The sequence below is a fragment of the Mesorhizobium sp. 2RAF45 genome (assembly GCF_052115225.1).
GTDB classification, from domain to species: Bacteria; Pseudomonadota; Alphaproteobacteria; order Rhizobiales; family Rhizobiaceae; genus Mesorhizobium; species Mesorhizobium jarvisii.
Window position 1 is genome coordinate 1 of record NZ_JBFRGG010000001.1, and the last position, 230,068, is coordinate 230,068.

212 protein-coding genes, 4 tRNA genes, 3 pseudogenes and 1 riboswitch (1 of these 220 cut by a window edge) are annotated in these 230,068 nt (G+C 62.2%); of the genes and pseudogenes, 82 read left to right on the forward strand and 137 right to left on the reverse strand.

Annotation, left to right across the window (positions count from 1 at the left end):
* The 3 genes and pseudogenes from AB4Z43_RS00005 to AB4Z43_RS00015 form a co-directional block, all read right to left on the reverse strand.
* Positions 1-271 (reverse strand): annotated as a pseudogene (locus AB4Z43_RS00005) (glutamine--fructose-6-phosphate transaminase (isomerizing)); the annotation flags it as partial.
* A gap of 204 nt (positions 272-475) precedes the next feature.
* Entirely contained in the window at positions 476-1,852 is a 1,377-nt protein-coding gene (gene glmU / locus AB4Z43_RS00010) for a bifunctional UDP-N-acetylglucosamine diphosphorylase/glucosamine-1-phosphate N-acetyltransferase GlmU (protein WP_069092252.1), read from the reverse strand.
* Between the two features lie 158 nt (positions 1,853-2,010).
* Complete coding sequence (locus tag AB4Z43_RS00015) at positions 2,011-2,757, reverse strand: cytochrome c biogenesis CcdA family protein (protein ID WP_441935292.1); 747 nt, start codon at positions 2,755-2,757, stop codon at positions 2,011-2,013.
* 177 nt (positions 2,758-2,934) lie between these two features.
* On the opposite strand from AB4Z43_RS00015, the gene AB4Z43_RS00020 reads away from it, so the two are divergent.
* From AB4Z43_RS00020 to rpmG, 8 genes are all read left to right on the forward strand, one after another.
* Positions 2,935-3,312 carry a COG4315 family predicted lipoprotein gene (locus AB4Z43_RS00020; RefSeq protein ID WP_441935293.1) on the forward strand — a complete coding sequence of 126 codons (378 nt, stop codon included), beginning with the start codon at positions 2,935-2,937 and terminating at the stop codon, positions 3,310-3,312.
* A gap of 367 nt (positions 3,313-3,679) precedes the next feature.
* Positions 3,680-6,301 carry a type I DNA topoisomerase gene (gene topA, locus AB4Z43_RS00025; protein ID WP_441935294.1) on the forward strand — a complete coding sequence of 874 codons (2,622 nt, stop codon included), beginning with the start codon at positions 3,680-3,682 and terminating at the stop codon, positions 6,299-6,301.
* A gap of 6 nt (positions 6,302-6,307) precedes the next feature.
* Positions 6,308-8,614, forward strand: a complete 2,307-nt coding sequence (gene rnr / locus AB4Z43_RS00030; protein ID WP_069092253.1) for a ribonuclease R — start codon at positions 6,308-6,310, stop codon at positions 8,612-8,614.
* Complete coding sequence (locus AB4Z43_RS00035) at positions 8,614-9,066, forward strand: DUF983 domain-containing protein (RefSeq protein ID WP_069092254.1); 453 nt, start codon at positions 8,614-8,616, stop codon at positions 9,064-9,066. Before rnr ends, AB4Z43_RS00035 begins: the two co-directional genes overlap by 1 nt.
* A gap of 73 nt (positions 9,067-9,139) precedes the next feature.
* Positions 9,140-9,880, forward strand: coding sequence for an NUDIX hydrolase (locus AB4Z43_RS00040; RefSeq protein WP_069092255.1), 741 nt, complete (start codon positions 9,140-9,142; stop codon positions 9,878-9,880).
* A gap of 78 nt (positions 9,881-9,958) precedes the next feature.
* The gene (locus AB4Z43_RS00045) at positions 9,959-11,137 is read left to right on the forward strand and encodes an MFS transporter (RefSeq protein WP_010909702.1); all 1,179 of its coding nucleotides are present in this window, start codon (positions 9,959-9,961) and stop codon (positions 11,135-11,137) included.
* A gap of 111 nt (positions 11,138-11,248) precedes the next feature.
* Positions 11,249-11,707: a hypothetical protein gene (locus AB4Z43_RS00050; RefSeq protein WP_019858388.1), complete on the forward strand. Its 459-nt coding sequence runs from the start codon at positions 11,249-11,251 to the stop codon at positions 11,705-11,707.
* 153 nt (positions 11,708-11,860) lie between these two features.
* Positions 11,861-12,028 carry a 50S ribosomal protein L33 gene (rpmG, locus tag AB4Z43_RS00055; protein WP_006201775.1) on the forward strand — a complete coding sequence of 56 codons (168 nt, stop codon included), beginning with the start codon at positions 11,861-11,863 and terminating at the stop codon, positions 12,026-12,028.
* Between the two features lie 588 nt (positions 12,029-12,616).
* Here the strand turns inward: rpmG and AB4Z43_RS00060 are convergent.
* From AB4Z43_RS00060 to AB4Z43_RS00100, 9 genes are all read right to left on the reverse strand, one after another.
* A complete protein-coding gene (locus tag AB4Z43_RS00060; protein ID WP_019858390.1) occupies positions 12,617-13,684 on the reverse strand; it encodes an ABC transporter ATP-binding protein in 1,068 nt (355 codons plus the stop codon).
* A gap of 4 nt (positions 13,685-13,688) precedes the next feature.
* On the reverse strand, positions 13,689-14,537 hold the full coding sequence (locus tag AB4Z43_RS00065) for a carbohydrate ABC transporter permease (protein ID WP_441935295.1): 849 nt from the start codon (positions 14,535-14,537) through the stop codon (positions 13,689-13,691).
* Positions 14,537-15,460, reverse strand: coding sequence for a carbohydrate ABC transporter permease (locus tag AB4Z43_RS00070; RefSeq protein WP_019858392.1), 924 nt, complete (start codon positions 15,458-15,460; stop codon positions 14,537-14,539). Before AB4Z43_RS00070 ends, AB4Z43_RS00065 begins: the two co-directional genes overlap by 1 nt.
* Positions 15,461-15,643: 183 nt before the next feature.
* Positions 15,644-16,921, reverse strand: a complete 1,278-nt coding sequence (locus AB4Z43_RS00075) for an ABC transporter substrate-binding protein (RefSeq protein WP_064984266.1) — start codon at positions 16,919-16,921, stop codon at positions 15,644-15,646.
* Between the two features lie 29 nt (positions 16,922-16,950).
* Positions 16,951-18,138, reverse strand: a complete 1,188-nt coding sequence (locus AB4Z43_RS00080) for a PLP-dependent transferase (RefSeq protein ID WP_069092257.1) — start codon at positions 18,136-18,138, stop codon at positions 16,951-16,953.
* Complete coding sequence (locus AB4Z43_RS00085; RefSeq protein WP_027046881.1) at positions 18,135-18,869, reverse strand: FadR/GntR family transcriptional regulator; 735 nt, start codon at positions 18,867-18,869, stop codon at positions 18,135-18,137. The genes AB4Z43_RS00080 and AB4Z43_RS00085 overlap by 4 nt, the downstream gene beginning before the upstream one ends.
* A 161-nt stretch (positions 18,870-19,030) precedes the next feature.
* Positions 19,031-20,497: an FAD-dependent monooxygenase gene (locus tag AB4Z43_RS00090; RefSeq protein WP_441935296.1), complete on the reverse strand. Its 1,467-nt coding sequence runs from the start codon at positions 20,495-20,497 to the stop codon at positions 19,031-19,033.
* A gap of 513 nt (positions 20,498-21,010) precedes the next feature.
* Positions 21,011-22,384 (reverse strand): PleD family two-component system response regulator, encoded by a 1,374-nt coding sequence (locus tag AB4Z43_RS00095; protein WP_441935297.1) that lies wholly within the window; start codon positions 22,382-22,384, stop codon positions 21,011-21,013.
* A 33-nt stretch (positions 22,385-22,417) separates the two neighbouring features.
* Complete coding sequence (locus AB4Z43_RS00100) at positions 22,418-22,789, reverse strand: response regulator (protein ID WP_006334976.1); 372 nt, start codon at positions 22,787-22,789, stop codon at positions 22,418-22,420.
* Positions 22,790-23,036: 247 nt separating this feature from the next.
* Here AB4Z43_RS00100 and AB4Z43_RS00105 point away from each other — a divergent pair, with 247 nt between their 5' ends.
* On the forward strand, positions 23,037-23,336 hold the full coding sequence (locus tag AB4Z43_RS00105) for a DUF3572 domain-containing protein (protein WP_027046883.1): 300 nt from the start codon (positions 23,037-23,039) through the stop codon (positions 23,334-23,336).
* The gene (locus tag AB4Z43_RS00110; RefSeq protein ID WP_019858401.1) at positions 23,333-23,986 is read left to right on the forward strand and encodes a hypothetical protein; all 654 of its coding nucleotides are present in this window, start codon (positions 23,333-23,335) and stop codon (positions 23,984-23,986) included. The genes AB4Z43_RS00105 and AB4Z43_RS00110 overlap by 4 nt, the downstream gene beginning before the upstream one ends.
* Positions 23,987-24,051: 65 nt before the next feature.
* Here AB4Z43_RS00110 and AB4Z43_RS00115 read toward each other — a convergent pair whose 3' ends face one another.
* Positions 24,052-25,614, reverse strand: coding sequence for a hypothetical protein (locus AB4Z43_RS00115; protein WP_441936126.1), 1,563 nt, complete (start codon positions 25,612-25,614; stop codon positions 24,052-24,054).
* Between the two features lie 93 nt (positions 25,615-25,707).
* On the reverse strand, positions 25,708-26,295 hold the full coding sequence (locus AB4Z43_RS00120; RefSeq protein ID WP_441935298.1) for a GNAT family N-acetyltransferase: 588 nt from the start codon (positions 26,293-26,295) through the stop codon (positions 25,708-25,710).
* A 66-nt stretch (positions 26,296-26,361) separates the two neighbouring features.
* On the opposite strand from AB4Z43_RS00120, the gene AB4Z43_RS00125 reads away from it, so the two are divergent.
* Positions 26,362-27,690, forward strand: coding sequence for a DNA polymerase IV (locus tag AB4Z43_RS00125; protein ID WP_441935299.1), 1,329 nt, complete (start codon positions 26,362-26,364; stop codon positions 27,688-27,690).
* A 38-nt stretch (positions 27,691-27,728) separates the two neighbouring features.
* On the opposite strand, the gene AB4Z43_RS00130 is transcribed toward AB4Z43_RS00125, so the two are convergent.
* Positions 27,729-28,235, reverse strand: coding sequence for a hypothetical protein (locus tag AB4Z43_RS00130; protein WP_019858407.1), 507 nt, complete (start codon positions 28,233-28,235; stop codon positions 27,729-27,731).
* A gap of 194 nt (positions 28,236-28,429) precedes the next feature.
* Here AB4Z43_RS00130 and AB4Z43_RS00135 point away from each other — a divergent pair, with 194 nt between their 5' ends.
* On the forward strand, positions 28,430-29,311 hold the full coding sequence (locus tag AB4Z43_RS00135) for a DMT family transporter (protein ID WP_064984357.1): 882 nt from the start codon (positions 28,430-28,432) through the stop codon (positions 29,309-29,311).
* Positions 29,312-29,315: 4 nt separating this feature from the next.
* On the opposite strand, the gene AB4Z43_RS00140 is transcribed toward AB4Z43_RS00135, so the two are convergent.
* The 3 genes from AB4Z43_RS00140 to AB4Z43_RS00150 form a co-directional block, all read right to left on the reverse strand.
* Entirely contained in the window at positions 29,316-30,119 is an 804-nt protein-coding gene (locus AB4Z43_RS00140; RefSeq protein WP_441935300.1) for a potassium channel family protein, read from the reverse strand.
* A 52-nt stretch (positions 30,120-30,171) separates the two neighbouring features.
* Positions 30,172-33,699 carry a DNA polymerase III subunit alpha gene (gene dnaE / locus AB4Z43_RS00145; RefSeq protein ID WP_038647053.1) on the reverse strand — a complete coding sequence of 1,176 codons (3,528 nt, stop codon included), beginning with the start codon at positions 33,697-33,699 and terminating at the stop codon, positions 30,172-30,174.
* Between the two features lie 248 nt (positions 33,700-33,947).
* The gene (locus AB4Z43_RS00150; RefSeq protein WP_441935301.1) at positions 33,948-35,960 is read right to left on the reverse strand and encodes an acetyl-CoA carboxylase biotin carboxylase subunit; all 2,013 of its coding nucleotides are present in this window, start codon (positions 35,958-35,960) and stop codon (positions 33,948-33,950) included.
* A 200-nt stretch (positions 35,961-36,160) separates the two neighbouring features.
* Here AB4Z43_RS00150 and AB4Z43_RS00155 point away from each other — a divergent pair, with 200 nt between their 5' ends.
* From AB4Z43_RS00155 to AB4Z43_RS00185, 7 genes are all read left to right on the forward strand, one after another.
* Positions 36,161-37,288, forward strand: coding sequence for an S-(hydroxymethyl)glutathione dehydrogenase/class III alcohol dehydrogenase (locus tag AB4Z43_RS00155; RefSeq protein WP_019858413.1), 1,128 nt, complete (start codon positions 36,161-36,163; stop codon positions 37,286-37,288).
* 67 nt (positions 37,289-37,355) lie between these two features.
* Positions 37,356-37,925: an S-(hydroxymethyl)glutathione synthase gene (gene gfa / locus AB4Z43_RS00160; protein ID WP_027046885.1), complete on the forward strand. Its 570-nt coding sequence runs from the start codon at positions 37,356-37,358 to the stop codon at positions 37,923-37,925.
* A 63-nt stretch (positions 37,926-37,988) separates the two neighbouring features.
* Entirely contained in the window at positions 37,989-38,456 is a 468-nt protein-coding gene (locus AB4Z43_RS00165) for a YaiI/YqxD family protein (protein ID WP_441935302.1), read from the forward strand.
* A 30-nt stretch (positions 38,457-38,486) separates the two neighbouring features.
* A complete protein-coding gene (locus AB4Z43_RS00170; protein WP_019858416.1) occupies positions 38,487-39,164 on the forward strand; it encodes a DUF1345 domain-containing protein in 678 nt (225 codons plus the stop codon).
* A gap of 97 nt (positions 39,165-39,261) precedes the next feature.
* On the forward strand, positions 39,262-40,143 hold the full coding sequence (locus AB4Z43_RS00175) for a cytochrome b/b6 domain-containing protein (protein ID WP_038647057.1): 882 nt from the start codon (positions 39,262-39,264) through the stop codon (positions 40,141-40,143).
* Position 40,144: 1 nt separating this feature from the next.
* Positions 40,145-40,954 carry a molybdopterin-binding protein gene (locus AB4Z43_RS00180; protein ID WP_441935303.1) on the forward strand — a complete coding sequence of 270 codons (810 nt, stop codon included), beginning with the start codon at positions 40,145-40,147 and terminating at the stop codon, positions 40,952-40,954.
* A complete protein-coding gene (locus AB4Z43_RS00185) occupies positions 40,954-41,391 on the forward strand; it encodes a GNAT family N-acetyltransferase (protein ID WP_051726801.1) in 438 nt (145 codons plus the stop codon). The genes AB4Z43_RS00180 and AB4Z43_RS00185 overlap by 1 nt, the downstream gene beginning before the upstream one ends.
* Here the strand turns inward: AB4Z43_RS00185 and AB4Z43_RS00190 are convergent.
* The gene (locus AB4Z43_RS00190; RefSeq protein WP_441935304.1) at positions 41,388-42,389 is read right to left on the reverse strand and encodes a hypothetical protein; all 1,002 of its coding nucleotides are present in this window, start codon (positions 42,387-42,389) and stop codon (positions 41,388-41,390) included. The genes AB4Z43_RS00185 and AB4Z43_RS00190 overlap by 4 nt on opposite strands.
* 276 nt (positions 42,390-42,665) lie before the next feature.
* A riboswitch (glycine riboswitch) is annotated at positions 42,666-42,752 on the forward strand.
* Positions 42,753-42,901: 149 nt separating this feature from the next.
* On the opposite strand from AB4Z43_RS00190, the gene gcvT reads away from it, so the two are divergent.
* Genes gcvT through gcvP form a run of 3 tightly spaced genes read left to right on the forward strand, consistent with a single transcriptional unit; the run spans position 42,902 to position 47,205 of the window.
* Positions 42,902-44,002: a glycine cleavage system aminomethyltransferase GcvT gene (gene gcvT, locus AB4Z43_RS00195; protein ID WP_038647063.1), complete on the forward strand. Its 1,101-nt coding sequence runs from the start codon at positions 42,902-42,904 to the stop codon at positions 44,000-44,002.
* 5 nt (positions 44,003-44,007) lie between these two features.
* On the forward strand, positions 44,008-44,376 hold the full coding sequence (gene gcvH / locus AB4Z43_RS00200) for a glycine cleavage system protein GcvH (protein WP_027046888.1): 369 nt from the start codon (positions 44,008-44,010) through the stop codon (positions 44,374-44,376).
* A 15-nt stretch (positions 44,377-44,391) separates the two neighbouring features.
* Entirely contained in the window at positions 44,392-47,205 is a 2,814-nt protein-coding gene (gcvP, locus tag AB4Z43_RS00205) for an aminomethyl-transferring glycine dehydrogenase (protein ID WP_441936128.1), read from the forward strand.
* Here gcvP and AB4Z43_RS00210 read toward each other — a convergent pair whose 3' ends face one another.
* The 10 genes from AB4Z43_RS00210 to cpaB all read right to left on the reverse strand — a co-directional run bounded on the left by AB4Z43_RS00210 (position 47,206) and on the right by cpaB (position 57,388).
* The gene (locus AB4Z43_RS00210) at positions 47,206-48,381 is read right to left on the reverse strand and encodes a GGDEF domain-containing protein (RefSeq protein ID WP_441935305.1); all 1,176 of its coding nucleotides are present in this window, start codon (positions 48,379-48,381) and stop codon (positions 47,206-47,208) included.
* A gap of 173 nt (positions 48,382-48,554) precedes the next feature.
* Positions 48,555-49,028, reverse strand: coding sequence for a tetratricopeptide repeat protein (locus tag AB4Z43_RS00215; protein WP_019858425.1), 474 nt, complete (start codon positions 49,026-49,028; stop codon positions 48,555-48,557).
* Between the two features lie 161 nt (positions 49,029-49,189).
* Positions 49,190-50,017: a hypothetical protein gene (locus tag AB4Z43_RS00220; protein WP_441935306.1), complete on the reverse strand. Its 828-nt coding sequence runs from the start codon at positions 50,015-50,017 to the stop codon at positions 49,190-49,192.
* Between the two features lie 110 nt (positions 50,018-50,127).
* Entirely contained in the window at positions 50,128-51,093 is a 966-nt protein-coding gene (locus AB4Z43_RS00225) for a type II secretion system F family protein (RefSeq protein WP_202359856.1), read from the reverse strand.
* 1 nt (position 51,094) lies between these two features.
* Positions 51,095-52,060, reverse strand: a complete 966-nt coding sequence (locus AB4Z43_RS00230) for a type II secretion system F family protein (RefSeq protein WP_441935307.1) — start codon at positions 52,058-52,060, stop codon at positions 51,095-51,097.
* A gap of 4 nt (positions 52,061-52,064) precedes the next feature.
* Entirely contained in the window at positions 52,065-53,486 is a 1,422-nt protein-coding gene (locus AB4Z43_RS00235; protein ID WP_019858429.1) for a CpaF family protein, read from the reverse strand.
* Positions 53,483-54,697 carry an AAA family ATPase gene (locus AB4Z43_RS00240; RefSeq protein WP_019858430.1) on the reverse strand — a complete coding sequence of 405 codons (1,215 nt, stop codon included), beginning with the start codon at positions 54,695-54,697 and terminating at the stop codon, positions 53,483-53,485. The genes AB4Z43_RS00235 and AB4Z43_RS00240 overlap by 4 nt, the downstream gene beginning before the upstream one ends.
* 35 nt (positions 54,698-54,732) lie before the next feature.
* Positions 54,733-55,002 carry a hypothetical protein gene (locus tag AB4Z43_RS00245; RefSeq protein ID WP_019858432.1) on the reverse strand — a complete coding sequence of 90 codons (270 nt, stop codon included), beginning with the start codon at positions 55,000-55,002 and terminating at the stop codon, positions 54,733-54,735.
* Between the two features lie 4 nt (positions 55,003-55,006).
* A complete protein-coding gene (locus AB4Z43_RS00250) occupies positions 55,007-56,425 on the reverse strand; it encodes a type II and III secretion system protein family protein (RefSeq protein WP_394811855.1) in 1,419 nt (472 codons plus the stop codon).
* A 57-nt stretch (positions 56,426-56,482) separates the two neighbouring features.
* Positions 56,483-57,388, reverse strand: a complete 906-nt coding sequence (gene cpaB, locus AB4Z43_RS00255; RefSeq protein WP_038647074.1) for a Flp pilus assembly protein CpaB — start codon at positions 57,386-57,388, stop codon at positions 56,483-56,485.
* Between the two features lie 258 nt (positions 57,389-57,646).
* On the opposite strand from cpaB, the gene parE reads away from it, so the two are divergent.
* Together parE and AB4Z43_RS00265 are read left to right on the forward strand one after the other, a co-directional pair.
* Complete coding sequence (gene parE, locus AB4Z43_RS00260) at positions 57,647-59,704, forward strand: DNA topoisomerase IV subunit B (protein WP_064984353.1); 2,058 nt, start codon at positions 57,647-57,649, stop codon at positions 59,702-59,704.
* Positions 59,705-59,748: 44 nt separating this feature from the next.
* A complete protein-coding gene (locus AB4Z43_RS00265) occupies positions 59,749-61,815 on the forward strand; it encodes an FUSC family protein (RefSeq protein ID WP_441935308.1) in 2,067 nt (688 codons plus the stop codon).
* Here AB4Z43_RS00265 and AB4Z43_RS00270 read toward each other — a convergent pair.
* Complete coding sequence (locus AB4Z43_RS00270; protein ID WP_441935309.1) at positions 61,812-62,936, reverse strand: DUF2336 domain-containing protein; 1,125 nt, start codon at positions 62,934-62,936, stop codon at positions 61,812-61,814. The genes AB4Z43_RS00265 and AB4Z43_RS00270 overlap by 4 nt on opposite strands.
* Positions 62,937-63,089: 153 nt before the next feature.
* Between AB4Z43_RS00270 and AB4Z43_RS00275 the strand changes: the two genes are divergently transcribed.
* Together AB4Z43_RS00275 and AB4Z43_RS00280 are read left to right on the forward strand one after the other, a co-directional pair.
* A complete protein-coding gene (locus tag AB4Z43_RS00275; protein ID WP_441935310.1) occupies positions 63,090-63,542 on the forward strand; it encodes a MaoC family dehydratase in 453 nt (150 codons plus the stop codon).
* Positions 63,542-64,423: an HpcH/HpaI aldolase/citrate lyase family protein gene (locus AB4Z43_RS00280; protein ID WP_441935311.1), complete on the forward strand. Its 882-nt coding sequence runs from the start codon at positions 63,542-63,544 to the stop codon at positions 64,421-64,423. The genes AB4Z43_RS00275 and AB4Z43_RS00280 overlap by 1 nt, the downstream gene beginning before the upstream one ends.
* Positions 64,424-64,442: 19 nt before the next feature.
* On the opposite strand, the gene AB4Z43_RS00285 is transcribed toward AB4Z43_RS00280, so the two are convergent.
* Positions 64,443-66,344, reverse strand: a complete 1,902-nt coding sequence (locus AB4Z43_RS00285; protein ID WP_441935312.1) for a CASTOR/POLLUX-related putative ion channel — start codon at positions 66,342-66,344, stop codon at positions 64,443-64,445.
* Between the two features lie 168 nt (positions 66,345-66,512).
* Entirely contained in the window at positions 66,513-67,187 is a 675-nt protein-coding gene (locus AB4Z43_RS00290) for a methyltransferase family protein (RefSeq protein ID WP_441935313.1), read from the reverse strand.
* 145 nt (positions 67,188-67,332) lie between these two features.
* On the opposite strand from AB4Z43_RS00290, the gene AB4Z43_RS00295 reads away from it, so the two are divergent.
* Positions 67,333-68,043, forward strand: coding sequence for a TetR/AcrR family transcriptional regulator (locus AB4Z43_RS00295; protein WP_441935314.1), 711 nt, complete (start codon positions 67,333-67,335; stop codon positions 68,041-68,043).
* A gap of 17 nt (positions 68,044-68,060) precedes the next feature.
* Here the strand turns inward: AB4Z43_RS00295 and AB4Z43_RS00300 are convergent, their stop codons facing one another.
* Together AB4Z43_RS00300 and AB4Z43_RS00305 are read right to left on the reverse strand one after the other, a co-directional pair.
* On the reverse strand, positions 68,061-68,669 hold the full coding sequence (locus AB4Z43_RS00300) for a flavin reductase family protein (protein ID WP_441935315.1): 609 nt from the start codon (positions 68,667-68,669) through the stop codon (positions 68,061-68,063).
* Positions 68,670-69,254 (reverse strand): nitroreductase family protein, encoded by a 585-nt coding sequence (locus tag AB4Z43_RS00305; RefSeq protein WP_019858447.1) that lies wholly within the window; start codon positions 69,252-69,254, stop codon positions 68,670-68,672. It lies immediately after the preceding gene.
* A 155-nt stretch (positions 69,255-69,409) separates the two neighbouring features.
* Between AB4Z43_RS00305 and AB4Z43_RS00310 the strand changes: the two genes are divergently transcribed.
* Positions 69,410-70,372: a hypothetical protein gene (locus AB4Z43_RS00310; protein ID WP_019858448.1), complete on the forward strand. Its 963-nt coding sequence runs from the start codon at positions 69,410-69,412 to the stop codon at positions 70,370-70,372.
* Between the two features lie 2 nt (positions 70,373-70,374).
* On the opposite strand, the gene AB4Z43_RS00315 is transcribed toward AB4Z43_RS00310, so the two are convergent.
* Together AB4Z43_RS00315 and thrS are read right to left on the reverse strand one after the other, a co-directional pair.
* On the reverse strand, positions 70,375-71,313 hold the full coding sequence (locus AB4Z43_RS00315; RefSeq protein WP_202359853.1) for a lysophospholipid acyltransferase family protein: 939 nt from the start codon (positions 71,311-71,313) through the stop codon (positions 70,375-70,377).
* Positions 71,314-71,395: 82 nt separating this feature from the next.
* Positions 71,396-73,372, reverse strand: coding sequence for a threonine--tRNA ligase (gene thrS, locus AB4Z43_RS00320; RefSeq protein ID WP_202359852.1), 1,977 nt, complete (start codon positions 73,370-73,372; stop codon positions 71,396-71,398).
* 268 nt (positions 73,373-73,640) lie between these two features.
* On the opposite strand from thrS, the gene AB4Z43_RS00325 reads away from it, so the two are divergent.
* Positions 73,641-74,477 carry an SAM-dependent methyltransferase gene (locus AB4Z43_RS00325; RefSeq protein WP_441935316.1) on the forward strand — a complete coding sequence of 279 codons (837 nt, stop codon included), beginning with the start codon at positions 73,641-73,643 and terminating at the stop codon, positions 74,475-74,477.
* A gap of 4 nt (positions 74,478-74,481) precedes the next feature.
* Here the strand turns inward: AB4Z43_RS00325 and blaOXA are convergent, their stop codons facing one another.
* Complete coding sequence (blaOXA, locus tag AB4Z43_RS00330) at positions 74,482-75,309, reverse strand: class D beta-lactamase (RefSeq protein ID WP_038647092.1); 828 nt, start codon at positions 75,307-75,309, stop codon at positions 74,482-74,484.
* Between the two features lie 710 nt (positions 75,310-76,019).
* Positions 76,020-76,394, reverse strand: coding sequence for a membrane protein insertion efficiency factor YidD (yidD, locus tag AB4Z43_RS00335; RefSeq protein WP_027046894.1), 375 nt, complete (start codon positions 76,392-76,394; stop codon positions 76,020-76,022).
* A gap of 333 nt (positions 76,395-76,727) precedes the next feature.
* Between yidD and AB4Z43_RS00340 the strand changes: the two genes are divergently transcribed.
* The gene (locus AB4Z43_RS00340) at positions 76,728-77,645 is read left to right on the forward strand and encodes a LysR substrate-binding domain-containing protein (RefSeq protein WP_441935317.1); all 918 of its coding nucleotides are present in this window, start codon (positions 76,728-76,730) and stop codon (positions 77,643-77,645) included.
* Between the two features lie 305 nt (positions 77,646-77,950).
* On the opposite strand, the gene AB4Z43_RS00345 is transcribed toward AB4Z43_RS00340, so the two are convergent.
* Positions 77,951-78,397 carry an iron-sulfur cluster assembly scaffold protein gene (locus AB4Z43_RS00345; RefSeq protein WP_441935318.1) on the reverse strand — a complete coding sequence of 149 codons (447 nt, stop codon included), beginning with the start codon at positions 78,395-78,397 and terminating at the stop codon, positions 77,951-77,953.
* A 240-nt stretch (positions 78,398-78,637) separates the two neighbouring features.
* Between AB4Z43_RS00345 and folE the strand changes: the two genes are divergently transcribed.
* From folE to AB4Z43_RS00365, 4 genes are all read left to right on the forward strand, one after another.
* Positions 78,638-79,273, forward strand: a complete 636-nt coding sequence (folE, locus tag AB4Z43_RS00350) for a GTP cyclohydrolase I FolE (RefSeq protein WP_019858459.1) — start codon at positions 78,638-78,640, stop codon at positions 79,271-79,273.
* A gap of 111 nt (positions 79,274-79,384) precedes the next feature.
* A complete protein-coding gene (gene hisI, locus AB4Z43_RS00355) occupies positions 79,385-79,843 on the forward strand; it encodes a phosphoribosyl-AMP cyclohydrolase (RefSeq protein ID WP_441936130.1) in 459 nt (152 codons plus the stop codon).
* Positions 79,844-79,927: 84 nt separating this feature from the next.
* Positions 79,928-80,899, forward strand: coding sequence for a patatin family protein (locus AB4Z43_RS00360; protein ID WP_027046896.1), 972 nt, complete (start codon positions 79,928-79,930; stop codon positions 80,897-80,899).
* A gap of 156 nt (positions 80,900-81,055) precedes the next feature.
* Complete coding sequence (locus AB4Z43_RS00365) at positions 81,056-81,613, forward strand: dihydrofolate reductase family protein (RefSeq protein ID WP_441935319.1); 558 nt, start codon at positions 81,056-81,058, stop codon at positions 81,611-81,613.
* A gap of 23 nt (positions 81,614-81,636) precedes the next feature.
* Here AB4Z43_RS00365 and recJ read toward each other — a convergent pair whose 3' ends face one another.
* The 8 genes from recJ to AB4Z43_RS00405 all read right to left on the reverse strand — a co-directional run bounded on the left by recJ (position 81,637) and on the right by AB4Z43_RS00405 (position 88,938).
* Positions 81,637-83,415, reverse strand: coding sequence for a single-stranded-DNA-specific exonuclease RecJ (gene recJ, locus AB4Z43_RS00370; protein WP_394811812.1), 1,779 nt, complete (start codon positions 83,413-83,415; stop codon positions 81,637-81,639).
* A 194-nt stretch (positions 83,416-83,609) separates the two neighbouring features.
* Positions 83,610-83,834 (reverse strand): DUF6434 domain-containing protein, encoded by a 225-nt coding sequence (locus tag AB4Z43_RS00375; protein ID WP_019858465.1) that lies wholly within the window; start codon positions 83,832-83,834, stop codon positions 83,610-83,612.
* Positions 83,835-83,907: 73 nt separating this feature from the next.
* Positions 83,908-84,891 (reverse strand): class II fructose-bisphosphatase, encoded by a 984-nt coding sequence (gene glpX, locus AB4Z43_RS00380; RefSeq protein WP_441935320.1) that lies wholly within the window; start codon positions 84,889-84,891, stop codon positions 83,908-83,910.
* A gap of 203 nt (positions 84,892-85,094) precedes the next feature.
* Entirely contained in the window at positions 85,095-85,262 is a 168-nt protein-coding gene (locus AB4Z43_RS00385) for a Thivi_2564 family membrane protein (RefSeq protein WP_441935321.1), read from the reverse strand.
* Between the two features lie 70 nt (positions 85,263-85,332).
* Positions 85,333-85,692 carry a hypothetical protein gene (locus AB4Z43_RS00390; protein ID WP_027046898.1) on the reverse strand — a complete coding sequence of 120 codons (360 nt, stop codon included), beginning with the start codon at positions 85,690-85,692 and terminating at the stop codon, positions 85,333-85,335.
* Positions 85,693-85,815: 123 nt separating this feature from the next.
* Positions 85,816-87,129: a homoserine dehydrogenase gene (locus tag AB4Z43_RS00395; protein ID WP_019858470.1), complete on the reverse strand. Its 1,314-nt coding sequence runs from the start codon at positions 87,127-87,129 to the stop codon at positions 85,816-85,818.
* A gap of 38 nt (positions 87,130-87,167) precedes the next feature.
* Positions 87,168-88,385, reverse strand: coding sequence for an LL-diaminopimelate aminotransferase (locus AB4Z43_RS00400; RefSeq protein WP_019858471.1), 1,218 nt, complete (start codon positions 88,383-88,385; stop codon positions 87,168-87,170).
* 46 nt (positions 88,386-88,431) lie between these two features.
* A complete protein-coding gene (locus AB4Z43_RS00405) occupies positions 88,432-88,938 on the reverse strand; it encodes a hypothetical protein (RefSeq protein ID WP_441935322.1) in 507 nt (168 codons plus the stop codon).
* Between AB4Z43_RS00405 and AB4Z43_RS00410 the strand changes: the two genes are divergently transcribed.
* From AB4Z43_RS00410 to AB4Z43_RS00420, 3 genes are all read left to right on the forward strand, one after another.
* Positions 88,926-90,761, forward strand: a complete 1,836-nt coding sequence (locus AB4Z43_RS00410) for a PHA/PHB synthase family protein (RefSeq protein ID WP_064984205.1) — start codon at positions 88,926-88,928, stop codon at positions 90,759-90,761. The genes AB4Z43_RS00405 and AB4Z43_RS00410 overlap by 13 nt on opposite strands.
* A 216-nt stretch (positions 90,762-90,977) precedes the next feature.
* Positions 90,978-92,234: a YcbK family protein gene (locus AB4Z43_RS00415; RefSeq protein WP_064984204.1), complete on the forward strand. Its 1,257-nt coding sequence runs from the start codon at positions 90,978-90,980 to the stop codon at positions 92,232-92,234.
* A 323-nt stretch (positions 92,235-92,557) separates the two neighbouring features.
* Positions 92,558-92,632, forward strand: a tRNA-Glu gene (locus AB4Z43_RS00420).
* A 372-nt stretch (positions 92,633-93,004) separates the two neighbouring features.
* Here the strand turns inward: AB4Z43_RS00420 and AB4Z43_RS00425 are convergent.
* Positions 93,005-93,376, reverse strand: a complete 372-nt coding sequence (locus tag AB4Z43_RS00425; RefSeq protein WP_155249096.1) for a nuclear transport factor 2 family protein — start codon at positions 93,374-93,376, stop codon at positions 93,005-93,007.
* 1,111 nt (positions 93,377-94,487) lie between these two features.
* Between AB4Z43_RS00425 and AB4Z43_RS00430 the strand changes: the two genes are divergently transcribed.
* Positions 94,488-94,661: a hypothetical protein gene (locus AB4Z43_RS00430; protein ID WP_019858475.1), complete on the forward strand. Its 174-nt coding sequence runs from the start codon at positions 94,488-94,490 to the stop codon at positions 94,659-94,661.
* 74 nt (positions 94,662-94,735) lie between these two features.
* Entirely contained in the window at positions 94,736-95,272 is a 537-nt protein-coding gene (locus AB4Z43_RS00435; protein WP_019858477.1) for a DnaJ domain-containing protein, read from the forward strand.
* Positions 95,273-95,303: 31 nt separating this feature from the next.
* On the opposite strand, the gene AB4Z43_RS00440 is transcribed toward AB4Z43_RS00435, so the two are convergent.
* The 7 genes from AB4Z43_RS00440 to AB4Z43_RS00470 all read right to left on the reverse strand — a co-directional run bounded on the left by AB4Z43_RS00440 (position 95,304) and on the right by AB4Z43_RS00470 (position 99,733).
* On the reverse strand, positions 95,304-95,657 hold the full coding sequence (locus tag AB4Z43_RS00440; protein WP_223217723.1) for a TadE family protein: 354 nt from the start codon (positions 95,655-95,657) through the stop codon (positions 95,304-95,306).
* A 166-nt stretch (positions 95,658-95,823) separates the two neighbouring features.
* Positions 95,824-96,264 (reverse strand): TadE/TadG family type IV pilus assembly protein, encoded by a 441-nt coding sequence (locus AB4Z43_RS00445; protein WP_038647190.1) that lies wholly within the window; start codon positions 96,262-96,264, stop codon positions 95,824-95,826.
* A 6-nt stretch (positions 96,265-96,270) separates the two neighbouring features.
* A complete protein-coding gene (locus AB4Z43_RS00450) occupies positions 96,271-97,497 on the reverse strand; it encodes a pilus assembly protein TadG-related protein (RefSeq protein WP_441935323.1) in 1,227 nt (408 codons plus the stop codon).
* Between the two features lie 592 nt (positions 97,498-98,089).
* Complete coding sequence (locus AB4Z43_RS00455; RefSeq protein WP_038647194.1) at positions 98,090-98,353, reverse strand: DUF6074 family protein; 264 nt, start codon at positions 98,351-98,353, stop codon at positions 98,090-98,092.
* 210 nt (positions 98,354-98,563) lie between these two features.
* Positions 98,564-98,860 (reverse strand): DUF982 domain-containing protein, encoded by a 297-nt coding sequence (locus AB4Z43_RS00460; protein WP_441935324.1) that lies wholly within the window; start codon positions 98,858-98,860, stop codon positions 98,564-98,566.
* Positions 98,861-99,044: 184 nt separating this feature from the next.
* Entirely contained in the window at positions 99,045-99,320 is a 276-nt protein-coding gene (locus tag AB4Z43_RS00465; protein WP_441935325.1) for a hypothetical protein, read from the reverse strand.
* Positions 99,321-99,394: 74 nt separating this feature from the next.
* Positions 99,395-99,733 (reverse strand): hypothetical protein, encoded by a 339-nt coding sequence (locus tag AB4Z43_RS00470; RefSeq protein ID WP_038647197.1) that lies wholly within the window; start codon positions 99,731-99,733, stop codon positions 99,395-99,397.
* A 276-nt stretch (positions 99,734-100,009) separates the two neighbouring features.
* Here AB4Z43_RS00470 and map point away from each other — a divergent pair, with 276 nt between their 5' ends.
* The 3 genes from map (at position 100,010) to AB4Z43_RS00485 (ending at position 102,795) form a co-directional block, all read left to right on the forward strand.
* Positions 100,010-100,837, forward strand: coding sequence for a type I methionyl aminopeptidase (map, locus tag AB4Z43_RS00475; protein WP_019858485.1), 828 nt, complete (start codon positions 100,010-100,012; stop codon positions 100,835-100,837).
* A 57-nt stretch (positions 100,838-100,894) separates the two neighbouring features.
* A complete protein-coding gene (gene radC / locus AB4Z43_RS00480; protein ID WP_441935326.1) occupies positions 100,895-101,656 on the forward strand; it encodes a RadC family protein in 762 nt (253 codons plus the stop codon).
* Between the two features lie 362 nt (positions 101,657-102,018).
* Entirely contained in the window at positions 102,019-102,795 is a 777-nt protein-coding gene (locus AB4Z43_RS00485; RefSeq protein WP_019858517.1) for a hypothetical protein, read from the forward strand.
* Positions 102,796-102,996: 201 nt separating this feature from the next.
* Here AB4Z43_RS00485 and AB4Z43_RS00490 read toward each other — a convergent pair whose 3' ends face one another.
* The 7 genes from AB4Z43_RS00490 to AB4Z43_RS00520 form a co-directional block, all read right to left on the reverse strand.
* Entirely contained in the window at positions 102,997-103,875 is an 879-nt protein-coding gene (locus tag AB4Z43_RS00490) for an SMP-30/gluconolactonase/LRE family protein (protein WP_019858518.1), read from the reverse strand.
* 39 nt (positions 103,876-103,914) lie between these two features.
* Complete coding sequence (locus AB4Z43_RS00495; protein WP_019858519.1) at positions 103,915-104,877, reverse strand: 3-keto-5-aminohexanoate cleavage protein; 963 nt, start codon at positions 104,875-104,877, stop codon at positions 103,915-103,917.
* Positions 104,874-105,821: a 3-hydroxyacyl-CoA dehydrogenase gene (locus tag AB4Z43_RS00500; RefSeq protein ID WP_441935327.1), complete on the reverse strand. Its 948-nt coding sequence runs from the start codon at positions 105,819-105,821 to the stop codon at positions 104,874-104,876. Before AB4Z43_RS00500 ends, AB4Z43_RS00495 begins: the two co-directional genes overlap by 4 nt.
* Before the next feature lie 10 nt (positions 105,822-105,831).
* Positions 105,832-106,638 (reverse strand): SDR family oxidoreductase, encoded by an 807-nt coding sequence (locus AB4Z43_RS00505; protein ID WP_019858521.1) that lies wholly within the window; start codon positions 106,636-106,638, stop codon positions 105,832-105,834.
* 13 nt (positions 106,639-106,651) lie between these two features.
* On the reverse strand, positions 106,652-108,733 hold the full coding sequence (locus AB4Z43_RS00510) for an ABC transporter permease (RefSeq protein WP_441935328.1): 2,082 nt from the start codon (positions 108,731-108,733) through the stop codon (positions 106,652-106,654).
* Complete coding sequence (locus AB4Z43_RS00515) at positions 108,730-110,262, reverse strand: sugar ABC transporter ATP-binding protein (protein ID WP_441935329.1); 1,533 nt, start codon at positions 110,260-110,262, stop codon at positions 108,730-108,732. The genes AB4Z43_RS00510 and AB4Z43_RS00515 overlap by 4 nt, the downstream gene beginning before the upstream one ends.
* 101 nt (positions 110,263-110,363) lie before the next feature.
* Positions 110,364-111,491, reverse strand: coding sequence for a sugar ABC transporter substrate-binding protein (locus AB4Z43_RS00520; protein ID WP_038647209.1), 1,128 nt, complete (start codon positions 111,489-111,491; stop codon positions 110,364-110,366).
* Between the two features lie 218 nt (positions 111,492-111,709).
* Here AB4Z43_RS00520 and AB4Z43_RS00525 point away from each other — a divergent pair, with 218 nt between their 5' ends.
* From AB4Z43_RS00525 to AB4Z43_RS00555, 7 genes are all read left to right on the forward strand, one after another.
* Positions 111,710-112,390 carry a GntR family transcriptional regulator gene (locus tag AB4Z43_RS00525; protein WP_019858525.1) on the forward strand — a complete coding sequence of 227 codons (681 nt, stop codon included), beginning with the start codon at positions 111,710-111,712 and terminating at the stop codon, positions 112,388-112,390.
* Positions 112,391-112,524: 134 nt separating this feature from the next.
* On the forward strand, positions 112,525-113,409 hold the full coding sequence (locus AB4Z43_RS00530) for a cytochrome c oxidase subunit II (protein ID WP_032921106.1): 885 nt from the start codon (positions 112,525-112,527) through the stop codon (positions 113,407-113,409).
* A gap of 21 nt (positions 113,410-113,430) precedes the next feature.
* Entirely contained in the window at positions 113,431-115,200 is a 1,770-nt protein-coding gene (gene ctaD, locus AB4Z43_RS00535; RefSeq protein ID WP_019858528.1) for a cytochrome c oxidase subunit I, read from the forward strand.
* On the forward strand, positions 115,197-115,901 hold the full coding sequence (locus tag AB4Z43_RS00540) for a cytochrome c oxidase subunit 3 (RefSeq protein ID WP_441935330.1): 705 nt from the start codon (positions 115,197-115,199) through the stop codon (positions 115,899-115,901). The genes ctaD and AB4Z43_RS00540 overlap by 4 nt, the downstream gene beginning before the upstream one ends.
* Positions 115,902-115,914: 13 nt before the next feature.
* A complete protein-coding gene (locus AB4Z43_RS00545; RefSeq protein WP_441935331.1) occupies positions 115,915-116,634 on the forward strand; it encodes a heme-copper oxidase subunit III family protein in 720 nt (239 codons plus the stop codon).
* 9 nt (positions 116,635-116,643) lie between these two features.
* Positions 116,644-117,045, forward strand: a complete 402-nt coding sequence (locus tag AB4Z43_RS00550; RefSeq protein WP_019858531.1) for a cytochrome C oxidase subunit IV family protein — start codon at positions 116,644-116,646, stop codon at positions 117,043-117,045.
* 139 nt (positions 117,046-117,184) lie between these two features.
* A complete protein-coding gene (locus AB4Z43_RS00555; protein ID WP_038647215.1) occupies positions 117,185-117,658 on the forward strand; it encodes an aminoacyl-tRNA deacylase in 474 nt (157 codons plus the stop codon).
* 180 nt (positions 117,659-117,838) lie between these two features.
* Here AB4Z43_RS00555 and AB4Z43_RS00560 read toward each other — a convergent pair whose 3' ends face one another.
* The 5 genes from AB4Z43_RS00560 to tig all read right to left on the reverse strand — a co-directional run bounded on the left by AB4Z43_RS00560 (position 117,839) and on the right by tig (position 122,788).
* Positions 117,839-118,651, reverse strand: a complete 813-nt coding sequence (locus tag AB4Z43_RS00560; protein ID WP_038647217.1) for a DUF2189 domain-containing protein — start codon at positions 118,649-118,651, stop codon at positions 117,839-117,841.
* Positions 118,652-119,118: 467 nt separating this feature from the next.
* The gene (locus AB4Z43_RS00565; protein WP_441935332.1) at positions 119,119-120,054 is read right to left on the reverse strand and encodes a heme o synthase; all 936 of its coding nucleotides are present in this window, start codon (positions 120,052-120,054) and stop codon (positions 119,119-119,121) included.
* Between the two features lie 36 nt (positions 120,055-120,090).
* Positions 120,091-120,471 (reverse strand): c-type cytochrome, encoded by a 381-nt coding sequence (locus AB4Z43_RS00570; protein ID WP_038647221.1) that lies wholly within the window; start codon positions 120,469-120,471, stop codon positions 120,091-120,093.
* A 152-nt stretch (positions 120,472-120,623) separates the two neighbouring features.
* On the reverse strand, positions 120,624-121,148 hold the full coding sequence (locus AB4Z43_RS00575; RefSeq protein WP_441935333.1) for a hypothetical protein: 525 nt from the start codon (positions 121,146-121,148) through the stop codon (positions 120,624-120,626).
* Positions 121,149-121,312: 164 nt separating this feature from the next.
* On the reverse strand, positions 121,313-122,788 hold the full coding sequence (gene tig, locus AB4Z43_RS00580) for a trigger factor (RefSeq protein WP_441935334.1): 1,476 nt from the start codon (positions 122,786-122,788) through the stop codon (positions 121,313-121,315).
* Between the two features lie 357 nt (positions 122,789-123,145).
* Between tig and AB4Z43_RS00585 the strand changes: the two genes are divergently transcribed.
* A tRNA-Leu gene (locus AB4Z43_RS00585) sits at positions 123,146-123,230 on the forward strand.
* 230 nt (positions 123,231-123,460) lie between these two features.
* A complete protein-coding gene (locus AB4Z43_RS00590; protein WP_064984159.1) occupies positions 123,461-124,384 on the forward strand; it encodes a hypothetical protein in 924 nt (307 codons plus the stop codon).
* A gap of 198 nt (positions 124,385-124,582) precedes the next feature.
* Here the strand turns inward: AB4Z43_RS00590 and AB4Z43_RS00595 are convergent, their stop codons facing one another.
* Positions 124,583-125,167, reverse strand: coding sequence for a GDYXXLXY domain-containing protein (locus tag AB4Z43_RS00595; RefSeq protein WP_441935335.1), 585 nt, complete (start codon positions 125,165-125,167; stop codon positions 124,583-124,585).
* The gene (locus AB4Z43_RS00600; RefSeq protein ID WP_441935336.1) at positions 125,164-126,282 is read right to left on the reverse strand and encodes a DUF2157 domain-containing protein; all 1,119 of its coding nucleotides are present in this window, start codon (positions 126,280-126,282) and stop codon (positions 125,164-125,166) included. The genes AB4Z43_RS00595 and AB4Z43_RS00600 overlap by 4 nt, the downstream gene beginning before the upstream one ends.
* 235 nt (positions 126,283-126,517) lie before the next feature.
* On the opposite strand from AB4Z43_RS00600, the gene AB4Z43_RS00605 reads away from it, so the two are divergent.
* The 6 genes and pseudogenes from AB4Z43_RS00605 (at position 126,518) to AB4Z43_RS00630 (ending at position 129,496) form a co-directional block, all read left to right on the forward strand.
* A complete protein-coding gene (locus tag AB4Z43_RS00605) occupies positions 126,518-126,658 on the forward strand; it encodes a DUF1127 domain-containing protein (protein ID WP_013531315.1) in 141 nt (46 codons plus the stop codon).
* Between the two features lie 49 nt (positions 126,659-126,707).
* Positions 126,708-126,848, forward strand: coding sequence for a DUF1127 domain-containing protein (locus AB4Z43_RS00610; protein WP_019858543.1), 141 nt, complete (start codon positions 126,708-126,710; stop codon positions 126,846-126,848).
* A 564-nt stretch (positions 126,849-127,412) separates the two neighbouring features.
* Complete coding sequence (trmFO, locus tag AB4Z43_RS00615; RefSeq protein ID WP_069092303.1) at positions 127,413-128,825, forward strand: methylenetetrahydrofolate--tRNA-(uracil(54)-C(5))-methyltransferase (FADH(2)-oxidizing) TrmFO; 1,413 nt, start codon at positions 127,413-127,415, stop codon at positions 128,823-128,825.
* 71 nt (positions 128,826-128,896) lie between these two features.
* Positions 128,897-129,136: a type II toxin-antitoxin system ParD family antitoxin gene (locus tag AB4Z43_RS00620; RefSeq protein WP_019858545.1), complete on the forward strand. Its 240-nt coding sequence runs from the start codon at positions 128,897-128,899 to the stop codon at positions 129,134-129,136.
* 32 nt (positions 129,137-129,168) lie between these two features.
* Positions 129,169-129,348, forward strand: a pseudogene (locus tag AB4Z43_RS00625) (hypothetical protein); the annotation flags it as partial.
* Positions 129,290-129,496: a type II toxin-antitoxin system RelE/ParE family toxin gene (locus AB4Z43_RS00630; RefSeq protein ID WP_019858546.1), complete on the forward strand. Its 207-nt coding sequence runs from the start codon at positions 129,290-129,292 to the stop codon at positions 129,494-129,496. The pseudogene AB4Z43_RS00625 and the gene AB4Z43_RS00630, both read left to right, overlap by 59 nt.
* A 12-nt stretch (positions 129,497-129,508) precedes the next feature.
* On the opposite strand, the gene AB4Z43_RS00635 is transcribed toward AB4Z43_RS00630, so the two are convergent.
* From AB4Z43_RS00635 to yajC, 6 genes are all read right to left on the reverse strand, one after another.
* On the reverse strand, positions 129,509-130,459 hold the full coding sequence (locus AB4Z43_RS00635; protein ID WP_027046911.1) for a sterol desaturase family protein: 951 nt from the start codon (positions 130,457-130,459) through the stop codon (positions 129,509-129,511).
* Positions 130,459-130,887, reverse strand: a complete 429-nt coding sequence (locus AB4Z43_RS00640) for a hypothetical protein (protein WP_441935337.1) — start codon at positions 130,885-130,887, stop codon at positions 130,459-130,461. Before AB4Z43_RS00640 ends, AB4Z43_RS00635 begins: the two co-directional genes overlap by 1 nt.
* 79 nt (positions 130,888-130,966) lie before the next feature.
* Positions 130,967-131,818: a phytoene/squalene synthase family protein gene (locus AB4Z43_RS00645; protein WP_441935338.1), complete on the reverse strand. Its 852-nt coding sequence runs from the start codon at positions 131,816-131,818 to the stop codon at positions 130,967-130,969.
* Between the two features lies 1 nt (position 131,819).
* Positions 131,820-132,215 carry an Mth938-like domain-containing protein gene (locus AB4Z43_RS00650; protein WP_032930531.1) on the reverse strand — a complete coding sequence of 132 codons (396 nt, stop codon included), beginning with the start codon at positions 132,213-132,215 and terminating at the stop codon, positions 131,820-131,822.
* A gap of 26 nt (positions 132,216-132,241) precedes the next feature.
* Positions 132,242-134,791, reverse strand: a complete 2,550-nt coding sequence (gene secDF / locus AB4Z43_RS00655; RefSeq protein ID WP_010909881.1) for a protein translocase subunit SecDF — start codon at positions 134,789-134,791, stop codon at positions 132,242-132,244.
* A 51-nt stretch (positions 134,792-134,842) separates the two neighbouring features.
* Positions 134,843-135,184 carry a preprotein translocase subunit YajC gene (gene yajC, locus AB4Z43_RS00660; RefSeq protein ID WP_010909882.1) on the reverse strand — a complete coding sequence of 114 codons (342 nt, stop codon included), beginning with the start codon at positions 135,182-135,184 and terminating at the stop codon, positions 134,843-134,845.
* Between the two features lie 288 nt (positions 135,185-135,472).
* Between yajC and AB4Z43_RS00665 the strand changes: the two genes are divergently transcribed.
* On the forward strand, positions 135,473-136,348 hold the full coding sequence (locus tag AB4Z43_RS00665; RefSeq protein WP_027046915.1) for an ATP-binding protein: 876 nt from the start codon (positions 135,473-135,475) through the stop codon (positions 136,346-136,348).
* Here the strand turns inward: AB4Z43_RS00665 and AB4Z43_RS00670 are convergent.
* Positions 136,338-137,162, reverse strand: coding sequence for a helix-turn-helix domain-containing protein (locus AB4Z43_RS00670; RefSeq protein WP_441935340.1), 825 nt, complete (start codon positions 137,160-137,162; stop codon positions 136,338-136,340). The two genes, AB4Z43_RS00665 and AB4Z43_RS00670, sit on opposite strands and share 11 nt — an antisense overlap.
* 111 nt (positions 137,163-137,273) lie before the next feature.
* Here AB4Z43_RS00670 and AB4Z43_RS00675 point away from each other — a divergent pair, with 111 nt between their 5' ends.
* Positions 137,274-138,125, forward strand: coding sequence for an NAD-dependent epimerase/dehydratase family protein (locus AB4Z43_RS00675; protein ID WP_441936132.1), 852 nt, complete (start codon positions 137,274-137,276; stop codon positions 138,123-138,125).
* A 128-nt stretch (positions 138,126-138,253) separates the two neighbouring features.
* Here AB4Z43_RS00675 and AB4Z43_RS00680 read toward each other — a convergent pair whose 3' ends face one another.
* From AB4Z43_RS00680 to AB4Z43_RS00740, 13 genes are all read right to left on the reverse strand, one after another.
* Positions 138,254-139,801: a peptidoglycan DD-metalloendopeptidase family protein gene (locus AB4Z43_RS00680; RefSeq protein WP_019858555.1), complete on the reverse strand. Its 1,548-nt coding sequence runs from the start codon at positions 139,799-139,801 to the stop codon at positions 138,254-138,256.
* A 258-nt stretch (positions 139,802-140,059) separates the two neighbouring features.
* Positions 140,060-140,713 (reverse strand): protein-L-isoaspartate(D-aspartate) O-methyltransferase, encoded by a 654-nt coding sequence (locus AB4Z43_RS00685; protein WP_019858556.1) that lies wholly within the window; start codon positions 140,711-140,713, stop codon positions 140,060-140,062.
* Positions 140,710-141,468, reverse strand: coding sequence for a 5'/3'-nucleotidase SurE (gene surE, locus AB4Z43_RS00690; protein WP_441935341.1), 759 nt, complete (start codon positions 141,466-141,468; stop codon positions 140,710-140,712). Before surE ends, AB4Z43_RS00685 begins: the two co-directional genes overlap by 4 nt.
* Positions 141,468-142,772: a serine--tRNA ligase gene (serS, locus tag AB4Z43_RS00695; protein ID WP_441935342.1), complete on the reverse strand. Its 1,305-nt coding sequence runs from the start codon at positions 142,770-142,772 to the stop codon at positions 141,468-141,470. Before serS ends, surE begins: the two co-directional genes overlap by 1 nt.
* A 104-nt stretch (positions 142,773-142,876) precedes the next feature.
* A complete protein-coding gene (tatC, locus tag AB4Z43_RS00700) occupies positions 142,877-143,752 on the reverse strand; it encodes a twin-arginine translocase subunit TatC (RefSeq protein ID WP_019858559.1) in 876 nt (291 codons plus the stop codon).
* Entirely contained in the window at positions 143,749-144,510 is a 762-nt protein-coding gene (tatB, locus tag AB4Z43_RS00705) for a Sec-independent protein translocase protein TatB (RefSeq protein ID WP_441935343.1), read from the reverse strand. The genes tatC and tatB overlap by 4 nt, the downstream gene beginning before the upstream one ends.
* Before the next feature lie 30 nt (positions 144,511-144,540).
* A complete protein-coding gene (locus AB4Z43_RS00710) occupies positions 144,541-144,762 on the reverse strand; it encodes a twin-arginine translocase TatA/TatE family subunit (RefSeq protein ID WP_015317533.1) in 222 nt (73 codons plus the stop codon).
* 180 nt (positions 144,763-144,942) lie between these two features.
* The gene (gene scpB / locus AB4Z43_RS00715) at positions 144,943-145,707 is read right to left on the reverse strand and encodes an SMC-Scp complex subunit ScpB (protein ID WP_019858563.1); all 765 of its coding nucleotides are present in this window, start codon (positions 145,705-145,707) and stop codon (positions 144,943-144,945) included.
* Positions 145,704-146,507 (reverse strand): segregation and condensation protein A, encoded by an 804-nt coding sequence (locus tag AB4Z43_RS00720; RefSeq protein WP_064984339.1) that lies wholly within the window; start codon positions 146,505-146,507, stop codon positions 145,704-145,706. The genes scpB and AB4Z43_RS00720 overlap by 4 nt, the downstream gene beginning before the upstream one ends.
* Before the next feature lie 63 nt (positions 146,508-146,570).
* Positions 146,571-147,590 carry a beta-N-acetylhexosaminidase gene (gene nagZ, locus AB4Z43_RS00725; RefSeq protein WP_019858565.1) on the reverse strand — a complete coding sequence of 340 codons (1,020 nt, stop codon included), beginning with the start codon at positions 147,588-147,590 and terminating at the stop codon, positions 146,571-146,573.
* A 151-nt stretch (positions 147,591-147,741) separates the two neighbouring features.
* Positions 147,742-151,179, reverse strand: coding sequence for an SPOR domain-containing protein (locus AB4Z43_RS00730; protein ID WP_441935344.1), 3,438 nt, complete (start codon positions 151,177-151,179; stop codon positions 147,742-147,744).
* A 103-nt stretch (positions 151,180-151,282) separates the two neighbouring features.
* Positions 151,283-153,040, reverse strand: coding sequence for an arginine--tRNA ligase (gene argS / locus AB4Z43_RS00735; RefSeq protein WP_441935345.1), 1,758 nt, complete (start codon positions 153,038-153,040; stop codon positions 151,283-151,285).
* A gap of 61 nt (positions 153,041-153,101) precedes the next feature.
* Positions 153,102-154,316, reverse strand: coding sequence for a deoxyguanosinetriphosphate triphosphohydrolase (locus AB4Z43_RS00740; protein ID WP_441935346.1), 1,215 nt, complete (start codon positions 154,314-154,316; stop codon positions 153,102-153,104).
* 76 nt (positions 154,317-154,392) lie between these two features.
* Here AB4Z43_RS00740 and erpA point away from each other — a divergent pair, with 76 nt between their 5' ends.
* From erpA to AB4Z43_RS00760, 4 genes are all read left to right on the forward strand, one after another.
* A complete protein-coding gene (erpA, locus tag AB4Z43_RS00745) occupies positions 154,393-154,740 on the forward strand; it encodes an iron-sulfur cluster insertion protein ErpA (RefSeq protein ID WP_019858570.1) in 348 nt (115 codons plus the stop codon).
* Positions 154,741-154,744: 4 nt separating this feature from the next.
* On the forward strand, positions 154,745-155,137 hold the full coding sequence (locus AB4Z43_RS00750) for a VOC family protein (protein WP_441935347.1): 393 nt from the start codon (positions 154,745-154,747) through the stop codon (positions 155,135-155,137).
* A gap of 7 nt (positions 155,138-155,144) precedes the next feature.
* Positions 155,145-155,939 carry an exodeoxyribonuclease III gene (xth, locus tag AB4Z43_RS00755; RefSeq protein WP_441935348.1) on the forward strand — a complete coding sequence of 265 codons (795 nt, stop codon included), beginning with the start codon at positions 155,145-155,147 and terminating at the stop codon, positions 155,937-155,939.
* Positions 155,940-156,011: 72 nt separating this feature from the next.
* Positions 156,012-156,329, forward strand: a complete 318-nt coding sequence (locus tag AB4Z43_RS00760; protein WP_038647255.1) for a hypothetical protein — start codon at positions 156,012-156,014, stop codon at positions 156,327-156,329.
* Between the two features lie 49 nt (positions 156,330-156,378).
* On the opposite strand, the gene AB4Z43_RS00765 is transcribed toward AB4Z43_RS00760, so the two are convergent.
* The 5 genes from AB4Z43_RS00765 to AB4Z43_RS00785 all read right to left on the reverse strand — a co-directional run bounded on the left by AB4Z43_RS00765 (position 156,379) and on the right by AB4Z43_RS00785 (position 165,205).
* Positions 156,379-157,209, reverse strand: a complete 831-nt coding sequence (locus AB4Z43_RS00765) for a tetratricopeptide repeat protein (protein WP_441935349.1) — start codon at positions 157,207-157,209, stop codon at positions 156,379-156,381.
* On the reverse strand, positions 157,196-158,920 hold the full coding sequence (gene ilvD, locus AB4Z43_RS00770; protein ID WP_038647257.1) for a dihydroxy-acid dehydratase: 1,725 nt from the start codon (positions 158,918-158,920) through the stop codon (positions 157,196-157,198). Before ilvD ends, AB4Z43_RS00765 begins: the two co-directional genes overlap by 14 nt.
* 290 nt (positions 158,921-159,210) lie before the next feature.
* Positions 159,211-160,503, reverse strand: coding sequence for an outer membrane protein transport protein (locus tag AB4Z43_RS00775; RefSeq protein WP_441935350.1), 1,293 nt, complete (start codon positions 160,501-160,503; stop codon positions 159,211-159,213).
* Positions 160,504-160,895: 392 nt separating this feature from the next.
* Entirely contained in the window at positions 160,896-162,062 is a 1,167-nt protein-coding gene (locus tag AB4Z43_RS00780; protein ID WP_019858578.1) for an outer membrane protein transport protein, read from the reverse strand.
* Between the two features lie 359 nt (positions 162,063-162,421).
* Entirely contained in the window at positions 162,422-165,205 is a 2,784-nt protein-coding gene (locus AB4Z43_RS00785) for a valine--tRNA ligase (protein WP_019858580.1), read from the reverse strand.
* Positions 165,206-165,470: 265 nt separating this feature from the next.
* Here AB4Z43_RS00785 and AB4Z43_RS00790 point away from each other — a divergent pair, with 265 nt between their 5' ends.
* Positions 165,471-166,103 (forward strand): bleomycin resistance protein, encoded by a 633-nt coding sequence (locus tag AB4Z43_RS00790; RefSeq protein ID WP_019858581.1) that lies wholly within the window; start codon positions 165,471-165,473, stop codon positions 166,101-166,103.
* Between the two features lie 59 nt (positions 166,104-166,162).
* Here AB4Z43_RS00790 and AB4Z43_RS00795 read toward each other — a convergent pair whose 3' ends face one another.
* The 5 genes from AB4Z43_RS00795 to AB4Z43_RS00815 form a co-directional block, all read right to left on the reverse strand.
* Positions 166,163-166,996 (reverse strand): PopZ family protein, encoded by an 834-nt coding sequence (locus AB4Z43_RS00795; protein WP_064984130.1) that lies wholly within the window; start codon positions 166,994-166,996, stop codon positions 166,163-166,165.
* Positions 166,997-167,299: 303 nt separating this feature from the next.
* Positions 167,300-168,685 carry a TolC family outer membrane protein gene (locus AB4Z43_RS00800; protein ID WP_027046920.1) on the reverse strand — a complete coding sequence of 462 codons (1,386 nt, stop codon included), beginning with the start codon at positions 168,683-168,685 and terminating at the stop codon, positions 167,300-167,302.
* 179 nt (positions 168,686-168,864) lie between these two features.
* Complete coding sequence (locus tag AB4Z43_RS00805) at positions 168,865-169,533, reverse strand: protein-L-isoaspartate O-methyltransferase family protein (protein WP_019858585.1); 669 nt, start codon at positions 169,531-169,533, stop codon at positions 168,865-168,867.
* 91 nt (positions 169,534-169,624) lie between these two features.
* Positions 169,625-169,698, reverse strand: a tRNA-Cys gene (locus AB4Z43_RS00810).
* Positions 169,699-170,191: 493 nt separating this feature from the next.
* Entirely contained in the window at positions 170,192-170,479 is a 288-nt protein-coding gene (locus tag AB4Z43_RS00815) for a hypothetical protein (protein ID WP_019858587.1), read from the reverse strand.
* A 222-nt stretch (positions 170,480-170,701) separates the two neighbouring features.
* On the opposite strand from AB4Z43_RS00815, the gene AB4Z43_RS00820 reads away from it, so the two are divergent.
* Positions 170,702-170,776, forward strand: a tRNA-Asn gene (locus AB4Z43_RS00820).
* A gap of 210 nt (positions 170,777-170,986) precedes the next feature.
* Positions 170,987-171,259 carry a hypothetical protein gene (locus AB4Z43_RS00825; RefSeq protein ID WP_441935351.1) on the forward strand — a complete coding sequence of 91 codons (273 nt, stop codon included), beginning with the start codon at positions 170,987-170,989 and terminating at the stop codon, positions 171,257-171,259.
* 48 nt (positions 171,260-171,307) lie between these two features.
* On the opposite strand, the pseudogene AB4Z43_RS00830 reads toward AB4Z43_RS00825, so the two are convergent.
* The 3 genes and pseudogenes from AB4Z43_RS00830 to AB4Z43_RS00840 form a co-directional block, all read right to left on the reverse strand.
* Positions 171,308-172,408: pseudogene (locus tag AB4Z43_RS00830) on the reverse strand (recombinase family protein); the annotation flags it as partial.
* A gap of 24 nt (positions 172,409-172,432) precedes the next feature.
* A complete protein-coding gene (locus AB4Z43_RS00835; protein WP_441935352.1) occupies positions 172,433-172,678 on the reverse strand; it encodes a hypothetical protein in 246 nt (81 codons plus the stop codon).
* Between the two features lie 275 nt (positions 172,679-172,953).
* Complete coding sequence (locus tag AB4Z43_RS00840; RefSeq protein WP_441935353.1) at positions 172,954-173,871, reverse strand: LysR family transcriptional regulator; 918 nt, start codon at positions 173,869-173,871, stop codon at positions 172,954-172,956.
* Positions 173,872-174,147: 276 nt separating this feature from the next.
* Between AB4Z43_RS00840 and AB4Z43_RS00845 the strand changes: the two genes are divergently transcribed.
* The 4 genes from AB4Z43_RS00845 (at position 174,148) to AB4Z43_RS00860 (ending at position 177,802) form a co-directional block, all read left to right on the forward strand.
* Positions 174,148-174,807 carry an ABC transporter permease subunit gene (locus AB4Z43_RS00845; RefSeq protein WP_441935354.1) on the forward strand — a complete coding sequence of 220 codons (660 nt, stop codon included), beginning with the start codon at positions 174,148-174,150 and terminating at the stop codon, positions 174,805-174,807.
* Between the two features lie 12 nt (positions 174,808-174,819).
* A complete protein-coding gene (locus tag AB4Z43_RS00850; RefSeq protein ID WP_441935355.1) occupies positions 174,820-175,572 on the forward strand; it encodes an ABC transporter permease in 753 nt (250 codons plus the stop codon).
* Positions 175,573-175,625: 53 nt separating this feature from the next.
* Positions 175,626-176,474 (forward strand): transporter substrate-binding domain-containing protein, encoded by an 849-nt coding sequence (locus AB4Z43_RS00855; protein ID WP_441935356.1) that lies wholly within the window; start codon positions 175,626-175,628, stop codon positions 176,472-176,474.
* Positions 176,475-176,548: 74 nt separating this feature from the next.
* A complete protein-coding gene (locus AB4Z43_RS00860) occupies positions 176,549-177,802 on the forward strand; it encodes a CapA family protein (RefSeq protein ID WP_441935357.1) in 1,254 nt (417 codons plus the stop codon).
* Positions 177,803-177,818: 16 nt separating this feature from the next.
* Here the strand turns inward: AB4Z43_RS00860 and AB4Z43_RS00865 are convergent, their stop codons facing one another.
* A complete protein-coding gene (locus tag AB4Z43_RS00865; protein WP_441935358.1) occupies positions 177,819-178,328 on the reverse strand; it encodes a helix-turn-helix domain-containing protein in 510 nt (169 codons plus the stop codon).
* 41 nt (positions 178,329-178,369) lie between these two features.
* On the opposite strand from AB4Z43_RS00865, the gene AB4Z43_RS00870 reads away from it, so the two are divergent.
* The 10 genes from AB4Z43_RS00870 (at position 178,370) to AB4Z43_RS00915 (ending at position 196,552) form a co-directional block, all read left to right on the forward strand.
* Entirely contained in the window at positions 178,370-178,732 is a 363-nt protein-coding gene (locus tag AB4Z43_RS00870; RefSeq protein ID WP_441935359.1) for a helix-turn-helix domain-containing protein, read from the forward strand.
* 1,039 nt (positions 178,733-179,771) lie between these two features.
* Positions 179,772-179,918: a hypothetical protein gene (locus AB4Z43_RS00875; protein ID WP_179298263.1), complete on the forward strand. Its 147-nt coding sequence runs from the start codon at positions 179,772-179,774 to the stop codon at positions 179,916-179,918.
* A 45-nt stretch (positions 179,919-179,963) separates the two neighbouring features.
* Positions 179,964-180,407 carry a hypothetical protein gene (locus AB4Z43_RS00880; RefSeq protein ID WP_441935360.1) on the forward strand — a complete coding sequence of 148 codons (444 nt, stop codon included), beginning with the start codon at positions 179,964-179,966 and terminating at the stop codon, positions 180,405-180,407.
* 86 nt (positions 180,408-180,493) lie between these two features.
* On the forward strand, positions 180,494-181,153 hold the full coding sequence (locus AB4Z43_RS00885) for a DUF4145 domain-containing protein (RefSeq protein WP_441935361.1): 660 nt from the start codon (positions 180,494-180,496) through the stop codon (positions 181,151-181,153).
* 734 nt (positions 181,154-181,887) lie between these two features.
* A complete protein-coding gene (locus AB4Z43_RS00890) occupies positions 181,888-183,762 on the forward strand; it encodes a DUF7380 domain-containing protein (protein ID WP_441935362.1) in 1,875 nt (624 codons plus the stop codon).
* A gap of 926 nt (positions 183,763-184,688) precedes the next feature.
* Positions 184,689-186,332, forward strand: a complete 1,644-nt coding sequence (locus AB4Z43_RS00895) for an Eco57I restriction-modification methylase domain-containing protein (RefSeq protein WP_441935363.1) — start codon at positions 184,689-184,691, stop codon at positions 186,330-186,332.
* 9 nt (positions 186,333-186,341) lie between these two features.
* The gene (locus AB4Z43_RS00900) at positions 186,342-189,026 is read left to right on the forward strand and encodes a hypothetical protein (protein WP_441935364.1); all 2,685 of its coding nucleotides are present in this window, start codon (positions 186,342-186,344) and stop codon (positions 189,024-189,026) included.
* Positions 189,023-193,465 (forward strand): DEAD/DEAH box helicase family protein, encoded by a 4,443-nt coding sequence (locus AB4Z43_RS00905; protein ID WP_441935365.1) that lies wholly within the window; start codon positions 189,023-189,025, stop codon positions 193,463-193,465. The genes AB4Z43_RS00900 and AB4Z43_RS00905 overlap by 4 nt, the downstream gene beginning before the upstream one ends.
* 5 nt (positions 193,466-193,470) lie before the next feature.
* Entirely contained in the window at positions 193,471-195,708 is a 2,238-nt protein-coding gene (locus AB4Z43_RS00910; RefSeq protein WP_441935366.1) for a hypothetical protein, read from the forward strand.
* A complete protein-coding gene (locus AB4Z43_RS00915) occupies positions 195,689-196,552 on the forward strand; it encodes a phospholipase D-like domain-containing protein (RefSeq protein WP_441935367.1) in 864 nt (287 codons plus the stop codon). Before AB4Z43_RS00910 ends, AB4Z43_RS00915 begins: the two co-directional genes overlap by 20 nt.
* A 139-nt stretch (positions 196,553-196,691) precedes the next feature.
* Here AB4Z43_RS00915 and AB4Z43_RS00920 read toward each other — a convergent pair whose 3' ends face one another.
* The 3 genes from AB4Z43_RS00920 to AB4Z43_RS00930 form a co-directional block, all read right to left on the reverse strand.
* Positions 196,692-198,104: a hypothetical protein gene (locus AB4Z43_RS00920; RefSeq protein ID WP_441935368.1), complete on the reverse strand. Its 1,413-nt coding sequence runs from the start codon at positions 198,102-198,104 to the stop codon at positions 196,692-196,694.
* The gene (locus AB4Z43_RS00925) at positions 198,094-199,299 is read right to left on the reverse strand and encodes an MFS transporter (RefSeq protein WP_441935369.1); all 1,206 of its coding nucleotides are present in this window, start codon (positions 199,297-199,299) and stop codon (positions 198,094-198,096) included. The genes AB4Z43_RS00920 and AB4Z43_RS00925 overlap by 11 nt, the downstream gene beginning before the upstream one ends.
* 107 nt (positions 199,300-199,406) lie before the next feature.
* Positions 199,407-200,294, reverse strand: a complete 888-nt coding sequence (locus AB4Z43_RS00930) for a helix-turn-helix transcriptional regulator (RefSeq protein ID WP_441935370.1) — start codon at positions 200,292-200,294, stop codon at positions 199,407-199,409.
* 278 nt (positions 200,295-200,572) lie between these two features.
* Here AB4Z43_RS00930 and AB4Z43_RS00935 point away from each other — a divergent pair, with 278 nt between their 5' ends.
* Complete coding sequence (locus AB4Z43_RS00935; RefSeq protein WP_441935371.1) at positions 200,573-201,565, forward strand: class I SAM-dependent methyltransferase; 993 nt, start codon at positions 200,573-200,575, stop codon at positions 201,563-201,565.
* Between the two features lie 11 nt (positions 201,566-201,576).
* On the forward strand, positions 201,577-202,503 hold the full coding sequence (locus tag AB4Z43_RS00940) for a LysR substrate-binding domain-containing protein (protein ID WP_441935372.1): 927 nt from the start codon (positions 201,577-201,579) through the stop codon (positions 202,501-202,503).
* A gap of 43 nt (positions 202,504-202,546) precedes the next feature.
* Here AB4Z43_RS00940 and AB4Z43_RS00945 read toward each other — a convergent pair whose 3' ends face one another.
* From AB4Z43_RS00945 to AB4Z43_RS01095, 31 genes are all read right to left on the reverse strand, one after another.
* Complete coding sequence (locus AB4Z43_RS00945; RefSeq protein ID WP_441935373.1) at positions 202,547-202,771, reverse strand: DUF2274 domain-containing protein; 225 nt, start codon at positions 202,769-202,771, stop codon at positions 202,547-202,549.
* A gap of 2 nt (positions 202,772-202,773) precedes the next feature.
* Positions 202,774-204,018, reverse strand: coding sequence for a TrbI/VirB10 family protein (locus AB4Z43_RS00950; RefSeq protein WP_441935374.1), 1,245 nt, complete (start codon positions 204,016-204,018; stop codon positions 202,774-202,776).
* Positions 204,015-205,154 (reverse strand): P-type conjugative transfer protein TrbG, encoded by a 1,140-nt coding sequence (gene trbG / locus AB4Z43_RS00955; RefSeq protein ID WP_441935375.1) that lies wholly within the window; start codon positions 205,152-205,154, stop codon positions 204,015-204,017. Before trbG ends, AB4Z43_RS00950 begins: the two co-directional genes overlap by 4 nt.
* Positions 205,151-205,834 carry a conjugal transfer protein TrbF gene (trbF, locus tag AB4Z43_RS00960; protein ID WP_441935376.1) on the reverse strand — a complete coding sequence of 228 codons (684 nt, stop codon included), beginning with the start codon at positions 205,832-205,834 and terminating at the stop codon, positions 205,151-205,153. The genes trbG and trbF overlap by 4 nt, the downstream gene beginning before the upstream one ends.
* A 2-nt stretch (positions 205,835-205,836) precedes the next feature.
* On the reverse strand, positions 205,837-207,198 hold the full coding sequence (gene trbL / locus AB4Z43_RS00965; RefSeq protein ID WP_441935377.1) for a P-type conjugative transfer protein TrbL: 1,362 nt from the start codon (positions 207,196-207,198) through the stop codon (positions 205,837-205,839).
* 1 nt (position 207,199) lies between these two features.
* Positions 207,200-207,592, reverse strand: coding sequence for a putative entry exclusion protein TrbK-alt (gene trbK-alt / locus AB4Z43_RS00970; protein WP_441935378.1), 393 nt, complete (start codon positions 207,590-207,592; stop codon positions 207,200-207,202).
* An 8-nt stretch (positions 207,593-207,600) separates the two neighbouring features.
* Positions 207,601-208,359 (reverse strand): P-type conjugative transfer protein TrbJ, encoded by a 759-nt coding sequence (trbJ, locus tag AB4Z43_RS00975; protein WP_441935379.1) that lies wholly within the window; start codon positions 208,357-208,359, stop codon positions 207,601-207,603.
* Positions 208,356-210,809: a conjugal transfer protein TrbE gene (gene trbE / locus AB4Z43_RS00980; protein WP_441935380.1), complete on the reverse strand. Its 2,454-nt coding sequence runs from the start codon at positions 210,807-210,809 to the stop codon at positions 208,356-208,358. Before trbE ends, trbJ begins: the two co-directional genes overlap by 4 nt.
* Before the next feature lie 13 nt (positions 210,810-210,822).
* Entirely contained in the window at positions 210,823-211,119 is a 297-nt protein-coding gene (locus AB4Z43_RS00985) for a VirB3 family type IV secretion system protein (protein WP_057143547.1), read from the reverse strand.
* Positions 211,119-211,451, reverse strand: a complete 333-nt coding sequence (locus tag AB4Z43_RS00990; protein WP_057143548.1) for a TrbC/VirB2 family protein — start codon at positions 211,449-211,451, stop codon at positions 211,119-211,121. The genes AB4Z43_RS00985 and AB4Z43_RS00990 overlap by 1 nt, the downstream gene beginning before the upstream one ends.
* Positions 211,448-212,464: a P-type conjugative transfer ATPase TrbB gene (trbB, locus tag AB4Z43_RS00995; RefSeq protein WP_441935381.1), complete on the reverse strand. Its 1,017-nt coding sequence runs from the start codon at positions 212,462-212,464 to the stop codon at positions 211,448-211,450. Before trbB ends, AB4Z43_RS00990 begins: the two co-directional genes overlap by 4 nt.
* A 216-nt stretch (positions 212,465-212,680) precedes the next feature.
* Entirely contained in the window at positions 212,681-212,998 is a 318-nt protein-coding gene (locus AB4Z43_RS01000; protein ID WP_006338687.1) for a helix-turn-helix domain-containing protein, read from the reverse strand.
* Positions 212,995-213,369: a type II toxin-antitoxin system RelE/ParE family toxin gene (locus tag AB4Z43_RS01005; RefSeq protein ID WP_441935382.1), complete on the reverse strand. Its 375-nt coding sequence runs from the start codon at positions 213,367-213,369 to the stop codon at positions 212,995-212,997. Before AB4Z43_RS01005 ends, AB4Z43_RS01000 begins: the two co-directional genes overlap by 4 nt.
* Positions 213,370-213,436: 67 nt before the next feature.
* A complete protein-coding gene (locus tag AB4Z43_RS01010; protein ID WP_441935383.1) occupies positions 213,437-213,892 on the reverse strand; it encodes a CopG family transcriptional regulator in 456 nt (151 codons plus the stop codon).
* Positions 213,893-213,899: 7 nt separating this feature from the next.
* Entirely contained in the window at positions 213,900-215,888 is a 1,989-nt protein-coding gene (locus AB4Z43_RS01015; RefSeq protein ID WP_441935384.1) for a conjugal transfer protein TraG, read from the reverse strand.
* 27 nt (positions 215,889-215,915) lie between these two features.
* The gene (locus tag AB4Z43_RS01020; RefSeq protein ID WP_441935385.1) at positions 215,916-217,655 is read right to left on the reverse strand and encodes a relaxase/mobilization nuclease domain-containing protein; all 1,740 of its coding nucleotides are present in this window, start codon (positions 217,653-217,655) and stop codon (positions 215,916-215,918) included.
* Positions 217,656-217,898: 243 nt separating this feature from the next.
* Complete coding sequence (locus AB4Z43_RS01025) at positions 217,899-218,672, reverse strand: lytic transglycosylase domain-containing protein (protein WP_441935386.1); 774 nt, start codon at positions 218,670-218,672, stop codon at positions 217,899-217,901.
* Positions 218,673-218,675: 3 nt separating this feature from the next.
* A complete protein-coding gene (locus tag AB4Z43_RS01030) occupies positions 218,676-219,011 on the reverse strand; it encodes a DUF736 domain-containing protein (RefSeq protein ID WP_441935387.1) in 336 nt (111 codons plus the stop codon).
* Between the two features lie 69 nt (positions 219,012-219,080).
* Positions 219,081-219,626 (reverse strand): S26 family signal peptidase, encoded by a 546-nt coding sequence (locus tag AB4Z43_RS01035; protein ID WP_441935389.1) that lies wholly within the window; start codon positions 219,624-219,626, stop codon positions 219,081-219,083.
* Complete coding sequence (locus tag AB4Z43_RS01040) at positions 219,623-220,111, reverse strand: DUF2840 domain-containing protein (protein WP_441935390.1); 489 nt, start codon at positions 220,109-220,111, stop codon at positions 219,623-219,625. Before AB4Z43_RS01040 ends, AB4Z43_RS01035 begins: the two co-directional genes overlap by 4 nt.
* Complete coding sequence (locus AB4Z43_RS01045) at positions 220,108-221,268, reverse strand: replication initiator protein A (RefSeq protein WP_441935391.1); 1,161 nt, start codon at positions 221,266-221,268, stop codon at positions 220,108-220,110. Before AB4Z43_RS01045 ends, AB4Z43_RS01040 begins: the two co-directional genes overlap by 4 nt.
* Positions 221,269-221,285: 17 nt before the next feature.
* Positions 221,286-221,567: a helix-turn-helix transcriptional regulator gene (locus AB4Z43_RS01050; RefSeq protein ID WP_441935392.1), complete on the reverse strand. Its 282-nt coding sequence runs from the start codon at positions 221,565-221,567 to the stop codon at positions 221,286-221,288.
* Positions 221,568-221,708: 141 nt separating this feature from the next.
* Positions 221,709-222,263 carry a DUF2285 domain-containing protein gene (locus AB4Z43_RS01055; RefSeq protein ID WP_441935393.1) on the reverse strand — a complete coding sequence of 185 codons (555 nt, stop codon included), beginning with the start codon at positions 222,261-222,263 and terminating at the stop codon, positions 221,709-221,711.
* Positions 222,226-222,474 carry a transcriptional regulator domain-containing protein gene (locus tag AB4Z43_RS01060; protein WP_441935394.1) on the reverse strand — a complete coding sequence of 83 codons (249 nt, stop codon included), beginning with the start codon at positions 222,472-222,474 and terminating at the stop codon, positions 222,226-222,228. Before AB4Z43_RS01060 ends, AB4Z43_RS01055 begins: the two co-directional genes overlap by 38 nt.
* A gap of 134 nt (positions 222,475-222,608) precedes the next feature.
* Entirely contained in the window at positions 222,609-222,869 is a 261-nt protein-coding gene (locus AB4Z43_RS01065) for a DNA -binding domain-containing protein (RefSeq protein WP_112099290.1), read from the reverse strand.
* Between the two features lie 176 nt (positions 222,870-223,045).
* Positions 223,046-223,372, reverse strand: a complete 327-nt coding sequence (locus AB4Z43_RS01070; RefSeq protein ID WP_441935395.1) for a DUF736 domain-containing protein — start codon at positions 223,370-223,372, stop codon at positions 223,046-223,048.
* Between the two features lie 615 nt (positions 223,373-223,987).
* On the reverse strand, positions 223,988-224,428 hold the full coding sequence (locus AB4Z43_RS01075; protein WP_441935396.1) for a hypothetical protein: 441 nt from the start codon (positions 224,426-224,428) through the stop codon (positions 223,988-223,990).
* Positions 224,429-224,564: 136 nt separating this feature from the next.
* The gene (locus AB4Z43_RS01080) at positions 224,565-224,732 is read right to left on the reverse strand and encodes a hypothetical protein (RefSeq protein ID WP_164482285.1); all 168 of its coding nucleotides are present in this window, start codon (positions 224,730-224,732) and stop codon (positions 224,565-224,567) included.
* A gap of 331 nt (positions 224,733-225,063) precedes the next feature.
* Positions 225,064-225,993, reverse strand: a complete 930-nt coding sequence (locus AB4Z43_RS01085; RefSeq protein WP_441935397.1) for a DUF2493 domain-containing protein — start codon at positions 225,991-225,993, stop codon at positions 225,064-225,066.
* 356 nt (positions 225,994-226,349) lie between these two features.
* On the reverse strand, positions 226,350-227,411 hold the full coding sequence (locus tag AB4Z43_RS01090; protein WP_441935398.1) for a DUF7146 domain-containing protein: 1,062 nt from the start codon (positions 227,409-227,411) through the stop codon (positions 226,350-226,352).
* Positions 227,411-230,068: the 3' portion of a strawberry notch-like NTP hydrolase domain-containing protein gene (locus AB4Z43_RS01095; RefSeq protein ID WP_441935400.1), read on the reverse strand. The gene runs 1,635 nt beyond the window's last position; only the last 2,658 of its 4,293 coding nucleotides appear in the window; its start codon lies off the right edge, out of view; its stop codon occupies positions 227,411-227,413. Before AB4Z43_RS01095 ends, AB4Z43_RS01090 begins: the two co-directional genes overlap by 1 nt.

Consider the following 230,068-nt stretch of genomic DNA (forward strand, 5'->3'; position numbering starts at 1 on the left):
CGGAAAAATGCGGATGCGCATTGGTCTCGTTGGGCACGCCATGGGTGGCCCAGCGTGTGTGGCCGATGCCGATCGTGCCGTCGAGCGGCTCCTCCTTGAGCCGGCGTTCGAGGTTGATCAGCTTGCCTTCGGCGCGGCGGCGGGCGAGCTTGCCATGTTCGATGGTGGCCACACCGGCCGAGTCATAGCCGCGATATTCCAGCCGCTTCAGCGCATCGACGATGAGCGGCGCAACCTGCGAATGGCCGACGATTCCAACGATACCGCACATGCAGACAGCCCCCGATTCCCCGTGGAAAACCAGCGCTATTTAGGGATGGCCGGCCTACCGCGAAAGTCACATTGCATTTCGTCCGGTGTAACGGACGTTTCTCCACGCATGCACCATGCCAGACCGCTCTTGCAATCCGGTTACTGCAATTGGTCGGTTTTTCGATTGCTTCGGCGGAAGTAAAGCCGCCGGCTGACCGCCAGACTAGTGATCGGCGCCAGCCGCCTTCTTCTTCGCCGCCGCGGCCGAGGCAAAGCGCTCGCGCAATTCCTTGCCCTTTCCGGGGATCGTCTTCTGGCGGGCGCGGCCGAAGGCCAGCGCGTCGTCGGGCACGCTTTCGGTGATGACGCTGCCCGAGGCAATGTAGCCGCCCTTGCCGATCGAAACAGGCGCCACCAGCGAGGAGTTCGAGCCGACGAAGGCGCCCTCGCCGATATCGGTGAAGAATTTCGAATAGCCGTCATAATTGCAGGTAATGGTGCCGGCGCCGATATTGGCGCCCGCGCCGACGCGGGCATCGCCGATATAGGTCAGATGGTTGACCTTGGCGCCCTCCTCGATGACAGCCTGCTTGACCTCGCAGAAATTGCCGACCTTGGCTTTGTTCCGAAGATCGGCTCCCGGCCGCAACCGCGCGAACGGACCGACATCGCAGTTCGCGGCAATGGTTGCGCCTTCGATATGGCTGAAGGCATGGATCTTGGCGCCGCCGGCGATCTTCACGCCCGGGCCGAACCAGACATTCGGCTCGACGATGGTGTCGGCGCCGATCTCGGTGTCGTGCGAGAAATACACGGTCTCCGGCGCGATCAGCGTCACGCCCGACAGCATCGCCTCCTGACGGCGGCGCGCCTGCCAGATGCCTTCGGCCTGGGCCAGTTCGGCGCGGTTGTTGATGCCGAGCGCATTCTCGAAACTGGCCTCGGTGGCGACGACATCAAGGCCCTGCGCACCGGCGATCTCGACGATGTCGGTGAGATAATATTCGCCCTTGGCGTTCTTGTTGCCTACCGCGTCGAGCAGTTTCAGCGCATGGGCGCCGGCCACCGCCATCATGCCGGCATTGCAAAAACCGATCTTCTTTTCCGCCTCGGAACAGTCCTTTTCCTCGCGGATGGCAATCAGTTTGCCACCTTTTTCGACCAGCCGGCCGTAGCCGTTTGGAAGAGGCGGACGGAAGCCGATCACCGCGACGGCCGCGCCTTCGGCGAGTTTCAGCCGCGCCAAGTTCAGCGCTTCCGCATCGATCAGCGGCGTGTCGCCGAACATCACCAGGATGTCGTCATAACCCCTTGATATCGCTTCACGTGCGGCAAGAACAGCATGCGCCGTACCCAAGCGCTCTTCCTGCACGAAGGTTTCGGCCTTGGGCGAGAACTTCGCCACCGCCTTGCGCATCTCTTCCGCACCATGGCCGATGACGATCGCATCGCTACTGGCACCTGCGGCGTCGGCCGCCTTGACCACATGGGCGACCATCGGCAGGCCTGCGATCTGGTGCAGCACCTTCGGCAGCGCGCTCTTCATGCGCGTGCCTTCGCCGGCGGCGAGAATGACGGACAGGCAGGATCTCTGGCTCATAGGCGAACAACCATAGGAAAAGGGTTGGGAATCAACACAGGATAGCAGTGGCGCCATGCTGCACCAATGCGGTTAAATTCCGGTGAGATGACGGAGTCGCCGACTCTTAATCAGCTAGTCCACAGCTCGATCCTAACAGCAATAGCGGCATTGGCGATCTACCCCAGCCGGCCCAGCACCGGGAAATTCTCCAGCAGCCAGTAGGACACGGTCTGCACGCCGCCGGTGAGGAAAAACACGCCGGCGACCACCAGCAGCGCGCCGATCGCCTTTTCGACGCGGCCGAGATGGACGCGGAATTTGCCGAGGAAGCGCATGAAGGCGCCGGAAAATAGCGCCGCGATCAGGAAGGGGATGCCCAGCCCGAGCGAATATGCGGCGAGCAGCAGCGCGCCCTCGCCCACCGTTTCGCGTCCGCCGGCCAGCGTTAGGATCGGCCCCAGCACCGGACCGATACAGGGCGTCCAGCCGAAGGCGAAGGCCAGCCCCATGACATAGGCGGCGACGGCACTGGCCGGCTTGCCTTGCGACTGGAAGCGCGCCTCGCGCAACAGCAGCGGAATGCGCAATATGCCGAGGAAATTCAGGCCCATAAGGATGATCAGCACGCCAGCGCCCATCGCCAGCGGCTCCTGCCAGACGCGCAACAGCCGGCCGATGGTCGAGGCGCCGGCGCCGAGTGCCACGAACACCGTCGAGAAGCCGAGCACGAAGGCGATCGAGGAATAGAGCAGCGCGCCGCGTGTGCCTTCGCGGGCCGTGACACCGGCATTGCCGCGAAAATCGTCGACCGACACGCCTGCCATGTAGCAGAGATAGGGCGGCACCAGCGGCAGCACGCAAGGCGACAGGAACGAGATGGCTCCCGCCCCGACGGCGCTGACATAGCCGATGTCCAATGCCATTCCAAAACTCCAAACGCTCCCCGGCGGATATAGCGACGGCCGGGCATGTCTGCCAATCACCATTGTGTGGAAATTCAGCGGCATACGGACATGGGGACGAAAGCGCCGGCATGCGACGTTGATATCAAAGAGGCCGCGATTTCCCGCGCGTCTCCAATATCAGCCAGGGAGATTTCCATGAAAACCATAACCATAGGGCTGGCCGCGCTGCTTCTCAGCACCGCCGCATCCTTTGCCGCCGACGCCTGGAAGGAGGCCGATGTAGGCGGCACCAAGATCTTCACCGATGCCAAGGGTATGACGCTCTATACCTATGACAAGGATGAGAAAGGCAAGTCGAACTGCTACGACAAATGTGCCGCCAACTGGCCACCGCTGAAGGCGGAGGCCGACGCGAAGACTTCGGAAGGATGGACAATCGTCGACCGTACCGACGGCACCAAGATGTGGGCCTATGACGGGAAGCCGCTTTACACATTCATCAAGGACAAGAAAGCCGGAGATGTGAGCGGCGATGGCGTCGCTGGCGTCTGGCATACCGCCAAAGCCGATTGATCCTCGATACCATTGCCCGCCTGCCGGCGGGACAAGGCTGGTCGCCGGGCATTCCTCCATGCAGCCGGCGGCCAGCGTCAGGCCGCCTTCCCCTCGTCGTCCCGGCATCGTACGCAAGCCACCTTCTCCGCGACTCGGCGAAAAATGAATCGGGCCGTTTGCACCGAGCGGGGGACGTCATCCCTCCAAGCCAAAATCTGTGATTTTCTCCATACACTCTAAGAGTGTATTGCTGCGGACAGCTCCGCAATTTGGGCGCTTCCCCTTGACCGGATGCAAAAGCGCGGCCATGTGAGCGGCAAATAGAACGAGATTTCGTCGCGCGCAGCGGAATTCTTCTGCCGCATCACAGCTGATATGAGACCTCATGGACGTCGTCGTCGTCGAATCGCCGGCCAAGGCGAAGACAATCAACAAATACCTCGGCAAGAACTATAAGGTTCTGGCCTCGTTCGGCCATGTCCGCGATTTGCCGGCCAAGGACGGCTCGGTGCGCCCGGATGAAGACTTCGCCATGTCCTGGGCGGTCGACACCGCCTCGGGCAAGCGGCTCGCCGACATCGCCAAGGCGGTCAAGGATGCCGACGGCCTGATCCTCGCCACCGACCCGGATCGCGAAGGCGAGGCCATTTCCTGGCATGTGCTGGAAGTGTTGAAGCAGAAGCGTGCGCTGAAGGACAAGCCGGTCAGCCGCGTCGTCTTCAACGCCATCACCAAATCGTCGGTGCTGGAGGCCATGGCCAATCCGCGCCAGATCGACGCGCCGCTGGTCGATGCCTATCTTGCCCGCCGGGCGCTGGACTATCTCGTCGGCTTCACCCTGTCGCCGGTGCTGTGGCGCAAACTGCCCGGCGCCCGCTCGGCCGGCCGCGTCCAGTCCGTGGCCTTGCGCCTAGTCTGCGACCGTGAATCCGAGATCGAACGCTTCATCCGCGAGGAATATTGGCAGATCGCCGCCATCCTCGGCACGCCGCGAAACGAGACTTTCGAAGCGCGGCTGACCGCCTTCGAGCGCAAGAAGCTGCAAAAGCTCGACATTGCCAACAAAGCGCAGGCCGACGACATCAAGGCGATGCTCGAGGGCGCGACCTTCAAGGCGTTGTCGGTGGAAGCCAAGCCGACCAAGCGCAACCCTGGCCCGCCCTTCACCACATCGACGCTGCAGCAGGCCGCTTCATCGGGCCTCGGTTTCTCCGCCACCCGCACCATGCAGGTGGCGCAACGGCTCTATGAAGGCATGGAGATCGGCGGCGAAACGACCGGCCTGATCACCTATATGCGAACCGACGGCGTCCAGATGGCGCCCGAGGCGATCGACGCTGCCCGCGACGCCATTGCCAAGGAATTCGGCCCGAAATATCTGCCGGAAAAGCCGCGTTTCTACACGACCAAGGCCAAGAATGCCCAGGAAGCGCACGAGGCAATCCGTCCGACGGATTTCATGCGCACCCCGGCATCGGTTCGGCAATATCTCGATTCCGACCAGATGCGGCTCTATGAGCTGATCTGGAAGCGCGCCATCGCCAGCCAGATGCAGCCGGCCGAGATCGAGCGCACGACAGTCGAGATCGAGGCGGTCAACGGTGCACGCACCGCCGAGCTTCGCGCTGTCGGTTCGGTCGTTCGCTTCGACGGCTTCATCGCCGCCTACACCGATCAGAAGGACGACGACGCGGAGGACGAGGAAAACCGCCGTCTGCCGGAAATCCGCGCCGGCGAGCAGCTTGCCCGCCAGGCGATCAACGCCACCCAGCACACGACCGAGCCGCCGCCGCGCTATTCCGAGGCCACGCTGATCAAGAAGCTGGAAGAACTCGGCATCGGCCGGCCTTCGACCTATACGGCAATCCTGAAGACGCTCGAGGACCGCGACTATGTCACGATCGACAAGCGCCGGCTGGTGCCGCAGGCCAAGGGCCGCCTGTTGTCCGCTTTCCTCGAAAGCTTCTTCGAGCGCTACGTTGAATATGACTTCACCGCATCGCTGGAGGAAAAGCTCGACGAGATTTCCGACGGCAAGCTCGCCTGGAAGGACGTGCTGCGCGATTTCTGGAAGGATTTTTCCGGCGCCGTCGCCGACATCAAGGAACTGCGCGTCACCGACGTGCTCGATGCACTGAACGAGGAACTGGCGCCGCTGGTGTTCCCCGCGCGCGAAGACGGCTCGAACCCGCGCATCTGCCCGAAATGCGGCACCGGCAACCTCTCGCTGAAGCTCGGCAAGTTCGGCGCCTTCGTCGGCTGCTCGAACTATCCCGAATGCTCCTTCACCCGCCAGCTCGGCGACGCCGCCAATCCGAATGGCGAGAATGGCGGCGGGGATGACGGCACCAAGGTGCTCGGCAAGGATCCCTACACGGCCGAGGAAATCACCCTGCGCTCGGGTCGCTTCGGCCCCTACCTCCAGCGCGGCGACGGTAAGGACGCCAAGCGCTCGAGCCTGCCCAAGGGTTGGACGCCCGAGACCATCGACCATGAGAAAGCATTGGCGTTGCTGGCGCTGCCGCGCGATATCGGCAAGCATCCTGAAACGTCCAAGATGATCTCGGCCGGGCTCGGCCGCTACGGCCCGTTCGTGCTGCATGATGGCACCTATGCCAATCTCGACAGCATCGAGGATGTGTTCTCGATCGGCCTCAACCGCGCCGTCACGGTGATTGCCGAGAAGCAGTCGAAGGGCAAGGGCGGCCGTAATGGCGGCACGCCGGCGGCCCTGAAGGAGCTTGGCGACCATCCGGACGGTGGCGGCAAGATCGTCGTGCGCGACGGCAAATACGGGCCTTACGTCAATTTCGGCAAGGTCAACGCCACGCTGCCCAAGGGCAAGGATCCGCAATCGGTGACCATCGAGGATGCGTTGGCGCTGATTGCCGAGAAGGAAGCAAAGGGCGGCGGCGGCAAGAAGCCGTTCCGCAAGGCGGCAGCCGCCAAGGCGCCCACAGCCAAGAAAACAGCCGCCAAGAAGCCGGCGGCGAAGAAAAAAGGGTAGGACGGCGTGGCGCGCAGGATCACCGGACGGAGCCACGGCGATCCGCGCACCGCCGATACGAGGGCCAAGGTCAAGGACGACTACCGGCCTTCGCGCGACGAAATCCTGCGCTATATCGCCGAAAATCCCGATCGTGCCGGAAAACGCGACATCGCCAAGGCTTTCGCGCTGCGTGGCGACGACCGCATCTGGCTGAAAGATATTTTGCGCGACTTGCAGGATGAAGGCGTGCTCACCAAGGAGCGCAAGCGGCTGGCCCGCGTCGGCGCCCTGCCCCATGTCGCCGTGCTCGACATCTTTGGCCGTGACGGCGACGGCATTTTGCTGGCCCACCCGGCGGAGTCCGTAACCACCGGCGAGCCACCTGTCGTCTCGATCCGCGTTTCGCGCAGTGGCAACGGTCCGGCGCCAGGCATTGGCGACCGGGTGCTGGCCAAGACCTTCCCGACCGATGATCCGTCCGGCCCCGCCTACACCGGCCGGGTCATGAAGATCTTCGAGAAGCGCACCGATGCCGTCCTCGGCGTCTTCCGCGTGCTTAAGGACGGCACCTTCCGCATCGAACCGGTGGAACGGCGCCAGCCCGAACTGATCGTCGACAAGGAATTCCAGAACGGCGCTGAGAATGGCGACCTGGTCGAGGTCGAGCCGGCGCGGGCTTCCCGCTACGGGCTGCCGAGAGCCAAGGTGCTCAATGTGCTCGGCTCGCTGACCAGCGAAAAAGCGGTCTCAATGATCGCCATCCACGCCCACGACATCCCGCACATCTTCCCGGCCGATGTCATCGCCGAATCCGAAGCCGTCAAGCCGGCGACGCTGGATCACCGTGAGGACTGGCGCGACCTGCCACTGATCACCATCGATCCGGCCGACGCGAAGGACCATGACGACGCGGTCTTCGCGACGCCCGATCCCGACGAAAAAAACCCGGGCGGCGTGATCGCCACCGTGGCGATCGCCGACGTCGCAGCCTATGTCCGCTATGGCACGGCGCTGGACCGCGAGGCCTTGAAGCGCGGCAATTCGGTCTATTTCCCGGATCGCGTCGTGCCGATGCTGCCCGAGCGCATCTCGAACGACCTCTGTTCGCTGCGCGAGGGCCAGGATCGCCCGGCGCTGGCCGTGCGCATGACCTTCTCCGCCGACGGCCACAAGATCCGGCACTCCTTCCACCGCGTGATGATGAAATCGGCGGCGAAGCTCGCCTATCCGCAGGCGCAGGCGGCTATCGACGGCGTGCCCGACGACAAGACCGGTCCGATCCTCGACACGGTGCTGAAGCCGCTCTGGGATGCCTATGCGATCCTCAAGCGCGGTCGCGCCGGCCGTCAGCCGCTCGAACTCGACCTGCCGGAGCGTAAGATCATGCTCAAGCCGGATGGCACGGTCGACCGTGTCATCGTGCCGGAACGCCTCGATGCCCATAAGCTCATCGAAGAATTCATGATCCAGGCCAATGTCGCCGCCGCAGAGACGCTGGAGGCGAAGAAGCAGGCGCTGGTCTACCGCGTGCACGACGCGCCGTCGCTCGCCAAGCAGGAATCGCTGCGCGAATTCCTGCAGACGCTCGGCCTGTCGCTGGCGCGCGGCGCGCAGATGCGGCCCAGCCAGTTCAACGGCATTCTCGAGCGCGTGCGCGGCGCCGACAATGAGGCACTGGTCAACGAAGTGGTGCTGCGCTCACAGAGCCAGGCCGAATATTCGCCCGGGAATATCGGCCATTTCGGCCTCAACCTGAGGCGCTACGCCCATTTTACCTCGCCGATCCGCCGCTATGCCGATCTGATCGTGCATCGCGGGCTTATTGCCGCACTCGGCCTCGGTCCGGGAGGACTGACACAGGACGAAGCAGCTCGTCTCGAAGACGTTGCGATCCTGATCTCCGGCACGGAACGGCGTGCCATGGCGGCCGAGCGCGACACGGTCGACCGGCTGATTGCAGCCTATCTCGCCGAACGCATCGACGACCGGTTCGACGCCCGCATCTCCGGCGTCACCAAATCAGGACTATTTGTCCAATTGCCGCAATATGGCGCCGATGGCTTCATCCCCGTGTCAACTCTGGGCGGCGATTACTATATATACGACGAAACCGCTCGCTCGCTCTTCGGAGAACGCACGGGCAAAGGCTACCAACTCGCGGACCATGTCGAGGTCCGGCTCGTCGAGGTGGCACCGATGGCCGGCGCCATGCGCTTCGAGATGCTGACCGACCCGAAGCCCCTGCCAGGCTCCACCAGGTCGTTCCACAAGGCCAAGGGCCGCGCCCGTGCGTCGCAATCGCGACCAGGTTCGCGCGGCAGGAGACGATAATGCCAAAGGAATTAGGGATACAAGAACAGGTTTTCGGCGGTGAACATCACACGGGCCGGGTTGCCCGCCCCTTGTGGACGGCGATGAAGCGCGGCCTTTTGGGCCGCTGCCCGAACTGCGGCGAAGGCAAGTTGTTTCGCGGCTTCACCAAGACTGTCGAGACCTGCAGCGGCTGTGGCGAGGAAATCCACCACCATCGCGCCGACGACCTACCGGCCTACCTGGTCATCGTCATCGTCGGCCACATCGTTCTCGGCGCCTTCATGGGCGTCGAAGCGACATCGACGCTGTCCACCTGGCAGCACATCCTCATCTGGGTGCCCTTGACCATCATCTTGTCGGTTGCCCTGCTGCAGCCTGTCAAAGGCGCCGTCATCGGACTGCAATGGGCGTTCTATATGCACGGATTCGGTGGCGAAAAGGATGGGGCGAGCTCCCACCACGGCGCCTGATGCGCCGCTGGCGCAACACGCCAATCGCTAAGGCCACTTTCGCATGCAAGAAGTTTCCGCTAGGTCCCTGCGCATGGAAGCAATGACCAAGGCGGATGTCGACAAGCTCGACAAGGGTCTTGCCGCACATGGCGGCCGGCCCCTGCGTCCGCGCGATGCCGCGACCCTGATTCTGCTCGACCGCAAGGGCGATGAGGTGCTGGTGCTGATGGGGCGCCGTCACGCCGGCCACGCCTTCATGCCCGGAAAATTCGTGTTTCCCGGCGGCCGCACCGATCCGGCCGACAGCCGCATCGCGACGGCCACCGCATTGCATCGCGACGAGGAAGCGAAGCTGCTCGCGGGCCCCGGCCGCACCAGTGCCGCCCGAGCCCGCGCTGTCGCCTTGTCGGCAATTCGCGAGACCTATGAGGAAGCCGGTTTGCTCATCGGCGAGAGGGCCGCCTTTGCCTCCGACAAGCGCGACTGGCAAGGTTTTGTCGAGCACGGCGTCAGGCCTTCGCTCGAAACGCTGCGCTTCATCGCGCGCGCTATCACTCCGCCAAACCGGGTGCGCCGCTTCGACACGCGTTTCTTCAGCGCCTGGCGCAGCGACGTCGCCATTGAACTGCCAGGGGGCGGCCCGACCAATGAACTCGAGGAACTGGTCTGGCTGCCGCTTGCCAAGGCTAGGGAAGCCGACATACCCGACATCACCCGAATGATCCTGGACGAGCTGGAAAAGCGCCTCGCCCATGATCCGCTGCTGCGTCCGGGCGGCCCCGTGCCGTTCTACCGGCTTGTCCGCAACCGCTTCACCCGCGAACTTCTGTAGGGCAATTCCAGGAAGAGTGTGACGCGGTTTTCCGTCCGGAATTGCGTAAGATCAACGAGACAGAGTATTCAGCATCCCATGACGGTCGATACCCAACCACAGGGCGACGAACGCGTACACTGGCTGCCAATGGTGGCGGCGATCTCGTCGATCAGCGTCGTCGGCATCGCCATTGGCCTCGGCATGCCACTGCTCAGCGTCATCCTGGAAACGCGCGGCCACTCGGCTTCGATGATCGGCCTCAACACCGCCGTCGCCGGCCTGGCCTCGATCGCCGGCGCGCCGCTGGCGACGCCGCTCGCCATGCGCTTTGGCGTCGCCTGGACGATGATCGCCATGATCGCCACCGGCGCGCTGGCCTTCGTCGGCTTCCATTTCGCGCCCAATTTCTGGATGTGGTTCCCGCTGCGCATCGTGCTGCATATCGCGTTGACGGTGCTGTTCATCCTGTCGGAATTCTGGATCAGCACATCGGCACCGCCGCACCGGCGCGGCCTTGTTCTTGGCATCTACGCCACCGTCCTGTCGCTCGGTTTTGCCGCCGGGCCGTGGCTGTTCGCGCATCTCGGCAGCTCCGGCTTCAGGCCGTTCGGCGTCATCATCGCTCTGGTGACACTGGCCGCGATACCGGTGCTGGCCGCGCGCAACGAAAGCCCCTCCATCGTCGCCGATGGCGAAACCAGCAATTTCCTGCGCTACATCTGGCTGGTGCCGACCGCGACTTTTGCCGTACTGGTGTTCGGCGCGGTCGAAACCGGCGGCTTCGCGCTGTTCCCGGTCTATGGCAACCGCATCGGCTATTCCGAAGCCGACGCCGCATTGCTGCTGACCATGATCGGGTTGGGCAATGTGCTCCTGCAGATCCCGATCGGCATGATCAGCGACCGCGTTTCGGACCGGCGCTATCTGCTGCTCGCCTGCGCCACGGTTGGCCTTGCCGGCACGCTGTTCATGCCCTTCTTTGCGGCGAACTGGCACTTGATGGCAGCGCTTTTGTTCGTCTGGGGCGGTGTCGTCGCGGCCATGTACACGATCGGCCTCGCCCATCTCGGTTCGCAGCTCTCCGGCCACGAACTGGCGTCGGCCAACGCGGCCTTCGTGCTGTGCTACGGTGTCGGCATGGTGCTTGGCCCACAGGCGATCGGCATCGGCATGGACAGTTTCGGGCCTTCCGGCTTCGGCTGGTCGCTTGGCCTCTTCTTCGGCGCCTACATCGCCCTGGTCTGCTTCAGGCTGGTACGCAAGATCCTTTTGTAGCGTCGGGGATAGCGATTCTGTTCCCGCACGCGGCAGGCTGCTGACAGAACCATGTCAGCAGCCGCGCGGTAAAAGAGTGTCCCTAAAACATCGGTAGTTGAGGACACTCCCATGATCGACAGCGGCTTTGAAACCACATCCCTGCGAATGACGCTTCTGCTGCTTGTGACCTTCCAGGCACCGGCGGCGGATATCGACCGCATCATGGACGCGGTGGTTGCGATCGCCCCGCTGGCGATGGGCAAATATGACCGCAACGCCTATCAGTCGGCGCATGGCATCGAGCGTTACAGGCCGCTCGAAGGGGCCGCGGCCGGCGCCGAGACCGAATTGCGCCGCCGCCCGGGCACGGTCGAGGTGTCATTCGAATTGCCCGACGACCAGGCATTGGCCAGCCGTGTCGTCGAGGCGATTTTCCAGGCCCATTCCTACCAGGAGCCGGTGATCCGCATCCAGCCGATCCTCGCCAGCCGTTCCAAGGGGCTGGACGACCGTGCCAATCCGAATCGCTGGTGGAACACCACCGGGGACTGGAAAAAGATTGCGGCGCCGGAGACAGAAACCGCGTGATTTGAGGTCATGGGACAGTTCCGGTGGGGCGGAAAAGCTCCGCCGGGCTTGACTTTCCAGCCACGTTCTTTATGTGTCGCGCCAAGTTTCCCGCGTCCGGGTGTTTTCCCGTGCTCCAGCGGCCAAAACCCCACGAACAAACGGACTGATACCATGGCCAAAGCCGCAAACATCAAGATCAAGCTTCTGTCGACCGCCGACACCGGTTTCTTCTACGTGACCAGCAAGAACAGCCGTACCAAGACCGACAAGCTGTCGTTCCGCAAGTACGACCCGGTCGCCAAGAAGCACGTCGAATTCAAGGAAACCAAGATCAAGTAATCTGGGTTTTCCCTTTGCGAACAAAAAACGCCGCCCATCGGGCGGCGTTTTCGTATCTAAGTCAGTGTTTTTGTTAAGATAAGTGACGGCCAGCATAACGCGTCGGGTAGCCAATATGGCTGAACCACGAGACGCTATTCCTTAAATTGCCGATTCATCTATTAGTAATCCCTAAACTAAGTGGGAGGACGATGCGGCGTTGGGTTGGCTAGTGGGTGTTGCGATGCAAAGCGATTTTGCAGCGGCGCGCGAGCTGTTGGAATGCGCACAAAACCGCCTGTGCGGCGAGGACGAAACAAGTCAGAGGATCCGCGCCAGGCTAGATGTGATGATCGAAGAAATAGCGGCTGCGGAATTTCAGAAGTCGCCTCTGACGATCGTGCCTTTCCCGAGAAGTCGGCCGCCGAAGTAGCGCAACAAATAGCCCGCACGATACGCGGGTTTGGCGGCACGAAAAACCCCGCTTCTCCTTTCGAAGCGACGGAGCCTCGTAAATCTGGTGAAGCAGCGTACCTGCCCCCGGCAATTGCAGCGCACCGACTGCCGAAGCTGCGGGCTGGGTTCCCTCAACCCCGCCCAAAAGCTCCTTCAGCCGATGCGGTCGCCGCTTTTCGGATCGAAGAGATGCAGCGCCGCCGGATCGGCCGCCAGCCGCACGGTGTCGCCGGGCTTCACGCCGGCCCTCCCCATGGCAAAGACGCAGAGCTGCTGGTTGGCCAGTTTGACGTAGAACTGCGTCGAAAGCCCGAGCGGCTCCACCACCACCACCTCGCCCCGCAGCGCGCCGTCATCGGCCAGCCTTATATGTTCGGGCCGCAGGCCGATGGTGATCGCGTCGCCGTCCTTGAGCGGCAGGCCATCCGGCAGCCGCAGCTTCTGGCCATCGGAAAGCACCGCGTCCACCTTTCCGGCCTTCTCCACGGTTGCCGGCAGGAAATTCATGCCCGGGGAACCGATGAAACCGGCAACGAACATGTTGGCCGGCCGATCATAGAGATCGAGCGGCGCGCCGACCTGCTGGATCAGCCCATCATGCATGACGACGATCCGGTCGGCCATGGTCATCGCTTCGATCTGGTCGTGGGTGACGTAGACCGAGGTGGTCTTCAACTGCTGGTGCAGCGCCTTGATTTCGGCACGCATATGCACGCGCAGCTTGGCGTCCAGGTTGGACAGCGGCTCGTCGAAGAGAAAAACCTTGGGATCGCGCACGATGGCGCGGCCCATGGCAACGCGCTGGCGCTGGCCGCCGGACAATTGCCGCGGCAAGCGTTGCAGGAACGTGTCGAGCCCGAGCCGCTTGGCTGCGCCATCCACCCGTGCATCGATCGTGGACTTCTGCGCCTTCTTCAGAAGCAGGCTGAAGCCCATGTTCTTCGACACATCCATATGCGGGTAGAGCGCGTAGGACTGGAACACCATGGCGATATCGCGGTCCTTGGGTGCCACATCATTGACCAGCCGCTCGCCGATACGGATCTCGCCGCCTGAAGCCTCCTCCAGCCCGGCGATCATGCGCAAAAGCGTGGACTTGCCGCAGCCGGACGGCCCGACCAGGACGACGAACTCGCCGTCGGCGATTTCAAGATCGACCGCGTGCAGGACACGGACGGCGCCATAATCCTTGCGGACTTTTTCGAGCGTAACAGAGGCCATCGATCTATCCTTTGACGGCGCCGGCGGTCAGGCCGGTGACGAGATAGCGTTGCAGGAAGGCGAAGAAGATACAGACCGGGATCAGCGCCAGGATGGACGCCGCCATCATCTGCCCCCAGTCGACGGCGAACTTGCCGATGAAGGTGAGCAGGCCGACGGCGAAGGTCTTCTGGTCGTCGCTGGAGATCAGCATCAGTGCGAACAAAAGCTCGCTCCAGGCGGCGGTGAAGACGAAGCCGAGCGTCGCGCCCATGCCGGGCAGCGTCAGCGGCACGATCACCTTGCGCATCGCCTGCGCACGCGTGCAGCCGTCGATCATGGCGGCCTCTTCCAGATCCTTCGGGATGCCGTCGAAGAAGGACTGCATCAGGAAGGTGGCGAAGGCGGTGTTGAAGGCGGTGTAGATGATGATCAGCCCCGTCAGGCTGTTGATCAGGCCGATCTGCCCCATCACGCGGTAGATCGGCGGAATGACCATCACCAGGGGGAAGGTCTGGGTCAAAAGCAGCATCAACGCCAGCGCCGCCTTGCCGCGAAAGGTGAAGCGCGACATGGCGTAGCCGGCGAGCGTGGCGATGATTGTCACCAAGGCCGCCGTCGACACCGAGACGATGACGCTGTTGAGGAAATAGCGCGGGAAATCGGTGGCCTCGAGCACGGTGACGAAGTTCTGCAGCGTCATGTGCGACGGCCAGAAGGTGATGCCTTCGGAATAGAGTAGCCGTTCCGGCGTGACCGATATCTTCAGCGTCCAGTAGATCGGGAACAGGGCGAAGACCACATAGGCTGCGATTGCCGCGTAAAGACCGACGCCGCCGAATATCCGTTGTGAAGCTGAGCGTCCCGCGATCATCAGACGTGCCTCACCAGGGAGCGGCGGATGCCGATCAGCGCGATCGCATAGGCAATCAGCAGGACGAGCAGCAGCACGGCCACCGCCGAGGCATAGCCCTTGTCCAGCGATTTGAAGGCGCTGACATAGATGTAGACCGGTACCGTGTTGGTCGAGCCGGCCGGTCCGCCTTCGGTCATGACGAAGATGAGGTCGGCGAAGGTGGCGATCCAGATGGTGCGCAGCATCACAGTGATGGCAATCGTCGGCGCCAGGAACGGCAGCGTCACCTTGGTGAAGCGCTGCCAGGGCGAAGCGCCGTCGATCGCCGCCGCCTCGTGCAGTTCCGACGGGATGGACTTCAGCGCCGCCAGCAGCGTGATGGCGAAGAACGGGATGCCGAACCAGACATTGGCGACGATCGGCCCCCACATCGCCGTGGCAGGATCGGAGAGCACATTGGTCGGTTCCGCCTTCAGCCCCAGCGCGAACAACCAGTGCGGCAGTGGCCCGATGATCGGATTGAACAGCCAGGCCCAGGTCAGGCCCGATAGGAAGGATGGCACCGCCCAGGGCAGGAACACCAGCGCCTGCACCGCCTTGCGGCCGCGGAACGGCTTGTCGAGCAGCAGCGCCAGGCCAAGGCCGAGGAAGAACTGGAAGAACAGGCTGGCAGCCGTCCACCACAGTGTGTTGACCAGCGCCTGGCCCAGCACCTGGTCCGACAGCATCGCCTGATACTGGCCAAGCCCGACATATTCCGACTTGAAGGCCGAGAATTTGCGGAAGGAATAGCTGATGCCGATGACCAGCGGCACCAAAAGCACCACGACCAGCAGGATGATCGCCGGACTGAGATAGAGCCAGGGCTCGATGGCGGCGTGCGACAGCCGCTTTCGTCGCGGCTTGCCGGCGGATCGGATTTCGGACACGGCGTAGGTCATCGATTTGGCTCTACGGTGGAGGATGGGTGCCAGGAGGCAAAACAGCGTCCTTCTTCCCGTTCGGCGGGGAGAAGATGCAGGCAGGCAGATGAGGGCGGCGCGAACCTGTCGACGTATGGCGCCGCCCCTCATCCGTCACTTCGTGACACCTTCTCCCCGTAAAACGGGGAGAAGGAGGAGGCATCATTTCTTGTTCTTCGCCAGCCAGTCCTGCTGTTCCTTGGTCAGGAAGGCGGCCCACTGGTCGGCGACGTCCTTGGCGGTCTTTTGGCCAAGCAGCACTTCCTGGAAATTCTTGATCGCCACCTGGTCGACGAAATTGCCGAGGTTTTCCAGATGCGTCGGCGGCGTCACCATTTCATATTTGGAGGTGTCGCTGAGCTCGGTGAACCAGCCCTTGAACTGTTCGGTCTTGAAATGCGGATCCTGGTCGGCGCCGTTGTGGATCGGCACCACGCCGACTTCCTTGGCCCATTCGAGATTGTCCTTGGGCGACAGAAGCGTCGACATCAGCTTCCAGGCATCGTCCTTGTGCTGCGAATTGGCGAACATCGCCCAGCCGGCATAGCCGAGCGTCGGATAGGACTTGCCGCTCGGACCGACCGGCAGTGGTGCCACGGCGAAGTCGTCGGCGCTCATCTTGTCGGCGATGCCGAGCAGCGCGTCCGGATCCTGGTTGAGCATGGCGCACGTGCCGGAATAGAAACCGGTGACGGTTTCGTTGAAGCCCCAGCTCACCGCATCCTTCGGCGCCAGGCCTTCCTTGTACATGTCGGCAAGCATCTGTAGGCCCTTGACCGAGCCCTCCTCATTGATGGTCGAGGTGCCGTCCTCGTTGAAGTATCCGCCCTTGCCCTGGGCGATATTCATGAACATGTGCATGCCGTTGAAGGCGCCGGGTCCGCCGCGCAGGCAGTAGCCGTATTTGCCCGGAATGGCGGAGATCTTCTTGGAGTCGGCGACGAACTCGTCGAGCGTCGCCGGCGGGCCGTCGAGGCCGGCTTGCTTGAACAGCTTCTTGTTCCAGAACAGCGCATTCACATAGTAGCCGTAGGGGATCATGAACTGGGTGTTGTTGACGGTCGAGCCGAACTGCTTGGCGCGCTCGCCCAGCGTCTTGGCGTCGTCCCATTTGGCCATGTAGGGACCGAGATCCTCGAGCTGGGCATTGTTGGCATAGAGGCCCATCCAGCGTTCCGGCATCTCGACCACATCGGGCGTGTCGCCGGCCTGCACCATGGTCAGGAACTTTTCGAAGGCCTGGCCCCAGGGCAGCGAGATCAGCTCGACCTTGACGCCGGGATTTGCGGCCTCGAACTCGGCGATCTGCTTTTTCAGGAATTCGGTGCGCGGCGGGCTGGTGATGACTTCGACCATCTTCAGGGTCGAATCGGCCAGCGCGCTCCCGGCGGAAATCGCCAGCCCCGCAACGGTGGCAAGCATGACGGTCAGTTTTCTCATGTTCAAGACTCCCATTTTGAACCCGTTTGTTATTTTCTGGCTTTTTCGAAGGCCTGAGCGACGTCGGCCCAGAGGTCTTCGACACTTTCCAATCCGACATTGAAGCGGATGGTTCGGGGGCTGACGCCGAAGCGCGCCATCGAATTCAGTCCCGGCGTCTGCTCCAGCGACGCTTTGGCCGGCACGACCAGGCTTTCGTGCCCGCCCCAGCTGACGCCGATGCGGAAATATTTCAGCGCGTCGACAAAGACCGGGATGTCGATATCGTCCGTCACCTCGAAGGAGAACAGTCCGGCATAGCCGGCCAGCGTCGCCTTGCCGGGATGGTTCGAATAGGCGGGATGGTTGACGCGCTCGACATGGGCATGCGCCTTCAGCCGTTCGGCGATGGTGAGGCCGCTCTTCATGTGGTGCGGCAGGCGCAGCGGCAGCGTGCGCAGGCCGCGCAGCAGCAACCAGGCCTCGAATGGCGACAGCTTGCCGCCGAGATAGGAATAGGTCTGCTCGTTGATATGCTTGATATGAGCGGCCGAGCCCGCCACCACGCCGGCGACCGTGTCGCTGTGGCCGCCGAGATATTTCGAGGCCGAATGCAGCACCAGGTCGACGCCGTGCGAGATCGGCTTCTGGAACACCGGCGTCGCCCAGGAATTGTCGATCGTGGTGACAATGCCCTGCTCTTTCGCCAGCCGGGTCAGATGCGCGATGTCCTGGAGTTCGAAGATCATCGAGGTCGGGCTCTCCAGGTACAGCAGCTTGGCGCCCGGAAGTGCCGCCGCCACCGCATCCGGGTCGGAGCCGTCGACATAATCGACCTTGATGTTGAGCCGCGGCAAAAGCCGCTCGAACAGCCGGTAGGCATCGCCGTAGCAATTGCGCACCGCCACGATGCGCTCGCCCGCCCCGACAAAGGCAAGCACGGTGGCGCTGATGGCCGCCATGCCGCTGGAAAAGCCGCGCGCGGCCTCGGCGCCCTCGAGTGCGGCCACGCGCGCCTCGAACTCCATCACCGTCGGATTGTCACCGCGCGAATAGATCGGCTGCTTTCGTTTGCCGGCAAAGGTATCGGCCATTTCGGCATAGCTGGCGAAGGTGAACAGCGAGGTCTGGTAGATCGGCGGCACCACCGCGCCACCCGGAAACGGCTCGTCATGCGCCAAAAGCGTCGCGGCCTCGGCGAGATAGTCGTGATCGAAACCGGTCGGATGCTCGTTCATGTCTGGCTCGAAAGTTTGAGTTTGGCCGCACCGCGCTTGAGATCGTCCTCGACGGTGGCGATCAGCTTGAGCGCCTCGGCACGGGCGCCTTGCGGGTCGCGCGCGGCAATGCATTCGTAGATGGTGCGGTGATAGGGAAAGCTGGCGTGGCCGAAATCGCGCACGCCGAGCGGATGCTCCCAGAAGCGATGGAACAGTTCGTGCATCGCGGCGATGATCTGCTCGAACAGCGGATTGCCGGAGACCCGGTAGATCGCCTGATGGAACTCCCAGTCCTCTTCCGACGACATGCCGTCACGGGTGCGGAAGGCCTGCTCCATGATGTCGAGCTTGCGCTTGATTTCGGCAATGTCCGCGGGGCTCGCGCGTTCGGCACAAAGGGCCGCGGCCTCCGCTTCCAGTGCGCGGCGAATTTCAAGCGTATGCATCAGGCTGGTGAAGTCGTTGCCGCCTGCCAGCGTCAGCGGCATGTGCAGCATGTCGGGCGAAACAGCCGCCTTGAGGTAGGTGCCGCTGCCTTGCCGGCGCTCAACCAGGCCAAGCCCCTCCCACCGCGTCAGCGCCTCGCGCACCGTGTTGCGGCTGACCTTCAGCCGCTCGGCCAGGATGCGTTCGGTCGGAAGCCGGTCGCCGGGTTGCAAGGCCTCGGCGCGAACAAAACCCACCAACGCCTTCAGCACGGCGTCATCGCGCGCCGTCGTCTGAATGGGTGGCAGGCTGTTCTGGTCCACAAATCCTCCTGAATTCAAGTGGTCCAATGGTCCAACCAATTTCTGCACAGATGAAACCTCCTGTCAATCGGTTGTCAGGAGAACTGTCGGCTTTTGCCTTGTCGCAAGCTGCCACGCGATGCGCTTCAGGACATTGCGTGGACCCGCCTCCATCTTATCCGCTAACTGGCGGGCGGCCCGAACCAGATGGTCAGAGCCTCGGCCAACCCCTGTTGGGTTCCGACCCCAACCCAGGCCGCATAGCCATCGGGCCGGATCAAAACGGCGGCGGGCGCGGCGACCGTCCCGAGAACCGGCAGCTCCCAGGGGCCGTCATATCCGGCCTCGATCTGCCGGACCCGATCCGCCCAGGGCGCAATGTCCAGCCTGCCTGGTTCGCCCAGGTTGAGAAGCACCGGCCGGGCGTCGTGCAGCAAGCTGAAGACCCGCACTGGACCGCTGGCCGTGGCCAGGTCGAGGTCGGGCATTCGCCGCCCAAGCAGAGGATGTCCCTCGCCAAGATCGTAATGGATGTCTAGACCGGACATCTCCGCGGCGATCCGTTTGCGCGGCTCATCCATGCCAAGCAGCTCGGCAAAAGTGTCGTTCAATGCCTTGGTGCTGGCATCCATACGACGAAGCGCAACCTGTGCCTTCGCGTTGCGCAGGACGCGAGCGGCGATCGGATGACGCTCGGTGTGATAGCTGTCGAGAAGGCTTTCCGGTGATATCAGCTTGACCACCTGGGCCAGCTTCCACCCCAGATTGACCACGTCCTGCACGCCGATGTTGAGCCCCTGCCCGCCCATCGGAGGATGGATGTGCGCGGCGTCGCCGGCCAGCAGGACACGTCTGTCGCGGTAGGCGGCGGCCTGCCGTGTCACGTCGGTAAAGCGGGAGATCCAGGTCGGATTGTGGACCCCGTAATCCGTGCCATAGACTGCGACAAGCGCCTCGCTGAGATCGGCCAGCGTCGGTTCGCCGCCGATGGTCAACTGCCTCTCGGTCAACACGACACCCACCCGGCCGCTTTCCTCGATCTTGCCTATCGCATGAATTCCGTAGGCGTCGCTGCGAAAGCCCAATGCCGGCTCCCCAGACATTTCGACCTCGGCGATCATCCAACTCATCGTCGGATCCCATCCGGGGAACTCAATGCCCGCCGCCTTGCGGATCGTGCTGCGCCCTCCGTCGCAGCCGACGAGGTATTGCGCCCGCAACCGTTGGCCACCGGACAGCTCCACGTCGACGCCGCCATCCTCCTGCGCGAAACCAGTGACGTCCTGTCCGCGATGGATCGGCACCCCCAACTCGTTGATCCAGTCGGCCAATATCCGCTCTATGTGGTTTTGACGCAGCGCCAGCAGGTAGTTGTGCCGGCTGGGAAAGTCGCTGATATCCAAACGGATCATGTGGAAGCCGACGGTCGGGAAGCTCTGCCCCTGCGAGACAAACCGGTCGGCGATTCCGCGCTGATCGAGAAGTTCGATGGTACGCGCGTGCAGGCCGCCCGCGCGCAACCCGATCAGCTGCTGGTCCAGCCGCCGCTCGACAATGGCCACATCGATCCCTGCCAGCGCGAGTTCCCCCGCCAGCATCAATCCTGACGGGCCGCCCCCGGCGATCACCACCGCATGCTCTGAAATCATTGATCGCCACTCCCGTTTTCGCGCCTGATCTGCGGGGTTTTTACGGGAGGAGCCGGGTCTTGCCGCAAGCCCCTTGTGCGCCATATGTATGAATGGAAGGGGTCCTCTCCCGCGCGGGTCGCTTTGGCTGGCCGACAGCCGCGGATCGAAGACGGGAGCCCGGATTGCTCACAGGCAAAAAAATCAGAGTCCTTCGTGCCTTGGCACGAAGTTCTGATGTTCTGTTTGGAGGAAGGGGGCCGGTCGGCGTTTGGCAGCGGTACGAGGAGGCCACTATGTGCCAGCGCCGGCCGGCCGACCCCACGGACCCAGGAGATGCGGCGGACCTGAGCATCATGGGGTATTTCTAGGGATCGAGCCGGTTGTCTACTCTCGTGCCGGCTTCGTCTTGGCCTTCACATTTACGCAAGAGCTTATGAAAATCAACAGTTTCTTAACCAAGGCTCGCGAATCGCTTGGATTAAGGTAAATAGCTAACCTTGTTGGATTGACCGTGGAATCGGTCGCGGATGCTCACGCCGCCTTGGCTACAACGCGGTTGCGGCCACAGCTCTTGGCTTCGTAGAGCGCGAGATCGGCGCGCTTCATCAGCGCCGCCACCGTATCCACGCCCTTCAGCACCGACGACACGCCGACGCTGACGGTAACCTCGATCGTCTTGCCGTCGGCGCCGATGGCGAAAGGCTTCTGGGCGATTTCGGCGCGGATGCGTTCGGCCACTTTCTCGGCAACGGCGCCATCGGTGTCGGGCATCACCACGACGAACTCCTCGCCACCGAACCGGCAAGCAAGGTCGATACCCCTGACATTCTTGCGCAGCCGCCGCGCGAATTCCCGCAGCACCTCGTCGCCGCCATCATGGCCATAGGCATCATTGATCGACTTGAAACGGTCGAGATCGGTGATCATCACCGACAGCGGCCGGCGCCGCGCCACGGCGCGGTCGAACAGCGTCTGCAGATGGCTGTCGAGGTAGCGGCGGTTGTGCAGCCCGGTCAGGCCGTCGGTCACCGCCATCTCGATGGTCTGGGTGACACTGGCGCGCAATTGGTCGTTGTAGCGCTTGCGGCGCACCTGGGTGCGCAGCCGCGCCGTCAGCTCCTGCTGGTCGATCGGCCGCATCAGATAATCGTTGATGCCGAGTTCGAGACCGCGGATGATACGCTCCTCCTCGCCCTCTTCCGCCAAAAGGATGATCGGCACGAAACGGGTGCGGTCGAGCGAGCGCAATTGTGAGCAGAGCCGCAGCGGATCGAAATCGGCGAAGGCCGTCGAGATCATCACGCATTCATAGGACGTCTCGGCGGCTTGAAAGAACCCGGCATGCGGGTCGCCGATAACATCGAGGTCGGCACGGTCGAGCAGCATTTTCTGGATGCGCTCGACAGACGATTTGCGCTCGTCGATCAACAGCACTTTCGGCGCCGTGTCCTCGGACGCGAAATTGCGGCTGAGCAGCTCTTCGATGCCGATATTGCGCGTCGTCGAGGCCCGTAGCCTGAGTTCGTCTGTGAGAGACTTCAACCGGACCAGGCTCTTGACCCGCGTCATCAGCTGCAGGTCGTTAACCGGCTTGGTCAGGAAATCGTCGGCGCCGGCCTCGAGCCCGCGCACGCGGTCGGAAACCTGGTCGAGCGCGGTGATCATCACCACCGGGATGTGCGACGTCGCGGGATCGCTCTTCAGCCTACGGCAGACCTCGAACCCGTCCATGTCGGGCATCATCACGTCGAGCAGCACGACATCGACCTTGCCGTTTTCACAGGTCTCGATGGCGTCAGGCCCGTTGGTGGCCGTCAGCACCTCGAAATATTCGGCCAGCAGCCGGACCTCCAGCAGCCTCACATTGGCAGGGATGTCGTCGACGACGAGGATCCGCGCGGTCATTTCACAAGGCTCCGGCTCGGCTGGAAAGGGACATCAGGCATCGCCCAGGTAAGATTTGATGGTTTCGATGAAACGAGGCACAGAGATCGGCTTCGAAATATAGGCCTCGCAGCCGCCCTGGCGGATGCGTTCCTCATCGCCTTTCATGGCGAAGGCGGTCACGGCGATGACCGGAATGACGTGCAGATCGTCATCTTCCTTCAGCCATTTGGTCACTTCCAGCCCCGACACCTCGGGCAGCTGGATGTCCATAAGGATGAGATCCGGCCGGTGCTGACGTGCCAGGTCGAGCGCCTCCAGACCATTGCGGGTGCGCACCGTCTCGTAACCGCTCGCTTCGATGAGGTCCCGAAAGAGCTTCATGTTGAGCTCATTGTCCTCGACGATCATAACCTTCTTAGGCATCGACATCCCGTCCCGGCCGTCCTTCCGCTCGAAGGTGGCCGTCATGCGCTCCCGGTTGAACGCACCAAACCCTGCTTCACTATACGGCAATATGATTGACGAAACGGAAACCTCCGGGCTGCAAAGCAGCGCGAATTCCACCTCGCCTCGCTGCGCGTCCAAACGGCGCGCGGCGCTGTAAAGGCTTGCCGCAAGCAAATCTTGCCATTACTGCGGAAGAGACTCATTCCACGTACCGAAGGTAGTGATGGCAAACGCGGCGTCAATGCGCGAAGAGGCTGAAACCATTGCCGTGAAGGCGCTGGGCTTCGTCGCCTCTGATCCGGAGCTGTTGCCGCGCTTTCTGGCGATCACCGGCATAGAGGCGCATTCGATCCGCAAGGCCGCCGGCGAGCCGGGCTTTTTGGCTGGCGTGCTGCAGTTTATCCTTGCCCATGAGCCGACCCTGATGCGCTTTGCCGAGGAAACCGGTACGCCGCCGGCCGCCGTCGGCAAGGCGTTGCGCGCACTGCCGCTCGGCGACGACAACCACGAGCTTTCCATATGAGCGATGATCCCGAGACCGCGCGCCAGATCGAGGAACTGTCAGCGGACGACCGGCCGCTGCTGGTGCTCGACGTCGACGACGTCGTGCTCGAATTCATTCGCCCCTTCCCGCATTTCTTGAAGTCGCGCGGCTATGGCCTGACGCTGGCGTCCTTCCGGCTGACCGGCAACATTGCCGAAACGGCCAGCGGCCGTCTGATCGAACAGCCAGAAGTGACGGCACTTCTGGGCGATTTCTTCGACACCCAGGCCGATTGGCAAAGCATAACCGACGGCGCCGCGGAAACCTTGGCAAGGCTTGGCAACCGCGCGGAAATCATAATGCTGACGGCCATGCCGCACCGGCATCGTGCCGTGCGCCGCGCGCATCTCGACGCGCTCGGGCTGAGCTATCCGCTGCTGACCACCGAGATGGCCAAGGGACCGGCAGTGGCCAGGCTGCGCGGCAAGAGTGGCCGGCCTGTGGTCTTCGTCGACGACCAGCCGCACAATCTGGCGTCTGTGCGCGAATCCGTCGCCGACGCCAGTCTCTTCCACCTGATGGCCGACAATTCGCTGCGCGCCTTCCTGCCGCCGGTCCCGGACGATGTCATCGTCGTCCAGGACTGGCACGAAGCCGGGCCGAGGATCGCCGGCGCGCTGGGGCTCTAAACGTCAGACGCAATCTCAGGAAAAGCGCCATGCGCTTTTCCCGGAATTGCAGAAAAGCCGAACCCTCAAGGATTCAGCTTCGCACCGGCTCCGCCATTGTCGCTGCCGCCACCATTGGCGCCATCGCCATTGTCGCCGCCGCTGCTGTCGTCCGCGCCGTCACCGTCGCCGACGCTGTCGTCCACCGCCGGATCGGCGGGCTTCAGCATGACGCCGTTGACGGTGACCGAGCCGTCGGCCTTGGTGCTGACGGCCCATTCCAGCCGGCCGTCCGGCAGCGTCTTGGCAAAACCCTTGACCATGAGAGCGACAGGCACATACTGCCCGACCTCCGGCTCCGCCTTTGCCGCTTCCTGCAGATGCGCCATGATCTTGTCGAAGCCGGCGACATCGACAGTGAGATTTGCGTCGGGTTTCTGCCCGAAGCTCGTCATCTCGCCTTCCAGCGCGATCTCCATGTCCTTGTTCTTCACAACGCTGTGGCCGATGACGACCTTCGGCGCCTTGGCCAGGAAGTCGGCCTTGAGCTGGTCGCCAAACTCGGCCGACAGCGGCGGATCCTGATTGAGATCAAAGGCTTCGATCGCCTTCTTCGCCATGCTGTCGAGATCGATATTGGCACCGCCGAAGTTCAGGTCGATATCGGTGGGCAGCAACGCAACGCTCCAGCTAGGCAAAAGCTGCTGCGGCACGGTCAGCCCCGATGCCTTGATGCCGTAGGTGACCTTGCCGCTCTGAGAAACGCCGTCGCTGCCGAACGCGGTGCTGAGCTGGGTTGCGCCGAAAGTGCCAATCGGGCTGTCGACTGCGAAATCCTTGAAGCCATAGGTGCCGTCGATGCGCTCCCACACCGGAAGCGCTGCGCGCAGAAGCGACTTGAGCTCCGCCTGGTTTGCCTTCAGCGTCTTCTCGTCCTCATTGGCCACGGCAAATGCCAGGAGGTCGAGCAGCGGCCTCGTCTGCACGCCCTTGCCGCTGGCTTCTACCGACAATTCCGGCGACTTGATGGTGACCGGGAAATTCAGCCCGTTCTCGGGATCGTCCAGTTTGATCGCCTCGGCGAAATTCGAAATTTTTTGCGACATCGTGAAATCGACGCCGCCATTGGCAGCCTTGGTGGCGGCGATCGTCGCGGTGCCGGCACCCGTGCTGGCCTCCATCTGCTGCTTGGCATCCTTCGAGGCCATCGTCATGCCGGCCAACGAACTGGCGCCGCTGATGAAGGCCGCCAGATTGGGATCATAGACGCCGGAACCCTTGCCGTCCTTGATCGAAAACTGCGTGCTTTGCAGCCCCTCGGGCCCGTTGAACTCGAAAGATCCGCTTTGCGAAAAATCCATCGAGACATCCCAGGTCCCGTCGCTGCGCGGCTTCACCAGCACGGCGTAGGGCGCGAAGTCCAATTTCACCTTTCCCTGCTCGGGAAACGTCGCGGCAAGCGCCTTGATGTCCAACGTGACCTTGTAGGCGTCGCCTTCGACCGAAACCTTCAGGATGCCCTTGTCGAGCGCCTGTTTGCCGACATAGCGGGACAGGTCATCGGACAATTGCTTCGCGCCCTTGCTGTCGACGGTCTGGCCGAAGGCGGGCGCGCTGAGCAGAAGCGCGGTAAAGGCAATTGGCAACATACGGTTCACGGGAAGTCTCCGTTCGATCGAAAGACAAAAATCGTTTCGTGCTTCTGGTAGGGAAATACCATCACAACTGCAAGATGATGACGGTCAGGCAATCGGCTTCAGCACCAGCCGCATCAGCGGGCGGCCCGCCTTGCGTTCCACCAGCCTCTCGAACCCTGCTTTCTCGAACACCCCCGACGAGCCGACGAACAGGCCGATCGAGCGCGAATCGCGCGACAGGTCGATCGGGCAGGCCTCGACAAGCCGTGCGCCGTTGCTGCGGGCGAAATCGATGCCGCCTTCGACGAGGCGATGCGTGATGCCCCGGCCCCGCGCCTTGGCGCGGATGAAAAAGCAGGAGATCGCCCACACGGCCGGATCGGAAGCGTCGGCGGGATCAATCGGCGCCGAGCCCCTGCCCTTGTTGTTCCATTCGGGCACGTCGGCGCGCGGTCCGATCTGCATCCAGCCAACCGCCTTCCCATCCTCGAAGGCCAGCAGGCCGTGCGGCGGGCCGGCTTCGATGCGCGCCTTGATGTGGTCCTTGTTGCGTTCGCGGCTGCTCTCGCGCCGCGCCGCCGGCGCCAGCCGGAAATGCGTGCACCAGCAGCCGTAACAGGCGCCCTGTTTGCCGAAAAGGTCCTCGAAATCAGGCCAGAGCTCAGGCGCCAGCGGTACTATGGTCGTGCTCATACGGTTCTCCCCAGGCCAAGCTTGTCGCTGACCCTGCACTGTCGTACCATTGCCTCTGTTCTCTTTATGTTCGCAGTGATGGCGGCCCCTGTCAACAATCCCGATTACGGTTTTTGCCGTGACTGCCTGACGTTTCAGCGCGGTGAAACGCGCCGCTGCGAGCGCTGCGGAAGCCCTCGCCTTGCCCGTCATCCCGAGCTTTACCGGCTGCATCTCGCACACATCGATTGCGACGCCTTCTATGCGGCGATCGAAAAGCGCGACAACCCGGCGCTCAAGGACAAGCCGCTGATCATTGGCGGCGGCAAGCGCGGGGTCGTCTCCACCGCTTGCTACATCGCCCGCATCCGGGGCGTGCGCTCCGCCATGCCGATGTTCAAGGCGCTCGAGGCCTGCCCCGAGGCGGTCGTGATCCCGCCCAACATGGAAAAATATGTGCGTGTCGGCCGCGAGGTGCGCGCCATGATGCAGGCGCTGACGCCGCTGGTCGAGCCGCTTTCGATCGACGAGGCGTTTCTCGACCTCGCCGGCACCGAACGGCTGCACGGCCTGCCGCCGGCCGTTGTGCTGGCGCGCTTCGCACTGGCCGTCGAGAAGGAGATCGGCATCACCGTTTCCGCGGGCCTATCCTATTGCAAGTTCCTCGCCAAGATAGCGTCGGACTTCCGCAAGCCGCGCGGCTTTTCGGTCATCGGCGAGGCCGAGGCAGTCGGCTTCCTGGCGACGCAGCCGGTGACCATGATCTGGGGCGTCGGCAAGGCGTTCAACGCCACGCTGGAACGCGACGGCATCCGCACCATCGGCCAGCTTCAGACGATGGAGCGTGGCGACCTGATGCGCCGCTACGGCGTGATGGGCGACCGGCTTTACCGGCTTTCGCGTGGCGAGGACGTTCGCCGCGTCGACCCCGACCAGGACGCCAAGAGCGTATCGGCCGAAACCACCTTCGACACCGACATCGCGTCGCTGGACGAACTGATCTCGGTGCTGAGAGGGCTTTCGGAAAAGGTCTCGGCGCGGTTGAAAAAGTCAGGCATTGCCGGGCGCACCGTGGTGCTGAAGCTGAAGACGCAGGATTTCAAGCTGCGCACGCGCAACCGCCAGCTCGGCGACCCGACCCGGCTCGCCGACCGTATCTTTCAGACCGGGGTGGAGCTTCTTCGCAAGGAAACGGACGGAACGAAATTTCGATTGCTCGGCATCGGCGTCAGCGACCTCTCCGACGACGACAAGGCCGACCCACCGGATCTGGTCGACGTCCAGTCGCGCAAGCGCGCCATGGCGGAGGGCGCCATCGATGCGCTGCGCGACAAGTTCGGCCGCAAGGCGGTGGAAACCGGCTATACGTTCGGCAAAGGACGCGATGCCCATCCGCCGGAGCCGCTTGAAGACTGAGCCTGGATACCGGATGTGTTGCGATTCAGGTCAGACCGTCAGGTGCGCGTCAGATCGATCCTGCTCGTCACCACGTTCTTGCCGGTTGTCGGATCGGTGTCGGTGACCGTCAGCCGGATGCCATTCTCGCCTCGCTTCTCGACCGTCATCCGCGCCTTGCGATCACCATTGACCTCCTGGGCCCAGCGGATGCCAAGATTGATCGCGTTGCCCGAACGGCTGCCGTTCAGCTGTGCCGGCCCGGTGCGCGACCCAACATAGACGCCGCTGTATTTCGCGCCGGTGACGTTCAACTTGGCGCTGATGGCACGTGTCACCAAGACGAGACCGCGGCAACTGCCATCCAGCGAGAGCGAGGTTGAGGTCGCGTTCGACTTGAAGCTGCAGGAAACACTGACGTTCGGCACATCCGTGGTGACCTGTACAGTGCCCTTGCCGGCAAAATTACCCTTGAACGACTGGAGAAACTTGGTCTCGTCGGCGTGTGCCGTGCCTGCCGCGACCAAAAGACAGCCAGCAAGCGCAAATTGCGCGAATGGTCTCATCGAAACTCTCCTGTCGATGCTGAAAGGCAAGATGCCCTGCGAAGCTCGGCTGAATATCGGGACTCAACGCCCACTGGCCTATCGGGTTCCGCTCGCAACATGCCCGTTTTGCAACATCACGCCGCTGCAACTGGCCCAGAAGAATGGAGCGGCTAGCGGTTGCGGCAAAAGCCCCGGCCTGCGAGATACCTGCCATGGCACCCACCCCCTCGATCCCCAAGGCCGCGTTCTGGATGGCGCTGTCGATCAGCTCTTTCCTGGCTATGTCGGTCGCCGGCCGCGCCACCACGGCCGAACTCAACGTCTTCCAGGTGCTGGAACTGCGCTCGGTGATCGGCTTCTTCATCCTCTTGCCGCTGGTGCTGGCGAGCGGCGGCTTCGCGGCAATGCGCACGCAGCGTCCCCTCGCCCATATCGCGCGCAACGTCGTCCACTATACCGGCCAGGCGGCATGGCTCTACGCCTTGACCCTGATCCCGCTGGCGGTGCTGATCTCGATCGAATTCACCACGCCGATCTGGACGGCGATCCTGGCGGTGACGTTTCTCGGCGAAAGGCTGAGCCGGCCGAAACTGGCGGCGGTCGTGCTAGGCCTGATCGGCGTGGTGGTCATCGTCCGTCCAGGCGTCAACGCGGTTGATCCCGGACATCTGGTCGTGCTGGGCGCCGCGGTCTGTTTCGGCATATCGCTGGTCCTGGTCAAATCGCTGACGCGCACCGACAGCGTCGTGCGCATCATCTTCTGGATGCTGATCATCCAGTCGGCGCTCGGCCTCATCCCCGCCGTCTACGTGTGGCGCACGCCATCGCTTGAACTGTGGCCCTGGATCCTGCTGATCGCCTTCACCGGCATGTCGTCACATTTCTGCATGGCCCGCGCGCTCACCTATGCCGACGCCACCGTCATTTCGCCAATGGATTTTCTGCGGGTGCCCTTGTCGGCGCTGGTCGGCTGGCTGCTTTACAAGGAGCAGATCGACGCCTTCACCGCCGGTGGCGCTCTCCTGATCCTGATGGGCAATCTGCTCAACCTGCAGCGCAAACCGGTGCAGCCGGCTGAAGTGGCGGCATCGTAGCCAGTCAGTCGCCTTCGTTCGGTATGTTGAGGACGTGCCCGCAGGCCTTGCAGTGCACGGCATCCGGCTCATGCCGCTGCAGCCCGCATTGCGGACAGGAAAAGAACACCTTGGCCGGCCGGAAGATCGCCTGCGCCAGCCTGACAAACAGCGATATGCCGATGATCATGGTGACGATCGCCGTCAGCTTGCCGGCCATTCCCGGCAGCACGATGTCGCCGAAGCCGGTCGTCGTCACCGTGGCGACGGTGAAATAAAGCGCATCGATGTAGTTTTCCAGCCCGGCGCCGTTTCGGAAGAAGAAGGTGTAGACGAAGCCGGTGATGACGAACAGAAACGTCAAGAGGTTGATGACCGCATTGCTTGCCTCGCGCCAGGGCCTCAGCCCACGCATCTCGAAATGCCGCCAGATCGAACCGCTGCGCGACAGCGACCACAGCCGCAGGATGCGCAGGAAACCGAGATTGGCGAGCGCCGTCGGCATCAGCAGCGTCAACAGGATGAAGACATCCACCCAGGAGGTCGGCTGCTTCATCAGGCGCAGCATGTCGTTGGAAGCCAGCAGCCTGGCAATCAGATCGGCGCCGACCAGCGCCGCCACCGCATAATCCAGCCACAGGAACGAGGCCGAATGCTGGATGACGGGTGTCGCGATGAAGAAGGCGATGATGGCGAGATCGATGACGATTGCCGCAACCTGAAAGCGGAAGGCGGCCGGCGTGCGCCCATGATAGAGCCTGCGCAGCATGTCGCGCAGCCGCGCCATCGCGGAACGATCCTGTGATGCTCGCCTGTCAGCGGCCTTCATGCCGATCGCGATGACATGGGCGGCATGCGCCGATGCCTGCCAAGCGCGGCGATCACACCAGTTCCACTTCGACCACGCCGGGCACGGCGCGCATCGCCGAGGCGATCTGCGGCGAGACGCGGTAGCCGCCCTGCAAAGCGATCTCGACCTCGCCCTGGGCCTCTTCCTTGATTACGATGATGCTCACCTGGCTTTCACCGCGCTGGGTGAGCTGGGACTGGATTATCGAGGCGGGTCCATCGTTCCTGACGAATATGCGCAGCGCCTTCTGGATACGGCTTGCCTCCTCCTCCAGCGATTGCACGGAGTTGATGCGCAAATTGACGCCCTCGGGCCGGTCCTCGGCCGCGACGGTGATCACGACGGAGCGGCCGGCTTCCAGCAAGTCACGGTACTGCGCCAACGCTTCGGAAAACAGCACGGCCTCGTACTGGCCGGAAGTATCGGAAAAGGCCACAACGCCCATCTTGTTGCCGGTGCGCGTCTTGCGCTCCTGTTTGCTGGTCACCGTGCCTGCCAGGCGGCCGGCAGAAGCGCCGCGCTTGACGGCGGCCGAGAACTCCGCCCAGTTCTGCACCCGCATCTTCTGCAAGGCCGCCTTGTATTCGTCGAGCGGATGGGCCGAGAGATAGAAACCGACGACCTGGAATTCGCGGTGCAGCCGGTCGGCGGCGAGCCATGGGTCCGTCGCCGGCAGGTTCAACGCCTGCGACTGAGCGCCGAGTGAGGCGCCGAAAATATCGGCCTGGCCGGAAACGGCGTTCTGCTGGGCAAGTGACGCCAATCCCATCATCCGTTCGACGCCAGCCATCATCTGGGCGCGATCATGGCCGAAGCAGTCGAGCGCGCCGGCCATGATCAGGCTTTCGAAGACGCGCTTGCCGACGATCTTGGGATCGACCCGCTCGCAGAAATCCGCGAGATTCTTGAACGGTTTTTCGCCCCGCACGGCAACGATGTGCTCGACCGCCGCGTCGCCGACGCCCTTGAGTGCGGCCATCGAATAATAGATGCGGTTCTCGCCGACCTCGAAAGGCCGAAAACTCGTCATCACCGACGGCGCCAGAACCTCGATGCCGAGGCGCAGCGCGTCCTGGCGGAAGTCGGCGAGCTTGTCGGTATTGCCCATATCGAGCGTCATCGACGCGGCCAGGAACTCGACCGGATAATGCGCCTTGAGATAGGCGGTCTGGTACGAGACCACGGCGTAGGCGGCTGCGTGCGACTTGTTGAAACCGTAGTCGGCGAACTTGGCCAGCAGGTCGAAAATAAAGTCGGCTTGCGTCTTGCTGACACCGCGCTCGACCGCACCCGAGACAAAGCGCTCGCGCTGCTTGTCCATCTCGGCGCGGATCTTCTTGCCCATGGCGCGGCGCAGAAGGTCGGCCTCGCCGAGCGAATAGCCGGACAGCTCCTGCGCAATCTGCATCACCTGTTCCTGGTAGACGATGACGCCTTGCGTCTCCTTCACCAGATGGTCGATCTTGGGATGGATCGAGGCCATCTCCTCCTCGCCATGCTTTCTGGCATTGTAGGTCGGGATGTTCTCCATCGGGCCTGGCCGGTAGAGGGCGACGAGCGCGATGATGTCCTCGATGCAGTCGGGCCGCATGCCTATCAGCGCCTTGCGCATGCCGGCACTTTCCACCTGGAACACGCCGACCACCTCGCCGCGCGACAGCATGGCGTAGGTCTCGGGGTCGTCGAGCGGGATCGTCGCCAGGTCGATGTCGATACCGCGCCGGCGGATCAGCTTGACCGCCGTCTCCAGCACGGTCAGCGTCTTCAGGCCGAGGAAGTCGAACTTCACCAGCCCGGCCTGCTCGACATATTTCATGTTGAACTGGGTGACCGGCATGTCCGAGCGCGGATCGCGGTACATCGGCACCAGTTCCGACAAAGGCCGGTCGCCGATGACGATGCCGGCGGCGTGCGTAGAAGCGTGGCGGTAAAGACCTTCCAGCTTCTGAGCCATGTCGAGCAGCGTCTGGACGATCGGCTCCTTCTCGGCCTCTTCGGCAAAGCGCGGCTCATTGGCAATGGCGTCTGCCAGCTTGACCGGATTGGCCGGGTTCTGCGGCACCATTTTGGACAGCTTGTCGACCTGGCCATAGGGCATCTGCAGCACGCGGCCGACATCGCGGAGCACGGCGCGGGCCTGCAGTGTACCGAAGGTGATGATCTGGCCGACCTGGTCGCGGCCGTATTTCTGCTGGACGTAGCGGATCACCTCTTCGCGGCGATCCTGGCAGAAGTCGATGTCGAAGTCGGGCATCGACACGCGGTCGGGATTGAGGAAGCGCTCGAACAGCAGCGAGAAGCGCAGCGGATCGATGTCGGTGATGGTCGTCGAATAGGCGACCAGCGACCCGGCGCCCGAACCACGGCCCGGTCCAACCGGAATGCCTTGCGCCTTGGCCCATTTGATGAAGTCGGCAACGATCAGGAAGTAGCCGGGGAATTTCATCTTCTCGATGATGCCGAGCTCGAATTCCAGCCGTTCGCGATACTGCTCGACCGTGTAGCCCGGAGTTGGTCCGTGCAGGGCGAGCCGTGCGTCGAGCCCCTCACGCGCCTGGCGGGCGAGCTCCGCGGCCTCGGCCTTTTCGGCCGCATCCTTGTCGGAGGCATCGCCGCCAGTGAAGCGTGGCAGGATCGGGCTGCGGGTTTTCGGATAATAGGAACAGCGCTGGGCGATCTCGACCGTATTGTCGATCGCTTCCGGCAGGTCGGCGAACAGCTTTGCCATGTCGGCCTGGCTGCGCAGGAAATTGTCCGGCGACAACCGGCGGCGGGTATCGACAGCGACGACGGAGCCCTCGGCGATGGCGATCAGCGCGTCATGCGCCTCATAATCGTCGCGTGAAGAGAAAAACGCCTCGTTGGTGGCGACAAGCGGAAGTTCGTGTGCATAGGCGAGATCGATCGTCTGATGTTCGATGACCCGGTCATAGCCCGCGACCCGGTCCAATTCGACATAGAGCCGGTCGCCGAACATCGCCTTGAGCGTCAAAAGCCGAACCTCGGCCAGATCGCGGCGATCCTCCTTCAAGGCGTTGCCGATCGGGCCGCGTGGCCCGCCGCTGAGGCAGATCAGCCCATCGGCCTTTCCCTCCAGCATCTCGGTCGTCAGATGCACCGCCTCGCCGGGCGGTGTTTCCAGATAGACGCGGCTGACCAGCCTGACCAGGTTGGAATAACCGGCTTCGGTCGCGGCGAGCAGAACGACCGGCCGCATTTCCGGGCCTTGCCGCCGGCGATCCCGCTGGCCGTCGCTGTTTTCGCCGGAAAAGGCGAGCGCGATCTGGCAGCCGATGATCGGCTGGATACCCTCCTTCACCGCCTTCTGCGCGAATTCGAGCGCGCCGAACAGATTGTTGGTGTCGGTGACGGCGATCGCCGGCGCCTCGTCCTTCACGGCATGGCCGACGATCTTGCCGAGTTGGAGCGCGCCCTCGAGCAGCGAATAGGCCGAATGCACGCGCAGATGCACGAACGGCCGCGCCGGCACCTCCGGCCGCGCCGCCGCTATCGCGGCTTCGCGCTTCAGGGGGTCGCGTGGGAGTCTGTCATCCGCCATGATTTCTCGCGCTGTCGAAGGCCTTGAGTCGATGGAGATGTATTGTCCGGGACAGGGCGATACCAGTCCAGCACAAACGACCGCCAATCACAGGCTTGCCGAATGCACGGCGCCTCACCTCAGAGATTGTTTCGACATTCGCTCCGGCGAGTCATATGATGGTGGTTTCGAGAACCGGTGCGCAAGTAGAACGGGAAGCGCAGAAAACGCCTTCAGATGGCGGCCGAAGTAGAATTTCCAAACAATCTCTAGGCGAATTCCATGATCACCGCGTCCACAGCCAGGCTGTCGCCGGGCTTGGCGTTGAGTTTCGATACGACGAGGTCGCGTTCGGCGCGCAGCACGTTTTCCATCTTCATCGCCTCGACCACGGCCAAGGTCTCGCCGGCCTTGACCTCCTGGCCCTCGGTGACAGCGATCGACACGACGAGGCCGGGCATCGGGCAAAGCAGCAGTTTCGACGTGTCCGGCGCCACCTTCTCCGGCATCAGCCGTTCCAGCTCGGCGATGCGCGGCAGCATGGCGCGCGCGGTCACCGACATGCCTTTCCAGGCGATGCGAAGACCGTTGGCGACAGGCCGGATCTGGGCGACAACGGAGCGCTTGCCGACCGTGCCGCGCCAGATCAGGTCGCCCGGCCGCCAGTCGGATGAAACGGTCAGCGCCTTGCCGCCGTCGATCGACAGGTCGATCTCCATCGGAATGGATATCATGCCTTCGAGGATGGACGCCTGGAGGTAGTCGTCGCCGAGCGTCACCACCCAATCGCGCTTGAGCGCACCCGAATGCGGCGCCAACCGCCCGCCCAGCCGGTCGAGCCGGTCGCGGCGCAGCAATTCCACCGCGGTCACGATCGAGGTGAGAACTGCTTTTTCTCCGCTGTTCGGCACGACGGGCGCAAAACCGTCGGGATATTCCTCGGCTATGAAGCCGGTCGATATCGCCCCTTCCCGCCAGCGCGGATGCTGCATCAGCGCCGCCAGGAACGGAATGTTGTGCTCGATACCGTCGACCACAAAACTGTCGAGCGCTTCCGACATGGCATCGATCGCTTCGATGCGCGTCGGCGCCCAGGTGCACAATTTGGCGAGCATCGGGTCATAGAACATCGAAATCTCGGAGCCTTCGGTGACGCCGGTGTCGTTGCGGATGATCACATCGCCGAATTGCCCTTCCTCCGGCGGCCGGTAGCGCGTCAGCCGGCCGATCGACGGCAGGAAATTGCGATACGGGTCCTCGGCATAGAGCCGGCTTTCCACCGCCCAGCCATTCAGCTTTATGTCGCTTTGCTTCAAGGCGAGCTTCTCACCGGCGGCGACGCGGATCATCTGCTCGACCAGATCGATGCCGGTGACGAGCTCCGTCACCGGATGCTCGACCTGCAATCGTGTATTCATTTCAAGGAAATAGAAGTTCTTGTCCTTGTCGACGATGAACTCGACCGTGCCGGCGCTCTGGTAGTCGACCGCCCTGGCCAGCGCCACCGACTGCTCGCCCATGGCCTTGCGCGTCTTGGCATCGAGGAAGGGCGACGGCGCCTCTTCCGCCACCTTCTGGTTGCGGCGCTGGATCGAGCATTCACGCTCGCCGAGATAGAGCGCATTGCCATGCGCATCGGCCAGCACCTGGATCTCGATATGGCGCGGATCGACGACGAATTTCTCAATGAACACGCGGTCGTCGCCGAACGAGCTCTTGGCTTCCGAGCGCGCCCGGTCGAAACCGTCGCGCACTTCCGACTGGTTCCAGGCAATGCGCATGCCCTTGCCGCCGCCGCCGGCGGAGGCCTTGATCATCACGGGATAGCCGATCTCGCCGGCGATCTGTTCGGCGTGGTCGGCATTCTCGATGACGCCAAGCCAGCCGGGCACGGTCGAAACCTTGGCGGCGTTGGCGAATTTCTTCGATTCGATCTTGTCGCCCATGGCCTTGATCGCCTTGGGCTTCGGGCCGATGAAGACGATGCCTTCCTTCTCCAGCGTTTCGCAGAAGGCGGCGCGCTCGGACAGGAAGCCATAGCCGGGATGCACGGCCTGAGCCCCGGTTTCCTTGCAGGCGGCGATGATCTTTTCAGGGACAAGATAACTTTGCGCGGCGGGCGAAGGCCCGATATGCACCGCCTCGTCGGCCATCTCGACATGCACGGCATCGCGATCGGCATCGGAATAGACGGCGACCGTGGCAATCCCCATCTTGCGCGCCGTCTTGATGACGCGACAGGCGATCTCGCCACGGTTGGCGATCAGGATTTTCGTGAACATGCTGAGGTCATTCCCCTCCGGTCGGTCGTTCCTTTTATGACCTGTGCTTGCGGGGTCAAGCCGACCATGCAAATCACTGCCTTTCAATCGATTTGCGATTCCAATTCATCGCTGTGGCCCAGTCTCGGCACCAGCTTCTAGTTGATCGTGTCGAAAAAACCTGAAACCTTGGAAAAAAATTCGCATTTGGAGGACGCCCTATGAAAACCCGCGCCGCTGTCGCTGTCGCCGCCGGAAAGCCGCTGGAGATCATGGAGGTCGACCTCGACGGTCCGCGCGAAGGCGAGGTGCTGGTCGAGATCAAGGCGACCGGCATTTGCCACACCGACGAGTTCACGCTGTCGGGCGCCGATCCCGAAGGCCTGTTCCCAGCCATTCTCGGCCATGAGGGCGCTGGCGTGGTGGTCGATGTCGGCAAGGGCGTCACCTCGGTCAAGAAGGGCGACCACGTCATTCCGCTCTACACGCCGGAATGCCGGCAGTGCCCGTCCTGCCTGTCAAGAAAGACCAATCTGTGCACGGCGATCCGCGCCACGCAGGGCCAGGGCTTGATGCCCGACGGCTCGTCGCGCTTCTCGATCGGCAAGGACAAGATCTTCCACTATATGGGCTGCTCGACCTTCTCCAACTTCACCGTGCTGCCCGAGATCGCGGTGGCCAAGGTCAATCCGGACGCTCCCTTCGACAAGATCTGCTACATCGGCTGCGGTGTCACCACCGGCATCGGCGCCGTCATCAACACCGCCAAGGTCGAGCAAGGCGCGACCGCCGTGGTCTTCGGCCTTGGCGGTATCGGCCTGAACGTCATTCAGGGCCTGAAGCTTGCCGGCGCCGACATGATCATCGGCGTCGATTTGAACAACGACAAGAAGGCATGGGGCGAGCGGTTCGGCATGACGCATTTCGTCAATCCGAAGGAGATCGACGGCGACATCGTGCCTTACCTCGTCAACATGACCAAGCGCGGCGCCGACCAGATCGGCGGCGCCGACTACACGTTCGACTGCACCGGCAACACCAAGGTGATGCGCCAGGCGCTGGAAGCCTCGCACCGCGGCTGGGGCAAGTCGGTCATCATCGGCGTCGCCGGCGCCGGGCAGGAAATCTCGACGCGGCCGTTCCAGCTGGTCACCGGCCGCACCTGGATGGGCACCGCCTTCGGCGGCGCGCGCGGCCGCACCGACGTGCCGCGCATCGTCGACTGGTACATGGACGGCAAGATCCAGATCGATCCGATGATCACCCATTTGCTGAAACTGGACGAGATCAACAAGGGGTTCGACCTCATGCACGAGGGCAAGTCGATCCGAAGCGTCGTCGTTTACTGAAGCAAGCCACACGCCGCCGACCGACCGGCCAGCGACCTCTGTGGTTCACAACTGGGAGGAGAAAAGAATGGCGGAGAAACTGCATCCGAAAATCGACAATGGCCTGCCAAAGGAGAGCGCGAGCTTTGCCGGCGGCACGCTGGTCTGCGCCTGCACCAGCAAGCCGGTCAAGGTGAAGGTCAAGGGGCAGATCGCCCACAACCATGCCTGCGGCTGCACCAAATGCTGGAAGCCGGAAGGCGCGGTATTCTCGGTGGTTGCCGTGGCCGGCACGGGCGACGTCACCGTCAGCGAGAACGGCGACAAGCTGAAAGTGGTCGATTCCGCGGCGCTGATCCAGCGCCATGCCTGCACCGGCTGCGGTGTCCATATGCACGGCCCGGTCGAGCGCGACCATCCCTTCAAGGGCCTGACCTTCATCCATCCCGAGCGCTTCGTCGAGGATGGCTGGTCGCCGCCGGGGTTTGCAGCCTTCGTCTCGTCGATCATCGAATCCGGCGTCGATCCAAAACGGATGGACGGTATTCGCGCGCAGCTAAGGACAATCGGGCTCGAACCCTATGACTGTCTCAACCCTGGCCTGATGGACTATATGGCCACCTGGACCGCGAAGAAGTCCGGCGCCTTGCCGGCCTGAACACTGTAAGATTTCAGGCAGGGGCCGGACACGTTTCCGGCCCCTGTCCGTTTCGGAGGGATTATGCCCGCACCCGCCATCTACGTCGATGCCGACGCCTGCCCGGTCAAGGCCGAGGTGGAAAAGGTCGCCGAGCGCCTCGGCGTCGTCGTCACCTACGTCTCCAATGGCGGCTTGCGGCCATCGCGCGATCCAATGATCCGCAATGTCGTGGTCGCCAAGGGCGCCGACGCCGCCGACGACTGGATCGTCGAGAATGCCAAATCCAACGACATCGTGATCACGGCGGACATTCCGCTTGCCGCCCGCGCGGTGGCGCTCGGGGCGCATGTGCTTGGGCCAACCGGGCGGCCGTTCACGCCCGAAACCATCGGCATGGCGGTGGCCATGCGCGACCTCAAGCAGCATTTGCGCGAGACCGGTGAGAGCAAGGGCTACAATGCCTCCTTCGCGCCGCAGGACCGTTCGCGGTTTCTTGGTGAACTCGACCGCATCTTGCGGCGCGCGCTGAAATCCGCCACACCCGGCTAGAAACCGAGCGCGATCAAGGGTGGAGACGTCATGGCCATCGAAGCCCCGATCCAGAAACCTATGCAGCGCCATATGCTGTTCGCAATGTCGGCGTGTTTCGGCGCGTTTGCGCTGCTCGTGGCGTTGCTGCTGCACGCCCCGCTCGCCTATTCGATCGGCGCCAATGCCTTTTTCGCCGCCTACGTCATTCTCGTCGTCAGCCAGATGCCCAAATTCACCGGCAAGTATCTGAGCAAGAATGCGCGCGCCACCGACCAGCCGGTGCTGGTCATCTTCGCCGTGACGCTCGTCGTCGTTGTCGTCGCCGTTGTCTCGTTGTTCCTGCTTATCAACCAGAAGAACAGAGGCAATTCCGTCGAACTCGGTTTCGCGCTGCTGTCGATCCCGCTTGGCTGGTTCACCATCCATGCCATGGCCGCACTTCACTATGCGCATGTCTACTGGATGGACGGCGATGCGGTGGACGCTGAAACCAAGAAGAAAATCCCGGTCGGCGGATTGCTGTTCCCAGGCGACAAGCGCCCGGAAGGTTGGGATTTCCTCTATTTCTCGGCAGTCATCGGCATGACGGCGCAAACCGCCGACACCAACATCTCGACCACGCATATGCGCTGTGTCGTCCTCGTCCACTCGATCCTGTCGTTTTTCTTCAACACGGTCATCGTCGCCGCGGCCGTCAATCTCGCCGTCAGCCTGGGTGGCCCGTAATAAATCCGTGATCGGGTGAAACATCGGTTTGGATCGCGACGTATCAGGAGGACAATGAACGCGCAGGTCACGCCGCGAGGCCGGGAGACGAGACAAAATGGAATCCGTTGCCAGAAGCCAATCCGCCACCGGACCGGACGCTCCCGTGTCGAGCGACAGCACGCTGATCTACCGGCAGTCGCGGTGGACGCGGCTGACACACTGGATCTGGGCCATTTCGCTGTTCTTCATGCTGCTTTCCGGCCTGCAGATCTTCAACGCCCGGCCGCAGCTCTATATCGGCAAGCAATCCGGCTTCGGCTACAACAACACCATTTTCGAAATCGGCGCCGAAAACACGAGCGCCGGGCCGCGCGGCTTCACCGAGATCTTCGGGCACCGCTTCGACACGACGGGCGTGCTCGGCTGGTCGGGTCCGCCAGGCAACGAGACGGCGCGTGGCTTCCCGTCCTGGGCGACCATCCCGTCCTATTATGACCTCGGCACCGCCCGCGTCGTGCATTTCTTCTTCGCCTGGATCCTGACGACGACCTTGATCGTCTGGCTGGTCGCAAGCCTGGTCAACGGCCATATCAGGCGCGATCTCGCCCCGCGCCTCGACGACCTCAAGCGGCTGCCGCGGGACATAGTCGACCACGCGAAGCTGAAATTCCATCACACACGTGAATACAACACACTGCAGAAGATGGCCTATGGCGGTGTGCTGTTCGTGCTGTTGCCGCTGATGATCATCACCGGCCTTGCCCTGTCGCCCAGCATGAATTCGGTGCTGCCTTTCCTCAACGAAGTGCTCGGCGGCCGGCAGACGGCGCGCACCATTCATTTCACCGTCATGCTGCTGCTGGTCGGCTTCTTCATCATCCACATTCTGATGATCCTGGCCGCCGGCCCGATCAACGAATTGCGCTCGATCATCACCGGCTGGTACCGCACCGACCCTCCCGCGCATGACGACAAGACGACCGAGAGGAGTGCCTGACATGGCGAAGTTTGAGATCAGCCCCAATTTTCAGATCAGTCGAAGGAAATTCCTGACCGCCGCCAGCCTTGGCGCCTCGGGTATCATGCTGTCGGGCTGCGACGCTTTCGACAGCCAGTTGAGCATCGGCAGCGGCCTGCGCAGTTTCCTCGAAAACGCCAATGGGCTGACATATCGCGCGCAACGCCTGCTTGCCGGCCGTGACGCGCTGGCACCGGAATTCACCGAGGCCGATATCCGCCAGCCGCAGCGGCCGAACGGCGTTACCGCCCCTGACGACGACACCTACAAGGGCCTGCTCGCCAACAATTTCGCCGACTGGCGGCTGGAAGTCTCGGGCCTCGTCGAAAAGCCGCTGTCGCTCAGCCGCGAGCAGCTTCAGAACATGCCAAGCCGCACGCAGATCACCCGCCACGACTGCGTCGAGGGCTGGAGCTGCATCGCCAAATGGACCGGCACGCCGTTGTCGCTGGTGCTCGACCAGGCGGTGGTCAAGCCGCAGGCGCGTTACGTCATGTTCCACTGCCTCGACACGATCGACCGCAGCCTATCCGGCGACATCAAATATTACGGCACGATCGACCTGATCGACGCCCGCCATCCGCAGACGATCCTCGCCTACGGCCTGAACGGCAAACCGCTCCCGGAAGAAAACGGCGCCCCGTTGCGCGTCCGCGTCGAACGCCAACTCGGCTATAAGATGCCGAAATATCTCTACAAGATCGAGTTGGTCGACGGCTTCGCCAATGTCGGCGGCGGCCGCGGCGGCTATTGGGAAGACAATGGCTATGACTGGTATGGCGGGATTTGATGACCACCCGCATACAGGCCGAGCACGATCTTTCGCCGATCGAGTTGAGTTCGCTCGAGGAACGCCTCCACAACGACAACCGGCGCGCGACGGGCTGCGCCGATGACCGGGGACTGGCTTTCGTTATTCGTGACGGTGCAGGACATGCGATCGGCGTTGCCGCCGGCTACTCTTGGGCGAGCACGTCCGAGCTGACATTGATGTGGATTGACGAGGCCTATCGCGGTCGCGGCTATGCAAGGCAGTTGCTCAGCGCTTTTGTCGCTGAGGCAACGGTTCGAGGAGTCAGGAGAATTTGGGTCTCCAGCCACGACTTCCAGGCACCGGGCCTCTACGAAAAGGCTGGCTTCCGGCGCATCGCCGAACTCGCGGAATGGCCCGAAGGCCACTCCAACATCATCCTTTGTAAAACGACAGCAGCGGACGGTGCACTTTAGGCAACCTTCTCAAGCAGCGGCCTCAATGCCGGATGTATCTCCGGCGAGGCGTGCTTGATCAGGGTCAGCAGCGCGCGCTCGTTCTCGTACAGAGGCCTATCCACGCCGATATGCTCGACCAGCCATTTGGCTTCGCCGGCATCGATCGTCTCGGCACGGCGGGCCAGGGCCTCGGCCGCCCTGTTCTTGGCCTCCCATTCGGCCTCGATGTCATCGGGGGACCGATAGGCCTCGATGACGCCAGCAAGGCTGCCGGAGACCATGCGGCTGAAGAACCCGCCGATTGCCGGCTCGGCATGTTCGAGGAAGCTCTCCTGGCGCAGCGCCACGTCGCGGGTCGGCGCCTCATAGCCGGCCGAACACATGACGAAATTGGCGATCGCCTTGACGAAAAGGTCGTTCCAGGACGGATCGTTCTTGGCCTGGGCGGTGTGCTCGTTGATCCTGAACAGCACCTCGGCCTCGCCGCGGGTGATGGCGATGTTGCCGTCGCCGCCATGGGCGTAGAGGATGCGGCGCAGCAGCTCGACTTCCGCCTTGGCGATCAGTCCGGGCACCAGCACGCCGCCCAGCATCAGCGGCCCCTTGCCGTCGATGACGGCATGCGCGACCTGCTCCAGCGCATAGACGCAAAGCTTGCTCGGCGAGGATCTCGCCTTTTCCAGCACATGGACCAGCAATTCGAGTTCGGTGCGGCTGTCGACCATGCCGTCGCGCGAAATAGTGCGGACCAGCCAGTCGGCATTGTCCTGCGAGATATAGCCGGACGGCTTCTCCTGGTGGACGATGTAGTCGGTCACCGCCTCGACGAAGAACGGTGCCCACTCCGCGCATTTGTCCTGGGCCGTCTGGTCGAGAGCGAACAGCGCCTCGGCCTCGCCTCGCGTCACCACGCCATCGGCGAACACGTCGCGGCGCAGCATCACCACATCCTCCGGGGCAATGCGATTCTTCGAGGTCAGCCCCGCCACCGGCGCGCTCATGATCAATTCGCCCATTGTCGTCCCCGTCCGCCCCAAAGCGTTACATCGGCCCGCTATATCAGGAGTGTCTTGAAAAACCGGCAAACGGCGTGGTTAGCGAAGACTTGCCGGCCAGTGCATGTCGCCCAAAAGTGCGCAGCGGTTTTAGGAAAACGACATGCATCAAACAAAGAGCTAAAGCGCATCACCTGAATCCGTTTCATCGCGACGCACCTTTGATGTCGCTGGGAGGTGACAAGGTGTCGCCGACGGGCTATGGATGGCGCGTCGAGGGCTCGGGATTCTGAGTCCTACCTGTTTGCGGGAGAGAGCAGCGAGAGCTGCCGCCGAAGGGGAAATCGCCCGAAATCTCTCAGGCAAAAGAACCGTAGACGGGAAAGACACTCTGGAAAGTCGGGGCTTGCCCCCGCGCCGAAGGTGTAAGCGCCGCTGACAGAGTTCCGGCTGCGCGAGTCTCTCAGGCTTCAGACAGAGGGGCACGGACTGGTCGCCATTCGCGGCCGATTGCGTGCGACTCTGGAGACGACATGACGGGCGACGACTCAAAACACCTTCCCCTCGAAGATATCCACACAGCCGCCGGTGCGCGCTTCGGCGCCTTTGCCGGCTGGTCGATGCCACTGACCTATCCGGCCGGCGTCATGAAGGAGCACCTGCACACCCGCGAGCATGCCGGTCTCTTCGACATCTCGCACATGAAACTGTTCGAGGTCAGCGGACCGCAAGCGGTTGCGCTGCTCGACCGCGCTTGCCCCTTGGATGCCGGCGCGCTCGAAATCTCGCAGTCGAAACTGTCCTTCTTCCTCAATGAGGCCGGCGGCATCCTCGACGACCTGATCGTCACCCGGCTCGGCGATACAAGGTTCATGGTGGTCGCCAATGCCGGCAACGCCGCCGCCGACGAGAAGCATCTGCGTGAACTGGCCGCGAATTTCGATGTGAAGGTCGAGCCGCTCGACCGCGTCTTCCTGGCCATCCAGGGACCCGAGGCCTGGGCAGTCCTGTCCCGTGCCGGCATCGAGACCGGCTCGCTGCTGTTCATGCACGGGGTCGAGCCGCGGAAAGACTGGTTCATGAGCCGGTCGGGTTACACCGGCGAGGACGGTTTCGAGATCGGCCTGCCGGAGGCGGACGCGCGTGATTTGGTCACGAAGCTGCTCGAGGATGAACGCGTTCTGTGGATCGGCCTTGCCGCGCGCGACAGCCTGCGGCTTGAGGCCGGCCTCTGCCTGCATGGCCAGGACATCACGCCGGAGACCGACCCGGCCGCCGCCGCGCTGATGTGGGCAATTCCCAAGGACATCAGAGCTTCCGGCGCCTTTATCGGCGCCGACGCCTTGCGCGCCGCCGTCGAACGCGGCCCGGCGCAAAAGCGCGTCGGCCTGAAGCCGGAAGGCCGCCAGCCGGTGCGCGCCGGTGCCGCCCTGTTCGATGCCGACGGCAATCACGCCGGCCATGTCACGTCAGGCGGCTTTGGCCCCTCGGCCGGCCATCCGGTCGCCATGGGCTATGTCGCCGCAGCGCTGGCAAAGCCCGGCACACGGTTGTTCGCCGACGTACGCGGCACGAAGATCCCCGTCGATATCAGCTCCCTGCCCTTCACCCCTCATCGCTACCGCAAAGGATGAACTCCATGGCAACGACCTATTTCACATCAGATCACGAATGGCTCCGCGTCGAAGGAGGTATCGCCACGGTCGGCATCACCGACTACGCGCAGGAGCAGCTCGGCGACCTCGTTTTCGTCGAACTGCCGGAGATCGGAAAGAAGCTGACCAAGGGCGACACCGCCGTCGTGGTCGAATCCGTCAAGGCGGCCTCCGACGTTTACGCGCCGGTTGACGGCGAGATCACCGAGGCCAACGGCACGCTGTCTTCCGACCCGTCGCTGGTCAACTCCGCGGCAACCGGCGCCGGCTGGCTGTGGAAGATGAAGCTTGCCGACGAAAGCCAGCTCGCCGGCCTCATGGACGAGGCCGCCTACAAAGCCCATATCGCCTGAAATCAGGACTTAGAGATAATGACCACAGCACTTACCCCCTTCTCGGCCCGTCATATCGGTCCTGGCGTGAACGATGTCAGAGCCATGCTTGCGGTGATCGGCGTCCCTTCCGTCGAGACGCTGATCAGCCAGGCCGTGCCGCAGTCGATTCGCCTCGACCTGCCGCTGACCTTGCCCGCGCCGGCCAGCGAAGCCGAAGCGCTGGCCGAATTGTCGGCGACCATGGCTGGGAATACCGTGCTGAAGAGCTTCATCGGCGCCGGCTATCACGGCGTCCACGTGCCGCCGGTCATCCAGCGCAATCTGTTCGAGAATCCGGCCTGGTACACGGCCTACACGCCCTATCAGGCCGAGATCAGCCAGGGTCGTCTGGAAATGCTGTTCAATTTCCAGACCTTGGTCACCGAATTGACCGGACTGCCGGTGGCATCCGCCTCGCTGCTCGATGAAGCAACCGCTGTCGCCGAAGCGGTCGGCATCGCGCTGCGCCACCACCGTGACAAGCGCAGCAAGGTGGCGTTCGCCGGCACGCCGCATCCGCAGACGCTGGATGTGGTGCGCACCCGCGCCGAACCGCTCGGCATCGAGATCGACGGCGAGACCATCGACGACAACACCGCTGCCCTGCTCGTCTCCTGGCCCGACACCTTTGGCGTCTATGGCGACCACAAGGCCGCGATCGACAAGGCCCGCGCCACCGGTACCATCGTCGTCTTCATCGCCGATCCGCTGGGCCTGACGCTGACCGATGCGCCGGCGAAACTCGGCGCCGACATCGCCGTCGGCCCGATGCAGCGGTTTGGCGTGCCGATGGGCTTTGGCGGCCCACATGCCGCTTACTGCGCCGTCTCCGATAAGCTGACGCGTCTGATGCCCGGCCGCCTCGTCGGCCAATCGACCGACAGCAAGGGCCGGCCCGGATACCGCCTTGCCTTGCAAACGCGCGAACAGCATATCCGCCGCGACAAGGCGACCTCCAACATCTGCACCGCGCAGGCGCTGCTCGCCAACATGGCGACGGCCTATGCCATCTGGCACGGCCCCGCCGGGCTGCAGGCGATCGCCGGACGCATCCACGCTCTGGCAAACCGTCTGGCGAGCGGCCTCAAGGCGGCGGGCGTTTCGGTGCTCGGCGCCAGCCGCTTCGACACGGTGACGGTGGAGGCGAAAGGCAAGGCCGCGCAAATCGCCGAGGCTGCCGAAAAGACCGGCCGGCTGCTGCGCGTCCTCGACACCGACCATGTCGGCATCGCCTTCGACGAGACCTCGACAGACGCCGATCTCGACGCGATCGCTTCCCTGTTCGGCGCCAAGGCTGCCTCCTCGGCCGACAGCACCGTTCCCGGCAAGCCGCGTGGAAAGGAGTTTCTGACCCAGCCGGTCTTCAACGAGAACAAGTCGGAGACCGACATGATGCGCCTGCTGCGCCGGTTGGCCGACAAGGATCTGGCGCTCGACCGCTCCATGATCCCGCTCGGATCCTGCACCATGAAGCTCAACGCGGCGGCCGAAATGATGCCGGTGAGTTGGCCAAGCATCGCCAATCTGCATCCCTTCGCACCGGCCAGCCATTCGGCCGGCTATCGCGCCATGATCGGCGAGCTGGAAGGCTGGCTGTCCGAAATCACCGGCTTCGACGCGGTCAGCCTGCAGCCCAATGCCGGCAGCCAGGGCGAATATGCCGGCCTGCTCGCCATCCGCGCCTATCACCGCTCGCGCGGCGAAGGCCATCGCACGGTCTGCCTGATCCCCTCTTCCGCGCATGGCACCAATCCGGCGAGTGCGGCGATGGCCGGCATGAGCGTCGTCGTCGTGCGCTGCCTGGAAGACGGCAATATCGACATGGACGATATGCGGGCCAAGGCCAACGAGCATTCCAAGAATCTCGCGGCGCTGATGTTCACCTATCCCTCGACGCATGGCGTCTATGAAGAAGGCGCGCGCCACCTCTGCGCCCTCATCCACGAGCATGGCGGCCAGGTCTATTTCGACGGCGCCAACCTCAACGCGCTGGTCGCGCTCGCCCGGCCCGCCGATATCGGCGCCGATGTCTGCCATATGAACCTGCACAAGACCTTCTGCATCCCGCATGGCGGCGGCGGCCCCGGCATCGGCCCGATCGGCGTCAAGGCGCATCTGAAGCCCTATCTGCCGGGCCATGTCACCGAAGGCTCGGCGCATGCCGTGTCGGCGGCACCCTTCGGCAGCGCTTCCATCCTGCCGATCACCTGGATGTATATCCGCATGATGGGCGCCGCCGGACTGAAGCAGGCCACGGAGACCGCCATCATCTCGGCCAACTATGTGGCGACGCGGCTCGCGCCGCACTTCCCGCTGCTCTACAAGGGCCGGCACGATCGCATCGCGCATGAGTGCATCCTCGATACCCGCGTGCTCAAGGACAGCGCCGGCATCAGTGTCGATGACATCGCCAAGCGCCTGATCGACTATGGCTTCCACGCGCCGACCATGTCGTTTCCGGTCGCCGGCACGCTGATGGTCGAGCCGACGGAATCCGAGCCGAAGCGCGAACTCGACCGCTTCTGCGAGGCGATGATCGCCATTGCCGGCGAAGCGGCGAAAGTCGCCAGGGGCGACTGGCCCTTGGCCGACAACCCGCTGGTCAACGCGCCGCACACCGCCGCCGAGACGCTGGCAGGCCAGTGGACCCACCCCTACTCGCGCCTGGAAGCGGCCTATCCCGCGGGCGACGCCGATACGGCGGCCAAGTACTGGCCGCCGGTGTCGCGCATCGACAATGTGGCCGGCGACCGCAATCTGGTCTGCTCCTGCCCGCCGCTGTCGGATTACCTGGGCGCGGCTGAATAACTAGGCTGAGCGCAAGGCCGGCTTGACCGGTTCGGCCTGGCCCATTCTTTTGCCGCTGATGACGCAGTTTCGGCCGGCGCGCTTGGCCGCGTAGAGCGCGGCATCCGCCTCGGCCAGCACCTCGTCGAGGCTGCTGCCGTCGGCGCCGCCGAAGCCGATGCCGCCGCTGACCGTGCTGCGCAACGGACCGAGCGGGGTAGGAACGATTTCGGTGCCGAAGGCGACGCCGATCTTGCTGGCGAGATCATGGGCTCGCTCTTCCGTCATCCGCGACATGACGATGGCGAACTCCTCGCCACCCAGGCGAAAGGCGTCGACGCCGGTCCTGGCATATTTCCGGATGACGGCGGCGAAGCGGCACAGGACCTGGTCTCCGATCGGGTGACCGTAGATGTCGTTCGTCCTCTTGAAGTGATCGAGGTCGAACATGACGACCGCCATGAAGGGACCGAAGGGCCGCTCGCCGTGGAGGGACATCAACCCGCGACGGTTCATCAGCCCGGTCAATGGATCGGTCATGGTCTCGGCCTTCAGCTCGATCTGCGCCTGCAGATGATGAAGCGAGAGCGTCAAGGCGCCCAGACCGGTCATGCAGGCTACCGCCACGACGGAATTCAGACGTTCGGCCCAATTGTCGGGCGCCGCCCCGAGCGTCCATTGCCCCTTGGCCATCAGAACCACGCCGCAAAGGGCAAACGACACCGCGCAGGTGCCACTCAGGAACGAAACCACCAGCAGGATCCGGCGATCGTGGCTGCCATTGACCCAGAACATGGCTCCGATCGTCGACAGCAGCACGGTCACCGTCGCGTAGGTGACGATGAAGCCGACACCGTCAAGGCCGAGGAAGGTGAAGGCCGCGCAGACAGCCATGGCGGCAAGTGTCGGCATGATCGCACGCCTGTGGTCCGGCACGCCGAGATACTGCATGGCCGAAAGGCAGATGATCAGGAAGCCCAGGCTGAGCAGCGCCAGCGCAATCTGGCAAAGCAGCGGATCAGGCTCCTTGGTGTAGCGCCAGAACAGGATCACATGCGCGACAAGCACGAGAATGCCGCACGCGACCGTCAGCACGAAACGCGCCCGCGGCGCGGTGAGCCAGATGGCAAACATGGTGACGGCAAGGCATGTGCCCGACAGCGCGGCCGCGAGCAGGAGCGAACTGAAATCCAGCATATCAGGCGGGGGCCTCTCGAGCGTCGGCGGTTACGCCGCATTCTAGGTCAGCGGCAGCCCTCGAACATGGTTCTCAGCCGATCTTTCGACCCAGGCTGCGTTTAGGGTTTACAAAGCGTCGACAGTGCTTGTGTGGAAATCGACCCTTGGGCGGCGCGAGGATCAAACGCGCATCAGCCCTTGTTCAGCAAGGCGAGATTGGCGTTGACGACCGTCGGGTCGGCCATGCCGGCCTTCGCCTCGAGCAGCAGCGCTCTGGCCTTCTTCTTGTTGCCGCGCAGCAGTTGCGAATAGCCCATATTGTTGACGATCTGCGGTTTGCGGCCGGCGACCTTCAACAGCTGGCCATAGGCGCGGTCGGCGAAGTCGAAGCGGCCGAGCTCGTCATAGGAGGCGGCCAGCCCCATCCAGGCCTCCGCATTGTCGGCCTTCAGCTCGACGGCCTTGCGGAAATGCTGTTCGGCGAGACCATAATTGGCGTCGCGAAACTGCGCCTTGCCCTGCGCCAGGTCGGATGTGTCGACATCCTTGGCCGCCGGCTGGATCGCGGTCGTCTTGGTCGTGTCGACGTTGTTGTTCGTCGTGCACCCGGTGATCATCAGGACGGCCGCCATCGTGGCCATCGCCGCAAATTGTGTCTGACGCATGCCCTGCCCCGTCGCCCGATTTGCCGGGTCGTTCTTCAGGTAAAGACATTAGAGCAAAGCGATTAAGCTTCGGTACCGAAATGCAGCTAAGATTTGGTTTCCGCAATTACCAGCCATTAACCACCGGACCCCAACGCCTCAAGCGGACGCGGGGGACGGTCTCACGGCGGATCCATTGCCTTGAGCTCGGCCGGAACCGGATAGCGGTGGCCGTCATAGCGCAGCCGGTAGGTCCGGCTCATCGACTTGCCGGGGTGGGACTGGCACTCGCCATCCTTGTCGGGGAGCGGCTCGTCGGTATCCTTCCGCTCTACCGCGATGATGTCATGGTAGCCGCGATGGATCCTCGGGCTCATCGCCAGGCTGACCTGGCTGGAATGAAAGGATCCCGCGCAACTGGTGTCGCCTTCGCCGCCATGGCCGGCTACGGCAAGCCCGTCGAGCACCGCCTGCAGCGCATTGCCTGATATGGCGTAGAGCCGCAGGTCGGTTTCGTTGAAGGGATTGGGCTGTGAATGATTGGCCATGTCGATGCGCAGGCCGAAGGCGGTGACACCCGGCGCCAGCCCATAACGGGCGGTATCGAATTCGATTCCCCGGATGGCGACGGCATCGTCGTTCATCAGCCTGGGCTGGAGCAGGCGCTGGCGTACCTGCAGGGTCTTCCTGTCGACGACCAGAAGCTCGATGTCGCCAACATGCTGGCCGTCGGCGGATTGGACGCTGTCGATCAGCGGCACCGCGACCAGCAACAGATCGTCATGGGCAGGCCAGACCTTGCAGAGCAGGCCAGGCATACCGTCCTGCGGGACCGCAAGCGGGATGCTGGTATGCGGTTCGAGCGTGAACGAGCGGCCGTCGGCGCTCTTTTGAATCTTGGGATAAGCCTGCCGCAACAGCGCGGCGGCATCGCCGCAATCATCGGCCGCGGCCAGGGCGGGCCACAGACTGGCCGCGGCAAGAGCGGCGGCACACAACAATATTCGCATGGGGATCCTCATGTCGCAGGGCCGAGTTCGGGCAGCAACTTGTTGGCCAAGCTCCGTATCAAGCTCGGCAAGCCGCGATGCGCAGGCTTGCCACTGAACATCGATGTCGCCTAGTGGTTACCCGTCATTTTGACGATGATCGGGATGATCGCGATCATCAGCACCACCGGCAGGATGCACACCGTCACCGGTATCGACATCTTGGCCGGCAAGGCATGTGCCTTTTCCTCGGCCAGCGACATGCGCTTGTGGCGCATTTCGTCGGAGAAGACGCGCAGCGCGCCTGACAGGCTGGTGCCGAGTTCCTTCGACTGCTGTAAGAGCGTGGCGAAGGAGCGAACCTCGTCCAGGCTGAGGCGGTCGGCGAGAGCCTTCAGCGCATCGTCGAGGCTGCGCCCTGCCCTCAGTTCCAGCGACACCAGCTGCAAATTCTGGCTGAGCGCCGGATAGGTCTTGGCGAGCTCCTTCGAGACGCGCTCGATACCGGCTTCCATGCTCATGCCGGCATCCGAACAGACGATCATCAGATCCATGAAGTCGGGAAAGCCGTTGCGGTACTCGCGCATCTTCTCCCGCACCTGCTGGGTCAGCACCAGGCCGGGCAGGAAATAACCGGCCACGCCCGACAGGATGACGAACGCCCAGCGGCTGGTCATCGTCGCTTCGGCGCTGGCCAGCCACTGGTTGAGGACAAAGGCGCCGATCGCGCCGCCGACCAGCGCGGAAAAGCGTATGATGAAGAACGTGCCGGCGGCGCGCGGCTCCATATAGCCGGCCTGGATCAGCTTCATGCGCAACCGGGCGACATTTTCCGGATCGCTCTTGGCGTAGAATTCCTGCGCCCGCTTCACCGCCTTTTCGCGCACGACATTGGCGTTCTTCTTCTGCAGCGGCTCGGGCTTCGCGGCCACCGCGCCATGGTCGACCTTGAGCCGGCGCTTCACGTCGTTGCGGTCGCCCTTCGCCGCCACCATCGGCCAGGCGACGGCGACGCTGCCCAGGGCCAGAAGCAGGATCGCCACCGGCATCAGGGAGGTCGGTGCGAGCGAGGCGAGGAATTCGATGAAGCCCTGCATGTCAGAACCTGAAATTCGACATTTTGAACATCATCAGATTGCCCAGCATCAGCCAGGTCACGGACCCGCCGATCAGGTACCAGGTCTTTGGCTCGTCCCAGACATCACGGTAGAAGCCCGGCATCAGCGCCATGATGGCGGCAAACAGCAGCGCCGGTATCGCCGTCAGGATGTAGGCCGACATGCGGCCTTCGGTCGAGATGGCGCGCACCTTGCGACGCAGCTTGCCGCGCTCGCGGATCGTCAGCGCCAGGCCGTCGAGGATTTCGCGCAGATTGCCCCCCGAACTGGACTGGATGGAGACGGCGGTGATGAACAGCGGCAGATCCTCATGGCCGACCCTGTCGAACAGCGAATTCAAAGCCGAGACCAGGTCGGAACCATAGGTCACCTCATCGGCGATGACGCCGAACTCGGTGCCGATCGGATCGGGCATTTCGCGCGACACCATGGCGATGGCCACCGGCACGGGGTGACCGGCCTTGAGGCCGCGCGTGATCAGTTCCAGTGCCTCGGGCAGCTGCATGCCAAAGCGCTTAAGCCGACGCTTGCGCATGGAGCGCATCGCCATCACCGGCACCAGCGGCAACAGCACGACGAACAGGAGAAGCCCCATCAGCAGTGGCAAGCCGTACCAGATGGCGACCAGGGTCATGGCCATCGCCACACCCGAGGTGATCATCAGAAATTTCGACAGCGGCATGATCATGCCCGACTGCGTACGCAGCGCGCGGAACCGGTCTGGCGAGAACAGCGAGGTGCCCGCGTCGAGGCCGCGCTCCTTGCGCAGCTGGATCAGCACCTGCTCCTGGCTGATCTTGCTTTCCTGCAGCTTCATGCGCCGGTTGATGGCGGTGCGCTTGTCGCTGCGGCCGGCATAGAGGAGATAGCAGGCCTCGGCGATCATGATGCCGGTCAGTGCTGCCCCGGCATAGACGACATAGATTGCGCTTAGCCCGTCGAACACCCGGCTACTCCTGCGGCCGGCCGGGTTCGAAGTACCGTCCGGGAAACTCGATGCCCATGGCACGCAGATCCTCCAGGAAGCGCGGCCTAATGCCGGTTGCCTCGAAATAGCCGAGGATGCCGCCATCGGCATCCATGCCGGTGCGCACGAAGCGGAAGATCTCCTGCATCTGGATGACGTCGCCTTCCATGCCGGTCACCTCGGCAACGCTTGTCACCTTGCGCTTGCCATCGGAAAGCCGGGTCAGTTGCACGATGATGTCGATGGCGCTGGCGATCTGGCTGCGGATCGACTGCACCGTCATCGGCATGCCGGTCATGCCCAACATCTGTTCGAGGCGCGAAATGGCATCGCGCGGCGTGTTGGCGTGGATGGTCGCCATCGACCCTTCATGGCCGGTGTTCATCGCCTGCAGCATGTCGAAGGCCTCCTCGCCGCGGCACTCGCCGAGGATGACGCGGTCGGGGCGCATGCGCAGCGCGTTCTTGACGAGATCGCGCTGTTTGAGTTCGCCATGGCCCTCGATGTTGGCGGGACGCGTCTCCATGCGCGCGACATGCGGCTGCTGCAGCTGAAGTTCGGCCGCGTCCTCGATGGTGATCAGCCGCTCGTCTTCGGGAATGAAGGCCGACAGTGCGTTGAGCATAGTCGTCTTGCCGGTGCCGGTGCCGCCCGAAATGATCGTCGTCTTGCGGGCGTGCACGGCCGCCGCCAGCACTTCGGCCATGTTCTGCGTGATGGCGCCGAATTCGACCAGCTTGTGCAGGCCGAGCTTGTTCTTGGAGAATTTGCGGATCGACACCAGCGGCCCGTCGACGCCGACCGGGCGGATGGCCGCGTTGAAGCGCGAGCCGTCCAGCATGCGGGCATCGACCATCGGCTGCGATTCGTCGACCCTGCGGCCAACCGCGGCGACGATTTTGTTAATGATTCTAAGCAGATGCGCCTCGTCCTTGAACGGGATATGAACCTGCTGCAGCTTGCCCTTCTTTTCGATGAAGCAGTTCTGGTGGCCGTTGATCAGGATGTCGTTGATGTCGGGATCCTTGAGCAAGGGCTCGAGCGGACCAAGGCCGACCATCTCGTCGACGATATCGTCGACCAGCGCTTCAAGTTCGGCGGTGTTGATCGCCATCCGCTCCTGGCGGGTTTTTTCCGAGACGAAATCATGCACCTGCCGGCGCATCTCCTCCTTGGGCAAACGCTCCAGCGCCACCAGGTTGATTTCCTCGAGCAGCATGCGGTGAATGCGCACGCGCGCATCGAGCACCTTGTTGGCGTTCTTTGCCGGCGCGACATCCGGCTTTGCCGGCAAAGCCTTCCGGCTGGTCGGGATGACGACCGCATGATGCGCTACCGGCGTTGTATCAGCCGGGCGCTGCGGACGCGTATCGCGGTTCTGCAGGGTGGAAAAACGGCTGGTCATCCGGCCTTCCTCTTCAAGAAGCCCTTGCCGAGACCGAACAGCGATTTCGATTTGGCTCCGGTCGCGACGGCCTCCTCCGGCAGGATGATCTTCTTCAGATCGTTGACGACATTGGCGTTGGGATCGATCTCGTGCAGCGGCACGCCGCGGTCGACCGCCTCGCGCACCAGCCGGTAATTGTTGGCGATACCGCCGACGAAATGCTCGCCAAGGATCTCCTGGACATCCGCCTGCTTGATGCCGTTGTCGAACATCTTCTGCTCGAAACGGTTGACGATGACGTTCGGCTTCACTTCCTTGCCGGCGGTCTCGTAGACCGCCTGGATCAGCCTTTGCGTGTGGCGCAGGCACGGCACCGTCATTTCGGCGACGATATAGAGCTTGTTGGAGCCCAGCAGCACGGTCTCCGTCCAGGGAAACCAGGTGCGCGGCATGTCGATGACGACATTGTCGAAATAGGCCGAGACGAGGTCCAGCATGCGAACCACGACATCGGTCTTGAACGAGCGCATCTCCGACGGATGCGTCGGTGCCGCCAGCACGCAAAGCCCGCTGGCATGCTTGGACAGCATCACGTCGAGCAATTGCCGGTCGAGGCGTTCGGGCTGGTTTTCGATCTCGGTGATGTCGAAACGCGGCTCGAGGTCGAGATATTCGGCACAGGCGCCCTGCTGGAAATTGAGGTCGACCACACAGGTCGAGGCGCCGCGCGTCACCGAGTGATGCAGTTGGAATGCGGTCTGCAGCGCCAGCGTCGTGGTGCCGACGCCGCCGGCGGCCGGCATGAAGGTGTAGATCTGCGATTCGGTGTTTTCCTCGCGCCCCGGCCCTTGCAGGGCCCGCACCACCGAGCGCACCAGATCGGCCGTGGTGATCGGCTTGACCAGGAAGTCTGCGACCTTGAGCTGCACCAGGATGCGCACCGCGGCGGCGTTGAATTCCTGGGTGACGACAACCACCGGCGCCTTGCCCTCCAGACGGCGCATGACGCGCTGCAGCGACTCGACTTCCTCCAGTCTCGCCGCGTCCATGTCGACGATGATGGCGCCGAAGTCCGCCTCCTGGATCTCGCCGCGCAGTTCGGTGACATTCTTTTCCACCGTCGAGAGCTGGATGATCTCGGAGGCGGCGAATGCGGTCCGCGTGTCCTGCACGAAGGTCCTGTCCGTCGATACGAGCAGGATCTTCTTGGTCTTGATGCCGTTTGCCATTTTTGTCAGCCTGTGAGCGCGATCGCCCTTTGGGGTCAGTTGCCCGTGGTCGTCTGCGATGCCTTCGAAGCGGCGGCCTGATCCGGCGTGACCGGCCCGGCATCGCCACGCTTGGCAGGCACGAGAAGCCTTGTGTTCTGGACGCCGTATTTCCAGGGATCGACCATCTGCATGACGGTGTTGGCGGCCTGGGCGTCGCCGGAGCCCGGCGTCACCCCTTCTGTGCGTATGTAATCGTCGCTGGTGCAGCCGCCGGCCAAACCGGCAAGAAGCAAGGCGACACTTGATGTCAGGACCAGACGCATGGTTTCAGTCCTTCGGCAGGTCGAGGAAGTGCCCGACCGTGGTGGCGGGAGCGGTCCGTGCGGCGCTGCCATCGGCCAGCGCCAGCGCCCGGCCGGTGTCCGATGCCTTCACTTCCTCGGTGTTGTTGAGGAAATAGTCGACATTGCTGGCCGGCCGCGTGCCATCGGTCGGCTCGAGCATTTTCTTCGACGGATCGACCGGCTTGACCAGGTAGGGCGTGACGATGATGACCAGATCGGTCTCGCGCCGCTGATAGGATTTCGACGAGAACAGCGCCCCGAGCACCGGCATCTTGCCGAGGCCGGGAATGCGCGACGTGGTGATGTCGTTTTGCGACTGCAGCAGTCCCGCGATCATGAAGCTCTGGCCGTTCTTGAGATCGACCGAGGTCTTGGCGCGGCGCACGATGAATCCCGGCACGGAGATAGTGCCGATGTTGTAGGAGGACGACGCATCGATCGAAGAGACTTCCGGCGCGATGTCGAGGCTCACCAGCCCGTCCTTGAGCACGGTCGGCGTGAAGTCCAGGCTGACGCCGTATTTCTTGTAGCTGACGGAGATCTTGCCGTTGTCCTCCGAGACCGGGATCGGGAATTCGCCGCCGGCCAGGAAGCTCGCCGTCTCGCCCGAGCGGGCGATAAGGTTCGGTTCCGCCAGACGGCGGGCGAGGCCGCGCTCTTCCAGCGCCTTGATAGCGATGTCGATCGACACGCCGTTCGACAGCAGCCGGCCGATGATTTCACCGGTTCCCGCTGCCGGCACCGTGCCGGGGTCGAGCGAAACATCGCGCCCGCCGAAACCGTAGGCAAAATTGGCACTGTATTTGGCGCCCAGATCCTGCCCCGCCTGGCGATTGATCTCGACGAAGCGGACATTGAGCTGAACCTGCTGCGACGACGAGATGTTGACCGAATTGATCACCTCCTCATTGCCGGAAAAGCGGCTGGCGATCTTGCTTGCCTTGTCAGCGGCGACCGCGTCGTCGGCCTCGCCCGACAGCACGACACGGCCATTGGCCGACCCGACCTTGATCTTGGCGTCCGGCACGCTGGCGCGGATGGTGCTGGCCAGTTGATCCGTGTCGAGCGTCACCTCGATGTCGACGGTGCCGACGAGCTGCTTTTTCTCGTCGAACAGCGCAACGCCGGTGGTGCCGAGATTGTTGCCGAGCACATAGAAGGATTTGTCGGTCAATGGATTGACGTTGGCGATCTCAGGATCGCCGATGACGATCTGGTAGAAGGCGGCACTCGTCACGATCGTCTTGGGCTTGCCCTTGGCAACCTTGATCGACGCATTCTTGGCCGCCGAGACATAGACGATGTCATTGTCCGCCTTGGCCACGCCGGGCAAGGCGAGCATTCCGCCCGCAACCAGCGCAGCAGCCATCGCCAGAGCGCGCGCAAAGCGCGATCGATCCATCATTCGATATAGGGTACGCATCACAATTGCCCTGTCCCGTCCGGTCCCCACCGGCCTTTACTTCTGGTCCGGCGCAGGAACCTGATATTCCTCGGCCTTCGTGCCGCGCGTCACGATGACCGTCTTGAATTTCGGCTTCTCCGGCTCCTTGGTTATCGCATCGAACAGCGAGCCGGCCGCGGCCTGAGCCTTGGCCGCCACCGATCCGCCAAAAGACGAGATGGTGGTGACGCCGTTCTTGCCGTCGCCGCCTTCGGAGGCTGAGCGCAGCGACAGCGACAGCGTGCCGACGGTGCGGGCAAGCGCCACTTTCTGCGCGCCTTCGGTCGTCACTTCAATGGTCACGGAATTCGTGATCTGCGGCGTCGTCTGGCGCTCGTCGGCACCCTGGCCGACACTCAGCACCTTGGCGTCGGCAACGACGATCTCGGAGGTGACGGTTGAACCGGCAGCACCTTGCGCGTTCTTGGCGACCTCCTGGATTTCGCCGGCATCGCGCGTCAGCACGACATCAACGCGGTCGCCCGGCGTGACGAAGCCGCCGACGCCGGCGATCTCGTCAGTGCGGATGGTCACCGCTCGCATTCCGGGCGTAAGCATGTTGGAGAGCGTAGCGCGGCCGTTCGGCCCCGACAGCTTGGTCAGCAGCACCGGTTCGTTGACCTCGATCGGCGACAACACGATGCGATTGCCCTCGCCGAGCAATCCGTCGATGGTGGCAAAGGCACCTTGCGGCAGGGAATCTTGTGGCCAGGGGATTTCGATCAGCTTGGCGCGGTCAAGTTCCTGGCCGTAGCGCAGCGGCGCGTTCGCCACCACGATGGTCTTGAACTCGATCCTGGGCGGGGCGGGAGCGGCGATCGACGCCGTCTTCTCCTCGGCATCGGCTTTGGCCTGGCTCTTGACCCAGAAATCCGCGGCAAAGATCGAGATCGCGCCGAAAACGGCGGCGATACCGATCATCGTTATGGCCTTGCCCCTCACGCCGAAAACCCCTGATGCCGTCGTTTCTTGTTATGTTGGGCTCACGCTAGGCCGCTTTGTTAAAGAATCAGGAATGTAGAACGGTGGTATTGGACCTATTTCCGCCCGCTTGGTTATCGAATGGTTTTAGGATAAGACGGGTCAAATCCCCGAACGTAACAGGAACCTCCGTCGCTTGGCGCTGAAAAGCGTGGCAGTATCGGCGAGTGATTCGCAGCACCGGACCCTTTGGCAGGCATGGACGACAACAACGATCTCTTCGGCAATATGGACAAGCAGCCGCAGCCGGTTCGCTCACCGGCGCGCCCGGCCGACCCGCTTGTGCAGGCAGCAGCCAAGCGCCCAGCCGCGACCAAGGATGGCAGCGAGGGCTATAGCGCCGCCGACATTGAGGTGCTCGAAGGCTTGGAGCCGGTGCGCCGCCGGCCAGGCATGTATATTGGCGGCACCGACGACAAGGCGATGCACCATCTGTTCGCCGAGGTCATCGACAATTCGATGGACGAGGCGGTTGCCGGCCATGCCACCTTCATCGATGTCGAGCTTTCGGCCGACGGGTTTCTGACCGTTACCGACAATGGCCGCGGCATCCCGGTCGATCCGCATCCGAAATTCAAGAAGCCGGCGCTCGAAGTCATCATGACGACGCTGCATTCGGGCGGCAAATTCGACTCCAAGGTCTATGAAACCTCCGGCGGCCTGCACGGCGTCGGCGTTTCCGTGGTCAACGCACTGTCGGACCATCTCGAGGTCGAGGTCGCGCGTGGCCGCCAGCTTTATCGCCAGCGCTTTTCGCGCGGCATTCCGGTAAGCGGCCTGGAGCAGCTTGGCGAGGTCCACAACCGGCGCGGAACGAAAATCCGCTTCCATCCCGACGAGCAGATCTTCGGCAAGGGCGCGGCCTTCGAACCGGCGCGGCTCTACCGCATGACGCGCTCGAAGGCCTATCTGTTCGGCGGCGTCGAAATCCGCTGGACCTGTGATCCCTCGCTGATCAAGGAAAAGGACCAGACCCCGGCCAAGGCGGAGTTCCATTTCCCCGGCGGCCTGAAGGACTATCTCAAGGCATCGCTCGGCGACGACTTTCAGGTGACGCGGGAAATCTTCGCGGGAAAAAGCGAAAAGCAAGGCGGCCATGGCTCGCTCGAATGGGCGGTGACCTGGTTCGGCGGCGACGGCTTCATCAATTCCTACTGCAACACAATTCCGACCGGCGAAGGCGGCACGCATGAGGCCGGCTTCCGCAACGTGCTGACGCGCGGCTTGCGCGCCTATGCCGATCTGGTCGGCAACAAGCGCGCCTCGATCGTCACCTCCGAAGACGTCATGATCTCGGCGGCCGGCATGCTGTCCGTGTTCATCCGCGAGCCTGAATTCGTTGGCCAGACCAAGGACAGGCTGGCGACGATCGAGGCAATTCGAATTGTCGAGACCGCGATCCGCGATCCGTTCGACCATTGGCTGGCCGACAATCCGCAGGAAGCCTCGAAGCTGCTGGAATGGGTGATCGCGCGCGCCGACGAGCGGGTGCGCCGGCGTCAGGAAAAGGAAGTGTCGCGCAAGAGCGCGGTGCGCAAATTGCGCCTGCCGGGCAAGCTCGCCGACTGCACGCAGAATGCGGCGGCCGGTGCCGAACTGTTCATCGTCGAAGGTGACTCCGCCGGCGGCTCGGCCAAGCAGGCGCGCGACCGCGCCAGTCAGGCCGTACTGCCATTGCGCGGAAAAATCCTCAACGTGGCCAGTGCCGGCAATGACAAGCTGGCCGCCAACCAGCAGATATCGGACCTGATCCAGGCGCTCGGTTGCGGTACGCGCTCAAAATACCGCGATGAGGATTTGCGCTACGACCGCGTGATCATCATGACCGACGCCGACGTCGACGGCGCCCATATCGCCTCGCTGCTGATCACCTTCTTCTACCAGGAAATGCCGGCGCTAGTGCGTGGCGGCCATCTCTACCTGGCGGTGCCGCCGCTTTATTCGATCCGGCAAGGCGGCAAGGTTGCGTATGCCCGCGACGACGCGCACAAGGACGAGCTCCTGCGCACCGAATTCACCGGGCGCGGCAAGGTCGAGCTTGGCCGCTTCAAGGGCCTGGGCGAGATGATGGCCTCTCAGCTCAAGGAGACCACAATGGATCCGAGGAAGCGCACGCTTCTGCGGGTCGATGTGATCGACGCCGAGGCAGCGACCAAGGACGCGGTCGACGCGCTGATGGGCACCAAGCCGGAAGCCCGCTTCCGCTTCATCCAGGAACGTGCCGAATTCGCCGAGACGGAAGTGCTGGATATCTAGCCGCTGGCCAGTTTAGCTTGCGCTTCCGATATGGAGACCGGCATGTGACCTGGGCGCGGCTGAAAGCGTATTTCGAGACGAGCCTGGCCGGTTTGACGCAGCCGACGCGCTCGGACTGGATTTTCGCCCTGCGCACCGTTTCGGCCGGCCTGATCGCGCTGCTCGCCGCCTATGCCCTCAAGCTCGACCACCCGCAATGGGCGATGATGACGGTGTTTATCGTTGCCCAGCCGGTCGCGGGCATGGTGCTGGCCAAGGGCTTCTACCGGTTGCTCGGCACGCTGGCCGGCGGGCTGGCGGCGATCGGTATCACCGCTATCTTCGGCACCAACCCATGGGTTCTGGTGACCGTGCTCGCCGTCTGGATCGGCATCTGCACCTTCGTTTCATCATTGCTGCGCAATCCCGAAGCCTATGGTGCGGCACTTGCCGGTTACACGGCGATGATCATCGGCCTGCCTGCCTTCGGACAGCCGCATCTGATCGTCGATCTTGCTGTCGCGCGTTGCGCGGAAATCGTGCTTGGCATCGTCTGCGCCGGCGTGACCAGCCGGCTGATCCTGCCGAAACTGGCCAGCGATGCCATCATCTCGCGGCTGAAGCGCTGCATTCTCGACCTTGCCACCTATGCCGCGGGCGCCTTCTCGGGCGGTGACACAGCGACACTTTCCGCACTGCATCGCAAACTCGTCGCGGACACCCAGACACTCGGCGAAATGCGCGCCTATGCCAGGCTGGAAGCGCCGAGCTTCGCGCCGCGTGCCCACCCGGTGCGGCGCACCATCGGACAATTGCTCTCGGCCCTGTCGGCGGCACGCGCGCTGCATTCGCACGCCGCCCCGAAAAACGCCGCCCTCATCCCGGTGCGTTCGCAATTGCAGGCCCTTGTCGGCGATTTGGCGGCAAAGCCCGGCGCACTGGACGATACGGCACCCTGGGTTAAACAGCTCGACGCGATCTCGGCCAAGGCCCGGCAACTGCCCGATGCCTCGGTCGACCACGGTGACGACAGGGTCGGCACCATCACCCGCCTCACCATCGCCGCCGATTTTGCCGAGGCGCTCAAGCAGGTGCTGCGCGGGCTCGATGCCTTGCGTTCACCGGTCACCCGCACGGGCCGCGCCAGCAGGCAGCCTGCCCTGGTGGTGCACCGCGACTACCCTGGCGCATCGCGCAATGCCGTGCGTGCGGCCCTTGCCACCTTGCTGGTCGCGGCCTTCTGGCTGACGACGAAGTGGTCCGAGGCGGCGGGCACGGTCATTCTCGTCGCCGTCGTATCCAGCCTTTTCGCCGCTCGCCCCGATCCGGTGCAGGTGTCCTGGGGCTTCTTCAAGGGCACGCTGCTAGCTTTGCCCTTTGCCTTCCTCGTCGGCCAGATCGCATTGCCTGCTTTGCCCGGCTTCGGCTGGTTCGTCCTGTTTGTCGTGCCGATCCTGGTGCCGACCGCGCTGGGCATGGCCAATCCGCGCTATGTCGGCGTCGCCACGGCCTTCGCCATCAACTTCCTCGCTTTCCTCAGCCCGCATCAGGCGATGGCCTACGATCCTGGCCCGTTCTTCGCCGGCTCGGCATCGGTGCTGGTCGGCATTCTGCTGGCGATCGGCGTCTTCATTGCCGTGCTGCCCGCTGATCCGTGGCTCGCGGCAAACCGGATCGTGCGGGCCATGCGCGAGGATTTGGCACGGCTTTGCCTGTACGAGCGCGTGCCGAGGCGTTCGGCCTTCGAAAGCCTCGCCTATGACCGCATCAACCAGCTGATGCCGCTGGTGCAGAACTCCGGCAGGAAGGGCGAGGCGGTGCTGGGCGGGAGCGTCGCCGCCGCGACGGTCGGCCTGGAGATCCTCAGGCTACGCGGCGCAAGCCAAAACCATGCCATCCCACCGGAAACCACGGTTTCGATCGCCAATTTCCTGAGAGGGCTGGCGCGCGAACTGCTGTTCCGCTCCCCCGGCGATCCGCAGACAGCGACCGTCGCTGTCGCCCGGCAGTATGCGGCTGGTATCGCCCAGCGAAACGCCACCGGCGACATGCTGCAGATCGCGGCATCCCTGCGCATCATTGCCGCCGCGATGGAGGACTTTCCGGACTTTTTCGCGAAAGACCGAGGCTAGGCCGCTGCAATCGCCAGCGCGTGACCCCGCGCGTTCTCGCGCAGCGCGTCGAGATGGATCGACTTGACCAAGGCCGCGAGATCGCCTTCCGCGGATTGCCCGCCCAACTCCTTGAGCATCAGCCAGCTGACTTCCTGCACGCCGGCAACACGCTTGCCATTGGCAACCTCGCGCCAGATCTTCAGCGCACGCAAGATGATGGCATGCGTGGTGGCAGCCAGGCCGGCGCTGCGGAACAATGCCTGCAAGGCCACGTCGTGGCCGCCTGCCAGCAGCGCCCTCACCCGTGGCTCGGATTGCTGGCCGAGTGCCACCAGCGTGGAGCCGAAGAAATCGACCTTGCCATGCGCGATGGTGCGGATGAGGAAGCTCGCGGTGAGATCGCCGCGCAGCCTGAGATGTTCGATCAGCGCGGCGTGTTCTTCCTGGCGCGTGCCCTCAATCAGCGTCACAGAGGCCTTGACGCAGGCGTCTCGCAGGACACGATCGGCCCGCGCGGCGCCCATCAGTGCCATGACCAGCGGCGATGTCTTCAATGTCTCGCCGAGCTTGATCAGAAGCATGTGCCGGCAGTCGGCCGGCAGCCTGATGTCCGATATCAGCGCCTCGCGCACCTGCGGCAGGTGCCCATGGCGTTCGGCCATGCGGCGGAAGCTCAGCGAAGCAATGCTGGCGCCGCTATTGGCGAGCAGGACGGCGCAGGCTTCCGCCTCACCGATCTCGGCGATGGCCGCCGACAGCGCCATCGAGACGACAGGACGGTCGGCGATCAGCTTCTGCGTTGCCTTCTGGCTCGCAGCCACGCGGTTGATCAGATCGGCATCGGTGAGCAGCGGCGAACGCGCCAGCACCACACCGGCGACTTCCGGCTGGTCAGACGCCAGCGCACTGATGATCTGCAGCGGCGCGTGGTGGCTCATCGAGAGCGCTTCGGCCATCGCCAGCCGCACTTTCGACGAAGCATCGTCGAGCAGCAGCGTCAGCGCTGCCTCGGCGGCGCATCGGTCCTCGAACGGCAATTCGGAATTGACATAGGCGCGGGCCAGCGCATTGGCCGCGGCGGCGCGCTCGGACACTCTTGCCGTGTAGATCCATTTCAGGAAATGCGAAACAACAACCATGCCCGTCTGCTTACGCCCCATGCCGGAAGGTTTCCGGCCCCGCTGGAGACGGTAGGCAGAAATGGTTTACGAACGGTTCACCATGTTCATTAACTGGCTTGCGACCGCTGAATGCAGCGCCTATCAACCGTCAATCAGTGCAGGAGACTGAAAATGGCCGGCCTATATCTCGAGGAGTTTGTCGTCGGTCACGTCTTCCAGCACACGCTTCGCAAGACCGTGACCGAGAGCGACAATATGCTGTTTTCGGTGATGACGCTGAACCCGCAGCCGCTTCATATCGACTTCGATTTCGCCGCCAGGAGCGAATGGGGCAAACCGCTGGTCAACTCGCTGTTCACGCTCGGCCTGATGATCGGCATTTCGGTCAACGACATCACGGTCGGCACGACGGTCGCCAATCTCGGCATGAAGGAAACCACCTTTCCGCACCCGGTCTTCCATGGCGACACCGTCCGCGTCGAGACAACTGTCATCTCGGTGCGGGAATCGAAATCGAAGTCCGATCGCGGCATCGTCGAATTCGAACACCGCGCCTACAACCAGCATGGCGACCTCGTCGCCAAATGCGTCAGGCAAGCGATGATGCTGAAGAAGGCCGCCTGATGCGCTCGCTGCTGTTCGTCCCCGGCGATTCCGAGCGCAAGCTTGAAAAAGGTTTTGGCGCGGGCGCCGACGTCGTGATCGTCGATCTCGAGGATTCCGTGGCGCCGCAGAACAAGGCAGCCGCGCGAGACATTGCGGCACGCTTTATTGCCGAACGCAGGGGGCTAACCAGCTCGGCCATCTACATCAGGGTCAACGACCTCTCTACCGGGTTGACGGATGACGATCTTGCCGCGCTCGTTTCGGCAAAGCCGGTCGGCATCATGCTGCCTAAGTCCAACAGCGGCCAGGATGTACAGCAGCTCTCGGCAAAGCTCAGGGTCTGGGAGGCCGAGAACGACCTGCCCGACGGCTCGATCAAAATCCTGCCGATCATCACCGAAACCCCGGCGGGTGTGCTCGCCGCCGCGACCTATGCCGGCGCAAGCGCGCGGCTCGCCGGCCTGACCTGGGGCGCAGAGGATTTGTCTGCGGCGATCGGCGCACGCGCGGCACGCGACGAGCACGGCCGCTACATCGACCTGTTCCGCCACGCTCGCCTGACGACCATCCTTGCGGCCGCAGCCGCGGAGGTCGCGGCGATCGACACCGTGTTCCCGAACTTTCGTGACATGGCGGCCTTCACCGCGGAATGCGCGGAGGCCGAGCGCGACGGCTTCACCGGCAAGATGGCGATCCACCCCGACCAGGTGTCCGTCATCAACGCCGCCTTCACGCCCTCGGCCGAGGCGGTGAAACAGTCGGCGGCGATCGTCGCGGCGTTCGAGGCGGCGGGGAATCCCGGCGTCGTCGGCATTGACGGCAAGATGTTCGACCGCCCGCATCTGCGGCTGGCCGAACGGCTGCTGGCCCGCGCCAAGGCAGCCGGGATCTCCGTTTAGTCTGGCGAGCCTTTGCTCGTCAGTCCCGCGCCAGCACGATGATCCGGTCCTCCGGCAGATAGGTCAGCGCTTCCGACTTCGGAGGATTGACGGTAACGCCGCCCAGCGCCCGCTGGTCGGCATCTCCGGCGCGGATTCGCCGGTAGCCTATGGCGATCTCGCCGCGCAGCCGCGCCGATTCCGCGATCGTCCAGAAGGTCAATGGCTGGTCGATGGCGACATAGTCGGCGACCGGGCGCATGTAGATTTCGGAGCCTTGCTCGTCGAGCAAATCATCGAAGATCGCGGCGAGATATTGGTTCTCGGAGGCCTGCGCCAGCATCAGGCTGACCAGCCGGTTGCTGACGACGAAATCATCGGCCTTGGTCACCGCCGCAAGCTCGCGGTTGCGCACGTCGATCATCTCGCTGACGATGGAGATGTGCAGGCCGGCATCATCGGCGATCTTGCGCAGATGCAGCAGCGTCACCAGTGTGCGCGTGTCGGCCGGCTGCGCAGCCATGGCTTCGCTGTAGCCGAGGACGAGCACGTGGTCGTAGGAAGGCACGTCCAGGCTCGCCAGCGCCGTGCTGCTCGAGGTGTCGGTGATGCGGCAGGAAACCGACAGATTGTCGCCGGCAACCGGCAGTCCGGCAACTTCCTGCTCGAGGCCAGGCGTATCAGCGGCGACGGTCAGGATCGAACCAGGCGCGACGTAGCGCGACAGTTCATAGGTGATGATCGGACCGCGCCGGTTCCAGCCGAGAATCAGTGTTCGCTCCGGCTTCGCCTCGACGGACCGCGGGCCGAGGATCGCCGCCGTATCGATCTTGATCGTGGTGCTTCCGAGCCTGATCGCGGCATCGTCCTCGGCGATGATGATAGCGCGCATATCCGCACCGACCACGGTATCTGACGGCGGGTTGAGATTGACACGCCCGTCCTGGTCACAAAGCCCGATCAGCGCGCAATGCTCATAGGCCATCACCGCCTCGCCGAAGGTCTTGCCGGCGAGCCCTGGCTGCGCTGTCGTGTAGATCTCGCAGCCGTCGAAATCGAGCAGTTCCGAATAGACGCCGCTGAGACCCGACTGCCGGCTCGAATGCACGACGATGCGCGAGATCAGCTGGTCGGCCAGCACGAGCTGCACCTCGGCCCCGCCGACGACGCGGGCGACCTCGGCATTCTTGCCGTCGCGGATCTCAGCGGCGATGTTATAGGGGTCGGTGCGCCGGCTCGGGTCGTTGACCAGCGCCAGCACCGTCTTGATGACCTGCGAATCCGGATCGTCGCCGTCCGGCGAAAGCACGATCACCGACCGCGAGGTCTGCGGATTGACGATGGCGAGATCATAGAGATCGGTCGGATCGCCGCTGCGGCAGATGATGCGCGTGTTGCCCAGTTTGCCGACCTTGGCCGCGATCTCGTCCTCCATCGCGACCTTGTCCATATTGGCCATGACGACGATGCGCGGACGGCGACGGCTGGCATTGGCGATGACGAGTTCGGAAATCACGTCGAAGATCGACGGCGACCAGTTGAGGATGATGGTGTGGTCGCTCTCCAGCACCCGAGAACGGCCCTTGCGCAATTCATCTAGCTTGCCGTCCACACCGGCGCTGAGCACGCCGATGAGGGCCGACACGACGAAGATGCCGGCAAGCGTGACGACCAGCATGACGATGCGGAAGGCCCAGCCGGTGTCGCCGCCCATCGTCCCGGAATCGAGCGTGCGCATCAGCGATTCCCAGAACGCTTCGAAAAAGTTCAGCGGCTCGCCGCCTTCCGGCGCGATACGGGTCACGGCAAGGAAAGCGGCGGCGGCGATGATGATCAGCAGGGAAACGACGGCAAGCCAGCCGATCAGGGCGATCGGGCCGGCGGCCATGCTCTTGTCGAAGCCGTAGCGCAGCCGCGCTCCCAGCGAGTCGCGTTTTTTCATGCCAGTGGTGCCCCCGCACTATCCCCAAGGTCGATACGCTAACCCCAACGCATCGCCGAAGCCGCTCTCTTAGCGTGTGTTCAGAGGAAGGGGAATCGCTTTTCGCGTGGTCACCGTGAAGGATTCCTTCCGTGATGGCGAAGCTGCCGCGCGCGTCTGGTGCGGCGGCTACCAGACCATCGGGATCAGGCGATAGCGGACCCGGGTTGCGTAGTCGTTATAGCCGCGCAGGCCGGTGCGCAGGGTCTTCTCCTCGATGAAGGTGCGGATGGCCAGGAGAACGATGAACACGAGCACCGATACCAGCCCCCACCAAGAGCCAAGCAGGAGTGCGGTGCCGGCGAAAAAGAGGATGGCGCCGGCATACATCGGGTGGCGAACGTAGCTGTGGGGGCCTGTGGTGATCACGCGCTGTCCGCGCTCATCCTGGATCTTCACCACGGGTGCGGCGAAACTGTTCTCCAGCATAGTCAGGTAGCAGATCCAGATTCCGACCAGCAGGACCAGCGCGCCGACCGCCTGCGCCCAGAAGGGGACCGCCGACCAGCCGAAACGGAAGTCGAACCCCATGAAGCTCAGCCAGCCGAAGATGCCGATGAGAAGTATGGAGAGCAGGACCTTGTCGGCCGGAGTCTGACTTTTCTGGATCGGAGGGCTCAGCCGCTCATTCATCAGGCCCGGATCGCGCCGCGCCAGCGCCACGCCCATGGTGAGGCTCAGCCCCACCATCACCACCAGATAGACCCAGGCTGCTGGCCAAGCAAAGGTGCCCGCCGACAGGAAGAGCAAGGCGCCCATGACGCCGAACCAGATGAATGTCTGAAGAAGCAATTTCGCGATCATGACCGACCTTCCACATTATGCCCCTCGCCTGCATTGGCTGAAACAGACCAATGGTCTATCATACAGACCAGTGGTCTGTGCTTCAAGCGGACTGTCTGATATCCGTGCTGGACGGGAGCGGCCGGCGCGTGCAGAAGGTTTCGTCGTGCCCCGTGTCATCAAGCATCCAGAGATCAGGCGAGAAGACATTCTGGACCATGCCCAGGCCCTGTTCCTGACGCAGGGTTACGACAGAGCGAGCCTCAACGACGTGATTGCCTCAGCCGGCATCTCGAAGGGCGCCTTCTATCACTACTTCCCCTCCAAGGAGGCTCTTCTGGAAGCCTTGGCCGACCGTTTCGCGCGGCAGGCGCTGGCTGCGGTTCAGAGTGTACTCGACGATCCCGACCTCGACCCGCTTGGACGGCTGAACAGCTTGCTCAGCCAGTCGCGACAGGCCAAGATCGAGACCGCAGCGGAGGCCTGGGCTCTTTTCGAAACGATGTTTCGGCCGGAGAATCTGGTTCTTTTCCACCGCATCAACCTGGCGGCTCACGCGTCTTTTTCGCCCCTGCTGGTCAAGGTCATCCGGCAAGGTGTCGAAGACGGCACCTTCAGGACTTTCGATCCGGAAGGTGTCGCCGACATCGTCATGCAGTTCGGCTTGGCCACGCATGATGTCGTCGCCAAGGCGATCGCCGGCGGCAGCGACGCCGATATGGAGGTCGCGATCGAGGTGCTGGAAAAACGCGTCAGCCTCTACGAAATCGCTCTCGACCGCATTCTCGGCCTTCCCGACGGCAGCATCCGGATCGGGGAGCCCGGCTATATCAGAGCCGTCATGACGGCCCGACGGAAAGCCGACAAGGCGCGGTGATCTGCCAGGTCTGAAACCTAATCCTTGCCCCAGCGTGGCCGGCGCATCGAAAAGACTTCGTCGACGCTGGCATAGTCCATGTAGCCAAGCCGAGCCACATTGCCAGCCTTGGTGGTGTCGAACAGGCCGTCTTTCAGGAAGGCGTCGTCAATGTGCACGCCGACCACTTCGCCGGCGACAACGACGGCGCTCGTCGGCGTTCCGTCCAGCGCCTTCGGGCGAAACACCTCCGTCACCCGGCATTCCAGCGCGGCAGGCGCGGCCGCGACGCGCGGCGGCTTCACGAGACGCGAAGGCGCCATGGCGAGATCGGCATAGACGAACTCGTTGACGCCGCGCGGCGCGTTGATGGACGTATAATTCATCTTCTCCGCGAGATCGCGGCTGACCAGATTGGCAACGAACTCGCCGGTCTCCTGGGCAAAGGAAGCGCTGTCCTTCTCGCCCTCCGAGGAGAACCAGACGATGAAGGGCCGCGTCGAAACGGCATTGAAGAAGGAGTATGGCGCCAGGTTGATCTCGCCTGCCCCATTCAGCGTCGATATCCAGCCGATCGGCCGCGGCGCCACGATCGCCTTCGACGGATCATGCGGCAGCCCGTGCCCCTTTGACGGTTCGTAGAACATTCAGCCTGCCCAGGGTCCCGTGTAGTCGGCATAGAGCTTTGCCGGATCGGGCCGTGGCCGCTCCGGCGCCGGGCCGGCATAGGAGCCGATATGGATGAAACCGACGACGCGCTCCTGCGGCGCCAGTCCAAGGATCGCCCTGCCCTCCGGAACGTCGGAATACCAGTTGCTGATCATGTTTGTGCCATAGCCCAGCGCATTGGCTGATATCATCAGGTTCATCGCCGCCATGCCGCCGGACAGGAACATCTCCCATTGCGGGATCTTGGGGTTCTCTTTCGGCACCGACACCACGCCGATCACCAGCGGTGCACGGGAAAAGCGCGCCAGTTCCTGGTTGCGGCGGCCCTCGGGCAGCGGCCCTTCCCGCTGTTCGGCAAGCGCCGCCAGCTTTTTGCCGATCTCGATGCGAGTATCGCCGCGATAAAGGATGAAGCGCCAGGGTTCGAGCCGGCCATGGTCAGGCACGCGCGTGGCGGCGGCGATCATCGTCGCGATATCGGCGTCGCTGGGCGCCGGCTCCTTGAGGTCCGGAATCGGCGCGGAATTTCGGGTCAGCAGGAAGTCGATGATCGGCGACGCCATGGGCGCAAGTCTCCTGAACACTCTGTTTTGAGCTGAAGCGCACCATCGGGAATTCGGGCGGCTCGGGCAAAGGCGCGCGAGCGCCGGGCTGAAGAGTCCATGGATCGGACTCTTAAGCCTTGAAATTGCCACCGCCATGGGCTTCAACGCAAGGCATGTTTGAGGGGCGACTGCGTCTTTTCCTGGTTTGGCTCTGCGCCGCGCTGTTCCTGCTGCCGGTCTCCCTGGCTGCTGCGCAGCAAAAGGATGGCGTGGGCGACCTGAAACTCCCCGGAATATCGAGCTATGCGACGCCCAAGAGCGAAGCCCCGCTGGCGCTTGGCGGCGGTGGCGCCATCACTTTGTCGGCGCAGCTGACCGACAAGGGCACCGACATCACCCGCGGCCTCGTATGGCGTGTCTTCAAGCCTGAGCCCGTCAACGGCAAATTGCCGATGGTCGCCTCCGCGCATGGCGGCAGCGCCGTCTTCCAACTCGAGCCCGGCAGCTATCTGGTCCATGCCTCCTATGGCCGCGCCGGCGCCACCAAGCGCATCACTGTCGGCAAGGAAGCCAAGCGGGAAAGCCTGGTACTCGATGCCGGCGGCCTGAAGCTCGACGCGGTCCTGTCCGGCGGCGTGCGCATTCCGCCGAAAAAACTGCGCTTCTCGATCTATGAGGGCACCGCCGAGGCCAATGGCGACCGCGCGCTGATCATTCCCGATGTCGAGCCCAACAGCGTCGTGCGGCTCAATGCCGGCATCTACCATGTCGTCTCGACCTACGGTGCGGTCAACGCGGTGATCCGCTCCGACATCCGCGTCGAGGCCGGCAAGCTGACCGAAGCCACCGTCGAGCATCACGCCGCCGAGATCACCATGAAGCTGGTGCGCGAAGCCGGTGGCGAAGCCATCGCCGACACGTCATGGTCGCTGCTCAACGAATCCGGCGATCCGATCAAGGAGACCGTCGGCGCCTTCGCCTCGATGGTGCTTGCCGAGGGCGACTACACCATCATCGCCAAGAACCGCGACCGTATCTACCAGAAGGATTTCACGGTCGTGGCCGGGCAGAACCAGGAAATCGAGGTTCTGGCATCCGAAGCCGCGGCCATGGACCCAGAAGAAGGCGCGGACTAGCCTTAGGCGGCCAGTTTCGTCCGCGCGGGCAGGAACGGAATCCGGCGGCGCGGCACTTGCGGCGCCAGGTCGAACACACCGCGGTAAAGACGCTCGAGCAATGCCTTGCGATCGCGCAGCGGCTCCAACTCGCTCCAGCTCAGCACATCGCCGACGCGCACGTCGATCGCCTTGCCGGAAAGCCGCGCGAATTCGTGGATGAGCATCGAAAGCCGCAGCGTCAGCGAAGCCTTGCCGACGAATTTGGCCACGCGGCCATCGCGCTCGGCCATGTTCATCGGCCCGCTGACCAAATGGAACAGCCTGCCATTCTGTCCGGAAAAATGCATCGGAATGACGGATGCCTTGGCCTCCTGCACCAGACGCGCCGGGAACATCTTCCATGGCAGGTCGCGCGCCCGGCCAAAGCCTTTCGGCGCGGTGGCGACGCCACCGGCGGGGAATACCACGATGGTGACACCCTCCTTCAGCAGCCGCACCGCCTCGTGACGCACGGCCATGTTGTTCTTCAGCGCTTCCTTGGTCTCGGAAAAGTCGATCGGCAGCGAATAGGGCTCCATCTCGCGGATCTTGAGCAGATCCTTGTGGATCATCACCCGGAACGGCCGCCCCAACTGCTCCGCCAGCGACAGCACGGCAATGCCGTCGCCAATGCCGAACGGATGGTTGGCCACGATCACCAGCGGTGTGTCCGGCAATGGCGCGGGCGGCCATTGGTCGGCGGTGCGTATCCGCACATCGATCAAGTCGAGCATGCGGCTGAACACGCGCTCGCCTGATGGCACCACCTGGCGGCGCCAGAAATCATAGAGCGCGGCATAGCGGTCGCGCCCCGACAGGCCTTCAATGGAATGAATGACCCAGCGCGTCAGCGCCGGCTGTCGCGGATTGGCATAGGAAAGCTCGGGAAACGGTTTTTCGCGCGTCTTCAGCTTGAGCATGAGTGCTCGTTACAAGGTTGGCGTGACAGGGATATGAAAATGGCGGTGGATCGCTCCACCGCCATTCCTGGGAACTATCGGATCAGGCCGCGCGTTTGCGCCTGCGGTCCGGTGTAACGGCCTCTTCGGTCAGTCGCGTGATCGCCTCGGCAAGGCCAAGCGATTCCTGGTCGCGCGAGCCGAGCCGGCGGATGTTGACCGTCTGTTCCTCCGCCTCGCGCTTGCCGCAGACGAGGATGACGGGCACCTTGGCTAGCGAGTGTTCGCGAACCTTGTAGTTGATCTTCTCGTTGCGCAGATCGGCTTCCGCCAGCAGCCCGGCTGCCTTCAGCTTTGCCACCACCTCGGTCGCGTAGCTGTCCGCCTCCGAGGTGATCGTTGCCACCACCACCTGCAGCGGCGCGAACCACAGCGGGAAATGGCCGGAATAATTCTCGATCAGGATGCCGAGGAAACGCTCCATCGAACCGCAGATGGCGCGGTGTACCATGACGGGCTGCTTCTTCTCCGAATCCGAGCCGATATAGAAGGCGCCAAAGCGTTCCGGCAGGTTGAAATCGACCTGCGTGGTACCGCATTGCCATTCGCGGCCGATGGCATCCTTCAACACATATTCGAACTTCGGCCCGTAGAAAGCGCCCTCGCCTGGATTGATCGAGGTCTTGATCCGGTTGCCGGACCGCGTCCTGATCGTCTCCAGCACGCTGCCCATGATCGCCTCGGCATGATCCCAGGCCTCGTCGGTGCCGACACGCTTGTCGGGCCGCGTCGACAGCTTGACGCTGATTTCGTCGAAGCCGAAATCGGCATAGGTCGACAGGATCAGATCGTTGATGCGCAAGCATTCCGACGCCAGCTGCTCCTCGGTGCAGAAGATATGCGCATCATCCTGCGTGAAGCCGCGCACGCGCATGAGACCGTGCAGCGCGCCCGACGGTTCGTAGCGATGCACATTGCCGAATTCCGCAAGTTTTACGGGCAGATCGCGATAAGACTTCAACCCATGCTTGAAAATCTGTACGTGGCCCGGGCAGTTCATCGGCTTCAGCGCGAAGACGCGGTCGTCGTCGGTATCGTCGCCGGCGACCGTCACCTTGAACATGGCGTCGCGATACCAGCCCCAATGGCCTGACGTTTCCCACAGGCTCTTGTCGAGCACCTGCGGCGCGTTGACCTCCTGGTAGCCCTGCTCGTCGAGGCGGCGGCGCATGTAGTTGACCAGGTTCTGGAACATCTTCCAGCCCTTGGCGTGCCAGAAGACGACGCCCGGCCCCTCTTCCTGGAAATGGAAGAGGTCCATCTCCCGCCCGAGCTTGCGGTGGTCGCGCTTCTCGGCCTCCTCCAGCATCGTCTGGTAGGCTTCGAGCTGTGCCTGGTCGGCCCAGGCCGTGCCGTAGATGCGTGTCAGCATCGGGTTGTTCGAATCGCCGCGCCAATAGGCACCGGCCACCTTCATCAGCTTGAAGGCGTTGCCGATCTGGCCGGTCGAGGCCATGTGCGGGCCACGGCAGAGGTCGAACCAGTCGCCTTGCGCGTAGATCTTGAGGTCCTGATCCTCGGGAATGGCGTCGATCAGTTCAAGCTTGTAGCGCTCGCCCTTGTCGGCGAAGACCTTTTTCGCCTTGTCGCGCGACCAGACTTCCTTGGTGAACGGCTTGTTGCGCGCGATGATCTCGCGCATCTTCTTCTCGATCACCGGAAAATCGTCCGGCGTAAACGGCTCGTTGCGGGCGAAGTCGTAGTAGAATCCGTTCTCGATCACTGGCCCGATGGTCACCTGCGTCCCCGGCCACAATTCCTGCACGGCCTCCGCCAGCACGTGCGCGGTGTCGTGACGGATAAGCTCAAGCGCGCGCGCATCGTCGCGGGTGATGATCTCGACCTTGCCGGACTTGCCGAGCGGGTCGGAGAGGTCGCGCACGGTGCCGTCAATGGCGTAGGCGACGGCCTTCTTGGCCAGCGACTTCGAGATCGATTCGGCAAGGCCGGCGCCGGTCATCGCCGCGTCGTAGTCGCGGACGGAGCCGTCGGGAAATGTCAGGGAAACGGAATTCAGCATATGGTTCTCCTATCCAGTCCCGCAAACGAGCGCGGGTGGTTGAAATGCATGTCGCCCAAAAGTGTATGACAGTCCTGGGGTTGCGACATGCACAAGATAAAGCCGGATGCGCCAATCACATGGACAAACGGCAGCGCGCGGGTTTTAGAGGCAGTGCCGGGCCAGGTAAAGAGTGTTGGCTGGCCGGCCGTCAGGAAATGTCGGCAGAGATGTCGCAGCCCACCGCTCAGGCTTGCGAACATCCCCGCAATCGTCTGGAATTGTCGATATGGAAAACGCAACACCCAGCCGAACCGCCCTTGGCGTCGCCCGCATGAGGGCCCTGCATCAATTTTCACCGCAGGCGGGCCTGTTTCGCGATCCCTACGCGATCGCGATTCTGGGTGAAGCCGCTCCCGCGGCGCGCGAGCTTGAGCAGGAAGACGAGCGCCGCCGGCGCATGCGTCTGTTCGTGGCAGCGCGCGCCCGCTTCGCCGAGGACTGGCTGGCGGCCGCGGTGCGTCGCGGTGTCCGCCAACTCGTCGTGCTTGGCGCCGGCCTCGATACGTTTTCGCTGCGCAATCCGTATCCCGACCTCAGCGTGTTCGAAGTCGATCACCCGGCCACGCAAGCCTGGAAACGCAAATGCATTGCCGATAGCGGACTTGCCGAGCCAGCCGCCACCAGATTCGTGCCCGTCGATTTCGAGCGGCAGAGTCTCTCCGCCGAACTGGCTGCCGCCGGTTTGCGGTCGAGCGAGCCGAGTTTCTTCATCTGGCTGGGGGTCGTGCCCTACCTGACGAAGGAAGCGATCTTCAACACATTGTCCTGGATCGCAGGCTTTCCCGGCTCGGAGGTTGTGTTCGACTACAGCGAGCCGGCTGAGAACCGCGATACGGCGGGACAGGCTGCGCTGGCCTTCCACGCAGCCCGCGTCGCATCTGTCGGGGAGCCATGGATCAGCTTCTTCGTTCCGGCCGAGCTGGCGAAATCCCTGGGCGAGCGCGGCTTCGACGAGATCGAGGATATCGAGAGCGGCGATATCGCCGCTCGCTTTTCCAAAGCCCCGAAGGGAATGACGAACACTTCCGGCGGCCACATCATCCGCGCGCGCCGAACCGCCTGACGGGTTACTTCACCAGCAGCGGCAGGTCTTTCAGGAACGTCGCGCGCGTCTTGAGACCTTTTGGCATATCAGTGCGGGTGGCATCGACGACCAGGCGGGCAAAGACAATCTGCTGTCCGTCCTTTTTCGCCCAGCCGACGAACCAGCCGAGCGAACGCTTATCCCTGATCTTGTCGGCATCATTGGCCAGCCTCGTGCTGCCGGTCTTGCCTTGCACCGTCCAGCCTCCGGCCTGGAATGTCGGGATGATGGCTGACGTCATGTCGTAGGCCTTGGCCGAGACCGGCAATTTGTGCGCCAGAAGCTTGCGCAGGAAATCGACCTGCTCGACCGGCGTGATCTTGAGCGAGGAGTTGACCCAGGAATGGGTAAGCCCGTCATTCTTGCCGGGATTACCGGAAACGTCTTTGTTGCCGTAGTCGAGTTTCGAGACATAGCCGGCAAAGCTCTGCGGTCCAAGCTTGCGGGTGAGTTCACGCGAATACCAGAGGATCGAATCCTTTTCCCAGATCGTCGGGTCGACTGTCTTCTGGTCCCGCTTCACCGCCGCGAACTCGGGTTTGTAGTCCCAGCTCGGCGTGTGCTCGTCGCTCAGGATACCGGCGTCATAGCCGATCAGCGAAAGCGGCACCTTGAACGTCGAGGCCGGGCTGAACCGCTGGTCGCAGGTGCCGTCCTGATAAAGAACCTTGCCGCTCGCCGCTTCGGCGATCAGTGTGCACTGCACATCCCCAAGCGGCGCAGATTGCGCGCGCATCGGGAACCCCAGCAGCCAGGCGAGCAGGAAGAGGACTCCAGCCAGGATAAAGGGAAGACGGTCGATGTTACGCATTGATGCTCGCTCCAGTAGGGTGTTCGCCAGCGGACTTAGCGAGGTCTCTTGTCTCGATTTTGTCTCAAATGCGCAGTCTTTGTGCAGGCTTGCGTTAACCCTACCGAATTCTAAAAATCTGCCCTCAAATCGATATCCGTATAATGCTGGCCCATCAAACACGCGTTAATTCAACGCGTGTTGCACTTCAAATCTGAGGAGCTCATATCGTCGCCGGTTAACCCGTCTGGACAATGTCTGCGTCGACTGCTCGAATGCCGATCAGAAATGAAATTATGGCCTTGCTCTCCATGAGTGTTTGGAAAAAAGTTATAGCCTATATCGCGTTAACGAGCCTGATCGGGTACACGATCGGCATATCAGCATCAGCGCTGGCATCTGGAGAAATAAGAGATAAATTCAGCTGGATTAAATTCGAAAAACACCCGATAGAATTCATACTATCTTTAGTTGGAACAGTCGCCTTCACTGTTGTTTTGTTTATTATTATGTATCTGATATACCATCATAAGCGCTACATAGTATATATGGCAATCAGAATCTGGAGAGAATATAAAAAAATGACTGGGCCTCGCCTGTGACGATCGCTTTATCGGCAACTGGTTTTGGACAGAAGTCGCGTCGTGGTTGGAGGATTCCATGTATCAAAACGGCGACCCAGCATGATGCTGAATGGTACGAAATAGTCCGACTTTGAAGTTAGGCCACCGTCAGGCCTGGGCTTTGCCGCGTTTCCGGCCGATCCGCCAGTACCGCCAGGGCATGAACCAGACATAACGGTCCGCCAGCACTTCCGGTACCAAATCGATGCCGTGCGTGCCGAACGGTCCGCAGCGCAGAACGCGGAAAAACCCCATCCAGCCGCCGGCCCACAGGCCATGGCGGGCGATCGCCTCATGCGCGTATTCCGAACAGGTCGGCACATGCCGGCAGGAATTGCCGACAAAACCGGAAAGCGTCAGCTGGTAAAGCCGCACGAAAGACGTGCCGAGGACACGGCCGGGCGTCTTGCGCCACGGGCCGGGCCAATTGCGCCCGCGCCCTGGCGGTCTGACAGTATGGGCCTGCCCATGCGGGTCGTGCACCGCAGTCTCCGTGTCGCGTACTTCTCCGCGATAGATGTGAGCTTCGTCGGGAGAACGCAATCCCCGCCCGTGTCCCCTGCGCCGTCATGGGCGGCAGCGACGAGACGGCAGCCTGTCAACCGGAGGCGCCCAGCGGCCGTGGCGGACAGGCTCTTCGCCACACTTTGCGTGGTGTCTTTCGTCACGCCATTGGAACGTTGCGACCCGCATCACATCGCCAAAGATGCTCAGGAACTGGATCATGGTCGGTCTCCTTTGACGCGATTAGACCGCCGCTGGCCTTGGCCTTCAAACGAGTATAATTTCCACTTCGGATAATCCTGGGTTATGCGAATGAAGCGCGGGCGGCTGCCTTTGACGGCATTGAGGAGTTTCGAGGCGGCGGGCCGGCACCTTAGCTTCAGCAAGGCCGCCGAGGAGYTTTTCGTTTCCCAGGCGGCGATCAGCCGCCAGATCCGCGAACTTGAAACCTTCCTGCGCCAGCCCTTGTTCGAACGTCACCATCGCCGCGTCGAACTGACCGACACCGGCCGCCGGCTGCTTGATCAGCTTGTCACAAGTTTCGACGCCATCGATCGGCTGCTCGGCGAATTGGTGGCAGCGCCGGCGCAGTCCGTGGTTCGTGTCAGCGTCGAGCCGTCGCTTGCCTCCGTCTGGCTGGTGCCTCGGCTCAACCGGTTTCGCCAGCTGCGGCCCGATATCGACGTGTCCCTCGAAGTCGATGCCAGGCTGATCGAATTCCGCAGCGATCAACCTGAGCTTGCCTTGCGCTTCAGCGCCAACGCAACTTCCTGGCCCCGCAGCCAGGCAGAGCGGCTTGCCTCCAAAGTCGATTCACCGGTTTTGTCGCCGGCGCTGCTCGCCTCGGGCCCTCCCCTCGAGAAGCCAATCGACCTTGCCCGCTACACACTTTTGCATGAGGAAAATCGCCAGGGCTGGACGCGCTGGTTCGAAGCCGCCGGCGTGCCGGCCGATGCCGTGCCCGCGCGGGGGCCGCTGCTGGCGGATATATCGCTCTCAAAGCAGGCCGCCCTGCTCGGACATGGCGTCGCGCTGGGCGATCTCTTGCAGATCGGCAACGAGCTCGAAACCGGCGCACTGATCAAGCCGTTCGACATCGACGTTGCATCCGGCGGCTACTGGCTTGTTGCCAGGAGCTTGGAGGAGCTTTCCGAGCCGGCCGCCGCGTTCGCCGACTGGGTCCGAAGTGAATTTGCTGAAAGCAGACAGACATTGGAAGCAAAGGTCTAGGCCGGTCCCGGGCCGAGGCCCCCGCTACTTTGCCTGCTTGTGTTTTTCGAGAAACTTGTCGATGTCGTTTTATCCCGACTGCCGGAGGCCCGCCCGTTGTGTCCTGTGCCGGGTGGCCCAACAGGCCTGGATGGCCTTCATGAGATAGTCGTTGATATCCCGCGCGACTGCCACGTCGGCCCGGCTCGAGCCGCAGCCCGACATGAGTGCGCCGGCAAGGCACCAGACGAACACCACGCCACGGAAGGGTCGGTGTCGCGGGGTGCCGCGAAGTCCGCGCATCGCGAGAACGGAAAATGGCAAGATCAGGCCGCTTGTTCGGCGCGCTTCTTCTCGATCTGGCTGATGGCGTCTACCACGGCGTCAAAGGTCAGCATGGTCGAGGCATGCCGTGCCTTGTAGTCGCGCACCGGCTCCAAATATTTGAGGTCGGCGAAGCGCCCTTCCGGCGGCGCGCCATTCTCTTTCAGCATCTTCAGCATGGTGTCGCGCACCGTGCGCAATTCCTCGGCGCTCGCGCCAACGACATGCTGCGCCATGATCGAGGATGACGCCTGGCCGAGCGCGCAGGCCTTCACGTCATGGGCAAAGTCGGTGACCACCCCGTCCGCCATCTTGAGATCGACGGTAACGGTCGAACCGCACAGCTTGGAATGCGCCTTGGCGGTCGCATCCGGATGATCGAGCCGGCCGATGCGGGCGATGTTTCCGGCAAAACCGAGAATTTTCGCGTTGTAGACATCGTTGATCATTATTTTCCAATCCGTCGCCGCCAAGCGAACAGCGATTGCCGCTGCTGCGTCTTCCTTTCGCTCGCTACGACCTTATATAATGCTGGCAGTCCGGTAACGACAAGGCGATGAGCGCCACTGTCCTGGCCGGGAAGTTCACGCCGCTTACGGGGCTGGAAACGGGGCGAGTTTCCGACACCGAAAGGTCGTGGTCCGTTCAACTCGTTCCTCCTTGGAGAGGAACTACGGGAGACGCCTTTTATGGATGCCGTCATCAAGAAACTCATGCCCCAGGCCGCCTACATGGAAAAGCCGGTCACCGACCGGCCGAGCGAAGCCGAGGTCGAGGCCGCCGTGCGCACATTGCTGCGCTGGACCGGCGACAATCCGGACCGCGAGGGGCTGATCGACACACCCAAGCGCGTGGCCAAGGCCTACCGCGAAATGTTCGGCGGCTACGACATGTGCCCGGCAGAGGAACTCGGCCGCACCTTCGAGGAGGTCGCCGGCTACGACGATCTCGTCATCGTCAAGGACATCCAGTTCCATTCGCATTGCGAGCACCACATGGTGCCGATCATCGGTAAGGCACATGTCGGCTACCTGCCGGATGGCAAGGTCGTCGGCCTGTCCAAGATCGCGCGCGTCGTCGATATCTTCGCCCATCGCCTGCAGACGCAGGAAGCACTGACCGCGCAGATCGCCGGCGTCATCCAGGATGTGCTCAACCCTCGCGGCGTCGCCGTCATGATCGAGGCCGAGCACATGTGCATGGCCATGCGCGGCATCCGCAAACAGGGCTCCACCACCCTCACTTCCACCTTCACCGGCGTTTTCAAGGACACGCCCGAGGAGCAGGTTCGTTTCGTCACCATGGTTCGCGGCGGCGGGGCATAACGTCTAGGCCGATATCGCTAGGCCATGATCCCGACAAACGCGGATCGGTTTTCGCGGACAAACGAAAACGCTTGTCCAGAGATTATGGTCAAACAGGAAGATACACCGGCGATGTCGGCACTGGAATTTCCCAGAACTCCATCAGACAAGAGGGCCTTGGAGGAAGGCGCGGTGTTCTCGCCGCGCTTCGACGCCGCCGGCCTTGTCACCGTCGTCGTCACCGATGCCGAAGACGGCATGCTGCTGATGGTCGCGCATATGAATGCGCAGGCCTTGGCGCTGACACTGGAAACCGGCATCGCCCACTACTGGTCGCGCTCGCGCAAAGCGCTTTGGAAGAAGGGCGAGACCTCCGGCAATTTCCAACATGTCGTCGAGATGCGCACCGACTGCGATCAGGATGCATTGTGGCTGCGCGTCAAAGTGTTGGGCCACGACGCAACCTGTCACACCGGCCGGCGTTCATGCTTTTATCGGACGGTGGGGCTTGTCGACGGCAAGGGAACGCTTGTTGACGACGGCAGCAAGCCGCTGTTCGATGCGGAAGTCACGTATCGGAAGCCTCTGTGAACCATTCCATATTCACAAACCACTCATGTTCACTATTCTCAAACATCCTTCTGATACGAATGATGTGGGACAAGGGAGATCATGATGCTCGAGTGGGCGTCATTGCGTAGCAGACCAGATGTCAGGGAGGCCAACGGCCTGACCTCTTCCGGCGGCGCGTCCGAAACGAAATCTCCCAAGAAAACAGGCATTTCGCTCGCTTTGGGCGGCGGTTGCGCCAGAGGCTGGGCTCATATCGGCGTGCTGCGCGCGCTCGATGAAGCCGGCATCGAAGTTTCGATGATCGCCGGCACCTCGATCGGTGCACTGGTCGGCGGCTGTTATCTCGCCGGCAAATTGGATGAGTTGGAAGAGTTCGCCCGCAGCCTGACCAAGCGGCGCATTTTTGGCCTGCTCGATCTCAATCTGCGCGGCAGCGGCCTGTTCGGCGGCATGAAGCTCGATGCCCGTCTGCGCGAGCATGTGGCGGGCGTCCGTTTCGAGGACTTGCCAAAACCTTTCGTCAGCGTCGCATCGGAAATCCGCACCGGTCACGAGATTTGGCTGTCGCACGGCTCGCTGATCACGGCCATGCGCGCGTCCTACGCATTGCCTGGCGTGTTCGAGCCGGTGAATTGCAACGGCCGCATGCTGGTCGACGGCGCGCTGGTCAATCCGGTGCCGGTATCGGTCTGCCGCGCCTACGAGCAGCCGCTCGTCGTGGCGGTCAACCTTCACTACGACCTGTTCGGCCGCGCCGCCGTGATCAAACACAGCGCCGGCGAACTGGTTGTCGAAAAGGACGCGCCGCGCGCCGGCCGTGTTGACGCTGAGCACCAGTCGCATCAGACCCGCCTCGGCATCACCGGTGTCATGGTCGAGGCCTTCAACATCATCCAGGACCGCATTTCGCGCGCTAGGCTGGCCGGCGATCCGCCCGACATGTCGCTGCAGCCCAAGCTCAGCCATATCGGCCTCACCGAATTCCATCGCGCCGACGAGGCAATCCAACTCGGCTATCAGGCGACGATGGCCCAGATCGGCGAACTGACCCGGCTGCAGACAGTTCTCGCCTGAGGCCAGCAACCCTCTGAAAAACACCGTGCGTTGCGTCCCATCGACGGAGCGATGCCGCTCTTTGAAGCGCGGCGGCAATTTGCCATGCCCCGCGATAACCGATAGCAAAACGCAATTGGTTATGCTGGTCTGTGCCTACTATACGGAGGCACACCGATGGCCAAAATCGTCTATTCCATGCTCACCTCTTTGGACGGCTATATCGCCCGATCGGACGAGGACATCGCACTGCCGGTTCCTGAGACAGAATTGCATCAGCATTTCAATGACATGATGCGGCGGGCCTCAGTCGTTCTTGCCGGGCGGCGGATGTACGAGACGATGCGCTTCTGGGACAGCCCAGACCGCGAGACCGGTGCGACCGAGGTCGAGCGGGACTTTGCCCGCGCCTGGCGAGAGACACCGAAGATCGTCCTCTCGACCACGCTTCGGCAGGTCGGGCCCAATGCCCGGCTGGTGAATGGCGATGCCGAGACCGCGGTGAGATCGCTCAAGTCAGAGACGGATGGCCTCGTCATCCTCGGCGGCGCAGCCCTTGCCGCTGGTCTGGCACGAGCAGGGCTTATCGATGAATACCGGCTGTACATGCACCCGGTCGTGCTGGGGGGCGGCAAGCCGTACTTCCAGTCCGGCCTGGCGCTGACGCTGAAACCGCTTGGCACGGAAAGCCTGCCCCAGGACGTGACGCTAATGCGTTACGCTCCGGCCAGCTGAATGCCGTGGCCCCGGGGGCGCAGCTACGCCCGCGCCGCATCGACAATCCGGAATTGCACCGTGCGGTTGCCGTTCCAGTAATTGCCCGACAGCGAGCCGGCGACATGCACGCTCTTGCCCCGGTTCTTGAACAGGAATTCGCCAAGCACCGTATCAACGGCTCGAAAGGCGATCGCCTGGATGCGGCCGCCGCTGTCCGACTGCAATTCGCAGCGTATATGGTTGGTGCCCACCGGCCGGGCGTCGGCCAGCCGATGGCGCGGCAGCACGAAGACCGGCGCGACGTGGCCGGCGCCAAAGGGGCCGGCCTTTTCCAGCGCGTCGAGCAGGCTGAGCGTCGCGCCTTCGGCTGCTAGCGCGCCGTCGATCGCCAAGCTCTCCTCGTCCTGCAGCCGAAACACGTCGGCAGCCGCCCGTTCCTCGAAGAACGCCCTGAGCTCGCCCAGCCTTGCGCGCTCCACGGTGATGCCGGCCGCCATGCCATGACCGCCGCCCTTGACGATCAGCCCGACATCGGCGGCTTCCCGCACCAGCCGGCCGAGGTCGAAACCCGACACTGAACGGCCCGAACCGGTGCCGATGCCCACAGCGTTGAAGGCGATGGCGAAAGCCGGCCGGCGCGCATGATCCTTCAGCCTCGAGGCGAGCAGGCCGACAATGCCGGGATGCCAGTTGTTGCTGGCGGTGACGACGATCGCCGGGCCGTTGCCGCCGGCAAGCTCGGCATCGGCTTCGGCACGCGCCGCGGCCAGCATCTCCTGTTCCATCAACTGCCGTTCTTGGTTCAGCCGGTCGAGCGTCTCGGCGATGGTCCGCGCCTCGACCGGATCGTCCGTCGCGAGCAGCCGGCTGCCAAGTGCCGCATCGCCGATGCGCCCGCCGGCATTGATGCGCGGCCCGATCAGATAGGCGAGATGGAAGGTGCTGATCGGCTCGCCAATGCGCGATACCCGGGCCAATGCGGCCAAGCCTTCATTCTTCTGCTGGCGCGCCATTTGCAGCCCTTTGACGACGAAGGCACGGTTGACGCCGGTGAGTGGCACCACGTCGCAAACGGTCGCCAACGCAACGAGATCGAGCAGCGACAGCAGATCGGGCGGCGCGACATCGCTCAGGCCACGCAGGATTCTCGCGGTCTGCACCAGGGCGAGGAAGACGACACCGGCAGCGCACAGATGCCCCTGCCCGGAAAGATCGTCGTCACGGTTTGGATTGACCACCGCAATCGCCGCCGGCAACGCGCCGCCGACCTGATGGTGGTCGAGCACCACGACATCGGCGCCAGCTTCGTTGGCGGCATCGACGGACACGGCGCTGTTGGTGCCGCAATCGACGGTGACGATCAATGTAGCGCCGCGCGAGACCAGTTCGCGCATGGCATCGGGATTGGGACCGTAACCCTCGAAGATACGGTCCGGAATATAGATTTCCGACGGTATGGAGAAATGCGCCAGAAACCGCTTCAGCAAGGCCGACGAGGCGGCGCCGTCGACATCGTAGTCGCCAAAGATCGCTACCTTTTCCCTCGCCATCACCGCCGCCGCGATGCGGGTGGCGGCCTTGTCCATGTCGGTCAGCGACGCCGGATTGGGCAACAGGTCGCGGATCGTCGGATCGAGGAACCGCTCGGTCTCGTCGGCGGTAACGCCGCGTCCGGCCAGAACGCGCGCGACGATGTCGGGCACACCATGACCTTGCGCGATGGCAAGCGCGACCATGTCCTGCCGTTCGGTCAGCCGGTGCTCCCAGGAGAGACCGGTCGCCGACTGCCTGACATCGAGGAACAGGCGCCTTTCGCCCATTATGCGCTTTGCCAATTCATGGTTGGCCGCAGGATAGAGCATGTCGCCCAAAAATGGGCAGCGGTTTTGGGCTTAACGACATGCGCGAACAACAGCCTAAAGTGCTGCGCTTGAACGCGACGCGCTTTAGGGCCAAAGACAGGCAGAACCAGGCGGTTCGCGGCGGGTGGCGTCGCAGGAGAGTTCAAGAAAAACTACGCTTTCCGCTTTTCAGCCTGGCGCCGGATCCATTCGTCGGCCGCGTCCCCCATCGTCTTTTCCCGGCCGTCCTTGAGCCAGGCCATGAAAGTCCGATCGAACCTGAACGTATCGCCGCATTCGCGCGTGAAAAAGCGGCGCACATTCTGGGTGTTGCGATAGGATTTCGTGATGGGCGTGGCACGCGAAATCGGATCCGCGTGCCAGTCGAACGCATTCATCGTCAATCCTTGCGCCGCCAGGGTTCAGATGCAGCCAAGGGCTAGCAACTGCGGTGCGGCTTCGCAAGCAGGCCTAGAACTTATCCAGATCCTGGTGCCGCGCCTTGAACTCGCGGACGGTCCGTGACGACGAGCGCAGCACGATGGTGTGGGTGGTGATATAGGTGCGGCCGAACTTGACGCCGGCCAGCATATTGCCGTCGGTGACGCCGGTGGCCGCGAAAAGCACGTCGCCGCGCGCCATGTCTTCCGCATGGTAGACCCGCTTCGGATCGGAAATGCCCATCTTGGCGGCGCGCGCGACCTTCTCCGGCGTATCGAGGATCAGCCGGCCCTGCATCTGGCCGCCGGTGCAGCGCAATGCGGCCGCGGCCAGCACGCCTTCCGGCGCACCGCCGGTGCCGAGATATAGGTCGATGCCGGTTTCCTCCGGGTCGGTGGTGTGGATGACGCCGGCGACATCGCCGTCGCCGATCAGCCGGATCGCCGCTCCCGTGGCGCGCACGGCATCGATCAGCTTGGCATGGCGCGGCCGGTCGAGGATGCAGGTGGTGATGTCGGAAACCGCAACGCCCTTGGCTCGCGCCAGACTCGCGATGTTCTCGGCCGGCGACGCGTCGATGTCGATGACGCCTTCGGCATAGCCCGGACCGATGGCGATCTTGTCCATATAGACGTCTGGCGCGAACAGCAGACTGCCCTTCTCGGCGATGGCGATGACGGCAAGCGCGTTGGGCAGGTTCTTGGCGCAGATCGTCGTGCCCTCAAGCGGATCGAGCGCTATGTCGACTGCCGGTCCTTTGCCGGTGCCGACCTCCTCGCCGATATAAAGCATGGGTGCCTCGTCGCGTTCGCCCTCGCCGATCACCACCGTACCCTTGATGGCAAGGCGGTTGAGCTCCTGGCGCATGGCGTCGACAGCGACCTGGTCGGCAGCCTTTTCATCGCCACGGCCGCGCAGCCTGGCGGCGGCCACGGCGGCCCTTTCGGTGACGCGCACCAGTTCCATGGTGAGTATCCGGTCAAGGCCGGCGACGATGTTCTGGGCCACATTCATGTTCGGCAAATCCTCGTTGGCATACGCCTCCCGCCGGAGGCGGGCCTGTTTTGTCAAACGAGCATGACAACGGCAAGACCTGCCGAACGTTTTATCGAAAGGCCAGCAATATCAATCGATTGAACCGCATTTCCGATACGATCGCGGCCCGGTCGGAAACGACCGGGCCGCCTTGAAGAAGCAAAAAAGGTGGCTCTCGAGATCTAGAAAACCGCGAGATATCTGAGCAGCGAAATGATGCCGATGATGATGACGATGACCTGCGCGATCTGCCGCATCCTGGCGTCGAGCGGCAGGCGCTGCACGAGATAGAGAACGAGAATAATGACAAGGAATGTGATCAAGATGCCGATCAACACGGATGAAGCCACGACGCCCTCCTTCAAATGATTTCCTGAAACGGGAAGACGAGCCGGCAAAGCCGGCTCAAGGCCGGCGCACTCAATACCAGCGGCGCGACGTGTCGTTGTTCATCGACTGGCCGACGGCAATCCCGGCCAGAAAACCGAGCAGGCCGATCACGCCGATCACGGCGGTCGTCGTGCCCGGGTTTTCTCGCGCAACTTCCGAAACCGCCTGGGCCTGACTGCGCAGTTGCTGCGCTGTGCGCGACGCGCGTGCCGAAGCCGTCTCATAAAAATCCGAAGCCTGTTCGCTGGCATCATCGAGCATTTCCGCGCCCCTTGCCGAAATGCTCTTGTTGATCTTGGTGATCTCCTTGCGCAGTTCAGCAATCTGCTTTTCCAGCGTTTTCTGGATATCGTCGATGGCTGGGGTGTCGGACTTGTTGGTATCGGCCATGAAGCGGCTCCCTTGGTTGCTGACCAAGAGAACGGCGCCGCAACGAATTCGTTCCGCCCAGTTGGGGCTGATCGCCATCGGGTCGACCGAAAGGTCGGCGGGGATTGTTACCCCGGGACGAAGCTACCCTGCCCGCTCGATGCGGATGACCTGCGGCTTGTCGGTCAGGTGACCGTCCTTAGTGATGCCGTCGACGGCCTTGCGCACGGCGGCCTCGGTGGTCTCGTGGGTGACGAGGATCACCGTCTTCTGCGCCGCCGCCTCGCCGCTGACAGCATGCTGGACGATCGATTCCAGCGAAATATCGTTGTCGGCCATGCGCTTGGCGATCGCGGCGAAGACGCCGATGCGATCATGCACCGTCAGCCGGATGAAGTAGCCGCCGGCATGGCTGCGCATCTGAGCCTTCTTGTAGGGCCTGAGCTCCTTCGCCGGCAGGCCGAAGACCGGACCATGCTGGAAGCCGGGCCGGCTCTTGGCAATGTCGGCGATGTCGCCGATGACGGCCGAGGCAGTGGCGTTGCCGCCGGCGCCGGGGCCTGAAAGCAACAATTCGCCGAGAATGTCAGTCTCGATCGCCACCGCATTGGTGACGCCATGCACCTGCGCGATGACGGAAGCGGTCGGCACCATGGTCGGATGCACGCGCTGCTCGATGCCGCTTTCGGTGCGCTGAGCAACGCCGAGCAGCTTGATCCGGTAGCCGAGATCGCCGGCCGCGCGGATGTCGGCCTGGGTGATGTTGGAAATGCCTTCCATATAGATGTCGTTGGCGGCGATCTTGGTGCCGAAGGCAAGGCTGGTCAGGATCGACAGCTTGTGCGCGGTGTCGTGACCCTCGATGTCGAAGGTCGGATCGGCCTCGGCGTAACCCAGTCGCTGCGCGTCCTTCAGGCAGGCATCGAACGAAATGCCTTCGGCCTCCATGCGGGTCAGGATGTAGTTGCAGGTGCCGTTGAGAATGCCGAACACGCGATTGACCGAATTGCCGGCCATCGCCTCGCGCATCGTTTTGATGACGGGAATGCCGCCCGCCACCGCCGCCTCGTAGTTGAGCAGCACGCCCTTCTTCTCGGCGATCTCGGCCAGCGCCACGCCATGCTTGGCGAGCAGCGCCTTGTTGGCGGTGACGACGTGGCGGCCGGCTTCGAGCGCGGCCTTCACCGACAGGCGCGCCGGCCCCTCGTCGCCGCCGATCAGTTCGATGAACACGTCGATCTCGGCCGTCTGCGCCATCTTGACCGGATCGTCGAACCATTTTGCGGCGCTGACATCGACGCCACGGTCGCGTTTCGGGTCGCGCGCCGAAACCGCCGACACGACGATGTCGCGCCCGCATTGCCGGGTCAGCTCGGCCGCCTTGTCGCGCAGCACCCGCGCCACCGATGCACCGACCGTGCCAAGTCCGGCAATTCCAACACGCAGAGCTTCAGCCATGGAAGGCGACGTCCCTCAAAATCAGATCGAATTTTTGCTTACCGGTGGGCGGACAGCGGCACCACATTGTTGGGCTGCTTGGCGCTGGTCGACAGGAAGCGTTTGATGTTGCGCGCCGCCTGGCGGATCCGGTGCTCGTTCTCGACCAGCGCCAGGCGCACGAAATCGTCGCCATGTTCGCCGAAGCCGACACCGGGCGCCACCGCCACATCGGCGTGCTCGATGAGCAGCTTGGAGAATTCGAGCGAGCCCAGATGCTTGAACGGTTCGGGGATCGGCGCCCAGGCGAACATCGAGGCGGCGGGAGCTGGAATGTTCCAGCCGGCGCGCCCGAAGGAATCGACCATCACGTCGCGGCGCTTGTGGTAGACCTCGCGCACCTCGGCGATATCGGCGCCGTCGCCGTTGAGCGCATGGGCCGCCGCCACCTGGATCGGCGTGAAGGCGCCGTAGTCGAGATAGGACTTCACCCTGGTCAACGCCGAGATCAGCCGCTCATTGCCGACGGCAAAACCCATGCGCCAGCCGGGCATGGAGAACGTCTTAGACATCGAGGTGAATTCGACGCAGACATCGATGGCGCCCGGCACCTGCAGCACCGAAGGCGGCGGGTTGCCGTCGAAATAGATCTCCGAATAGGCAAGGTCGGACAGGATGATGATGTCGTTCTTCTTCGCGAACGCCACCACGTCCTTGTAGAAGTCGAGCGAAGCGACCAGCGCCGTCGGGTTCGACGGATAGTTCAGGATCAGCGCCAGCGGCTTCGGGATCGAGTGGCGAACGCCGCGCTCCAGCGCTGGAATGAAACCATCGTCCGGCTCGACCTGCAGCGAACGGATGACGCCGCCCGACATGATGAAGCCGAAGGCATGGATCGGATAGGTCGGGTTCGGGCACAGGATGACGTCGCCAGGCGCGGTGATCGCCTGCGCCATGTTGGCGAAGCCTTCCTTCGAGCCGAGCGTGGCCACCACCTGCGTGTCGGGGTTGAGCTTCACGCCGAAGCGGCGCTGATAGTAGGCGGCCTGGGCGCGGCGCAGGCCGGGAATGCCGCGCGAGGAGGAATAGCGATGCGTGCGCGGATCGCGCACCACTTCGCACAATTTATCGACGATGGCCTTGGGCGTCGGCAGGTCCGGATTGCCCATGCCGAGGTCGATGATGTCGGCGCCGCGCGAACGGGCGCTGGCCTTGAGCCGGTTGACCTGCTCGAACACGTAAGGCGGAAGCCGGCGGACCTTGTGAAACTCTTCCATGGCAGTTCCAGACAGCAAAAGGGGCTATTGGGCGCGCGCTATATACTCATTTGCAGGTAGGGTCGAGGGCGGGATCGCATTTGCCTTCGATCTGCCTCAGCGCCTGGGGACCATGTTTCGCGGCCAGGTCCGCCAGTGCCGCCTGATTGGCGACCGCAGCGCCGCCGCTGCTTTTGGCGCCCTGCGCGGCGCCGTCAGCCTTGAGTTCGGCGAGCTTGGCGTTCGTCTCGGCTGGCGTGAGCTGCTTGTTCGCCACTTTGGGCGGGATGTTGAGGTTCGGAAAGGTGCCGGTATCCTTTGGACCTGCATTCTCGGCCATCGGCACCGGAGCGCCGGTATTCGTGCTCGAACACCCGGCGATCCCCAAAAGGACGATCGCCGCGCCGATGCGGCAAAAGCGTGCGGCATCAAAAAAAACAGTCTCGCCAATATTAATCGTCATATTGTTTCCTTGGCAGCCGAGGTAGAGCGAGATTGGACCCTGTCGGATGTCCCATGTTAATATGTCAAGAAAACGCTTCGGGAGGAACCCCGCGAACCATGTCCAAAACACCCGATTCGGGCAAAACGGAAGATGACGAGCCTTCGACCGTCGAGCAATATCTGGTGAAGGATCCGGAGCGCTTCGCGTTGAACATGGCGCGCATGATCGAGCAGGCCGGCAAGGCGGCGTCCGCCTGGGCCGAACCGCGCGAGCGCGGCGAAGTGCGCGACCACGTCGCCGAACCGGTCGTCGACATGGTCAAGACGTTTTCCAAGCTGAGCGAATACTGGCTCGCCGACCCGCAGCGCGCGCTCGAAGCGCAGACGCGGCTGTTCGCCGGCTACATGACCGTGTGGGCGAACGCCATCCAGCGCGTCAGCCCCAACGCCGAAGGCCAAGACGACGCCATCAAGCCGGAGCGCGGCGACAAGCGTTTCCAGGATCCGGAATGGGGCCGCAACGCCTTCTTCGATTTCCTCAAGCAGGCCTATCTCGTCACCTCGCGCTGGGCGTCCGAACTGGTCGAGCACGCCGAAGGTCTCGACGAGCACACCCGCCACAAGGCGAGCTTCTACGTCAAGCAGGTGTCCAATGCCATCTCGCCGTCGAATTTCATCCTGACCAACCCCGAACTTTTCCGCGAGACCGTCGCTTCCAACGGCGAGAACCTGGTGCGCGGCATGAAGATGCTGGCCGAGGACATCGCCGCCGGCAAGGGCGACCTGAAACTGCGTCAGGCCGACTATTCGCCTTTCGAGATCGGCAGGAACATCGCCACCACACCCGGCAAGGTGGTCGGCCGCAGCGATGTCGCCGAGATCATCCAGTATGATCCGGCGACCGAGACGGTGCTGAAGCGCCCGCTGCTGATCTGCCCGCCCTGGATCAACAAGTTCTACATACTTGACCTCAACCCGCAGAAATCCTTCATCCGCTGGGCCATCGAGCAGGGCCACACCGTCTTCGTGATCTCCTGGATCAATCCGGACGAGCGCCACGGCGCGAAGGGGTGGGAAGCCTATATCAGGGAAGGCCTGCAATACGCCCTCGACACGATCGCGGAGGCGACCGGCGAGCGGGATGTCAACGCGATCGGCTACTGCGTCGGCGGCACGCTGCTGGCGGCCGCGCTGGCTCTGATGGCCAGGGAAGGCGACGACCGCATCAAGTCAGCCACTTTCTTCACCACGCAGGTCGACTTCACCTATGCCGGTGACCTCAAGGTCTTCGTCGACGAGGAACAGGTCGCGGCGGTGGAGAAATCGATGAACGAGAAGGGCTATCTCGACGGCACCAAGATGGCGACCGCCTTCAACATGCTGCGCTCCGGCGACCTGATCTGGCCCTATGTCGTCAACAACTACATGCGCGGCAAGGACCCCCTGCCCTTCGACCTGCTCTACTGGAATGCCGATTCGACCCGCATGGCGGCAGCCAACCATTCCTTCTACCTGCGCAATTGCTATCTCGAGAACAACCTCTCGCGCGGCACGATGGAGCTGGCCGGGCATACGGTCTCGCTCGGCGATATCACCATTCCGATCTACAACCTCGCCTCGCGGGAAGATCACATCGCGCCGGCGCTGTCCGTCTTCCTCGGCTCGAAATATTTCGGCGGCAAGGTCGACTACGTGATGGCGGGATCGGGCCACATAGCCGGTGTCGTCAATCCGCCCGCCTCCGGCAAGTACCAGTATTGGACCGGCGGCAAACCGGAAGGCGATTTCGGCCAATGGATTGCCAAGGCCGTAGAGCATCCCGGGTCGTGGTGGCCGCACTGGCAAGGCTGGATCGAGGCCAAGGACAACACCCGCGTGCCTGCCCGCAAACCCGGCAAGCATATGAAAACCTTGGGCGATGCTCCCGGCAGCTATGTGAAGGTGCGTGTGTAACGGACTGTAATGTGTGGTGAGTTGACGGCCCGGCAAAAGCGGGCGAAATGGTGTCGTCAACCGTCAAGCAGCCATAATTCGGCAATCACTGCAAAAATACTTCCAGGCTTGCGGATTTGACACAGGTCTCGTTTCCGGATCGGAGACAAAGGTCACCTTGGACAGCGACTTCCAGTGCTGAGCCAAGGACGTACCGACCGGACATCGAGGGGGAATTTGACTTTGAAATCAGCAGGATGGAGCCTCGCAAAGGGAGAACGCAGCGCCATCTTGGCAGCGCTCTGCTCTGTGCTCCTGGCCTCCTGCACATCGGCCGGCGACCCGACAATGTCGGTCGGAATGCCCGGCTACAATGCCTCAGCCTCTGACATCAATGCGGCCGCCACCGGCAAGTCCGTCGCCACCGCCGATTCGACATCGCAGACAACGGCCATGCAAACGACCGTGATGAGCGAAGGCGATACCGCGCTCCCCGAAAAAGTCGCTTACGTACCGATGGCCAAGCCGCAAGCAGCCTTTCCGCTGATAACGCCGGCCGGCGCTGAAACGATCGCGGGACAAACGCCGCAGGCCTTGCAGCAGCCGGCCCAGACGGCGCAGCAGACCGACGCGGTCGCCCAGAAGATCGCTGCCGCCGATGCCGCGGTGACAACGCCGAAGCCAGCCGCGGCGCCGGTGATGAACAATCCGGTCTATGTGACCGCGGGTGAGGCGCCACAAGCCGAGGCGCCGAAGAAACGGGGCTTCCTGGCCTCGATGTTCGGCGCCACGCCCGCTTCGGCCACACCGGCTCCGCTCATCAACACGCGATCGGGCGAACAGCCGACCGCACAGGCCAAGCCCGCGCCCGCCGCGGCGGCAAAGCCGATCATCACTTTGGCCTCGGCCGACTCCACGGCAAAGCCGATACAGTTGGCCTCGACCGGTGACGACGCCGGTCATATCACTGGCAGCGATGCCTTGCCTGGCGTGCGCCAGACCGCCCTGTTCGAGATCAAGCGCAAATCCGGCCTCGACGACGAAAGCGACGTCGACCTCAATGAGGACGAGGGTCCAATCGGCGGCAGCTATCAGGTTGCGTCCGCCGCCGGCATGGCCCGGCTCGCGCCCAACGGCCTGCTGAAGCAGAACGAAAGCGTCGATGTCGCCTGCCTGAAGCCCTCGCTGGTGCGCGTGCTGAAGACGATCGAAGGCCATTACGGCCGCAAGATGGTGGTCACGTCTGGCTACCGCGACCCCGCCCGCAACCGCCGCGCCAACGGTGCCAAGAACTCGCTGCACATGTACTGCGCCGCCGCCGACATCCAGGTTCCCGGCGTCTCCAAATGGGAACTGGCGAACTACATCAGGACCATGCCCGGCCGCGGTGGCGTCGGCACCTATTGCCACACCGAATCGGTACACGTCGATGTCGGGCCCGAGCGCGACTGGAACTGGCGCTGCCGCCGGCGCAGCGGCGGTGACGACGGCTGAACGGCGCGATTTGACGGGCCGGAGCCTGCGGGCAGACAACATCGGTCCATTGGACAATTCTCAAAACTTTCGAGATTGGCCAAAGCGCCACTGCACCGCTGCGGCGCCCCTGAGTCGGGGGATGGGTTCTGGGGCCCGTGCCGCGTCGCTGCGCTCCTTGCTCGGCCCAGAATGACGAAACGATGGGCGTTTCCCCTGGCCGGCAAGCCGTGCAGCCATGGCGAAACCCCATCGTTTCCAAGGACTGGAAAAAAGTTGTCCAAGCCGGCACCTGACGGGTTGCCGGTTGCGCACAACGTCAGTATAAGCCGCTTCGTCTGAGCGCGCCCATCGTCTAGCGGTTAGGACACCGCCCTTTCACGGCGGTAACAGGGGTTCGATTCCCCTTGGGCGTACCAGACTTTTCAAACACTTGGCGACCTCCCCGTCCTTACTGTCCAATTTTTGGCCAATATCGCCCGGAGCCGGCCGATTCCAAGGAATCGGTCAAAATGGCAAAGCAAACAATTTCGCATGCAGGGTGGACGCCACCCACGCCGAATCCGGCATGCGTGAATGCGGCGGACTTTCAGAGACTCGCCATTTATCGCCGTCTGCGCCGAGCCCTTTAGCGCTTCTTCGCCTTCGGGGTGAACTCCTCGACCCGCGCCCCGCGCCATCCTGAAGCATCGCCTGCTCCAGCGCCTGGGCTTCATCTTCATCCTATGTGGTCAGGATAGTGCACCAGTGCGCCCTGTCGAAGACGCTGGCGATCTAGGCCGGCTTGTCGGTCATTGGCCGGGATCGGTGCTGTTGAGACTGCACATTCGGATCAACCAGCCTCCGCCATCAGCGTGTCGCTCAAAGACGCTGAGTGAAGTTCCATTTCCGGTGGCCTCACCCTCCGAATAGGCCGCCAGAGACCATGCCAGGTGCCCGGAAGTCCCCGACTCCATTATGGCTAGTGTTTTGTCGGGGGTGGCGTGTTGAGTCCAGACGCCATGCAGCGCCTCTATCGCCGCGCGGCCGCGAGCCGGCGGCGCATAGGGAGAATGCAATTCCGCATCAGGTGTGAATACCGCTGCGCAACCGGCAGCATCCCCGTCTCGATAGGCCGTAACGTAGATATCCCAAAGCTCCTGCAGTTCCTCGCGGATCGACATCATCTCCTCCCGGCTGTTCCTTCATTCGTACGCTGCAATTATATTAGCATTAGCACATATATTGACCAGCCGGCGTCGCTGTTGCTCACAAAACAGCCCGTCGGTTAGGCCCGGCGTCCTATTCACATCCCAATCTATAGGGTGCCGGGCCGCACTGCCGTGGAACCCTGGGCGCCTGTTGGCCTACACAGCCGAAGGCGCATCGTGTGTCCTTTGGAGCGCTCGGAAGTGCTCGCTGCTTGGGCGATATCAGCGGCTTCATGATGCTCTTGCGGAGTGCCTTCCGCTGCCATCAGAAAGCGCTCGACTTCAGCCTGCGATAGCTGCTTGGAGGGGATGGTTCTGGCCATTGGCGATCTCCGTTTTGAGGGGTCGCCGCAACGATAGATTATGTTCCTCGACAGGATCGAGCGCGCAAGATTCGAATGGCCGGCCGCGAGTTCATTTGCATTTTAGCTAATTGAATGTGAGATGGTCATGAAATTCCGAGCGGGGGCTCATGACTACAGACATTTTTCTGACCGCTGTCGCGGCATTCTCGATACTCGTTCCGCTGTACTTTATCCTTAGGTGAGGCGTTAAGCCGCCTATTTGGCGTCACGAGCGCGCGTTTCCCGCTGGCGCTGTCCTACGCGGCAGAGGCTTCCCGCGCGTCCTGGCGCCCGCCTATGGCCAGTCGCTGTGTCTCCGGTTGCACCTGCAATCTGCTTGAACGCAGAAACCTCGCCGCTCCATTTGCGAAGCGGCGAGGCCTGCCCCAACCTCGCCCCAATTGCCGGTCCCAACAGCCGGCTATGCTAACAATGCAATTGTTGTGCCAGCGACAAATTGATCCATTACGGGACAGAAGAAGGACCGGTCGCCGCAAGTTACGCGGCCGCATCGTCCGGCCCGCTCGGACGCCTCCCGCTGCGCGCCAGAGTGGTCAATGCGCGCTCCTCCGCGGCGAGGCGGTAGCGCAGCACTGCCGCCTCCTGCTCCCGCTCACGCTCGAGGCGCCCTTGCTGAGTCCCAGAGTAACCGCATCAACCATCTTATTAGCATGCGCTTGTGTTCCTCATAAAGCCGGATCATTATTCAAACCATCGGGTCGCTGAAGGGGTAGAGCGCCATGGAACTGAGCAGCTATGATCCGAGCGGGAGCATTTTTGCATCACCCGCCTTCCTTAACCTCACGGCTGTTTTCATCATTCTGGCCGCCTTCGACGTTGCGCGGCTGATTGCAATGTCACGCGCGGATTCTCTCGATCGGCTTCAGTTCGCGCCAATCGAAGCCGCAAGTTGAGGACCGTTGTTTCTTGGCTTCAGCGGTCATGCTCTCGACGGTGTGCGCAATAGCGATGTTGTGGGGGCGCCATCTTGTTCGTTGACTACTACGAACTCCTGGAAATCAGCCCGAACGCCAACTCGGAAACGATAGAACGGGTATTCCGCTATTTTGCCATGCGCTACCATCCTGACAATCAGGACACCGGCGATGAATCACGGTTCAGCGAAATCCTGGAAGCCCACAATGTTCTCAAAGACCCTGTCAAGCGCGCGCGGTATGACATTCAGCACAAGGACCATTTGAATCTGCGAACGGAGTTGATTGGGGAAGCCAGCAACAACACAACCATCGAACGTGATGTGGCCATTCAGGCAAAATTGCTCTCCCTGCTCTACGTCAAACGCCGACAAGACGTAAACAATCCCGGCATTGGCGATACAGAAATCGAACGTTTGTCAGGCTGTCCACGAGAACATCTTGAGTTTCATCTCTGGTACCTGAAAGCCAAGGGCTGGATTGGAAGGATCGAGAACGGAACCTTCGCGATCACCGTGGAAGGCATCGATCGCGCCAATTCCGAACATCGCCGTGACACCACCATAAGACTGCTGGACCATGCCGGCTGAAACGCGGAAGCTCGCGTCAGCGCCGTATTGACTAACCGCCGACCAGCGGCACGGTAACAGTGGTGGCGTAGTTGATCGGAAAGGTGTCGAGGTAAGGAAAATCGACGACGAAGGCATAGGTGGCGGTCAGATGCGCCATGCGGAAACCGCCGCTTGCCGGGTCGATGGCGATCGTCACGTTCACATCCTTCAAACCCAAGGCCTGCAATTTCTGCGTGGCGATCGATTGGATGTCGGCCTGGGTCAGCGTGTTCTGAAGCTGCAGCGAGCGCGATGATGTCTCCAGCGTATAGCGAACGCTGGACACCGAATGCATCGACCAGCCCAGGGCGAAGATCCCGAACAGCAATATGATGAGGAACGGTGCGATCAGCGCGAACTCCAACCCGGATCCGCCTGATCGATCTCGCCGGAAGGCGCTTTGCCTGGCGCAATTCCAGGAAAAGTGTGAGCCGGTTGTCCCGGGAAAAGCGCGCAGCGCTGTCCCCAAGGAATCGCGACAAAACAAAGAGCTAGGGCGTTTCGCCATTTCCGCGAAGCGGTGAGACGCCCTAGCGAACACGGATCACCTCCAGATGGCCGATGACGCTGGAAGCGGAAAAGACGCCGAAGGTGAAGGGCGGCGTCCAGGTGGCCGATGCCTGGATCTGAACATAGACCGACGGCACCTTTGGTCCGCTGCACAGCGTGGAGGCGTCGACCACGGTCGTCCCGCACATATAGATCCGGCTTAGCGTGACCTGGCCGTCCGCCGGCCGTTTCTCCCAGCTCGAAATGGCAACGGCTTGCGTCGCCGTATCATTCGTCGACCCTTCCATGATCAGGTTCGCGGCGGTCTTGACGCCGGCACGCATCGACAGCGAGCTCGTCACATAGGACCAGCCGTCGATGATACCGAGCAGCGCCGCGCACAGGAAGGGCAGGACCATGGCGAACTCGACCGCGGCAACGCCAGAACGGTCGCCAAGGATCGGCTTTGATCGGCGTTCCACGGGAGGCTACTCGACCAGTGCCACGGACTGCGCGGCCGGAATGTCGCGCATTCCGAGGCTGGTGCAATCCTGATTGATGGTTGAACTGCCTGACCATTGTATCGTATCGGCAACGACTTGGGTGCAGCCGCCGTTGCCCGAGAAATTGCCGAGATAGCTGATCTGCTGTCTTGGGAAGTAGATGGCCCCAGTCAGCAGCGAGTCGGCTGTACCGTTGAACGTGCTGGATGCACTGCTGCCGGCCCTGTCGCCATAAAACAGAACGCCTGAATAGGCGCCCGAAGTCGGCGCACTGAGCTGCACGGAGGCGTTGCCATTCATGCTGACCGTCGAGCTGCCTGACATGAAGATAGTCACCCCGCTGCCGGTGACGGAAGCGTTGGCGTTTATCTTGAGATTGCCCTGAACGACATAGACGCCCGGCTGGAGGGTAACGCTACCGCTAAGGCTGAGTCCGCTGCAGTAGGTGCCGGGCTTCAATGTCGACTTGTTGGCATTCTGGCAAGGGTTTGAGGCGGCCGGGGTCGGCAGGTCGGCGAATGGATCGGCGACAGGCAGCGCCTGGGTGATCGGGGCCGGGCAGACGGTCGTAACCGGATTGCTGAGAGAAACGCCGCCCGCCGATATCAGGCAATCGACCTGCAGTGCTGCCGAGCCCTGGAGCTTGATGGCGTCCGAAGCGTTCGAGTTGGACATCACTACGCAGCCGGTGACCTTCACGCTGGTATTGCCGGAAAACAGCACAGCCTGCGAGGCGGTCGCATCGAGCGCGGTCATGCAGGACTTCGAGGCGTCGGTGATGAGGGCCACCGCCCTCGCCTGCTCGGGCACCTGACCTTGTGTGAAGATCGAGGTGAACATCCGGTTGAGGTTCTGAGCGACGATGACCTCGACCGCCTTCTTCGCCGTATTCGGCCCGGACGCCGGCGGCGTATTGACCACGACCGTGCCCGAGCCCAGCCCGTTTGTCGCTGCCGATTGCGTCGCGGCCGCGATGATCGTCGGCTTGTCGGAACCCGAGATCTGTTCAAGCGCGCCGGCATAGGCCGCGGCATCGGCCGTCGCCTGTAGTCTCAGGCTGTTGTAGTACCAGTAGGAGGTCTCCACGCCAAAGCCGGCCGCGCCGACGACGATCGGCAGGGTGAGGGCGAAGATGGTGGCAACATTCGCCCGTGGGCTCCGGCCTATACCGGTCGCCATGATCCGAATTCGGGCGAAGCAATTGAAAGTCATAACTTAAATTAGAAAACATGCATATATGAAGGAACGGCTAAAAAGTTCGGTTCATTTTTGATGAGGGCTTCGATTGACTTCAGACAGTGGGCCGTCGGCTGATCGGTGCACGCAGAGGTCGCGATATGCAAGAAACTCACGCGGCGCTGGAACGTCAGCACCGTGCGGCACCTTCCGCCTGGGCAAAAGCCTTCGAACTACATGTTGCTGGCAGGACGAATCGGAGGCGGTGGGCGATGCGCGGGCTTTTGCCGCGATTTAAGGGGAATATCCGCCAAGGATGCGCGAATCGGCTTGATGGATAGCGATAGTGCATTGCCACGGCGCTTCAGCAGCCCGGCTGAAATCTTGGCAACGAGGTCTCGTATTTCCATGGGCGCTCCTCCCGAGCAGCCCCCGCCACCTTATTATTAGCAACGAAGCGAATCCTCCGCATTTAACTTTGATGTATCGAGGTCACGCAAATGTCGCTTCGATGTCAGCCTCATCGAACACCATCTCCGCCCGTTGACGGTGACCGCGCCCTCAGCCACCCCTGGCCCCTGGACAACGAAGGCGTAGGCAGGTGCTGCCTGGAAGGAAATATCTTCTTTTAGGCGGAAAGAACTGGAGCCGACTCAGTCGCTAGTCCAGCCGAAAGCTCTCTCTGTACGGCCAGGAAAAACCTCCGCACTTCATCACTGGCGGTTGCTCTGTCCCTGCCCGACCCGACAACCAGGTCGAGCAACTCGGCTGCTTTAGCCCTCCAGAACGAGGCTGCAGGCTCGCCATGCAGATTGTCTAGCTTGGCTGCAACTTCCCTGATCAAGAACAGCTGACGGTCGATCGGGAATGCACGGACTTTTTCTGGGGACATCTTCCAAACCTGAACTGACGCAACGAATCAACCATTGCTGAACAAGCAATGGCGTAGCCGCCAAGGTGGAAACGGAAGCTTAACGCCGCTGTCGATGCATCACCGTGCGAGGAAATGCAGATGATGATCCAGGCACGAGATCACCACGCACACTCAAGCCAACTTGGTCGAGAAAACGGAGTTGGTCGATCGGAACAGGCGAAGCACCCCTCAGGCCCGCAGCAGACTTGCCTCGCCGCCACGCTTGCGCGGCGCCATCATGTCGCTGGCCATCAGTCCGGTGACACGGCAGAACGCCATGAACGCCCGGCAGGCATCCTCGGTCTTGACCACGTCCACCGTGGCGCCGAAGCAGGCATTGAAGGCTTTCTGATACATCGGTCCCTGCCGGCGCGCCGGCCAGTCCTGGAGGAAATCCAGCGCCTGCTCGACGCTGTAAATCTCCTCGACGGGCAAGCCGGGGCCTTGCGCAATGCGCACCGGCACCTCGAATTGCAATCTATCCATCCGCAATCTCCCGAACTGGCGTCGCCCAGGCAACGCCGTTCGTCGTCAAAAGTTGCTTTGGCCGCTCAGTGCCACGCAAATGTGTCGTGACTGCGGAAACGGCCGTTTTTTGCTTGCAGACAGGCCGAGGAAAGTCCTGCCGGGCACCAGACGGTCCGGCAGAACTTTCCACTCGACGGCGCCGCTATTGATTGGCCGGGTCGGTCTCTGCATCGAAAGCCATGCGCACCACCGTCAAGAGAACATAGGCCGACGGCAAGGCGAACAGGGCACCAAGGATGAGCGCCCCGGTTCCTGACAGATAGAGCGTCTCGGCGACCGCCCAATAGACGGTTCCGATACAAATGAAGGCCTGAACGGACAGAAAGGAAGCAGCCGAGGCCGCACGTGTCAGGCTTTTGAATGTCTTGATACGTTGTTGCATTGCAATGATCCGGAAATGGCGCGGCACGCCACCCATGCGCGGCTGAAGGCCGCCGCACGGGTCGCGACGCGAATGGCTTGGAATGGGATGAACGTGCGGTCCTGGACCGCTCAAGCCTGCGTGGAGGGCGGCGCACGCGGCTGATTGGTGCTCGCGCAGAGCGCGGACACCATGCCGGATCCGGCAACGGGTGCGGCCGGGGAAATCCGGTCCAAATAAAGGAAAACAGCTTGCGGAGCCGGCAAGGTCGGATGGAAGCCGGCGAACTTGGCCAGCACCGGCCGGGCTGTGCGAACCTCCAGCGCCTGCGCCTTGTTGGTGACACGCAGCAGCGCCGCGACCTCGCCCGACCGTTCCAGGCCAACGCTGGCGCCGGTCTGGGCCGGGTCCGCGAAAGTGGGAACATCGGGCCTGCCGAGGCACAGCATCGTCAGCAGCACCAAGCCCATCAGACATGACCAGGCTGCCGTCAGCGAGGCTTCAAGCGATCTGGCACGCTTGGGTAATGGTCGCGATCTCCAAAACATATATCCGCCCTAGCGCAGGATGGCCGGAAAGGAAAGCAACCGTGCAAAACCGATAGAAATTGCACCAACGAGACGAATATCCCGCCGGCCAAGGCCGCATCAGCCAGTTCTTCCTTGAACCTTTTGCCCTCAAGTGCCAAATCTGGCGGGATATTCACGCCAGCACTCCTGCAGCGCCCACCTTTCTATACGGACAAAATGGTCACCTATCTCGACGCCGCCACGGCCCCTCTCAGAAACACCGGCCAGATCCGCCTCTATGGCGAGGAGGGTTTTGCCGGCATGCGCAAGGCATGTGACCTCACCGCCCGTTGCCTGGACGCGCTGGTGCCGATGGTCGCGCCCGGCGTCACCACGGACGCCATCGACCGTTTCGTCTTCGAGTTCGGCATGGATCACGGCGCGCTGCCGGCGACGCTCAACTATCGCGGCTACACGAAATCGTCCTGCACCTCGATCAACCACGTCGTCTGTCACGGCATTCCCGACAACAAGCCGCTGAAGGATGGCGACATCGTCAACATCGACGTCACCTACATTCTCGATGGCTGGCATGGTGATTCCTCGCGCATGTATCCGGTCGGCACCATCAAGCGCGCGGCCGAACGCCTGCTCGAGGTCACCCATGAATGCCTGATGCGCGGGATCGCCGCCGTCAGGCCGGGTGCCCGCACCGGCGCCATCGGCGCCGCCATCCAGACTTTTGCCGAGGCGGAGCGCTGCTCGGTGGTGCGAGACTTCTGCGGCCATGGCGTCGGCCAGCTCTTCCACGACGCCCCCAACATCCTGCACTATGGCAGCGCCAATGAAGGCGTCGAGATGCGGCCCGGCATGATCTTCACCATCGAGCCAATGATCAATCTCGGCCGGCCGCATGTGAAGGTGCTGTCGGATGGCTGGACGGCGGTGACGCGGGACCGTTCGCTGTCGGCACAGTATGAGCACACGATCGGCGTGACCGACACGGGCTGCGAGATTTTCACGCTCTCGCCCAACAACCTCGACCGGCCCGGCCTGCCGGCCTGATATTTTAATACGTCGGGCGGCCGCCTTGCCCGACTGATTGGCTGGATGCGGGGGCTGATGGGGAAGGCCAGCGACGACGACGAGCGGAGTTTCTTCTGCGAAGTGCCGGTTCGGCCCGCCGCGACGGCGAAGCCCGCTCCAGCTGAAAAGCCTGGATATCTTGGCCACCGCGACCGTTTGCGCGAGCGCTTTGCCTCGGCGGGTCCAGACGCCTTGCCCGATTATGAACTTCTGGAGCTCTTGCTCTTCCGGCTGATCCCGCGCGCCGACACCAAACCGGCCGCCAAGGCATTGCTGGCGCGCTTCGGCACGCTGGCCGAAGTGCTTGGCGCGCCCGTCAACCTGCTTCAGGAGGTCAAGGGCATCGGCCCGGCGGTGGCGTTCGACCTGAAGGTTGTCGCTGCGACGGCGCAACGCATGGCGCATGGCGAAGTGCATGGCCGCGAAGTCCTTTCGTCCTGGACGCAGCTTCTCGCCTATTGCCGCTCGGCCATGGCCTTCGAGGCGCGCGAGCAGTTCCGTATCCTATTCCTCGACAAGAAGAACGCATTGATCGCCGACGAGGTGCAGCAGACCGGCACAGTCGACCACACGCCCGTCTATCCCAGGGAAGTGGTCAAGCGCGCGCTCGAACTGTCGGCCACCGCGATCATCCTAGTGCACAACCACCCGTCGGGCGATCCGACCCCATCGCGCGCCGATATCGAGATGACGAAAGAGATCGTCGAAGCGGGCAAACGGCTGGGCATCGGCGTGCACGACCACATCATCATCGGGCGTAAAGGATACGCCAGCATGAAGGGCCTGCTGCTGATTTAGGGCGGCGACCAATATGGCGACCACGTCGCCTTCGCAGAGAGCAAGCCATGGCGTCCCCGCGTGACGCATTCGGCCAGGCCTTCGTCATCGACTTCCTGTATTCCAACGCGTTTCCGACTGACCGCTCGGCGACATTGGCTAACAGCCAGGACCATGGTCCTAGCTGGTATGGGACTTCAGTAGCACAGCGACCTCGCGGCATCTATTTGCATGAAATATCAACAAGTTAATCCACAGGCCATTGCCGGACTCGAGCAGTGCGACCGCATTTGTCTAAAGTTTACTCCGTACGATTAGTGGATTCTCATATTACGCTGATCTAGCGCGGTTGGGCGGAGGTGGCGATTCCCCGAGGAGACACCATGACAAACCGAAAAACTCTGTTCGCGGCGCTTGCCGCATTGGCGCTTCTGGCGTCGCCGGCGCTGGCCGGGGCCGGCGGCAACGGGCACGGTGGCGGCAATGGTGGCGGCCATGGCAATGGCGGCGGCAATGCTGGCGGCAATGGCAATGGCAAAGGCAACAGCGGTGCCTCGCGTGGCAAGTCTGCGTCGGCCCCAGGACGTGTTGGCAAGGTAGACGCTGACGCAACGACCGACACCACAGTCGACACGACCACCCAGGTCGCATCCGTGCCGAAGGAGAAAAACATCCATGCCAAACTCGGCCGGCTGAATTCGCTGCAGCGCAACATCAACGCCTATATGAATTCCAAGAGCAAGAAGTTCGCTGCCATCCAGGCCTTCGTAACACAGTCCGCGAAAGCCAAGGTTGCCCAGGCCGCGGCTGAAGCGGCAGCCGCCACGGCCGCCGCCGCGCAGGCCCAACTGGATAAGCTGAATGCGCAGCTGACCGCGCTGCAGACTGATCCGAACGCCACGGCTGCGCAGATCCAGGCTGTGAAAGATCAGATCACCGCCCAGAAGGCCGTTGTCGACGCCGACAACGCAGCGGCCGACGATGCAGAGGCGGCGGCGGCTACGGCGACTGTCGGCACCGACCAGGCATCGCTCGATGCAGCGCTGACGGACATGGCCAACAAGCCCGTCGATGACGAGGTCACGGCCTGGGCCCAAGGCGTCCTTGCTGACAAGATCGACCAGATGGCCACCAAGATCGAAGCGCAGACGACGCCTTAGGCATCGACCAGAACGACATTAGCCAAGGCCGCCGAGCTCCGCCCGGCGGCCTTGCTATTTCTTGAGCATAGAGAAAAAACTCGCACCCTCGGTCCTGTCAGACACGAAATGCAGATTGTCGCGCGTAGCGACATTGACCTGCCGACCGGCCTTGGCAACATGCCGACCGTCAATTTCGGCCCTGGGGAACGACCCAGCCCGTCAGCCGCCAAATCGCGGCTCTGGAACGCCCGTCACGCCCAAGCCGGTGATGGCGAACAGGCTGCCGCGCAGGACACCGTCGCCGGGAAAGCGCGGCAGCGGCGGCTTGGCCATCGAGGTGACATAGAGCGTATCGAGCTTCGGCCCGCCGAACATCACGCTGGTGATCTTCTTCACCGGCATGTCGATGATGCGATCGACGGTGCCGTCCGGCGCGTAGCGCACCAGACGGCCGTCATAGACCAGGGCATTCCAAAGATACCCCTGCGCATCGACGGTCGAGCCGTCGGCCGCGCCACCCTTGCTTGTGTCGACGCGCACGAAGGTACGGCGGTTGGTGGCAGCGCCGGTAGCAATGTCGTAGTCGTAGGCCCAGATTTCGCCTGTCCAGGTATCGGCGAAGTAGAAGGTGCGGTCGTCCGGGCTCCAGCATGGGCCGTTGGAGCAGATGATGCCGGAATCGATCCTGGTGACGGAGAAATCCGGATCCAGCCGGTACAGCCCGCCTGAAGGCCCCTCCTCCATCGTATCCATCGAGCCGGCGAAGAAGCGGCCGCGCCGGTCGACTTTGCCGTCATTAAGGCGGTTCATCGGCCTGTCCGGCTCCGGATCATGGATCAGCGTCACCTCGCCGGTGGCGAAATCGAGCAGGTGGAAGCCGCGCTGCAGCGAGACGACCGCGCCGCCACCGTCCTTGCGCAGCGCCATGGAGCCTATCTTCATCGGCACGTCCCAGGAGCGGATCTCGCGCCCATCGGCGGTAGCGCGGAACACGCGGCCGTCGAAACTGTCGATCCAGTAAAGGCGCTCCTGTTCGACGTCCCACAGCGGGCCCTCGCCCAACGTCGTCTTCACATCCACCACGACTTCGATCTTCATGCCATCCTCCTGTGTGTCGGTGTGCAGCGCTTGGCCGCGTCAGAAGGCGACCTTGTCGCCGCCCTTCAGGGACAGGATCTCGCGTGCCTCGTCAGGCGTCGCCACCTCCATGCCAAGCCCTTCGATGATCTTGCGCGCCAGCAAGACCTGTTCGGCGTTCGACTTGGCGAGCTTGCCCTTGCCGGCCCACAGGCTGTCCTCCAGCCCGACGCGGATGTTGCCGCCGAGTGCTGCCGACTGCGCGGCGATGCGCAGCTGGCTGGCGCCGGCGCCCAGCACCGACCAGCGGAACTGGTCGCCGAACAGCCGGTCGGCGGTTCGCTTCATATGGGCGACATCTTCCGGATGGGTGCCGATCCCGCCGAGCAGGCCAAAAACCGACTGCACGAAGAATGGCGGCTTCACCAGCCCGCGGTCGGCGAAGTGGGCGAGGTTGTAGAGATGGGCGATGTCGTAGCACTCGAACTCGAAGCGCGTGCCATTGTCGTAGCAAGTCGCCAGAATGTATTCGATGTCCTTGAACGAGTTGCGGAAAACGAGGTCGCGCGTCGCCTCCAGATGCGGCTTTTCCCAGTCGAACTTGAAGGTCTCGTATTTGTCGGCGAGGTGATAGAGCCCGAAATTGATCGAGCCCATATTGAGCGAGGCCACTTCCGGCTTGAACTGGGCGGCCGGGCGTACGCGCTCCTCGACCTTCATGTAGGGGCTACCGCCTGTGGTGATGTTGATGGCGGCATTGGTCCCTTGCTTGACGCGCGGCAGGAAGCGGGCGAACGCCTCCGGCGTCTGGTCGGGCTTGCCGGTTTCCGGGTCTCGCGCATGCAGATGCAGGATCGCGGCACCGGCTTCCGCCGCGGCGATCGCCTCGGAGGCGATCTGATCCGGCGTGATCGGCAGATAGGGCGACATGGTCGGCGTGTGGATCGCGCCCGTCACCGCACAGGTGATGATGACCTTGCCCTTGGCCGCCGATGCGCCTGATTTGCGGCTGGTCTCTTTCATTGTCCGAACTCCTGATCCGATTTCTTCTTGTGTGCCGCCAGTGCCATCAACCGGCGATCCCGCCAGACCTGCCGGTCACCCAGATTTTCCCTCGGCAGGCGCTTGCTGCGCTCGGCCTCGACCGTTTTCATGACATCGCCCGCCCAGTCGACGCGGCGCAGCATCTGCGGGAAGATGGTGGAATAAATGCCCTGGTACCGAACGACATAGTCACGCACGCCGCCGGGCGCGTTGAGGTCAATGGTCTCGAACGGCCCCATGAAGGACCAGCGCAGCGCCAAGCCGTCACGGATACCGATATCGACATCCTCGACACTGGCGTAGCCGTCCGCGACAAGCCGGAAAGCCTCCTCCAGCAAGGCGCCTTGCAGGCGGTTCATGATAAAGCCGTCGAGCTCGCGCTTCATCACCAGCGGCGCGTGGCCGGCATCGATGAGGAAGGCGCGCGTCTTCTCCAGCGTCTCGGCGGAAGTCCACGGCGCCGGCACCACCTCTGCCGCCGGGATGAGATAGGGCGGGTTGATCGGATGCACGACCAGGCAGCGGTGCCGCCCTTGCAGATGGTCGGTGAATTTCGACGGCAACAGCGCCGAGGTGGAACTGGCGATGATCGTTTGCGGCCCGGCAAGCCGATCGATCAGTGAGAACACCTCCCGCTTCACATCGAGATTTTCTGGGGTGTTTTCCTGGACATGGGTTGCGCCGGCCAGCGCCTCCGCCAGTTCGGCAACGATGGCGATGCGGGCAAGCACGGTGTCGACCGCCTGCCCGCGCAACAGGTCATTCGCGGCGAGATCGCCGAGCACACCCTCTATGTAGTCGCGTGCACCGCCCGTCGCGGCCGGCGACTGATCCCACATGCGCACATCATGGCCGGCGCGCGCGAAGCTGATCGCCCAGGCGCGCCCGATGAACCCGCTTCCGACAATCGCGACATTGGCCATGGATCGATCCTCAAAGTGTTTCGACGTTGCCGTCGACGCCAAGCGATTGGCCGGAAATGTTGATGCCCGCGTCGGAGAGCAGGAATGCCACCATCGAGGCCACATCATACGGGCTGGTCATGCGGCGCAACGAGATGTTCTGCAGATAGCGGCCGGTCATCTCCTCGTGGCTGATGCCGACCTGCTTGGCGCGTGCCGCGATGACGCCTTCGATGCGTGGCCCCTCGATGATGCCGGGCAGGATGGCATTGACCCTGATGCCGTGTGGCCCAAGCTCCTTGGCGAGGCTCTGGGTGAAACCGATGACGCCGAATTTGGCGGCCGAATAGGGCGTGCGGAACGCGTAGCCATGGCGGCCGGCCGCCGACGACATCGACACGATAGAGCCGCCGCCGGCTGCCTTGATCAGTGGCACGGCGCGCCGGGCGCAGAGGAACTGGCCGGTCAGGCAGATGTCGATGCAGCGCCGCCAGTCATCCGGTTCGATCTCGTCCACACCGCCGGTCGGCCCGGCAATGCCGGCATTGTTGATCAGCGCGTCTAGCCCGCCGAGCTTTTCCTTGACCGTCTCGAACAGCCGGTCGACGTCCTCGTCGCGCGAGACATCGGCCTTGACCGCCGCGACCAGGTCGATCTTGGCCGGAGCCGCAGCCAGCGCCACGTCGGAGATATCGCAGACGACGATGCGTGCGCCGAGCCGCGACAGCGTGTCGGCGATGGCGAAGCCGATGCCACCGGCGCCCGCCGTCACCAGCACGCGCTGCCCTTTCAGCCCGGCCAGAAATTCGTCCGCCGATGCGGGTGCCTTTGCGCTCATCGTCCTGTCCTTTTCATTGCAGCCGCCGTTCGCGCAGCGCCATGACGGCGCTGAGAACGACCAGCCCGTAGAGAATTGCCCTGGTGGCGTAGGGCAGCGTGGTGCCGGCCAGCAGCATCTGCAGCGCCGTCAGAAGCAGCACGCCGCCGAGCATGCCGAGATAGTGGCCGCGCCCGCCGGTGATCAGCGCGCCACCGACCACCACGACTGCGATCGACGGCAAGAGATAGTCGTCACCCATGCCGAGGCTTGCCTGGCCGGAAAAGCCGGTCAGCATGATGCCGACAACAGCGGCGCAAACGGCCGATAGCATGTAGACCAGGATCAGCGTGCGCTCGACGCCGATGCCGGACAGGCGCGCCGCGCGCAGCCCATTGCCGATGCCGTAGACCCGACGCCCGAACGGCGTGCGTCCAAGCAGCAGCACCGCGCCGGCCACAAAGACTACCATCAGCAGCACGACAGGCGTCACGAAACCGAGCCTGGCCGTCATGAACCAGCGCAGCATCGGCGAGGAAAACCCTGCCGGCGTTCCCTGCGAATAGACAAGCGCGAAGCCCTGCAGGATGCCGTTGGTGGCCAGCGTCATGACGACCGGCGAGATGCCGAGATAGGCGATGCCGAAGCCATTGGCGAATCCGACGGCGCAGGCCATCACCAGCACGACCGGGAGGGCGTAAAGGAGTGCGGCGTCGGAGCCATTGACCATGCCGGCCAGGATGATGCCGGAAATGCCGATCGTCCACGGCACGGAAAGATCGAGGCCGCCAGTCAGGATGACCGTCCCCTGCCCCAGCGCGAGAACTGCAAGGAAGGACGACAGCACCAGCAGCGAGTTCCAATACCCCGGGTTGAGGATGGCGTGGCCGAGCCAGACCTGGGTGACGATGACGATGATGAGCAGGCAGACATAGGCGGGCAGCGCATAGCGCAGCGTCTCGGCGTTGCGCAGGCGGAAAGCCGGGCGCGGCGATGCTGGACCGCGCTGGCCTTGCGAAGGTCCAGTGAGCTTGAGCCGTCGGTCGATCGGCTCGAGCTGCGAGGGCAATATGCCGGCGCGCCAGGCGGCGAGCCGGGCGCGGGCCGCGCGCAGTTGCACGGCAAGCACCGATGCGTGGGACAGGGATCCGGCAAGGGCCGCCAGCACCAGAATGGTGCCTTCCGCAATGGTCGAATAGTAAGCCGATACGTTGAGCACCAGCAGGATGTTCACCACCATCATCAGGATATAGGCGCCGAAGACGGTGCCCACCGGACCGCCCTGCCCGCCGCCAAGGCGCGTGCCGCCGACGACGACAGCCGCGAACATCGACAGAAGCAGCGGATTGCCGACCAGCGGGTCGGCGCTGCCGGTCTGCGCGCTGATGAACACGCCGGCAAGACCGTAGCAGCCGCCGGCGATGACGTAGACGGCAAAGCGCACCAGCACGACATTGATGCCGACGGCGGCGGCCGAATCCGGATCGCTGCCGACGGCATAGAGTGCCGTGCCGAAACGGGTTCCCTTCAGCCAGAACCAGGCTAGCAGGACCACGCCGATCACCACCAGCGGCATTGGCAGCCAGCCGGTGATCGCGTCGCCCAGATAGAAGGTTCCGAGATCGGGCGACACGAAGCCGCCGGGCTTGTCCATCACCAGCAGCGTCACGCCTTGCAGGATGAACATGGTGGACAGCGTCACCACGATGGGTTGCATGCGCAGCACCGCGATGAAAAAGCCGTTGAAGGCGCCCACCGCCATGCCGACGCCGATGCCGACCGCCGTCCACAACAGGATGCTGGCGCCTGGGGCCATCGGATCCATGCTCGATGCCAGCACGACATTGACCAGCGAGATCACCGCGCCGGCGGACAGGTCGAACCCACCCGACAAGATGACGATGGTCTGGCCGACCGCCGCCAGCGCCGAGGTCGCGCCGCCGCTCGACAGGAACGACACGTCGAAATAGGTCAGTGGCCCGGCACTGATCCAGTCGACGATGAAAAGCAGGGTCGCAAGCACGGCCGCGGCGATCAGCGCGCCGCGATGGCGCATCAGCGCACGGCGCAGGCCGAAACCAGCCGAAACAGGAGATGGGACTGCTGCGCTGCTCATGCGGCGACGTCCCCGGCATGGCCGAGCGCAGGCCGCATGATGGCAGGCTCGGTGATGGCGTCAACTTCGAGCTCGGCCGCGATGCGCCCGTCATAGAGAACCAGGACCCGGTCGCATTGGTGGACCAGTTCGGGAATTTCCGTCGAGTGCAGCAGGATCGACCCGCCGGCGGCGACGTAGTTTCGCATCATCACATAGAGCTCATGCTTGGTGCCGACATCGATGCCACGCGTGGGATCGAACAGAAGCAGGATGCGGCTCTGCGCCACCAGCCATTTGGCGATGGCGATCTTCTGCTGGTTGCCGCCCGAAAACGCCCCGGCCCGCGTCCACAGGGCGCGGCGGTCGACTTCGACAGTGGCAAATGCCGCCTCGACGGAGCGGATCTCGGCCGCCGCATCGACAAGGCCGAAGCGCGTGAAGCGCGAGACGACGGGCAGCGTGGCGTTCTGGCTGCCCGACAGTTTCAGGAACAGGCCTTCGGATTTGCGGTCTTCCGGCACCAGGCCAATGGCCATGTTGGGCCGCAAGGCATCCGCCGGCGAGCCGAGCCAGACCTTGCGGCCATCGACAAGGACGTCGCCCCGGGTGATTTCAGCCATGCCGAAGCAGGCCAGGAACAAATCCTGCTGGCCCATGCCTTGCAGTCCGGCAATGCCGAGGATCTCGCCCCTGCGCAGGTCGAAGCTCGCGCCGTCGAGCTTGCGCCCGACCTTCAGGTCGCGCACGCCCAGCACCGGCGGGCCAAAAGCCTGGGCGCCGTCCGGCTTTGGCGGAAAGGTCTGCTCAATGGAGCGACCGATGATCTTTTCGATGACGTCGGCGTCGGAAACATCGGCTACCGGCGCGGTGACGATGTGGCGGCCGTTCCTCAGGATCGTCAGCGTGTCGCAAAAGGCGCGCACCTCGCGCATGCGATGGGTGATGAAGACGATGGTGGTGCCCGTCGCCTTCAGCCTGGCGATGATGTCGCCCAGCCAGTCGACGTCGCGGCCGGCGAGCGTCGAGGTCGGCTCGTCGAGCAAAAGGATGCGCGGCTTGCGGTAGACGGCCCGCGCGATCTCGATCTTCTGGCACACCGAAAGCTCGAGCTCGCCGACCTCGGCATCGAGATCGACGGAAAAACCGAGTTCGTCGATGTGGCGACGGACGGCCTTGCGCGCGGCGCCGCGTCTGATCAGCCCGGAGATGCCAACGGGTGCGTAGGGCAAAAGCATGTTGTCGAGGACGGAAAGATCGCGCACCAGGGTCATCTCCTGGAACGCCGTCTGCACGCCGAGCGTATGTGCCGCGCGCGGCGCGCCGTAGCCGATCTCCTTGCCGAAGACCCTGATATGACCCGCACTCGGCCGCACCAGTCCCGACAGCAGTTTGACCAGCGTCGACTTGCCGGCGCCATTCTCACCCAGCAGCGCGTGGACGCTGCCGGGCGCGATGCGGAACGACACGCCGTCTAGCGCAATGGTCGGGCCGAAGGCCTTGCCGATGCCGTCGATCTCGATGGCGGGGAGCGCGGAATGTTCTGTCATATCCTCGATCGCAGGCTGCGCACTTTTGGACGTCGCGCATTGGCGCGGATCGACGATGCGCGGAGAAGGTTCCGTGCATCGTCGCGATTGCCTTGGGAGGCTCAGTTCTCCGGCTGCCCGACAAGCGCGGCGTTGAGGCCGATCTCGGGCGTCTGGTCCGAAAAGATCGAAGCGAACCAGCCGGGATTGGAGACCAGCGACGGCTTGAAGACGTTGCAGCCGGCCTTCATCTCCGCCCAGGTGCCTTCGTCGCACAGCTTGATCGTCTCGTTGGTGACGACCGGCAGCGGCAGGATCGTGGTCTTCGGCACATCCTTGCCTTCGATCGCCTCGACGGCGAGTTTCAGCGCCAGCGCGCCGGAATAAGGCGGTGAGGCATAGGAAATGCGTTGTGCACCAGCCGGCGCATAGGGCGGAGCTGCTCCTTCTACTTCGGTGCTCGCAGGCAGCATCTGGATGCGGCCGCCATTGGAGCCCTCACCGGCGCAAGGCAGGAGTTCGCTGGCCTTCTTGCCGGCCTCGAGTTGCATGGAGTTCGCGGTGAAGCAGCCAACCTGCATCCACAGCCCGTTGATGTCGTTCCAGCTGCGCGTGGCGAGGATCTTGGAGAGCTCGGTGCGGGCAACCGCCTGGCTCCACATGCCGACAGCCTCGCCGACAATCTTGATATCGGGGTACTTGGCAAAGACCTCCTTGGCGGCCTTTGTCCGCTGATCGTCGACGGATGTTCCGGGAACACCCGTAATGGCGATGATGTTGCCCTTGCCATTGAGCTTCTTCACCAGCCATTCGGCGGTCACCCTGCCCGCTTCCAACTGGTCGATATGAACATTGTAGGCACAGGGCTCGGTGATCTCGGCGTCATAGGCGAAGACCTTCACCCCCTTGTCGCAGGCATTCTTCACGACCTGGTTGAGCGCGGTCGGCGAGATCGGATAGACGACGATCGCCTCGGCACCGCTCTGCACCATGGCGTTGATCTGCTGGATCTGGCGTTGTGCGTTGGGTCCGGCGACCTGGACCTGCAGGTCGACCTTGTCGGCAAGGCTCTTGTGAGCGGCCATGGCCTTGACCATGTTTGCCGCCTCGGCCTGCCAGTCATTGCCGATATAGCTCATGCTGAGAAAGATCTTGTGCTTTTCGGCGGCTTCAGCAGCCGACAGCCCAGAGGCGCATACGGCCATGCCGGCCAGCAGCGCGAGCCGCCGGACTTTCAATCCGATACCCATGTGAATTCCTCCCGATACGAACGACCGAATGCCTCCCGAGGGCACGAACCGTAGCCCTCGTCATTCGATGTCGGAGACCGTATCATGATTTGATCAAAGATCAATGATGAAATATCCTTACGTCAAGGCTACGGTCGCCAACGCTTGACGCGGCAGCCGGAACCCTGCATTCCGGGAACGGTTATGGCGCGGCCTTTGCGCCGAAAGGTTGATGGGAAATGGCCGGAGCGGCGTTCAGGAAGCCTGGTGTCGAGATCGTGCCCCTGTCCAGGGAGACCCTGCAGGACAGGGTCTATCGCCATGTCACCGAGTTGATCCTCGACGGCAGCATCGTGCCCGGCGAAATGGTGACGGTGCAGAGCCTCGCCGACGCTTTCGGAGTCAGCCCGATGCCGGTCAGGGAGGCGTTGCGGCGGCTGACCGCGGCCAATGCCTTGATGGTCGTTTCAGGCCGCTCGATCGGCATTCCCGCACTCAGCCGCGCGCGCCTCGTCGATCTCAGGAATGTCCGCTTCGAGATCGAGGCGATTGCCGCCGCCTGGGCTGCCGAGCGCATCGACGATCGGGGCATCGCGCAACTCGGCCAGCACTTGGCCGCCCTCGAACAGGCCAATGCGGCGGGAGACGTCAAATCCTATCTGCGCGCAAACTATGCCTTCCATTTCTCCATCTACCGGGCGGCCGGCTCGGAAAATATCCTCAACATCATCGAGAATCTGTGGCTGCAGATCAGCCCCTATTTCAACATGCTGCATGATTCCGGAAACTATTCGACTGCCAACGAGCACCACCAGGCGATGTACGCGGCGCTGTGCAACCGCGACGCCGAGGCCGTCCGCCAGGCGATCCGCGCCGATATCGACGCCGCTTTCGACGTTCTGGTCGACCTGCTCAAATAGGTCGCGGCGGCAAAAGACGGGATTTTTCCCGTCAGGATAGTCGCCTCTGGAATTGACCCCAAATTAAGCTATGATGCGCTTGGTATTTCTTGGCGGCGGCTTCGCTCCCCCCTCGAATGCCGGAGGAACGGGACATGGCCGTAGCGCTTGTACTCGTTTTGATCGTCGTGGGCTCAGTGTTGTTTCACCTCCTGAGCCCATGGTGGTGGACGCCGATTGCCTCGAACTGGGCCTATATCGACAACACCATCATCATTACCTTCTGGATCACCGGCGTCGTCTTCGCCGCCGTCGTGCTTTTCATGGCCTATTGCGTGTTCCGCTTCCGTCATCGGGAGGGAAACCGCGCCGCCTACGAACCGGAGAACAAGCGGCTCGAATCGTGGCTGACGATCGTAACCGCGGTCGGGGTCACGGCGTTGCTGGTTCCCGGCCTGTTCGTCTGGAGCCGATTTGTCAACGTCCCGAGCGACGCAACCGAGGTTGAAGTCGTTGGCCAGCAATGGCAGTGGAGTTTCCGCCTGCCCGGCAGGGACGGCAAGCTTGGAACATCCGACACCCGCGACGTCACCGCCGACAATCCGCTGGGCGTGATCCCCAAGGATCCTAATGGCCAGGACGATGTCGTGGTCGAAGCGGCCGATCTGCATCTGCCGGTCGGCAAACCGGTCAAGATGCTGCTGCGCTCTATCGATGTGCTGCATGATTTCTATGTGCCGGAATTCCGCGCCAAGATGGACATGATCCCGGGCTCGGTGACCTATTTCTGGTTCACCCCGACCAGGACCGGCACCTTCCAGGTCCTGTGCGCCGAACTTTGCGGCCAGGGACATCCGATGATGCATGGCGTGGTCATGGTCGACACACAGCAAGACTACATGGCCTGGCTTGGCCAGCAGCAGACTTTTGCACAATTGTCGGCCCCCAAGCAGACGGGGTCGGCGGACGAGACGACGGGACAGACGGCGGCGCTGGGTCCCGAAATTGCAGCAAGGCTCGAAACGGTCGGGTCTCGCTGAGAAGGACACGGAGGTGTTCCTATGGTCGACATCACGCCTGCAGATGGCATCCCGCCGGCCGAGGTCGCGGAAGTCGAACTCTACCATCCGCACAGTTGGTGGACCAAATACGTCTTCTCGCAGGACGCCAAGGTCATCGCCGTCCAGTATTCGGCGACGGCAACGGCAATCGGCCTGGTCGCCCTGGTGCTGTCCTGGCTGATGCGGCTGCAACTTGGCTTTCCCGGCACGTTCGACTTCATCACCCCGGAAGCCTACTACCAGTTCATCACCATGCACGGCATGATCATGGTGATCTACCTGCTCACCGCCCTCTTCCTCGGCGGCTTTGGCAACTATCTGATCCCCCTGATGGTCGGCGCGCGCGACATGGTCTTCCCCTATGTCAACATGCTGAGCTACTGGATCTACCTGCTCGCCGTGCTGGTTCTGGTGTCGAGCTTTTTCGCGCCCGGCGGACCGACGGGGGCCGGCTGGACGCTCTACCCGCCGCAGGCCATCATGAGCGGGACGCCAGGCGGCCAGGACTGGGGCATCATCCTGATGCTCTCCTCGCTGATCCTGTTCATCATCGGCTTCACGATGGGCGGCCTCAACTATGTGGTGACCGTACTGCAGGGCCGCACGCGCGGCATGACAATGATGCGCCTGCCGTTGACCGTCTGGGGCATCTTCACCGCGACCGTCATGGCGCTGCTCGCCTTTCCGGCGCTGTTCGTCGCCAGCGTCATGATGCTGCTTGACCGAGTGCTGGGCACCAGCTTCTTCATGCCGGCGATTTCCGAGATGGGTGAGCAGCTGCAGCACAATGGCGGCAGCCCGATCCTGTTCCAGCACCTGTTCTGGTTCTTCGGCCATCCCGAGGTCTACATCGTGGCGCTGCCGGCCTTCGGCATCGTATCCGACCTGATCAGCACCCATGCGCGCAAGAACATCTTCGGCTACCGGATGATGGTTTGGGCCATCGTCGGCATTGGCGCGCTGAGCTTCGTGGTCTGGGCGCACCACATGTATGTCAGCGGCATGCACCCCTATTTCGGCTTCTTCTTCGCCACCACGACGCTGATCATCGCCATTCCGACCGCCATCAAGGTCTACAATTGGGTGCTGACCCTATGGCGCGGCGACATCCATCTCACCATACCAATGCTGTTCGCCCTGGCCTTCATCGTTACCTTCGTCAATGGCGGGCTGACCGGCCTGTTCCTTGGCAATGTCGTGGTCGATGTTCCACTATCCGACACGATGTTCGTCGTCGCCCATTTCCATATGGTCATGGGTGTTGCTCCAATCCTCGTGGTTTTCGGCGCGATCTACCATTGGTACCCGAAGGTCACCGGCCGGATGCTCGACGAAACGCTGGGCCGGTTCCATTTCTGGGTCACCTTCCTCGGCGCCTACCTGATTTTCTTCCCCATGCACTACCTCGGCCTGATGGGCGTGCCGCGGCGCTATGCCGAACTGACCGACATGACGATCATGACGGAGTCGGCTCATCACCTGAACTCGTTCATCAGCATCATGGCCTTCATCGTCGGCTTCGCCCAGATGGTGTTCCTGTTCAACCTGATCTGGAGCATCCGCCATGGCCGCGAGGCCGGCGGCAATCCGTGGCGGGCCACGACTCTCGAATGGCAGACGCCGCAAACACCGCCGGCCCACGGCAATTTCGGCAAGGACCTGCCGATCGTCTATCGCTGGGCTTATGATTACAGCGTACCGGGTGCCAAGGAAGACTTCATCCCGCAGAACATGCCGGGCTCCTTCGGCCCCTCAAGGGAGCCGGCATGAGCGTCATCCTGGTCTTCCTGCTCGTCATTGCCGGATTTGCCGGATGGTGGCTTTCGCACCAGAGGCTGATGGCCAAGCCATGGCTCGAGCAAGGTCTGGCCAGTGATTTTGTCGGCCTCGACCGGTCGGCCCTGCCAACAGCCAAGATCGGCCTCGGCGTTTTCCTTGCTGTCGTCGGCTGTCTGTTCGCGCTCTTCACCAGTGCCTATTTCATGCGGATGGCGGTGTCGGACTGGCAGCCGCTGCCGCTGCCGCGCCTGCTCTGGCTCAACACCGGCGTGCTGGTCCTGAGCAGCGTGGCCCTCCAGTGCACCTCGATGGCGGCGCGCAGGGGGCAGATCGACACCGTACGGCTCGGCCTTGCCACGGCCGGGCTCACGACGCTCGCCTTCCTGGTCGGACAGCTCATGGCATGGCGGCAGCTGACCGCCGACGGCTATTTTCTGGCCTCCAATCCGGCCAACAGTTTCTTTTACCTGATAACCGGCATGCATGGGCTGCACGTGTTGGGAGGGCTGGTGGCTCTGGGCAGGACCACCACGAGCGCCTGGGCTGGAACGCGGCCGGAACGACTTCGCCTCGGCGTGGAACTATGCGCCATGTACTGGCATTTCCTGCTTTTCGTCTGGCTTGCCATCTTCGCGCTGCTGGCCGGCTGGGCCGCGACGTTCATCGACATTTGCCGGCAGATGCTGACCTAAGGGGATTAAGCGGATGGCAGAAACACTGACACATATCGGCCAGACGGAGCCACGGCCCACAGGTTGGCGAGGCATTGCCGCCGATTGGTCCTCGGATCAGCGCGCGTTCAAGAACGTGTCCTGGGGCAAGGCCATGATGTGGATATTCCTGCTCAGCGACACCTTCATCTTCGGCTGCTTCCTGCTCTCCTACATGACCGCGCGCATTTCGACACGCGTGCCGTGGCCCAATCCCAGCGAGGTCTTCGCGCTTCGCATCGGCGGCTCGGATATCCCGCTGATCCTAATTGCCATCATGACGTTCGTGCTGATCTCCAGCAGCGGTACGATGGCCATGGCGGTCAATTTCGGCTATCGCCGGGACCGCCGCAAGACGGCCATCCTCATGCTTCTGACCGCGGCGCTCGGCGCGACCTTTGTCGGCATGCAAGCCTTCGAATGGACCAAGCTGATCACTGAAGGGGTGCGGCCCTGGGGCAATCCCTGGGGTGCCGCACAATTCGGTTCGTGCTTCTTCATGATCACCGGTTTCCACGGCACCCATGTGACGATCGGTGTGATTTTCCTGATGATCGTGGCGCGCAAGGTCTGGCGCGGAGATTTCGACACCGGACAGCGCGGCTTCTTCACCAGCCGCACGGGTCGCTACGAGAACGTCGAGATCATGGGACTGTACTGGCACTTCGTCGATCTGGTCTGGGTGTTCATCTTCGCATTCTTCTATCTTTGGTGAGGGGCAGACATGGCAGAAGCAACCGCAAACGGCCTCGGACAACACGCACTTCATGCGGGTCATGCACATGAAGCGCCGGCGGCCGTCACCCATGCCGACGTGCATCAGGAACATCCGATCAAGCTCTATCTGGTGGTCTGGGCGTGGCTGTTCATCCTCAGCACCTGCTCCTACCTGGTCGATTATTTCGGCCTTCACGGCTATCTCAGATGGTCGCTGATCCTGATCTTCATGATCCTCAAGGCAGGGCTGATCGTCGCTGTCTTCATGCACATGGCCTGGGAACGGCTGGCGCTGGCTTATGCGATCATCCTGCCGCCGATACTGGTGCTGGTGTTCGTGACAATGATGGTCTTCGAAGCCGACTACACGCTTTTCACCCGGCTGGCATTTTTCGGAGCCGGACCCTGAAGCACGAACCGCATTCCGATCTTGCCACCGCGCCTCGAAACCATCAGCCGCTGGTCTATTTTAGTACCGGAAACGACATAAGGAGAATGACTGCCCTCGTTTCCGCACGCGTCGCGAACTCCGGCAAAGGGAGGCCAAGATGACGATCGCAACCAGACTGAAGGACTTTATCGACAGGAAGGGAATCTCATACGACACAGTCGCCCACCATCGCACGTCCACCAGCAGACAGTCCGCCATCGCGGCGCATATACCCGGCAGCATAGTGGCCAAATCGGTCGTTGTTCACCACGAGCTCGGCTATGCGCTGGCCGTGGTTCCAAGCACGCACAGGATCGAGCTCGGCACATTGCAGGACGTCATGGACAAGCGTCTCGGACTAGCCTCCGAAGACGAGGTGACTTCGCTCTTCGCTGATTGCGACACCGGCGCCGTTCCGCCGATCGGCGCACCTTACGATGTGCCAGTGATTGTCGATGACAGCCTCGGCGATGCCGCCGACATCTACTTCGAAGGCGGCGACCACAGAACGCTGGTGCATGTCAGCGGCGAGGATTTCCGCAACTTGACGATGGGCGCATACCGCGCCCGCTTCAGTCACCGGGCCTACTGACGGCTTCGATCAAGCTCGCACCGGCATGCCGAGCAATTCCAGGAAAAGTGTGATCGGTTTTCCCCGGGAAAGCGCGTAGCGCTTTCCCGTGGGAATTGCGTTAAAACAAACGGATAGAGCGTTTTACCGTTTCCGTGAAACGGTAAAACGCTCTGGCCGGTGCGGTGAAGCAAAACGTCCTCAACTCGTCGGTCTGGCGGGCGATTCCACAACCTTGCGGTAGACATGCCAGGTGGCGTGGCCGAGGATCGGCAACACGACGGCGAGCCCGACGAACACCGGCAGCGAGCCGATGATCAGGCCGACGGCGACGATCAGTCCCCAGACAGCCATCACGATCGGGTTCGCCAGGACCACGCGAACCGAGGTGTGGATCGCTTCATAGGCGCCGACATCGCGGTCGAGCAACAATGGGAAGGCGACGACCGTCGTGCACAACACCACCACGGCAAAGACAAAGCCGATGGCGTGCCCCAATATGATCAGCGTCCAGCCACGTCCGGTGGCAAATATCGCGTTGATGAAGCTGGATATCGATTCCGGCGGAGCCGGGCCGAAAAGATATTCGTAGAATATCTTCGCCGTCAAAAGCCACGTGATGAAGATTGCAAACAGCATGATCCCGACCGCCGCGATGGCCGGCAGCGCCGGAGAATTCCTGACCTCGAAAGCGTGCCTCCAGGAGGTGTCAAGCCCGGCTTCCCGTCTACGGCTGATTTCATAGAGGCCTATCGCAGCGAAGGGGCCAACCAGCGCAAAGCCAGAAACCAGCGGAAACAACAACGGCAAAGCATTGGCGCCCGAAGTCCATGCGGCGAGCACGACGCCCACGAGCGGATAGATCAGGCAGAGAAAGACGATATGCGACGGTTTAACCATGAAATCATCGACGCCCCGCCTGAGCGCGTCAAAAAGGTCGGAAACAGCGATTTTTCGAATTTTGGTATGTTCCAGCGTCTCGCTGGCGCCTGCTATCACATGAAAACTTGCCATGACCGTTCCTCCAGACTGGGTCCGGAAAGGTCGCGATTTAGCGGTGCTGCCGTCTGCGTGACTGGCCACGCAAAACCGCGACCTGCACCGCCACCAATATACTCTCTTGTGAGGGACTTGTCGCCCGTTGTTGGGCTGCACGGCGGGCTCAGGAAACCCTTCTTCGATATGCGCACGCTGCGCCGCGTGTCTCTTTTTTGGACACGTAAACACGCTGGAGCACTTGGATTGGCGCATGATCCTTTGCGAACCGGAGATCGGCGCAGCAGAGTCGATCCCGATCTTCAGGACCATGCACTGGGTCGAAGGCGAAGGTCATGGACGCAAGGACGCTTCTCATACTCGGCCTTGGCATAATCAGTCTGCTGTTGCTGGGATTCTGTGCGCTGCCATCGTGACAGCACTGCTGGGTCTTCGGCAAAGCACTCGCCGACCGGCCAGAGCGGTTCGCGGATGGCGATCTGCGCTCAGGCCCCGGCTGAGATCAGCGCGCGCATGGCAATGGTGTCGGCAAGCAGCGCGGCGAAGATCGCGAAAAGATAGAGGATCGAATAGGCAAACAGCGCCTTGGCGGGTTTCAACTCCGTTTCAGAAGCCGCCAGAACCTTCCAGGAATGCCAGATGAAACCGGCGCCCAATGCGACCGAAGCGATTCCGTAGTAGCCGCTGGTGAATCCGAAGAACCAAGGCAGCACGCCGACCGGCGCCAGAAGCAAGGCATAGGCGAGGATTTGCCTACGCGTCGAAGCAGGGCCGGCCACATTCGGCATCATCGGAATGCCGGCAGCGGCGTAGTCGCCAACCTTGAACAGCGCCAGCGCCCAGAAATGCGGCGGCGTCCACAGAAAGATGATCAGAAACAGGATGAGGCTTTCGATGCCGATGGCGCCAGTTGCGGCCGCCCAGCCAATGACAGGAGGAAGGGCACCAGCCGCGCCGCCGATGACGATGTTCTGCGGCGTCGAGCGCTTCAGCCACATCGTGTAGATGACGATGTAGAAGAAGATGGTGAAGGCCAGCAGCGATGCGGCAAGCCAGCCTACCAGTACGCCGAGTGTCATGACCGAAAGCGCGGAAAGCACAAGGCCGAAGCCGAGAGCTTCGCCCGGCGTGACGCGGCCCGACGGAACCGGCCGTTTTGACGTGCGTGACATCAGCGCGTCGATGTCCGCGTCGTACCACATGTTCAGGGCCCCCGCCGCTCCTGCTCCGATCGCAATCGCACCGATTGCGATCACGGCGATGACCGGATTCATCACGCCGGGCGCCACCATCAGGCCGACGAAAGCGGTGAATACGGCAAGCGCCATGACCCGCGGCTTCAAAAGCGCGAAGAAATCGGCCGCCGTCGCTTCCGAGAGGCGGATGGAGGTATCCTTGAGGCGGCTTTCCCTAGTCGACATCTCGGACGACCACCGATGGATGGCGAGGGAGCCAGGTCACTTGGAGAACGTTTTCAGATAGGCAATGACGTTGGCCACGTCCGCATCGTTCTTGAGGCCGGGAAACGTCATTTTGGTGCCTTTGACCATGGCCTTGGGATCATGAAGGTAGGTCGTCAGCGTTGGCTCGTCCCATTTGACACCGGATTTGCCGGCAGCAACCATGGCATCGGAGTATTTAAAATCCGGATGCGTACCGGCCGTGCGGCCGATGACGCCGTGCAGCGATGGACCGATCTTGTTCTTGTCCTCGTTTGCGATGTGGCAGACTTGGCATTTGGTGAAGACCTTCTCACCAGCCGCGGCATCCTGTGCCTGCGACGGATGCGCGATGAAGATCGTAACGGACACCCCAGCGAAAAACGCTATAGCACGCATGGCATTTCCTCCCTGATCGCCATTTATGCCTCGGACGATCGCGCCTGGGCAGAATATCTCTCCCCAGTGGAATTGCGGTACCAACATACCATGGAATCCAGGCGGCGGGTAGAAAAAGCCAAGCATTGCGAAGGTTTAGAACCCGGCCGCGCTCAAGGCGGCTTGGTCCGGCAGCTTCCGGCGATCTGCTCGACCGCCTCTTCGAGCCCCGCAAGGTCGAAATCCGCCTGGCCGCGGCCTGACAACAAGCCGAACCGCCAGGAAAGCGACAGCCGGCTTGCCGGAAAAAGGCGCTTGATGCCGTCGGCGCCGTCGCGCACCAGCATTCGGCCGCGCGACCCGACCGACCAACTCTCGTCGAACTTGCCGCCGCCGTCGACGGCGACCGACATGGTGATCTTGCGGCTGGCCGAAACCCCGTCATTCAACTGCAGCCACTCGGTCCAGCGCGGTTCGCCGTCTGCCCGGCAGGCAATGGTCAACACCGGGCTGTAACTCAAGGCACCGCCACCCGTGATCAGCTTGTTGGTGCCATGAAGCGAAGCGGTGACAAGGCCATCGTCGTCCGTACCGAAGCGCCACTCGCCGGCAAGCGCGCCGGCCTGGGCAACATCGCAGGCGAAGGCCAGAACGAGCGCCAGGGCGGCGGGACGCACCTTTTCGAAGAATAGGCTCAACGCCCCCTCCAGGAACCACACGGTTTGCAACAGCAGCGCAGATAATGATCAACGCCAGGTATCGCCAAGTGCCATTTCCCGCAAAGCGAATCGGCTGTTGCAGTTTCGCAACGAAAAAGGCCGCCTCAAGGGCGGCCTTCGTCGATTCCCTCAAATGCGGGAACTTATTCGGCGTCCTTGGCGGCTTTTTTCTTCGGCACGGCCTTCTTCTTCGGCTCTTCCGCCTCGTCGCCCGCCTTGGCTTCAGCCTTCTTGGCCGCGGCCTTTTTCGCCGGCTTGGCCTTGGTCGTGGTTTCCGCGTCCTCGTCGTCGGCCATCAGCTCTTCCTTGCTGACCTTGACGTCAGTGACCGAGATCTGGCCGAGCAGGTGGTCGACCACCTTCTCCTCGAACATTGGTGCGCGCAGCGCGTTCAGCGCCTCGGGGTTGCTGCGGTAGAACTCGAAAGCTTCTTGCTGCTGGTTGGCCGGGAAGCGGCGAACCTGCTCGAACAGGCCACGCTGCAATTCCTCGTCCGATACGGTGACACCGGCCTTCTCGCCGATCTCCGCCAGCACCAAGCCGAGACGCACACGGCGTTCGGCAAGACGCAGATATTCGGCGCGGGCTTCTTCTTCGGTCGTCTCTTCGTCGGCGAAGGTGCGGCCGGCGGCTTCCAGGTCGCGGGTGACCTGAGCCCAGATGTTGTTGAACTCGGCCTCGATGAGCTTCGATGGCGCCTCGAACGAATAGGCGGCATCGAGCTGGTCGAGCAGCTGGCGCTTGACCTTCTGGCGTGTCATCGAGCCGAACTGGTTCTCGATCTGGCCGCGCACGATCTCACGCAGGCGCTCTAGCGATTCCAGGCCAAGGTTCTTGGCGGTCTCGTCGTTGATTTCCAGCTCGCCCGGCTTCGACACTTCCTTGACGGTGACGTCGAACGTGGCTTCCTTGCCGGCCAGATGTGCCGCCTGGTAGTTTTCCGGGAAGGTCACGGTGACCTGCTTTTCGTCACCGGCCTTGGTGCCGATAAGCTGATCCTCGAAGCCAGGAATGAATTCCTTGGAGCCCAGTACCAACGGCTGGTCGGTGCCGGCGCCGCCGGCAAAGGCCTCGCCGTCGATCTTGCCTACATAATCGATGCTGACGCGGTCGCCTTCGGCGGCCTTGCCGGTCTTCGGCTCATAGCTGCGTGCCGATTCGGCAACGCGCTTGACCTGGTCGTCGATCTCGGCCTCAGGCACGTCGAACACCTGACGCGTCACCTTGATGTCGGAGAAATCCTTGATCTCGATCGCCGGGATGACCTCATAGTTGAGGCGGAACTCGAAGTCGGTACCGCCGGCCAGGATCTTCTCGGCTTCCTTCTCGTCCTCGGTCATGATGACTTCGGGCTGCATGGCGGCCTTTTCGCCGCGGCCCGTAATGATCGAACGGGTGGAGTCGTTGAGGATCTCGTTGACCACTTCGGCCATGAACGACTTGCCATAGACCTTGCGCAGGTGCTGCACCGGCACCTTGCCCGGCCGGAAGCCGTTGATGCGAACCTTGTTGCGCGCGTCCGAGAGCCTCGCCATCAGCTTGGCTTCCATGTCACCGGCCGGCACGGTGATCTTGATCTCGCGCTTGAGACCGGAATTAAGCGTTTCGGTGACCTGCATCGTAAAACCTTTGTTTTCACCAATGAGACTGCCACGGCCTCTGCCGTTTACAGCCTGCCGGTATATTCTTGCCGGGAATGGCTTTTGGTACGGAACCTGGCGATTTGACCGAAATTACGGCTCAAACTCTCCCAAACTGCGTTCCAAAATGTGAATAAGTTCTTGTTTTTCCTACTTCTTATCACATTCTGCAGAAGCGGATCGTCGCGTCCCGTCACATTTGACACGCCTTTTGTCACAGGCGAGCCCAATTTTCAACAGTCTTCGCGCTTAGGCGAATAACCAACGTTTCGGCCCTGGCCGACATCTCGTCTCTGACATTGACAGAATGATGGCTACATGGGATTGCCGGACGATGCGGATGTGGCGGAACTGGTAGACGCCCTGGATTTAGGTTCCAGTGCCGAAAGGCGTGGGGGTTCGAGTCCCTTCATCCGCACCAATTTTTTCGGCCAATGACTGCTCCGAATGAAATCCAACTTTCAAGGAAGACCCTTGAAATAGTTCGTTGACAGGTTCTTACTTGCAGCGGGCAGGTTGGGGCTCTGTCGAGCTGTGCGCGTAGTTTCTCTAGTTCTGGCGGTAGGGTCAATTGTCGCGGCAGCAACATGTAAGGTTGAGGCCCTAGAGTACACGGCTGTTTCGTCTCCAGGGCAGCAGCCGTTTCTTGTTGTGTCCGGCGAGTTCAAAGACAATGAACCCCTGAACGCCTTTAGCAACGCGGTTGTGAGCAGCGGCGCCCGGAGGATCGTATTCAACTCCCCCGGCGGCAACGTCGGCAGCGCGCTTCGGTTGGGGCGTATGATCCGCGCGGCAGGGTTGGATACGCTTCAGCTTCGCCAACTGCAGTGCGCCTCAGCCTGCTCACTGGCCTTCTTGGGTGGCGTCCACCGTGTTGCCGAACCAGATTCTATCGGCATTCATCGGGCTTGGTTGAAATGGACTGACGGGATTTCCAGAGAAGAAGCCAAGGCCCGTGTCCAGCTCGGAACGGCCGCAATCACATCCTACGTAGTCGAGATGGGAGTGGACCCCGAACTGATTGAGTTGGCTTCGAGCTTTGACAAGAATGACATAAGATACCTATCGGCCAGCGAAATGGCAGAGTTGCGTGTGACCAATGTCGCAGCGAACCAATCGCCCGCGGATACATTGCAGGTGTCGACGAGGCCAGATCCTGCGCCCGTGCCGCTGCCTGCGCCCGACGCAAGGCAACAGGCGGAGAGCGCTGCGGTCGCTTTCGTCAAGGATCTGATCGAGCATCATGGCGACAACGACGATTTCGCTCTTGCTCAAGTTCAGGCGTCCTACGCTCGCACAGTCGACTATTATGGCAAGTTGACGAACCTGAGTTCGATCCTTCAGGACAAGAGGAACTATTACCGGCGATGGCCTGAACGCATATATAACGTCCGCAATGACAGCATTGCGGTCACCTGTGCAAACGATCGCTGCATGGTTTCTGGCGCGTATGACTGGGTTGTGCGCAGCCCCTCGATACACAAGCAGGAAAAAGGCGTAGCAGACTTTAGCTACACAATATCGACTGGTCCCTATCCCAAAATCGTCGCCGAGACGAGTAAGGTCCGGAGTTGATCAGTGGAGTTCTCCATCCCTGAGTCAATGAACTTTCTTGCGAAAAATCTGTTTGGCTATTTCGTATAATGGCACACACGGGCGCCCCAGTGGGGTACGACTGCCGCGCTGCCGCAACGCCTGTACGGCAAAGACCTTACACTTGATTTAGGGGGTTCTGGTCTCTCGATTCGCACCGATGACCGGGATCCATCGTTATTAATATAGCGGCTCCTCGAACAGCGTCTTGTCGCCGTCCACCAGCGCCTTGATCTGCGCGGTGCCGTCGCTGGCAAGGGCAAGCCTTATCCCGAACGGGCGCACCCGCATGTCATCCTGGATCGCCATCCCCTCGCCTTCCGGCAGGTAGAACCGCTCGATGCCGTAGTCCGGCGCGATGGTCATGCCCTCGCTGCGCAGATCCCAGCCTTCGGCGACATGGCCTGCAATATCGGCCTCGTCGGCCGCGGCCGGCGTCGGCGCCTTGCCGAACCAGGCGGTGGTCGGTGTCCAATAACCGTCGGCGCCCTTTTTCAGGCGCACGACGATCGAAGTGTCGTCGCTGGAGAACTTGCCGGCGGGAATGTTGGCGATCATCTTCACTGGTATGCGCGAAATGTCATAGCCGAGGATGATATAGTCGCCGCGCAGCAGATCGCGCGGATCGACGGGTTCGATCTTCAAGAGCACTTCCTTGCCGTTGCGCAGGATCGCCGCCCGGCCGGCGATGATCCAGCTCAGGAACCCGATCTGGACGAGCGCCAGCACCAGCGCCAAGATAACAAGCCTCTTTCCGGTCATCATGCCGTGGCTCCCCCCGTTGCCGGACCCTTCATGCGTTTTTCGACGCGGATGATGATGATCGCTAGGATGCCGAGCAGCACCGCGGCAGCAAGGAAGAAGCCGGCCGTGTCGAGCATCGACTGCAAGGTAACGACATAGATGATGGCTAGCTCGAAGGCGAAGCCGAGATAGGCAAGCCAGCGCAGGCCCCGGCTCTCCCGTCCCGCCAGCACGATGGCGGCGACGATGCCGGCCAGCGCGACGACCGAGGCAATGCCGAAACCGCTATTGTAGGTGCTTTCGTCGGCGAGTTCGAACTGGATGATGGCCAGCCCGGTAAGGAAGCCGAGCAGCGCGTGCAGGGGCAACCGGCCGCCGAGCTGAACGATCCTGTCGACAGGTTCCGGTGCAAAGACAGCAGCCGCAAAGAGCATGGCGGACGCAATGACCAGGGGGATCGCCACCGGCAGCGTCGCGTGATTCCCGGCCAGCAGCACGAGATAGAAGAGCAGCGACAGGATGATCAGATGCCGTGCGGCCTGGCTGCGGGTCCAGAACGAGACGGCGAACAGCACGATCGCCATGACGACGAAGGCATGCGGAAACGCGCTGCGGCTGTAATAGTCGAACCCCTTCAGGAACAGCCAGGCGTCGGCGATGCCGACCGAAGCGACTGTAAGCGGGTTCGACCGGAGCGCGACCGCCGCCAACGCCGTAGCGGCGCCCCAAGTGACGAGCGCGGAAGCCTCGTCGCCGGACAGGTGATACATCTGGCCGATCAGCGCGATCGAACCGCCAAAGGCAGCCGCAGCCACGATCCACAGGGCTTCGCCGATCGCCGCATGGTCGCGCGTCTTCAGCACAGCGCCGCCGACATAGCCGCCAAGGATGATGGCAAACAGCGCCGCGACCCGCGCTAGCCGCGGAATGGCATCCCAGTTGGCAGCGACGAAGATCAGGATGGCCGCGCCGAACAGCAGGGCCGCCATCATGGCCAGGATCGAACCGAAGCTCAGTGATTTGCGCGTATTCGCCTCGATGTCACGCGTCAGAGCATCGGCCGTCGCGGCGTCGATCAGGCCTGCCTGGAGCCACCGCGCAACGTCGGATCTGACCCGTGTCGAATAGCCCGCCATGTCCTGCATCCCCCGCAAGGTCGTTTTTTTAGCCGAACCAGCCAAACCGTTGACGTCACGGCACTTTCCGATTCTGACTCCTTTGTGTCAGGTCCGTGAAGGCGCGTTAATGTTGCATTGCACAATTTGCATTGCTGCCATGCAGCCATAGCGCTTTTAAATCGATATGAGCCCGCCTACTTATAGTTCGTACACAAACGGAATGATCCGCAAGAAAGACGAAACGAGAACTACCATGAACCTGATCCGCAACTATCGCAACTGGCGCCGCTACCGGGACACCGTGTCCGAGCTGAGCCGCCTGAGCAACCGCGAACTGACCGACCTCGGCATCAGCCGCAGCGACATTCCCTACGTCGCTCGCAAGGCGGTCTAATTCTTCGGACCGCAAATGGTCCGAACAAGTTTCCGAAAAGAGAACGACAATGAACCTGATCCGCAACTATCGTAACTGGCGCGTATATCGCGAGACGGTTACCGAGCTGGGTCGCCTTTCGAACCGCCAGCTGCATGATCTGGGTATCGTCCGCGACGAAATCAAGATCATCGCCCGTCGGGCGATCTAACGGAATTTCGCTGGGTCGACCTCCTCCCCGACCTCCAGCGAACGGTCAGCCCTTATCCTCCTCCCGAGGGTTGACCACCAAAACGGCGCCCGCCGCATCTCCTCCCGCGGCGGGCGCTGTTCCCGGGGCAAATGAATTTTGCTCCAAAGGGTTTCGCCCCTTTTCAAAACGCGAAAGAGATTTCGTCAAAGCCGACCTCCTCCCCGGCAATGACGAATAGGTCCAACCTTCACCTCCTCCCGAGGGTTGGCCAACCAAACGGCGCCCGCCGCACCTCCTCCCGCGGCGGGCGTTGTTTCTCCGGGGCAAAATGAATTTTGCTCCAAAGGGTTTCGCCCCTTTTCAAGACGCGAAAGAGATTTCGTCAAAGCCGACCTCCTCCCCGGCGATGACGAATATGGTCGATCTTCACCTCCTCCCGAGGATCGACCCCCAAAACGACACCCGCCGGACCTCCTCCCCCGGCGGGTGTTGTTGTTTTCAGCGTCTGGTTCACCATCTGCGGTTTGCCCGCACCAAGCACGGCAATTGCAATCGCCGCCCCAAGCGATTATTCCGGCGCTCATGAGCAAAAATCCCATACACATCATCGGCGGCGGTCTCGCCGGTTCCGAAGCCGCATGGCAAGCCGCGCAGGCCGGTGTTTCCGTCGTGCTGCATGAAATGCGCCCGGTTCGCGGCACGGACGCGCACAAGACCGATGGCCTGGCCGAACTCGTCTGTTCCAATTCCTTCCGCTCCGATGACGCCGAGAACAACGCGGTCGGCCTGCTGCATGCCGAAATGCGGCTGGCCGGCTCGCTGATCATGAGCGCGGGTGACGCAAACCAGGTGCCGGCCGGCGGCGCTCTGGCTGTCGACCGCGACGGTTTCTCCGAGGCCGTGACGAAAAAGCTCGAGGCGCACCCGCTGATCACCATCCAGCGCGAGGAAGTGCCTGGCCTGCCGCCTGCAGATTGGGACCAGGCAATCGTCGCCACGGGACCGCTGACCGCGCCATCGCTTGCCCAGTCGATCGCCGAAGCGACCGGCGCCGATGCGCTCGCCTTCTTCGACGCCATCGCGCCGATCATCCATTTCGACACGATCGACATGGACACCTGCTGGTTCCAGTCGCGCTACGACAAGGTCGGCCCCGGCGGCACCGGCAAGGACTACATCAACTGTCCGATGGACAAGGAGCAGTACCTTGCCTTCGTGCAGGCGCTGGTCGACGGCCAGAAGACCGAATTCAAGCAATGGGAAGGCACGCCCTATTTCGACGGCTGCCTGCCGATCGAGATCATGGCCGAACGCGGCGTCGAGACGCTGCGCTACGGGCCTATGAAGCCGATGGGCCTGACCAACGCGCACAACCCCACAGTCAAGGCCTATGCCGTCGTCCAGCTGCGGCAGGACAATGCGCTGGGCACACTCTACAACATGGTCGGTTTCCAGACCAAGCTGAAGCATGCCGAGCAGGTCCGCGTCTTCCGCACCATTCCGGGCCTGGAGAACGCCGACTTCGCCCGCCTCGGGGGCCTGCACCGCAACACCTACATCAATTCGCCGACCTTGCTCGACGCCTCGCTGCAGCTGAAATCGCGCCCGGGCCTGCGCTTCGCCGGCCAGATCACCGGCTGCGAAGGCTATGTCGAAAGCGCCGCCATCGGCCTGCTCGCCGGCCGCTTCGCCGCCGCCGAGCGGCTCGGCCACGCACATTCGCTGCCGCCGCTCACCACGGCCTTCGGCGCGCTGCTCAACCACATCACCGGCGGCCACATCGTTTCCGACGACGAGCCGGGCAAGCGCTCCTTCCAACCGATGAACGTCAATTTCGGCCTGTTCCCGCCGGTGGAAGCGGTAAAGATCGAAGGCAAGCGCCTGCGCGGCAAGGACAAGACGGTCGCCAAGCGCCATGCCATCACCTCGCGGGCGCTGGGCGATTGCCGGCAATGGCTGGGGCTGCCGACGCCGACGGCACAAGCAGCGGAATAGCAAACCTCCGGATTGGACCCGAAGCAGAAAGTAGGATACTATCCTACTTTCCTATCTACCGGAGCCGCTCCATGGAATCCGCAGAAAAGCTGTCCATCACCGTCACCCCCGCCATGGCGCGCATGATCCGCGAGAAAGTCGAGGACGGCTCCTTCGGCTCGGCGAGCGAAGTCATTCGTGCGGCGCTCCGCGCCTTCCAACGTGAGGAAGATGAACACGCCGAGCGTATCGCCTCGATCAGGGCGCGGGTGAAGGCTTCGATCGAGGACACGAGACCGAACCTCTGGAGAAGAGGTTCGCGACCGGCTTAAGAAATTCGCCGAGCAATATTCGAGCCGCGTTGATGATTCGGCGGCTTAACGTTGAGTACCGCGAAAGCGCCAGCAACGATCTTGGCAGCATTTTCAGATACATAGTTGAGTCTGGCGGAAGTCCCGAAGTAGCGATGAGATTCGTGCTTCGTATTGAAGATCGTTGCCATCGGCAATGCGCCTCACGGCGGCCGCTCCCGCGACGACATCATGCCCGGACTGCGAACGGTTCCGTTCGAGCATTCCGCCGTCATCGCTTATATTGTCGACGACGGTCTCGTTTGCATCGTCAACATCTTTTACGGCGGTCGCGACTATGAAGCGCTGATGCGTGATGGCGGTTCGAGCGACCCCTCTTAGCAGCCAAAACAGCTACTCCGCCGGCCCGGCACCTGCCATAGGCAGCCCTGGCTTGCCCGCTTCGCTGGGATTTCGCCTGACATAAGCGGCCTTCAGGCTCTCCGAGGTTTCGCGCGAGCCGTCATGGCTCCAGCCCGGCGGCTTGATCAGGTAATTGATGCGATAGCTGAGCGTCAGGCCCGGCGCGAAGGCATCCCTGAACATGCCGATCCATTCGTGGAACGCCACCTTCAGCGGGTTGAAGGTGCCGAGATTCCTGACGATGCCGTAACGCGGCCGGTCCTCTTCCAGCTCCTCGACGAAGGTGCCGAACATGCGATCCCAAATGATCAGCGTGCCGGCATAGTTGGCGTCGAGATAGCGCGGATTGGTGGCGTGGTGGACGCGGTGGTGCGAGGGCGTGTTGAAGATGAATTCGAACCAGCCCCACATCTTGCCGATGGTCTCGGTGTGGATCCAGAACTGCCAGACGAGGTTGAAGCCGAAGGTGAAGGCAATCACCGCTGGGTGAAAGCCGAGCAGCACCAGCGGCGCCTGCAGCACGAACATGAAGGTGAACAGACCCGTCCAGCTCTGCCTGAGCGCCGTCGACAGATTGTAATGCTGGCTTGAGTGATGGTTGACGTGCTCGGCCCACACCCAGCGCACCCGGTGCGCGATGCGGTGATAGACATAGTAGCGCAGATCATCGAGCAGGAAGGCGGCCAGGAACACCCAGACCGACAGGCCGAGATTGAAGATGCGGAACTGCCACAGCCATAGCAGGGCCCAGTAGGAGACGACCCCAAGCAGCAGCCCGGCGACGACATTGCCGGTGCCCATCATCAGGCTGGTCAGCGTGTCGCGCGTCTCGAACGAGCCCTTCGCGCGGCCGGTGCGCACCAGCCAGAGCTCGATCAGGATGGCGGCGACGAAGAACGGAATGGCCAGCTGGGTGACCTGCGGAAAATCATAGCTGTCCATCACGCGGCCTCCCTGGCGGCATGGCGTGCTTCAAGAGCCTTCAGCAAGGCCTGCGCATCGCCGGCATTGGCGAAGCGGAAAAGGCCGCCCTTCCAGGTGAAGTCCGTCAACCGCAATTGAATTGTGTTCGTCTCCTCGGACCTGGACACCGAGACGTCCGCAGCCATGACGATACGCGTCAAAAAGCAGTCGCCAATGCTGTGGACGATGCCGGTGCGCCCTCGTCCAAGGTCCAGAAATGCCGTTTTGGCGTCCGCCGTGAGGCGAACTGTTGCAACCATCTCGTCGGGAAAATCCTCGGCGAAACGACGCAAAGCCTGATCCGGATCGGCCAGCGTGGCCGTCTTGCTGCCGCCGGTGAGATGCACGGCGGCAACCGACAGCGCTATGCCAAGGACGACGATCGCGACCAGAACGGGCAAGCTCATGGATTTCCTCCGGGCCGGCCTGTCATCTCCGGCGACAGTTCCCGGCACAGCCGAATCCTTAGCACGATTGACGTTTACGTCAAAGTGCCGGCCAGCCCTTGCTCGCTCGCCGCAACAGCAACAAATGCCGGCGCAAGGCGGACAGCCGCGCGACGCCGTCGAGCGGCGATTGGCGCGAGCCTTCCATCCTGTCGAGATAGGCACGCGACAGTGCCAGCGGCAGGAATGCCGGATGCAAGGCCACCGGCAGGGCCGCGGCGCCCCGCTCGAAAGCGGAAAGGTGTTCGCGCGCCAACGCGATCAACGCTGCCACGGCGCGCTGCGCTCCAGGCCCGCCATCGCTGGCAACAAACTCTTCCGGCGTCGATCCCGCCGCCGCCAGAATTTCGACCGGGACAAAACACTGCCCGCGCTTGCGGTGCAGCGGCAACAGAAGCAAGAGGCCGGTCATGGCCTGCGCGCAGCCCGCCCTGCCCGCCAATTCAGCGAAGCGGGGCGCCTCGACGGGATCGAGCACCATCGCCGCAAGCTGGATGAGCGCGGCCGCCGTCTCGCCGCAATAGCCTTCCAGGTCGGTGCGCGACGGCATCGGGTCGTCATAAAGATCGAAGATGCGCGCTTCGAGCATGTTGTCGAATGCCAGCTTGGGAAGGCGGTGGGCGGAAATTGTCGCCTTCAGCGCGTCGGCGACGGGATGGCCGATGGCTGCATCATCATTGTCGACGGCGATGAGGTCACGCCACCATTGCAGCCGCACCTCGCCCGGCAACGCTTCATGGATGCGATCACGGATGCCGGCGATTTCGGCATTGAAAGCGTAAAGCGAAAACAGTGCGTCGCGCTTTTCGGCCGGCGCGTAGAGTGCCGTCAAATAGCGGTCATGGTCGGCGGCGCGCACCGCGTCCATGACGATTTTGGCATTTTGCGACATATCAATCGACGGCGATGAGCGCTGCGGCCACGGCGCGGTCTTCCGCCAGAAGGACATTGTAGGTCCGCACCGCAGCCCCGGTCGACATCGGGTCGGAGGCAATGCCCGCCTCTTTCAGCGCCGCTCGCAGCGCTGCCGGCAACGGCCTCAAATCCTTGCCCATGCCGACCAGCAGGATCTCGACCTTGTCGGCTTCGGCCAGCAGTTTTTCGAAATCCGCCACCGTCAGCGCTGAAGCGTCCGCCGGCTCCCAGCCATGGATGCCGGATGGCAGGCACAGCAGCGAGCCGCGATGCGACATGTCGGCAAAGCGGAACCCGCCATTGCCATAAGCCTCGATCGGCGCGCGGCCGGGGAAATGCGCCTCGCGGATGACGATGCCTTTGCCGGTCACCACTGTTGTCACCCCTTCGGGGCCGCGCGTCAGGTCGCGACCGCCTTGCCGCCGTTGACCGGCTTCTCCTCGTCGGCCGAGGCCTGCGGGCGCAGCTTGAACAGGATCAGCAGCGGTGCGGCGATGAAGATCGACGAATAGGTGCCGAACACGACGCCGAACAGCATCGCCATGGTGAAGGAGCGGATGACTTCGCCGCCGAACAACACCAGCGCCAGCAAGGCCAGGATCGTCGTCACCGAGGTCAGCGTCGTTCGCGACAGCGTCTCGTTGATGGCGTTGTTCAACAGCTGCGGCAGTGGCATTCGCTTGTATTTTCGCAGATCTTCTCGGACGCGGTCATAGACCACGATCGTGTCGTTCAGCGAATAGCCGATGATGGTCAGGATCGCCGCCAGCGACGACTGGTTGAATTCGAGCCCGGTGATGACGAAGAAGCCGAGCGTCATGACCACATCGTGCACCGTCGCCACGATGGCGCCGACCGCGAACTGCCACTCGAAACGGAACCAGACATAGACCAGGATGCCGACCAGCGCGACCAGCATGGCGATAGTGCCTTGCTTGGCCAGTTCACCGGAAACAGTCGGTCCCACCACTTCGACGCGGCGGAAATCATACTGGTCCTGCAGCTCGCCGCGCACCTTGTCGATGACCGTCTGCTCGGCATTCTCGCCGCCATCCTGCGTGCCGACACGGATCAGCACGTCATTCGGCGCGCCGAACTGCTGCACCTGCACTTCGCCGATATTGAGCTCCATCAGCCTGGCGCGGATATCGCCGAGATTGGCATCGCCGCTCTTGGACTTCACCTCGATCATCGAGCCGCCCTTGAAGTCGATGCCGTAATTGATATCGACCGTCATGAACAGCACCACGGACAGCACCGACAGGAAGCTCGACAGTGCGAACGTCCAGCGGCGGATGCCCATGAAGGGGATCTTGGTACCCGGCGGAATGAAGGTCACCGGGGCCTTCGGCAATTCCTTCGGACGGGCGCGGCGCAGCCAGATCGACACCAGCAGGCGCGTGAAGGTGAAAGCGGTGAAGACGGTTGTCAGGATACCGATGGCGTAGGTGATGGCAAAGCCCTTCACCGGCCCGGTGCCGAGATAGAACAGCACCACGGTGGCGATCAGCGAGGTGACGTTGGAATCGACGATGGTCGCCAGCGCCTTCGAGAAGCCGGTGTCGATCGCCTGGATCACCGAGCGGCCGGCCCGTCGTTCTTCACGGATGCGTTCGTAGATCAGCACGTTGGAATCGACCGCCATGCCGATGGTCAGCACGATACCGGCAATACCGGGCAAGGTCAGCGTCGCCCCAAGCAGCGACAGCAGCCCGACGATCATCGCCACGTGCACCGCCAGCGCGATGTTGGCGAGGAAACCGAGGAAGCCATAGGCGACGAACATGAAGGCGACGACGAGGATCGAACCGATGATACCGGCGACCTTGCCGGCATGGATCGAATCCTGGCCAAGGCCTGGGCCGACAGTGCGTTCCTCGATGACCGTCAATGTGGCCGGCAGCGCACCGGCTCGCAAAAGCACGGCGAGATCGTTGGCGCTCTGGGCGGTGAAATTGCCTGATATCTGGCCGGTCCCGCCGAGGATCGGTTCACGAATCTGCGGCGCCGAGATCACCTGGTTGTCGAGGATGATGGCGAAGAGCTTGCCGACATTCTGCGAGGTCGCCTGGCCGAAGCGGGCAGCGCCCTTCGAATCGAAGCGGAATGAGACCACCGGCTCGTTGTTCTGCGAATTGTAGGTCGCCTGCGCGTCGACGAGGTTTTCGCCCGAAACGATGACGCGGTTTTCGATCAGATACGGAACCGGCGGGTCGTCCTGGGAATAGAGCACCGAGGAACCGGCGGGCGGGCGTCCCTTGAGCGCGTCCTGCACCGGCATCGACTGGTCGACCATCTGGAAGGTCAGCTTGGCGGTCTGGCCGAGGATTTCCTTCAGCCGCTGCGGATCCTGCAGGCCTGGCACCTGGACAAGGATGCGGTCGTCGCCTTGCCGCTGCACGATAGGCTCGGTGGTGCCGAGTTCGTTGACGCGGCGCTCGACCACTTCGATCGACTGCGCCAATGCGGTCGATGTGCGGTATTTGATACCGGCGTCGGTGACGGTGAACTTGAGCAGGCCCGGCTCGGAATCATCCAGCGACATTTCCTGGATGGAGCCGCCACTGAACAGGCCGGCGGCGACAGGATCGGTCAAGGTCTTCAGCGCCTTCTTTGCGGCGTCGAGCTGGGCCGGGTCCGTGATGCGGACCTGCAAGGTCCGCCCGGTGCCGGCAAGGCCGGTATAGCCGATCTTGGCGTCACGCAGCAGCGTGCGGATTTCGTCGCGCGTCGTCTCCAGCCGATCCTTGATCAGATCGTTCTGGTTCATCTCCAGCAGGATGTGCGAACCGCCCTGCAGGTCGAGGCCGAGCGTCATCTGCCGCTTCGGCACCCAGCTCGGCAGCTGGGCCAACGTGCTGGCGGGGAACAGATTGGGCGCGGCGAGGATCACTGTGATGGCGACGGCCACCCAGATCAGGATCATCTTGAAGCGCGAAAAATACAGCATATGGCGTCGTCCGTCAGAGCGTGTCCGCGGATCGCTCCGCCTTGAATTGGGTTATTTCTTGGCGTTCTGGTTGGCCACCGGTTCGCCCTTGACGCGCACATCGGCGATCGTCGAGCGCAGCGCCGTCACCTTGGTGCCACCACCAAGGTCGATCTCGAGCTCGTTGTCGTCGATCACCTTCGTCACCTTGCCGACGAAACCACCGCCGGTGACGACCGTGTCGCCGCGGCGGACCGCCGCCAGCATCTCGCCGCGCTTCTTCAGCTGCGTGCGCTGCGGGCGGATGATCAGAAAATACATGATCACAAAAATCAGGACAAAAGGCAAAATGCTGATGAACATATCGGGAGAGGCGCCGCCAATGCCTTGGGCGTATGCCGGTGTCACGAACATCGAGGTACTCCTGAATTTTGAAAACAGCCGCCAACCGTCCTGCGGAGTTTGGCGGCCCCTTGAAATTTGGCCGGAATATAGTCGGTAAAGTTGTCAATGCAACTGCGCGACCGACCAAATCGGCTGCTTTTCCGGCCTGTTCGCCCGTGTTAGAGCATGATCGCGAAATGCGAGAGCCGGTTTACCGAAAAGATCACGCTCGAACAAAAGGTTGGGACCGGTTTCGAACCCGACGGATTCGAACGTGTCCCACCTGCCCGCCCCAGGAAACGAGCCAAAAGACCTGAAATGACCGACAGCACCATCGACGCCCTCAACAAGAAACTTGACCGCCTGATCGAGGCTGTCGGCCGCCTCGCCCCGCCGCCGGTGCCTGAAACCGACCTCGGCGAGGCCGACTGTTTCGTCTGGCAGGCCGACCCCGGCTATCTGGAGCCGGTGCGCAAGGTCAACCGCGTCGACATTGGGCTGATCCGCGGCGTCGACCGTGTCCGCGACATCCTTGTCGACAACACCGAGCGCTTCGCCGCCGGCTTTGCCGCCAACAACGTCCTGTTGTGGGGCGCGCGCGGCATGGGCAAATCGTCGCTGGTCAAGGCCGTGCATGCCGAGATCAACGCCAAGGCCAAATCCGACCTGCCGCTCAAGCTGATCGAGATCCACCGCGAGGACATCGATACGCTGCCCAAGCTGATGGGTCTGCTGAAGGCCGCGCCCTTCCGCGTCATCCTGTTTTGCGACGACCTGTCCTTCGATCATGACGACACGTCCTACAAGTCTTTGAAGGCGGCACTCGAAGGCGGCGTCGAGGGCCGTCCGGCCAATGTCATCTTCTACGCCACCTCGAACCGCCGCCATTTGTTGCCGCGCGACATGATCGACAATGAGCGCTCGACCGCCATCAATCCGTCCGAGGCGGTCGAAGAGAAGGTCTCGCTCTCCGACCGGTTCGGCCTTTGGCTCGGCTTCCACAAATGCTCGCAGGACGAGTATCTCGAGATGATCAATGGCTATGCCAGCCATCATGGCCTCGACATCGACCCAGAGCAGCTGCGCGCGGAAGCGCTGGAATGGGCGACGACGCGCGGCAGCCGCTCGGGCCGCGTCGCCTGGCAGTTCACGCAGGATCTGGCCGGCCGGCTCGGCAAGCCGCTCAAGGATTGAGGCGTCGCGCCCGTCGCACGTCGCGCGGCGTTTGGCCAATCTCGCGGCGCATCCAATGCGCCAGATGTGACTGGTGTGCGAAGCCCGCCAATTCCGCGACCTCGCTGGTGCTGAGATCGCCCTGCTGCAGCAGGGCATGAGCGCGTTCGACCCGGCGTCGCAACACGTAGCGATGCAGGGTGACGCCCGTCGCCACCTTGAACCATGTCCGCAGATGCGAGCTGCTCGCGCCGGCTACCCGGGCGAGTCGATGGACCGAGAGCGGCTCGTGGAGAGCCGCCTCAATGTGCTCCAGGACGCGCTTGAGCTGGGTATCCGACAAGCGGTTCGTCCGTTCGACGTCAATATCGTCGACGCCAAGCAGCCTGACCGCCAGCGCGGCGCCAATGCTGTCGGCAAACAGGGAGCCGCTTGGTGCACCCGCATCGAGATCGCTCCGGAGCGCGCGAGCGAGATGCTCGATGCGCTGGTCGCGAAGCAGATGGCGTGTGTCGAGCCGCGATACCAGCGCCCTGCCTCCAAGTTCCGCCGCCACCCTTTCCATCAGGGCTGGCTGCAAGACAATCTCGATCGTGTCGAACGCGGTTTCAGCCTCGAAACCACCCTCCTCGCCAGCCGGCACCAGGTCGATATCGCCGGCGCGCCTGACGAAATAGCGCCCAACTTGATTGCAGTAGGAGCGTGTCGCCGCGCTTGCATGCACCATGACGCGATGGTGCGGCGCCCGCGGCAGACGATGGACACCTGCCTCGATGCGCCGGGCGATCATTGCTACGTCGGATGGGGATCGGGCCGAAGCAAATTGTGGACGCATGCACTCTCGATTCATGGCGAAACCTGTTCAAGATTTGGCAATTCCCGCGCGATTTTCAATGCCGCGACCCTGTACGCACGCCTCTCCATCAAACTCGGAAGAGAGGTTGCCATGAGTTTCTATGTTGTTGTCGGCGCAGGCCCGGTTGGACGCGAGACCGCGCGCCTTCTTGGTGAGGAAGGGCATGATGTCGTTCTCACAAGCCGAAGCGTCGGCTCGAACGCGTTGCCGAACGTGCGGACCATACAGGCCGACGCCACGGATGCCTCTGAACTGTCACGTATCTGCCGAGGCGCCGATGCCATCTTCATGTGTGCCATGGCCGCATATCATCGGTGGCCGACCGACTTTTTCGGCGCCAAGCTCATCGTGCTCGGAAACCTCTATGGCTATGGGGAAAATGCCGATAGCCCGCTTCGCTCCGACCTGCCCCTGGATCCGACGTCGAGGAAGGGAACCGCCAGGGCGATCATGTGGCAGCGGGCGGTCCGTGCCGATGTACCGGCGATCGAAATACGCTCCAGCGACTATCTCGGACATGGCGCGATCAGCTACTTCTCACTGATCGCGCTGCCCGCCATCATCGAGGGCAAGCCTGTCGCCTTCATCGGAGACCTCGACGCAACCCATGCCTGGACCTTCACCAGGGACGTCGCGAGGACGCTGGTCGCGGCGGCCCGCTACAAGGGCGAATGGGGACGCGCGTTTCACGTTCCCTCGCAATACGCCTCACCCAGGGAGCTCATCCAGAAAACCGCGGCGATGCTCGCACGAGAGGTTTCAGGGACACGTTCCTATTCCGTCCCTGAGATCGAATCCCTGGGCATGCATGAGGCCATCGAGATGAGTTACCTCTTCGAGAGACCTCTGCTGGTTGATGCCTCCGAGACTGAGGCGCTTCTGGGCGTAAAGGCCAGCAGCATCGGGGAGATGATCGCCGACACGCTCCGTGATCAACTGTGACCCGCGCGGGCGGGCTTTGCAGCAACTGAAAAAGCCCGCTCCTTGCGGAACGGGCTGAGCCGGCGGGCCGGACTGGAGGTCAGACGGCCCGCAAAAATCGCTTTCTTCTTCTATTCGAGACAGCCGGACTATTCGAGATAACCAGAGGGGTCGACCGGGGCGGAATTCTTGCGCACTTCGAAGTGCAGCTTCGGCGAGTCCGTCGTGCCGCTCATGCCCGACAAAGCGATCTCCTGGCCGCGCTTGACCTTCTGGCCGCGCTGCACCTCGATCGAGCTGGCATGGCCATAGACGGTGACCAGGCCGTTCTCGTGGCGCACCAGCACCGTGTTGCCGAATTCCTTGAGCCCGTCGCCGGCGTAGATGACGACGCCGTTCTCGGCCGCCTTGATCGGCGTGCCCGAGGGCACCGCGATGTCGACGCCGTCCTTGCCGGATCCGAAACCGGAGATCACCCGGCCGCGCACCGGCCAGCGCATCTTGCCGATACCCGTGGCGTCCGGCGCTACCGCTTCGTCGTCCTCGGCCTGCTGGATGACCTTCGCGTCCTTCTTCGGCGGCGTATAGGATGCCAGCGTTTCCGACGGCGTGGTCTTTGCCGGGGGCTGCGTGGTTGCCGTGGTCACCGGATCGACTTTTGCCGGCTTGGCGCTGGCGACCGTCGCGGTTCCGCCGGCTGGTACCTTCAGGGTCTGGCCGATCTTGAGCAAACCGTCCTTCATGCCGTTGGCCTGCTTCAGCGCAACGACGCCGACGCCGGTCTTCCTGGCGATCGAGGACATCGTGTCACCCGACTGGACCGTATAGGTACCGGCGGCGCCTGTTGCCTTGGCGACCTGCGCGGGCTTGGGTTCCTTGGGCTGGCTCGCGGCGGCCGAAGCATCGACCTGCGCGGCGGACTTGCCTTCCTTGAGCTTAGGCTGCTGCGGCAAGACGGCGACCTTGTCCGGCGCGGTCGCAGGCAGGTCGTGCTTGCCATCCTTTGCAGGCCCGTCCTTCAACTGCTTTGCATCGGCGACCTTCGGCTCGGCCTTGCTCGAATAGGCATAGGCCGGGATGACGATCTTCTGACCGGTCTTCAGCCCCTTGGTCGGGCTCAGGCCGTTCACCTTCATGATGACATCGGCCGGCACTTTGTAATGCGCGGCCAGGCCGGAAATGGTCTCGCCGTCCCTGACGACGATTTCGGTCGCGTGCGGCCTGCCCGCCTCGGCCACCTTCGGCGCGTCGGGCTGGGCATTCTTGAACGGCTTGGCGGCCGGCTCGACAGTGCCGGTTGTCGTCCTGTCGACGTGGGGAGCGGGCCGAACCATGGCCGGCGCCGATGCGACACGCACCGGATTGGCGGCAGGCGCGAGCGCCGGCGCGGGTTGCGCCTGAGCTGAAACGGGCGGCGGCAACGGCCGGCTCGAAACCGGTTCGAGGCTGGAGCGGCTGACCGACTGCGTGTGGCTGCCGTCGAGCGGCGCGGCCGAGACATCGCCCGGATAGGGCTGCACGGCGTCCTGCTTGTTGATGATGGCGCGCTGATTGTTCGTCGAGGAAGTGAAGACGTCGTCGACGCTGTTGAACCGCGAGGCCTGGGAACTGCACCCGGCCGCCGCGCCTGCAATCATGAGAACAGCGCAGCCCCGCGCCAGATTGCGACCGTTTGTCTTCAAAACACTGAGTTGCATCGCACTAACCCGCACAAACTCTGCACCAACTGGATCGGATTAAAGCGCGTTAATGTTACTGGTCGGTTAACCCATTAGAATCCGACGAAAATTTTCTTAAAACATTTTCGAGTGCGTGGAGGCGCGTTGAGATTCAGGTCAGGCCGAGTCGAAAATGGTTGATACCGAGAACCGGAGCGGAACGCACTTTTCGTACGTGAGCACCGGAGCGCAGGTATCAGCCATTTGCAGGCCGGCCTCACCTGACTATCAATGCGCCTAGATAATCGCCGCGACGCTGCGTAGGATCGGCTGCAGCCGCACGAGGCCGATATCCTCGCGCTCGAAACGGCTGCCAACCTTGGTCAGCTTGGCCAGCACCTGCTCGCCCTCCTCCGGCCCGATCGGCGCAATGACGATGCCGCCACTCGACAATTGGTCGAGCAGGAAGCGCGGCAGGCTGTCGAAGGCCGCCCAGGCGACAATGCGGTCGAACGGGCCTTCTGCAGGCAGGCCGCCGGAGCCGTCAGCCTGGCGCACGACTACATTGCCGATGCCGAGCGCCTCGAAACGCTGCCTGGCCTGCTCGACAAGGGTCTTGTAGCGGTCGATGGTGACGATGCGCGCCGCCAGCCGCGACATCACCGCCGCCGAATAGCCGGTGCCGGTGCCGATCTCGAGAACGCGGTTTCCCGCTTCTATGGCAAGAGCCGCGATCACCGCCGCCTGCATGTCGGCGCCTTCGATCGCCTCGCCGCATTCGATCGGCAGCATGCGGTCGGACCAGGCGATCTGGTGGAAGTGAGGCGCCAGAAAGCCGCGCCGTGGTGTAGCCTCGAAAGCCGCGATCAGCGCCTTCGGCACGGTTCCCCTGCCGCGCAGGCGCAACAGGAAAGCGGCAAATCCTTCGCGGTCATCGATTGGCAAATTCATGCAAGCGCCTTGCTCAGCTGGTCACGGATCTCATGCGCGGTGAGGTCGAGCTGCAACGGCGTCACCGACACCAATCTGTTGCGCAGCGCGTGGAGGTCGGTGCCTTGCTTGCCCTCGACCGGCTCGCGGCCGAAGCGCAGCCAATAGTAAGGCAGGCCGCGCCCGTCACGGCGCTCGTCGACCCACAGGCTGTGCACGAGTTTGCCTTGTGTGGTGACCTCCGTGCCAACGACTTCTTCGGGAAGGCAGTTGGGAAAATTGACGTTGAGCAGAACGCCATCCGGCAGCGGCGTCGCGACGAGCTTCTTCAGCAGTGCCGGCGCCAGCGCCTCGGTCGTTTCGTAGGGAACGGTGCGATCCTCGCCGACATAGGAATAGCCCTGGCTGAGGGCGATCGATCGGATGCCGAGCAGCGCGCCCTCCATGGCGCCGGCGACGGTTCCCGAATAGGTCACGTCGTCGGCGATGTTGGCGCCCGAATTGATGCCGGAAAGGATCAGGTCGGGCGCGCCGGGCAGGATCTTCTTCACGCCCATGATGACGCAGTCGGTCGGCGTGCCGCGCACCGCAAAATGCTTCTCGCCGATCTTGCGCAGCCGCAGCGGCTCCGAGATCGACAGCGAATGCGCATAGCCCGACTGGTCCTGCTCCGGCGCCACCACCCATACATCGTCGGACAGTGTGCGCGCGACGCGTTCGAGCGACGCCAGGCCCTCGGCGTGAATGCCGTCGTCATTGGTCAGAAGAATGCGCATTACTTCGCTTCGATCTTTGCCAGACCGCCCATGTAAGGCCGCAGCACTTCAGGAATGGTTACGCTGCCATCCTCGTTCTGGTAGTTTTCGATGACGGCAATCAGCGCGCGGCCGACAGCGGTGCCCGAACCGTTGAGCGTATGGACGAAGCGGTTGCCCTTGCCATCCTTGTCCTTGTAGCGGGCATCCATGCGGCGCGCCTGGAAGTCGCCGCAGACCGAACAGGACGAGATTTCGCGATAGGCATTCTGGCCGGGCAGCCAGACCTCGATGTCATAGGTCTTGCGCGCGCCAAACCCCATGTCGCCGGTGCACAGCACCATGGTGCGGAACGGCAGTTCAAGCCGCTTCAGCACTTCCTCGGCGCATTGCGTCATCCGCTCATGCTCGGCGAGCGAGGATTCCTGGTCGGTGATCGACACCAGCTCGACCTTGTAGAACTGGTGCTGGCGCAGCATGCCGCGCGTGTCGCGGCCGGCCGAACCTGCCTCCGAGCGGAAGCACGGCGTCAGCGCGGTGAAGCGCAGGGGCAGTTTTTCATGCGCGGTGATTTCCTCGCGCACGAGGTTCGTAAGCGGCACCTCGGCGGTCGGGATCAGGCCAAGCCTGCCCTCGCCGTGCGGCGTGAAGAACAGGTCCTCCTCGAATTTCGGCAGCTGGTTGGTGCCGAAAAGCACCTCGTCGCGCACCATCAGCGGCGGGATCACTTCCTCATAGCCGTGCTCGGTCGTGTGCAGGTCGAGCATGAACTGGCCGATCGCGCGTTCCATCCGTGCCAGGCCGCTCTTCAGCACGGTGAAGCGCGAACCCGACAGCTTGGCCGCCCGCTCGAAATCCATCATGCCGAGCGCTTCGCCGACCTCGAAATGCTCCTTCACCCAGTTCGGCCGCGTCGGCACCTTGCCGACGATGTGTTTGACGACATTGTCGTGTTCGTCCTTGCCGACCGGCACATCGTCTAGAGGCACATTGGGCAGCACCGCCAGCGCGTCGTTCAGCGCCTTGTCGAGCTCGCGTTCGCGCGCCTCGCCATTCTGGATGAAGGTTTTGATATCGCCGACTTCGGCCTTGAGTTTTTCGGCAAGAGCGGCGTCACCCGAACGCATGGCGTTGCCGATTTCCTTCGAGGCGGCGTTGCGGCGCTCCTGCTTGGTCTGCAGCTCGGTGACGTGTTCGCGCCGCGCCTCGTCCCTGGCGATCAAATCATCGACCGTGGACTGCGCCTCTGCCGCCGACCACGAGCGCTTGGCCAGCGCCTCGACAAGGGCCTTCGGGTTGTCGCGAATCCATTTGATGTCAAGCATAGTTTGAACGCTCCTGAGCTAAGCTCCGAGGGCGTAAACCGCATCCTTGACCGATGCAAGATGAGGCTGGGCGGCGGTTGTCGTTTTCCGCCGCTGCTGACGGCTTACGAAGCAGCCGGCGCCGGAGGCTCGTCCGGTGCCTTGTCGGCCACGGTCTCCCCGGCTTCCTGCTTCTCGCGCGCCAGGCGCTCGCGCTCCTGGCTGCGCTCGATCAGCCGGGCCGACCAGATAGCGACCTCGTAGAGCAGGATGGTCGGGATGGCCAAACCGATCTGGCTCATCGGATCCGGAGGGGTCAGCACGGCCGCGACGACGAAAGCGATGACGATCGCCCACTTGCGCTTCTCGGCCAGCGCCTTGGACGACAGCATGCCGACACGCGTCATCAGACTGGTCACCACCGGTAGCTGGAACACCAGGCCGAAGGAGAAGATCAGCGTCATGATCAGGCTGAGATATTCCGACACTTTCGGCAGCAGCGAAATCTGCACCTGCTCGTCGGTGCCGGCCTGCTGCATGGCAAGGAAGAACCACATCACCATCGGCGTGAAGAAGAAATAGACCAGCGAGGCGCCCATCAGGAACAGGATGGGCGACGCGATCAGGAACGGCAGGAAGGCGTTGCGCTCGTTCTTGTAGAGGCCGGGCGCGATGAATTTGTAGATCTGCGTGGCGATCAGCGGAAAGGCGATGACCATGCCGCCGAACATGGCGAGCTTGACCTGCGTGAAGAAGAATTCCTGCGGCGCGGTGTAGATCAACTCGACCTTGTGCGGGTCGAGCCCCGCCCACTTCGTCGCCCATTTGAACGGAACGACCAGAAGGTTGAACAGCTTCTTGGCGAAGAAGAAGCACACCAGGAAGGCGACGAAGAAGCCGCCGAGCGACCAGATCAGCCGGCGGCGCAACTCGATGAGATGCTCGATCAGCGGCGCCGACGATTTTTCGATCTCGTCCTTTTCCTTGTCCGAAACGCTCACTTGGCGGCTCCCGCCGTCTTCTTGGCCGCCGGCTTCTTCGCTGGCGCAGGTTTCGGTTCGGCTTTCGCCGCGGTCTTTGCCGCAGTCGCCTTGGCAGCGGCAGGCTTTGCTGCTGTCACGGCCTTTGTCGACGCCTTGGGCGCCGGTGTAGCTTTTGCCATCACCACAGGTGCGGCTTTTGCTGTCGCCGACTTCGCGGATGTCGAGGCCTTGGGCTGCGCCTTTGCCGGCGGTGCGGACTTGGCGGCTTTCTTGGCCGCGGATGCCTTCGGCGCAGCGGCAGGTTCCGTGGATGCCGCAACCACCGATTCATCGGTCATGGCCGGGAAAATCGGCGTTGGCGGCGCGGCTCCCGCGGCGCTGACGCCAGGCATTTCCGTTGCGCCGTTCTTCAGCGGCTCGGCCGCCTGCGGTGTCGAAGCGGCGGGCGTTGCCGGATCGGCGGCGGGCTTCGGCTTCATCGCGGCGTCGACGCCGGCGCGCACATCGGCCGCGGCCTGCTCGAACGGATTGAGTTGCTTGCGGATCTCGGCCACGGGGCTGAGGCCCCTGAGCTCGTCGACCGACTTCTTGACGTCGTCGAGCTCGGCTTCCTTCAGCGCTTCGTTGAACTGTTTCTGGAAGTCGGCGGCCATAGAGCGCAGCTTCGCCGTCGTGCGGCCAAAGGTGCGCAGCATATTGGGCAAATCCTTCGGCCCGACGACCACGATCATGACGATCGCGATCACCAGCATTTCGGTCCAGCCGACTTCAAACATGGCACTCTGTTCCGACTAGAACTTTTTGGCTCAGCTCTTGCTGGCTTTTTCCTTCGCGGCCGAAACGGTCTCGTCGGCACGGTGTTCGACGGTGCGCTTGTCGTCGGCAACGTCGTCGTCCGCCATGCCCTTCTTGAAGCTCTTGATGCCTTTGGCCATGTCGCCCATCAGCTCGGGAATCTTGCCGCGGCCGAACACCAGCAGCACGATCACCAGCACGATCATCCAGTGCCAAATCGAAAATGAACCCATAGCAAATCTCTCTCGAATGTTTTCCCTGGCGATGATCTATGCGTTTTCGCGTTGGGATTCAAACACAACAGCGACAGAGTTTATGAAAGGGTGACGGATGTCACGCTTTTTCGACTCGCTGGCCCGCTACCAATCGGCGCATCTACGACCTATCGGCGCGCTTGGACAGAGGCCGACAGGTCAATCTTCCGTGACGCGCGGCGTCAGCAGGCCGAGTTCCTCGAGATCGATATCGGTCAGCGGATCCTCGTCCTCGGTCAGCACATCGGGGTCGGCCGGCGGCTGCGGGATGGAGAAATTCGACGGCATGCGGCCCGAGAGCAGGCCCGCCCCCTTCAGTTCTTCCATGCCGGGAAGATCGCGGATTTCCTCGAGCGCGAAATGGTCGAGGAAGGTTTCGGTGGTGCCATAGGTGACGGGACGGCCAGGCGTCTTGCGGCGGCCGCGCATGCGCACCCATTCCGTCTCGAGCAGCGTGTCCAGCGTGCCCTTCGACGTCTCTACGCCGCGGATATCCTCGATCTCGGCGCGCGTCACCGGCTGGTGATAGGCGATGATCGCCAGCACTTCGAGCGCCGCACGCGACAGCTTGCGCTGCTGCACCGTGTCGCGGCTCATCAGGAAGGCGAGATCGCCGGCGGTGCGGAATGCCCACGCGTCGCCGACCCGCACCAGATTGACGCCGCGCCGGGCGTAGACCTGCTGCAGCTCGGCCATGGCAAGGGCGACGTTGATGCCGTCGGGCAAGCGCGCGGCAAGCTGCTTTTCGCTGACGGGTTCGGCACTGGCGAACACGATTGCCTCCGCCATACGCATGGCCTCCGCAATATGCAGGCGCTCGGCCGGGTTCTGCACCGGGTTCTCGGCCGAAGTCTGGTCGATCTCGCCTTCCAGTTCATCGTCCACCTTGAAGGGGATAACCGAAGCGTTGGCGCGTTCGCTCATAATGCCACCTCGACTGCCTTGATTGCCGGTGCGCGGTGATCGCGCAGATAGATCGGCGCGAACACCTCGTCCTGTCGCAGATCCATCTTGCGCTCGCGCACCAGTTCCAGTGTCGCCGCGAACGAGCTGGCGATCGCCGTGCGCCGCTCTTCCGGGCTGGTCATGTATTGGATGAGGAAGCTGTCCAGCGCCGTCCAGTCCCGCAGCGAGCCGATCAGCCGGGTCAGGATGTCGCGCGCGTCCTTGAGCGACCAAACGCCCCGCCTAGCGATCGTCACATTGGTGATCGCCTGCTTCTGCCGCTGCTGGGCATAGGCGGTCAGCAGATCGTAGAGCGACGCCGAATAGGCGTTGCGCTTCTCGATGATGACCATTTCGGGCATGCCGCGCGCGAACACGTCGCGGCCGAGCCGGTTGCGATTGACCAGGCGCGCCGCCGCGTCACGCATGGCTTCCAGCCGCTTCAATCGGAACTGCAGCACGGCCGCCAGTTCCTCGCCGCTCTCGCCCTCTTCGTCCGGCTGCTTGGGGATCAACAACTTCGACTTGAGGAAGGCGAGCCATGCCGCCATCACCAGATAGTCCGCCGCAAGTTCGAGCCGCAGCGCCCTCGCCGTCTCGACAAAGGCTAGATACTGCTCGACCAGTGCCAGGATCGAGATGCGCGCCAGGTCGACCTTCTGGGTGCGGGCAAGATGCAGCAGAAGATCGAGCGGGCCTTCGAAGCCGGCCACGTCGACGACCAACGACGGGTCGCCGGTGACGCGTGAATCGTCATTCTCGGCCCACAGGCGGTCCATCGGTGCGGCCTTCGCGGCCTTGCTTTCCAATGTTTCCGCCACTGCCTTTGTCACTTCCCTTGGTTAGGCCACCGCATCGAAATAGGTGGCGAATTCGGCCCGTATCTCGGTTTCCTCGGCCGCGTCGCGTTTCCTTATATAGGTCAGCGCCCGCTTTGCACGCTCCAGCGACTTGCCTTCAAGCCCCGTGGTGCGCGACGCAATGCCTGCCATCTCCTCGAAAACGCCGTTACAGTGAAGGACCAGATCGCAGCCCGCCGCAAGGATCGACGCCGCCTTTGTCGGGAAATCCCCAGAAAGTGCCTTCATCGAGGTGTCGTCGCTCATCAGGAGCCCGTCAAAGCCAATGTCGCGGCGGATGATCTCGTCGATGACCTTGCCGGATGTCGTCGCCGGGTTCTTGGGATCGATGGCGCTGTAGACCACATGCGCCGTCATCGCCATCGGCAGGTCGTTGAGCTCCCGGAACGGGGCAAAGTCATGCCGCTGCAAATCGCTGAGCGAGGCGTCGACAACAGGCAGCTCGAAATGCGTGTCGGCAAAGGCCCGTCCATGCCCCGGAATGTGTTTCATCACGGGCAGCACGCCGCCCGACATCAGGCCTTCGGCGGCGGCACGGCCGAGTTCGATGACCGCGCGCGGCTCCTTGCCATAGGCGCGCGCGCCGATGACGTCGCTGGCGCCTTCGATCGGCACGTCGAGCACCGGCAGGCAATCCGCGGTGATGCCGTAGCGCAGCAGGTCGAAGGCATGCAGGCGCGCCATCAGCCAGGCAGCGCGGGCACCGGCGTCATGATCGTCGCGCCACAGCGCGCCGAGCGCGCCGCCCGCCGGATAGTTCGGCGCCAGCGGCGGCCGCAGGCGTTGTACCCTGCCGCCTTCCTGGTCGATGAAAACCAGCGCGTCCGGGCGCCCGATACAATCGCGCATCTCGGCGACGAGATCGCGGATCTGTTCGGTCTCGCCGATGTTGCGGGCAAACAGGATGAAGGCCCATGGGCATTCATTGCGATAGAAATTGATTTCTTCGCGGGTGAGCGATTTCCCGGCACAGCCGAGGATCATGGATTTTGATTCGGTCATATCAGGAGTCTAGGGCTTCACGCGGCCAAAGGGAATCGTCTGGAAATACATGCGGTCCAACGCCGGAAATGCTTCCACATGAAAAAGCGCTGGGCGCATGAAAAAGCCGGCGCGACCTTGGGCCGCGCCGGCTTTGATGGGTTGAACGCTCCTAGCGCGAGACGAAGCAGTTGCCGCCGGCGGCCTTGTAGCTGGTGCACAAATTGATGGCATCGTTGCGTGACTGGGCCACGACGCGGACGCGGTAGAACGTGCCCTTGCCGGCTATCTCGGCCTTGACGATGTTGGCGGTGCGGCCGGCAAGCACGCTGCCATAGCGGCGCTGCAGGTCCTGGTAGGTCGACTGGGCGCTTTCCACCGTCGGCTGCGAAGCAACCTGCATCGACCACGAACCGCTACCGGTCGCCGTCGTTGCCGGGTCGATGGATGCGACCTGATCGGGCTTCACCTCGCCGACGACGTCGACGGGCTGGTCGGACGGACGCTGCGGCGCGATCGCAACCTTGGCCGGAGTATTGGCCGACTGCGCCTTGGCCGGTTTGGCCACCGGCTTGAGGGCCGGCTCGTCGCCCGACTGGGCCGCGGCGGGCGCCACGGTGCCGGTCTGGTCGGCATCGGCGGACGGCGCGACATGCTGCGGCGCCGGATCGCTCGGCTCAGCGGCCGCCACCTGCGGCGCGGCCGGCGCCGGATCCTCGCGCGGCACCAGCGAGCCGTCCGATTTGACCACCATCGTCCTCACCTTGCGCGGTGCGACGGCGACGACATCGGTGTTGTTGCCCTTGTCGGTATCCTGCAGCACCTGCGCGATGCGATCCTCTGACTTGGGCGCGGGCGCCGCATTGTCGGCCGGAGCAAGATTGCCAGCCGGCGCAGCACTGGCGGTCGGCGCAGCATTGGCGGCCGGCGCGGCATTGGCGGTTGGCGCCGCATTGCCGTCATCGGCTCCGCCGACGACAGCACCCTGCCCGGCAGAAAGATCGACGGCACGGTTCGGATCCTTGGCCTGCACATCCACGGGGACCTCCGTGTTGGTGACAAGCTTCTGCTGCACCGGCTCGGCCGGCTTCGCGCCCTTGACCACCGCGTCGTAGACCTTGTTGTCCTGGTTCGGCACCACGGTGCCGCCCGGATTTTCCGGCTTGACCTTGATCGGCGAATTGTCGGCCTTGACGATGACAGGCGCGTCGCTGCCGCCCTTGCCGCCGAAAGACAGCGCAAAGGCGCCAAGACCGCCTGCGACCGCCACGGCACCGACGATTGCCGCGATGAACAGGCCACGGCGGCCAGACGACCTGGCCGCTTCCCGCTCGCCGAGACCCGGAACGGACATTGCCTCGTCCAGTTCAGGATCATAGTCGAGCTCATCGACGGTGAAATCGTCCGCCTGCGAGACCGGCTGGCTGCCGGGCAGACTGTCGAGGTCGAAGCCGTCGGCGGCGTCTGCATAGCCTGTGTTCGCTGCAGCACGGGCGGGCATTTCCGCCGGCCGCGCCGCATAGGTCCGCGCTTCCGGCTGAAGGGCCGGTTTGACCCCGCCATAACCCGGTTTGACCCCGTCATAACCCGGTTTGGGTTCTTCATATGCCGGCGCCTGATAGGCCGATTTGAATCCGCCATCAAAGGATTCATCGGCATCGGCAGCGCTGCTTGCGGGCGCGGCTGGAGCTGGCGCGACCTCCACCGAATTCATTTCCGTCAGCAGGCTGGCGAACTCTGCGTCGAGATCGTCATAGCCTGATGCGGCCGGTTCATCTTCCTCGAAATGCAGTTCCGGGATGTCGAGATCGTCCGCCAGCGCCACGACGCGCTCCGGCACATCCACCGTTTCGACATCGGGCATCTCTTCTTCGTAGTGCGAGGACGGTCGCGGCTGCGGCGCCGATACGGGCGCCGCATAGGGCGCGGCCGCAACCGGCTCGGGCGCGCGATAGGGCGGCACCACAGCCGCCGCCGGGGCCATTTCAGGCGCGGTCGTCCTTGCCGTCATGGAAGCGGCCGGCTGCGCGGCGAATGCAGGCTGCTGGGGAACCGGTGTCACACGGCTCCACGAACGGGTCGGCTCGGTCGGCGCGGAGCGATCGGCCAGCCAATCGACGGAATCGGCCTGATCCTGCCGCCAAGCTGCCTCGTCGCGCGGATCGAGATTCTCGGCCAGGGCCGCGTCGAACGCATCATCGTCGAAATCGATGTCGCCATGATCGGCAGCGTCCGCGCCCAGCTCGTGACCCTGAAGCTCATCGACCAGCGGATCGTCGAGATCGGCATCGGCGGCGTGAGCCGCGCTGGAGGCATGCGTATCCTCGGTCGCATGTTCGTCGAGATCCCAGTCGAGATCGGCAGGCTCCTCGGCGGCCTTTGCCGGCGCGGGAACATACGACCGAACGGGAGCAGCGGCCGGCTGAGCCGCAACGGGTTGAGCGGCGACGGGCTCGGGCTCCTTGACCGACGGCAGCGTGCGCGCCGTCATGGCGCCCAGAAGCGCGTTCAACTCGTCTTCGAGGCTACGTTCGTCCGCCGCGGGGGCCGGTGCCGGCTCAGCCATGATGGCTGCCGGAGCTACCGGCTGGACCGCGGCAGCGGCAACCTCGGCGACCGGCTCTTCGGCAGGCTCGGCGAACGCGTTGTCCATGTTCCGATCGAAATCATCTTCCGAAACGGCTTCGGAGCCCGAGAACTCGTCCCTCGCATCCAAGGCATAAGAGGGCACTTCGTGCGCTTCCGCCGCGTCAAAGGCCACGGGCTCGTCCGCCTGGACGTCAAAATCCGTGTCGACATCCGCCATGGCGTCGTCGAAATGCCCCTCGAAATCCTCGTCGGCAATCGCCGGAGCTTCATTCGCGACGGCCAGCACCGGCTCCGGATAGTCGACCGCGGCCGCAGCCGCATGGGGCTGATCCGCCGAATGGTCGTCAAGCATCAGCTCGTCTTCGAGCGAAATCGCCACCGCGTCGTCGAATTCGTGCGCGCCGGCCGGCTCGACAGCCACCGGCATTTCCGCAACCGCATGCTGGGGCTCGACGGCTTCGTCCTCGATCTCAGCGGCATGGTCCTCGACGTGGAAATCCTGGTCAAGCGACGCGGCAAGCTCGTCTTCCATCGGCAGGTCGTCCTCGAAGGGCGAAACGTCTTCGAGCGAACTGGCAACGGCATTGTCGAAATCGGCGTCGAAGGCAGGCTCGACGGACGGCGCGGCTTCGGCATCGCCGGGGTGGGCATGGCTGGCGACGGGCCCATGCTCGTCGGCACCCGTGAGGTCCAGATGGAAATCGTCGTCGAGCGACAGCGCAAGTTCGTCGTCGGCCGCGTGTGTGGGGGCCGTTTCGAATGCCGGCTCATGAGCCTCGACAACCGGAGCGGCGACGCTGTCGCCAGCGTCGAACTCGCCCATCAATTCCTTTTCGAGGTCGATGTCGAAATCGTCCTCTTGCACGGGCTGACTGGCGGCAGCGGCCTGCGGCTCGACCCGCGCCTGCTGCTTGACTGGCTGGCGTGGGTCGAATCCCATGATCCTGGTCAGTTCCGCGAACGGATCATCGTCAGCGATGTCGTTGTTGTCGGCTACTCTCAGCTGGGTTCTGTCTGCCATTATTGTTCCCGAACTCGCACTCATTCGGACGCCATGGACGTCGCGCAGGGTTGGCCCTTACCAGCGCAATGTGGGCAAAAGGTGACAGGTTTTTTAGTCAAACCTAACGCATTTCGGTGGGCGCAGCGGCTCCGATCAACGTCAGGCCGGACGTCAGAACGTCCGAAACAGCCTGCACCAGCCCTAGTCTGGCATGCGTCAATTGTCGGTCGTTAACCTTAACAAAACGTAAGTCCGGATTATCCGTACCCCGGTTCCAGTGTCCGTGGAAACTGGAAGCCAGATCATAAAGGTAAAATGCCAGCCTATGCGGCTCCAGCGCAAGAGCCGCGGATTCGATCAGGCGTGGATATTCGGCGAGCTTGCGGATCAGGCCGATCTCGCCCTCGTCGGTCAGCGAAGCCGCCGCGGCAGCCAGGCTTTTGCGATCGAAATTCGCCTCGCCCAGTTGCTCGCTCGCCTGCCGGAACACCGAATGGCAGCGCGCCGAAGCGTACTGCACGTAAAACACCGGATTGTCCTTGGACTGTTCGGTGACCTTGGCGAAATCGAAATCGAGCGGCGCGTCATTCTTGCGGAACAGCATCATGAACCGCACCGCGTCACGGCCCACCTCTTCAATGACTTCCCGCGCCGTGACGAAATTCCCAGCCCTTTTTCCCATTCGCACCGGCTCGCCGTCGCGAAACAGCTTGACCAGATTGCAAAGCAGGACCGTGAGCTTCACCTTGTCGCCGGTAATCGCCCGCGCCAAGGCCTCCAGCCGCTTGACGTAGCCGCCATGGTCGGCGCCAAGCACGTAGATCAGGTCGACGAAGCCGCGATCGACCTTGTCCTTCAGATACGCCACGTCGGCGGCGAAATAGGTGAACGACCCGTCCGACTTGACCAGCGCCCGGTCCATGTCGTCGCCGACCGCCGTCGAGCGGAACAGCGTCTGCTCGCGATCTTCCCAATCGTCCGGCTTCTCGCCTTTGGGCGGCGGCAGCTTGCCCTTGTAGATATGTCCCTTCAGCGTCAGGTCGTTGATCGCCGAACGGATCTTCCTGGCATTGTCAGCGTGCAGCGTGCGTTCGGAGAAGAACACGTCGTGATGCACGTTGAGCAGCGCCAGGTCATCGCGGATCATCGCCATCATCGCGTCGATCGCGCGGTCCTTGACGATGGCGAGCGCCTCATCCTCCGGCATCTGGAGCAGGCCGCGGCCGAACTCTCTCGCCAGCGCCTGGCCGAGAGGAACCAGATAATCGCCGGGATAAAGGCCGGGCGGAATCTCGCCGATGTCGTCGCCGAGCGCCTCACGGTACCGCAGGATGACCGACCGGCCGAGCACGTCGATCTGTCCGCCGGCATCGTTGATGACATATTCCTTGGTCACGTCGTAACCGGCGAACGCCATCAGATTGGCCAGCGCATCGCCGACAACCGCGCCCCGGCAATGGCCGACATGCATCGGCCCAGTCGGGTTGGCCGAGACATATTCGACATTGGTTTTCCGGCCGGCGCCGATCGTCGAGCGGCCGTAATTGCGCCCCTCTCCCAGAAGCGCCGACAGATGCGCCTGCCAGAAGCCGTCCTTGAGCCGCAGATTGACAAAGCCGGGGCCGGCAACCTCGACGGCGGCGACATCCTTGTCATCGCGCAACGCCAACGCCAGCCTTTCAGCCAGAGCGCGCGGGTTCTGGCCGGTGGGCTTGGCCAGCACCATCGCCGCATTGGTCGCGAGATCGCCATGGCTGGCGTCGCGCGGCGGTTCGACGGCAATGCGCGACAGGTCGGGCGAAACGCCGTCCTTGTCTTTCAGATCCAGCGCTTCGACAGCCTTTGTGACTCGCGCGGTGAAATCGGCGAAGATGTTCATGGGTACTGCTCTGGCGGTTTTAGGCGAATCCGGCTCGCTGGCCGGCAAAATCGCGCTCGCCCTAGCTCAAATCCGGGGTGCGGTCAAACAAACGCCTGTGTTCCTTGAGCGCATAGGTGTCGGTCATCCCTGCCAGGAAATCGGCGACGCTGCGCGCCTTGATGCGATCCTCGGCCCGGTCCAGCCCCTCGCGCCAGCCGTCCGGCATGGCGCGCGGGTCGGCGAAATATACGTCGAACAGATCCCTGACGATCTGCTCGGCACCGGCGCGCACCCGCATCACCTCCTCGTGCCGGTAGAGGTGCTTGTAGAGAAACGCCTTCAGTTCCTTCTCGGCCGCGGCCATCCCAGCGGAAAAGCTCACCATCGTCTCGCCCGCCGCCCTCACCGCGTCGGCGCTGCGCGGCCCGACGCGTTCCAGATTTGCCGTCGCGGCAACGATGACATCCTCGACCATGGCGGTGATCTGCCGCCGCATCAGTTCGTGACCGGTGCGCACGTCATCGAGCCTGGGATAGCGTTGGCGCACGCCCTCGAGGATTTTCCCGGGCAGCGAGACGGTTTTCAGCATGTCCAGCGTCAGCAGCCCTGCCCGCAGCCCGTCATCGATGTCATGCGTGTTGTAGGCGATGTCGTCAGCGATCGCCGCGCACTGCGCCTCGATGCCGGCGAACCGGTCGAGTTCGAGATCCTGCAACTGCGAATAATCGCGGATCGCTTGCGGCACCGGCCCTTTCAGGCTTTTGCCAGTGCTGTTCATCAGCGGGCCATTGTGCTTGACCAGGCCCTCCAGCGTCTCCCAGGTCAGGTTCAGCCCGTCGAATTCGGCGTAGCGCGCCTCCAGCCTCGTCACGATGCGCAGCGACTGGGCGTTGTGATCAAAACCGCCCCAGGCCGCCATCTTGTCGTTCAGCGCGTCCTCGCCCGTATGACCGAAGGGCGTGTGGCCGAAATCATGCACCAGCGCCACCGCCTCGGCGAGATCCTCGTCGCCGCGCAGTGCCCGCGCCAGCGCACGCGCGATCTGCGCCACTTCGATCGAATGGGTCAGCCTTGTGCGGTAATGGTCGCCTTCATGGGCGATGAAGACTTGCGTCTTGTGCTTGAGCCGCCGGAACGCCGTGGAGTGGATGATGCGGTCGCGGTCGCGCTGGAACGGCGTGCGGGTCGGGCTCTCGACCTCGTCGAACAGCCGTCCGCGCGACTTCGCCGGATCTGTGGCATAGGCCGCGCGCGGCCTATAACCGAACCCGATGTCGCCCAACTCATTGGTCATGGCTGATGCTGCCGCAGTTGACTTGGCCCCTCGCGCTTCATACCTATCATGTGAAACCGAAAGCAAGGTGACGCCCATGGGCGCTGATGCCAAGACCGCGATGAAAGTCGACATGACCGAGGCCGCCGCCAGGCGGATCGCCAAGATTGTCTCTGGCGAGGCCGGCAAGACGGCGCTGCGCGTTTCCGTCGAAGGCGGCGGCTGCTCCGGATTTTCCTACAAATTCGATCTGGTCGACACGCGCAACGACGACGACGTCGCCATCGAGAAGGACGGCGCGACCGTGCTGATCGACGATTTGTCGCTGGTCTATATGGGCGGCTCGGTGATCGATTTCGTCGACGATCTGATGGGCCAGTCCTTCCAGATCCGCAATCCGAACGCCGTCGCCTCCTGCGGCTGCGGCACGAGCTTCTCCGTCTAACGGCATGCCTGCCATCGGCGCGGTCCGTCAGGTCGCGCTGTCGGCCGGACGCGATCTTGATTCGACGCTGGCCTTCTGGCGTGACGTGCTCGGCATGGGCGTTCATGCCCGCTACGATCCGCCGGGCATTGCTTTCATCATGGCCGGCAATGTGAGGCTGCTGTTCACCGACGGCGTTCCGGCCGGCATAGTCTATCTCGACATTAGGGGCCTCGAAGCCTTCCACGCCGAGGCGAAAGCCGCGGGCGTCCCCTTCACCGCGCCACCGGCGCTCGTGCATCGCGATACCGAAGGCACCTTCGGACCGCCGGGGGAAAGCGAGTGGATGGCCTTCCTAAAGGACCCGGCAGGCAATACGATCGGCCTGGTCGAACGCCACCCGCCGCAGGAAGAATAAGGCCGCCATGAAAATCGTCACCTGGAACATCAACGGCGTTCGCGCCCGCATCGGCAATCTCACTCATTGGCTGACCGAGAGCGCGCCCGACATCGTCTGCCTGCAGGAGATCAAGACGGTCGACGAGCAGTTCCCGCGCGCCGAGATCGAGGCGCTGGGCTACAATGTCGAAACCCATGGCCAGAAAGGTTTCAACGGCGTGGCGCTGCTATCGAAACTGCGCTTTGACGAGGTCACCAGAGGCCTGCCGGGCGACGAGGCCGACGAACAGGCGCGCTTCATCGAAGGTGTGTTCTCGACCGACAAGGGCGCGTTGCGCGTCGCCTCGCTCTATCTGCCGAACGGCAATCCGATCGATGACGACAAAAAATTCCCCTACAAGCTGAACTGGATGGAGCGGCTGGAGCGCTGGGCCGAAGAGCGGCTGAGGCTGGAAGAGGCGCTTGTGCTGGCCGGCGACTACAACGTCATTCCCGAGCCGATCGACGCACGCTTTCCGGAAAACTGGCTGGGCGACGCGCTGTTCCAGCCGCAGACGCGGCAGGCCTTCCGCCGGCTGCTCAATCTCGGTTTCACCGAAGCGGTGCGCGCGGTCACCGATGCACCCGACACCTACACCTTCTGGGACTATCRGGCCGGCGCCTGGCAGAAGAACAACGGCATCCGCATCGACCATCTGCTGCTGTCGCCGGAAGCCGCCAACCGCTTCTCGTCGGCCTCGATCGAAAAGCATGTGCGCGCCTGGGAAAAACCGTCCGATCACGTGCCGGTGGCGATTGATCTCGCCCTGCAGCCGGCCTGACCGGGGTCCTTCTGCCGTCGATTTGTCTGGACGTTGTATCGCCACAAATCGGGCGCATGATGGACAATCATCATGGCGGCTGGGGTTCCCATGACCATTCGATTTGTTGCTTGTCCGATCGGCTTGGCATTTGCCACGGCCGCCATGGTGCCTGCTTTCGCCGCCCCGGAATGTCTTGCCAATGGAAAGTCCTATCCGGTCGGCCAGGTCGCCTGCCTGACGGTTGCCGACCAGAGCCATCTGGCGCGCTGCGAGATGGTGCTCAACAACACATCCTGGACGAAGATCGGCGACAGCTGCCCCGGAAACACGATGGCGCCGCACCTGCACGTAACGCCGATCTCGACGCCCGCGCCCAGCATGGTGCCGACGGAGCCAACCGAGAATTGATTTTCTGACTGACTGATCTCCCCCTGTTGGAGGAGAACGGCAGACGACCTTATTGGTCTGCGTTGGTGGTGCCCTTGGTCAGGATGTCATCGGCCAGCGAAATCGCCGTGCGCCGGTCGGCCTCGCCGGCGGCAGCAAAAGCCTCTTCCTGCATGCCACGAATCCAGGGCTGATCGGTAGGGGACGCGCGCTCGAGTGCGGCGGTCATCATCGCCAGGCCGCGAACGATCTTGCCGCTCTGGAACAAGAGATGGCCAAGCGTCGCCTGCGCGCCGGCATGGCCCTTTTCGGCGGCGAGCTGGAACCAGCGCCCGGCCTGCTTGACGCTGGCCTTCACGCCGCCCTCGCCCTTCAGGAACATCTGCCCCATCTCGAACTGGGCGTTCGGGTTGCGGTAGTTGGCGGCGGCGCGCATGTAATATTCCTGTGCCGCCACCTCGTTCTCGGTGACCGGGCTGCCCGGAATGCCCTTGCGCAGATAATCGCCGAGCGCCACCAGCGCGTCGGAGACGTAGCTCTCTTCCGGCGAACCGGGCTCGACATCCTGGTCGACGATCTCGGAGAAGAACTTGAACGCCTCATAGTCGTCGCGCGCCACGCCGTCGCCCTCTGCATACATGCGGGCAAGTTTCCAGGTGGCGCCGATCTGGCCGTTTTCGGCGGCGTATTTATAGGCTTCGGCGGCCTGTTCCTTGTGGCCGTTCTTGTAGGCGGAGAAGCCGAACTGGAACACCGCCCAGGGGCTGGACTGCGGCTTCACGCCGGTCTTGTCGTCGAAAACCTTGTCGTCAAAGGCCACAGCCTGGCCCACGGCGCCAAAGATCGCCGCAGCGACCAGTGCCGGAAGGACAGATGACCTCAACAACTCAGATATCCGCATAGCAGTGTGTTTCTTTCGCACCGCCCGGATGGGTGACCGCGCCATCCCTGGCCGACCCGACCGTCTGTGCGTATTTCCATATCGCGCCCGACTGGTAGTCGGTCGTGCGCGCCTTCCATGTCTTGGCCCGCGCCGCCAGTTCGCTATCAGACAGCGCCACTTCGATCGTGCCGTTCACGGCGTCGATCGAAATCACGTCACCATCCCGGATCAGGCCGATCGGGCCGCCCACCGCCGCTTCCGGTCCGACATGGCCGATGCAGAAGCCGCGCGTCGCGCCCGAGAAGCGGCCGTCGGTGATCAGCGCCACCTTGCCGCCCATGCCCTGGCCGTAGAGCGCTGCCGTCGTCGACAGCATCTCGCGCATGCCGGGACCGCCGCGCGGCCCTTCGTAGCGAATGACCAGAACCTCGCCTTCCCTGTAGTTGCGATGCGTCACCGCCTCGAAACATTCCTCTTCCGAATCGAAGCAGCGCGCCGGGCCGGAGAATTTCAACTCCGCCATGCCCGCGACCTTCACGATCGCGCCTTCGGGGGCAAGGTTTCCCTTCAAGCCCACGACGCCGCCGGTTTGGGTAATTGGTCTGTTGGCCGGGCGGACCACATCCTGGTGTTCATTCCAGGCAACGTGCTCCATGTTTTCGGCCAAAGTGCGGCCAGTGACCGTCAGGCAATCTCCGTGCAGATAGCCGTGGTCGAGCAACGTCTTCATCAACAGCGGAATGCCGCCGGCCTCGAACATGTCCTTGGCGACATATTTGCCGCCAGGCTTGAGGTCGGCGATGTAGGGCGTCTTCTCGAAAATCTTCGCGACATCGAAGAGATCGAATTTGATGCCTGCCTCATGTGCGATCGCCGGCAGATGCAGGGCAGCATTGGTCGAGCCGCCGGTGGCGGAAACCACGGTCGCCGCGTTCTCCAGCGCCTTCAGCGTGACGATGTCGCGCGGCCGGATGTTTTTGGCAATCAGCTCCATGATCTTTTCGCCGGAGGCGAAATTGAAGCGGTCGCGCATTTCGTAAGGCGCCGGCGCGCCGCAGGAATATGGCAGCGCCAGGCCGATCGCCTCGGCGACGGTCGCCATGGTGTTGGCGGTGAACTGGGCGCCGCAGGAACCGGCCGACGGACAGGCGGCCTGCTCGATCTCGAGCAGTTCGGCATCGCCGATCGTGCCGACCGAATGCTGGCCGACCGCCTCGAACACATCCTGCACGGTGATCTGGCGGCCGCGATAGCTGCCGGGCAGGATCGAACCGCCATAGATGAAGATCGACGGCACGTTGAGCCGCACCATGGCCATCATCATGCCGGGCAGCGACTTGTCGCAGCCGGCGAGGCCGACCAGCGCATCGTAGCAATGGCCGCGCATGGTGAGTTCGACCGAATCGGCGATGACCTCGCGCGACACCAGCGACGACTTCATGCCCTGGTGGCCCATGGCAATGCCGTCGGTGACGGTGATGGTGCAGAATTCGCGCGGCGTTCCATTGGCAGCGGCGACGCCCTTCTTGACCACTTGCGCCTGGCGCATCAACGAGATGTTGCAGGGGGCGGCTTCGTTCCAGCAGGAGGCAACGCCGACCAGCGGCTGCGCGATCTCGGCGGCGGAAAGCCCCATGGCATAGAGATAGGACCGGTGCGGCGCACGCGCCGGACCGACAGTCACATAGCGGCTAGGGAGCTTAGCCTTTGAAATGACCTTGGCGTCCATTCTCATCCTTGCCGCGGGCGGTGCGGCCTGCCCCATCGCCGAGCCTTTTGGCGCGTGTCCCGAGACAAGTTCGAGGTGCGCCGGGTTTATGGCGGGAAATAGGCAATCTCCCCGGCCTGACTTCTAGCGCAGGGGTTGTTCAGAAAGTGTTGCCAAAACGTCACAATCGCACGAGGCGGTCCCGGTGCGGCTTATATGCAACGCAGCTTGGATACCGGAATCACCGACGATGCCGGCCCAGACGAAAAAGGCCGGGCAATGCCCGGCCTTTTAAAAGGATTTTCAATATCTTAGAACTTGATCTTGAGACCCCCGGAAATCGCCGTGACCAGATCGTTGCCGAAGTCATAGCTGACGTCGGTGCCGGCCGGATAACCGTTCTCATCCGTGAGCACCCCGGAATGGCCGCTGGTCAGCACACCTATCGCGCCAGCCAGGCGAAGTTCGATGTTCGGTCGCGGCGTGTAGGCCACCCCGCCGCCCAACGTCCAGGTATCGCTCTGATCACCGTAACCATGCGACGTACCCCGGTCCCATGAAATCTGCACGGCGCCGCTCCATTGCTCATTGAACTGATGACCAATGCCGCCGGTGACCGTCCAGCCATCACGGTACATCAAGTCGAGCGAGGTTAGCCTGACAGGGCTGGGGGAAACTGACGTACAGGGTGCGATACCTTTGCTTGCCGTTGAGCAGATCGGAATACTTTGCAGCACGCTCCAATTGACCCACTTGATCGAACCGAAAGCGAGCCAACCAGGAGCGATGCCTGATTGAAGCTTTAATTCCACGGAATCCGGCATCTTCGCCGAACCGTAAATGTCTGTCACAGCCGAAGAACCAGGAGGCAGGAAAGCCGCGATCGGAGCCAAGGATGTGGTATCGAGCGTGCCCGAAATGTTGTCGAGTTTGACCTGCGAATTGTAAACGAGACTGGCACGCAAAGCGATGTCGGGAATTTCGTAGGCGATACCGGCTCGCCATCCCCAGCCGTCTGCCTTCAGATCGACACGACCGACGAAATTGGCGGGGACAGGGAAGACGCCTGACAGGTCAGGAACACCGCCAATATAGCTTGTCTTGAAGCCGTAGACTTCTTGATAGAACGCGCCGCCGATGAAGCGAAGCTGGCCCTTGCCGACATCCATCTTGTAAGAGCAGGTGCCAGCGTAATTGTTGCTCTTGATGTTGGTTTCGATGTTGGAATACGAGCCGTTCCAAATACCCGGGCTCGAACTCGCCCCCCATGGCTGCGAGTAATCAAGCAGGCAGTCCACGCCGTGGCCGAGTGACGCCTTTACGCCAAAGTAAGGCACCCAATAGTCGTCCGTGTTGCGCGTCGAGCTATTGCCGCTAAGCGGGGCCGGGTTTCCCGACGTGTCGACCGCGTTCTTTAGTTTGCGGTGTGGTGAAACATAGGTCGCGTCAGTGTTCACGGTAAACGGCGCCGGATCGAACAGCAGATCGATGTCGTAGCCGCCTCGTTCAATGCCGCCGGCATGCGCCCCGATTATCGTCGTGCCGATCAAAGCAAGCGAAAAGCACCCCGCCCCCAGCAGTGCTTTCAGATGCAGATTGTACATGAATCGCCTCCCCCGAATTCGAGCACGACCTCAAGCAAAACCACTTGCACGGCTAACACAACAACGATTTCAAGAGGCGTACACGTACGTATTCAGCGATTGCGTTCTGCGTCGCGGTGTCGGGCGGCATGAACCAAGTAAAATTGCCGATTTTCGAGTGCATCCCCATAAAAATCCGGAGAAACTCAGCCAAAACCGCGCAAAAAGGTGTCCTGAAGGCCAATTTGGGCGCTGTAGCATTATGGCAACATCGTGCCAAAAAAGCTTCCGTTTACGTCAAGATCACCTTAGTTAAGCAACTGCTTTTGGAGCGACGGCGCATCCATGGGAGTCGGAGGCCGAAAAGAAAAGGCCGGGCAATGCCCGGCCTTTTGCTCAACAGATCAAAGGCGTTACCACTTGATGCTGTAACCAGCCGAGAGTGCATAGCCCCAATCACCGTCCACGGAACGGTTGAAGCCATTTCGCGGGTCGGGGCTGCCAGGAACATAACTGTTGTTGTATTGGGTCTCGGAAACGGAGGCCAGATAGACTGCCGCTACACCCAGGCGCAATTCGCCACCCAACTTGTCCTTCATCGAAACACCCGTGCCGATCGTATAGCTGTCGCCAGTCAGGTCCCAACCAGTGCTAACGCCGCGGTCATAGGATGCAAAAACAGTCCCTGAGATCTGATCGTTGAACTTATGACCGATGCCGCCGGTGACCGTCCAACCGTCACGCCAGAAATACAGATTGCCGCTGTTCAACGCCAACGCCGGCACGTTCAGCATCAGCGTTTCCGTAACAGACCAATCCGTCCACTTCACGCTACCGTAGGCGAGCCAGCCCGGAGCGATACCAGTTTGCGCCTTGAATTCGACTGATTGGGGAAAGTTGGCTTCCCCCGTTGCTCCGCCGGGAAGAGCCCCTCCCAGAAAGCTTGCCGTACCGGAGGCATTGATGTCGACGCCAGAGCGGTACATCAATTGGGTGCGGAGCGCGATTTCCGGAATTTCATAAGCAATGCCGGCACGCCAACCGATATTGCTGTCATGCAGGCTGACGCCAAGGACGGGTATGCTTGTCCCCAAAGGAGCACCGGCAACGAGCCGGTAGTCGGTGACTTCGTTGTAGACGCCACCAATAAGCCAGATACGGCCTTTGCTGAGATCGAACTTCAACCCGCAAGTCGCACCATATTCATACATGGTGAAGTCTTCATTCAGCTTGCCGAGCGTGCCGCTCGAACGCGACCACGTCGCGTTACCGCCATATGATTGCGTGAGAGTGCCGGCACAGGAGAGACTGTCTGACAGCTTGAACTTAACGGCGGCCGATGGAATGGCGTAACTGTCCGCGTAGTTCTCCCCGACCAGATAGGGATTCATCGGGTTCACCGAATATTTCCGGGTCGGCGCGACATAGGTCACGCTGGTGCGCATATTGAAATTGCCGTCTTCAAAAAGAATATCGGTATCGGCGGTGCCGCGCGAAAAACCGCCAGCGTGCGCCGAGCCCATCAAAGTCAGCGAAAAGCACCCTGCCCCCAGCAGTGCTTTCAGACGCAAATTGTTCATGGATGTCCTCCCCGAATAACTAGTGCGTCAAGCTAGAGCCAATTCAGGTTAACGGTGCAATAACGAATTCGCGGGGCGTACATGTACATGCTCGCCAAAGGCATTTTCGACAAAATGCAGTTAGTTATCGCAAGGCCGAAAAACGGTCCTGCGCGTGCTTATCCGACCGAAAAATGAGGAAGATTCGTTTCAAAAGGCTCAAAAATAGCCATTTTCAGGGGCTTTCGGCCCCATTGTTACATTATGGCAACAATGGGGCTAAAACTTCCGTTTACGTCAAAATTAACGCAACGGAATGCCTACTTTCGAGGCAAAAGGATCGTCATTTTACAGATGACTAAGGTCCAGCGAATCTATCCTCAACCGGCATCGCGAACCCTGGTCAACGCCACCGAGAGCTTGTCCTGCGCGTCGCGATATTCGGCGAGCTTTTCGCGCTCGGCGTCGACGATCTCGGCCGGGGCGCTGGCGACGAATCTTTCATTCGACAGCTTCTTGTGCAGGCGCGCGATCTCCTCGGTCACCTTGGCCAGTTCCTTCTGCAGCCGGGCAGCCTCGGCGGAGAGATCGATCAGGCTGCCGAGCGGCAGGCAGATTGTCGCCTCGTTGAGGACGATCTGCGCCGCGCCCTTGGGAGCCGTGTCGGCCAACGAGATGTCGCCGACGCGGGCCAGCCGCTTGATCGCCGAGTCCTCGCGAACCAGCCGCTCGCGCGTCACATCATTGGCGCCGACCACGACCAACGGCGCGATCGCCGCCGGCGGCACGTTCATCTCGGAACGCACCGAGCGGATGCCGGAGACCAGGTCGACCAGCCAGTTGATGTCGGCGGCGGCATCCGCGTCCTCGAAGTCGGGCGACGGCCAGGCGGCGTGACACAACAGCGAATCGCGCTCCTTGCCCTCGCCCGCCGTCTGCGCCCACAGCTCTTCCGTCATGAACGGCATCATCGGATGCAGGAGCTTGTAGATTTCGTCGAGCACGAAGGCGACGCAGGCGCGGCTCTCGGCCTTGGCCGCCTCGTCCGTGCCCATGAACACCGGCTTCAAGAGTTCCAGATACCAGTCGCAGAACAGGTTCCAGACGAAGCGGTAGGCAGATCCTGCCGCTTCGTTGAAGCGGTATGAAGTGATGCCGTCGGTGATCTCGCGCGCGGCCCGCGTCAACTCGGTCAGGATCCAGCGGTTGACCGCAAGCTTGGCATCATTCAGCCAGAAATCGTCGTTGCGCGCGACTTCGTTCATCTCGGCGAAGCGCGTCGCGTTCCACAGCTTGGTGCCGAAATTGCGGTAGCCGGCGATGCGCGCCGGGTCGAGCTTCACGTCGCGCCCTTGTGCCGCCATCACGGTCAAGGTGAAGCGCAACGCATCGGCGCCATATTCATCGATGAGGTCGAGCGGATCGATGACGTTGCCTTTCGACTTCGACATCTTGGCACCGTTCTTGTCGCGCACCAACGCGTGAACATAGACGGTGTGGAACGGCTCCTCGTCCATGAAATGCAAGCCCATCATCATCATGCGGGCAACCCAGAAGAAGATGATGTCGAAGCCGGTCACCAGCACGTCGGTCTGGTAATAGGTCTTCAGCTCCGGCGTCTGGTCCGGCCAGCCCAAAGTCGAGAATGGCCACAGCGCCGAGGAGAACCAGGTGTCGAGCACATCCTCGTCGCGGTTCAGGATCTCGCCCGGCTGGAAGTTTTCCAGCTTGTCCTCGACCCAGGCCTTCCACGGGCCTTCGAGCGCCAGGTAATATTCGATCGCCGCGCTCAGCGCCTCTTCCTCGGTCTTCTCGACGAAGACGCGCCCATCCGGCCCGTACCAGGCCGGAATCTGATGGCCCCACCACAGCTGGCGCGAGATGCACCAGGGCTGGATGTTCTCCATCCAGTCGAAATAGGTCTTTTCCCAATTCTTCGGCACGAAGTTGGTACGGCCTTCGCGCACGGAGGCGATCGCCGGCTTGGCCAGTTCCGCCGCGTTGGCGTACCACTGCTCGGTCAGGAACGGCTCGATCGGCACGCCGCCGCGGTCGCCATGCGGCACGGCATGGCGATGTGGCTCGACCTTTTCCAGGAAGCCGCCTTCTTCCATCAGATCAACGATCTTCTTGCGCGCGACGAAACGGTCGAGCCCGTCAAACTCGTCCCAGACGGCCTGGCGCTCCGGCGTCGCATCGAGACCGGCGAGGAAGTCTTCATTGTCCTTCAACTTGATGGCGGCTTCGATGGTCAGGATGTTGATCGCCGGCAGCTTGTGGCGCTTGCCGACCTCGAAGTCGTTGAAATCATGCGCCGGCGTGATCTTGACCGCGCCCGAGCCCTTTTCGGGGTCTGAATACTCGTCCGCGACCACTGGGATTTTTCTGCCGACGATCGGCAGCACGACGTTCTTGCCGACCAGATGCCGGTACCGCTCGTCATCCGGATGCACCGCCACCGCCGTATCGCCCAGCATCGTTTCCGGGCGCGTGGTCGCGACCGTGATGAAGGTTTTCGGATTTTCCGGATCGAAGGTCTCGCCCTCCAAGGGATAGCGGAAGTGCCAGAGATTGCCGTTGACCTCGTGCTGCTCGACCTCGAGGTCGGAGATCGCGGTTAAAAGTCTCGGGTCCCAGTTCACAAGGCGCTTGTCCTTGTAGATCAGCCCTTCCTTGTAGAGGGTGACGAAGACTTCGAGCACGGCCTTGGACAGGCCTTCATCCATGGTGAAGCGCTCGCGCGACCAGTCGGCCGAGGCGCCGAGCCGCTTTAGCTGGTTGAAGATGGTGCCGCCGGATTCGGCCTTCCACTCCCACACTTTCTCGATGAACTGCTCGCGCGTCAGGTCGCGGCGGTGAATCTGCTTCTCCATCAGCTGCCGCTCGACCACCATCTGCGTGGCGATGCCGGCATGGTCCATGCCCGGCTGCCACAACACGTTCTTGCCGCGCATGCGCTCGAAGCGCACCAGAATGTCCTGCAGCGTGTTGTTGAGCGCATGGCCCATATGCAGCGAGCCGGTGACGTTGGGCGGCGGAATGACGATGGTGAAGGCTTCGGCCCCCTCTTCCGCCCCGGCGCCGGCGCGGAAGGCGTCCGCCTCTTCCCACACTTTGGCGATCTTCGGCTCGACGGTCTTTGCGTCGTAGGTCTTTTCAAGCATGGGGAAACGGTCCGCGCTGTCGGGATTTTGCTGGTTCGGTGTAAATCGGAAGGTCTTGGCCAAGTCAACCGCAAGGGCCGCCTCGGTTCACCAGAAGCAAATAGTCGCTCCCGCCCACATTTCAACGGAGGGTCGTGGCGCTCGGCACTCGCAGCTTGACCGCCGGCCGTCGTAGCCATACCGTGCGGACGCTGCAGTAGGGCGCATCGGCTTCCGGCCGGAGGGGCATTGCCCGCCTACGCCACCTCAACCCCGCAATGCGCCCATGCCGACCCTCGAACACCACAAGAAACAGGCCAAGCTCTATCTCAAATGGCACCGCGAGCGGTACTATCCCGTCGCCGCTGTGATTGGATGGCTCTTGCCGCGTTTTCACGATCTCAGCGACAGCCAGATCCTCGATCACGGCTTCAAGCTTGCCGATGCCCAGGAACTCGTCGCCAGAAAGTCAGGTTTCGAGAGCTGGCAGGCGCTGAAGGAAGGCCTTCAAACCGTGACCGATCATGCAGCAACAGACGCCGCGAAACCGCATCTCGCCTTTGCCGAGCCACAGCTGTTTGTCAGCGACATCGTAGCGGCCTGTAATTTCTATCGGCAAAAGCTCGGCTTCGAGACGCGCTTCACCTATGGCGAGCCGCCCTTCTACGCCCAAATCATCCGCGATGGCGCACGGCTCAACCTGCGCCATGTCGACAAGCCTCCACTCGCCGCCAATTCGACCGATGACCTACTGGCGGCGACGATCGTCGTCGACAACATCAAGGCCCTGTTTCTGGAGTGTCAGGCGGCCACGGCCCCGTTTCACCAGACATTGCGGACCGAACCCTGGGGCGCTCGCACGTTCATCGTCAAGGACCTCGACGGCAACCTCATCTGCTTCGCGACCAGCGCGGGCTGACCTCATCGACAAAAACGCCGCCTCACGGGCGGCGTTTCGAGAGTGATCGTTGGAGGAGATTACTGCGCGCCGCGCGCCACGCGCTCGATCTCCTCGCGCACCAGGCGCTCGACCAGCGTCGGCAGATTGTTGTCCAACCAGTCCTGCAGCATCGGCCGCAGCATCTCCTCGGCCATCTCGTCGAATGTCTTCTTGCTGCGGCTGGCAAAGGCATCGGACAACTCGCCGAAGGCCGCCGCGACCTGCCGGCCCGTGTGTTCGGAGAGGATTGCCGGGCGCGCCGCGGGCGCCTCATTTGCCCCCGCGCGCGCCTGGGCGTCGTCTGCCGGAGCCTCGTTTGAAGACGGCCGTTCGAACGCAGCCTCCACCACCGGTTCGCTCGCCGGCGCTTCGGGCTGGGCGACCGGCTTGCGGATGCCCGGTATCGCTTTCGCCTGCTCTCCGACCGCCGCGATCTCGCGCCGCCAATCGGCAACGATGGCATCGCTTGTCGCGCTGGCCTGCGGGGCGGCCGGCGCTTCGGTCGCTGTGACGGGCGCCGGCTCCGCGGCGATCCTGGCGCTGACCTCGGCAAGCGTCATCGACGGCTTGAGCGGCACGGGATCGGCGCGCGTCTGCGATTCCATGCGCGCAATCACCGGCTCGGGCGACGGCGCCTGGACTTCCGCGAGCGCGACCGGCTTCCTGGTTTCGGGGGCAGCATGCAACTCGGCGCGAAAAGCATCGACATCGGCGGCGGGAGCCTCGCCCGGCGACGGCTCAAGATCCTGCCGCAGCTCTTCGGTCTCGCCCGGCTGCTTGCGACCGTTGTCGCTGTCCTCGATGATCCTCCTGATGGAAGCCAGTATCTCTTCCATGGAAGGTTCGCGCTGTGCGCTGCTTGCCGTTGCCATCGTCACATCCGCCGCCCTTGTGACCTGTTAGTCTTCCGCTCCGGCAGAAGCCGGATTCGAATCATGGCGACAGCGTAACCGACGGATCGCTGCACGAGAATCCCCAATCTGGGGACATGTGGGATTTCAACAGATTAGAAGCAATTCCGGGAAAAGTGTGAAAACGGCTTTCCCGGGAAAGCGCATAGCGCTTTCCCTCGGGAATTGCGTCAATGCAAAGGAATAGAGCAGGAAACCAGAGCGGAACCGGTTTCAAGCCAGGTTCCGCTCAGACGGGCCCGACACAAGTCGAGCCTCAGGCGTTTAGCGGCCGTCCGGCGTACGCACGCCGATCCACTTGTCCTTGACGGCGTTGTAGTGCTCTTCGGGCTTGTACTTGGTAACCTGCAAGGCAAGCCGATCGACCGACAGGCGACCCATCGCCGACAGGATGGCATAGCTCGCCACCACCACATCGTGTTCGGAATTGGCCTGGTTGATCTTGGCGGTGATGACGGCGGCCTGCGCGTTGAGGACGTCGAGCGTGGTCCTCTGGCCGACATTGCGCTCTTCGATGACGCCGTTCAGCGCCAGTTGCGCGGCGTCGATCACTTGCTTGTTGGCCGAGACGCTCTGCTGCGCGGCGGTGTATTGCGACCATGCGGTGGCAACGGCCTGGCGAACCTGGTCGCGGCTGACGTCGACCTGGATGCGGGCCTGGCCAAGCGATTCCTTGTTCTGCCGCACGACCGCCGAGGTCCGACCGCCCGAATAGATCGGAATGGTCAGCGTCGCACCGATATTGGCCGAGGTCGAATTGCCGTTGGAACCGGAAAGGTCGGGGATGGCGTTGCGGTAGTTTTCCGAAATGCCGGCCGACGCGGACAGCTGTGGCAACAGCGCGCCCTCCGCTGACTTCACCGAGAACGCCGCCGCGTCGACCAGATGCTGCGTAGCGAGAATGGCCGGGTGTTCATTAGCCCCGATCGCAATCGCCGCATCGAGGCTCGACGGCAGCAGCCTGCCCAACGGCGAAGCGGGCTTGAGCTTGCCCGGCTCGTCGCCGACGACCTGGTGGTAGGTCGCGGCACTGGCCAGCGCCTGCGCGCGGGCGGCACTCAGCGAGGCCACCGCCGAGGCACGCGACGCATCGGCCTGCGCGACATCGGTGCGCGTGCCCTCACCAACCTCGAAACGCGAGCGCGCGGCACGCGCCTGCTCGGTCAGGAACTGCAGGTTCTGCTCCGTCAGCACCGCGATCTGCCGATCCCGGATCACGTCCATATAGGCCGTGGCTGCGCTGAACAGCGTGTTCTCTTCGGTATTGCGCAGGCTCTCGACCGATGCCTTTACCTGGGCTTCAGCCGCCGCCACGTTGTTTTTCGTCTGAAAGCCGTCAAACAGCGACTGGTTGATCTGAATGCCGTAACCGCCACTCGTCAGCTTCGAATTACCGCCGCCATTTGCCTGGCGCGTGTTTGTATAATCGATGGAAGCCGATCCAGTAATCGTTGGGCGCCAGCCTGATTTGGCAATCGCCACGCCTTCGTCGGTGACGCGTACACCGGCGCGGGATGAATTCAGCGTGGAATTGTATTGATAAGCCTTGGCGAGCGCGCCTGTGATGGTTTCCGCCGAAGCGGTTAGTGGGGACAGCGCGGTCGCGGAGACGAGGACGGCGGCAAAAAAGCTCTTGGATACAGACGGCACGGGTATATCCCTCATTCGTTTCCCATGGGAACTACGCCGCTCCAGCTTCTCGTTAGAGCAGCCGGAGTGGCGTGTTTCATTCCCTGTCGCTCGGTCCCAAAGTGCCCCCAGTCTGGGATCGCAACGATTGTTCAAATGCAAGCGACCATGACAAAGCCTCTGCTGCAAGGCAAAATCATTCAGAATTCAAAAGCATGCTCACGTTCGAATCCAGGTAGTGGCTTAATTGCCGCATTAAATGCCCTTCTCCCGGTTACAACCCCCCCGGCCTTGAAAAAAAGTCGCGCAACGCCGGAATTGCCCCGCCCTTCGACCGCGACGAGTCGGCCGCCTTCGGCGAGCTGATCGAGCAACGACGCCGGCACTTTCTCGACGCTGCCGCCGATGAAGATGACGTCATAGGGTGCCTTGGCCGCATGACCCTGCGCCAGCGCGCCCTGGACCACGGTCACATTGCCGCAGCCAAGGCCGGAAAGCGTCGATGCCGCGGTTTGCGCCAGCGTCGAATCGCTTTCGAGCGCCACGACCGACCTCGCCAGCCGCGACAGGATGGCTGAGGCGTATCCGGTGCCACAGCCGACGTCGAGCGCCGAATCGGTCGCATTGATCTCGGCCAGCTGCATCAGCTTGGCCAGCGGCGATGCTTCCATCAGATAGCGCGCACCATCGGCGCCGTCGGCAATGCGGATGTCCTCGTCGATATAGGCGAGATCGCGCTGGCGGTCGGCAACGAAGACCTCGCGCGGCACGGTAAGCATGGCCTCCAGCAGCGGGGCGCTGGTCACGTCGGTGGTGCGAACCTGACCGTCGACCATCTTGACGCGAAGCTCGGAGAAATCAGCGCTCATGTTCCAACCAATCCGCTTGCCGCGCCAGAACCGCGGTTCATTTCGATGAGAACGTCAGGCTCCGGCGCTGAGCGCGCGGGAGCCCGGGTATTGGAGGCCTCGCCCGGAATCGAACCGGGGTGCAAGGATTTGCAGTCCTCTGCGTAACCACTCCGCCACGAGGCCTCGTTGCTCCCGGCGTTCCACCCGGTTCCAATAGGTTGCGGCGAAAATGGCGTCAAGCGGCCACCACGCATTCGGCGCGGTTTCCTCTGCAAGAATCCGACCCTCCACATCGATCGCCGTGGTCACAATGGGTCACGACGCATATTAGACGATCATTAAGTATACCAGGAGATCACGAGAAACTCCACGCCCCCCGCCACCGTTGAGAAACGAGGAGGACTTCGCCATGCGGCCGGCAACGCCCAACACCGGAACGAACGCCTGGGACGGCTTGTCGCGATCAGCATGCGAGGCGTTGCTGCGCCATGCCATCGACTGCCTGGCGATAGATGGCACCGCCAGGCTTTCGCCGCGGGACCGCGCGCGCCTGGCCTCGGCTGCCGCCGTTCTCAGGGAAATCCGCGAGGATTTGGGAAGAGGTGCGAACCGAAAAGCGGATTCGCCAAAATCCGAAACCCGAACAAGGGCATAACGCAGCGGAAGAACGGCATGGTCAAACGCCCGGTTTGGTGCCCGTCGTTCCATCCGGCCGACGCCGCCGCTCCCACCAGACGACGAAGCGACGCCGGTGGCGCCGCACCATGGCGAATTCATAGGAAAGCACCAGCAATCCGATCGGAACCATCCAGAAGCCAAGGATCGGCAGAAAGCCAAGAATGCCGCCGATGGTCAAGAGAATGCCGATCGTGATTCTGAGGCCGCGCGATTGCGGCATGGTGAATTCGCGGCCGAAAATCGAGATCTTTCGTGCCGGTATCCGGTTTTCGTCTGCTGCGGTCATCGCCAATGGCTGTCCATCTGGTCGCTCGAAAAAGCCTGTTTACGAAAGCCGCGACCGCCGTTTCGGTTCCGCGCCCATCGCCAAGACGGCTAATATGAGGGCGGACGCGGCCGATTGCGAGAAACCCGCCGCGCGAAAAAGTCTCGGAAAAAAGCGAAATGCTTCTTTGCAAAGGCGAAAGGTGTTTGCTATAGGCTGCGCCACTTGCTGAAGAGCATCCGTTCCCCGGTAGCTCAGTGGTAGAGCAACCGGCTGTTAACCGGTTGGTCGCTGGTTCGAATCCGGCCCGGGGAGCCACTTCAGATCAAAACTGCGAACGCCGCTTGCACGCGGTTCCACTCCCGAGCCCCCCTGCTCCGTGGCAAGCGTCTGCAGGAGTTTGATTCTGGAGCCAGTGATCCGAATTTCGGCATCTCCCACTTCAATCCGCTGCACTAGCGCCTGCACGTAGTGACGGCTGAACCCATTATCCGTTCGAATCTTCTTTCGCGCCTCTAGGCCGAACCGGTGAAGCAACTCCGGCGTAATCGTGGTTTCTCCGCTTTCCGTGCGCACTTCTGCACGCTCAGCGTCGGCACGCGCAGCGTCTCGGGCTTGCTTCAGCTCACCGATTCGCCCTTTAAGATTGGAATCACCCAAATCGGCGAGGCCATTTTCGATCGCCTCGTACAATCGCGTGAGCTTGGCATCGGCGTCCGCAGCCTGCCTCTTCAGCTCGGCGACTCGGCCCTTTCGCCGCTCTGCTTGCTCGTCGCGCCGCTTTATCAACCCCGACAATAGCTCTTCCAGGCGGGCTGGCTCCAGTAGCCGATCCTCCATATAGGCAACGACCTTCGTATCGAGTTCCTCCATGGGGACTGTGCGTCCTCGGCATCCGGTCTTCCCCTGACGCGCTGCCGTGCAGCAGGTGTAGTAGCGATACTGTTTCCCCCTACCCGATGTACGCAGGGTCATCGCCCCACCACAGTCAGCGCAGAAGCAGACGCCACCCAGCAAGGTGCCTCCGCTCACGAATCGGGGCGCTTTCAACTGCGGGCTTCGGGACCGCATCATTTGCTGGACCTCGGCAAACTCCTCAGGGTCGACGATAGGCTCGACGATCACTTCAACCACCTGATCGTCGGGGTTCTGCTGTTTCTTGCGCCAACTGGCCACGTTGAAACGGTGGCGTCCAATGTAGGTCTCGCGGGTCAGAATCTGATGCACCGCGCCAACACCCCACCGTCCACCGGTCTGGGTCCGAATGCCTCGAATGTTCAAGAAGTCAGCGATCTGCCTCGCCCCCATGGGTCCGTTTCCCGCGCCAATGCGCGCGAGGCGGAACATCAGGCGGACGGTATCGACTCGTGCGGGATCCGGTTCGATCTTCTTCTTCGCCCGCGAGCCGCGCTGCTCGGCAGCGACGATCCTGTAGCCAAAGGGCGCGCGGGAGCCGTTCCAATAGCCCTGCCGGGCATTCTCTCGCATTGCTCGGAGCGTGTGTTTGGCGTTTTCCTTCGACTGATACTCGTCGAAGAGCGCCATGATCTGGCGCATCATCACACTCATCGGATCGTCACCGAGATCCTGGGTGGTGGATGTGAGCCGGATGCCGTTCTTCGCCAAGCGGCGCACGTAGAACTCAAGCTGAAACTGGTCACGGAAGAAGCGCGAGAATGAATGCACGATAATGAACTGGAACGGCGCCGGCTTTTGCGCCGCTGCGTCCATCATCCGTTGAAACTCCGGCCGGCGGTCGTCTGTTGCCGATGCGCCGGCCTCCACGAACTCCGCAACAACGGATATTCCCTTCGCTGTGCAATAGGATTGGAGCTGACGTCGCTGATCGGGAATCGAAAGATCGTGCTCGGCCTGCCGACCAGTCGAAACTCTCAAATACAAAGCCGCGCGCCCTGACGACGGCAAGGCGTTGGTCAATGTGAGGGTCATGTGACACCTCCCCTTTTAGAATTGTTATATTTGGCGCAACAGTTCGTCCAACAACGCCCCGAATTGAACCTCGAAGACATCGAGTTCGACGTCAGTGACCGGGATTCGGTCCGGCCAGTCATCGGAGACATTGAGCTCGCGACCATCTTCGGCAGTCCGTCCTGCGCGGCGCAGACGCGGGGCATCCGGTACACCGCTGCTACCGCGGGCGTAGTCATAGAGATCGAGCTGGCCTTGCCAGGCAGGCGATGGAAATATGTTGTCGCGCATCGCCCCATTGTGTCGACAATCGGCACAAAATTGAACCGCGCCAGACGATTATCGGCAACTTCTAAAGCGCAAGGGCGGACGCCCGCTGCGGTATTCAACCATCTTGGCGGATTGGGTCGCACTTCCGCGTAGCGCAATAACCGGGAGATGGCTCGCCGGTCCGGTACATTATGGAATCTGCCCATCGGCCGCTCCGTTTCCTCTATCAGGCATCATCTCTCTGGAAATATTTCCGGGACCAAACGCAATCTCTGCCGCTTCGGGAGGAATATCTATCAACCTCGCGCAGGCGGCTCCGTGGAAAACGCAGCGATGATCGCCTCGAGCGCGACACTCAATGCGTTGGAAAAGGTCCTGCCCTTCTGCCAAATCGCAACGTAGTGATAGAGCGCGGACGGCTCCACTGGCCTTATTCCCAAGTGAAACGCCGCGTATTCGCGCGCAATGATCTCATTGGTTATCGAAATGCCGAGGCCAGCCGAAACGTATCCGGCTTCGTGACCGTAGCAATCGAATTCCACCAATATGTCCGGCTCAACGCCGGCGAAGCGCATTGCATTGAAGTTCATTTGGTGGGCAGCGAACTGCGGATCGATATCAACGATCGTTTCGCCTGCCAGGTCGTGAGCCTCGATACAGGTCTGTTTTGAAAAACGGTGGTCGGGATGGAAGATGCATACGTTTCGTGCCGACCCAAGCGGCGCCCACTCAAACAGACTTGGATCCAGGGGCAACCTCGAGATTCCGAGTTCGGCACGCCCTGCCAAGATGTGCTCGCCGATCTGCTCGTAGCTTCCCGAAATCGAGCGGACATTCGAAGCGGTCTTTGCGTGGATAATCGCCACGACCTTGGGCAAGGTCACGAAACCGAAAACAGAAGGCGCGGCAATCGCAATCCGCTGCTTTTCCTCGTTCTTCATCGCGAAGATCGACGCTTCCAGTCGATCCAGGGACGTCAGGGCGAGTTCCACGTTTCGCAGGAGTTCCCAGGCTTCCTGCAAGGGCACGATGCGGTTGGCCGATCTCTTGAAGAGTGTGATGCCGAGCGTTGTCTCGAGTTGCTTCACATGTTGACTGACGGCAGGCTGGCTTATCCCGAGCGCAGCCGCTGCTCGCCTTGTCGAACCGGCCCGCAAAACTTCTCGGAAGACTTTCAACTGACGGAGCTTGAGGTCGCTCTGTAGCAACTCCATCCCTGCGCTCCATTCCCTGATAACGCCCACCTGGGAAGGAAGCGGATAACCGCCAACCTGGGGAGCAACGAACCGCCTCAGTATATAACGGCACGTTATAGATAAAAGAATAAAAATTATAGATTGAGTGTGTAATTTCAGGTGCTAGAATTAGCAAGTATCTCAAATTAACTCCAAATTACCAATATAGCAATTCGCAACCCTGGGTTATACGACTTGGTCTTGGCGATAAAGACCGGCGTATCCTGCGGTATTGCGAGTCGAGGAACGCGCTCCATGGGTGGTTTTACTACTCAGTTTGTTGTCGCACTCACCGTCACGATGGGCCTTGCGCTTGTCAGCGGCTGCCTGGGTACGGCGTTTGGTTTGTTCCTGGCGATTTCGAAGGGCACGGCACAACCGCGCCTCAACAGTTTCGTTACGGCCTACACGACTGTGGTCCGGGGTGTACCAGAACTTCTCATTATCCTGCTCATCTACTTCGGCGGAACGACGCTCGCCAGCAAGATCGCAGGCCGGTATGTCGAGGTGAACGCATTCACTGCAGGCGTTATCGCGCTCTCGGTCGTTTTCAGCGGTTATGCCACCGAAGTGTTTCGCGGCGCGATTGCGGCGGTGCCAGCGGGTCAAGCCGAAGCGGCAAAGTCGCTTGGGCTGAACGCCTGGCAGCGCTGGGTGTTTATCATCGGACCGCAGATGCTGCGGCTGGCGCTGCCGGCCTATGGCAATCTCTGGATTTCGCTCTTCAAGGACACCGCGCTAGTTTCGATCGTCGGCCTGACCGACATCATGCGCGTTGCGTATGTGGGGGCCGGATCCTTGCGCGCACCATTGACCTTCTACCTTGCGGCCGCCGCTCTCTACCTCTTGCTGACCACCGTCACGCTGCTGTCGATCCGGCTGGCTGAGCGACGCTATCCGGCCCTCGGCCGGTAGGAGGGAGCGACCATGAACCTCGGCTTGATGTTTGACGCAATGGTTGTCCTGCCTTCGGGCGTCGGTCTCACATTGACCCTGACGGTCCTGTCGCTGACGGCCGGATTTCTTCTATCGGTGCCACTTGCGTTCATCCGCGCGTTTGGACATCCCGGCCTCTCGCTCGCGGTGCTGGCATACACCTATTTCATACGCGGCACGCCGATGCTCGTTCAGCTCTTCCTGGTCTATTACGGCCTCGGTCAGATCGAGGCGGTGCGAGCCAGCATCTTCTGGGTGATCCTGCGGGATCCCTTCTGGTGCGCCCTTCTGACATTTTCGCTGAACAGCGCGGCGCACACCACCGAGATCCTGTGCCGCGGTCTCCAGTCCGTGCCTAAAGGTGTCACCGAGGCGGCCACGTCTCTCGGCTTGAAACGCTTCCAGATCGCTCGCCTGGTCACCTTCCCGATCGCTTTCAGGATATCGCTCCCGGCCTACGGCAACGAGGTCGTGGGCATGATCAAGGGCTCGTCCCTGGCGAGCACCGTAACGCTGCTCGAGATCACCGGCATGGCGAGACAGATGGTGTCGACCACGTTCGCACCGTACGAGATCTTCATCGTCGCCGGAGCGATCTACCTATCGCTCACCTCGATTGCCGTAAAAGCCATCCAACTCCTGGAGCGATGGCATTCGACCGACGGCCATCCTGTGCGTCGACGAAAAGCGCGATTGCGCCCCGCCCTACCTGATCACGAGATCACGACGACGCCCCTGCCCTAACCCGCGGGTTTTTTCGGCAGCCCATTCCATCCAAACCAACGAAGAGGTGCATCATGCGTATACCCCTGGCTATTGCTGTTTCTATCGCATCCCTGATGTCGGCATTCCCGGCCGGCGCGCAAAGCGAGCGCGTCATAACGATCGCCTCCGAAGGTGCTTCGCCGCCCTGGGACAGCACCGACGCGAACGGTCAGCTCTACGGTTACGATATCGATGTTGGACAGGAGCTGTGCCGTCGCATCGAAATCAAATGTACCTTTGTGCCGCAGGATTGGGACGGGATCATCCCGGCACTGCTTGTCGGCAAGTTCGACGTGATCATGTCTGGCATGGCGATCACGGAAAAACGCAAGCAGAAGATCGTGTTCTCAGTTCCCTACGCCACTGGCTTCAACCAGTTCGTTGTGCGCAAGGACCTGGGTCTCGATCCTGGCGACATCAAGCAGAAGGTCAACCTCTCGGGCCTCGGGGCCAAGGAAAAGGCGACCATCGAACGCCTCAGATCGGCACTCGCCGGCAGGGCGATCGGGGCCTTGCGCTCGTCGAATTCGGAAGCAGTCGTGAAGGAAATGCTGGGCGATGTCGTGACCATCCGCAGTTATGACAGCCAGGACAACATGAAGCTCGATCTTGCCGCGGGTCGCATCGACGGCGGCCTCGCCGACTATTTCACCTGGCGGGATTTTCTGGAGACGCCTGCTGGCTCGGATGTGGTGTTTTTCGGCCCTGAACTGAAAGGCGGGCTCTGGGGGCCGGGCGTCGGCGCCGGCATGCGCAAGGACGATACCGAGTTGCTGACCAAGTTCAACGCGGCGATCGACGCGGCCACCAAAGATGGGACGATCAAGGCGCTGAGCCTGAAATGGTTCAAAAGCGATATCTCACCCGCCGTCTCCCAATAGCCGGCAACCGACTTCGACATTTAACGTGGCGCTGGCCGGAACGCCAGCGCCTCCCATCCTTCAAGGCGAGTTCCATGAAAGACCAGTTCTGCGCGGTCGTTACCGGCCAATCCCTGATCAGGCACGACATCCGTGACGTCAAAGACGAACGCTTCATCGCGGTTACGGACTTCCTGCGCCAAGGCGACGTCGTCTTCACGAACTTCGAGTCGACGATCTTCGGCAAGCACGGCGGGTGGCCGACCAAGGGCAAATACTTCGGATATTCCAGGGCTGAAGTGCTCGACGCATTGCAGGGCATCGGTTTCAACGCGCTTGCGCTCGCGAACAACCACGCCTTCGATCTCGGTGCCGGCGGCATCCTCTCGACGCTGGAGGAAGTGGAAGCGCGGGGATTCCTCCATGCCGGCATCGGGGCCGACGAGACGAATGCGAGGAAACCGGGCCGCCGCCGGCTGGGCGCGCGCGAGGTCGCGCTTCTCGCGCTGGATGCAGGCCCAGGCCCGACCAACATGTATGCCGAAGACCGCACGGCCTTCCGGCCGGCTCGGCCCGGCGTCAATCGTCTGAACTCCGTTCGCAAGATGGAGGTGCCGGACGGACATTTCAGCAGACTGGCAAGACTGGGCGCTCATTTGCAAAGCTCGCCCTTTGAACTGGCCAACTATGCGCAACCGGAGGACCCCGTAGAGGTGTCGGCCGGCAACGAGATCAATTTCTACGGCACGGTGTTCACGCAAGCCGCCGATTTCGGCCGTCTGATCGAAGTCGATCAGCACAGCGCGAGTGTCCATCTGTCCGCCATCCAGCACGCAGCAGCGCAAGGCGATTTCGTCATCGCCTATCTGCACCACCATCATTGGGAACCAGGTTGGCAGGACGTGCCGCGCTGGGTGCAGACCTTTGCCAGGATGTGCATCGACGCCGGCGCGAACCTCTTCGTCAGCCACGGCGCGCCGGTGCTGCAGGCGGTGGAAATCTACAATGGCTCGCCGATCTTCTACGGCCTCGGAAACTTCCTCTTCCACGTCCATCCCGAAGAAAACGAATGGGACCCACCGGAAGTCTGGCAAAGCATCGTCGCCGCATGCCGCTATGATGCGGGCGGAACCCTAGCGGGGATAGATCTTCTGCCCGTCGCGATCGGCGCGGAAGCTCAGTCTCGCGGATCAGCAACGGGCAGACTGGTGCCCGTAGCTGTCACGGGAAGCGCAGCGCGAGACATCCTCGAGGGATTCGCGACCCGCTCGCGGGCGTTCGACGTCGAAATCGAAGTGTCCTCGGATTGCGGCCGCATCGCCCTGCCCGCTGCACGAAAATTCGGCTGACGGACCCGACGAGCGGTCAGCCGATCTTGCAGTCGGCCGGCGGGGATTCGCCGGCCGTCTCGCTGTCCGCCTTTGTGTCCAGCAGGGCCAGTTCTTCTCCTAATGCTGAGATCAGAGACGAAACGCGACCGCGCACACGCGGCGGAAGATTCACCAGCCCATCAATCAGGCGCCGCCCTTCCGCGCTGGCAATGAAATCCAGGCGCTCATCCACCGGCAGGGGCCGCGCGTCGACGTGGGCCTCATCGTTCCCCGGCAGTCCTTCGAAGAAGCGGCCGACAGGAACGCCGAGCGAGCTGGCGATCTCGTAGAGCATCGACGCGCTCACGCGATTGCGCGCGTTCTCGTATTTCTGGAGCTGCTGGAAGCTGATGCCTATCGATCGGGCAAGCTGGGCCTGCGAGACGTCCGACTGGACGCGAACGGTCGCAATCTGCCTGCCGACATGCTGATCGGCGGGATGAGGGTCACTGTCGATCTTTGGCTTCGGCCCCGTCCGAAGGAGGACAGAGCGTTGCGGTTTCAACAAGGCCTTTCGATGCTCCACTCGTCAGCCGGCTAGAGAGTTTGTCTCATCGCTCCGGGTTTTCGCGTCGATGTTATCTGAAAGCCGAATCGCCATTTAATGTACCTTATCGGGTGGAAAATGACCCTATTGGTGGCAAAGAAAATCTCCCTGCCGATTGTGGACTCATGGTCAGTCCACGACAGATTCGAGCCGCTCGGGCTTTGCTTGGTTGGTCGCAGCAGGAGCTTGCTGACAAGGCAATTGTATCGCTGAATGCGCTGGTCCGGTTGGAAAACGGCAAGGTGGATTCCCGGATCAGCACTTTGCAGGCCATTGAAGCGGCCCTGACAAAAGCGGGCGTCGAATTCCTGTCCGTAGGGCAGAGAGGTGAAGGTGTCCGGCTCTTAAATCCTCGGGCTTGATAGTGAATTTGGCGGTATGATTTCTGTTTGATGCGGTTGCTCGATTGGCAGCCTCGCGTTTGGTCCGGCAAATGTTGCGGAGTAGCCAATTCCCTATCTGCGCGAACCACCTTCCTATCTGCGCGATCCGAGCCTGCCTGATGGGTTGCCAGATCGTCATGGGCGCACCAGCACACAACTTGGTCGCAGACGGATATCCAATCGTTCCGATGAGTCTGCTCCAGGCGCTGCTGCTGACGGCACACCCATTCAGTCTTTTCATGAGCCTGCCGACATCCCCACCACGCGCTACTGCAGGACCAACTGATCGGCTCGCGCCCAGATCGCTGTAAGCAAACGCGCTTAGGCTTGGTCTCGCAGCTGCAATTGTCGTTCCCAGAGTTGCTCTCCTGCGGGTGACGAGAGACAAAGTCGTGGTATTGTCGGAATCAGCCATGATCCGAGCTCCAGACAGCTTGGGTTGTGGCTAGGCCGAACGACGTGTTGGAGCACGACGTTCGGCCACGAAGAGCGAACCACATTACGTACATACCGTACATTACGGACACTGCCATTGTCAAACGTTCCTGATCCTCTCGACAACAAAACTGAACGCTTCGAGTTGCGGCTCTCGACCGACTTACTTGCTCGCGTAGACGAATGGCGTCGCGCTCAGCCAGATCTTCCCACCAGATCGGAAGCGTTCCGGCGATTGGTGGAGGCTGGTCTAGCTTCAAAATAGGTTGCGGCTTGGTAGAAACATCTCGAGTGCGCTTGGCGAGCAGAATATAACTCGTCTGGCCATTGCTAAGCGAGTAGCGGTTGACCACTGGCAGTCTGTTGATAGCAATGCAGGGCGCAAAGAATACTCGGCTGGAGCCAAGCTGAGCCGGCCGAAGCTGTAGCACGGTTTGCGTGCTCGAAAGCCGGGCTGAAACTGCACGTATCGAGTTGACGGGTCGTATACCGCTGACGGCTTGCAGGGTCCCAACCAGTAGCCTAGCGGTCAGGTAGGAAGTACATTGCTCATTCGCGAATCGTCGCGACGGAGAGCACTCCCATGTCAACTGGTAAAACCCAGCCGGTCCATCCAATCAGCCAGAAACCGGTCCATATCGAAGAAAAGGGCCTGAGCAGCGCGAACCTGCAAACAGCCTTGCAGCAACAGCCGGCGTCTACCGCCACAAGCCAACAGCCGAAGAAGTAGCTAGTGCCTACTTGGTGGACAGAGGTTGTTCCCACGGTAGCCTTATTGATTTCTGCTGGCGCGTTGATTTTTAACGCACTCAATGTCGGAGCGTCAGCCAAATCCAAGGACCTGGAGTGGYTGTTCCGTTATCTTGCGGACATGCGCGGTATGGAAGGTAAGCTTCTATCCAGCGCCACCGAAAGTGAACGACAGAGTACCTTTGTCGAATTCGCCAACTATCTTGAAGTGTGCTGCTACGCTCACAACAAGAGTCTTTTTCCCAAACTTACCAAGGCCATGGTCACCGACAATTTGGTGAACTCAATCGCCATCATTGAGAATTCGACCTACGCCGCTTCCTTTGAACGATTGCTTACGTCATCGCAAACTTTCGACAGCCTGGCCACGTTTAGGCGACGGCATCGGAAGCCGATTTCTCATGCTCAACTGGCGATCAAAAGCGCTGCGCCTGAGATCGAAGATGTCCCCTCCCGGTCGGATGCCTGATGCCCATAGACCGCGCCCTTTGGAAGAGACCGCTGTCTAAGAACTATGCGCCAGCATGGCCTTGCCCGTCATGCCGCGACGGAAAAATGCGCCTGAAACGCGAGACGCTACACTATGAGGAAACGGCTGAATCGCGAGCGAGGCACGGCGAAGAGGGCTTTGACGAAGTACTAATCGACCTGGCCTTTTCGGCTATGTTGGAGTGCGTCAACTGCAAGGACAAGGTGGCGTGCTGCGGTAATGGAGGTTACGCGCCGGATCAATATCAAGATGAGAGCGGCGACCTCAACATGGATTACAGAGAAGAATTCTACGTGAGGTACTTCTCTAAGGCCATGAGGATTTTCTCTGTGCCTGCGAAATGCCCGAAGAGTGTAAAGAGGAGTATAGAGAAGTCGTTTAACGTCTTTTTCTGTGACCCGGGGGCAGCTTCGAATCACGTGAGACAAACCGCAGAAGAAATATTGACAAATTCTGGCATATCCGCAGCGGATGCGAAAGGAAAATTCGTTCCACTGGGAACTCGTATCGTTTCGTTCAAGACAATTGACAAGGATAACGCCGATCGCGTCGATGCTCTACGATGGATAGGTAATTTCGGAAGTCATCCCGAGAATATTACCGTTAATGACGTATTTAACGCTTATGATATTTTGGAGATTCTTCTTGAAGACCTCTATGTTGGACATCAGAAATCAGTTCGTAACTTGGTGGATAAGATAAATACGGCAAAGCGCCCAAGTTGAGTGCAGACGATGAGGGCTTTGAGCCCGCCCAGGGGTACATCCGTCATCGGGTCCCCCGGTCGACCTTCTTGCAAATGGTGTCGATAAAAAAGGCGAAGCTTGCGACTTCGCCTTTTCGTCTCGGTTCGAACCACGCGCCTCGCCAGTCCCTGCCGGCGACATAGCATGCGCTGGCTTTCAGCCCATGTGAAATACGACCAGAAGGACTGTACCTCAGAGGCACAGTTCTAACAGGACTAGGATGGCGCGCATGGGTGCTCCTAGCCGGCAGGCTGCAATCGGCTTCGCCAGTCTCGCCAACGTGCTTCTAGATGCTCGTAGCGGCGACGATGCTGGACCAGCCTTGTCCATTGCCTAGCATCTTCATGATCCCAGCGTTGCGCCGTTCGTCTTGCTGTCGGCCCCTGTAGCGGCCTTCGGTCTGAGCCCTGGCTATGCCTTGCGCCTGTCGGCGGCGACGGTCGATGTAGTCTTACCTACGGCAGTGGCGAGAACGTCTAGGATCATGGCGTTTCATCGCATCGAACAGGCGCGTGGTGAAATCGTCCTGATCGGCCTTGGCCATCATCCATGAAGTCGGAAGGTCCAGCGCGACGACCTTAGCCTTGCGCCTGGCGATCAGCCTTTTCAAGCTTTCCCCACCGACCTACGGAAATTTCGCGGCTCAAAGATAAACTTCCGCACAACAGGTGTGCTAGTACGGTTGGTGACGCTTTTAAGAAGGTCTATACCAAATGACTCATGCGGAACGCGCAGAGAAAAGAGAAATTCCCGGCGTTACTTTTGCGGTCCCTTTAGATGCATTTCAGCGCGAGGCCGTGAAAAGCGCGATCGCTGCAACGGCCGTGGTTGACAGTACGGACATCTACGGTCGCATTCGTGAAGCGATTGCCGCCGCCAAGGCAGCCGGGGAAGCTGACAGCTTGTCGGCGTTAGAGGTGCTTGGGCAAATTTCAAGTTACCATTTCGTGCCAGACGATCGAATTGAGCCGTTTCGCCCTTTGGCAATCATGCACGGACGCAGGTCGCCAATCCCGGCCGATCTCCCATCCGATCAGATCACGATACTGGCAGAGTTGGTGCCCGAAATCGGTCACCTCGCCTTTCGAGCAAGAGTCGCTGATGTTTGCTGGTTGCTGAACAAGAAGGACGCGGTCTCGGGTCTGCGAGCCGTCGCATCATATGTCGAATGCGTCACGTTGGTGCTGAACGGCGAAGCCAAATTCGACTTCGATGAAAGCAACCCCGCTAGTGTGCCGGCCGCTGAGTATCTGACGCGGGCAACAATCATTGCACGATCAATGGGATGGAAGCGAAGTGAATTCGACCCGTTGCGAAAGATCATTGCTGACGTGTCGCAACTTGCTCTAGATGCCGATGACGGATGGGGCTTCATTCACATTGGTCCTATCAACCTAAGCAATCACGTTTGGGAATTGGTCCAGACAGCACAGGCAGCTGAAATTCTCGCGGCAAGCGCCAAGCTTGGTGGTAATCACCCGGCCCGCCGATCTCTATGGGAACTTGCGGGTCGCGCCTACCTAAGCGCCAAAGATGCCGAAAACAGCAATCGATGTTTGGTCGAAGCAGCCGAGACATACGCTGCGGATGCTGAGGCGCGACAAGATTCGGCCGCCGTGCAAGTGCATTTCCTCAACGATGCGATTCAAGCATTAAGACCCATCCCGGGGACTGTCGATCGACGGCGGGCTTTGCAAGACCGATTGAGTGCGATCCAGCCTCGTATAATGGACGAAATGTCCAGCTTCTCACATCAAACCAACATTACAGAACTTGTGGAAGCGGCCGAAGCTGACGTCCGCGGCAAGCCGCTCGCGCAAGCCATTCGTAAGCTTCTTATGTGCGAGGACTCACCCGATCCTGACAAGCTGCGCGACCAAGTTCTGAAAGCAAGCCATGGAGGCCTAGCCGCGATATTCTCAACGTCCGTGAGCGACAGCCAAGGCCGAACTCGCTTCATTGCACCTGGTCTCGATCTCAACGGTCCGCCAGACGAAAATCAGGTCCGGTTCATGATCAATCAGCATGACCGAATTCGTCGTAGCCTTGTTGTTGCGGGAAGAATTCATCCTATCCGGCGGGTCCTTTGGGAGGAGCATTCCGTTTCTGTGGACACGCTGTTGCCGCTGATGCGGGCAAGTCCCTTCGTCCCACCTCGCCACGAGTATACCTTTGCAATCGGTGCTGCCAAGTTCGTCGGCGGCGACGAACTCGAAGCCGCGCATTTAATCCTGCCGCAACTGGAGAACTCACTTCGCTACATCCTCAGTTCGTCGGGTGTAGAAACCAATCGCATCAATCAGGATGGCACACAGGAAGAGGCCATGCTTAGCCGTCTGCTAGGGGATTTCCGGGAGCCCCTTTTGCAGCTCATGCCTGCCGCCCTGGTTGAGGAGATAGACCTTTTGTTCAATTTTCGTGGCGGACCTGCGATACGCCATGAACTTGCGCACGGGAAAATGACCGATGGCGAGTTCTGGAGCCCGGACGTGACCTATTCAACATGGTTGGTCCTGCACATCGTCATTTTGCCAACCTTGAGTTTCTGGGACGATGTTGCGGCCGAAATGATGCGTCGTGGTCGATAATGACGGTTCCTCACTGCGCGCCTTTGCTCTGGAATTTGCTCGCTCTGAATAGCTAAGCTGTTGAAATTCTATAGCAATCAAATCGCGACTGGCGGAGCTCTCTCCGCCAGTTGCTCGGCCAACAAGCTGAAATAATTAACAAATTTCTTCGGTAACGAAGGTCAACCCACGTATTGCCCCACATTTTTGATGGCTTGCGTCGGCTTTGTGTGGGTGCCGCTGGACGTTGGACTGTAAACATGCCGCTCAATTCGAATTACGGCTTTGCGCGCTATTGTACACTTCGTCGTGTAGCGACGCGAACGTCCGTTCAGGGCAGCGAGCGGCGCAATAGCCGCTACGTCGAGGTCCGAAGGTTGACCGCGATCATGTTCCACATGGCGACGAAACCGACGTCCAAGGCCGAAGGCAAGTGCATCTGCAAGTTGGAGTCCTGGCATTTCTTGCGATGGCGCGCTCAGCACTCCGCCACCGATCAACCAAGGCGCGCTCTCACTTGCGTCGATCTCGATGCCGGAGCGCGGACGATCCTGGTCGATCGCAAGTGCGGGCTTTCCCTCGGGGTGCTGCACCAGGCGGTCCGAACCGCGGCTCGGTCCTGCGGAGCTCTACGAAGCAGGATGGCCCCTGACCAGTGAGTGGGACATCCCACGCGAAAGTGCTAGTCTTTTGCTTCCGCATCGTCTTCAGGAACCCAAACCATGACCCATTTATTGCAGTCGATCTTAAGTCAAACTTAGCCGAAACTAATTAAATGCCGAGGCGAAACCCTTGTGGTGAGCGTTTGTCGCCGCGGGACTGGCTGAAACCTCTGCCTTTCACGGATGACGCCTATCGTCGCAAGGATTTCGATTGCATCGACACGCGCTATTGGCGAGTAATACGCACAAAATCGAGGCAGCCGGTCTAGGGTTAGGGGCATATCAATGGAGGGGAGAGTCGACAGCGATGTCGCGACCGACCGGCCGTGGCAGGCGGGCCTCTGCCAATTTTTCACTCGGGACAAGGTGGCGACTCTATGCCTACGCCATATCAGCTTTYCGGAAGATCCTCTGGCACTACGCCTGCTGGAGCCAGCTGCCGGGCAAGGCGCCTTCATTCTTCCCCTGCTGCGTGCTCTGGTCGAAGCCTGCTGCAAACAAGGGAAATCCTACGACCAGCTTTGCCCCGTTATCCGCGCGTACGAGATCGATCCCGATGTTGCGGCGACATTGCGCGATCGGTGTGCCGAAGAACTGAATGAGCTTGGCGTTGCAGAACCGACGGCGCGCGGTATCGCCCGCGCCTGGATAAAGAACGAGGACTTCTTAGAAGCCCGTCCCCGTACCTGCTTCACCCACATCGTCGGCAATCCTCCATATATCCGCTGGGACGCCATCCCTGCGCCGCTACGCGCCTCGTATCGAGAGCGGTTTTCCTCGTTCAAGCAGCGGGCAGACCTATATATCGCGTTCATCGAGCGCTCGCTTGAATTGCTCGAGCCAGGCGGCCAGCTTGCCTTTCTGTGCCCCGGCACCTGGACGAGAAATGTCTATGGCGGTTCCATCAGGGAAGCTTTCACCTCCCTGGGACATCTAAAGGCGATTGTAGATTTCAGTGACGTCGATAGCTTCGAGACTCCCGCTGACGCCTATCCCCACTTTTTCGTCTTCGAGCACGGCACATCCGGCTCGACAAAGATATCGTCGATGGCCGGGACTGATACGATCATTCGGTCAGGTAGCTCGGCCGTTCGGACGTTCGCACCTTCTTCATCGCCGCTCCTTCTCAGTCGCGATGCCGCTGCTGAAAAAACGCTGGAATTCGCACGCCGAACATTTCCTAGAATTGAAGATGCAGGATGCGTCATTCGCGTAGGCTCTGCCACAGGATGCAACGAAGTCTTCCTCGGCCCGACTGAGAAGTTACCCGTCGAGCGCAGCCGGACGCTGCCCTTTGTAAATGCGCGATCCATCCAGGATGGAAGAGTCCACTGGAGCGGTACGAGCATCGTCAATGTGTTCGATGCCAACGGGAAGGTGGTCAAGCTTGCCGATTACCCTCGGATGGCGGCCTATCTCCGGAAACATAAGAAGCCACTGCAATCGCGGGCCAAGGCTAGTACATCAAAAACGTGGTGGCGGTCGATCGATAGCCTTCATCCCGATTGGTATGCGTCGCCCAAGCTGCTGGTCGTAGACGTCTCCGCCTCACCGGTAATCGGGATCGACACGGTCGGCTATTGTGCGGGAAGCGGCGTTTACCAGATCAAGAGCATCAGCTGGCCCCTAGAGGACCTTCTCGTTTTTCTTTCAGCTGGAGTACTTGGGTTATTTGTGAAAGCGCTGTCCACCGGAGCCGCCACCGGTTTCCACCGTTTTCAAAAGAGCCAACTCTCGGCGGTGCACATTCCACGCTGGGAAGAGATTGAGCCAAGCTGGAAGAAAAGATTCAGGGAGGCTCGTCGGGCTAAGAACTGGGCACGCATTTTGGACCTGGTGGCCGAGCTGTACCAGTGTGAGGCCGGGCTGCTTGCGGGTTACGTTGCCCGCGACTGGGCTGGCATCTCCTCGAAGCTCACAGGGCGATAGAGATTGCCCATGCGCCAGACACCTTGGAACGATAGAATTGCTGAGCGCCAGACGCCCTGGAATGAACGAATTGCCGAGGCTGCCGCATCAAAGCAAGAGCGCGCTAGGCAGCTTCTCGTTCAAATGAAAGAGCGCCAATCTCAAAACGCGCAAGCGGAGCCGCCTCCGGTCGCTACTCAGTTCGGAGCTGTGAATATTGGAGATAGGATCGATCGCCTGGAGGACAGTGACCTCAGCGTCATTACGTCCAACCCTTCGCGGAGTTTGGTCGAATATTCAGAACTTCTCGACACTGTCGTCTCGAGTGACCAGAAACTTCATACCGCGCTTTTCTGGCCCCATATTCCTCCTCGAGCGATACTGCCATGGATGTTGCGCGAAGTTGGCCGAGGGAAGGCTGCTCCGCCTTTGCGGACACTTTTCTTGAATATGGGGCGCCCGGCTCTTCAGGCGGTTGCCGGCATCGAGGCTCAAACCTCGAAACTGCATGCGCGAGGTCTTTTTCGAAGCGGGGCAAATGCGGACAACGTTCTGGGCGCGATCAGCCCCGACGCGCATTTCTATATGTTTCTAGGGGACACGCGGGAAAGCGGCATTGCCTCCGTCCCGTTGATTTCGATTGTCCCCCACTCTGTCGCATTGAATGATGGGATTTACTGGAGAGATTTTGACGAAAAGACATTGAAGGGCTTCAAACGGCTTTATCCGGCAGACCGGCTCAACTCGATCCGTAAGCATTTGAACGTACTGGCGTCGGCAGAGCGCAGTCCGGCGTTCGCGTTCATGCTGCCGTCCCATTTTCCGGACGCAGATCGAAAACGTGCATTGCGGCAGTTACCTGGCCGTATCGATTTAGCCATCGTCGACTTGTCGACCCATGCCCTTCGCAGCCGCGATGCAAGCTCCTTGATCCGAATGCTGGTGACGGAGCTTGAACAGGAATTACGTTCACCCCCCAGCCACACGCTGATCGTCACCGATTGTCCGTTGCGGTTTTCATTCATACGCCACTCGCTCAAGGGACGTCCGGACTCTGGCAGCCTGGGTGTCAGAAGCGAAAACCATCGTCTGATTTGGCCAACGCGCGGGCGGGGCTTTGAAGAACCACAGCCCCGAGCGGCCGCGACGCGACCGATTGTCGAAACAATCGCTTCCAACGAATGCATCATTGCGACGCGGTTATGGAACCATGCACGAGAGCTGGATGGAGGCAATCCACTTGTGTCGGTACTTGACCAGGGCGCTGCGGCGCTCAAGGGCATGGGCCTGACAGCTTCCGGAGCAGATGCCATCCTGGCCCCCTACACAGATACGCGCGACGCCTACCATCGCATAAAGCGCGAGCGTCATTCCTTTGACCCTCATCACAACAAAGCCTTGGCGCTGATCGGTGAAGGGCACGCCGGGCCACGGCGTACCGCGATCCAGTCGGATCTCGCTGAAGCATTGGAGCTGGCGGCGACACTTCGCGTTGCCACACCGCTCATGCGCTACCTCAAGCGCATTTTGACAGAAATCGATAAGAACAATGATGTGCTAATCGTGCTGCGCCATCCTGAGGACGCACAACTGGCTAGTGACCTCCTGTTGGATTTTCTTACAGAGCCGGGATCGTTTGTGGCGGCCGTTCCTGAACTACGCGTGACGACGCCCGGCAACTATCCTGCTGAACTTGAACGCAGGTTGCCCACTGCAGTGATTTGGGGCGCTTCGGCCATCCTGGGCGCGCGTGCGTATGTGGGCGATAGCTTCTGTCCAGCCGAATTTCGGCTTGTCGTCGCCGGGCATGATGCGCTGACCCTGAAACGTACGCTGAGCGCAGTCCCCGAGGGGCCTGAGTACTCAGCTTACAGCGAACGAACGGAGCTGCTGCTGAAAGCGTTGCCTTGGGTAGCTAAGGATATGGGCCGGCTATCAGCCGCCCTTGGTTTGGATGCAGACCGTTCCCGTGCAGCCCTGCCCTTCGTCGGCCAAGGCTACTTGCTCCTGGATGGCTATGGCAAAATCGCCGCGGGGCCAAGATCGCAATTTTACGTCCTTGATCCTGTTACTCATCAATTGGCCCCTCGCGAGGCCCGCGCCATTGATAGTGGTGACGCCGTGTTCGTGATGTCGGACATAATCCGGGAAGAGATCGAGGCGGCGTTGCGCGAAAAGAACGAGAAAGGCCGGACGCTCGAACAGGCGCTGGTCGATCAGTACAAAGCAACCGTGAAAAAGGGCATTGAAGACCTATCCAAGCAATATGGGTCCAAAATGCTTGGACAACGGATTCATGGGATGCTCTTTGCTCAAAATCCTGGCCTGCCTACCATCAGCAAAGCCTCAGTTGAATACTGGTTGCAAGCCGCTGAACGGTACGAGGTCGACACGCCACACGCCGCAATTGATCCGGTCCATATTGAGGCATTTTTACGTCTCATGGGTGCCGGCATTTTGGCACAGCCGCTCGCTGATGCCGTCCGAATCGTACGCAGCGATCTTCGCCGCGACGGACAAACCAATCGTGGGCTCTTTGACAGGCTCCTCCTCGACACCGATAGCTTGATGAGGGGGCCGAATGCATCATTCGAGAAATTACGCGCTGTACGTCGTGACGCACTGGCCAGCGTCTACCCTGTAATCGAGAAACACCTTGACCCGCCGAGCGCTTCCAATGCCAACGCCGTTCGTCTTGAGGCGGCAGCCCGATGACACAGCTTCTCTACCCAGACAACAATGACATATCCCACACCACAAAAGAGGCTGTTGCCTCCGCGATCTTGCATACCGTCTATGATCGCTTGCGAGGCGCCGGCCCTACCGGCCACATAATTTATCGCGAGAAACCGTCAAAAGTCATTCATACGCAGCATTTGCTGCCACGCAGGCGTCCTTCAGAGACTGCTGCCACCTACGAGGAAAAAGATGACGTTACGTCTCCGGCTCACATCGGCACAGCCGGACTGACGTTTCAGATCGCGGATCGGAAGGACAAGGCGATAACAGTTGGCTTACGCGCGTGCATTTACCTTCGCATGCTGCCGTCGACGCATGACCTGTCCTCGTCGAACGTGGTTTTCCGGTTGGCTAAAAATGCTCGCTCGATCATTCTCAGGCATAGGCGTGAAGCGCTCCGCCGGGCAGAAGAAGACAACAAAGCAATACTAGGCGATGAGGGCCGCAAGAGCCCCGCATGGCTTCACATCAAAAATCGCGTTACCGAGGAGGCGGAAAATGCTGCGCTGCTCGAACTTGGGATTGCGCCTGCGGTCCTGCGTTCCCCGGCGCGCGAAGACGCGCTCGTCTCTATCCTATCGGAAGAGGACGAAGCACCTGGCTCAGACGATCCTGCTGTCAACGACGATCCGGAGGCTGCTGAGGCGAATTCATCCGATGAGCATTCCGGTGATACGTTGCCTGATGCTGCAATTGACACGATCAATGCCGATGGGCGAGGCCCGGCCACGGCGGACAGCGACACGCTGAAAGCGTTTGAGTTCAAGGTTGGGCCTGGAGCAACCGATGCACCCCCGGATGCGCTAATTGAGCGTGAGCATATTCCGCAAAAATGGCTGCGCCTTCCGCTCGAGCTCGGCTCGTTTCGTATCGACCTTTCATTGAGCCGCGAAGCAGTCGATCGATCCCTTGCGGAATTCAACGCCCAGATGCAGCGGCGCGTGGAGAGCGCGATTGATGCGTGGGAGGCCGATGACAACGCCGAGACCGGTGGGCTGGTTTGGGGGTTTCCGGCCGGCAGAGCCATGCACAGCCGCACTATCGTCCCGGCGGAGGTTGTTGCTTGGGACCAAACATTGGCCACGCTGCGGACCAATCGTCGAGTTGCAAGGCCGACTGTTCTTCCCGTACTGGAATATGAAAATCTGGAAGATCCCCTTCATCCGGACGAGCGGACCGTCCGGATTATTCTCGTAAACGAATCCGACCTTATCGACGCAAAGCAAGCAGCAGCACGTGAGTCCGATGCGACGTTGTACCAGGTCGAAATATCGGCCGAGTTCGATCCTGACTTGCATCGTCCTATCCACCTGGAGCGGATTACACCGTCGTACCGTTACAATCAGCATCTGTCGTATGACGCCTTAGGGATCAATTGCGGTGTCCGTCGGCGAGGACTCGTCGATGCGCGTATCCTCGAGACCACCTCACTGCCAATTTATTGCCAACCGCTTATCCGGCAATTTGACATCACACCCGGGCCTGACTTTGCCGCTCTCGGCTCGGACGACGGTGGCCTTGCTGTCCTCAGGAGCCTCCTGAAAGCTTTTGATGATTGGCTCGCTTCCGTTGTGGCATCCCGACCCTACGAACAGTCCCTAGATCCCATCGCAGATGCCGACGACTACGCCCGCGAGAAGCGGCAGTTTGAGGAAGTCGATTTGCGCGGATGGCAGGCAGAAAGGGAAGCCATCGCGCGTGGACTCGCCATCCTTGAGAGAGCTTTTCAGGCGCAATCCAGCGGCAAAACTTATGACGATCCGGACGTATTGCCGCTGACTGCTTGGCGATTCACAAACCACACCTTCGGTGAATTCTGGAGAAGAAAGAACAAGAGTGTCACGGGATGGCGCTTGTTCCAGGTCGCATTCATCCTTTCCCAGCTTCCGGCCGTAGTTTCGCGCGTCCATGCATGGAAGAATTCCCCTGCGCAAACCGCCGACGACGACCGCGAGGCGACGCTTCTCTATTTCTCGACCGGCGGTGGAAAATCGGAAAGCTTTTTTGGCTTGTTGGTATTTTGCCTTGCGTTTGACAGGCTACGGGGAAAGGCGCGCGGGATAAGTGCGCTTGTTCGGTATCCGCTGCGCCTATTGACGAGTCAACAGGCGCAACGCCTTGCGCAGGTCTTGGCAGCCGCCTATCAGGTTAAGTGGACCTGGACGAAAGAAGGATTTGATTTCAAGGGCAACGGTTTCGAGATCGGCTTCTGGGTCGGGGGCGGCAACACGCCTAATAATCGAAATGACCGTGGCGTATCTGAAATACCGGTGCTTGCCAAAGACTGGGATGAGTTGGCGGCGCGTCACGGCGACTATGCCGTCTATCTAAAGAAATGGCGTCGGCTGGCGACCTGCCCATATTGCACCGGCAGTCTCGTCGATGCGGAAGGAAAGCGTTCCTCATCGGTGGGTCTTCGACGCTTTCACGAGGGCCCGCCGCAGGAGGAGCGGCTAGCTCATTGTTGCTTCAACAAGGATTGCGAGTGGAACCGCCGAAATCCAAACGACGGCAAGCCGTCCCCCTTGCCAATCCACATTATGGATTCCGACATTTACGCGCATGCGCCTGCCATTCTGCTCGGTACGGTCGATAAGCTCGCATTGATCGGACAAAGCGCCCGTACGCTTGTCCGGGTTCTTGGAATGTTTGGCTATCCTGCGTGGCACCATGTTGAGTCAGGCCGGTTCGTTTCTCCCTACACCCGCGAACAATTTCGAAAAGGACCTGAGCTCCATGGTTGCGAGGCGGTCTTTCCGTTCTATTCGAACGGCAAGAAGCTCCTTTTCGACCCTTACCCGCTTTTGGAAGTCCAGGACGAGGCCCATCTGCTGGACGAGTCCCTCGGCACATTCTCGGGTCTCTTTGAGACAACCTTCCATCACGCTCTTCGCATGTTGGCGCCACTCCTCGGCGATCAGGTTATCACCGAACACGGCGCGGCCCGTCCGCCCAGAATCATCGCGGCCTCAGCCACAGTCTCTGAACCGGCGCGCCAGATCGATCAAATTTATCAGCGGCAAGTTCGTCTGTTCCCCCAGCCGGGACCAGACCTCTACGAAAGCTTCTATGCAAGGTTGCAGCGGCCGCAAAGTGGCGATCTTGCACGCGATGGCAGCAACAATGTCGAGCACCGAACACCGACAAGACGGCGCTACGTCTCGCTAATGACAAACGGGCGGACACACACCGCCGCAACCGTGGCGGTTCTGTCCGCGTTTCATCTAACGATCACGCAGCTTCTGAAGTCATTCATCGAAGGTGATGACCAGGTACGTTGGGCTGTGCGTCGCGCGCTTGCTGAGGCTCTTCCCTCAGACATTTTCTGGCAAGGCCATCGCGACTGTCTGCTGGACAGGGGCGTTGAGCATGCTCACGTTGCATATGTCGTCGACCTTAATCGCATCGCGTTGCTTTATGTCACGAACAAGAAAGGCGGCGACAACGTCAAGGCAGCCCTCCAGGACGTAATTCGACGGGACCACCGGCTGTCCGGCATCGATGATATCCCAGGTGTCCGCACGGCTTTGATTACTGGTGCAATCGATGCGGGTCTGATCGGCTCAATCGTGACGGAAGCGGCCCAAAAGCCTCCCGTCGGAACGCCTTTCAGTTTCAGCGCGCTCCAGAACTCTCTCCGCGGTGTGATCGCAACGTCAGCAATCTCGCACGGCGTCGACGTTGACGAATTCAACATAATGTTTTTTGCCGGGCAGCCGCCGGACATCGCTGAATATATCCAGGCGTCGTCGCGTGTCGGACGCGCGCATGTCGGCACGAGCATCCTGATACCAACGCCGCAGCAGCGTCGCGACCGGTACATTGTCGAGATACACGACATCTTCCACCGCTTCCTCGAACGCATGATCGACGCAGCACCGGTTGAGCGTTGGGCCGAGAATGCGATCACGCGAACGCTTGCGTCGTTCTTACAGCTCAAGCTGTGCGGCGTGGACTACATCCGAAACATGAACCGTGCGGGTTCGGCAGCGGACAAGGCTGTGCTCGCTGAGCCGGATAACGTGGGAGAAATCGGCGAACGATCGCGTACGGATCATATCAACCTGCTGAACGAGCTCCGCGACTTCGTCGTGGATGGCATTGGTCTCTATCACGCGACATCTCCCGTTAATAAGGACTTTTACAAGCAGCGTATCCACGATCTCTTTGATCGGGCCACAACGGCAATGGAACAATCCAACTGGAAGACCGAGACACTTGGAATGTTCTTCAGACAGCCTGGCGCGCCATTGTCTCGGCCAATGACGAGCCTACGAGATGTCAGCGAGGCTGGCCTGATTGAAGGCGGTATTGGAACAGGTTCCGACCGTATCGGTCTAAGCAATCTTGGCCGTGTGATGTCCGCGCTCATGCGGGGAAACAACAGTTGGACGGCCGGAGAGACCGGGGAGTAGGCGTTATGGCAAGACAACCCAGTCAGCCGAACAACGAGGCAGACGCCAAAGGCCCCTCCATGAGTCGTTCACAGGCTCAGATTGCCATGAGTTATGCGCCAGGGCAGCACTTCACCTTTGAAGGCGCTGCGGGGGCATGCCAAGCGATGCCTTCGCCCAACGCGACGCCGGCTCGGCTTGATCCGATGACGCGGGTTCAGATTGAAATGCGCATCGATGAAGCGGCGCGTGCGTGGTTCGACAAGGCTATCGCTTGTCGCCAAAACGATACCAATGTCCCCCCTCCATTTGCCGATTTCTGTGTTGATGTGTCGTTGCTGGATTCAGCTCGAACACAATACTCCTTCCGACCGCAGGTATTTGCCTATTTTCGGCCGGATCGGATGGGATATCTGCCGCGCCCCACGACATTGATATGCAGCGAGTGCGGATTGATCGAAGCAACGGACAATCCCAGGCAGATGGGAGAGCGCCTCTCGGTCCTTAGTCAGGCCTGCGCGCACCCGAAGCGCCCGAATGATCCGACGCGCTGCTCATGGGGCCAACTCGATGTGATCTTTGCCCATTGGTCGGGATCCTGGAAGGCCGCCAGCCCGAACATGACGGTCTACGACCAAGCATCACGCCGCCCGATCAAGAGATATGCGGTTTGCGGAAAATGCGGTACCCGCCAGTTCGTGCTCAACAAGGACCAAGTCGCCCTGTCGAATTGGTCGTTCTCCTGCGCGAATTGCGGAACGAAGCACCCTGACCCCTGGATTGAGAAATGCGACGAGACGCTTGGCCGGATCGCCGCCACGATCGGACCGGGCGGAAATATCGTCGGTGAAGCGTCGATGGAGAAAATCAACTACGCCGCATCATCGGCCTATTTCGTAAAATCCGACACCTTCATTACCTTTCCGGAAAATTCCGGAATTGAAGCTTTGGAACCCGGACAAGGCCACCTTCTTGCCGGCGTAATCGAACGCATTGTTGGGCTAGAGGGACCGCCGCTCAGTGATACGGAGGTCACAGCACAACTCCAGTCCAAAGATCGGCCAATCGAAGCAAGAGAGTTCGATGAGATATTGGAAGGGCTGCAACTCGCCATCGACAATCAAAACATGATCGTCACCAATTTAATGACCAAAATGAAGGCCGAGCGGCTTTCCAATTGGCAAAAGGCGGGTTGGCTCAAGCGCAATAGCGCTTTGCCGGCGAACATCCTGGCAAAGCTTCAGGAGAGGCACGAATGGACGGGCAAATATGATCCCTTCAGGCTCCTCGTCGAGCATGAGGCGCTCTTCAGGACCAAACTGCGCGGCGAGATCGTCGGAGGGCGCGCGAGCTATGTCGACTTCACGAACCCCGACGAATGGCTTGTGACACCGAATTCGCCGCAGCGTATGACGATGATATCGACAGCCGAAGAGGCCACGAGGTTCTTGGGCGTTGAACGTGCTGGGCTCATAAGCAAATTCGATCTGTGCAAGTTCAGCTACGGATTTTCACGCGTCGGAAACGGTCCCAAAATCCACAAGCATGGCAGGATGATGCCCGTGCGCTTGAACCTGTTTCCTAGGGTTCGAGTGGAACAGGAGGCGCGTCATCCGGTTTACGTTTTGGAGCAATCGAACGAAGCCTTCTATTTCAAGCTGAATGAAGCCTTGGTTCGCGCATGGCTTTCGCAGGCCGCATTGGGCTGTGTTGATATTGGGCTTCTTGCCGAGCACCCAGATAATTTTGCTGCTGCCATGCTGGGTTCGGCTGCGGTGATGAACGGATACCTTGAGGAGCATGACCGTGACTCGAATCCCACGATCTACACAATGACCTACGCGCTGCTGCACTCCTATTCTCACTACATTATGCAGGGGATCCAGCAATTCTCCGGTCTCGATCTAGGGTCGATCGGCGAGTATTTGTTCCCCTGCGATCTGGGTTTCGTGGTCTACCGCAACGGGATGACGCTCGACCTTGGCGACTTGTCGGCGTTGTGGCGCAACCACCACGAGGCGTTTCTATCCTACCTCAGAAATTTTCCGACATCGTTGGGATGCAATCTTGGAAATCTTTGCATGACAAAGGGCGGCGCTTGCCCGGATTGCATTATGATTCCGGAAGTCATCTGCCTCACGGCCAATAAGTACCTGAGCCGCTCGACGCTGATCGGTCGCGGAAGGCCGGATTTCATCGTCGGTGAAGCCCAAATCAGAGGTTACCTTCAATTCGCATTAGACCATGCCAGATCGAAACAATGAAGCTGATATCGATGTGCTTCTTAACGGGCTTTCACCGCTAGCCCGCCAAGCATCTCGGATACTCGCATATCTGGCTGAATTCCCAGACGGTCTGGGCGGTTCCGATGTCGCGCTTTCGTCGCGCGTCGGCGAGGTGTCGGCCGAACATGTGGCCATAGCACGTCGGTCTCTTTTGGCTGCGGGCCTTGCTATGCAGGTAGATTTTTCCACGAAGCTCATCGCAACCCGGGAAACACTAAGAAATCTGGTTCAGAACCTGAAGGGCATCGAAGGGTATTTGCGCTCTCACAAGGATCGAAACGTGGTCGAGCTTGTACTTACCGAGCCTGGGGCAAAGAGCACCCTTAGGAAAGCCATTGATACTCTGCCCGGGCTATCGCCAATCATGTTCCAAACAAGCGACGTTTTCTTCCGCCTTGCGCGTGCCGCGAAGCGTGATCTCGTCGTCCTTGCTCCTTTCATTGACAATCAGGGGGCCGATCTTCTGGTGGAGTTGTTCTCGATCTGCCGGCCGGGCGTTCACTGTCATTTGGTGTGCCGTCCCCTGAACGAGCGCCAGTGTGGTGAGGCGTTTCTCCGACGTGCAGACGACTTCCGACGGATAGGCGTCTTAGTCTACGAGTATGCACTGCCGTCAACCCTGCCGTCCGGGCGGGAGACATTCCATGCAAAGGTCGTTCTTTCCGACGATGACTTGTTCTATGTGGGCTCGAGCAATTTCATGGGATCGGCGCTGGATCGGTCATTTGAATGCGGCGTCCTCGTTGAGGGCGGAGCAGCGAAAGAACTGTCTTCCGTTCTGGAGGCCGTGCGATCAATCGCCAAGCCGGTGCACCATTATTGACGACTAGGTCTCCTTTCGCCTCCGCCGAAGCATTTGTCTACTTTTGGTGCGGGTTCTGGATTGACTCGATGGCGAGTGACGCGAAGCAACCATTCGCAATCCGGCGCACATGCCGGCTGCTAGATCGCATAAAACCATTTCAGGAAAAAGCCCATTCCGCATCGGCCGGCGTGACCAACCCCTGCCGCAACCGTCTGTGAAGTTCATGCCACGACGGGTCCGACACGAAGCCTTTCATGCTTCCACATGCCTCGGCTAAGGAAATGTCGCCCAAACGGTCGATAAGATCACTCATCCCACCGTTCCTGCCATTTAGGAACAGCTCTAACGGATCATCATCACACTCAATGACCCGATGTCCCCAAGCACCCGGTACGTCGTCGGTTGCGAGAGCCTGCCGAAGATCGTCATCCACGCCCGCGGCCTCGAGCGCCCGGCAGACGACATAGCGCATCAGGGGGTAGTAGATCGGCTGATAGCTGCCTCCAAGCGCGCGCACGCCGGGCAGGATCGACAAAACCAGAAACATCAGCAGGAGATTCGGGACAAGGCTGCGGTTTGCCAGCCGCTCAAGGATGTCGAGGGCTGTGAAGCACGCCACCTTCACACCGGTCGCAGGATCGATGAGTTCCCTGGCGATCAGACGCAGCGGACGGCGTTTGCCATTTTCATTGAACCAGAAGAAATCAGTGCCGCGCGCGAGCCAGCCACTCCAGGGGCCGGACGCCAGCCCGTCGAGGCCGGCAAGAATATTGGAGGCGAACTTCGGGTCTTCCAGCAGTCTCATGCGTAGCCAGGAATTTTCGTCCGACAGATGGTCCGCCACCAGGTCGGCGATATCCTCGTCGTCGATCTGCAGGAAGGCAAAGCGGCCTCCGAACATTTTTGGCCAAAGGATGAGATTGGCTGCCTTGATGGCGTGCGCGGGCCGCTCGAATTGCGTCTTAGGCAGAAGGCTGCGAAGCAGCGCGAGCGCGTCTCCCCCAGTGTTTGGCTCCGTCGGTAACAATTCGAACTTATAGGGTCCCGGCCCGGCTAGCAGGCTGTATCCGATCATCCGGCTTCGGCTGAGGCCAAAGACGTTGACCGACTTCCCGTCAACGGTGAGCCAGCTTGGCCCCTTGCGCGGCTTTTCAACGAGATTCACCGTCGAAACGGCGTAGGAAACATAGGTCGAACAGCCATGCGCCGAGAGACCCAGGAGGCTGAAGATATGCGTGTAATAGGCTTCTGGCTCCGTAAGGAGAAACAAATGAGGGCCTGTCTGCAACACGCGGCGCCTTTCGAAATCCCTGCAGATTTCCGAGGCGGTATCGGCAGACAACCCGTTTCGTGTCGCTGCCCTCCTGATGATGTCGAGTAGTTTGGTGAAGGCTTGGAGCCGGATTTCTGGCATGGGACCCGAAGCCGGCGTCGTAAACAGGCGAAACGCATAATCGCGGATCGGCCGGGAATGATAAGGTTTCATCCAGGGGTAGAGTGCCTCCAGCGACCCCAGGACTGCCTGTTTCGCATCTGCACCTGCTGTTAGCTCTTCCACCTCACGATTCACCTTTTTCTTGTGGCTGACCGGCACCGAGGCTGAAACACAAAATACTGATGAGGAGCACCACTCCGAAGCTGAAGAAAATCGTCGAAGGAAATGCTCGATCTCCTACAGCGGCGCCAATGCCGAAGACGAGTAACCCGAGCGCCACGGCCACACTATGCATAATGCCTTTGGCCCGGCCCAACAGATAAACGGATACATCCGACTGCAATGTGACTTCAACGCTGACGCGTCCAAGGTTGTATAGAAATCCGAGCGCGGCAAAAAGGATCACTGTCCAAGGCGTGCGCAGATATGCCAGCGCCATGAGTACCAGGGCCGTTAAGCCCAAAAGCATGAGATGCCGCGCATGGGTACCCATCGCTCTTTCAACCCGGAACAGAGCGACCGTGCCGATCAGTGAGCCTGCCGACCATGCGGCCTCGAGGTAGCCGAAATCCACGGCAGTACCCTTCTGCTCCTGGAAGACGAAGCTCGATCCCATGACGCTGACGAGCACCGCGCTTGTATAGAGAAGCGCGTAGACGACGATGAGACGACGCAGGCTGGGATCGATTAGTGCTGCAGAGATCTTGGCGTTGCTGCCATCGCGCGAAACCGGTTCCAGCCGCATCAAGGCAAGGCAGCCCGCTGAAAACAGGAAGAAGGCAGCAAGAACGGTGAATGGCAAGGCTGGGGAGCGCTCATGCAGCAAAGGCCCTGCAAGCAGAGCTGCGTCGAGGTTGCCGAACTGCATGACGAAGAGGACGGCGGAATTCGAGGCTACGAGATCGCGGCCGTCAGCTATCACGGGGATCATTGATTGAGAGCTCGTAAGCGCGACACGGTCGCAAAACGAAAACAGGGCCGCCGACAGGCAGATAATCAGGAACACGTCCATGTAGAGGAGCGCGCAAGCGGTAGCCAGCATAACGACGAAGCGGCCGAGGTCTGCCGCAACGTTCAAGCATCGCCTGTCAAATCGATCCGCAGCTACGCCGGCCAGAGGGCTCGCGATGAATTCGACAATGCTTGCGATCGCAAGGAAGGTCGCCACGCCGGCAGTTCCGTACCCTCGCTCAACGAGGATCCAGGCGGATGCGATGTAGTAGCCGTTTCGGGCAACAGCCGCCGATAGCGTGCTGGCCAGGAATCCGAGGCAGGGATTGGACCGGTCGGCCCGTCCTTTGCCATGATGAATTCGAACCAGGTTTGACATGAGCGGCGTATCCGGGCTGATCGCCGATGGATACCTTCTTCCGCCAAGCCTGCTTTACTGTGATGTTGGGCTTTTCCGATAGTTGCTGAGAACCGACAAGCGGCGGCCTAGATTCTGGACTTACGACGAAATTCCGTGGGGGCCGCGCCGAAGGCCCGCTTAAAGGCGGTCGTGAAATGGCTCGAACTGCCGAAACCACATTCCATGGCGATCTGCGTCGCCGACAAATTGGTGGATCGCAGCATATCCGCGGAGTGCTCCAATCGGCGCTGCGCAATGAATGCATGCGGTGTCATGCCTGTCGACTGCTTGAAGGCTCTCCAGAAATGGAACCGGCTAACCCCAATTTCTTTTGCCAAATCCGCGAGCGTAGGTCTGCCGCCCGACAAGGCCTCGATCATTCCCACCGCTCGCTTGAGATCGAACGATGACAAACCGCCTTTTGCCGGTTCCTGATGGACGCCGTTCAACCTGAACATTTGCCCGAGCAATTGCGTGGCCTGGCACTCCACCATCGTTGCGCTGATGGGGTCAGGCTGCTTGAGCTCCAAGACAATCCTCTGCAACGCCAACTCTACAGTGGTGTCCCGAAATCCGATCGAAGGCGGCAGCACTGCCGCGCGATTGCGAGCCATTCCCGCAAACACGTCATCGGCGAACCCTTTTTCAATCGAGACCAGTAGGTAGGAAGCGGTCGCGTCCCCCTCGTCCCACCCATTCCAATCACTGTCGGCCGGCATGAAGATTATCGAACCGGCCCGGCGCGGCAAAAAGGCAATCCGGCGCCCGTCCACAATGTCTTCTCCGCGGCACGCCGTGCCCTTCAGGTTCATCAAGAACACATGGTTTGGCTGTAGGATCCTTGTCTCCTGGCGCTCAAGCCCGGTTCTTTTGACGACGTCCGCCCGCACGCTCCCCCAATTTTCATACTTGTGGGCAAGCGATTGGTGGTGTGAACGGCGGTTCTCGGTCGGGTCGAGGGCAAGAGTACTCACGTATCCACAGTCTCCTTACTGGCGAATGGCCAGTCGTTGCGTGATGTGGCGAACCACCGGTTGCTGAACAACACGCAAATAACTCTGGATTGGTAGAAGATGTGACTTTAGCGAAAAAATGACAATCGAGTGAAAGCCGTTTGTATCCGGCAGGCCTACCAGTTGGCTCAGCCAATACTTCAGCCAGGCGAAATATTAGACCCCACTTATCTTAGTGGAATTTCCCCCATCGACGTATCGGCATCTCACCAATGGAACGGTGCTGGAGGCATACTGCGATGCGTGGACTCGACGACTTTCTGGCTGAGTGCGACCATGGTCCACGGATCAACGGGCTCGCCGGCTTTTTCGCGGCGACCGCCGCTGGCAAGAGCGGGATGCCAATCCGCAAGCCCGTCGCCGACGCCCGCCTTCTGCCGAGCGATGAAATCTTACGCGACCTGGTTGCCCTGCATGCGGCACGACAAGGTTTTTTCGACCAGCACTACCACGGCAGCATTCCCTACAGACTGGAGGAAGAGTGCCGGATGGCCTACGCAGTGCTGAAATACGCACGGCACCGTGGCGCTCCGCTTGCGCTATACAGCCTTGGAACAGCGGAAGGCACGATGGCGAGAACGTTGTCGGAACTGTCCGAAGGACAGATACGCACCCTGTCGTGCAGCCCAAACGCTGAGAATTACACGAGCTTCATGGCCTACGGCGAACCGCCGCACGCCGACTTCTTCATTGGACCCTTCCATAAGTTGACCAAGGACGTTCTGGGTTCAGATCCGCGACTGGCAAAATTCGCCCACGGCTTCGATATTATTCTCGAGGACACGACCTTTCAGATGTACTCGCCAAACAGAGCAAGCCAGATCGAGTTCGTGACCCAGCACCTCAAGCAGGACGGAATCTTCGTCTTCGTCGAGAAGTTCCGGGCTACCGAGGAGCCGGACTACAGGCGTCGCGAATACCAGAAGGATTTCGGCTTCAAGGCGCGCTATTTTCCCCCAGACGAAATCGAGAAGAAGCAAACTCTCGTTCTGGATACGATGTTCGGCAATGAGGTCACTTTGGCGCAGATGGCTGACGCGATGCGCGCGCATTTCAGCCATTGCTCCCTGACCTGGAACAGTGGAAATTTCTGTAGCCTCGCTGCGAGCAATAGCGCGGAAAACCTCAACCGGTACCTTTCCCAGATGGCCGCTCCAGCCATTCCGCTCGAGTACGTCTACGAAACCAGCCTGTATCCGACCCTGCCGGTTAGCGCCGCCGCGCAAGAATAGGCTCCTGAGCCTTGAGACAGGTCAACAACACGCTCCGCCGTCTGGACCATGTCTTCGCAGCTGTCGACCATGGTAGCCTCAGGCAGGCCGCAAGAGTTCTCAGAGTGAGGGAATCCTGTGTCAGCCGCAACATCGTTGCTCTCGAACAATTGCTAGACATGCAGTTGTTTGATCGCGACGTCCATGGTGTTCGGCTGACTGAAGCAGGCCGGGCCTGGACTGACCTCGTCCGGGCTCACTATGAAGGCTTGCAAGATGCCTTGGCCGGAGGTGGTCGTGGCGACCAGAATGCCAAAACAGTCAAGATTGGGTTGTGCGGCCAGATAGGCCGGGCGTTCGTGGCGCGCCTTGTCGATCGATTCCGCAGCTTACATCCGGACGTGTGCATCGCCATCGAGGACGTTCCCCATGAACAGTGTCTGGCGGCAATACGTCGCCGGCGCCTTGACATCGTCTTCACGCACGGGCTCGAGAACGGCGCCTTATGTCGCAGCGAGCTATTTGGGCACGAGCGCCTGTTCGTTCTCCTGCCCGGCGGCCATCCGCTCGCTGAAAGGCCGGCAGTCAGATGGAGGGATCTCGCAGATACTTGTCTGCTGGTTTCGGTCGGATCGCCGCAGGATCCGGTTTTGCTGGAAAAGATTGCCGCAGATGGTGGACCCGCCATACAAATATGTCGCGCGAGCGAAGCGACGGTCATCCTCAAGATACAACTCGGCCAAGGCGTAACTCTGGCAGGCGAAGGTTTTGCCAGGACAGTCGCCATCGGCGCTACGGTGTGGAAACCCATCGACGGTCCAAACAGCATCAGTTCGGTCAAGGCAGTGTGGCTGGAATCGAACCCCAAGCGTACGCTTTTGCGGCTGGTTGGGACTGGGAGAAACATGGTGACACGCGACTTGAGCCTACCCCGTCAAGCACTTGAAATTACTCAATGAATTCTGGCGAGATTGACAAGGCTCAACTTCCGTCGTCCGGCCTTCAACCACCCTCCGATCGCTTTGCGCTGGCAAAGCCCCGATCCGTCGCAATGAAGCGTTCCAACATCGCAACGATGAGCCGCGGCGCATCGGCGGGCCGTTGCCCTGCGTCGCGGCCGAGTATCTCGGCATAGGCGGTCAGGTCACGATGCAGTGCCGCGGGGAGTTCCACCATGACCTTGACGGGTTTGTCGTCGGCAATTGGCCCCAGTTTCAGCTTGGCCATTTTCAACCCCCGTAAGGTTCGAGCACGAGATCGCGTGTGACGATGACGCGCACCGGGAATCCCGGCCGGATGGTGAGTGTCGGCGCTATGTTGAGCTGCCGCTGGACGATCTGCTGGCCTGTCTGGCTGATGCTGTCGGAAGCACCCTGGCGGAGGGCGCGCATGATGTCGCTCTCCTGGCCCGATGAGCCTGCCTGCGCCCCGATGCTCAGAACCGTGGAAAGTGCGGCAGCCTTGAACAGCTCGCCCCAGTGATAGTCGACGCCGTCCTCGAGGCCAGCATAGCCCTCGGCGTCCGCGCCGGGCTCACGTTCCAGAACGATGGAGCGGCCGTCTGGAAAAATCAGTCTGGTCCATACCAGCAATACGCGACGCTGGCCAAAGCCGACACCATTGTCATACTGGCCGATTAGGCGCGTCCCCTGAGGAATGAGACGGATGTGTCCGGTGGGGCTGTCATAGACATTCTCCGTCACCTGCGCGGTAATCTGACCCGGCAGGTCGGAACGAATGCCGGTGATGAGGGCGGCTGCGATGACGGCGCCCGCCTGCAGGACGTTCTTCGACGCCGGCGCCGCGACACGATCCGACGAGACGGTGCGTTTGTCCGGTGGCTGATCGAGGAATGCGCGCTGGCGGTCCTGCGCCGAAGACGTCGCTGGCTGCGGCGCGAGGCCTAGGCTGGAAAGGTCGGGCTGTGGCGCGGTGCCTGTTGTAGACTGAGCGGCAGTCGCCTCACCCGCCTCCCGCGTTTGCGTGGACGCGAACAGGCGCGCGGTCCTCGCCGCTTCCATTTCCTGCTCCCGGCGCTGCACCTCCGCGTCCGGTCCAATGGGGCCGGTCGATGGCGCGGGGCCGCCATTCTGTGCGGCGAGGATCGGGCGGCCGAGATCGCCGGGAAGCGGTGGGCCAAGCTTCGGAACGCCCGCATAGTCCTTTGGCAGGCCGGCGAGCCCATCGGGCGTCGATCGATTGTCGGTGGAATAAAGCTCCTGCCCCTGGCCCTGTTGACGGTTCTGCAGCGCGTAAATCAGCGCGCCGCCGACAGTCAGGCTTGCGGCGAGCCCCAATCCGGCCAGCGCCTTGCGGGACAGACGTGTCACGCGCGGCGCCTCGGCGCGCAGCCGCATGGCTGCGGCCGGCTCGCCTGTCAATGGCCGGGCGTCATCCTCGACCGGCGCCTCCGGCCGGGCGTCATTCTCCGGCCCCCGGCCTTCTTCCTTCCCGGGATCCACTCTGTCGCTCATGATGATGACCCTCCCCTGTCTGTTCGGAGGCTCGTCGCTGGCGGGGTCTCACCAGGGCCACGCATCCATGAAAATCGACTGCTCCGCACCCCATCGGTGCGGGAGACGCGGACGCGCTGCTGGTTCTTGCCGGCCCCGAAGCGCAACTCGGCGGCGGCAAACAGCCGGTCGACGATCATGTAGTTGCCGCGCACGCGATAGTTCACCAGCTCGGACGTGTTGCCTTCCGGCCCGACCACGAAGAGTGGCGGCATCTCGCCCTGGCCGATGCCTCGCGGGAACTCGATGAACACCTGCTTGCCATCGTCGAAGGCGCGCAGCGGCCGCCACGGTGCGCGATCGCCCGTCACCTCGTACCGGAAATTGACGCGAGAAAGATCGATGCCGGTCGAGACCGGCTGTGCAGCTTCGGCCTCTTGGTTCTGACGGCGCAAGGCAATGAGTTGGTCCTGCGGATACTGCCATGAAACCGATGCCATATAGGTGGACGGCGTCGAGCGCAGTTCCATGTGATAGGTACGCCGATCGGTATTGATGACGAGATTTGTGAGAAGGTCGGCGCGCGTCGGCTTGACGAGGATGTGGACTTGCTTGGCCCCGCCCGTACCGCTCTCGGTATCGCCGATGATCCAGCGCACGGTGTCGCCGGCGGCGACGGGGCCGGAGCCGACGAGCTGCTCGGCCGGCTGGAGCGCGATGTCGGTGATCTGCCCCGGCGAGGCATAGACCTGATAGAGCGCGCCATCGACGAACGGATAGACCTGCATCGAGTTGATGAAGCCGTTGCGGACAGGCTGGACGCGCGCTGCGGCGTTGGCCAGGTTCACGCGCGCGGTCGGATCGGTCGGTTCCGGCTCGGGCCTTGCATCCTTGCTGATCGGCTTCAACTGGCCTGGAAGCGGCAGCGGCTTTGACAATTCGACCACCTTGATGGGCGAAGGTGGATCGACGGCCTGTACGGCCGGGACCGGATCGTCATAGGAAATCTCCGGCGGCTTCTGCCTGGTGGCACAGCCTGCAAGCGCTGAAGTGCAAAGCAGAAGTGCTGGAAAGGCTATCTTGCGGAAAGCCGGCACGGCGTGGATGAGGAAAGTTGGACACCCCCAGTGGGCGGCCTTGAAGAGTGCGGGCGTCATTGTCCAAGCTCCTTCGACCAGTTGATGGCGTTGATGTAGATGCCGAGCGGGTTCTTCCTCAGCGCGTCGGCCTCGCGCGGGGGCTGCACGACAATTGTAAGGATCGCGGACCAGCGCTCCGTGGAAGCGAGGGAACCGTCCTGATAGCGGCGTTCGACCCAGGCGATGCGGAAGCTCACCGGCGATGCGCGGATGACCGACGACACGTCGACGGCGACCTGTTGTTTGCCGACCTTGGTGAACGGGTCATTGGCGCGCGCATAGTCGTTGAGAGCCAGCGCCCCGCCCTGCGTCGCGAAGTCATAGGCGCGCAGCCAGTTCTGCCGCACGATGACCGGATCGGCGGGGATCGACCTGACCTGTTCGATGAAGTGCGCCAGGTAGAAAGCGATCTGCGGATCGTTCGGCTGATAGTCGCCGACCGCGGGGGCGACAGCCTGCGCCTGGCCGAGACGATCGACCTGCACCACCCAGGGTACGATTGAGCCGTTGGCGGATTGCCAGACGAGCGCGGCGGAAAACCCGGCGGCGAGCGCCAGGGAACCGAAGGCCATGTAACGCCAATTGCGCGCCTGCACGCGAGCCGAACCGATGCGATCGTCCCAGACTTGGGCAGCGCGCTGGTAGGGCGTCTCGGGTTGTGGGGATCTGCCGTAGTGCGTGGACGGTCGTTTGAACATGCTTAGTCTCTTTCAGAAAGGTTGATCGAGGAGCCGCCGCCATGGCTGTCACCACTGCGAACAGCGTGGGCGGAGGCCTGGACGCCGTGGGTCATGCGTTGCGAGCGCTTCATGCGTTTCGCCCAGGCGGGCTGACTTTCGGTGGCGGAGGACGCGGCGGGCGCGGAGCCGGCTTCGGCAGCGTTCGCGCCGATTGTGCCAGAGGTGGATGATCCGCCCGTCGTCTCGAAGGCAGCGCGAGCGCCTGACTGGTAGCTGTGCTTCATGCTGCCTGCCGCATTATTGGCCGCGCGCTTGAGCGGTGAGATGGCGCCCTGGGCGCCAGCGTTCATGACGCCGCCGAGCCCGGATGCGACGCCGGCAAAGCCAGACTCTCCGGCCGCACCGAGATTGTAGGCTGTGGATGCCCTGCCCGCGGTTGCGGCACCGCCACGGGCCGCCGCTGCAGCACCGCCGCTGACAGCCGCGCCGCCGGACACGACAGCGCCGCCGGCTGCGGCGCCCACTGCTGCCATGCCGCCGGCGGCGAGCCCGGTGCCGACCGCCGCGCCCGCGCCGAGCTGCGGGCCGCCGGAGACGAGACCGTTGGCAATGCCCGGTCCAAAGATGCCAAGGCCGAGCAGCGACAGCGCGGCCAGCACGATCGCCATGGCATCGTCGATAGACGGCGTGTTGCCGCCGAAGCCTGCGGTGAACTCGGAAAACAGGGTCGAGCCGATGCCGATGATGACGGCGAGCACCAGCACCTTGATGCCGGACGAGATGACGTTACCAAGCACCCGCTCGGCCATGAAGGCGGATTTGCCGAACAGACCGAAGGGGATCAGCACGAAACCGGCGAGCGTCGTCAGCTTGAACTCGATCAGCGTGACGAAGAGCTGGATCGCGAGGATGAAGAAGGCCAGCAGCACCAGCGCCCAGGCGAAGAACATGCAGGCGATCTGGATGAAGTCCTCGAAGAAGGACCAATAGCCCATGAGGTTCGAGATCGAGTCCAGCAACGGCCGGCCGGCGTCGAGCCCGGTCTGCGCCACCTTGCCCGGGCGCATGAGATCGTTGACGGTAAAACCCGTACCCGAGGCCTTCAAGCCAAGCCCGGCGAAGCTTTCGAAGACGATGCGGGCGAGATTGTTCCAGTTGGAGATGAGATAGGCGAAGACGCCGACGAACAGCGTCTTCTTAACGAGGCGCGCCATGATGTCGTCGTCCGCACCCCAGGACCAGAAGAGCGCAGCCAACGTCACGTCGATTACGATCAGGGTTGTGGCGATGAAGCCGACCTCGCCGCCGAGCAGGCCGAAGCCGCTGTCGATGTAGCGCGTGAAGACTTCGAGGAAGTGGTCGATGACGCCCATGCCACCCATGTCAGCGAGCCTCCGGCCAGGACGGCTCGGCCTGCATCTCAGGAGCGGTCACATCCGGCCGCTCTCCTTCTTTCCGGTCGGCTGACGCCGCTACGTCCGGAAACAGCGTTGTCGGCGCTACCGGAGCAGGCGCGGTTGCCGAGTCACGTTGACCGAGGAACCGGCGCCGGCTGTCTGCCCACGCCTTCAGGCAGCCGGGATCGCGAGGGCCGGCCTCCCCGATTCCGGAACAGCGGCGCAATTCAGCCGCGAGTGGGTCTTGTAACGCGATGGAACGGTCCCGCGTCGCAAGGGCATCAGACTCATCGTCCTTGCTGCTCATCTCGATTGCGGTCACTGTCAAAGCGACCGCGATGACGACTGCACCGATGCGAGCGAGGATCTTGCCGTCCATCGCGGGCCTCAGTTCTTGCTATAGAACATCTGCGCACGGCCGGGCTGGTAGCCCGAGCCCTGCGTCAGGAAGCGCCGGCGCTGCTCGCGGCCCTGGTCAGCGGCGGTGGCCTGTTCTGCCGATTGCAACGCCTGCGCCCGACCGTTCGCGGCGACGACAGCGGTGAGATCGGCGAGTTGCTGCGCCTGAAGCGCGAGGAGTTGGTTGCCGGCCTGTGTTGCCTGAAGCGCTCCGGTCGCACCCTGGCTCTGGCCCACCAGCGCCGACATCTCACTGCGATTGGTGTCGATGTTGCCGACGACGCCCGCCTGCACACGCATGGCATCCTGAAGGCCACCAACGGTGTTTCCCCACCGCGAGCGCGCCTCAGTGACGAGTTGCTGATCCGAAGCCGACAGCGAGACGTTGCCGTATTCCTGCTGGAAGGCCTGATCGATCTGTTGGACGTCATAGGCAATGTTCTGCGCCTGGCCGAGCAACTGCTGCGTGCGCTGCACCGACTGCTGGAGCTGCTGCAGTGAGGAGAATGGCAAGCTTGCGAGATTGCGGGCCTGGTTGATGAGCATCTGCGCCTGGTTCTGAAGCGAGGTGATCTGGTTGGTGATCTGCTCCAGCGAGCGCGCTGCCGTCAGCACGTTTTGCGTATAGTTCGAGGGATCGAACACAATGAAGGCGTGTGCCGGCGTCGCCAGCATTGGCGCCAGGGCGACCGGAGCGACAAGCAGGGCGGCAGCAAGCCGCATGCCAAGGGAACGGCGCTGTTTCATGGGGATTTCTCCTTGTTGGTGAGGGCGGGGCTGGTTAGGACGGGAATGAGTTCAGCGGCCCAGCCGACGCCACGGTGGTTGAGCCAGGCAGCGAGGAAATCATTGCTGCCGTGCTCAGCGACGATGCGGGCGATCGCGGCCTGGTCGGTCTTGGCGGATACAGCGCAAAGCGCGAGCGCCACATCCGACAGACCGAGCTCGAACAGCCGGTTGCCGCGACGGGACTGGCAGTAGTAATCGCGCTTCGGCATCGCCCGGGCGATGATCTCGATCTGCCGGTCGTTGAGGCCGAAGCGGCGATAGATCGCGGTGATCTGCGGCTCGATGGCCCGCTCGTTCGGCAGCAGAAGCCGGGTCTGGCAGCTCTCGATGATCGCCGGCGCGATTGCCGAACCATCGATGTCGCTGAGCGACTGCGTGGCGAAGATGACGCTGGCGTTCTTCTTGCGCAGCGTCTTCAGCCATTCGCGGAGCTGGCCGGCAAAGCCGTCATCGTCCAGCGCAAGCCAGCCTTCGTCGATGATGAGGAGGGTCGGCGAGCCATCGAGCCGGTCTTCGATGCGATGGAAGAGATAGGACAGGACCGCTGGCGCAGCACCCGTTCCAATCAGTCCTTCGGTCTCAAATGCCTGGACCGACGCCGATCCGAGATGTTCGCGCTCGGCATCGAGCAACCGGCCGTAGGGACCCCCGACGCAGTAAGGGCGCAGTGCCTGCTTGAGATCATTTGATTGCAACAGCACGACCAGACCGGTGATGGTGCGCTCCTCGAAAGGCGCGGACGCCAGAGAACTCAACGCCGTCCAGATATGCTCCTTGACCTCTGGGGTGATCGCCACATTCTCGCGCGTCAGGATCGACACGATCCAGTCGGCGGCCCAGGCGCGCTCGGGGACATCAGGAATGCGGGCGAACGGCTGAAGGCTGACGCTGTCGATCGCCCCGTCGCTGAGATCGCCGCCGAGATCGTGCCAGTCGCCGCCCATGGCGAGTGCCGCCGCGCGGATCGAGCCGCCGAAATCGAAGGCGAAAACCTGCGACCCCGCATAACGGCGGAACTGCAGCGCCATTAGGGCCAGCAACACCGACTTGCCGGCGCCGGTCGGGCCGACGATCAGCGTATGGCCGACGTCGCCGACGTGGAGCGAAAGCCGGAACGGGGTCGAGCCTTCGGTCTTGCCGAAGAGCAGAGGGGGCGCTGCAAAATGCTCGTCCCGTTCCGGCCCCGCCCACACCGCGGAAAGCGGAATGATGTGGGCGAGATTAAGGGTGGAGATGGGAGGTTGACGGACGTTGGCGTAAACATGACCCGGCAGGCTGCCGAGCCAGGCGTCGACGGCGTTGATGGTTTCGATCATTGCCGTGAAATCGCGGCCCTGGATCGCCTTTTCGACCCGGCGCAGTTTTTCGTCGGCGATGCTGGGATCATCATCCCAAACAGTCACTGTCGCGGTGACATAGGCCATGCCGGCATAGTCGGCGCCGAGCTCCTGCAGCGCCATGTCGGCGTCGGCGGCCTTGTTTGCGGCATCGGTGTCGACGAGGACGGACGCCTCGTTGGTCATCACCTCCTTGAGGATCGCTGCGACCGATTTGCGCTTGGCGAACCATTGACGCCGGATCTTTGTCAGCAGCCTGGTCGCATCGGTCTTGTCGAGCAGGATCGCGCGTGTCGACCAGCGATACGGAAACGCCAGCCGGTTCAGTTCGTCGAGCAGACCCGGCGTGGTCGCGGTCGGGAAACCCGTGACGGTGAGAATGCGCAGGTGCGACGCGCCAAGCCGCGGCTCGAGCCCGCCGGTCAGCGGCTGGTCGGCCAGCATGGCGTCGAGATACATCGGCGTTTCGGGAACGCGGACACGGTGACGATTGGTCGAGACGCAGCCATGCAGGTAAGTCAGTGTCTCGGCGTCATCGAGCCAGCGGCATTCCGGCATGAAGGCTTCGACAAGGCGCAGGACGCGATCGCTGCGATCGGCGAACCCGGTCAGTACCGCGTTGGGGTCGAGGCCCTTCTTCTCGCGGCCTTCGTAAAGCCAGCTTTCCGCTCGCGCGGTGTCTTCGGCGGGCGCTAGATAGGTGAGTGTCAGGAAGTAGCTGGACTCGAAATGCGCGCCGGCCTCCTCGAAGCCCGCCTTTCGTTCCGCATCGACCAGCGTGGAGGCCGCATCCGGAAAGCTGCTGTCGGGATAACGGGTCGAGGCATGGCGCTGCGCCTCCACGAAGATCGCCCAACCGGAGCCGAGACGGCGGAAGGCATTGTTGAGCCGGCCGGCGACGGCGACTAGTTCGGCCGGAACGGCGCTGTCGAGATCTGGGCCGCGGAAACGCGCGGTGCGCTGGAAGCTGCCGTCCTTGTTTAAGACCACGCCGGCGCCGACCAATGCCACCCAGGGCAGGAAGTCGGCGAGCCGGCTGCTACGATTGCGATATTCGGCAAGATTCATCATCCGATGGCCCCCCTCAGACCGTGAGATGCGCCGGGATGCGCAGATGCCGGCGAACGACGTCGACGAAAAGCGGATCGCGCTTGGCGGCCCAGACGGCGGCAACATGGCCGATCGCCCAGATTGCGAGGCCGACGAGCCAGAGACGCAGCCCCAGCCCCACGGCGCCGGCGAGCGTCCCGTTCATGATCGCAATGGCGCGCGGGGCGCCGCCGAGCAGGATCGGCTCGGTCAGCGCGCGGTGCACGAGGACCGTATAGCCCGGCACTGCATAATCCGGCATTGGGCCGCCCTGTTCGACAGCGCCCGCCATCAAATCAGCGCCCCGCCGCCGAACGAGAAGAACGACAGGAAGAAGCTCGACGCCGCGAAGGCGATGGACAGGCCGAACACGATCTGGATGAGCCGGCGGAAGCCCCCCGACGTGTCGCCGAAGGCGAGCGTCAGGCCGGTGACGATGATGATGATCACCGCCATGATCTTGGCGACTGGGCCCTCGATCGACTGGAGGATCTGTTGCAGCGGCTGTTCCCACGGCATAGACGAGCCGGAGGCATGAGCGGGCGCGGCCATCAAGAGGATGAGCGTGGGAACCGAAACTGTCATGGCAAGGCGATGGCGCGCGAGGCGCAGGCGTTGGATCACGGTTTTCCTCCTTCAGGGCTTTGGATGGGCAAGGTCGGGCTGTCGTCGCCCGCGAGGACGGCTGGCGCGACCCGGTAATCGCCGTCTGGGCGAAGGCCATCGACACGGGCGAGTTCGGACAGCCGGCGCGCGGAGCCGCGACCGGAAAGGACGGCAACCAGATCGATTGTTTCGGCGATCAGCGCGCGTGGAACGGTGACGACGGCTTCCTGGATGAGCTGTTCCATGCGTCGGAGCGCGCCAATGGCGCTACCAGCGTGGATCGTGCCGAGGCCGCCGGGGTGGCCGGTGCCCCAGGCCTTCAGCAGTTCGAGCGCCTCGGCCCCGCGCACCTCACCGACCGGAATGCGGTCGGGGCGCAGGCGCAGCGATGAACGAACGAGATCGGAGAGCGAGGCGACGCCATCTTTCGTGCGCATCGCCACGAGATTGCGCGAGGCGCATTGCAGCTCGCGCGTATCCTCGATGATGACGACGCGATCGGCGGTCTTCGCCACTTCGGCGAGCAGCGCGTTGATCAGCGTGGTCTTGCCCGTGGATGTGCCGCCAGCGACGAGAATGTTCGCGCGGTTGGCAACGCCCTGGCGCAGCGTGTCCGCCTGCTCCGCCGACATGATTCCGGTCGCGACATAATCTTCGAGGGTGAAGATTGCGACGGCGGGCTTGCGGATCGCGAAGGCAGGCGCCGCGACGACGGGAGGAAGAAGCCCCTCGAACCGCTCGCCCGTCTCGGGCAGCTCGGCCGAGACGTGTGGGGCACCGGCATGGACTTCGGCACCGACATGATGAGCGACGAGGCGAACGATGCGCTCGCCGTCCGCCGCCGACAAACGTTCGCCAGTATCGGATAGGCCCTCGGACAGGCGATCGATCCACAAGCGCCCATCGGGGTTAAGCATCACCTCGACGATGCCCGCGTCGTCGAGATAGCGCGCGATCGCGGGTCCGAGCGCAGTGCGCAGCATGCGTGCGCCGCGCGCCAGACCTTCTGAATTGTGATGCGAAGCTGCCATCCAGTCCCCGTTTCGATCCGGGGAACATGGGCAGCCCCTGGACGGGGATGATTAAGAGAGCCGCATCTCGAGTGGTTTCAACACCTATATCGAGGCGTAGTAGCGTAGCGTGCAAATACAGGAGATTGGCGGTGCCGACCTGTAACCAAGGCCGGAGATCTTCAGGCAAGGGCGGCGCTTGCCCTCAATTGTGCCCTCGTCGGCAAAGCCGTCTGATCAAGCGGCTTCAGCACGAGTTGACCGTCGAGGCTTGTGGCGAACCACCACGTCGACCTTGTAGTCGAGCCGGTCCAGACAGCGAACCAGCCTGTCTATTGAAAACTTGCCTGTGCGCCCGGTGGCGATCGCGGAGACGTCGGGCTGTTTCATTCCGAGCAGTTCAGCCGACTTCGCCTGGGTCAGGCGCCGGCGCTTGATAATGGCGCGGATCTCGCGGGCCAGCTTGGCCTTGAGCAATTCCTCTTCGGGATTGTCAAAGCCGAGGTCCGCAAACACGTTGCCGCTGCTCACTTCGGCGGTGATGTCTTCTGTCATGACCTTGTTCCTTTCCCATAGTTTTCGCGGTAGTGCGCCTCGGCCGCCTTCAATCGCACTGTCACGAGATCGATTTCGTGCTTGGGTGTCTCCCTGCCCTTCTTCGACTTCTTCTGGAAGCAGTGAAGCACGTAGATCACCCCGGCAAAGCGCACGGCATAGACGGCCCGGTAGGTATCTCCGTCGAAGTCGTCGACCACCTCGAGGATGCTGCGGCCCCCAAACCCTTTCAGGGCTTTGACAGCCGGGTGCTCCTCACCATTCTGGGCGTCGTTGATTGCGACACCCATCAACCGGCGGACATCGACCGGAAACTCGCGCAGGTCGGCCTTCGACGACCCCATCCATACCGCGGGCTTTTGGTTTTTCATTCTCCCTCGCCTTATAGCATACAGACTATAATTTTCAACGAAAAATCCTGATATCGCTCAGGGCCATTTAGCCCACGGGCCTGCCGGGCTGGTGGGTGTCCAGGCCGCCATCGATGTCCTCGGAGATCTCCTGTCGAAGCTTTGGACCTTTCGCCAGGCGCCGGCCGAGCGCGGTGACAAAGGCATCATAGCGCTCGCCCGCCTTGGCATGGGCAGCCTGCGCCGCGGGCTCGGGCAACGCTGGCGTTGTCGCCAGCCAGAAGCGGACGAAAACGGCGAGCGTCTCCACCGCAATTCCAACATCGCGCTCCTGGCGTGCCATGCGGCGATCGAGCTGGTCGAGCCGCTTGGTGATCGCCGCCTCCTGTCGCTCGGCGGCATCGGGTGAGAGGAACGACTCGATGGCCGCCTCGGCGACGAGCGACCGTGAAAGATCACGGCGCGCCGCATGCTCGGCGAGCCTGCTCATGACCCTCGGATCGAGATAGACGGACAGGCGTTGTTTGCGCGGAACCTTTGCCATCGGAGCCTCACATATCCACACCGTCGCCGGGATCGAGCGATGCCTGCCGCGCAATGCCTTGCATAAGGCGCGTCAGTCGACGGTTGCGGGCAACATTGTCTTCGTCGGCGTCGTCGAGGTGATCGATCTCGAATTCATTCTCGGTCGAAGGCTTCACGACCTGCTCGACGCGACTGAGCTCAGGTTGCCGACGACGCTCGGAAGCAGTTGTGTCGTCATCCGTGGCCGACGGCGCCGACGTGGCTTCAGCAATCTGCGGACGGGAAGGCAGAGGCAGTTTCGTCCAGTCGTCGGGCCTCCCCTCCTCCTCCGTCGCCGTAAGCACCGGCGGCGGCAGGATACGTTCCCGGAAGCGAGCATCCTCGTGATAGCGCGCCTTTTTGGCGCGGATCGGCGGCGCACCCGAGACCATGACAATCTCGTCGGTGGCCGGCAGTTGCATCACTTCCCCCGGCGTGAGCAGTGGGCGAGCTGTCTCGGAGCGGGAGACCATGAGATGACCGAGCCACGGCGACAGCCGGTGGCCGGCATAGTTCCTCATGGCCCTCATCTCGGTCGCTGTTCCCAGCGCGTCGGACACCCGCTTGGCGGTGCGCTCATCATTGGTGGCAAAGCTTACCCGAACATGGCAGTTGTCGAGGATCGAGTTGTTGGCGCCGTACGCCCTCTCGATCTGATTGAGGGATTGAGCGATCAGGAAGCTTTTCAGGCCGTAGCCGGCCATGAAGGCGAGCGCCGACTCGAAGAAGTCGAGGCGGCCAAGCGCCGGGAACTCGTCGAGCATGAGAAGCAGCCGGTGCCCTTTCGCCCTCACCTGGAGATCTTCGGTCAGGCGGCGGCCGATCTGATTAAGGATCAGGCGAATGAGCGGCTTGGTCCGGTTGATGTCGGACGGCGGCACGACGAGGTAGAGCGTCGTCGGATGCTTGTCGTCTACAAGATCGCTGATGCGCCAGTCGCAGCGGCGCGTGACCTCGGCCACGACAGGATCGCGATAGAGGCCAAGGAACGACATGGCGGTGGAGAGGACGCCAGAGCGCTCGTTGTCGGATTTGTTCAAGAGCTCCCGCGCGGCGCTGGCGATGACCGGATGCGGACCGCCGTCACCCAGATGCGCCGTTTTCATCATCGCCGACAGCGTCGATTCGATCGGACGCTTTGGATCGGAGAGGCAACCGGCAACGCCGGCAAGCGTCTTGTCCTTCTCGGCGTAGAGGACATGCAGGATCGCGCCGACCAGAAGGGCATGGCTGGTCTTTTCCCAATGGTTTCGCCGCTCGAGCGAGCCTTCTGGATCGACCAGGATGTCGGCGATGTTTTGAACGTCGCGGACTTCCCATTCGCCGCGGCGCACCTCGAGCAGCGGATTGTAGGAGGAGGATTTCGGATTGGTGGGATCGAACAGCAGGACCCGGCCGTGCCTGGCGCGGAAGCCGGCGGTGAGTTGCCAGTTCTCGCCCTTGATGTCGTGGACGACAGCGGAGCTCGGCCAGGTCAGCAGTGACGGGACTACGAGGCCGACACCCTTGCCCGAACGTGTGGGCGCAAAGCACAGCACGTGCTCCGGTCCGTCATGGCGCAGATAGGCGCCGTCATATCGCCCAAGCACCACGCCATCGGAACCGAGAAGGCCAGTTGCCTCGACCTCCTGCTTGTCGGCCCAGCGGGCGGAGCCGTAGGTCTCGACCTTCTTGGCCTCGCGAGCCCGCCAGACCGACATGCCTATGGCGACGGCGACGCAGGCGAAACCACCGGAAGCCGCGATAAAGGCTCCCTCCACGAAGATCGACGGCGCGTAGGCATCAAAGCCATACCACCACCAGAAGAAGGACGGCGGAAGGTAAAACGGAAAGCCGAGGACATGGAACCATGGCCTGCCGAGCTCGGGCTGGAAAGCCAGGCGCCAGGCCACCCACTCAGTCGCGCCCCAGGTCGTGAACAGTACGATCGCCAACACCGCGAGGATCTGGCCCCAGAGTATCTTGGTGGCGGACATAGAAGCGGTCCTTTCTTCAACATGAGGTTAGAGGCCGAGGCCTCGCTTGCGGCCAAAACTCCAGTCGATGCCGTCGTCATTGCGAGCGACGCCAGAGACGTGGCGGCCAAGATGTTTTTCCAGGGACGGCGTCCAAGGCACCAGTTGGAACCCGAGGCCATCATCGATCATGGCGAAGCGACCCGAGGCGAGCGTGAAGCGCTGCCGGTAAGAGCCGGTGACGTACTCGCCGCCGCGGGCGCGGTTGAAGGGCTGGCCGGTTTCGGCCGAGAGCTTTTGGCCGAGCGCCTCCAACTCGCGGCGACGCAGCGTGTCGATCAGGCTGCGGGTGAAGGTTGTGCGTTGGCCATGCCGCTCGCCGAGGCCCTGTTCGACGAGGTGGTCGGCACGGCGCTGCATCGCCTGCCGCACCTCGGCGCCGAAGCCGCCTTCCGACAACGCAATCGATTCGCGGGCGATGTTCTGGCGGTCGAGCCAGGTGGCGCCAGCGGCGGTAACCTGCTGCTCAATGTTGAGATCGGAACGGACCGCGAGTGCCGCGCGCGGATGTCCCTGCGCGTCATGGAACTTGCGCAGCTCGACGATCGAACCCGGAGCGCTGTCGCCGGCGGCATCGAGGTCGGACAGCTTGATGTGATGTGTGCGGCCGTCGGTGCCATCGACCACGACGTACGCGGCGCCCTTCAGTTCATCGTCGAGACCGCGGTCGATCAGCCGACCCACGATCGGCGTCTCGAGGCGCTCCGCCGCCAGCACATAATTCGACGCGCCGCGCTCGATACCCTGTTCGGTCAGGGCGCGGTGCATCCGCTTGATGATATCGCCGCGTTCGCCAAGCTCGCGCAGCGTCGCCTCGGCCTTGTCGTCGATGATCCACTGGCCCGGCCCGACCTGTTCGGCAAGGCCAAGGGTTTCGAGCTTGCGCACCCGCCCGACCTTCAGCACCTGATACTCGTCGGGCTGGTTGTTCGCGGCGGTGGCAAGGTCGATGACGCCTCGGTCGCGCCCGTCGCGAACAAGCTGCCGGTCAAGCTGGGTCCAGCGCTCGGCTTCGACTTGGCGCTGCAGATTGCGATGGATGTCGAGATCGCTGCGCGGGCCGAGCTCCTGGGTAACAAGATCGGCCGCACGGGCGCGCATCCCCTCCTTGATGTAATCGCGCGAGATCACGAGATCCTGCCCGTCATCAGTTTGGCCGCGCAGGATGATGTGGAGGTGCGGGTTGTCGGTGTTCCAGTGATCGACGCCCGCCCAATCGAGCTTCGTGCCGAGGTCCTTTTCCATCTGGCCCATCAGGTCGCGGGCGAAGGATTTGAGATCCGCCATGTCGACGGCGTCTTCCGGCGAGACGATGAACCGGAAGTGGTGCCGATCATCGCCGGACCGCTCGGCGAAAGCACCGCCATCCACCTCATCCACCTCCGGCCCGAACAGCCTTGCCTTCTCCCCGTCGCGGGTGACGCCCTCGCGGCGCAGATAGGTGAGATGGGCGGCAAGCGGGGCGCCGCGCGCGTGATGGCGCACCAGCCGTGTCTTGATGATCACGGTGCGCGAGCGCCTGGTGAGGAGACGATTGGCGCGCACGCTCGCCGTGCGGCCACGCCCGAAGGTCGAGCGATTGCCCGGACTGATCCGGCCGGTGCGAGAGACACGGGCGCCGGCCTTCTGGGCGGCGGCAAGCGCCTGCGCGATGAAGGGCCTGGCGCGCTGGGCGCCAGACGAGCGGATGCGGCCGGGGCGGATTCGGAAACCATCCTCACCGTTCATGGCGAGTATCCGCACATCGTATCAAGGCATTGAAAATAAAGCTAAACAAGTGTTTAGGCGAGGCGCGCCAAATCTTCGCACCTCGTGGAAATGCGGCATAACCTATTGAAACTACACAACCGATCGACGCCGCACCTCGCGGCCTTTTATCTCGCCATCTTCCGGTTGTTCTGCCCACCTTCCGCCTCCACCCACGCCACGGTGCGCTGGACCTTGCGGTTGCGCGAAAACGGCCATAAACGCTCATGGCTGGATCCCTTCGCCCGCTCGCGCCACGAAGAGGCCCTCGGACAGCGGCACGATGGCGGAGACATCGCGCACGGTGGGTGCAGAGCTCGCGTCATTTGGTGGTCGCTCGGTCGGCACGAGAGCGACAGCTTGGTTGCGATCCGGCTGACCTACGAAAAGCGAGCCGTGCTTCCAGGGAATGGCCTCGACAGACGTAACGGCGAAAGGGCGCATACCCTCGCTTTCACCGATCAGCGGGGCGAGCATCGCGACATAGGCGCGGGTCTCGGCCGGCAACGGACGCCCAGCGAGGGAGGCTTCGTAGCGTGCAGGCCCCGCGTTGTAGGCCGCCAGAAACCCCGGCGAGCCGAAGCGATCGCGCAGTTCGCGCAGATACGCGGTTCCTGCCAGGATGTTGTCCCGGGGATCGAACGGATCGTCGCCGAGCGACCAACGGGCGCGCAGATAATCCCATGTGCCGGGTATGATCTGCATCAAGCCGCGGGCGCCTGCGCTGGACACGGCGCGCACATCGCCCGCACTCTCCTTGCGCATGATGGCGCGTATCAACGCGGTCGGAACGCCGAAGCGGTGCGAGGCTTCACTGATGTGCGCACCGAAGGGATCGCGCTCCGACGATCGCGCGACGGCCAAGTCCTGCGCCAATGTCGCCACCGGCATGATGGTTGCGACGGACAGGCCGCAAAGGAGGAGCAGCGCCATGCGCCGGGCAGCGAGAAGCGGCCCGGGCGCACCGCCATGGCTCGTCGACGGACGGCGAGCGCGCATCGTTCACTCCTTCTCACTGCCCTCGCGCGGCCGCGCCCAGTGCAGCGACCAGGAAGCCTTGTCATCGCCATTGCGAAAGAGGCTCGCGCGTATCGGCCGCGCGAGCGTCGGGTCGTCGAGCTGGATCGAGACATAGTCTCCGGCCTTTTCGCTGGAGCGTTTCCAGCCGGCACCAATCTCGGGGCCTTCCTCGCTTCCGGCGTGAACGCGGTAGTCAGGCGCATTCTCCGTTTCGCTCGCCTCTGCCGCCACGATGGCGATATCGAGGTTGAGGCTGAGCGTGTGGATGCGCCCGCTATAGCCAGTCTTATGGCGCGTGAATTCCCCGATCTGTTGCATGTCAGGCTCCTGTTTTCAGTGGTGCGGTGATGATGGCTGGCGGCACGACGCGCGCCGCCGGTCGCGCGCTCACCGCGTTGGCGCGCGCCATTCGAAGCGGCCGTTTTTCCCCTCGTCGGTCCACAACGGGACCGCGCGACCGATGATCTGGCTGGTGGCGAGGAGGCCGAAGTAACGGCCGTCGAGGCTGTCGCGGACCTGCCGGTTCATCAGGAAGACTTCCCCGGTCGAGATGCGGCGGCAGCCCTGCCAGACCGGCAGGTCACGGCCGGCCCGATCACGCTCGAGCGCCGCGCCCGCCTCGATACCATCGACAGTGATGGTGAGGTTCGAGCGACAGACACGTTGCCCGGATGCCGCGACGATGCGTTTCAAGAGCGGCACGCCCCTCGGCAAATAGCCGCGGTCCGCTAGGAAGGACGCGAGTGGCTCGGACGCCTTGACGGCGACAAGATCGCCGATCTCGAACCGTCCGTCCAAGTCGATCGTGTAGAGGCCGATCGGTGCGCTGGCCGATGCGTTCCAGATCAGCTTGGTCGGCATGGGCGAGAGGGCGGTATAGCCGACGCCCATGGTTGCTAAAACGCTAGCGAGGATGATCCCGGCGCGCGTCACGGCGCGGTCCTCTTGCGCAGCAGGAAGGCGCGATGCTGGTCGAGTGTGTAGCTGCGCGGCTCCTGGCCGGCGGTTATCCGGTTGTGCATGTGCCGCCAATGATCGGGCGACACCAACTCAGGGTCGATGTCGAGGCGCTGGATATCGTCGATCGCCTGAAGCACGCGTTCGACCTTGGGCCAGCTCTCGACCTTCAGAAGGATGTCGCCGCCGGGGCGCACGAAGGGCAGTGTCTGATAGGCATCGCCACGTGCGACCGCACGCACGATATCGATGCGTGAGATGATCGTTCCGAAGTCGTTCGCGGCCCAGCGAACGAACGCGAAGACCGCGCCGGGGCGATAGGACAGGATGCGCCGGCGACGATCAACGATCTGTTCCTGGGCGTGGGTGCCGAAGCGCATCCAGTTCTCAATTTTCTTCTCGACCCAGGTCAGTTCGACATGGACGAGTTCGTCGCGAGCGTGGTGCGTGGCAGCGATCATCGGGTGGCTCCCGAGCGCGGATCAAGAGGCGGATTCGGGGCTTCGGAGACGCTGGTTGCCGTGCTGCTGCCGTCAGAGACCGATGGCGCATTCGAGGCCCTGTCTGTGTCTATGCTGAGTGTGTCGCTGGCTCGCCAGACGAGCCTCTGCACACTTCGCGCGCGCGCTTCAAAGTTAGACTCTGGGTTAGAGTCTAAGTTAAGGGCGCGATTTCGGGTTTGGTTTCCTAGGGTTAGGCCCCGTTTGGGTTCCTGATAGCACGAGCCTGCGGTTCCCGATGGCACGATAGGTCCGGTTCCCGATAGCACGAGGCTGTCCACAGGCCTTCCACCGGAGGCGATCCGCTCGAAGGCGAGCAGCGTCCGGCCGCCCATCTCCACTTCGAGGAAGAGCGTGTAGCCGGGCAGCGGCTGGCGGCGGATGATGTCGCGCAGCTCGAAGGCAAAGCGCTTGTGGGGCGACAGGCTGCCGGATTTCTGGTGAAGGTGACGGAAGTCGAAGCGCCAGCCGTCGCGCTGGCGTCCGCCATGCTTGCGCACCAGCCGATAGAGCCAGCGCTCCAGCCCGCCAGTCAGGTCGAAATAGGCGCGATCGATCGTCAGCACGAGCGCGTCATCGAGGACTGCCTGGTAGAACCAGTCGGGGACGATCAACTCGATCCCCGCGGGTTTACCATGGCGATCGATGCGCTCCTGCCACTCGTTGATCCATGAGAACCGGTGACGCCTGCCCTCGGCAGGCTGACGGATGGTCGTCGAGACGGTAGTCGACTGCAGCCGGTCAAGCGCCGCCTTCAGGCGTTGATAGTCGCGCAGGCTCTTGCCGCGGCCGACGAAGGTGAGGATCTCATAGGGCGTGGCGGCCATCAGGCGCGAGGTACGAAGCCCGGTGTCGCGCGCCTCGACGATCTGGCTCGCGGCCCAGATCAGGATGTCGGCGTCCCAGATGGTCGCCATCCCATGATCGGGTACGGCTTCGACCCGGATCGTGACGTTGCCCGCGGCAAAATCGATCGGGGTGACGCGATGGGTCTTGGAAAGGGAGAAGAACGGATAGGCCATGAGATCCTGCGCGTCTCGTGGAGCGAAGTCGCCAGGCAGCGCCCGGAACAGGTCGAGTTGCCCGCGCTCCGAAAGGGATTGGTTTCGCGAAACCATTTGAAATCCGCGCGCGGTCAGCGTGCGTATCGTCCGCCATGCGTCGGCGGCGTCGATGTGTGACGCTTGGCCGGCAGGACCGATCCACGCGGGTCGGATGTAGAGGTGACAGCGCCGCGTTCGGCCCAAGCCTGAAGGTCGTCGACGGCATAGACGACACGGCCGCCGAGCTTGCGGTAGGAAGGACCAGTGCCATAGGTACGGTGCTTTTCGAGCGTGCGGGCGGACAGGCTGAGGAAATCCGCGGCTTCCTTGGTGCGCAGGAAGCGCGGCGGCAAAACGGCGATATCGGGTCGCATGGGTCGGACCTCCGTGGGGTTTTTGGCAGCCGCTGGCGTTCAGCGGTGGACGGCGACCACGGTGGCGGAGAATGAGCTTCGCAAGGGATGGGGAAGTTGAGGGAGGCTAAAATCCCACCCCCCTGTCCAGGGCCAGACCCGCTATGGTCGACGGCGATGACGCAGGATCTGCAAATAGCCGCCGCCGATCATTGCGGTGGCGCCTTCGACGAGGCCGATCACCGCATCGCGCAACGCCGAGGTCTTCCAAGGATCGGCGGCGATGCGCTTGCGTCCGTAGAACGCAACCGCAATGTCGCGGTAGCTCGCGCCGTTCGCACGGCCGTCAGCGGCCTGCATCATCAGACGAAACCGGCGGCGCTGCTGTGGGGTCATACGCGTGTCCGAACCCGTTGGGCGCCCCTGCAAGGAACGCCAGAAACGGGTGAGTGCTTCGATCCGTCCCAACGTTTCTGCATCCAAGGGGATCAGCGCCGCCAGGTGGCGGTGCGGGTCACTGCCGGGCAGAAGGAGAAGTTGGGTCGTGACACCTGCACTGTGGACAATGTGACGTCCTTCCGGGCTGTCGTGGACCACCCCAAGGCCAGTCAAAGGCGCCGATCGCAAGGACGACAGGAATTCCGGCGCCGGCACGAGAGAAACCACAGCGGGATCGACGTCAGGCGACCAGAAAACGTCTTGCGCCAGGGCGGACAAATCCGGCCTGGCCGGGAAATCGCAACCCCCACAGCCGCTGGGTCTCAGGGTGGAAGGGTGCTTTTTCGGCCCTGGTGGTCAGGAGCGCCTGATAGTGCCGTTGATAGGGTTCGTGACGCCGCAGACACTCCCAGGCGAGCCCTTCGATGGGTAACGTATCGAAATAATCATAGCTGGCATTGTCTCGCCAATGCGACGTATCCGGCCTCATCCAAGAGCTCCTCGCAAGAAACGCGTAGACCCCGCCTCAAAACAATTCCGGGTTGTAGCGATTGGTGGAAGACCCTCGCCGGGCATCGGGTGATGCCGTTTCGGCATCACCGGGGAACGACAGGAGCGGTGGTGCTAGCTGCCGGGTTGACGCAAGAGATGGCGGTAACCAGCACGCGCCATCCAGCGCGCTCGCGCCAGATGGCTGTCATGGATTCGCCGGGCGCGTTGTGGCTCCTTCGTCAAATCAATGCCGAAGAGAATTTCGACCACCTCGCGCCAGTCGGCGCCGTCGTCGGCGGCGTCAAGAAGGCGCACATAGAGCTTGACGTGTTCCCGATCGTATTCGGTGAGTTCGTCACTGGTCGGCGCGGTTTCGTCAAACGGCTCGATCATCGCTTGCCTCGTCTTCACGGAGTGAAAGCCTGCATTTATAGAAACAATAGCGCCGACGGAGGATGGTTGATCGGCATCAGGCGATGCGGTTTCGGCATCGCTCTCGGCTTGAGTGAACCGAACCGGACGTCCGCGCAAGAAGGCCCCGGCCTTCCGGCCGGGGCCTGCGCGGGGCCTTAGTCACCCCGCCGCGCGTTCGGGCGAGACCAGATGAGCGAGAAACCCTCACCTTCCTCCTCGTCGAAGAGGTTGGCGTAGATCGGGGCGTTGAAGCTCGGATCGTCGAGCTTGAGGCCCAGGTAGTCGCGGCCCTCGTTGGAGGTCTTCGACCAGGCGGCGCCGATCTCGGCGCGACCGACCAGCACCCGGTGGCTGGGAGCGTTCTCGCCAGTGGCGCGGGTGTCTGGGACGATGCGCACGTTCTTGGCCTGGACGCTGAGGGTGATGATTTCGCCGGTGAACTCGTTCGAGGCGGACTTCTTGAAAGTGCCGATGGTAGCCATTGTAAGTCTCCGTTTTCTGTTCCGAGCCCGCACCATGCGGCCTCGATGGCGATCACTTGGCCGGAGGCGACCGACGACGCATCGCTTGCGACCGGAGCAACGCGGAGGACGGCGCAGGAACGACTTTCTTGTCTCGCGAGGAATGGCGGCGCTCGGGGTCCCATGCACTTGCGGCATGGGGTGGGCGCCGGCAGGGGAAGAAAGTCGAGACGCGCCGTTGCGGCCTAGGCGGTCGAGGCTTCAGCCATCCTTCGGCCAGATCAGCCCATTGAAGAGGTCGTTTGGAGCGCTCTTGGGACGGATTGGCAACCGTGACGGTGGCGTCCAACGCGCCTCCAGCAGATCGCTACGAGTTCACTGGCTTCGTCCACGCATTCCAGGCGCCGGGAAGCCCACGCACCTCCAACGCCGCAGCCACCGGCCGCGCTGCCCTCCTGCCACCGACTGGTCGGACCTGCCTTGCAGCATCGACCGAACAAAGTCCAAGACCAAACGAGGTCGCGCCGGCACGTGCACGTTGCTCGATTCTTGGCACGTAAACCGATCGCTCCAACCCCGATGATGAGGAGGCTAAGGCCTTCATCGCTCTGGTCCATCTGCCTCGCTCGCGCGGGTTTAAGCTTGAACCATGCCCCTATCGGATTGGTCGCCGGCGGCCATGGCCGCGATCCGGAGAAACGCCGTGACGCCAACGGCGACCGCGCCAATGACGGAAAAGACGATCTGCCAGGTTTCGGAAGGCATCATGAGCTTCGCGATGCCATGAGTGGCATGGTAGCCGGCAACGATCGCAGGCGCGACGAAGACCAGCGCGATCGCTATCTTCGCCCACATGGACCTGATAACGCCGAGGAGGATTTGGCCGACGCCGAGTGTCAACCCGGCTGCCGGGACGCCGACGAGGATCGCGCCAAGCCAGCCGGCACCCGTGTTGAGTGACCACGTGCCTGCGGTGACCCCGGCGAACAGCGGAAGGGCGAAGATAGCAAGCGTGAACAGCAGCCAGCACAGGATGCCGATGGCCGCGATGCAAAGGAGAATGCCGAGAATGATCATGATGGTGTCTCCGAGAGAATAGCTCTGACGATTGTGCCTTCCACCACCACCTCTGCGCAGTGCAAAGCATAGCAACGAAAACCACTGACAAAAAATGCCAAAGGTCTTACTTAGCCAAAGGCAATGTTCGCCCCCGTCATGGGGCGAACGGGTCGATTTCACCGATGATGGCAGCCTCGTCGCCGTCATACTCGTTCACCGGCACGACCGAGAGAGTGCCGTCACCGGCCCGGAAAATCACGATGCTGACCATCATGCTGGTGGCGAGGCTGAAGGCGAAGGCGTTTGCTTCTGCGAGGGACATCTTACCGGCTCCTGTTTGGAAGCGGGGACCATCCCCGCGTGACAGGCGCCCGATGTGTCCGGCCGAGGGCCGCAATCACCGTGGAGGCGAAGCCGGAACGGCGGCACGCTTTGCGTAGTCCGACCCTTCATGGGTTGATGGCATCAGGTCCTCGGACCGGACCAAGGAATTGCGCCGATAAACGCGGCGATGGGCCGTGCTTGCAATTTCAGAAGCCGATGAAGCCTCTAGCTACACGTCCTGCCTTCGTTCGCCGCAAACTGCCAAGAAGGCTGGTCAGAATCCGTCCGGGGCGAACATGGCATCGTGTGACGTTGGCCTCGTCGACCCATCATGCGGCGCCGAATTTCATGACCGGGATGCCGAGCTTGCGTGCCTTGTCAGCGAGGTTGTCCTGGATGCCAGTGCCAGGAAAGTGAATGACGCCGATGGGCTTTGTATCTAGCATTGCATCGTTGCGCCTGAAGGGAGCGGCCTTGGCGTGCCGGGTCCAGTCAGGCTTGAAGCCAATCTGCGGAACCTTGCGATGGTGAGCCCATTTGGCCGCGATCAACTCGGCTCCCTTCGGTGACCCTCCGTGGAGAAGGACCATGTCGGGATGCTTGGTATGGACCTGGTCAAGCTTGGCCCAGATCAGCCGATGGTCATTGAAGTCGAGCCCACCCGTGAAAGCGACCTTTGGACCGGCAGGCAGAAGCGCGTGGCTATCGGCATACTTCTTGGCGGCGAGGAAATCACGACTGTCGATCATCGCCGCGGTGAGATGGCGATGGTTGACGACGGAGCCCGAACGGGGTCGCCAGATCGAATGCGAGTGATGCTCGAAATGCTCGCCAGCCTGGTCGCGCATAAGCTCGAAGGCACTGCGGCGTTCGAGCAGCGTCTGACCCTGGGCGATGAGCCGTTCGAGTTCAACGGACTTGACCTCGGACCCATCCTGTTCACGCTGCAGACGCTGCTGGGCCACTTCGTTTTCGTCGAGTTCGCGCTCGATCCGATAGCACGCGCGATGGAAGAGGTTGACCGTGCCCCAGAGAAGCTCCTCAAGGTCGGGTTCGAGGCGTGTGTCGGCCATCGCCACCACGAGGGCGTCGAAGATGTCGGCGATGCTGGCTGCGATGACCTGGCCCTCTGGAAGCGGGCGCGGATCGGGTTCATCCTCGAAGGGACGGTACCCGTAGAGCTGGAGCTCCTGCAGGAGGTGTTCGGTGGGGGACGATGCTGGTTGCGGTTCTAACTCGGTGTCTTGCTGGCTAACCATTGTCGGCTTCCTTCGGTGGATCGACCGCGCCCATCGCGGCCTTCATGGCGACGAAGGCGGCGGGCGGTCCGGACCTGCACCCGCAGCGCCAGCGCAGGGCCGCAACGGCAGTGGAGGATGGCGAGCACGGCTATTTTGGTTCGCGATGGAAAGGCCCGAGCCGGGGTCCCCGCGCGGCCCGCCACGCGGGGTGGATAGGGCCGCCGGAAAATAGCCGGGCGCAGCCATTGCCGGGCCGGGCCGCCCGCTGCCCGATCGCCCTCTGGAAGGCCGTGGGCCGGCCCGATCCCCAGCGGAGAAACGCGACATGCGCACGACATGACAGCGGCTCGCCGCCGTCACCACCCTCCTTCCAGTCAGGCCGCGAGGAGCATGAAACGCATGACATCCTGTGGCGCGATCTGAACCCGCAAGGACGCTCTGACCGCTTCCAAACCGAGCATACGCAGATCCTCGTTGAAATCCCCGAGCCGCGGCGTCAGCACCATCGCTTCGATCCCGACCGAATTGGCGCGTTCGATGAGGGTCGCCATTGCTCCATCCCCTGCCCGATCATTGTCGCGAGCGATGTAGAGTCGCCGCAGTGTGTCAGGAAACACGATGGCCGACAGATGTGCAGCCGACAGGGCTGCAATGACCGGCAAGGAGGGAAGCGCCGAACGTTGCGACAACATGGTCTCGATACCTTCACCCGCCGCCATCACGTCGCAGCCGACGCCGAAGCGGACCGCGTGCCCGAGCAGTTCGCCCATGGCTCGCCGAGGTGTGTCGATCGGAGCCCGGCCGAGATGGGCTTCGCTGAAGCCGCCCGGATCGAGCCATGTGCGGTGTGCGCCGGTGAGCTTGCCTTTGAGGTCGGTGACTGCCGCGATCATTGCCGGCCAGGTCTCGGTCGGCCCGGGCTCGTTGGGACGGTAGTAGCAGCGCGGATGAAAGCGAAGGCTTCCGGTTTCGTGCAAGGCCGTTATGCCGCGTGCACGCAAATATATCTCGACGGGGGTGCCAGCGATCGGCTGCGAGATGGAGACCAACCGCCTGGCCGCTTCGATAGAACCGAAAGGAGCCGGAGCCGATTTTCGTCTGCGTTCCGTCTTATCGGGAGTTGGCTGCGGCATGGACAAAAAGCTGCGCGCCTCATCGGCGACCTCTTTGAAGTCCGCCGCGCCAAGAAACGCTCTGATAACATCGAGCAAATCGCCGTGCTCGCCGGTGGCGGCGTCCGTCCACTTGCCTGCCTGGCCTTTACCGGAGTCTGGACCCTCAAGGCGGACGAACATTGACCGCCCAGGCGAATTGCGAACATCGCCAACCAGCCAGTACCTGCCCTCGCGGTGACCGTTGGAAAGATAGCGCCGGCATGCCGCTTCGGCCTGTTGGGCAAGGCGCCATGCCAGTTCGGAAGCATTGTGAGGAAACATCAGATGGTTTCCCTCTCACCAACGCGCTGCACGGGATAGCGCTGAAGGACCTTTGCAAGGACCGATGATCCCTTTGCATCGGTGGGGACGAACATGCGCAATTGCCACGATATGATCTCGTGGAACAGCCCGTCCGCCGAGAGCCGCTCGCGCATGGTATCGGTGAAGCCCGAAAGCTCGATGCGATTGGCGCCCATGACGCGGACGCGGCGCAGATGAAGGTCTTCAGCGAGGTCGAGCGTCGTGCGACCCTCCATCAGCCCGTTGAAGGCATCCTCCGCGGTCAACGTGCTGACACCGATTGCGAGTGCGCCGGCCACCCAGGCGGCCGAAACCCTGCGACCGGTAATGCGCTGGCCGTCATCGGTCTGAAGGCGATAGACGCGGCTCGACTCGTTGGGCAGCCGTTTCCAGATCGGCAGCAGCAAGCCCGCGACGATGTGGATGGTCGAGTCGGAGAACGCCGGGATTCCGGCAATTTCGGCATTCCATGCGGACACGAAAGGGCCCCGATCCGTAACACCCCAGTGGCTCTCCTCCATCGCGCGCAGTGAGCCATGATGTTGCTCCATCGGCCGGATCAAGCGGACCCGCCGCTCGATCTCGCCGTCGTCGAGCATGAATGATGGCGCCGGAAGTTGCACGGCGGCACGCCCTGACCGTTCGTTGACCAGGAGGAAGGCGTGTGGATCGTCGAGATGGGCGACAGCCTCCTGCGCAGACATGGGTCGATTGCGCTGGCGCTGGGCGATGGTGAGCAGCTGCGTTTCGGTGCCGGTGCCCGGATGGGTGTAGATCGTGCGCCGTTCCGTGACAGCGAAGCTCTCGGCCTGCATCGTTTCCAGCCCGATGTCATAGACGCCTGCCGCGATGGCGCCTTCCACCTTGGCCGCAAGCAACTGCTCGAAGACCGCGAACAGAATGTCCTGCAGGTCGATGGTGATTGCCAGCAGGCGATTGAGGAAAGTGGTGATCGGCGGCAGCTCATCCTTGATGCCGCTATCGTCCATCAGCTTCAGGCCGGTCATCTCCTCGAACCGCTGCAGCGAGCAGCCTTCGACCTTGCCGCGGGCAACCAGCACATAGAGCTGGCGCAACGCAGCGCGCGCATAGTGCGATTCCAGATTGTCCTCTGGCCGGAACAGGCCATGCCCGCCAGTCTGGCGCTGGCCGCGGGTGATTGCGCCCAGCGTGTCGAGGCGGCGGGCGATGGTGGAAAGGAAGCGCTTCTCCGCTTTCACATTGGTGGCGATCGGCCGGAACAGCGGCGGCTGCGCCTGATTGGTCCGGTGTGTGCGTCCGAGGCCCTGGATGGCCGTATCGGCCTTCCAACCGGGCTCCAGCAGATAGTGGACGCGCAGCCGCGTGTTTCGCGCCGAGATTTCGGCGTGGTAACTGCGTCCCGTCCCGCCGGCATCGCTAAAGACGAGAACGCGTTTCACATCATCCATGAAAGCCTGCGTCTCGGCGAGATTAGCCGAGGCCGCGCGGCTCTCAACCATTAGTCTGTCGCCCTTCCGGACGATGCGCCGCGACCGGCCCGTCACCTCAGCCACTGTGTCCGTGCCGAAGCGCTGCACAATCTGGTCAAGCGCGCCGGGTACCGGCGGCAGACTGGCGAGCTTTTCGATCAACGCCGTCCGGCGGGCGACCGCCTCGCGGCTCTCGACGGGCTGCCCGTCACGATAGACCGGCCTGGATGACAGGTTGCCCTCTGAATCCGTGAAGGGCTCATAGAGCTGGACCGGGAAGGAATGAGCGAGATAGTCGAGCACATATTCGCGTGGCGTTATGTCGACGCGGATATCGTTCCATTCCTGCGCCGGGATCTCGGCCAGCCTCCGCTCCATGAGCGCCTCGCCGGTGGAGACGATCTGGATGACCGCCGAATGGCCGGCTTCGAGATCCTGCTCGATCGAGCGGATCAGCGTCGGCGTCTTCATCGATGTCAGCAGGTGACCGAAGAAACGCTGCTTGGCGCTCTCGAAGGCCGAGCGGGCGGCCGACTTGGCCTGGCGGTTCAGTGTGCCGCTGTCGCCTGTGATGTTGGCGGCCTGCATAGCTGCGTCGAGATTGTTGTGAATGACGGCGAAGGCGGCAGCGTAGGCGTCGTAGATGCGCCGCTGCTCGGATGTCAGTTCGTGCTCGATGAGCTCATACTCGACACCGTCGAAGGAGAGCGAACGAGCCGTGTAAAGGCCCAGCGCCCGCAAGTCTCGAGCGAGCACCTCCATCGCCGCCACGCCACCTGCCTCTATTGCCTCGACGAACTCCGCCCGGGTCGAGAACGGGAAGTCTTCACCGCCCCACAGGCCGAGCCTCTGGGCGTAGGCCAGATTGTCGACGGTGGTCGCTCCGGTTGCGGAGACGTAGACGACCCGGGCGTCCGGCAGCGCATGCTGCAGGCGCAGGCCGGCGCGGCCCTGCTGAGAGGGGGCGACATCGCCGCGCTCCCCCTTGCCGCCGCCGGCGTTCTGCATTGCGTGCGCCTCGTCGAAAATGAGCACTCCATCGAAATCGGAGCCCAACCATTCTACGATCTGCTTGACCCGCGAAACCTTCTCGCCGCGGTCGTCGGAACGCAGCGTGGCATAGGTTGTAAACAGGACGCCTTCCGCCAGAGCGATGGAACGGCCCTGCGGGAAGCGCGACAGTGG

Coding starts and splice junctions, on each gene's coding strand:
- glmU (WP_069092252.1), bottom strand. CDS start 1,852: ATGAGCCAGAGATCCTGCCTGTCCGTCATTCTCGCCGCCGGCGAAGGC.
- AB4Z43_RS00015 (WP_441935292.1), bottom strand. CDS start 2,757: ATGGCATTGGACATCGGCTATGTCAGCGCCGTCGGGGCGGGAGCCATC.
- AB4Z43_RS00020 (WP_441935293.1), top strand. CDS start 2,935: ATGAAAACCATAACCATAGGGCTGGCCGCGCTGCTTCTCAGCACCGCC.
- topA (WP_441935294.1), top strand. CDS start 3,680: ATGGACGTCGTCGTCGTCGAATCGCCGGCCAAGGCGAAGACAATCAAC.
- AB4Z43_RS00035 (WP_069092254.1), top strand. CDS start 8,614: ATGCCAAAGGAATTAGGGATACAAGAACAGGTTTTCGGCGGTGAACAT.
- AB4Z43_RS00040 (WP_069092255.1), top strand. CDS start 9,140: ATGGAAGCAATGACCAAGGCGGATGTCGACAAGCTCGACAAGGGTCTT.
- AB4Z43_RS00045 (WP_010909702.1), top strand. CDS start 9,959: ATGACGGTCGATACCCAACCACAGGGCGACGAACGCGTACACTGGCTG.
- AB4Z43_RS00050 (WP_019858388.1), top strand. CDS start 11,249: ATGATCGACAGCGGCTTTGAAACCACATCCCTGCGAATGACGCTTCTG.
- rpmG (WP_006201775.1), top strand. CDS start 11,861: ATGGCCAAAGCCGCAAACATCAAGATCAAGCTTCTGTCGACCGCCGAC.
- AB4Z43_RS00060 (WP_019858390.1), bottom strand. CDS start 13,684: ATGGCCTCTGTTACGCTCGAAAAAGTCCGCAAGGATTATGGCGCCGTC.
- AB4Z43_RS00065 (WP_441935295.1), bottom strand. CDS start 14,537: ATGATCGCGGGACGCTCAGCTTCACAACGGATATTCGGCGGCGTCGGT.
- AB4Z43_RS00070 (WP_019858392.1), bottom strand. CDS start 15,460: ATGACCTACGCCGTGTCCGAAATCCGATCCGCCGGCAAGCCGCGACGA.
- AB4Z43_RS00075 (WP_064984266.1), bottom strand. CDS start 16,921: ATGAGAAAACTGACCGTCATGCTTGCCACCGTTGCGGGGCTGGCGATT.
- AB4Z43_RS00080 (WP_069092257.1), bottom strand. CDS start 18,138: ATGAACGAGCATCCGACCGGTTTCGATCACGACTATCTCGCCGAGGCC.
- AB4Z43_RS00090 (WP_441935296.1), bottom strand. CDS start 20,497: ATGATTTCAGAGCATGCGGTGGTGATCGCCGGGGGCGGCCCGTCAGGA.
- AB4Z43_RS00095 (WP_441935297.1), bottom strand. CDS start 22,384: ATGACCGCGCGGATCCTCGTCGTCGACGACATCCCTGCCAATGTGAGG.
- AB4Z43_RS00100 (WP_006334976.1), bottom strand. CDS start 22,789: ATGCCTAAGAAGGTTATGATCGTCGAGGACAATGAGCTCAACATGAAG.
- AB4Z43_RS00105 (WP_027046883.1), top strand. CDS start 23,037: ATGGCAAACGCGGCGTCAATGCGCGAAGAGGCTGAAACCATTGCCGTG.
- AB4Z43_RS00110 (WP_019858401.1), top strand. CDS start 23,333: ATGAGCGATGATCCCGAGACCGCGCGCCAGATCGAGGAACTGTCAGCG.
- AB4Z43_RS00115 (WP_441936126.1), bottom strand. CDS start 25,614: ATGTTGCCAATTGCCTTTACCGCGCTTCTGCTCAGCGCGCCCGCCTTC.
- AB4Z43_RS00120 (WP_441935298.1), bottom strand. CDS start 26,295: ATGAGCACGACCATAGTACCGCTGGCGCCTGAGCTCTGGCCTGATTTC.
- AB4Z43_RS00125 (WP_441935299.1), top strand. CDS start 26,362: ATGTTCGCAGTGATGGCGGCCCCTGTCAACAATCCCGATTACGGTTTT.
- AB4Z43_RS00130 (WP_019858407.1), bottom strand. CDS start 28,235: ATGAGACCATTCGCGCAATTTGCGCTTGCTGGCTGTCTTTTGGTCGCG.
- AB4Z43_RS00135 (WP_064984357.1), top strand. CDS start 28,430: ATGGCACCCACCCCCTCGATCCCCAAGGCCGCGTTCTGGATGGCGCTG.
- AB4Z43_RS00140 (WP_441935300.1), bottom strand. CDS start 30,119: ATGAAGGCCGCTGACAGGCGAGCATCACAGGATCGTTCCGCGATGGCG.
- dnaE (WP_038647053.1), bottom strand. CDS start 33,699: ATGGCGGATGACAGACTCCCACGCGACCCCCTGAAGCGCGAAGCCGCG.
- AB4Z43_RS00150 (WP_441935301.1), bottom strand. CDS start 35,960: ATGTTCACGAAAATCCTGATCGCCAACCGTGGCGAGATCGCCTGTCGC.
- AB4Z43_RS00155 (WP_019858413.1), top strand. CDS start 36,161: ATGAAAACCCGCGCCGCTGTCGCTGTCGCCGCCGGAAAGCCGCTGGAG.
- gfa (WP_027046885.1), top strand. CDS start 37,356: ATGGCGGAGAAACTGCATCCGAAAATCGACAATGGCCTGCCAAAGGAG.
- AB4Z43_RS00165 (WP_441935302.1), top strand. CDS start 37,989: ATGCCCGCACCCGCCATCTACGTCGATGCCGACGCCTGCCCGGTCAAG.
- AB4Z43_RS00170 (WP_019858416.1), top strand. CDS start 38,487: ATGGCCATCGAAGCCCCGATCCAGAAACCTATGCAGCGCCATATGCTG.
- AB4Z43_RS00175 (WP_038647057.1), top strand. CDS start 39,262: ATGGAATCCGTTGCCAGAAGCCAATCCGCCACCGGACCGGACGCTCCC.
- AB4Z43_RS00180 (WP_441935303.1), top strand. CDS start 40,145: ATGGCGAAGTTTGAGATCAGCCCCAATTTTCAGATCAGTCGAAGGAAA.
- AB4Z43_RS00185 (WP_051726801.1), top strand. CDS start 40,954: ATGACCACCCGCATACAGGCCGAGCACGATCTTTCGCCGATCGAGTTG.
- AB4Z43_RS00190 (WP_441935304.1), bottom strand. CDS start 42,389: ATGGGCGAATTGATCATGAGCGCGCCGGTGGCGGGGCTGACCTCGAAG.
- gcvT (WP_038647063.1), top strand. CDS start 42,902: ATGACGGGCGACGACTCAAAACACCTTCCCCTCGAAGATATCCACACA.
- gcvH (WP_027046888.1), top strand. CDS start 44,008: ATGGCAACGACCTATTTCACATCAGATCACGAATGGCTCCGCGTCGAA.
- AB4Z43_RS00210 (WP_441935305.1), bottom strand. CDS start 48,381: ATGCTGGATTTCAGTTCGCTCCTGCTCGCGGCCGCGCTGTCGGGCACA.
- AB4Z43_RS00215 (WP_019858425.1), bottom strand. CDS start 49,028: ATGCGTCAGACACAATTTGCGGCGATGGCCACGATGGCGGCCGTCCTG.
- AB4Z43_RS00220 (WP_441935306.1), bottom strand. CDS start 50,017: ATGCGAATATTGTTGTGTGCCGCCGCTCTTGCCGCGGCCAGTCTGTGG.
- AB4Z43_RS00225 (WP_202359856.1), bottom strand. CDS start 51,093: ATGCAGGGCTTCATCGAATTCCTCGCCTCGCTCGCACCGACCTCCCTG.
- AB4Z43_RS00235 (WP_019858429.1), bottom strand. CDS start 53,486: ATGACCAGCCGTTTTTCCACCCTGCAGAACCGCGATACGCGTCCGCAG.
- AB4Z43_RS00240 (WP_019858430.1), bottom strand. CDS start 54,697: ATGGCAAACGGCATCAAGACCAAGAAGATCCTGCTCGTATCGACGGAC.
- AB4Z43_RS00245 (WP_019858432.1), bottom strand. CDS start 55,002: ATGCGTCTGGTCCTGACATCAAGTGTCGCCTTGCTTCTTGCCGGTTTG.
- AB4Z43_RS00250 (WP_394811855.1), bottom strand. CDS start 56,425: ATGGATCGATCGCGCTTTGCGCGCGCTCTGGCGATGGCTGCTGCGCTG.
- cpaB (WP_038647074.1), bottom strand. CDS start 57,388: ATGATCGGTATCGCCGCCGTTTTCGGCGCGATCTCGATCTTTGCCGCG.
- parE (WP_064984353.1), top strand. CDS start 57,647: ATGGACGACAACAACGATCTCTTCGGCAATATGGACAAGCAGCCGCAG.
- AB4Z43_RS00270 (WP_441935309.1), bottom strand. CDS start 62,936: ATGGTTGTTGTTTCGCATTTCCTGAAATGGATCTACACGGCAAGAGTG.
- AB4Z43_RS00275 (WP_441935310.1), top strand. CDS start 63,090: ATGGCCGGCCTATATCTCGAGGAGTTTGTCGTCGGTCACGTCTTCCAG.
- AB4Z43_RS00280 (WP_441935311.1), top strand. CDS start 63,542: ATGCGCTCGCTGCTGTTCGTCCCCGGCGATTCCGAGCGCAAGCTTGAA.
- AB4Z43_RS00285 (WP_441935312.1), bottom strand. CDS start 66,344: ATGAAAAAACGCGACTCGCTGGGAGCGCGGCTGCGCTACGGCTTCGAC.
- AB4Z43_RS00290 (WP_441935313.1), bottom strand. CDS start 67,187: ATGATCGCGAAATTGCTTCTTCAGACATTCATCTGGTTCGGCGTCATG.
- AB4Z43_RS00300 (WP_441935315.1), bottom strand. CDS start 68,669: ATGTTCTACGAACCGTCAAAGGGGCACGGGCTGCCGCATGATCCGTCG.
- AB4Z43_RS00305 (WP_019858447.1), bottom strand. CDS start 69,254: ATGGCGTCGCCGATCATCGACTTCCTGCTGACCCGAAATTCCGCGCCG.
- AB4Z43_RS00310 (WP_019858448.1), top strand. CDS start 69,410: ATGTTTGAGGGGCGACTGCGTCTTTTCCTGGTTTGGCTCTGCGCCGCG.
- AB4Z43_RS00315 (WP_202359853.1), bottom strand. CDS start 71,313: ATGCTCAAGCTGAAGACGCGCGAAAAACCGTTTCCCGAGCTTTCCTAT.
- thrS (WP_202359852.1), bottom strand. CDS start 73,372: ATGCTGAATTCCGTTTCCCTGACATTTCCCGACGGCTCCGTCCGCGAC.
- AB4Z43_RS00325 (WP_441935316.1), top strand. CDS start 73,641: ATGGAAAACGCAACACCCAGCCGAACCGCCCTTGGCGTCGCCCGCATG.
- blaOXA (WP_038647092.1), bottom strand. CDS start 75,309: ATGCGTAACATCGACCGTCTTCCCTTTATCCTGGCTGGAGTCCTCTTC.
- AB4Z43_RS00345 (WP_441935318.1), bottom strand. CDS start 78,397: ATGATCAACGATGTCTACAACGCGAAAATTCTCGGTTTTGCCGGAAAC.
- folE (WP_019858459.1), top strand. CDS start 78,638: ATGGATGCCGTCATCAAGAAACTCATGCCCCAGGCCGCCTACATGGAA.
- hisI (WP_441936130.1), top strand. CDS start 79,385: ATGTCGGCACTGGAATTTCCCAGAACTCCATCAGACAAGAGGGCCTTG.
- AB4Z43_RS00360 (WP_027046896.1), top strand. CDS start 79,928: ATGCTCGAGTGGGCGTCATTGCGTAGCAGACCAGATGTCAGGGAGGCC.
- AB4Z43_RS00365 (WP_441935319.1), top strand. CDS start 81,056: ATGGCCAAAATCGTCTATTCCATGCTCACCTCTTTGGACGGCTATATC.
- recJ (WP_394811812.1), bottom strand. CDS start 83,415: ATGGGCGAAAGGCGCCTGTTCCTCGATGTCAGGCAGTCGGCGACCGGT.
- AB4Z43_RS00375 (WP_019858465.1), bottom strand. CDS start 83,834: ATGAATGCGTTCGACTGGCACGCGGATCCGATTTCGCGTGCCACGCCC.
- glpX (WP_441935320.1), bottom strand. CDS start 84,891: ATGAATGTGGCCCAGAACATCGTCGCCGGCCTTGACCGGATACTCACC.
- AB4Z43_RS00390 (WP_027046898.1), bottom strand. CDS start 85,692: ATGGCCGATACCAACAAGTCCGACACCCCAGCCATCGACGATATCCAG.
- AB4Z43_RS00395 (WP_019858470.1), bottom strand. CDS start 87,129: ATGGCTGAAGCTCTGCGTGTTGGAATTGCCGGACTTGGCACGGTCGGT.
- AB4Z43_RS00400 (WP_019858471.1), bottom strand. CDS start 88,385: ATGGAAGAGTTTCACAAGGTCCGCCGGCTTCCGCCTTACGTGTTCGAG.
- AB4Z43_RS00410 (WP_064984205.1), top strand. CDS start 88,926: ATGTCCAAAACACCCGATTCGGGCAAAACGGAAGATGACGAGCCTTCG.
- AB4Z43_RS00425 (WP_155249096.1), bottom strand. CDS start 93,376: ATGTCGATCCGCGAGGAACTGCAGGAGCTTTGGGATATCTACGTTACG.
- AB4Z43_RS00430 (WP_019858475.1), top strand. CDS start 94,488: ATGGAACTGAGCAGCTATGATCCGAGCGGGAGCATTTTTGCATCACCC.
- AB4Z43_RS00450 (WP_441935323.1), bottom strand. CDS start 97,497: ATGACTTTCAATTGCTTCGCCCGAATTCGGATCATGGCGACCGGTATA.
- AB4Z43_RS00455 (WP_038647194.1), bottom strand. CDS start 98,353: ATGTCCCCAGAAAAAGTCCGTGCATTCCCGATCGACCGTCAGCTGTTC.
- AB4Z43_RS00460 (WP_441935324.1), bottom strand. CDS start 98,860: ATGGATAGATTGCAATTCGAGGTGCCGGTGCGCATTGCGCAAGGCCCC.
- AB4Z43_RS00465 (WP_441935325.1), bottom strand. CDS start 99,320: ATGGGTGGCGTGCCGCGCCATTTCCGGATCATTGCAATGCAACAACGT.
- AB4Z43_RS00470 (WP_038647197.1), bottom strand. CDS start 99,733: ATGGGCTTGGTGCTGCTGACGATGCTGTGCCTCGGCAGGCCCGATGTT.
- map (WP_019858485.1), top strand. CDS start 100,010: ATGGTCACCTATCTCGACGCCGCCACGGCCCCTCTCAGAAACACCGGC.
- radC (WP_441935326.1), top strand. CDS start 100,895: ATGGGGAAGGCCAGCGACGACGACGAGCGGAGTTTCTTCTGCGAAGTG.
- AB4Z43_RS00485 (WP_019858517.1), top strand. CDS start 102,019: ATGACAAACCGAAAAACTCTGTTCGCGGCGCTTGCCGCATTGGCGCTT.
- AB4Z43_RS00490 (WP_019858518.1), bottom strand. CDS start 103,875: ATGAAGATCGAAGTCGTGGTGGATGTGAAGACGACGTTGGGCGAGGGC.
- AB4Z43_RS00495 (WP_019858519.1), bottom strand. CDS start 104,877: ATGAAAGAGACCAGCCGCAAATCAGGCGCATCGGCGGCCAAGGGCAAG.
- AB4Z43_RS00500 (WP_441935327.1), bottom strand. CDS start 105,821: ATGGCCAATGTCGCGATTGTCGGAAGCGGGTTCATCGGGCGCGCCTGG.
- AB4Z43_RS00505 (WP_019858521.1), bottom strand. CDS start 106,638: ATGAGCGCAAAGGCACCCGCATCGGCGGACGAATTTCTGGCCGGGCTG.
- AB4Z43_RS00510 (WP_441935328.1), bottom strand. CDS start 108,733: ATGAGCAGCGCAGCAGTCCCATCTCCTGTTTCGGCTGGTTTCGGCCTG.
- AB4Z43_RS00515 (WP_441935329.1), bottom strand. CDS start 110,262: ATGACAGAACATTCCGCGCTCCCCGCCATCGAGATCGACGGCATCGGC.
- AB4Z43_RS00520 (WP_038647209.1), bottom strand. CDS start 111,491: ATGGGTATCGGATTGAAAGTCCGGCGGCTCGCGCTGCTGGCCGGCATG.
- AB4Z43_RS00525 (WP_019858525.1), top strand. CDS start 111,710: ATGGCCGGAGCGGCGTTCAGGAAGCCTGGTGTCGAGATCGTGCCCCTG.
- AB4Z43_RS00530 (WP_032921106.1), top strand. CDS start 112,525: ATGGCCGTAGCGCTTGTACTCGTTTTGATCGTCGTGGGCTCAGTGTTG.
- ctaD (WP_019858528.1), top strand. CDS start 113,431: ATGGTCGACATCACGCCTGCAGATGGCATCCCGCCGGCCGAGGTCGCG.
- AB4Z43_RS00540 (WP_441935330.1), top strand. CDS start 115,197: ATGAGCGTCATCCTGGTCTTCCTGCTCGTCATTGCCGGATTTGCCGGA.
- AB4Z43_RS00545 (WP_441935331.1), top strand. CDS start 115,915: ATGGCAGAAACACTGACACATATCGGCCAGACGGAGCCACGGCCCACA.
- AB4Z43_RS00550 (WP_019858531.1), top strand. CDS start 116,644: ATGGCAGAAGCAACCGCAAACGGCCTCGGACAACACGCACTTCATGCG.
- AB4Z43_RS00555 (WP_038647215.1), top strand. CDS start 117,185: ATGACGATCGCAACCAGACTGAAGGACTTTATCGACAGGAAGGGAATC.
- AB4Z43_RS00560 (WP_038647217.1), bottom strand. CDS start 118,651: ATGGCAAGTTTTCATGTGATAGCAGGCGCCAGCGAGACGCTGGAACAT.
- AB4Z43_RS00565 (WP_441935332.1), bottom strand. CDS start 120,054: ATGTCGACTAGGGAAAGCCGCCTCAAGGATACCTCCATCCGCCTCTCG.
- AB4Z43_RS00570 (WP_038647221.1), bottom strand. CDS start 120,471: ATGCGTGCTATAGCGTTTTTCGCTGGGGTGTCCGTTACGATCTTCATC.
- tig (WP_441935334.1), bottom strand. CDS start 122,788: ATGCAGGTCACCGAAACGCTTAATTCCGGTCTCAAGCGCGAGATCAAG.
- AB4Z43_RS00595 (WP_441935335.1), bottom strand. CDS start 125,167: ATGATGACCGGAAAGAGGCTTGTTATCTTGGCGCTGGTGCTGGCGCTC.
- AB4Z43_RS00600 (WP_441935336.1), bottom strand. CDS start 126,282: ATGGCGGGCTATTCGACACGGGTCAGATCCGACGTTGCGCGGTGGCTC.
- AB4Z43_RS00605 (WP_013531315.1), top strand. CDS start 126,518: ATGAACCTGATCCGCAACTATCGCAACTGGCGCCGCTACCGGGACACC.
- AB4Z43_RS00610 (WP_019858543.1), top strand. CDS start 126,708: ATGAACCTGATCCGCAACTATCGTAACTGGCGCGTATATCGCGAGACG.
- trmFO (WP_069092303.1), top strand. CDS start 127,413: ATGAGCAAAAATCCCATACACATCATCGGCGGCGGTCTCGCCGGTTCC.
- AB4Z43_RS00620 (WP_019858545.1), top strand. CDS start 128,897: ATGGAATCCGCAGAAAAGCTGTCCATCACCGTCACCCCCGCCATGGCG.
- AB4Z43_RS00635 (WP_027046911.1), bottom strand. CDS start 130,459: ATGGACAGCTATGATTTTCCGCAGGTCACCCAGCTGGCCATTCCGTTC.
- AB4Z43_RS00640 (WP_441935337.1), bottom strand. CDS start 130,887: ATGAGCTTGCCCGTTCTGGTCGCGATCGTCGTCCTTGGCATAGCGCTG.
- AB4Z43_RS00645 (WP_441935338.1), bottom strand. CDS start 131,818: ATGTCGCAAAATGCCAAAATCGTCATGGACGCGGTGCGCGCCGCCGAC.
- secDF (WP_010909881.1), bottom strand. CDS start 134,791: ATGCTGTATTTTTCGCGCTTCAAGATGATCCTGATCTGGGTGGCCGTC.
- yajC (WP_010909882.1), bottom strand. CDS start 135,184: ATGTTCGTGACACCGGCATACGCCCAAGGCATTGGCGGCGCCTCTCCC.
- AB4Z43_RS00665 (WP_027046915.1), top strand. CDS start 135,473: ATGACCGACAGCACCATCGACGCCCTCAACAAGAAACTTGACCGCCTG.
- AB4Z43_RS00670 (WP_441935340.1), bottom strand. CDS start 137,162: ATGCGTCCACAATTTGCTTCGGCCCGATCCCCATCCGACGTAGCAATG.
- AB4Z43_RS00675 (WP_441936132.1), top strand. CDS start 137,274: ATGAGTTTCTATGTTGTTGTCGGCGCAGGCCCGGTTGGACGCGAGACC.
- AB4Z43_RS00680 (WP_019858555.1), bottom strand. CDS start 139,801: ATGCAACTCAGTGTTTTGAAGACAAACGGTCGCAATCTGGCGCGGGGC.
- AB4Z43_RS00685 (WP_019858556.1), bottom strand. CDS start 140,713: ATGAATTTGCCAATCGATGACCGCGAAGGATTTGCCGCTTTCCTGTTG.
- surE (WP_441935341.1), bottom strand. CDS start 141,468: ATGCGCATTCTTCTGACCAATGACGACGGCATTCACGCCGAGGGCCTG.
- serS (WP_441935342.1), bottom strand. CDS start 142,772: ATGCTTGACATCAAATGGATTCGCGACAACCCGAAGGCCCTTGTCGAG.
- tatB (WP_441935343.1), bottom strand. CDS start 144,510: ATGTTTGAAGTCGGCTGGACCGAAATGCTGGTGATCGCGATCGTCATG.
- AB4Z43_RS00710 (WP_015317533.1), bottom strand. CDS start 144,762: ATGGGTTCATTTTCGATTTGGCACTGGATGATCGTGCTGGTGATCGTG.
- scpB (WP_019858563.1), bottom strand. CDS start 145,707: ATGAGCGAACGCGCCAACGCTTCGGTTATCCCCTTCAAGGTGGACGAT.
- AB4Z43_RS00720 (WP_064984339.1), bottom strand. CDS start 146,507: ATGGACCGCCTGTGGGCCGAGAATGACGATTCACGCGTCACCGGCGAC.
- nagZ (WP_019858565.1), bottom strand. CDS start 147,590: ATGACCGAATCAAAATCCATGATCCTCGGCTGTGCCGGGAAATCGCTC.
- AB4Z43_RS00730 (WP_441935344.1), bottom strand. CDS start 151,179: ATGGCAGACAGAACCCAGCTGAGAGTAGCCGACAACAACGACATCGCT.
- argS (WP_441935345.1), bottom strand. CDS start 153,040: ATGAACATCTTCGCCGATTTCACCGCGCGAGTCACAAAGGCTGTCGAA.
- AB4Z43_RS00740 (WP_441935346.1), bottom strand. CDS start 154,316: ATGACCAATGAGTTGGGCGACATCGGGTTCGGTTATAGGCCGCGCGCG.
- erpA (WP_019858570.1), top strand. CDS start 154,393: ATGGGCGCTGATGCCAAGACCGCGATGAAAGTCGACATGACCGAGGCC.
- AB4Z43_RS00750 (WP_441935347.1), top strand. CDS start 154,745: ATGCCTGCCATCGGCGCGGTCCGTCAGGTCGCGCTGTCGGCCGGACGC.
- AB4Z43_RS00760 (WP_038647255.1), top strand. CDS start 156,012: ATGGCGGCTGGGGTTCCCATGACCATTCGATTTGTTGCTTGTCCGATC.
- AB4Z43_RS00765 (WP_441935349.1), bottom strand. CDS start 157,209: ATGCGGATATCTGAGTTGTTGAGGTCATCTGTCCTTCCGGCACTGGTC.
- ilvD (WP_038647257.1), bottom strand. CDS start 158,920: ATGGACGCCAAGGTCATTTCAAAGGCTAAGCTCCCTAGCCGCTATGTG.
- AB4Z43_RS00775 (WP_441935350.1), bottom strand. CDS start 160,503: ATGTACAATCTGCATCTGAAAGCACTGCTGGGGGCGGGGTGCTTTTCG.
- AB4Z43_RS00780 (WP_019858578.1), bottom strand. CDS start 162,062: ATGAACAATTTGCGTCTGAAAGCACTGCTGGGGGCAGGGTGCTTTTCG.
- AB4Z43_RS00785 (WP_019858580.1), bottom strand. CDS start 165,205: ATGCTTGAAAAGACCTACGACGCAAAGACCGTCGAGCCGAAGATCGCC.
- AB4Z43_RS00790 (WP_019858581.1), top strand. CDS start 165,471: ATGCCGACCCTCGAACACCACAAGAAACAGGCCAAGCTCTATCTCAAA.
- AB4Z43_RS00795 (WP_064984130.1), bottom strand. CDS start 166,996: ATGGCAACGGCAAGCAGCGCACAGCGCGAACCTTCCATGGAAGAGATA.
- AB4Z43_RS00805 (WP_019858585.1), bottom strand. CDS start 169,533: ATGAGCGCTGATTTCTCCGAGCTTCGCGTCAAGATGGTCGACGGTCAG.
- AB4Z43_RS00815 (WP_019858587.1), bottom strand. CDS start 170,479: ATGACCGCAGCAGACGAAAACCGGATACCGGCACGAAAGATCTCGATT.
- AB4Z43_RS00835 (WP_441935352.1), bottom strand. CDS start 172,678: ATGCGCGACAACATATTTCCATCGCCTGCCTGGCAAGGCCAGCTCGAT.
- AB4Z43_RS00840 (WP_441935353.1), bottom strand. CDS start 173,871: ATGGAGTTGCTACAGAGCGACCTCAAGCTCCGTCAGTTGAAAGTCTTC.
- AB4Z43_RS00845 (WP_441935354.1), top strand. CDS start 174,148: ATGGGTGGTTTTACTACTCAGTTTGTTGTCGCACTCACCGTCACGATG.
- AB4Z43_RS00850 (WP_441935355.1), top strand. CDS start 174,820: ATGAACCTCGGCTTGATGTTTGACGCAATGGTTGTCCTGCCTTCGGGC.
- AB4Z43_RS00855 (WP_441935356.1), top strand. CDS start 175,626: ATGCGTATACCCCTGGCTATTGCTGTTTCTATCGCATCCCTGATGTCG.
- AB4Z43_RS00860 (WP_441935357.1), top strand. CDS start 176,549: ATGAAAGACCAGTTCTGCGCGGTCGTTACCGGCCAATCCCTGATCAGG.
- AB4Z43_RS00875 (WP_179298263.1), top strand. CDS start 179,772: ATGTCAACTGGTAAAACCCAGCCGGTCCATCCAATCAGCCAGAAACCG.
- AB4Z43_RS00885 (WP_441935361.1), top strand. CDS start 180,494: ATGCGCCTGAAACGCGAGACGCTACACTATGAGGAAACGGCTGAATCG.
- AB4Z43_RS00890 (WP_441935362.1), top strand. CDS start 181,888: ATGACTCATGCGGAACGCGCAGAGAAAAGAGAAATTCCCGGCGTTACT.
- AB4Z43_RS00900 (WP_441935364.1), top strand. CDS start 186,342: ATGCGCCAGACACCTTGGAACGATAGAATTGCTGAGCGCCAGACGCCC.
- AB4Z43_RS00905 (WP_441935365.1), top strand. CDS start 189,023: ATGACACAGCTTCTCTACCCAGACAACAATGACATATCCCACACCACA.
- AB4Z43_RS00910 (WP_441935366.1), top strand. CDS start 193,471: ATGGCAAGACAACCCAGTCAGCCGAACAACGAGGCAGACGCCAAAGGC.
- AB4Z43_RS00915 (WP_441935367.1), top strand. CDS start 195,689: ATGCCAGATCGAAACAATGAAGCTGATATCGATGTGCTTCTTAACGGG.
- AB4Z43_RS00925 (WP_441935369.1), bottom strand. CDS start 199,299: ATGTCAAACCTGGTTCGAATTCATCATGGCAAAGGACGGGCCGACCGG.
- AB4Z43_RS00935 (WP_441935371.1), top strand. CDS start 200,573: ATGCGTGGACTCGACGACTTTCTGGCTGAGTGCGACCATGGTCCACGG.
- AB4Z43_RS00945 (WP_441935373.1), bottom strand. CDS start 202,771: ATGGCCAAGCTGAAACTGGGGCCAATTGCCGACGACAAACCCGTCAAG.
- AB4Z43_RS00950 (WP_441935374.1), bottom strand. CDS start 204,018: ATGAGCGACAGAGTGGATCCCGGGAAGGAAGAAGGCCGGGGGCCGGAG.
- trbG (WP_441935375.1), bottom strand. CDS start 205,154: ATGACGCCCGCACTCTTCAAGGCCGCCCACTGGGGGTGTCCAACTTTC.
- trbF (WP_441935376.1), bottom strand. CDS start 205,834: ATGTTCAAACGACCGTCCACGCACTACGGCAGATCCCCACAACCCGAG.
- trbL (WP_441935377.1), bottom strand. CDS start 207,198: ATGGGTGGCATGGGCGTCATCGACCACTTCCTCGAAGTCTTCACGCGC.
- trbK-alt (WP_441935378.1), bottom strand. CDS start 207,592: ATGGACGGCAAGATCCTCGCTCGCATCGGTGCAGTCGTCATCGCGGTC.
- trbJ (WP_441935379.1), bottom strand. CDS start 208,359: ATGAAACAGCGCCGTTCCCTTGGCATGCGGCTTGCTGCCGCCCTGCTT.
- trbE (WP_441935380.1), bottom strand. CDS start 210,809: ATGATGAATCTTGCCGAATATCGCAATCGTAGCAGCCGGCTCGCCGAC.
- AB4Z43_RS00985 (WP_057143547.1), bottom strand. CDS start 211,119: ATGGCGGGCGCTGTCGAACAGGGCGGCCCAATGCCGGATTATGCAGTG.
- trbB (WP_441935381.1), bottom strand. CDS start 212,464: ATGGCAGCTTCGCATCACAATTCAGAAGGTCTGGCGCGCGGCGCACGC.
- AB4Z43_RS01000 (WP_006338687.1), bottom strand. CDS start 212,998: ATGACAGAAGACATCACCGCCGAAGTGAGCAGCGGCAACGTGTTTGCG.
- AB4Z43_RS01005 (WP_441935382.1), bottom strand. CDS start 213,369: ATGAAAAACCAAAAGCCCGCGGTATGGATGGGGTCGTCGAAGGCCGAC.
- AB4Z43_RS01010 (WP_441935383.1), bottom strand. CDS start 213,892: ATGGCAAAGGTTCCGCGCAAACAACGCCTGTCCGTCTATCTCGATCCG.
- AB4Z43_RS01015 (WP_441935384.1), bottom strand. CDS start 215,888: ATGTCCGCCACCAAGATACTCTGGGGCCAGATCCTCGCGGTGTTGGCG.
- AB4Z43_RS01020 (WP_441935385.1), bottom strand. CDS start 217,655: ATGAACGGTGAGGATGGTTTCCGAATCCGCCCCGGCCGCATCCGCTCG.
- AB4Z43_RS01025 (WP_441935386.1), bottom strand. CDS start 218,672: ATGCGCGCTCGCCGTCCGTCGACGAGCCATGGCGGTGCGCCCGGGCCG.
- AB4Z43_RS01030 (WP_441935387.1), bottom strand. CDS start 219,011: ATGCAACAGATCGGGGAATTCACGCGCCATAAGACTGGCTATAGCGGG.
- AB4Z43_RS01040 (WP_441935390.1), bottom strand. CDS start 220,111: ATGATCGCTGCCACGCACCACGCTCGCGACGAACTCGTCCATGTCGAA.
- AB4Z43_RS01045 (WP_441935391.1), bottom strand. CDS start 221,268: ATGGTTTCGCGAAACCAATCCCTTTCGGAGCGCGGGCAACTCGACCTG.
- AB4Z43_RS01050 (WP_441935392.1), bottom strand. CDS start 221,567: ATGCGACCCGATATCGCCGTTTTGCCGCCGCGCTTCCTGCGCACCAAG.
- AB4Z43_RS01060 (WP_441935394.1), bottom strand. CDS start 222,474: ATGAGGCCGGATACGTCGCATTGGCGAGACAATGCCAGCTATGATTAT.
- AB4Z43_RS01065 (WP_112099290.1), bottom strand. CDS start 222,869: ATGATCGAGCCGTTTGACGAAACCGCGCCGACCAGTGACGAACTCACC.
- AB4Z43_RS01070 (WP_441935395.1), bottom strand. CDS start 223,372: ATGGCTACCATCGGCACTTTCAAGAAGTCCGCCTCGAACGAGTTCACC.
- AB4Z43_RS01075 (WP_441935396.1), bottom strand. CDS start 224,428: ATGATCATTCTCGGCATTCTCCTTTGCATCGCGGCCATCGGCATCCTG.
- AB4Z43_RS01080 (WP_164482285.1), bottom strand. CDS start 224,732: ATGTCCCTCGCAGAAGCAAACGCCTTCGCCTTCAGCCTCGCCACCAGC.
- AB4Z43_RS01085 (WP_441935397.1), bottom strand. CDS start 225,993: ATGGTTAGCCAGCAAGACACCGAGTTAGAACCGCAACCAGCATCGTCC.
- AB4Z43_RS01090 (WP_441935398.1), bottom strand. CDS start 227,411: ATGTTTCCTCACAATGCTTCCGAACTGGCATGGCGCCTTGCCCAACAG.